The sequence below is a fragment of the Methanobacterium paludis genome (genome assembly GCF_000214725.1).
In the GTDB taxonomy this organism is placed as follows: Archaea; Methanobacteriota; Methanobacteria; order Methanobacteriales; family Methanobacteriaceae; genus Methanobacterium_C; species Methanobacterium_C paludis.
Genome location: NC_015574.1, coordinates 230,687 through 461,372 on the forward strand (window position 1 = coordinate 230,687; position 230,686 = coordinate 461,372).

217 protein-coding genes, 6 tRNA genes and 2 pseudogenes (2 of these 225 cut by a window edge) are annotated in these 230,686 nt (G+C 36.0%); 127 read left to right on the top strand and 98 right to left on the bottom strand.

The window, feature by feature from the left end:
- Positions 1 to 903, top strand: partial view of an AAA family ATPase gene (locus tag MSWAN_RS00985; RefSeq protein WP_013824747.1) — the 3' portion only. The gene continues 219 nt to the left of window position 1, outside the view; the window shows 903 of its 1,122 coding nt (coding positions 220–1,122); its start codon lies off the left edge, out of view; it ends in the stop codon at positions 901 to 903.
- A gap of 321 nt (positions 904 to 1,224) precedes the next feature.
- Here the strand turns inward: MSWAN_RS00985 and hemA are convergent, their stop codons facing one another.
- The 14 genes from hemA to MSWAN_RS01055 all read right to left on the bottom strand — a co-directional run bounded on the left by hemA (position 1,225) and on the right by MSWAN_RS01055 (position 14,026).
- Entirely contained in the window at positions 1,225 to 2,418 is a 1,194-nt protein-coding gene (gene hemA, locus MSWAN_RS00990; protein WP_013824748.1) for a glutamyl-tRNA reductase, read from the bottom strand.
- Between the two features lie 132 nt (positions 2,419 to 2,550).
- A complete protein-coding gene (locus tag MSWAN_RS00995) occupies positions 2,551 to 3,180 on the bottom strand; it encodes a precorrin-2 dehydrogenase/sirohydrochlorin ferrochelatase family protein (protein WP_013824749.1) in 630 nt (209 codons plus the stop codon).
- A 1-nt stretch (position 3,181) separates the two neighbouring features.
- The gene (locus MSWAN_RS01000; protein ID WP_013824750.1) at positions 3,182 to 3,658 is read right to left on the bottom strand and encodes a methanogenesis marker 9 domain-containing protein; all 477 of its coding nucleotides are present in this window, start codon (positions 3,656 to 3,658) and stop codon (positions 3,182 to 3,184) included.
- A 1-nt stretch (position 3,659) separates the two neighbouring features.
- A complete protein-coding gene (gene atwA, locus MSWAN_RS01005; RefSeq protein WP_013824751.1) occupies positions 3,660 to 5,255 on the bottom strand; it encodes a methyl coenzyme M reductase system, component A2 in 1,596 nt (531 codons plus the stop codon).
- A 152-nt stretch (positions 5,256 to 5,407) separates the two neighbouring features.
- A complete protein-coding gene (locus MSWAN_RS01010) occupies positions 5,408 to 6,124 on the bottom strand; it encodes an MJ0144 family RNA dihydrouridine synthase-like protein (protein WP_013824752.1) in 717 nt (238 codons plus the stop codon).
- 265 nt (positions 6,125 to 6,389) lie between these two features.
- Positions 6,390 to 7,151, bottom strand: a complete 762-nt coding sequence (locus tag MSWAN_RS01015; RefSeq protein WP_013824753.1) for a GTP cyclohydrolase III — start codon at positions 7,149 to 7,151, stop codon at positions 6,390 to 6,392.
- Positions 7,148 to 8,053, bottom strand: coding sequence for a 2-phospho-L-lactate transferase (gene cofD, locus MSWAN_RS01020; RefSeq protein ID WP_013824754.1), 906 nt, complete (start codon positions 8,051 to 8,053; stop codon positions 7,148 to 7,150). Before cofD ends, MSWAN_RS01015 begins: the two co-directional genes overlap by 4 nt.
- 241 nt (positions 8,054 to 8,294) lie before the next feature.
- On the bottom strand, positions 8,295 to 9,056 hold the full coding sequence (locus tag MSWAN_RS01025) for a coenzyme F420-0:L-glutamate ligase (RefSeq protein ID WP_013824755.1): 762 nt from the start codon (positions 9,054 to 9,056) through the stop codon (positions 8,295 to 8,297).
- Positions 9,057 to 9,266: 210 nt separating this feature from the next.
- Positions 9,267 to 9,878, bottom strand: coding sequence for an IMP cyclohydrolase (locus MSWAN_RS01030; RefSeq protein ID WP_013824756.1), 612 nt, complete (start codon positions 9,876 to 9,878; stop codon positions 9,267 to 9,269).
- A gap of 145 nt (positions 9,879 to 10,023) precedes the next feature.
- Positions 10,024 to 10,422 carry an ExbD/TolR family protein gene (locus tag MSWAN_RS01035; protein WP_013824757.1) on the bottom strand — a complete coding sequence of 133 codons (399 nt, stop codon included), beginning with the start codon at positions 10,420 to 10,422 and terminating at the stop codon, positions 10,024 to 10,026.
- A 94-nt stretch (positions 10,423 to 10,516) separates the two neighbouring features.
- A complete protein-coding gene (locus MSWAN_RS01040) occupies positions 10,517 to 11,356 on the bottom strand; it encodes a MotA/TolQ/ExbB proton channel family protein (RefSeq protein ID WP_013824758.1) in 840 nt (279 codons plus the stop codon).
- Positions 11,357 to 11,369: 13 nt separating this feature from the next.
- Complete coding sequence (gene rnhB, locus MSWAN_RS01045; protein ID WP_013824759.1) at positions 11,370 to 11,978, bottom strand: ribonuclease HII; 609 nt, start codon at positions 11,976 to 11,978, stop codon at positions 11,370 to 11,372.
- 334 nt (positions 11,979 to 12,312) lie between these two features.
- Complete coding sequence (locus MSWAN_RS01050) at positions 12,313 to 13,392, bottom strand: rod shape-determining protein (protein WP_173361657.1); 1,080 nt, start codon at positions 13,390 to 13,392, stop codon at positions 12,313 to 12,315.
- Positions 13,393 to 13,396: 4 nt separating this feature from the next.
- Positions 13,397 to 14,026, bottom strand: coding sequence for a hypothetical protein (locus tag MSWAN_RS01055; protein WP_013824761.1), 630 nt, complete (start codon positions 14,024 to 14,026; stop codon positions 13,397 to 13,399).
- A gap of 945 nt (positions 14,027 to 14,971) precedes the next feature.
- Between MSWAN_RS01055 and MSWAN_RS01060 the strand changes: the two genes are divergently transcribed.
- From MSWAN_RS01060 to sucC, 10 genes are all read left to right on the top strand, one after another.
- Entirely contained in the window at positions 14,972 to 15,643 is a 672-nt protein-coding gene (locus MSWAN_RS01060) for an archaetidylserine decarboxylase (protein WP_048188158.1), read from the top strand.
- Positions 15,644 to 15,664: 21 nt separating this feature from the next.
- On the top strand, positions 15,665 to 16,396 hold the full coding sequence (locus tag MSWAN_RS01065) for an archaetidylserine synthase (protein WP_227716979.1): 732 nt from the start codon (positions 15,665 to 15,667) through the stop codon (positions 16,394 to 16,396).
- A complete protein-coding gene (locus MSWAN_RS01070) occupies positions 16,386 to 17,684 on the top strand; it encodes an RcpC/CpaB family pilus assembly protein (protein ID WP_013824764.1) in 1,299 nt (432 codons plus the stop codon). The genes MSWAN_RS01065 and MSWAN_RS01070 overlap by 11 nt, the downstream gene beginning before the upstream one ends.
- 267 nt (positions 17,685 to 17,951) lie before the next feature.
- Entirely contained in the window at positions 17,952 to 18,674 is a 723-nt protein-coding gene (locus tag MSWAN_RS01075; protein WP_013824765.1) for a class E sortase, read from the top strand.
- Positions 18,675 to 19,043 (top strand): dihydroneopterin aldolase family protein, encoded by a 369-nt coding sequence (locus tag MSWAN_RS01080; protein ID WP_013824766.1) that lies wholly within the window; start codon positions 18,675 to 18,677, stop codon positions 19,041 to 19,043. It abuts the gene before it with no gap.
- Between the two features lie 474 nt (positions 19,044 to 19,517).
- Positions 19,518 to 19,727 (top strand): 4Fe-4S dicluster domain-containing protein, encoded by a 210-nt coding sequence (locus tag MSWAN_RS01085; protein WP_013824767.1) that lies wholly within the window; start codon positions 19,518 to 19,520, stop codon positions 19,725 to 19,727.
- Positions 19,717 to 20,841, top strand: coding sequence for a 2-oxoacid:acceptor oxidoreductase subunit alpha (locus MSWAN_RS01090; RefSeq protein WP_013824768.1), 1,125 nt, complete (start codon positions 19,717 to 19,719; stop codon positions 20,839 to 20,841). Before MSWAN_RS01085 ends, MSWAN_RS01090 begins: the two co-directional genes overlap by 11 nt.
- Positions 20,842 to 21,183: 342 nt before the next feature.
- On the top strand, positions 21,184 to 22,050 hold the full coding sequence (locus tag MSWAN_RS01095) for a 2-oxoacid:ferredoxin oxidoreductase subunit beta (RefSeq protein ID WP_013824769.1): 867 nt from the start codon (positions 21,184 to 21,186) through the stop codon (positions 22,048 to 22,050).
- A 2-nt stretch (positions 22,051 to 22,052) separates the two neighbouring features.
- Positions 22,053 to 22,610, top strand: a complete 558-nt coding sequence (locus MSWAN_RS01100; protein WP_013824770.1) for a 2-oxoacid:ferredoxin oxidoreductase subunit gamma — start codon at positions 22,053 to 22,055, stop codon at positions 22,608 to 22,610.
- A 2-nt stretch (positions 22,611 to 22,612) separates the two neighbouring features.
- The gene (sucC, locus tag MSWAN_RS01105) at positions 22,613 to 23,719 is read left to right on the top strand and encodes an ADP-forming succinate--CoA ligase subunit beta (protein WP_013824771.1); all 1,107 of its coding nucleotides are present in this window, start codon (positions 22,613 to 22,615) and stop codon (positions 23,717 to 23,719) included.
- Between the two features lie 325 nt (positions 23,720 to 24,044).
- On the opposite strand, the gene MSWAN_RS01110 is transcribed toward sucC, so the two are convergent.
- The 3 genes from MSWAN_RS01110 to twy1 all read right to left on the bottom strand — a co-directional run bounded on the left by MSWAN_RS01110 (position 24,045) and on the right by twy1 (position 27,566).
- Positions 24,045 to 25,127, bottom strand: a complete 1,083-nt coding sequence (locus MSWAN_RS01110; RefSeq protein WP_013824772.1) for a hypothetical protein — start codon at positions 25,125 to 25,127, stop codon at positions 24,045 to 24,047.
- A gap of 159 nt (positions 25,128 to 25,286) precedes the next feature.
- Entirely contained in the window at positions 25,287 to 26,150 is an 864-nt protein-coding gene (locus MSWAN_RS01115; protein WP_048187792.1) for a DUF1002 domain-containing protein, read from the bottom strand.
- Between the two features lie 501 nt (positions 26,151 to 26,651).
- Positions 26,652 to 27,566, bottom strand: a complete 915-nt coding sequence (twy1, locus tag MSWAN_RS01120) for a 4-demethylwyosine synthase TYW1 (RefSeq protein ID WP_013824774.1) — start codon at positions 27,564 to 27,566, stop codon at positions 26,652 to 26,654.
- Positions 27,567 to 27,987: 421 nt separating this feature from the next.
- Here twy1 and tpiA point away from each other — a divergent pair, with 421 nt between their 5' ends.
- The 21 genes from tpiA to MSWAN_RS12150 all read left to right on the top strand — a co-directional run bounded on the left by tpiA (position 27,988) and on the right by MSWAN_RS12150 (position 45,942).
- On the top strand, positions 27,988 to 28,668 hold the full coding sequence (tpiA, locus tag MSWAN_RS01125) for a triose-phosphate isomerase (RefSeq protein WP_013824775.1): 681 nt from the start codon (positions 27,988 to 27,990) through the stop codon (positions 28,666 to 28,668).
- A 379-nt stretch (positions 28,669 to 29,047) separates the two neighbouring features.
- The gene (locus MSWAN_RS01130; RefSeq protein WP_013824776.1) at positions 29,048 to 30,271 is read left to right on the top strand and encodes a phosphoglycerate kinase; all 1,224 of its coding nucleotides are present in this window, start codon (positions 29,048 to 29,050) and stop codon (positions 30,269 to 30,271) included.
- Positions 30,272 to 30,915: 644 nt separating this feature from the next.
- A tRNA-Thr gene (locus tag MSWAN_RS01135) sits at positions 30,916 to 30,989 on the top strand.
- 38 nt (positions 30,990 to 31,027) lie between these two features.
- Positions 31,028 to 31,102, top strand: a tRNA-Pro gene (locus MSWAN_RS01140).
- An 8-nt stretch (positions 31,103 to 31,110) separates the two neighbouring features.
- Positions 31,111 to 31,184 (top strand) — tRNA-Tyr (locus MSWAN_RS01145).
- A gap of 187 nt (positions 31,185 to 31,371) precedes the next feature.
- Positions 31,372 to 31,443: transfer RNA gene (locus MSWAN_RS01150), tRNA-Asp, on the top strand.
- Positions 31,444 to 31,453: 10 nt separating this feature from the next.
- A tRNA-Lys gene (locus MSWAN_RS01155) sits at positions 31,454 to 31,527 on the top strand.
- A 29-nt stretch (positions 31,528 to 31,556) separates the two neighbouring features.
- A complete protein-coding gene (locus tag MSWAN_RS01160) occupies positions 31,557 to 31,790 on the top strand; it encodes a DNA-directed RNA polymerase subunit H (RefSeq protein WP_013824777.1) in 234 nt (77 codons plus the stop codon).
- A 36-nt stretch (positions 31,791 to 31,826) separates the two neighbouring features.
- On the top strand, positions 31,827 to 33,323 hold the full coding sequence (locus MSWAN_RS01165) for a DNA-directed RNA polymerase subunit B'' (protein ID WP_013824778.1): 1,497 nt from the start codon (positions 31,827 to 31,829) through the stop codon (positions 33,321 to 33,323).
- A gap of 164 nt (positions 33,324 to 33,487) precedes the next feature.
- On the top strand, positions 33,488 to 35,299 hold the full coding sequence (gene rpoB, locus MSWAN_RS01170; RefSeq protein ID WP_013824779.1) for a DNA-directed RNA polymerase subunit B: 1,812 nt from the start codon (positions 33,488 to 33,490) through the stop codon (positions 35,297 to 35,299).
- Between the two features lie 103 nt (positions 35,300 to 35,402).
- Entirely contained in the window at positions 35,403 to 38,018 is a 2,616-nt protein-coding gene (locus tag MSWAN_RS01175; RefSeq protein WP_048187795.1) for a DNA-directed RNA polymerase subunit A', read from the top strand.
- 71 nt (positions 38,019 to 38,089) lie between these two features.
- A complete protein-coding gene (gene rpoA2, locus MSWAN_RS01180) occupies positions 38,090 to 39,244 on the top strand; it encodes a DNA-directed RNA polymerase subunit A'' (RefSeq protein ID WP_144011533.1) in 1,155 nt (384 codons plus the stop codon).
- Between the two features lie 12 nt (positions 39,245 to 39,256).
- The gene (locus MSWAN_RS01185) at positions 39,257 to 39,553 is read left to right on the top strand and encodes a 50S ribosomal protein L30e (RefSeq protein ID WP_013824782.1); all 297 of its coding nucleotides are present in this window, start codon (positions 39,257 to 39,259) and stop codon (positions 39,551 to 39,553) included.
- 5 nt (positions 39,554 to 39,558) lie between these two features.
- Positions 39,559 to 39,990 carry a NusA-like transcription termination signal-binding factor gene (locus tag MSWAN_RS01190; protein ID WP_013824783.1) on the top strand — a complete coding sequence of 144 codons (432 nt, stop codon included), beginning with the start codon at positions 39,559 to 39,561 and terminating at the stop codon, positions 39,988 to 39,990.
- Between the two features lie 226 nt (positions 39,991 to 40,216).
- A complete protein-coding gene (locus tag MSWAN_RS01195) occupies positions 40,217 to 40,642 on the top strand; it encodes a 30S ribosomal protein S12 (protein WP_013824784.1) in 426 nt (141 codons plus the stop codon).
- Between the two features lie 13 nt (positions 40,643 to 40,655).
- Positions 40,656 to 41,219 (top strand): 30S ribosomal protein S7, encoded by a 564-nt coding sequence (locus MSWAN_RS01200; RefSeq protein ID WP_013824785.1) that lies wholly within the window; start codon positions 40,656 to 40,658, stop codon positions 41,217 to 41,219.
- Positions 41,220 to 41,330: 111 nt separating this feature from the next.
- Positions 41,331 to 43,523, top strand: coding sequence for an elongation factor EF-2 (locus tag MSWAN_RS01205; RefSeq protein WP_048187797.1), 2,193 nt, complete (start codon positions 41,331 to 41,333; stop codon positions 43,521 to 43,523).
- A gap of 144 nt (positions 43,524 to 43,667) precedes the next feature.
- Positions 43,668 to 44,909: a translation elongation factor EF-1 subunit alpha gene (gene tuf, locus MSWAN_RS01210; RefSeq protein ID WP_013824787.1), complete on the top strand. Its 1,242-nt coding sequence runs from the start codon at positions 43,668 to 43,670 to the stop codon at positions 44,907 to 44,909.
- A gap of 67 nt (positions 44,910 to 44,976) precedes the next feature.
- Positions 44,977 to 45,285 carry a 30S ribosomal protein S10 gene (rpsJ, locus tag MSWAN_RS01215; protein ID WP_013824788.1) on the top strand — a complete coding sequence of 103 codons (309 nt, stop codon included), beginning with the start codon at positions 44,977 to 44,979 and terminating at the stop codon, positions 45,283 to 45,285.
- A 27-nt stretch (positions 45,286 to 45,312) separates the two neighbouring features.
- Positions 45,313 to 45,397: transfer RNA gene (locus MSWAN_RS01220), tRNA-Ser, on the top strand.
- Between the two features lie 89 nt (positions 45,398 to 45,486).
- Positions 45,487 to 45,942: a hypothetical protein gene (locus MSWAN_RS12150; RefSeq protein WP_013824789.1), complete on the top strand. Its 456-nt coding sequence runs from the start codon at positions 45,487 to 45,489 to the stop codon at positions 45,940 to 45,942.
- A gap of 116 nt (positions 45,943 to 46,058) precedes the next feature.
- Here MSWAN_RS12150 and MSWAN_RS01230 read toward each other — a convergent pair whose 3' ends face one another.
- Positions 46,059 to 46,727, bottom strand: coding sequence for an MBL fold metallo-hydrolase (locus MSWAN_RS01230; RefSeq protein ID WP_013824790.1), 669 nt, complete (start codon positions 46,725 to 46,727; stop codon positions 46,059 to 46,061).
- Between the two features lie 237 nt (positions 46,728 to 46,964).
- Between MSWAN_RS01230 and MSWAN_RS01235 the strand changes: the two genes are divergently transcribed.
- A complete protein-coding gene (locus MSWAN_RS01235) occupies positions 46,965 to 47,651 on the top strand; it encodes an alpha/beta hydrolase (RefSeq protein WP_013824791.1) in 687 nt (228 codons plus the stop codon).
- Between the two features lie 100 nt (positions 47,652 to 47,751).
- Here the strand turns inward: MSWAN_RS01235 and MSWAN_RS12885 are convergent, their stop codons facing one another.
- Positions 47,752 to 48,183, bottom strand: a complete 432-nt coding sequence (locus MSWAN_RS12885) for a hypothetical protein (protein ID WP_013824792.1) — start codon at positions 48,181 to 48,183, stop codon at positions 47,752 to 47,754.
- A gap of 320 nt (positions 48,184 to 48,503) precedes the next feature.
- On the opposite strand from MSWAN_RS12885, the gene MSWAN_RS01245 reads away from it, so the two are divergent.
- The 8 genes from MSWAN_RS01245 (at position 48,504) to MSWAN_RS01280 (ending at position 53,628) form a co-directional block, all read left to right on the top strand.
- On the top strand, positions 48,504 to 48,962 hold the full coding sequence (locus MSWAN_RS01245; protein ID WP_013824793.1) for a GyrI-like domain-containing protein: 459 nt from the start codon (positions 48,504 to 48,506) through the stop codon (positions 48,960 to 48,962).
- A 134-nt stretch (positions 48,963 to 49,096) separates the two neighbouring features.
- Positions 49,097 to 49,600 carry an RDD family protein gene (locus MSWAN_RS01250; protein ID WP_013824794.1) on the top strand — a complete coding sequence of 168 codons (504 nt, stop codon included), beginning with the start codon at positions 49,097 to 49,099 and terminating at the stop codon, positions 49,598 to 49,600.
- Between the two features lie 191 nt (positions 49,601 to 49,791).
- The gene (locus tag MSWAN_RS01255) at positions 49,792 to 50,619 is read left to right on the top strand and encodes a hypothetical protein (protein ID WP_013824795.1); all 828 of its coding nucleotides are present in this window, start codon (positions 49,792 to 49,794) and stop codon (positions 50,617 to 50,619) included.
- A gap of 18 nt (positions 50,620 to 50,637) precedes the next feature.
- The gene (locus MSWAN_RS01260) at positions 50,638 to 51,144 is read left to right on the top strand and encodes a MarR family winged helix-turn-helix transcriptional regulator (RefSeq protein ID WP_013824796.1); all 507 of its coding nucleotides are present in this window, start codon (positions 50,638 to 50,640) and stop codon (positions 51,142 to 51,144) included.
- A 107-nt stretch (positions 51,145 to 51,251) separates the two neighbouring features.
- Entirely contained in the window at positions 51,252 to 51,776 is a 525-nt protein-coding gene (locus MSWAN_RS01265) for a flavodoxin domain-containing protein (RefSeq protein ID WP_013824797.1), read from the top strand.
- Between the two features lie 80 nt (positions 51,777 to 51,856).
- Positions 51,857 to 52,369 carry a CDP-alcohol phosphatidyltransferase family protein gene (locus tag MSWAN_RS01270; RefSeq protein ID WP_013824798.1) on the top strand — a complete coding sequence of 171 codons (513 nt, stop codon included), beginning with the start codon at positions 51,857 to 51,859 and terminating at the stop codon, positions 52,367 to 52,369.
- Positions 52,370 to 52,550: 181 nt separating this feature from the next.
- Positions 52,551 to 53,261, top strand: coding sequence for an MBL fold metallo-hydrolase (locus MSWAN_RS01275; RefSeq protein WP_013824799.1), 711 nt, complete (start codon positions 52,551 to 52,553; stop codon positions 53,259 to 53,261).
- Positions 53,230 to 53,628, top strand: a complete 399-nt coding sequence (locus MSWAN_RS01280) for a hypothetical protein (RefSeq protein ID WP_048187799.1) — start codon at positions 53,230 to 53,232, stop codon at positions 53,626 to 53,628. The genes MSWAN_RS01275 and MSWAN_RS01280 overlap by 32 nt, the downstream gene beginning before the upstream one ends.
- A gap of 95 nt (positions 53,629 to 53,723) precedes the next feature.
- Here the strand turns inward: MSWAN_RS01280 and MSWAN_RS01285 are convergent, their stop codons facing one another.
- From MSWAN_RS01285 to MSWAN_RS01295, 3 genes are all read right to left on the bottom strand, one after another.
- Complete coding sequence (locus MSWAN_RS01285; RefSeq protein WP_013824801.1) at positions 53,724 to 55,163, bottom strand: DHA2 family efflux MFS transporter permease subunit; 1,440 nt, start codon at positions 55,161 to 55,163, stop codon at positions 53,724 to 53,726.
- Positions 55,164 to 55,219: 56 nt separating this feature from the next.
- Positions 55,220 to 55,669 (bottom strand): MarR family winged helix-turn-helix transcriptional regulator, encoded by a 450-nt coding sequence (locus MSWAN_RS12155; RefSeq protein ID WP_013824802.1) that lies wholly within the window; start codon positions 55,667 to 55,669, stop codon positions 55,220 to 55,222.
- A 321-nt stretch (positions 55,670 to 55,990) separates the two neighbouring features.
- Complete coding sequence (locus MSWAN_RS01295; protein ID WP_013824803.1) at positions 55,991 to 56,344, bottom strand: hypothetical protein; 354 nt, start codon at positions 56,342 to 56,344, stop codon at positions 55,991 to 55,993.
- Between the two features lie 302 nt (positions 56,345 to 56,646).
- On the opposite strand from MSWAN_RS01295, the gene MSWAN_RS01300 reads away from it, so the two are divergent.
- The 3 genes from MSWAN_RS01300 (at position 56,647) to MSWAN_RS01310 (ending at position 58,532) form a co-directional block, all read left to right on the top strand.
- The gene (locus MSWAN_RS01300) at positions 56,647 to 57,132 is read left to right on the top strand and encodes a TIGR00288 family NYN domain-containing protein (protein WP_013824804.1); all 486 of its coding nucleotides are present in this window, start codon (positions 56,647 to 56,649) and stop codon (positions 57,130 to 57,132) included.
- Between the two features lie 175 nt (positions 57,133 to 57,307).
- Entirely contained in the window at positions 57,308 to 57,769 is a 462-nt protein-coding gene (locus MSWAN_RS01305) for an AraC family transcriptional regulator (protein WP_013824805.1), read from the top strand.
- Positions 57,770 to 58,064: 295 nt separating this feature from the next.
- The gene (locus MSWAN_RS01310; RefSeq protein WP_013824806.1) at positions 58,065 to 58,532 is read left to right on the top strand and encodes a GyrI-like domain-containing protein; all 468 of its coding nucleotides are present in this window, start codon (positions 58,065 to 58,067) and stop codon (positions 58,530 to 58,532) included.
- Between the two features lie 81 nt (positions 58,533 to 58,613).
- Here the strand turns inward: MSWAN_RS01310 and MSWAN_RS01315 are convergent, their stop codons facing one another.
- From MSWAN_RS01315 to MSWAN_RS01325, 3 genes are read right to left on the bottom strand one after another with little or no spacing between them, the layout of a single operon-like run.
- A complete protein-coding gene (locus MSWAN_RS01315) occupies positions 58,614 to 58,937 on the bottom strand; it encodes a DUF5400 domain-containing protein (protein WP_013824807.1) in 324 nt (107 codons plus the stop codon).
- Between the two features lie 48 nt (positions 58,938 to 58,985).
- Positions 58,986 to 59,807, bottom strand: coding sequence for a DsrE family protein (locus MSWAN_RS01320; protein ID WP_048187801.1), 822 nt, complete (start codon positions 59,805 to 59,807; stop codon positions 58,986 to 58,988).
- A 1-nt stretch (position 59,808) separates the two neighbouring features.
- A complete protein-coding gene (locus MSWAN_RS01325) occupies positions 59,809 to 60,489 on the bottom strand; it encodes a DUF169 domain-containing protein (RefSeq protein ID WP_013824809.1) in 681 nt (226 codons plus the stop codon).
- A 224-nt stretch (positions 60,490 to 60,713) separates the two neighbouring features.
- Between MSWAN_RS01325 and MSWAN_RS01330 the strand changes: the two genes are divergently transcribed.
- Complete coding sequence (locus MSWAN_RS01330; protein WP_013824810.1) at positions 60,714 to 62,345, top strand: GAF domain-containing protein; 1,632 nt, start codon at positions 60,714 to 60,716, stop codon at positions 62,343 to 62,345.
- Between the two features lie 66 nt (positions 62,346 to 62,411).
- Here MSWAN_RS01330 and MSWAN_RS01335 read toward each other — a convergent pair whose 3' ends face one another.
- The 4 genes from MSWAN_RS01335 to MSWAN_RS01350 all read right to left on the bottom strand — a co-directional run bounded on the left by MSWAN_RS01335 (position 62,412) and on the right by MSWAN_RS01350 (position 67,666).
- On the bottom strand, positions 62,412 to 62,921 hold the full coding sequence (locus tag MSWAN_RS01335) for a tetratricopeptide repeat protein (RefSeq protein WP_013824811.1): 510 nt from the start codon (positions 62,919 to 62,921) through the stop codon (positions 62,412 to 62,414).
- Positions 62,922 to 63,194: 273 nt separating this feature from the next.
- Positions 63,195 to 64,340: an O-phospho-L-seryl-tRNA:Cys-tRNA synthase gene (gene pscS / locus MSWAN_RS01340; protein WP_013824812.1), complete on the bottom strand. Its 1,146-nt coding sequence runs from the start codon at positions 64,338 to 64,340 to the stop codon at positions 63,195 to 63,197.
- A gap of 385 nt (positions 64,341 to 64,725) precedes the next feature.
- A complete protein-coding gene (locus tag MSWAN_RS01345; protein ID WP_013824813.1) occupies positions 64,726 to 66,435 on the bottom strand; it encodes a glycosyltransferase family 39 protein in 1,710 nt (569 codons plus the stop codon).
- A 214-nt stretch (positions 66,436 to 66,649) separates the two neighbouring features.
- On the bottom strand, positions 66,650 to 67,666 hold the full coding sequence (locus MSWAN_RS01350) for a phosphorylating glyceraldehyde-3-phosphate dehydrogenase (RefSeq protein ID WP_013824814.1): 1,017 nt from the start codon (positions 67,664 to 67,666) through the stop codon (positions 66,650 to 66,652).
- Positions 67,667 to 67,804: 138 nt separating this feature from the next.
- On the opposite strand from MSWAN_RS01350, the gene MSWAN_RS01355 reads away from it, so the two are divergent.
- The 7 genes and pseudogenes from MSWAN_RS01355 to MSWAN_RS01380 all read left to right on the top strand — a co-directional run bounded on the left by MSWAN_RS01355 (position 67,805) and on the right by MSWAN_RS01380 (position 78,376).
- A complete protein-coding gene (locus tag MSWAN_RS01355) occupies positions 67,805 to 69,019 on the top strand; it encodes a tyrosine-type recombinase/integrase (protein WP_013824815.1) in 1,215 nt (404 codons plus the stop codon).
- Positions 69,020 to 69,335: 316 nt separating this feature from the next.
- Positions 69,336 to 69,794 carry a right-handed parallel beta-helix repeat-containing protein gene (locus MSWAN_RS01360; RefSeq protein ID WP_013824816.1) on the top strand — a complete coding sequence of 153 codons (459 nt, stop codon included), beginning with the start codon at positions 69,336 to 69,338 and terminating at the stop codon, positions 69,792 to 69,794.
- Between the two features lie 13 nt (positions 69,795 to 69,807).
- A pseudogene (locus tag MSWAN_RS13170) lies at positions 69,808 to 69,927 on the top strand (hypothetical protein); the annotation flags it as partial.
- A gap of 15 nt (positions 69,928 to 69,942) precedes the next feature.
- Positions 69,943 to 75,696: a beta strand repeat-containing protein gene (locus MSWAN_RS01365; RefSeq protein ID WP_013824817.1), complete on the top strand. Its 5,754-nt coding sequence runs from the start codon at positions 69,943 to 69,945 to the stop codon at positions 75,694 to 75,696.
- Between the two features lie 53 nt (positions 75,697 to 75,749).
- A complete protein-coding gene (locus tag MSWAN_RS01370) occupies positions 75,750 to 76,853 on the top strand; it encodes a right-handed parallel beta-helix repeat-containing protein (protein WP_013824818.1) in 1,104 nt (367 codons plus the stop codon).
- Positions 76,834 to 77,904 (top strand): right-handed parallel beta-helix repeat-containing protein, encoded by a 1,071-nt coding sequence (locus MSWAN_RS01375; RefSeq protein ID WP_048187805.1) that lies wholly within the window; start codon positions 76,834 to 76,836, stop codon positions 77,902 to 77,904. Before MSWAN_RS01370 ends, MSWAN_RS01375 begins: the two co-directional genes overlap by 20 nt.
- Positions 77,905 to 77,977: 73 nt before the next feature.
- On the top strand, positions 77,978 to 78,376 hold the full coding sequence (locus tag MSWAN_RS01380; RefSeq protein ID WP_013824820.1) for a DUF5518 domain-containing protein: 399 nt from the start codon (positions 77,978 to 77,980) through the stop codon (positions 78,374 to 78,376).
- 632 nt (positions 78,377 to 79,008) lie between these two features.
- Here MSWAN_RS01380 and MSWAN_RS01385 read toward each other — a convergent pair.
- A complete protein-coding gene (locus MSWAN_RS01385) occupies positions 79,009 to 79,272 on the bottom strand; it encodes a hypothetical protein (RefSeq protein ID WP_048187807.1) in 264 nt (87 codons plus the stop codon).
- Between the two features lie 335 nt (positions 79,273 to 79,607).
- Between MSWAN_RS01385 and MSWAN_RS12160 the strand changes: the two are divergent.
- The 3 genes and pseudogenes from MSWAN_RS12160 to MSWAN_RS01400 form a co-directional block, all read left to right on the top strand.
- Positions 79,608 to 80,081 (top strand): annotated as a pseudogene (locus MSWAN_RS12160) (C1 family peptidase); the annotation flags it as partial.
- 58 nt (positions 80,082 to 80,139) lie between these two features.
- Positions 80,140 to 80,904: a BRO-N domain-containing protein gene (locus MSWAN_RS12165; protein WP_013824822.1), complete on the top strand. Its 765-nt coding sequence runs from the start codon at positions 80,140 to 80,142 to the stop codon at positions 80,902 to 80,904.
- A 271-nt stretch (positions 80,905 to 81,175) separates the two neighbouring features.
- Positions 81,176 to 81,847 (top strand): DNA-methyltransferase, encoded by a 672-nt coding sequence (locus MSWAN_RS01400; RefSeq protein WP_227716980.1) that lies wholly within the window; start codon positions 81,176 to 81,178, stop codon positions 81,845 to 81,847.
- A gap of 186 nt (positions 81,848 to 82,033) precedes the next feature.
- On the opposite strand, the gene MSWAN_RS01405 is transcribed toward MSWAN_RS01400, so the two are convergent.
- Entirely contained in the window at positions 82,034 to 82,396 is a 363-nt protein-coding gene (locus MSWAN_RS01405) for a hypothetical protein (RefSeq protein ID WP_013824824.1), read from the bottom strand.
- A 542-nt stretch (positions 82,397 to 82,938) separates the two neighbouring features.
- Here MSWAN_RS01405 and MSWAN_RS01410 point away from each other — a divergent pair.
- Positions 82,939 to 83,649, top strand: coding sequence for a DUF4013 domain-containing protein (locus tag MSWAN_RS01410; RefSeq protein ID WP_013824825.1), 711 nt, complete (start codon positions 82,939 to 82,941; stop codon positions 83,647 to 83,649).
- A 548-nt stretch (positions 83,650 to 84,197) separates the two neighbouring features.
- Here MSWAN_RS01410 and MSWAN_RS01415 read toward each other — a convergent pair.
- From MSWAN_RS01415 to eif1A, 6 genes are all read right to left on the bottom strand, one after another.
- The gene (locus tag MSWAN_RS01415; protein WP_013824826.1) at positions 84,198 to 84,722 is read right to left on the bottom strand and encodes an SIS domain-containing protein; all 525 of its coding nucleotides are present in this window, start codon (positions 84,720 to 84,722) and stop codon (positions 84,198 to 84,200) included.
- Between the two features lie 450 nt (positions 84,723 to 85,172).
- Entirely contained in the window at positions 85,173 to 86,231 is a 1,059-nt protein-coding gene (locus MSWAN_RS01420) for a DNA topoisomerase IV subunit A (RefSeq protein WP_013824827.1), read from the bottom strand.
- A complete protein-coding gene (gene top6B, locus MSWAN_RS01425) occupies positions 86,224 to 87,789 on the bottom strand; it encodes a DNA topoisomerase VI subunit B (protein ID WP_013824828.1) in 1,566 nt (521 codons plus the stop codon). Before top6B ends, MSWAN_RS01420 begins: the two co-directional genes overlap by 8 nt.
- A 133-nt stretch (positions 87,790 to 87,922) precedes the next feature.
- Positions 87,923 to 88,501: a KH domain-containing protein gene (locus MSWAN_RS01430; protein ID WP_013824829.1), complete on the bottom strand. Its 579-nt coding sequence runs from the start codon at positions 88,499 to 88,501 to the stop codon at positions 87,923 to 87,925.
- A 63-nt stretch (positions 88,502 to 88,564) separates the two neighbouring features.
- Positions 88,565 to 89,332: a serine protein kinase RIO gene (locus tag MSWAN_RS01435; RefSeq protein ID WP_013824830.1), complete on the bottom strand. Its 768-nt coding sequence runs from the start codon at positions 89,330 to 89,332 to the stop codon at positions 88,565 to 88,567.
- A 198-nt stretch (positions 89,333 to 89,530) separates the two neighbouring features.
- Positions 89,531 to 89,836, bottom strand: coding sequence for a translation initiation factor eIF-1A (gene eif1A / locus MSWAN_RS01440; protein WP_013824831.1), 306 nt, complete (start codon positions 89,834 to 89,836; stop codon positions 89,531 to 89,533).
- Between the two features lie 491 nt (positions 89,837 to 90,327).
- Here eif1A and MSWAN_RS01445 point away from each other — a divergent pair, with 491 nt between their 5' ends.
- Positions 90,328 to 91,575 carry a molybdenum cofactor synthesis domain-containing protein gene (locus MSWAN_RS01445; RefSeq protein ID WP_013824832.1) on the top strand — a complete coding sequence of 416 codons (1,248 nt, stop codon included), beginning with the start codon at positions 90,328 to 90,330 and terminating at the stop codon, positions 91,573 to 91,575.
- 143 nt (positions 91,576 to 91,718) lie between these two features.
- Positions 91,719 to 92,339, top strand: coding sequence for a class I SAM-dependent methyltransferase (locus MSWAN_RS01450; protein ID WP_013824833.1), 621 nt, complete (start codon positions 91,719 to 91,721; stop codon positions 92,337 to 92,339).
- Between the two features lie 222 nt (positions 92,340 to 92,561).
- Here MSWAN_RS01450 and MSWAN_RS01455 read toward each other — a convergent pair whose 3' ends face one another.
- A complete protein-coding gene (locus tag MSWAN_RS01455; protein WP_013824834.1) occupies positions 92,562 to 93,314 on the bottom strand; it encodes a UPF0280 family protein in 753 nt (250 codons plus the stop codon).
- A 130-nt stretch (positions 93,315 to 93,444) separates the two neighbouring features.
- Between MSWAN_RS01455 and MSWAN_RS01460 the strand changes: the two genes are divergently transcribed.
- The 5 genes from MSWAN_RS01460 (at position 93,445) to cgi121 (ending at position 99,197) form a co-directional block, all read left to right on the top strand.
- A complete protein-coding gene (locus tag MSWAN_RS01460; RefSeq protein WP_013824835.1) occupies positions 93,445 to 94,056 on the top strand; it encodes a PH domain-containing protein in 612 nt (203 codons plus the stop codon).
- 205 nt (positions 94,057 to 94,261) lie between these two features.
- Complete coding sequence (locus MSWAN_RS01465; RefSeq protein WP_013824836.1) at positions 94,262 to 95,437, top strand: geranylgeranyl reductase family protein; 1,176 nt, start codon at positions 94,262 to 94,264, stop codon at positions 95,435 to 95,437.
- A complete protein-coding gene (locus MSWAN_RS01470; protein ID WP_013824837.1) occupies positions 95,428 to 96,465 on the top strand; it encodes a TIGR01177 family methyltransferase in 1,038 nt (345 codons plus the stop codon). Before MSWAN_RS01465 ends, MSWAN_RS01470 begins: the two co-directional genes overlap by 10 nt.
- A gap of 339 nt (positions 96,466 to 96,804) precedes the next feature.
- Positions 96,805 to 98,307: a (R)-citramalate synthase gene (locus MSWAN_RS01475; protein ID WP_013824838.1), complete on the top strand. Its 1,503-nt coding sequence runs from the start codon at positions 96,805 to 96,807 to the stop codon at positions 98,305 to 98,307.
- Positions 98,308 to 98,666: 359 nt separating this feature from the next.
- Complete coding sequence (gene cgi121 / locus MSWAN_RS01480) at positions 98,667 to 99,197, top strand: KEOPS complex subunit Cgi121 (RefSeq protein WP_013824839.1); 531 nt, start codon at positions 98,667 to 98,669, stop codon at positions 99,195 to 99,197.
- Positions 99,198 to 99,256: 59 nt separating this feature from the next.
- Here cgi121 and MSWAN_RS01485 read toward each other — a convergent pair whose 3' ends face one another.
- The 3 genes from MSWAN_RS01485 to msrB all read right to left on the bottom strand — a co-directional run bounded on the left by MSWAN_RS01485 (position 99,257) and on the right by msrB (position 102,329).
- Positions 99,257 to 100,327 carry a DegT/DnrJ/EryC1/StrS family aminotransferase gene (locus MSWAN_RS01485; RefSeq protein ID WP_013824840.1) on the bottom strand — a complete coding sequence of 357 codons (1,071 nt, stop codon included), beginning with the start codon at positions 100,325 to 100,327 and terminating at the stop codon, positions 99,257 to 99,259.
- A 124-nt stretch (positions 100,328 to 100,451) separates the two neighbouring features.
- Complete coding sequence (locus tag MSWAN_RS01490) at positions 100,452 to 101,621, bottom strand: Nre family DNA repair protein (protein WP_013824841.1); 1,170 nt, start codon at positions 101,619 to 101,621, stop codon at positions 100,452 to 100,454.
- A gap of 249 nt (positions 101,622 to 101,870) precedes the next feature.
- A complete protein-coding gene (gene msrB, locus MSWAN_RS01495) occupies positions 101,871 to 102,329 on the bottom strand; it encodes a peptide-methionine (R)-S-oxide reductase MsrB (protein WP_013824842.1) in 459 nt (152 codons plus the stop codon).
- Positions 102,330 to 102,672: 343 nt separating this feature from the next.
- On the opposite strand from msrB, the gene MSWAN_RS01500 reads away from it, so the two are divergent.
- Entirely contained in the window at positions 102,673 to 103,008 is a 336-nt protein-coding gene (locus MSWAN_RS01500; protein WP_013824843.1) for a cupin domain-containing protein, read from the top strand.
- Between the two features lie 131 nt (positions 103,009 to 103,139).
- On the opposite strand, the gene guaA is transcribed toward MSWAN_RS01500, so the two are convergent.
- Positions 103,140 to 104,066 (bottom strand): glutamine-hydrolyzing GMP synthase, encoded by a 927-nt coding sequence (gene guaA / locus MSWAN_RS01505; protein ID WP_013824844.1) that lies wholly within the window; start codon positions 104,064 to 104,066, stop codon positions 103,140 to 103,142.
- Positions 104,067 to 104,725: 659 nt separating this feature from the next.
- Between guaA and MSWAN_RS01510 the strand changes: the two genes are divergently transcribed.
- The 6 genes from MSWAN_RS01510 (at position 104,726) to MSWAN_RS01535 (ending at position 113,737) form a co-directional block, all read left to right on the top strand.
- A complete protein-coding gene (locus tag MSWAN_RS01510; RefSeq protein ID WP_161597478.1) occupies positions 104,726 to 106,033 on the top strand; it encodes an ArnT family glycosyltransferase in 1,308 nt (435 codons plus the stop codon).
- A gap of 125 nt (positions 106,034 to 106,158) precedes the next feature.
- Positions 106,159 to 107,529 carry a DUF2142 domain-containing protein gene (locus MSWAN_RS01515; RefSeq protein WP_013824846.1) on the top strand — a complete coding sequence of 457 codons (1,371 nt, stop codon included), beginning with the start codon at positions 106,159 to 106,161 and terminating at the stop codon, positions 107,527 to 107,529.
- 138 nt (positions 107,530 to 107,667) lie between these two features.
- Positions 107,668 to 109,044, top strand: a complete 1,377-nt coding sequence (locus MSWAN_RS01520; protein WP_013824847.1) for a DUF2142 domain-containing protein — start codon at positions 107,668 to 107,670, stop codon at positions 109,042 to 109,044.
- A gap of 901 nt (positions 109,045 to 109,945) precedes the next feature.
- Entirely contained in the window at positions 109,946 to 110,365 is a 420-nt protein-coding gene (locus MSWAN_RS01525) for a GtrA family protein (protein ID WP_013824848.1), read from the top strand.
- A 45-nt stretch (positions 110,366 to 110,410) separates the two neighbouring features.
- Positions 110,411 to 112,039 carry an NAD(P)/FAD-dependent oxidoreductase gene (locus MSWAN_RS01530; RefSeq protein WP_013824849.1) on the top strand — a complete coding sequence of 543 codons (1,629 nt, stop codon included), beginning with the start codon at positions 110,411 to 110,413 and terminating at the stop codon, positions 112,037 to 112,039.
- A gap of 96 nt (positions 112,040 to 112,135) precedes the next feature.
- Positions 112,136 to 113,737, top strand: a complete 1,602-nt coding sequence (locus MSWAN_RS01535) for a hypothetical protein (RefSeq protein ID WP_013824850.1) — start codon at positions 112,136 to 112,138, stop codon at positions 113,735 to 113,737.
- Positions 113,738 to 113,782: 45 nt separating this feature from the next.
- On the opposite strand, the gene MSWAN_RS01540 is transcribed toward MSWAN_RS01535, so the two are convergent.
- Positions 113,783 to 114,349, bottom strand: coding sequence for a GMP synthase subunit A (locus MSWAN_RS01540; protein ID WP_013824851.1), 567 nt, complete (start codon positions 114,347 to 114,349; stop codon positions 113,783 to 113,785).
- 459 nt (positions 114,350 to 114,808) lie between these two features.
- Here MSWAN_RS01540 and MSWAN_RS01545 point away from each other — a divergent pair, with 459 nt between their 5' ends.
- Positions 114,809 to 115,435 (top strand): DUF447 domain-containing protein, encoded by a 627-nt coding sequence (locus tag MSWAN_RS01545; RefSeq protein ID WP_013824853.1) that lies wholly within the window; start codon positions 114,809 to 114,811, stop codon positions 115,433 to 115,435.
- 162 nt (positions 115,436 to 115,597) lie between these two features.
- Here MSWAN_RS01545 and ade read toward each other — a convergent pair whose 3' ends face one another.
- Positions 115,598 to 117,220 carry an adenine deaminase gene (gene ade, locus MSWAN_RS01550; RefSeq protein ID WP_013824854.1) on the bottom strand — a complete coding sequence of 541 codons (1,623 nt, stop codon included), beginning with the start codon at positions 117,218 to 117,220 and terminating at the stop codon, positions 115,598 to 115,600.
- Positions 117,221 to 117,498: 278 nt separating this feature from the next.
- On the opposite strand from ade, the gene MSWAN_RS01555 reads away from it, so the two are divergent.
- The gene (locus MSWAN_RS01555) at positions 117,499 to 118,323 is read left to right on the top strand and encodes a class I SAM-dependent methyltransferase (RefSeq protein ID WP_013824855.1); all 825 of its coding nucleotides are present in this window, start codon (positions 117,499 to 117,501) and stop codon (positions 118,321 to 118,323) included.
- Between the two features lie 370 nt (positions 118,324 to 118,693).
- Here the strand turns inward: MSWAN_RS01555 and MSWAN_RS01560 are convergent, their stop codons facing one another.
- From MSWAN_RS01560 to MSWAN_RS01570, 3 genes are all read right to left on the bottom strand, one after another.
- Positions 118,694 to 119,911, bottom strand: coding sequence for an ornithine cyclodeaminase (locus MSWAN_RS01560; RefSeq protein WP_013824856.1), 1,218 nt, complete (start codon positions 119,909 to 119,911; stop codon positions 118,694 to 118,696).
- 229 nt (positions 119,912 to 120,140) lie between these two features.
- Positions 120,141 to 121,028 (bottom strand): agmatinase, encoded by an 888-nt coding sequence (gene speB / locus MSWAN_RS01565; protein ID WP_013824857.1) that lies wholly within the window; start codon positions 121,026 to 121,028, stop codon positions 120,141 to 120,143.
- A gap of 32 nt (positions 121,029 to 121,060) precedes the next feature.
- Positions 121,061 to 121,456, bottom strand: a complete 396-nt coding sequence (locus tag MSWAN_RS01570; protein WP_013824858.1) for a translation initiation factor IF-5A — start codon at positions 121,454 to 121,456, stop codon at positions 121,061 to 121,063.
- A gap of 330 nt (positions 121,457 to 121,786) precedes the next feature.
- Here MSWAN_RS01570 and MSWAN_RS01575 point away from each other — a divergent pair, with 330 nt between their 5' ends.
- The 7 genes from MSWAN_RS01575 to MSWAN_RS01605 all read left to right on the top strand — a co-directional run bounded on the left by MSWAN_RS01575 (position 121,787) and on the right by MSWAN_RS01605 (position 128,563).
- Entirely contained in the window at positions 121,787 to 122,230 is a 444-nt protein-coding gene (locus tag MSWAN_RS01575) for a pyruvoyl-dependent arginine decarboxylase (protein WP_048187811.1), read from the top strand.
- A gap of 214 nt (positions 122,231 to 122,444) precedes the next feature.
- Positions 122,445 to 123,356, top strand: a complete 912-nt coding sequence (locus MSWAN_RS01580) for a bifunctional fructose-bisphosphatase/inositol-phosphate phosphatase (RefSeq protein ID WP_048187813.1) — start codon at positions 122,445 to 122,447, stop codon at positions 123,354 to 123,356.
- Positions 123,356 to 124,210 (top strand): NAD(+) kinase, encoded by an 855-nt coding sequence (locus tag MSWAN_RS01585; RefSeq protein WP_013824861.1) that lies wholly within the window; start codon positions 123,356 to 123,358, stop codon positions 124,208 to 124,210. The genes MSWAN_RS01580 and MSWAN_RS01585 overlap by 1 nt, the downstream gene beginning before the upstream one ends.
- Positions 124,207 to 125,796 carry a coenzyme F430 synthase gene (gene cfbE, locus MSWAN_RS01590; protein ID WP_013824862.1) on the top strand — a complete coding sequence of 530 codons (1,590 nt, stop codon included), beginning with the start codon at positions 124,207 to 124,209 and terminating at the stop codon, positions 125,794 to 125,796. The genes MSWAN_RS01585 and cfbE overlap by 4 nt, the downstream gene beginning before the upstream one ends.
- 271 nt (positions 125,797 to 126,067) lie before the next feature.
- Positions 126,068 to 126,940, top strand: coding sequence for a hydroxymethylbilane synthase (gene hemC / locus MSWAN_RS01595; protein WP_013824863.1), 873 nt, complete (start codon positions 126,068 to 126,070; stop codon positions 126,938 to 126,940).
- Positions 126,937 to 127,890, top strand: coding sequence for a Gfo/Idh/MocA family protein (locus MSWAN_RS01600; protein ID WP_013824864.1), 954 nt, complete (start codon positions 126,937 to 126,939; stop codon positions 127,888 to 127,890). The genes hemC and MSWAN_RS01600 overlap by 4 nt, the downstream gene beginning before the upstream one ends.
- Before the next feature lie 76 nt (positions 127,891 to 127,966).
- A complete protein-coding gene (locus MSWAN_RS01605) occupies positions 127,967 to 128,563 on the top strand; it encodes an orotate phosphoribosyltransferase-like protein (RefSeq protein WP_013824865.1) in 597 nt (198 codons plus the stop codon).
- Positions 128,564 to 128,869: 306 nt separating this feature from the next.
- On the opposite strand, the gene prf1 is transcribed toward MSWAN_RS01605, so the two are convergent.
- Positions 128,870 to 130,099: a peptide chain release factor aRF-1 gene (gene prf1, locus MSWAN_RS01610; RefSeq protein WP_013824866.1), complete on the bottom strand. Its 1,230-nt coding sequence runs from the start codon at positions 130,097 to 130,099 to the stop codon at positions 128,870 to 128,872.
- 184 nt (positions 130,100 to 130,283) lie between these two features.
- Here prf1 and pyrH point away from each other — a divergent pair, with 184 nt between their 5' ends.
- Together pyrH and MSWAN_RS01620 are read left to right on the top strand one after the other, a co-directional pair.
- On the top strand, positions 130,284 to 130,961 hold the full coding sequence (gene pyrH / locus MSWAN_RS01615) for a UMP kinase (RefSeq protein WP_013824867.1): 678 nt from the start codon (positions 130,284 to 130,286) through the stop codon (positions 130,959 to 130,961).
- Between the two features lie 51 nt (positions 130,962 to 131,012).
- Positions 131,013 to 131,207, top strand: coding sequence for a DUF2116 family Zn-ribbon domain-containing protein (locus MSWAN_RS01620; RefSeq protein ID WP_013824868.1), 195 nt, complete (start codon positions 131,013 to 131,015; stop codon positions 131,205 to 131,207).
- Positions 131,208 to 131,544: 337 nt separating this feature from the next.
- Here the strand turns inward: MSWAN_RS01620 and MSWAN_RS01625 are convergent, their stop codons facing one another.
- From MSWAN_RS01625 to MSWAN_RS01645, 5 genes are all read right to left on the bottom strand, one after another.
- The gene (locus tag MSWAN_RS01625) at positions 131,545 to 132,480 is read right to left on the bottom strand and encodes a transcription initiation factor IIB (protein ID WP_048188185.1); all 936 of its coding nucleotides are present in this window, start codon (positions 132,478 to 132,480) and stop codon (positions 131,545 to 131,547) included.
- Positions 132,481 to 132,536: 56 nt separating this feature from the next.
- Positions 132,537 to 132,812, bottom strand: a complete 276-nt coding sequence (locus MSWAN_RS01630) for an H/ACA ribonucleoprotein complex subunit GAR1 (protein WP_013824870.1) — start codon at positions 132,810 to 132,812, stop codon at positions 132,537 to 132,539.
- 134 nt (positions 132,813 to 132,946) lie between these two features.
- Positions 132,947 to 134,005 (bottom strand): UPF0104 family protein, encoded by a 1,059-nt coding sequence (locus MSWAN_RS01635; protein WP_013824871.1) that lies wholly within the window; start codon positions 134,003 to 134,005, stop codon positions 132,947 to 132,949.
- Between the two features lie 164 nt (positions 134,006 to 134,169).
- Positions 134,170 to 134,850, bottom strand: a complete 681-nt coding sequence (locus MSWAN_RS01640; protein ID WP_013824872.1) for an RraA family protein — start codon at positions 134,848 to 134,850, stop codon at positions 134,170 to 134,172.
- Between the two features lie 89 nt (positions 134,851 to 134,939).
- On the bottom strand, positions 134,940 to 135,230 hold the full coding sequence (locus tag MSWAN_RS01645) for a DUF211 domain-containing protein (protein WP_013824873.1): 291 nt from the start codon (positions 135,228 to 135,230) through the stop codon (positions 134,940 to 134,942).
- A gap of 764 nt (positions 135,231 to 135,994) precedes the next feature.
- Here MSWAN_RS01645 and MSWAN_RS01650 point away from each other — a divergent pair.
- From MSWAN_RS01650 to MSWAN_RS01695, 10 genes are all read left to right on the top strand, one after another.
- On the top strand, positions 135,995 to 136,402 hold the full coding sequence (locus MSWAN_RS01650; RefSeq protein WP_013824874.1) for a toprim domain-containing protein: 408 nt from the start codon (positions 135,995 to 135,997) through the stop codon (positions 136,400 to 136,402).
- A 94-nt stretch (positions 136,403 to 136,496) separates the two neighbouring features.
- Positions 136,497 to 137,651, top strand: a complete 1,155-nt coding sequence (dnaG, locus tag MSWAN_RS01655; RefSeq protein ID WP_013824875.1) for a DNA primase DnaG — start codon at positions 136,497 to 136,499, stop codon at positions 137,649 to 137,651.
- Between the two features lie 194 nt (positions 137,652 to 137,845).
- Positions 137,846 to 139,357: an ATP-binding protein gene (locus tag MSWAN_RS01660; protein WP_013824876.1), complete on the top strand. Its 1,512-nt coding sequence runs from the start codon at positions 137,846 to 137,848 to the stop codon at positions 139,355 to 139,357.
- Between the two features lie 168 nt (positions 139,358 to 139,525).
- Positions 139,526 to 140,395 (top strand): site-specific tyrosine recombinase/integron integrase, encoded by an 870-nt coding sequence (gene xerA / locus MSWAN_RS01665; RefSeq protein WP_394295805.1) that lies wholly within the window; start codon positions 139,526 to 139,528, stop codon positions 140,393 to 140,395.
- 485 nt (positions 140,396 to 140,880) lie between these two features.
- Positions 140,881 to 142,068 carry an MFS transporter gene (locus MSWAN_RS01670; RefSeq protein WP_013824878.1) on the top strand — a complete coding sequence of 396 codons (1,188 nt, stop codon included), beginning with the start codon at positions 140,881 to 140,883 and terminating at the stop codon, positions 142,066 to 142,068.
- A gap of 157 nt (positions 142,069 to 142,225) precedes the next feature.
- Complete coding sequence (locus tag MSWAN_RS01675) at positions 142,226 to 143,194, top strand: YbgA family protein (protein ID WP_013824879.1); 969 nt, start codon at positions 142,226 to 142,228, stop codon at positions 143,192 to 143,194.
- Positions 143,195 to 143,652: 458 nt separating this feature from the next.
- Positions 143,653 to 144,312, top strand: a complete 660-nt coding sequence (locus MSWAN_RS01680) for a biotin transporter BioY (protein ID WP_013824880.1) — start codon at positions 143,653 to 143,655, stop codon at positions 144,310 to 144,312.
- Complete coding sequence (locus MSWAN_RS01685; RefSeq protein WP_013824881.1) at positions 144,281 to 144,739, top strand: DUF1284 domain-containing protein; 459 nt, start codon at positions 144,281 to 144,283, stop codon at positions 144,737 to 144,739. The genes MSWAN_RS01680 and MSWAN_RS01685 overlap by 32 nt, the downstream gene beginning before the upstream one ends.
- 133 nt (positions 144,740 to 144,872) lie before the next feature.
- Positions 144,873 to 146,423: an MFS transporter gene (locus tag MSWAN_RS01690; RefSeq protein ID WP_013824882.1), complete on the top strand. Its 1,551-nt coding sequence runs from the start codon at positions 144,873 to 144,875 to the stop codon at positions 146,421 to 146,423.
- Positions 146,424 to 146,738: 315 nt separating this feature from the next.
- Complete coding sequence (locus tag MSWAN_RS01695) at positions 146,739 to 147,080, top strand: DUF3566 domain-containing protein (protein WP_013824883.1); 342 nt, start codon at positions 146,739 to 146,741, stop codon at positions 147,078 to 147,080.
- Between the two features lie 194 nt (positions 147,081 to 147,274).
- Here the strand turns inward: MSWAN_RS01695 and MSWAN_RS12170 are convergent, their stop codons facing one another.
- The 6 genes from MSWAN_RS12170 to MSWAN_RS01720 form a co-directional block, all read right to left on the bottom strand.
- Entirely contained in the window at positions 147,275 to 149,878 is a 2,604-nt protein-coding gene (locus tag MSWAN_RS12170) for a histidine kinase dimerization/phosphoacceptor domain -containing protein (RefSeq protein WP_013824884.1), read from the bottom strand.
- A gap of 300 nt (positions 149,879 to 150,178) precedes the next feature.
- Entirely contained in the window at positions 150,179 to 150,652 is a 474-nt protein-coding gene (locus MSWAN_RS01705) for a VOC family protein (RefSeq protein ID WP_013824885.1), read from the bottom strand.
- 37 nt (positions 150,653 to 150,689) lie between these two features.
- On the bottom strand, positions 150,690 to 151,175 hold the full coding sequence (locus MSWAN_RS01710) for an SRPBCC family protein (RefSeq protein ID WP_013824886.1): 486 nt from the start codon (positions 151,173 to 151,175) through the stop codon (positions 150,690 to 150,692).
- Positions 151,176 to 151,227: 52 nt separating this feature from the next.
- Positions 151,228 to 151,755, bottom strand: coding sequence for an SRPBCC family protein (locus tag MSWAN_RS01715; RefSeq protein ID WP_048187817.1), 528 nt, complete (start codon positions 151,753 to 151,755; stop codon positions 151,228 to 151,230).
- Between the two features lie 381 nt (positions 151,756 to 152,136).
- Positions 152,137 to 152,271 carry an alpha/beta fold hydrolase gene (locus MSWAN_RS13095; protein WP_144011536.1) on the bottom strand — a complete coding sequence of 45 codons (135 nt, stop codon included), beginning with the start codon at positions 152,269 to 152,271 and terminating at the stop codon, positions 152,137 to 152,139.
- On the bottom strand, positions 152,271 to 152,981 hold the full coding sequence (locus MSWAN_RS01720) for an alpha/beta hydrolase (RefSeq protein WP_048187820.1): 711 nt from the start codon (positions 152,979 to 152,981) through the stop codon (positions 152,271 to 152,273). The genes MSWAN_RS13095 and MSWAN_RS01720 overlap by 1 nt, the downstream gene beginning before the upstream one ends.
- A 443-nt stretch (positions 152,982 to 153,424) precedes the next feature.
- On the opposite strand from MSWAN_RS01720, the gene MSWAN_RS01725 reads away from it, so the two are divergent.
- Both MSWAN_RS01725 and MSWAN_RS01730 read left to right on the top strand, forming a co-directional pair.
- Positions 153,425 to 153,844: an EVE domain-containing protein gene (locus tag MSWAN_RS01725; protein ID WP_013824888.1), complete on the top strand. Its 420-nt coding sequence runs from the start codon at positions 153,425 to 153,427 to the stop codon at positions 153,842 to 153,844.
- Positions 153,845 to 154,020: 176 nt separating this feature from the next.
- On the top strand, positions 154,021 to 154,740 hold the full coding sequence (locus MSWAN_RS01730; RefSeq protein ID WP_013824889.1) for a HEAT repeat domain-containing protein: 720 nt from the start codon (positions 154,021 to 154,023) through the stop codon (positions 154,738 to 154,740).
- A gap of 450 nt (positions 154,741 to 155,190) precedes the next feature.
- On the opposite strand, the gene MSWAN_RS01735 is transcribed toward MSWAN_RS01730, so the two are convergent.
- Complete coding sequence (locus MSWAN_RS01735) at positions 155,191 to 155,637, bottom strand: universal stress protein (RefSeq protein WP_013824890.1); 447 nt, start codon at positions 155,635 to 155,637, stop codon at positions 155,191 to 155,193.
- A 145-nt stretch (positions 155,638 to 155,782) separates the two neighbouring features.
- Entirely contained in the window at positions 155,783 to 157,159 is a 1,377-nt protein-coding gene (locus MSWAN_RS01740) for a DASS family sodium-coupled anion symporter (protein WP_013824891.1), read from the bottom strand.
- A gap of 1,864 nt (positions 157,160 to 159,023) precedes the next feature.
- Between MSWAN_RS01740 and MSWAN_RS01745 the strand changes: the two genes are divergently transcribed.
- The 6 genes from MSWAN_RS01745 to MSWAN_RS01770 all read left to right on the top strand — a co-directional run bounded on the left by MSWAN_RS01745 (position 159,024) and on the right by MSWAN_RS01770 (position 165,335).
- Positions 159,024 to 160,121, top strand: a complete 1,098-nt coding sequence (locus tag MSWAN_RS01745) for an ABC transporter permease (protein ID WP_013824893.1) — start codon at positions 159,024 to 159,026, stop codon at positions 160,119 to 160,121.
- Positions 160,114 to 160,776: an ABC transporter ATP-binding protein gene (locus tag MSWAN_RS01750; RefSeq protein WP_013824894.1), complete on the top strand. Its 663-nt coding sequence runs from the start codon at positions 160,114 to 160,116 to the stop codon at positions 160,774 to 160,776. Before MSWAN_RS01745 ends, MSWAN_RS01750 begins: the two co-directional genes overlap by 8 nt.
- Positions 160,777 to 161,182: 406 nt before the next feature.
- Positions 161,183 to 163,342: an acetate--CoA ligase alpha subunit gene (gene acs, locus MSWAN_RS01755; protein ID WP_013824895.1), complete on the top strand. Its 2,160-nt coding sequence runs from the start codon at positions 161,183 to 161,185 to the stop codon at positions 163,340 to 163,342.
- 400 nt (positions 163,343 to 163,742) lie between these two features.
- A complete protein-coding gene (locus MSWAN_RS01760; RefSeq protein WP_013824896.1) occupies positions 163,743 to 164,297 on the top strand; it encodes a hypothetical protein in 555 nt (184 codons plus the stop codon).
- A gap of 16 nt (positions 164,298 to 164,313) precedes the next feature.
- Positions 164,314 to 164,736, top strand: coding sequence for a hypothetical protein (locus MSWAN_RS01765; RefSeq protein ID WP_013824897.1), 423 nt, complete (start codon positions 164,314 to 164,316; stop codon positions 164,734 to 164,736).
- A gap of 239 nt (positions 164,737 to 164,975) precedes the next feature.
- On the top strand, positions 164,976 to 165,335 hold the full coding sequence (locus MSWAN_RS01770; RefSeq protein WP_013824898.1) for a DUF5518 domain-containing protein: 360 nt from the start codon (positions 164,976 to 164,978) through the stop codon (positions 165,333 to 165,335).
- A 247-nt stretch (positions 165,336 to 165,582) separates the two neighbouring features.
- Here the strand turns inward: MSWAN_RS01770 and MSWAN_RS01775 are convergent, their stop codons facing one another.
- The 13 genes from MSWAN_RS01775 to MSWAN_RS01835 all read right to left on the bottom strand — a co-directional run bounded on the left by MSWAN_RS01775 (position 165,583) and on the right by MSWAN_RS01835 (position 178,249).
- Positions 165,583 to 166,716, bottom strand: a complete 1,134-nt coding sequence (locus MSWAN_RS01775) for a tetratricopeptide repeat protein (RefSeq protein WP_013824899.1) — start codon at positions 166,714 to 166,716, stop codon at positions 165,583 to 165,585.
- A 339-nt stretch (positions 166,717 to 167,055) separates the two neighbouring features.
- Positions 167,056 to 167,769: an anaerobic ribonucleoside-triphosphate reductase activating protein gene (locus tag MSWAN_RS01780; RefSeq protein ID WP_013824900.1), complete on the bottom strand. Its 714-nt coding sequence runs from the start codon at positions 167,767 to 167,769 to the stop codon at positions 167,056 to 167,058.
- A 53-nt stretch (positions 167,770 to 167,822) separates the two neighbouring features.
- On the bottom strand, positions 167,823 to 168,920 hold the full coding sequence (gene hisC / locus MSWAN_RS01785; RefSeq protein ID WP_048188190.1) for a histidinol-phosphate transaminase: 1,098 nt from the start codon (positions 168,918 to 168,920) through the stop codon (positions 167,823 to 167,825).
- Between the two features lie 8 nt (positions 168,921 to 168,928).
- Positions 168,929 to 169,396: a gamma carbonic anhydrase family protein gene (locus MSWAN_RS01790; RefSeq protein WP_013824902.1), complete on the bottom strand. Its 468-nt coding sequence runs from the start codon at positions 169,394 to 169,396 to the stop codon at positions 168,929 to 168,931.
- Between the two features lie 242 nt (positions 169,397 to 169,638).
- Positions 169,639 to 170,916 carry a bifunctional sugar-1-phosphate nucleotidylyltransferase/acetyltransferase gene (gene glmU, locus MSWAN_RS01795; protein ID WP_013824903.1) on the bottom strand — a complete coding sequence of 426 codons (1,278 nt, stop codon included), beginning with the start codon at positions 170,914 to 170,916 and terminating at the stop codon, positions 169,639 to 169,641.
- 295 nt (positions 170,917 to 171,211) lie between these two features.
- On the bottom strand, positions 171,212 to 172,639 hold the full coding sequence (gene glmM / locus MSWAN_RS01800) for a phosphoglucosamine mutase (RefSeq protein ID WP_013824904.1): 1,428 nt from the start codon (positions 172,637 to 172,639) through the stop codon (positions 171,212 to 171,214).
- A 20-nt stretch (positions 172,640 to 172,659) separates the two neighbouring features.
- Positions 172,660 to 173,886 carry a 2,3-bisphosphoglycerate-independent phosphoglycerate mutase gene (locus tag MSWAN_RS01805; RefSeq protein WP_048187824.1) on the bottom strand — a complete coding sequence of 409 codons (1,227 nt, stop codon included), beginning with the start codon at positions 173,884 to 173,886 and terminating at the stop codon, positions 172,660 to 172,662.
- Positions 173,887 to 173,895: 9 nt separating this feature from the next.
- A complete protein-coding gene (locus MSWAN_RS01810; RefSeq protein WP_013824906.1) occupies positions 173,896 to 174,561 on the bottom strand; it encodes a TIGR00297 family protein in 666 nt (221 codons plus the stop codon).
- Between the two features lie 22 nt (positions 174,562 to 174,583).
- Positions 174,584 to 175,171, bottom strand: a complete 588-nt coding sequence (locus MSWAN_RS01815; RefSeq protein WP_013824907.1) for a 30S ribosomal protein S3ae — start codon at positions 175,169 to 175,171, stop codon at positions 174,584 to 174,586.
- 330 nt (positions 175,172 to 175,501) lie between these two features.
- Positions 175,502 to 175,954, bottom strand: coding sequence for a flavodoxin family protein (locus tag MSWAN_RS01820; protein ID WP_013824908.1), 453 nt, complete (start codon positions 175,952 to 175,954; stop codon positions 175,502 to 175,504).
- Between the two features lie 296 nt (positions 175,955 to 176,250).
- A complete protein-coding gene (locus MSWAN_RS01825) occupies positions 176,251 to 176,586 on the bottom strand; it encodes a NifB/NifX family molybdenum-iron cluster-binding protein (RefSeq protein WP_013824909.1) in 336 nt (111 codons plus the stop codon).
- Between the two features lie 148 nt (positions 176,587 to 176,734).
- Positions 176,735 to 177,481, bottom strand: a complete 747-nt coding sequence (locus MSWAN_RS01830; RefSeq protein WP_227716981.1) for a class I SAM-dependent DNA methyltransferase — start codon at positions 177,479 to 177,481, stop codon at positions 176,735 to 176,737.
- Positions 177,482 to 177,685: 204 nt separating this feature from the next.
- Positions 177,686 to 178,249 (bottom strand): flavodoxin family protein, encoded by a 564-nt coding sequence (locus MSWAN_RS01835; protein ID WP_013824911.1) that lies wholly within the window; start codon positions 178,247 to 178,249, stop codon positions 177,686 to 177,688.
- Positions 178,250 to 178,548: 299 nt separating this feature from the next.
- On the opposite strand from MSWAN_RS01835, the gene MSWAN_RS01840 reads away from it, so the two are divergent.
- The 3 genes from MSWAN_RS01840 (at position 178,549) to MSWAN_RS01850 (ending at position 179,974) form a co-directional block, all read left to right on the top strand.
- Complete coding sequence (locus tag MSWAN_RS01840; protein WP_013824912.1) at positions 178,549 to 178,929, top strand: DUF2178 domain-containing protein; 381 nt, start codon at positions 178,549 to 178,551, stop codon at positions 178,927 to 178,929.
- A gap of 4 nt (positions 178,930 to 178,933) precedes the next feature.
- Complete coding sequence (locus tag MSWAN_RS01845) at positions 178,934 to 179,134, top strand: helix-turn-helix transcriptional regulator (RefSeq protein WP_013824913.1); 201 nt, start codon at positions 178,934 to 178,936, stop codon at positions 179,132 to 179,134.
- Between the two features lie 153 nt (positions 179,135 to 179,287).
- A complete protein-coding gene (locus MSWAN_RS01850; RefSeq protein ID WP_013824914.1) occupies positions 179,288 to 179,974 on the top strand; it encodes a CPBP family intramembrane glutamic endopeptidase in 687 nt (228 codons plus the stop codon).
- Positions 179,975 to 180,146: 172 nt separating this feature from the next.
- Here MSWAN_RS01850 and MSWAN_RS01855 read toward each other — a convergent pair whose 3' ends face one another.
- The 3 genes from MSWAN_RS01855 to MSWAN_RS12920 form a co-directional block, all read right to left on the bottom strand.
- Positions 180,147 to 180,851, bottom strand: a complete 705-nt coding sequence (locus MSWAN_RS01855) for a DUF116 domain-containing protein (protein WP_013824915.1) — start codon at positions 180,849 to 180,851, stop codon at positions 180,147 to 180,149.
- Between the two features lie 301 nt (positions 180,852 to 181,152).
- Positions 181,153 to 181,629: a hypothetical protein gene (locus MSWAN_RS01860; RefSeq protein ID WP_013824916.1), complete on the bottom strand. Its 477-nt coding sequence runs from the start codon at positions 181,627 to 181,629 to the stop codon at positions 181,153 to 181,155.
- The gene (locus MSWAN_RS12920; RefSeq protein ID WP_013824917.1) at positions 181,596 to 181,751 is read right to left on the bottom strand and encodes a hypothetical protein; all 156 of its coding nucleotides are present in this window, start codon (positions 181,749 to 181,751) and stop codon (positions 181,596 to 181,598) included. Before MSWAN_RS12920 ends, MSWAN_RS01860 begins: the two co-directional genes overlap by 34 nt.
- Before the next feature lie 233 nt (positions 181,752 to 181,984).
- Here MSWAN_RS12920 and MSWAN_RS01865 point away from each other — a divergent pair, with 233 nt between their 5' ends.
- From MSWAN_RS01865 to MSWAN_RS01890, 6 genes are all read left to right on the top strand, one after another.
- Positions 181,985 to 184,177: a VWA domain-containing protein gene (locus tag MSWAN_RS01865; RefSeq protein WP_227717022.1), complete on the top strand. Its 2,193-nt coding sequence runs from the start codon at positions 181,985 to 181,987 to the stop codon at positions 184,175 to 184,177.
- Positions 184,178 to 184,504: 327 nt separating this feature from the next.
- Complete coding sequence (locus MSWAN_RS01870; RefSeq protein ID WP_048188192.1) at positions 184,505 to 185,014, top strand: DUF367 family protein; 510 nt, start codon at positions 184,505 to 184,507, stop codon at positions 185,012 to 185,014.
- 2 nt (positions 185,015 to 185,016) lie between these two features.
- Positions 185,017 to 185,163, top strand: coding sequence for a 50S ribosomal protein L40e (locus tag MSWAN_RS01875; protein ID WP_013824920.1), 147 nt, complete (start codon positions 185,017 to 185,019; stop codon positions 185,161 to 185,163).
- Positions 185,164 to 185,410: 247 nt separating this feature from the next.
- Complete coding sequence (locus MSWAN_RS01880) at positions 185,411 to 186,148, top strand: geranylgeranylglyceryl/heptaprenylglyceryl phosphate synthase (RefSeq protein ID WP_013824921.1); 738 nt, start codon at positions 185,411 to 185,413, stop codon at positions 186,146 to 186,148.
- Positions 186,149 to 186,388: 240 nt separating this feature from the next.
- Positions 186,389 to 187,069, top strand: a complete 681-nt coding sequence (locus tag MSWAN_RS01885; protein WP_013824922.1) for a DUF169 domain-containing protein — start codon at positions 186,389 to 186,391, stop codon at positions 187,067 to 187,069.
- Between the two features lie 207 nt (positions 187,070 to 187,276).
- Positions 187,277 to 187,480 (top strand): hypothetical protein, encoded by a 204-nt coding sequence (locus MSWAN_RS01890; RefSeq protein WP_227716982.1) that lies wholly within the window; start codon positions 187,277 to 187,279, stop codon positions 187,478 to 187,480.
- A 228-nt stretch (positions 187,481 to 187,708) separates the two neighbouring features.
- Here the strand turns inward: MSWAN_RS01890 and MSWAN_RS01895 are convergent, their stop codons facing one another.
- The 3 genes from MSWAN_RS01895 to MSWAN_RS01905 all read right to left on the bottom strand — a co-directional run bounded on the left by MSWAN_RS01895 (position 187,709) and on the right by MSWAN_RS01905 (position 190,988).
- Positions 187,709 to 188,371 carry a nucleotidyltransferase family protein gene (locus MSWAN_RS01895; RefSeq protein ID WP_013824924.1) on the bottom strand — a complete coding sequence of 221 codons (663 nt, stop codon included), beginning with the start codon at positions 188,369 to 188,371 and terminating at the stop codon, positions 187,709 to 187,711.
- An 82-nt stretch (positions 188,372 to 188,453) separates the two neighbouring features.
- The gene (locus MSWAN_RS01900) at positions 188,454 to 189,635 is read right to left on the bottom strand and encodes a hypothetical protein (RefSeq protein WP_013824925.1); all 1,182 of its coding nucleotides are present in this window, start codon (positions 189,633 to 189,635) and stop codon (positions 188,454 to 188,456) included.
- Positions 189,636 to 189,770: 135 nt separating this feature from the next.
- On the bottom strand, positions 189,771 to 190,988 hold the full coding sequence (locus MSWAN_RS01905) for a Mur ligase family protein (RefSeq protein ID WP_013824926.1): 1,218 nt from the start codon (positions 190,986 to 190,988) through the stop codon (positions 189,771 to 189,773).
- Between the two features lie 431 nt (positions 190,989 to 191,419).
- On the opposite strand from MSWAN_RS01905, the gene hypD reads away from it, so the two are divergent.
- The 7 genes from hypD (at position 191,420) to MSWAN_RS01935 (ending at position 197,360) form a co-directional block, all read left to right on the top strand.
- Positions 191,420 to 192,466, top strand: a complete 1,047-nt coding sequence (hypD, locus tag MSWAN_RS01910) for a hydrogenase formation protein HypD (protein ID WP_013824927.1) — start codon at positions 191,420 to 191,422, stop codon at positions 192,464 to 192,466.
- A gap of 182 nt (positions 192,467 to 192,648) precedes the next feature.
- Positions 192,649 to 193,314 (top strand): phosphoglycolate phosphatase, encoded by a 666-nt coding sequence (locus MSWAN_RS01915; protein ID WP_013824928.1) that lies wholly within the window; start codon positions 192,649 to 192,651, stop codon positions 193,312 to 193,314.
- The gene (locus MSWAN_RS01920) at positions 193,311 to 194,624 is read left to right on the top strand and encodes a TldD/PmbA family protein (RefSeq protein ID WP_013824929.1); all 1,314 of its coding nucleotides are present in this window, start codon (positions 193,311 to 193,313) and stop codon (positions 194,622 to 194,624) included. Before MSWAN_RS01915 ends, MSWAN_RS01920 begins: the two co-directional genes overlap by 4 nt.
- A gap of 178 nt (positions 194,625 to 194,802) precedes the next feature.
- Positions 194,803 to 195,219 carry a hypothetical protein gene (locus tag MSWAN_RS12175; protein WP_144011538.1) on the top strand — a complete coding sequence of 139 codons (417 nt, stop codon included), beginning with the start codon at positions 194,803 to 194,805 and terminating at the stop codon, positions 195,217 to 195,219.
- Positions 195,191 to 195,955 carry a radical SAM protein gene (locus MSWAN_RS01925; RefSeq protein ID WP_144011539.1) on the top strand — a complete coding sequence of 255 codons (765 nt, stop codon included), beginning with the start codon at positions 195,191 to 195,193 and terminating at the stop codon, positions 195,953 to 195,955. Before MSWAN_RS12175 ends, MSWAN_RS01925 begins: the two co-directional genes overlap by 29 nt.
- Positions 195,956 to 196,212: 257 nt before the next feature.
- On the top strand, positions 196,213 to 196,737 hold the full coding sequence (locus MSWAN_RS01930; RefSeq protein ID WP_013824930.1) for a zinc ribbon domain-containing protein: 525 nt from the start codon (positions 196,213 to 196,215) through the stop codon (positions 196,735 to 196,737).
- Positions 196,738 to 196,820: 83 nt separating this feature from the next.
- Entirely contained in the window at positions 196,821 to 197,360 is a 540-nt protein-coding gene (locus MSWAN_RS01935) for an NTPase (RefSeq protein WP_013824931.1), read from the top strand.
- 266 nt (positions 197,361 to 197,626) lie between these two features.
- On the opposite strand, the gene MSWAN_RS01940 is transcribed toward MSWAN_RS01935, so the two are convergent.
- Both MSWAN_RS01940 and alaS read right to left on the bottom strand, forming a co-directional pair.
- Complete coding sequence (locus tag MSWAN_RS01940; RefSeq protein WP_013824932.1) at positions 197,627 to 198,883, bottom strand: methanogenesis marker 16 metalloprotein; 1,257 nt, start codon at positions 198,881 to 198,883, stop codon at positions 197,627 to 197,629.
- A 255-nt stretch (positions 198,884 to 199,138) separates the two neighbouring features.
- Complete coding sequence (alaS, locus tag MSWAN_RS01945) at positions 199,139 to 201,925, bottom strand: alanine--tRNA ligase (protein WP_048187826.1); 2,787 nt, start codon at positions 201,923 to 201,925, stop codon at positions 199,139 to 199,141.
- Between the two features lie 399 nt (positions 201,926 to 202,324).
- Here alaS and MSWAN_RS01950 point away from each other — a divergent pair, with 399 nt between their 5' ends.
- Entirely contained in the window at positions 202,325 to 203,935 is a 1,611-nt protein-coding gene (locus MSWAN_RS01950; protein ID WP_013824934.1) for a metallophosphoesterase, read from the top strand.
- Between the two features lie 278 nt (positions 203,936 to 204,213).
- Here MSWAN_RS01950 and rpl12p read toward each other — a convergent pair whose 3' ends face one another.
- From rpl12p to MSWAN_RS01990, 8 genes are all read right to left on the bottom strand, one after another.
- Positions 204,214 to 204,519, bottom strand: a complete 306-nt coding sequence (gene rpl12p / locus MSWAN_RS01955; protein WP_013824935.1) for a 50S ribosomal protein P1 — start codon at positions 204,517 to 204,519, stop codon at positions 204,214 to 204,216.
- 61 nt (positions 204,520 to 204,580) lie between these two features.
- The gene (locus MSWAN_RS01960) at positions 204,581 to 205,588 is read right to left on the bottom strand and encodes a 50S ribosomal protein L10 (protein WP_013824936.1); all 1,008 of its coding nucleotides are present in this window, start codon (positions 205,586 to 205,588) and stop codon (positions 204,581 to 204,583) included.
- On the bottom strand, positions 205,589 to 206,227 hold the full coding sequence (locus tag MSWAN_RS01965) for a 50S ribosomal protein L1 (RefSeq protein WP_013824937.1): 639 nt from the start codon (positions 206,225 to 206,227) through the stop codon (positions 205,589 to 205,591).
- Positions 206,228 to 206,497: 270 nt separating this feature from the next.
- Positions 206,498 to 206,986 (bottom strand): 50S ribosomal protein L11, encoded by a 489-nt coding sequence (locus MSWAN_RS01970; RefSeq protein WP_013824938.1) that lies wholly within the window; start codon positions 206,984 to 206,986, stop codon positions 206,498 to 206,500.
- Positions 206,986 to 207,429, bottom strand: a complete 444-nt coding sequence (locus MSWAN_RS01975; protein WP_013824939.1) for a transcription elongation factor Spt5 — start codon at positions 207,427 to 207,429, stop codon at positions 206,986 to 206,988. Before MSWAN_RS01975 ends, MSWAN_RS01970 begins: the two co-directional genes overlap by 1 nt.
- Before the next feature lie 173 nt (positions 207,430 to 207,602).
- Positions 207,603 to 207,785 (bottom strand): protein translocase SEC61 complex subunit gamma, encoded by a 183-nt coding sequence (locus MSWAN_RS01980; protein WP_048187828.1) that lies wholly within the window; start codon positions 207,783 to 207,785, stop codon positions 207,603 to 207,605.
- A gap of 230 nt (positions 207,786 to 208,015) precedes the next feature.
- Positions 208,016 to 209,173, bottom strand: coding sequence for a cell division protein FtsZ (gene ftsZ / locus MSWAN_RS01985; RefSeq protein ID WP_013824941.1), 1,158 nt, complete (start codon positions 209,171 to 209,173; stop codon positions 208,016 to 208,018).
- 229 nt (positions 209,174 to 209,402) lie between these two features.
- Positions 209,403 to 209,966 (bottom strand): pyruvate kinase alpha/beta domain-containing protein, encoded by a 564-nt coding sequence (locus tag MSWAN_RS01990; protein ID WP_013824942.1) that lies wholly within the window; start codon positions 209,964 to 209,966, stop codon positions 209,403 to 209,405.
- Positions 209,967 to 210,399: 433 nt separating this feature from the next.
- Here MSWAN_RS01990 and comA point away from each other — a divergent pair, with 433 nt between their 5' ends.
- From comA to larE, 9 genes are all read left to right on the top strand, one after another.
- Entirely contained in the window at positions 210,400 to 211,173 is a 774-nt protein-coding gene (gene comA / locus MSWAN_RS01995; RefSeq protein ID WP_013824943.1) for a phosphosulfolactate synthase, read from the top strand.
- Entirely contained in the window at positions 211,173 to 211,949 is a 777-nt protein-coding gene (locus MSWAN_RS02000; RefSeq protein ID WP_013824944.1) for an ATP-binding cassette domain-containing protein, read from the top strand. The genes comA and MSWAN_RS02000 overlap by 1 nt, the downstream gene beginning before the upstream one ends.
- Positions 211,946 to 212,647 (top strand): GTP-binding protein, encoded by a 702-nt coding sequence (locus MSWAN_RS02005; protein WP_173361654.1) that lies wholly within the window; start codon positions 211,946 to 211,948, stop codon positions 212,645 to 212,647. Before MSWAN_RS02000 ends, MSWAN_RS02005 begins: the two co-directional genes overlap by 4 nt.
- A gap of 124 nt (positions 212,648 to 212,771) precedes the next feature.
- Complete coding sequence (locus MSWAN_RS02010) at positions 212,772 to 213,458, top strand: (Fe-S)-binding protein (protein ID WP_013824946.1); 687 nt, start codon at positions 212,772 to 212,774, stop codon at positions 213,456 to 213,458.
- A gap of 168 nt (positions 213,459 to 213,626) precedes the next feature.
- Positions 213,627 to 214,469, top strand: coding sequence for a coenzyme F420-0:L-glutamate ligase (locus MSWAN_RS02015; RefSeq protein WP_394295792.1), 843 nt, complete (start codon positions 213,627 to 213,629; stop codon positions 214,467 to 214,469).
- A 263-nt stretch (positions 214,470 to 214,732) separates the two neighbouring features.
- On the top strand, positions 214,733 to 215,221 hold the full coding sequence (tfe, locus tag MSWAN_RS02020) for a transcription factor E (RefSeq protein ID WP_048188196.1): 489 nt from the start codon (positions 214,733 to 214,735) through the stop codon (positions 215,219 to 215,221).
- A gap of 136 nt (positions 215,222 to 215,357) precedes the next feature.
- Positions 215,358 to 215,882 (top strand): TIGR00295 family protein, encoded by a 525-nt coding sequence (locus MSWAN_RS02025; RefSeq protein ID WP_013824949.1) that lies wholly within the window; start codon positions 215,358 to 215,360, stop codon positions 215,880 to 215,882.
- 373 nt (positions 215,883 to 216,255) lie between these two features.
- A complete protein-coding gene (locus MSWAN_RS02030; protein WP_013824950.1) occupies positions 216,256 to 216,906 on the top strand; it encodes a TfuA-related McrA-glycine thioamidation protein in 651 nt (216 codons plus the stop codon).
- Between the two features lie 261 nt (positions 216,907 to 217,167).
- Positions 217,168 to 218,220, top strand: coding sequence for an ATP-dependent sacrificial sulfur transferase LarE (gene larE, locus MSWAN_RS02035; RefSeq protein WP_013824951.1), 1,053 nt, complete (start codon positions 217,168 to 217,170; stop codon positions 218,218 to 218,220).
- Between the two features lie 161 nt (positions 218,221 to 218,381).
- Here larE and MSWAN_RS02040 read toward each other — a convergent pair whose 3' ends face one another.
- The 8 genes from MSWAN_RS02040 to rimI all read right to left on the bottom strand — a co-directional run bounded on the left by MSWAN_RS02040 (position 218,382) and on the right by rimI (position 228,621).
- Positions 218,382 to 218,804: a hypothetical protein gene (locus MSWAN_RS02040; RefSeq protein ID WP_013824952.1), complete on the bottom strand. Its 423-nt coding sequence runs from the start codon at positions 218,802 to 218,804 to the stop codon at positions 218,382 to 218,384.
- 1 nt (position 218,805) lies between these two features.
- Positions 218,806 to 219,642, bottom strand: coding sequence for a CBS domain-containing protein (locus tag MSWAN_RS02045; RefSeq protein ID WP_048187830.1), 837 nt, complete (start codon positions 219,640 to 219,642; stop codon positions 218,806 to 218,808).
- Positions 219,643 to 219,716: 74 nt separating this feature from the next.
- Complete coding sequence (locus tag MSWAN_RS02050; RefSeq protein WP_013824954.1) at positions 219,717 to 220,166, bottom strand: universal stress protein; 450 nt, start codon at positions 220,164 to 220,166, stop codon at positions 219,717 to 219,719.
- 122 nt (positions 220,167 to 220,288) lie between these two features.
- Positions 220,289 to 221,578: a serine--tRNA ligase gene (serS, locus tag MSWAN_RS02055; protein ID WP_013824955.1), complete on the bottom strand. Its 1,290-nt coding sequence runs from the start codon at positions 221,576 to 221,578 to the stop codon at positions 220,289 to 220,291.
- A 301-nt stretch (positions 221,579 to 221,879) separates the two neighbouring features.
- On the bottom strand, positions 221,880 to 223,034 hold the full coding sequence (locus MSWAN_RS02060; protein ID WP_013824956.1) for an amidohydrolase family protein: 1,155 nt from the start codon (positions 223,032 to 223,034) through the stop codon (positions 221,880 to 221,882).
- A gap of 234 nt (positions 223,035 to 223,268) precedes the next feature.
- The gene (carB, locus tag MSWAN_RS02065) at positions 223,269 to 226,457 is read right to left on the bottom strand and encodes a carbamoyl-phosphate synthase large subunit (protein ID WP_013824957.1); all 3,189 of its coding nucleotides are present in this window, start codon (positions 226,455 to 226,457) and stop codon (positions 223,269 to 223,271) included.
- Positions 226,458 to 226,780: 323 nt separating this feature from the next.
- Positions 226,781 to 227,863: a glutamine-hydrolyzing carbamoyl-phosphate synthase small subunit gene (carA, locus tag MSWAN_RS02070; RefSeq protein ID WP_013824958.1), complete on the bottom strand. Its 1,083-nt coding sequence runs from the start codon at positions 227,861 to 227,863 to the stop codon at positions 226,781 to 226,783.
- A gap of 305 nt (positions 227,864 to 228,168) precedes the next feature.
- Positions 228,169 to 228,621 carry a ribosomal protein S18-alanine N-acetyltransferase gene (gene rimI / locus MSWAN_RS02075; RefSeq protein WP_013824959.1) on the bottom strand — a complete coding sequence of 151 codons (453 nt, stop codon included), beginning with the start codon at positions 228,619 to 228,621 and terminating at the stop codon, positions 228,169 to 228,171.
- Positions 228,622 to 228,653: 32 nt separating this feature from the next.
- Here rimI and MSWAN_RS02080 point away from each other — a divergent pair, with 32 nt between their 5' ends.
- Both MSWAN_RS02080 and MSWAN_RS02085 read left to right on the top strand, forming a co-directional pair.
- Complete coding sequence (locus MSWAN_RS02080) at positions 228,654 to 229,064, top strand: UPF0146 family protein (protein ID WP_013824960.1); 411 nt, start codon at positions 228,654 to 228,656, stop codon at positions 229,062 to 229,064.
- Positions 229,039 to 230,686, top strand: partial view of a calcium-translocating P-type ATPase, PMCA-type gene (locus tag MSWAN_RS02085; RefSeq protein ID WP_013824961.1) — the 5' portion only. It continues 875 nt past the right edge of the window; the window shows 1,648 of its 2,523 coding nt (coding positions 1–1,648); the start codon lies at positions 229,039 to 229,041; the stop codon falls past the right edge of the window. Before MSWAN_RS02080 ends, MSWAN_RS02085 begins: the two co-directional genes overlap by 26 nt.

Here is a 230,686-nt window from a genome sequence, read left to right on the forward strand (position 1 = left end):
GGCTCTTTTCTTTTTGATCAGAAATTATTGCCTGATTATGCCTTTAAAATAATAAAAGCACATCCAGATAATTCTAAAATAACTGATAATACTTCAATACTCCTCATGGAAGTTCAAGAATCCCGTGAGATTAAAAAAATAGAAAGCAACGTTCGAATGGAAGATGTCATAGGGCAGGAACGTGCAAAGACCAAATGTAAGGTAATAATAAAATATTTACAGGATCCAGCTAGTTTTAGAGATTGGGCTCCAAAAAATGTTTTGTTCCATGGAACTCCCGGAACAGGAAAGACAATGCTTGCAAAATCCCTCTCAAACGAACTTCAAGTGCCGTTGTTCCTTGTGAAGGCCACGAGTCTCATAGGAGAACATGTTGGTGATGGTTCGAGGCAGATACACGATCTTTTTGAGGAGGCATCAGCTTTATCTCCCGCAGTGATATTTATAGATGAGATAGATGCCATAGGCCTTGACAGGAAATACCAGTCACTTCGTGGGGATGTTTCAGAGGTTGTAAACGCTCTTTTAACTGAAATGGATGGTATAGATAGTAACAATGGTGTTGTGACCATAGGGGCTACCAACAACCCTCACCTTTTAGACTTTGCAATAAGGAGCCGGTTTGAAGAGGAAATAGAATTCGTACTGCCCGATGAAAATGAGAGACAAACCATTCTTGAGCTTTACATAAAATCTATGCCATTGGCTGTTAAAGCTGATGTTAAAAGACTCTCTAAATGTACTAAAAAAATGTCCGGAAGGGACATTAAGGATAAATTTCTGAAAGTTGCCCTCCATAAAGCAATTTCAGAGGATATGGATACCGTGACTATGGATCATATTAAATATGCCCTTAAACAGTATAAAAAAGAGAAAAATGAACCTAAAGGAATGTTTGCATAAATTAGAACCTTTCTTTACTATTGTCTGCTATTTTTCCCCTTTTATATCCTTTTTTGACTCATAAACTCTTTTCCTATTTTTACTTCACTTTTTTTGAGCCGTAGTGAGTTTTAGTGCTGTAGATATGGATATTGCACTGATTTTGATAGGTCTCGTGTTGGAAATGCGGGAGACTGGCTATCTTTTCAGGATAGTTGAGGAATCATAAAGATCAACTAAAATGCTATTTGACAGATTGAAGTATATTCATTCATGGAATTAAAGAACTATTACAGAAATATTTACTACAAATAAAAATATTCACAGTTAAATTAAAAAAAATCAGTTGCGGTTAAAAATAGCTTCTGCAGCGTTTATAACTTCTTGTTCATCATTTTCAGCTGCATGTTTTAAATTCTTAATTATATCATAAAAAATGTGTTCAACCATGACCTTTGTAAGGTCTTCAACAACTTTTTCATTCCCCTTCATATCTCCAAGCTTTCTAAATGCTTTTTGGGTATCTTTGACCCTTATATTCTCTGCACTGGTTCTAATATTTGATATGATTGGTTCAACTTCAAGCTGTTTCAGGGATCTTTTCAAAAGCTCAAATTCTGTTTCAATTATCTTCTCAGCGTCACAGGCTGCAGCTTCACGCATATTCTTGTTTTTATCTGATATGGTGCGCAGGTTATCCATATTGAATAGTCTAACACCAAGCTCTGCAACTCGTTCATCTATATCACGTGGGTTTGCAATGTCAACCATCACGATCTTATTAAGATTCTCCTGTGGTATGGCTTCTTTTACTTTTTCGTAGGTTAATATGGGGTGAGGTGCTCCTGTAGCACTTATAACAACATCTGCATCTTTTATTGCTTCATCAAGCTTGTCAAAGCGTATGGCGAAACCTCCAAGTTCTTTTGCAAGGTTCACTGCCCTGTCATGGGTTCTGTTTGCAACGACTATTGCCTTAAGATTTTTCTCGACCAGAGCCTTTGCAACGAGTGTTCCCATTTTACCCGCACCTATAACAAGCACTTTTTTACATTTAAGGTTTCCATGCACTGATTCTGCAAGTTTAACTGCTGCAGAACCGATTGATACTGACCCTTCGTTTATTTTGGTCTTCTTCCGTACGGCCTGACCAACGTGGACAGCTTTGGTGAATACGGTTCTTAAAACATTACCGCAACCACCTTCTTTAATGCTCTTTTTTTGAGCTTCTTTTATCTGGCCAAGTATCTGATCTTCACCGATTATCATGGACTCTAATCCAGATGCAAGTCTTAAAAGATGTTTCACTGCATCTTCATCCGTTTCAATCATGAAGTCCTCGCAATCTATGTCTGGGGTTTTGCATTCATCTAAAACTAGGTAAAATTCAGTCCGGTTGCAGGTTTTTATCTGGAGATGCTCTTTAACAGAGTAATGTTTCTGCAGATCCTTGAAGATACCTTCAAGTTTCTGTGCTGATCTTTCCATTGTACTGATGCTTGCTGTTTTATAATCGACTCTGATATTGAGGATCACGTATTTCCCTCCAGATTTTTGGAAAGTTGATCGAAATAAATTGATTAATTTTAGATCACTTTAAATCAATATTGTATTAACTTATTTAATTAAATCTTTCTTTAAAATTTCTTTTAAACCTATTTATTACTTTTAAACCTCTTTATTTAGATTTAGTAATAACTCCTCAACATATACCTTTGCCTGGTTGAGGTTACCATCCTTTAGAAGTTTTTCAACTGTTTTATCATTTAAAATTTTATATAAATATGATCTGCGATCTTTTTGGTCCTTCACTTTATCCTTGAGAAGTTTTCTGGTGAAATCTTGAAGTTCCAACTGTAAAATATCCTCATTTTTTATTACTTTTTGTATCTTTTTTCTTAACTGTTTTGCCATGAGGGGGCTTTTGCCGCCTGTGAATACGCATATTTGCACATCTTCTATGAAAAAAGATGTGGGCACGATCAAGTTACCCTTTTGTGGGTAATCAGCCCGGTTAACTAACTTATAATCAGCCAGATGTGCGATTTCTTCGTTTAAATTATGGTCTCCTGTTGCAATAACCACAAGGTCTGACCATTCAACCCATTTAGATGCATTGTCAATTGATTTTAATGATGCTCCCAGATCGATGATTTCCTCTGAAGCAGTATTCCCCAGGATCACAACATGGGCCCCTGCTTTCAGGAATCTTTTGGCTCGTCTTTCCCCTACTTCCCCTGCGCCTACTACTAAAACCTTTTTGTCACGCATTTCAAGGAAGAGGGGAGTCCAACCCATTTTATGGCTCCAAATTTTTCATTCTAAGTAATTTAACCGCAGTTTTCACATCGTTACCACAGTCACTAAGAACTTTGGAAGCCTCTTCTTCCGGAACGTTAAATGTTTCAGAGAGCGCCTTAACACTTTCTTCTGTTGTTGATTCATGTTTTCCAACAAGTTCCTCTGAAAGCTCTTTTTTAAGCTGCATGTATTCGTCACTGCTCATATTTATTCTGCGCAGCACCATATCCCGTAAAGGACATGGTTTTGATGGCTTGCAGCACCATACCAGCGATCCGAAACATGTTCCTTCACCCTGGCCTAGTCTGGTTTTTTCTCCAAATTTTTCTTTTATCTCTATGTAATCTTGAGGTGTGAGATTGGCATCCTCTAATGCATAGATAATTGGACAGGGCTTTACGGGCGGACAGCAGAACGCTAAGGCTCTTTTATCCCCTCCCCTGCATACGTGTGATGGTGAATCGTCCCATACCATTTTATTCCTCCTTAAGCATTTTCTTTTTTTCTGTGGGTGTTAGGTCTTGGATTATTGTTTTTGGGTTTCCTTGTTTTAGGATTTTTCCTCCGCGCATTAGGGCAGCTTTGTCGCATACGTCGAGTACGAAGTCCATGTCGTGTGATATGATTAGGAATGTTTGGTTTAGTTCGTCTCGTGCTTTTATTATTGAGTCTGTGACTTGTACTCTTGTTATGGGGTCCATGGTTCCTGTGGGTTCGTCTAGGATTATTATTTTGGGTTCTTTGATGAGGACTTGTGCTAGTGCTACTCTGTGTCTTTCTCCGCTGCTGAGTTCGTCTGGGTATTTGTTTAGTATGGTTGTGGCGTATGTTTCGTCGAATCCTACGGCTTTGAGGACGTATATGGCTTTCATTTTTGCGAATTCTGCGGGTAGTTCGAGGCTTATGGCTTCTGTGAGGTTTCCGAGCACGTTTCTGTGCGGGTAGAGGCTGTATTCTTGGTGGAGTATTCCTAGGTAGGGTTTGACTCTTCCTCTTCCGTATGGGCCTTTTTGTGTCATGTCTATCCAGGTTTCTCCTAGTTTGACTTGGATGTTGCCTGTGCTGGGTTCTGTTAGGCCGTAGAGTATTCGTGATAGTGTTGTTTTTCCTGCGCCGCTGAGGCCTACGACTCCGAATATTTCGCTTTCATCTACTGTTAGGTTTATTCCGTCAACTGCTTTGACTACTCCTCTTTCTATGGAGTAGTAATGTTTTTTCACGTTTTCCATTTTTATTATGGGTCCGCCTGTTTTGAAGACTTCTCCTTTTTCTGGTAGGGGTACTTGTTGTAGGAATTTTTTCACGATTTTGGTGGGGTTGCCTTGTTCGATTATTTCTCCTTTTTCGAGCCATATTACTTGGTCTGATAGTTTTTTCATGACTTCTGGCCAGTGGGAGGATATGATCATTGTTTTGCCTTTGTTTTTCACTCCGTCGAGCAGTGCTTCATGTATTAGTTCTGCTGTTTTGGGGTCGAGTGTTCCTGTGGGTTCGTCTGCTAGGAATATCATGGGTTTCTTTGGCCATTTGTCTGGCGAGCACGACTCTTGTTTTTCCCCTCCGCTGAGGTCTCTTGCTATGTGGGTTATTCTGTGGGTCATTTGAGCCATTTCCAGAAGGTCTATGGCTATTGAGATGCTTTCTTCCTCATCATGGTCGTGAATTGCTTTTAGAACGTTGTCTATGACTGTATCGTCCTCGTAGAGGGCGAAGGTTCTTTGGAGCATTATTGAGATTCTTCTTTTGATGGCTGCAAACAGTATTCGGTCGCAGTTCCAGAAATCAACACTCATTGCCTGGAATTCACATCCGCAGCTGCATTTTTGCCCGGCTTGTGATGGTGTTTCAACTCGGATACAATCAGGACAAAAGGCTATGTTGTAGATTATTTGACCTTGGTCTGGCTTGTAATCCTTCATTCCTCTGAGCATTTGTATAAGAACTGATTTACCCGCACCACTTCTTCCAAGAATACCTAAAACAGTACCCTCATCTATGGTCATACTAACATTCTTTAAAACATCCACACCTTTAAAAGTCTTAGTAACGTTCCTAACCTCTATAAAAGACAATGCAACCACCTTTTTTTTTGAGTTTGCAAAACATTAATTAATTTGTTATTCAATTAAATTGAATTAATTATTAATATTTTTATTTTAACACATTTTTTATAATTAAATGATCGTTGATTTAAATGATATTGAGATCTTATGAAATTTGAGAATTATACACGGGCAAGATCAAATGGAAGTTCCCCTCCTATGGCAGCCCGTGCAATTGATATTCCATCTGCACCAGCATCAACCATTTTTCTGGCGGATTTCAAATCTCTTATTGAATTGTTCCCTATTAAAAATATATCTGTATTTTTTTTAATTGATCTTATTAAGTTGTAATCTGCACAAGTATATCCTGGTTTCATGGCGTCAATATGTAGATAGTTTGCACCTGCATTGTTAACAGCCTCTGCAACTGCAAAATCGTCCACTCCCGGAACGTTAGCCCGTACTTTTACAGAAACTTTACTCCCTGAGTTTTTTACAACTTCTTCTATGAAATCGCCCAATTTAGTAAGGTTTTGGAGAAGTGCTTGGCCGCATCCGGCATCTACAAGTTCTGATTGCCTACAATGGGTGTTTATTTCAACCACATCTACACCATCGAGTTTTGAAACGGTTATTATAGGTTCTGGAGAGGTTGCCCTGAGGTTAACTGAAACTTTTCCTTTCCACGGGTTTTGAGATCTGACTATGTTAACCTGACTTTTTATGTTGGACAAAACATTTTCTTCTGCAACCTCAAATTCAGGTCTTCCACGTGCAATTATTTTACAACCCGCTTCTATGGATGGTTTATCTATGTTGTACCCTCCAAGGGTAACCATATCAAATCCGAATGATGACATTTTCCTACAGAAGTTTCCGTTGGTTATGCCCGCCATAGGCGCTAAAACTTCAATAAAACCACCTAATGAAAATAATAATTGGATTTATTAATCATTTATGAGATTCCTAATTTTTTAGAAATTTTAATTTATCTTTAATCCATTAATTAATTTAAGAAATTCAAGTTTGATGTCAATTTTTAATAATTGAGTTTATTAATTTTACATTTTTTTTAAACAACTAAAAATTATGGAAACTAGGAATCAGTTATAGATAATTATTAGATTTTCCTTTACTATTACTATCAAATTCTATTCACTTTCAATCTTTATTCTTCATCACGTGAACCAGATTGTAGGTGAATCCACCTCTTATCTCTTCGAGGGCAAGATCAGCAAGGTTTGCTGCTTTTTCAGCAGTTGGGGCCTTTCCAACACCTGCTTTGAGTGATATGTTTATTTCATCCTTAATTTCCTCAATTATTTTGAGGATTCCCTCAGGGTCCAAGCCATTACATGGTGACATGAAGTTGTCTCCGCCTATGAAGAATAAAAGAGATCCTTTTTTGATTAATTTTTTCATTAGAAAGTGTTGAACTCGGTTCACAATAAAATTAGTATCGTATGCAGGAATTATATCTGTGAGAGTGTCCGTGATGCCGTTTATGTCTATATGGGCTATCTGTACGAAGCTGTCTTCCTTTTTTGTCATGCTGTCTATTGCAAGTATTTCTTTCCTTTCCTCTGATTGTGCTCCTCCATAGTTTTGAAGGGCATTTGTGGCAATTTTCTGTGCTTCGTATGGTGTTTCTGCAGCACCAACTCCCATACTTACTGTTATGGGGTATCTGTTTCCTATGGACTTTTGAATTCTGCGATGGTCATCCAGATCGACGCCGTTTGTGACTGCGAGCATATTGTCGAAGCGAGTGAAGAACACAAGGCCTCCTTTAGCTGCGAATTGTCTCTGAAGATCTGCGTAGAGCTCCGACTGTAAAATCTGAAGATCTGCTTCGGCCCTTGGTGTGGGGGTCACGGTCCATGGACCATAATTATCGATCTGAATTAATGTCATTTGAATCATAAAATTTCACCCAAAATACTTCTGGCTAACATCATTTTATCTCCGATGTTTTTCATGTTGGTGTTTGTTACAACAACATCCGATATTAGTTTTTCTATTTCTTTTTTGTAAACACGATCCTCAGTATCTACTATAAATTTGTCTAAGAATTCTTGATACATGGCCGCAACACCTCTACAAGATACCTCATGCCCTAAAGCTCTCATGAACTTTGCAGCTGGGCCGCTAACAGGAGTTCCACCAATTATGGGCGAAACTGCAGTAACATAAGATTTTTTAAGGGCATCTGAAACGCCTTCCATGGATATTATGGGTCCTATTGATGTCACAGGGTTTGAAGGTCCAATGACCACCAAATCTGCTTCTTCAATGGATTCAATAACTCCATGTGCAGGTTTAACGCTGTTGTACTCAAGATCAAGAACCTCAGGTTCTCCACGTCTCTCAATGAGAAACTTGTGGAACTCCATATCCCCCTCATCTGTTTTTATCTTTAAGTGAGATTCTTCATCGCTCATGGGTATTACGTGGGATTCAACACCCAGGGACTTCCTCTGGATGTTAACAACCTTCGAAAGAGGATACTGTTCCATGAGCATGGTTTTTTGTATCTTTGTGGCCCTGTCCCTATCTCCAATTTTAAGGGTTTCAGGGCAGTTAATCTCCTTTAAAGTTTCATGTGTTATAAAGGTATCATTGTCAATACCGTACCATGTTTTTTCGTTGATGATCTCTGCAAGGGTGTACATAACGGTGTCAACATCTGCTGCAACGTAAACACCAGAGAAATAGGAGTTTTCAAGGGTGTTAACAACGATGTTAATATCTTTAGGGTCAATTAACTTGACAATCCCTTGAATAAGTTTTGGTGTCCCTGTTCCGCCTGAAAGTATGGTTATCATATTTGTTCTTGCCTGTGTTTGGTTAAATTCTATTTAATATTTAAAATATGTGGTTTTACGTGGGTATTCTAATTTTACGTTTTTATTATAACCTAAATTTATCTAATGTTTTCCTGTTTAAGAAATTTTTGAATATCAAACATTTCTTTTCAAACACTTCTATTTTTACAATTTTCATACATTTCTCAAACACAGTATCCTGTGTTGTTTCAAACACAATAAAGTTTAGAAGTACACGATCTCATCTAAAAACATCGTATTTTTTAGGTCTTAACAATGATTTAGCAGTTGAAGAATCAGTTTTTAATTTTTTAAAGTATTCTATGCCTCTAATTATAACTACAGGTATTCCTTCATTGGCCTGTCCCATTATAATGGATGCTGCTGAAGCTAATTCATCTGCTACGGCTATACTGGTGGTTTCAAGCTCCCTTCCATAAAGATCATTTTCTCCACGTCTGTCCCACAGTGCTTCCATACCGGATATTCCAATAGCAGTTCCTACTGCACCTTCTCTAAAAGCCCTTCCCTGTGTATCTGATATTATAATTGCAATCTCTGATCCTGCAGCATTTTCTAGTTTTATCCTTATATCTGAGGCACTTTTGTCCGGATCAACTGGCATTGGTGTTGCAAGTCCACCGTCCACATTAGACTCATCTATGCCCGCATTAGCACATACAAAACCGTGTTTTGTTTCAGATATTATAAAATCCGGCCCAACTTTTATTATTTCATTTGATTCCTGGATTATGGCTTCAACAATCTCAGGTTTTTTTCCAGTTTTCTTGGAAAGTTCAAATGCCAGTTTACTTGGTGTTATACTGTTAAGATCGATTATAGTTCCCTCTGATTTTGATACTGCAGTCTCTGCTATAACGAAGATATCTCCGTCAAGGATTTCTATACCCTCTAAATCCATGGAATCTAATATGATCCTTGCAATATCGTCATTTTCTTTTATTAATGGTATTTTTCTGAGCCCAATGAGTTTTACGTCCATATTAACACCAATTTAGTTGATTCCTTTTGTTTTTCTCTTATTTATTTCATTTAAATAAAGTATTAGGGTTTAAAAACATTTTTTTTAATTCATTTAAATATCTCTTTATTAGATTGAAGACCAATTAAATTTATTTTCGCATCTCAAGTGAATTTGGGATAAAAATTGGATAAAAAAAAGTTTAGATTGAATTTAATCTAGATTTTTAATTTAAATTGAACTTATGTCCCATTTTTTTCCATTTGGACTACCAAAAGCGGCTGCTGATGTCACAGGATTGGTGAACTCTACAAATTTACCACCATCTATTATGAATTGTGCTGCACTGGCAGCAGTATCTGCCGTAAATTTCACATAAGCTGGTTTTGTTTGTTCGTAAGTTGATATGTAGGCTGCTTTTCCTTCTTCCACTTTTTCAACGATTAAACCTTTGTGAGTCACAATTCCAATGTATGTGCCTTCGCGGGGTGATACTACGCCAGCTATACGGGGGGTGTTGTAATCGTCCTTTTCGTAGTCCATTGAAAGTAAGGATAATGCTATTGAATCTCGTACGTTCATGCCTAAATCTATTTTATCTGCTATAACATCGGTGTGAGCACCGTTTGATACCACGGCAACGTCGTCAACTATTCTTATGCAGTTGTACGTTATGTAGGGGTTTTCAAACACATCTTTCTCATTTCCTTCTGTGGGCACAATTGAAACCCTGTTTTCGAAGGATCTTGCTATCCTATTTGGAAAAGAACGGCTTGAAACCCTGTACGAAACAAATTTCCCTTTTTCAGTATTTCCGACGGCTAATATTCTCCCTAGATACATATAATCACCTTTTTCATTTAATGATCTAATATTTACTTGGGGTTTGGTTTTATGTGATCTAAACGATCCATTTTGATTTATTCAAGATCTAAAAAATTCAAGATCTAAAAAAATTTAAACTTTTTTTATTCATTTATTGATGGTTTCAAGAGCTTGGAGTTGTTACAGCCTCTTCAGGAGACATTCCAGTTGGTGTTGTAATGATGATTGCGCCCTCTTTTGATTTTATCACGATCTCCCCTTCGTCTATAACGTCTGTGTGTACTGCAATTGCCCCATTTTTAATATCCTGTGACATATCCACTCCATTTACTGTAACATTTTTGAGACCAGCAACAGGAATAAGGTAGTATTCTGAGGTTCCGCTGGTTTGTGATACTTCAGGTTTGCCGGAGGTGGTGCTGGTTTGGGTGGCGGCCTGAAAACTGCTTGTCACCATTAAAAATATGAGGATTGTAAAAATAACATCTATGAGTGGAACTAAATTAACCTGAGCTTTGTTGCGTCTTAATCTGTTCTTGTATCTTTTTGTATCCAATGGCATTTGGAATAACTCCTAGTAAACATTACTGCTATACATTACTGCTATGATTATTGGAATATTAAGATTTATTCAAGGTTTAAATCGCTAAAATAAATTACTGTCTTAACTTACTCTCAACGATCTTTACTTGTGTGTTGCATTTTTCCATTATTATGTTTTTAATGCTCTTTTCAAGCATGTTTGGGTTTATGGAGATCCAGATATTCGCCTCGGAATCAAGAAGTTTCCTGACCTTAACCACTCCATCGGATTCTTTCAAAGCTTCAACAGATTTTTCTATATTTGAATCCACTTTTATCTTCATTTCGGCGATTCTCCAGTTGGTCATCTTCTTAGCTATGTCTATTGCATCTATTTCATTTTCTATCTTGCTATTTATGTATGAGTGGAATGGAAGTAAGGTTATTGCAACTGTTAAACCTGCTATAGTAGTGATGAGAGCTATATTAATTCCCAGGGCCATTGTTGTTGGGTTTGCGTCAACACCAAGTGATTTGAATGTGTACCACATACCAAGAACCGTTCCTATAAGTCCTAAAAGTGGTGCAATTTCAATTATGGTCCTGATAGTATCTAGACCCTTGGTCATGCGCCCCATCTCCACGATGAAAACCCTTTCCATGGCATCTTCCACTTCGGCTCTGTTTCGATATCCAATCTTAAGGGCTTCTGATATTATTTTGGATAATGGGTTTTGGTATTTTCCTATTGAGCGTAATGCTTCTAGGGAACCACCTTTTTCCATAGCTTTGTTTACGTCCCCCATTATTTGGGGCAGTTCCACTTTGGATATTTTTCGCATGTGATGAATTTTCTCTAAGGAAGATGCGAGACCGTAAATGCCTATAACGGTTATTACATAGGTTATAATTCCTCCGTTTTTGAACATCTCCATTATAGTTCCAAAAGCACTGTTAAAAAATTCTAATATCATGTTATCTCCAACTTTATCTTGTTTTTGCTACTGTTGCCCATGATTTCCTGACAAAATCGGGCAGATCCTCGTAAGAGGTTTTCTTTAGAAATGCAATGGTTTTAGGGTCGCTGGGATAGCCAGATCCAATTTCTTTAAATTCTTTCCTTATTTTTTGGACTTCACTGTCCCTTTCAACCTTTGCAACAATTGAAGCCGCTGAAACAATAACATACTTATCATCTGCTTTGTGTTCAGCCACTACCTCAAGATTTTCTTTGTATGTTTCAATTTCAGCCTTAAATCTCTTTGGTTTTACGTCTATACAATCTATTATGGAGATATCAGGTTCTGAGTCTCCTATGATCTTTTTCATTGCGATCTTCTCAATTTCGTTGAGGTTCACGTCCTTCGACCTCAGAAGGTCTATGTCCTGGGCTGTTATTTTCACAGGATAACATTCTGCGATTTTTTTTATCTTTCTTGATAAAACTATCCTTCTTTTTGGAGATAACTTTTTTGAGTCCCTTAATTTCAATCTTTCAAGGTACTTGACTCTGTTCTCTTCGATTGCAACTCCACATACCACTAAAGGACCAAGTACAGATCCTCTTCCTGCTTCATCTATACCTACTATTTTCATTTTTAAGCCTGTAAACCTTATTAAGCATTGCTTTTTTAATAATATGTTCTTATCTTAATTTTTTAATCAATGATCTGGAATTATTCAGAATTATATTTAAATTAATCTAAAAGTTTTTTTTTATTGGTCTAAAGATTATTGATCTAAAATTAGTTCAAAGTAATCCACCAAAAAATCAGGATTTAATTAGAAAAAAATATTTTTAAAAAAGTCAAATAACAAAGTCAAATAATTCTAAAAAAAGTTGGATTAAAAAAAGCGGGATCGTTCTAAAAAAATAATTTTTTAGAAAATAAATTTAAAAAATTAAAAAGTTTAGGAATTAGTTAAACACTCATTTCATGGCTTTTAAACGTACCTCTGGCTCAAGTGCCCTTGGTTCTGCAGCTACTATTGCAGCACCTTTAGCAACAACGGTCATAGGGTCGTCTGAAATTTCCACTGGGACTCCAACTTCTTCGTATATCCTTTCTTTTAATCCTTTAAGTTGGGATGTTCCTCCCACAACAACTGTTTTGTTGTAGACACCGGATATGAGCTCAGGTGACATTCTCTCAAGTACCAGTGCTAATGCTTCGATAAGCCTGACCACTATAGGTTCTGCAGCATCTGCAACCAGTTTGGAATCTATCTCTACTTTTTTAGGTTTGTTGGTTTCCATTGATTTTCCAATGGCTGCTGTTTTGGTTGGCTCTATGGTTGCTGATGAATGAACCATTCCAACATTTATCTTGGCCTTTTCAGCTTCATGGATTCCTATTTCAACTTTGTAAAGTTCTTTGACTTTATCGACGATGTTTTTATCTATGTCATCTCCACCGTTTCTTATGGTTTCAATGTCTGTGATTCCACCGAGGGATATGACCACTATGTCACTTGAACCTGCACCGAGGTCGATCACCATGGTACCTTCTGCCTCTGCAATTGGGAGACCTGCTCCAATTGCTGCTGAAAGTCCTTCGCTTATGACTAGAACGTAGTTAGCCCCTGCTTTTTTACCTATGTCTTCGACTGCACGTTTTTCAACTTCTGATGCGTCTCCAGGTATGCCCACCACTATCCTGTCAATGCTGTCTATGGCATCGTTTGAACCTTTATCCATTGCATAAACTAAAAGAGCTTCTGCTTGAGATATACTTTCAATAACACCTTTTTTGAGAGGCCTTACGGCAATTATGTCTTCAGGGGTTCTTCCTAACATGGCCTTAGCTTCTTCACCTACTGCGAGTACGTAGGTAGGGTCTTCTTTTTTAACAGCCACTACTGATGGTATTTTGTATAAGTCAAATTTGTCACCGGATGGTTTTGCAACTACGGTGTTTAAAGTTCCTAGATCTATTCCTAAAGTGTTTGTTAAACCTTTTTTCTTAACTTCTCCTTCTACTTCTTCTTCCTTTTTTCCAAAAAGATTGATCATTTTATTCCTCCTTTAAAATCTTACTAAACTCTATTACGAATATTTTGTTTAATTTTGCAATTTCCTTGATCTTTTCGATGTAAACTTGATCAGTAGATATTAAAACGGTTGAAAGAGCAACATCCGCCATTTTAAACAACGGATCAATGGTACTTCTGACAAAAGCAGGTAATTTGCTGGTTATGTAAACATCTGTTTCTATAAAACCGGTGGTTTTATCTTCCAATAAAAATGAAAGTTTAACCCTATTTTTTTCACAGTCTCCCATGAATTTTTTTATGGAGTTATCAGGTCCAACAGTTAACATGAGGTTTGGCTCATTGAGGACATAATAAGGTGCTATTTTAAGATATGAACCTCCATTTTCCTTGCAGATTAAACTTAATTCTCTTATTTTGTTTATATCTCCGTACAGCAGGATGAAATCAAATTTTTTTGTCACGAATGATTCCTTGGTGCTGATGTGCTCCCTGCAAAGGATTTTAACCCGTTCTTTATCTATTATGGCCGCATATGCAACGTTGTTGACCATTTCTTCGTTACCGGCTATTACACACCATATCTTATCTGAATCCGGCATTGTAGAAACTTTTGCAGCTCTTCTCAAGGTTTTAATTTTATTTTCTATCATCAAACCACTTCTCATGTGGATATAATTATGTTTATTACGATGAATTACCTATGAATTGTAAATATTTAAGTGTAAATATCTGGGTTATTTAGTACAATACAGTTCAATACAACACTAATTTACAACACAATTCTGATGGATTTTTTAATTAATATATTCCTATGCTAAATATTCTATACTAAATTAGTTCTACTATGTTTTATTAAATAAAGTTACGGATGAATTAGTAATATTAGTATCACTTTAATCTTTACGAATAGTAATTATCGTTAAAGTTTTACTAATTGCTAGTTTACTAAGGTTCTGTTAATAATAAATGAATTGGTTCTTTTTCATTACTTACCATATATATTTTTACAATTTCCAGTTTTAGGATATGAAGTGAATTTAATCCTTCAAAATTCTTAAAACTCAGTTAATGTCGTTATAAAATTTAATACAGATTTAATTAATAAAAGAACACTCAATATAAAACTCAAACATCTTATTCAGATTATATTTAATAGGGATTAAGACTTTCAGTTGATAAAGCAATACTTGAAAATTAATAATAATTTCTTCAACCAATTATTTATCTCTCAATGCAAATATATATAAATGTTTTAAGTTATTGAGTTTTCATTATTTAAGTTTTCTATCCGTAATATTCTGTTTAAATTGGTAATTGTGGGATATGACTACTAAAAATGTTACATATAAAATAATTTGATATGATCAGTTTAACGATGTTTATAGTTCCAAACAACATTTGTAAATATCGATAACCATTTTAATAGGTTCTAACTAACCAAGATAGTTTGATATTAAAATTTTTGATAAATAATTAAACATTGAATAGTTGTATTCTATTATATGAATACTGGTTATTCATGTATCCTTAAAATGATTTTTAGGATTTTTTTTAAAACGATTGAATTTGATCAAGTTGATAAAACCGTGATAATCATGTTTGTGGAAGGAACTTTAAAAAAAATAGGAATATTGTTAACATTAGCAGTTTTACCCTTCTTATTCGGTTATTTCCTGGTAAGTTTTGTCCTATTCTCACTTATAGCTCTTTTAATGCAGTTTTTTAGAGATCCGAAACGAAAGATACCTTCACAGAAGGGTGTAATTGTTGCGCCCGCAGATGGGAGGATATTTAAAGGAAAGATAGATAGGATAGAAACGGTTGAATATGATGATATCCTTATGAAACATATTTTAAAGAAGGGTGAGAAGGGCATCCGTGTAAGTACGTTTATGTCACCCTTTGATGTTCATGTACAAAGGGTACCTGTTTCAGGTGAGATCGTGGAAACGAAGTACTGCCCCGGCAAATTCAAGATCGCATCAGGAAACGTTCAAAAGGAAAACGAAAAGAATTTAATAGTGATAGATTCAGAGTATGGAAAAGTGGGAGTAATCCAGATAGCAGGCTTTGTAGCAAGAAGGATAGTTCAGTACGTCAATGTAGGGGACAAAGTTGACAGGGGTGACAGATTAGGGATGATACGGTTTGGATCCCGGGTTGATGTTATAATACCCGCTGAAAAATTCAAACTCCTGGTCGTAGAGGGTCAAAAACCAAAGGCTGGAGAAACCATTGTTGCTAGATTAATTAACAATAAACAATAATAAAGGAAAAAAACTGATAAAATGAGCTTAAATATGAATATGAAGAATTATATTTCTTATGCAGATTTAGTTTCTATTGGAAACGCTTCTTTTGGGTTTCTTTCAATTTTAATGGTGGTAAATGGTAATTTGATTTTTTCTGCAATGTTTATGCTTGTTGCAGTTATATTTGATTCATTGGATGGTTGGGTTGCAAGGAAGACTAAAAGAGATGATGAGTTTGGATTTGGAAAAAATATTGATTCCTTGTCTGATGTAATATCCTTTGGTGTTGCACCGGGAATGCTTCTCTATTCTGCATGCGTATCGTATAGTATACCATACCTTAATATAGTAGTAGGTCTTCTAATAGTTATATGTGGAATATTAAGACTTGCAAGGTTCAATGTGCTCACAGATTCAATTAATGGTGTTGGTGAAAAATTTGTGGGATTGCCCATACCTTCAACAGCTTTGATCCTGGGATCATTTTATCTTTCAGGTATCTTCAGGATGGATGTTGCACTGGTAATAATGGCGGTGATATCTGTGCTTATGGTAAGTACAGTTGAGTATCCAAAATTTAAGAAAACAAAATTTGTTGCAGCGGGTAGTGTCTTGATAGTTTTGACATGTTTACCCCCAAACATTCTATCTGTAATTGCAAATCTTCCCGCAAAACTTTTATTCGTTGCCGCATTAATGTATTTATTAGCAGTGCCGTTTATGGATTTATACGCCAAGCTTCACAGAAGTGGTCCAAATGTTAGATAAAATATTAGGAAAAAAGGATAACGACAAAAAAGATACCCCTGATCTTCATAAAAATGGAAAGAAATCTGAGTCAGATATGGGGGGACGACTCAAGGATATGGTAGGCAAAGTATCCGTGAAAGCAAATGATACCTTTAATGGGAAAGATGAGAACAAAGGTTCATCTGATAAAAAGATACCGAGACCAATGCCTAAACCAAAACCTAAACCTCTTGATAAACCTAGATTAAGATCTCCTGAGACTAAGAAAAAGTCCGGATTTGGGGGAGGAGGTTTTGGAAGGAAGATCCCTGATGATGACGATCAGAGAACATTGGTAGGGGCAGCTGTTGTAGGAATTATTCTTATAGTACTTGGAATAGCAGCTTACTATTTCATATTTTATTCACCGTATCAAGACTCTTTGAACAATGCAAAGATGGAAAAGATCAACGAGACCAACTCGTATTTTACAGGACCTTTAGCAACGGATTCTAAAAAACTGACACTTTTAGCTCAAATTGATGCTGGAGTCACGCCAGAACAGGTGCTTGCAGTTGATGTCATGGGACCTGCAACATCTTCATGGAGAACGTATCAGAAGCAGCAGATCGTTAACAAGACGGATCCCTATGGACGGGTTATGATAACGTACACTGCAAATGATCAAAAGAACCTTCTTATGAACAATTCAAGTGCACAAACAATAGTTAATGAAGCAGATGCAAGTGTTCTGTCTAAAATGGAGATAAATACACCTGATACAGTTGCAGTTCCAATAATGATCTCCCGTTTACAAGCTGCAGGTGGTCTTATAAATGTTGGTGATTCAGTTGACGTGTATTTAAATACAAATGCTTCTACAAGCTCAACCAACGAAAGCAATCAGACATCTAGCAGTGATTCTCCTAACATAAGTGGAGCGACGGTTCTTGCAATTTTAAGGGCAACGGACAGTGGAGCTATAGATGCTAACTTGACGGAAGCAACGGCCAGTTCGTCGGGTTCCGGTTATATGGCAACCCAATCTTCAAGCACTGATGTTGAACAGCTTTTAAGAGCTGCATCATCCGGAACATGGAACGATTCACAGGTAAGTGCAGTTTTAAGTTCATATGGATGGAAATTATCTGACTTTGAGAGAGAATCCAATTTAGGTGACCTTGATGCAGAGTATTTAATAGTACTCGAAGTTCCAAGGGAGAATGCATTGTTCCTCATACAGAATATGAATAGTGTAGTATTAACTGTTCCAACGTCGAGTGCACCAGAGTGGATGATTACTGAATTAAAATCGATCTATGGCTAGACGAAAATGTGTTGGCTCATGATTAACTTCAATCATTAGCCAATGTATTCTATTTTTCTAATTTTTTTCTTCTAAGTTGGAATCTTTTGTTACAAATAGAATATTATTAATATTATTTATGATCATAAATTTATCAGATCATAAAGATCATCTACTATCAAGTTGATTAAGTGAATAATCATGCTTGTGTAGTAGAATTAAACCAGTTGATCTAACTAAAGTTGATTCCTTATAGAGAGATAAAGTTTCAAAGAGGATGGTTTGTTTATGAAAATTTCAACCCTTTTTGTGGTGCTGGGTTTGGTAATAATCTCACTTTACTGTTTTATGGAAGTGGATTATTATGTGTCCTACCAGGAAATAACTAAAAATACATCAGATGTTCCATATGTAACCATATCAAAAATAGGGCTTGAACAAGCCATAAACAACAAATCAATAAATTATGGTGTTTACCATGAGCCTGCATCAGCAAACCCCGGCTCTGGAACTGTTATATTATTTGGACATAGAACACTGCATGGATCACCATTTTTGAACCTTGATAAACTCACGGCCGGGGACAATATAACTGTTGAATGGCCAGGAATAGGGGATGTTGATTACACAGTCATGAACTCAACGATCGTGCCGGCCTCGTATAGGATGTCGGTGGATCAGGGCAATGTACTCTTCCTCATCACATGTTATCCGTTGGGTTCATCTGCCCAAAGGTTGATAATAGAAGCTAAACAGGGAAGTATTTATCCAATTCAAAAAACAGAGCAAAAAGCCAATCCTCAAGCACCTTATGCTCCATTAATAATATTAGGGTTCTTTTTAGGAGGAACGTTTTTGAGCTATATCTACCCTGTTAAGGATGAAAGGATCATAATATTCATAGCAATTATAGCATTAACACTATTTTTGGTTGTTGAATACTTCTTCCAGTTACCTACAGATGGCATTGAATCCGCATTATCAAATATAAATAATTTCTTGGGTGTTTAAATGGATGTAAATGAACAGTACTTTAACAATATTTCAGAAAGAGAAAGAGCCATATTTGAAGGTGCAATCACAATGGGTGCATTGTTCCACCAGTTCGTTGGAACTCCTGTAAACACTGAAAATGCAGCTACACTTGAAAGGTCAATAAAAGATGCAATGGAACTTCAGCCGTGTATAAAAAAGGTTGAAGTTGTAATAAACAAAGAAATCCTTGAAAAAGTTAAAAATGAATATAGCTACGTGTCTCTCACAGGGGACATGTTGGACGTGAAAGTTGTAGCTGAGTACGGTGATAGAAAAGCTTTTATAAGACTCAGATACATTGAAGACCTTAATTACCCGTTAATGTACGTTGAAAGGATTGAGTAATTAATTTCTATTTTATTAACTAATTTTTAATTAATCTAAAATTATATGGTTATAACTGCTTTTGCTGCTGATAATATATTACTGCGCAGGTTATATTTTGATAGACTATATCAGAGACAGTTTCATCCAAAAAACCATAGAAATGATTAGGGAAATTTTTATCCTCCAAATATAATTTTAATTTAAATTTTTTTATTTAATATATTTTAGCAGATTTATAGATAGTTTTTTAGATTTTAGTGCAGTTAATATTATTAAATGAAATAGGTTTTCATTAAATTGATAATAGGTTTGATAACCTTATTAATACTGCATCTGGTATTTTTTAACAATTAAAATCATATTACCTATATTATCTGTAATCTCAACATATGTTGTTGATTCTCTCAAGTTTTGAGAATCACTAAGATTTGCTTACAATTTTTATATGAGCATATGCATACACAATATAGAATTTAAAATTAGGGAATGAACATGATAACAGTTAATAAGAATTTATGCAAAGGATGCAACATCTGCACAGAATTCTGCCCTCAAAAGGTCTACGAGCAGTCTGAAAAACTTAATAAGAAAGGAATTCGGTTGCCTATTCCAAAAAATGAGGAAAAATGTAAAAAATGTGGGTTATGTGCTTTGATGTGTCCAGATCAAGCAATAAAAGTAGATGAGAAGGATGAAGACTGAACGATTATTTATACAGGGCAACGAAGCCTGCGCAAGAGGGGCCATAAAAGCGGGCTGCAGGTTCTTCGCAGGATATCCAATAACTCCCTCAACAGAAGTAGCAGAAGACATGGCTCTTTTCCTTCCGAGGGAAGGAGGATCATTTATACAGATGGAAGATGAGATTTCAGCGTTGGGGGCGGTTATAGGTGCTGTTTGGGGTGGTATGAAAGCCATGACAGCAACATCAGGACCAGGTTTCTCCTTGATGCAAGAGCACGTAGGTTATGCAGCAATGACAGAAACGCCGTTAGTTATAATAAACATGCAGAGGGGCTCACCATCTACGGGACAGCCAACAAGAGCATCCCAAAGTGACATGATGCAAGCAAGATGGGGTTCCCACGGAGATTATGAAGTAATAACATTATCTCCTTCATCTGTCCAGGAATGCTTTGATTTCACAGTAGAAGCCTTCAACCTTGCAGAGAAGTACAGAGTTCCAGTAATGGTAATGGGCGATGAGATCGTGGGGCACATGAGAGAAAAAATCACGATATCTGAACACGTTGACATCACCCCACGTAAAATGCCGCAAGAGACTCCTGAAAAGTTTTTACCGTACAAAGCAGACCCAAACGGAACTCCAGCTATGCCTGCATTTGGTGATGGTTATAAACTTCACATAACCGGTTTAACTCATGATGAAAGGGGTTATCCTGATGCTTCAGATCCTCAGACTCATTCAAAGCTGGTGAACAGGCTCTGCGACAAGATCCTGAAAAACAGAGATGAAATCGGAAGGATAAAAACAACATTCACTGAAGATGCAGATATAATTGTGATTTCATACGGTGCACCTTCAAGATCTGCTTTAACAGCTGCTAAAAAGGCAAGAGAAACGGGTATAAAAGCAGGATGCATAAAAATTGACACTGTCTGGCCTTTCCCGGAGGAAAAATTGATAAAAGCCACAGAAAATGCTCAAAAAATTATTGTGGCCGAATTAAATTTGGGTCAAGTATTTTATGAGGTTCAAAGGGTTTTAAGGGATAAAGATGTTGTATTGCTCTCAAAGATAGGTGGAGAAATGCAACTTCCTGAAGAGATACTTGAAAAGATAAAATCTGTTTGAGGCAGATAATTGATATGCAGATAATTGATTATATGGGATATTAAGGAGTTTAACAAAGATTAAATTCTTTATAATATGCAAAATCCAAAAAAAATGGATATAATTTTAATTTAAATAATTTAAGGGAAATCTATCCAAAACAGTGAATTTAAACGAATTTATTGCCTTTGAAAGATGATTCAATTAAAAAAAATTTAATAGAAGATCTTAAACTAATTCGAAATTTCCATTTCAAAATTTCATAATCAAGAAATTAACCTCATAATCACGGAATTAACCAGTTGTAATTTTAAAATTGAAACATGATCGAAACATGATCTTACAATACGGAGATGAAAAAAGATGGATAAAAGGAAAGAGAGTCGTTTTATGAAGTACCTCAGGAAAGAAAGGCTTCCACACATCTTTTGTGCTGGATGTGGAAATGGGATCATCATGAACACTTTCTTAAATGCCATGGAGCTTGCAGAAATTGATTTTGACAACTTAGCATTGGTCTCGGGAATAGGCTGTTCCTCAAGGATACCAGGTTATTTGAAGTGTGATTCATTGCATACCACCCATGGGAGACCAATATCATTTGCAACAGGGCTTAAGCTTGCAAATCCGGATTTGGATGTTGTGGTATTCACTGGAGACGGTGACGCAGCCGCAATAGGGGGTAACCACCTCATTCATGGGGCAAGAAGGAACATAGACATCACTGTCATATGTATAAACAACAACATTTATGGAATGACTGGTGGTCAAATAAGCCCAACCAGCCCTAAGGGTAGTTATGGAAGTACAGCACCTTATGGGGCTCTTGAACGACCTTTTAATCTTTCAGAACTTGTAAAAGCTGCAGGTGCAACCTATGTTGCAAGATGGACTACGGCCCACCCGTTAATGCTTTCATACGCCATAAAAAGCGGCCTAAAAAACAAAGGATTTTCATTTGTGGAAGCAATTTCACAGTGTCCAACTTACTTTGGACGTAAAAACAAGATGAAAACTCCAATTGAAATGATGCAATGGTTTAAGGAAGCAAGTGTCTTTAAAAAAGTGGCAGAGGAAATGGATGAAAGTCAGCTTGAAGGAAAAATTGTTATTGGCGAGTTTCAGAATAAAGAAGGGCCTGAATTTTCAGAAAGACTATGCAATCTCATTGGAGAAAAATGCGCAACTGGCAAGCCGTCATCCATTAGATCAGCTTATGAGGGGGATTAAAATTGCGTAAAGAGGTAAGAATAGCAGGATTCGGAGGTCAGGGAATAATACTGGCAGGGATTGTCATTGGAAAAGCTGCCGCACTACACGATGGCATACACGCAGTTCAAACACAATCCTACGGTCCTGAAGCAAGAGGAGGAGCTTCAAGAACAGAACTTGTTATAAGTGATGAGGAAATAGATTATCCCAAAGTTCAAAGTCCAGATATACTCATCGCAATGTCTCACGAGGCACTAATGGCATATCTGGATGATCTAAAGGATGGGGGAATTCTCATAATAGATCCTGATATGATCGTTGAGGAAGAGGTGCTCCCATTTGTTACAGAACACAATATAAAACTTTACAGGGCACCTGCAACCAGAACTGCCGCAGAAAAATTAGGCTTAAACATCGTTGCAAACATCGTGATGGTTGGGGCTATAACGAGGATAACAAAGATAGTATCAGAGGAAGCAGCCCGTAAATCTGTAGCGGAAAGTGTGCCACAAGGAACGCAGGATAAAAACCTCGCTGCATTTGATGCTGGAGCAGCACTGGCTGATGGGGAGGTTTAACCTTGAAAATTCATGAACACGTAGCAAAGGAAATATTTGGATGGGAAGGAATATCAGTACCACAAAGTCAGATTGCAGAAACTTCCCAAGAAGTACAGGAAGTAGCAGAGAAACTGGGTAAACCCGTTGTACTGAAATCTCAAGTTCTTGCAGGTGGAAGAGGCAAAGCAGGAGGCATAAAATTTGCAGATAATCCTTCTATGGCTTATAAAATAGCAGAAGAACTTTTTGGATCTGAATTAAAGGGGGAGATTGTTGATAAATTGTTGGTCGAGGAAAAACTTGACATAAAATCAGAGTTTTATGTGAGTGTTGTGATGGACAGATCAGCTAAAAAACCTTTAATAATGGCAAGTTTAGAAGGTGGTATGGATATAGAACAGATAGCCAATAACACCCCTGATAAAATTGTTAGATATTATTTGAATCCCCTTGATGAGTTTCTGCCTTACCAGGCAAGGGAAGTTGCCAGAAAAATGAGAGTTCCAAATAATCTAATTTCAAAGGTTGGATCCGTAATCTGGAAGTTATTCAATGTTTTCAAGAAATACGATGCCACAATAGCAGAGATAAACCCTCTGGTACTCACTGATAACGGGGTCATGGCGGCTGATGCAAAGCTCGAAGTTGATGATGATGCAATTTACAGACAAAAAAAGCTTGCAAAACTAGAAAATGTCCAGAAAGATGAGTTTGCATATGTGAAACTTCCAGGTGACATAGCTGTGATTGGAAACGGTGCAGGCCTCACATTGAGTGGAATGGACATGCTAAAACTTTACGGTGGAGAACCAGCCACTTTCCTTGATATAGGTGGTGGATCATCTCAGGAGAACATTTCAAAGGCAATTAAACTTGTAATATCTAATGAAAACGTTAAAGTTGTCTTTTTGAATGTTTTAGGCGGAATAACGAGGGCAGATGATGTTGCACGTGGTGTTTTAGACGTCTTAAATGTTTCTCAACGTAATGTACCAATTGTTATAAGACTTACTGGTACCAATGAAGATGAAGGACAGAGGATTCTGGCTGAAGCAGGACTTTCATTTGAGACTTCTATGGAGGAAGCTGCACAAAAGGCTGTTAAAATCTGCAAGTCATTGAGTTAATCAATTAAATTTATTCTATTTTTCTAAATAATCTAAACTTCCTGTTTCTTTTAATAATTTACTAGATTAAATTAGAATCTCTTGTTTAAGGAGAGTTACTTCTACGTAAACATGAGAGTTCTATTTCTTAGATTATTTTTTTATTTTAAGGACATATCCATAAAGCATATTCCAGTAAATAAGATAAAGAAATAGCAAAAGATAAAGATTTATACTAGATCTAACGAATTTTCTCAAAGGATTCAACTTACATTAAATATTACATTTAGATCTATTTTTACATTTAAGATTATTTTAAGAGTATTTTAAAAAAATTAAAAATTAGTTAAACTCTTCTTCGAATGCTGATTATATGGGCCATTACAAGGGCGGAAAGTACCATGTAGGTAACCATTGCAGCCCCGTTAATGGTCCTGTTGAAGAGGAAGAGTCCTACGATGCTTTGGGCTATAAATGCTGTTAACGCACCTATTAATAAAGCTTCACGGCCTAAATATCTTCTGCTCCCATTTCTACGTTTGCTCCGGTATTGTCTCAGAATATAAAATCCTGTGCATATTACGATCATACACCATGTTAACAGTAATATGAGGCTACCGTATCCAAAATCGAATGCTACTCCAAATATTCCGGGCAGCATGTAGTCTATGATGTCTTTTTTGGTGACCAGAACACCTGCAAATAGGGGAAATGGTAGTGTTAATGAATTTATAAGGTTCATTGGTAATGATATATATCCATCGGACCCTCCAAGGCAATTTGCTCCCCAAAAACAGGAGCCCTGAACGTGGCCCCAGAGTGTGGTGTTTTTTATAACCATGGATAAACTTGGCATTGCATAATCTTCAAGCCGTGAGATTCGAAGCAGTGGACTAAGTACGGGAGTACTAAGCACTCTTGAAAGTAGTTCAAGAATTCCAAAACTTCCTAATACTGTAATTATAACGGTTATTATCCTTTTTGGGGTTATTCTAGAGGTTCTTTTAAAGCTTTTTGACATCATGACAGCACCCACTGCCCAGCCAATGAACCAAAGAAGCAGGAATGATCTATGCATTAGCCCCCCTGCAACCGCTATCACAAAGAAGAGCACATAAGCTAAGGTTTTTATTGAAGAAGATTTGATTTCGACCTCATTTAACAGGCTTGCAGAGGCAGCCAGGGTCACCCATGCAAAGACAGCCATGGGGCCGAAGGGGTGGGTGAACTCATGGTGCGATAGAAAAGGTAAAAAAAGGATGGTTGTATCCAAACCGAAGAGTGCAGCTAATATCACTGTTAATACGAGTGATAGAAAAAGAACCATACTCAAAGGGATCACTATGGCGTTGAATAAGAGCAGTATTCCGATGTGTATAAGGATTGCGACTTCTATTATGAACTGAAGATGATTCTGGGCTATCAACATGGTTTATCACTATGATGTTTAGGATGATTACTAGTATTTATTGTTGTATAAATTTACCATATTGGATTATAAATTCATATTACGGAGTTTTGTTTAATTTAAGTCAATATTTAAACCTAAAAAGATTTAAATAGAAATTTAAATCGGGAATAATGTATTTTACTGCCCTAAGAGTCCTTTTAAATAATCGAATATTCCCTGGAGATAATTCATTATTTGGTTTAAAATACCACTAGCATCTGTAGCCTGCTGTGTAACATTTTTAAGTTGGTTTTTAAAGTCAGTAAGACTTCCCTGTGCTTTCTGGGAGTTTGAAATAGCATTTGCAATCTGTTGGGCTTGTTCATCAGTTAGGTTGATGTTCGCGCTGTTTGCCATGTTAATTACTATGATTTTTATCTGGGAGGGATCCTCTAGATTCTGTTTTTGAACCTCAGTTTTAATTTTGTCAAATAGATCAGCTATGTTGTCTGCATTTTGACCAGTCTCATTGACTATTTGAGTTTCTGTGTAAAGTTCTGCTGTGGCTGCCTCTTTTGCCTGATCAGGTATTGGAGTTCCCACTGCAATTTCATAGGACTTAAATACTCCTGCAAGTGCTGCCTCTCCAGATGCGGTGGTAGGTGATGTTACCACAACGTATCCATTAGTTATTCCTGATGATTCTAATGCATTTTCGTACATTTTAGGTGTTACAACGTTTATTTTACTTGTATCAACTATTATTTTAATACCGTTGCTGTAACTCAGATCAACCATTGCACAGGAGTATATTTGGCTTGAAGGGTATGTTTTACCAGTTATATTTTGGGATATTTCATTTACCTCAGAAGCAGTTATGACCTTTGAATTAGCATCGCTAATATTTTGAGAGGTGTGTGACTGGAAGTAGTTGTTTACTGAGTTTTTCCAATCTGAATTTCCGTATGTTGTTTCTCCATAAGTTACTGCAAATCCAGAAACAGCGTAAATTGGACTTAAAGCTACAATTATTAAAACTAATCCTATTAACAACTTTTTCATGGGAATCACTATTTTCATTGACTTAATCTTGCCCTATTGTAATTAAGTTTTTAGAGTTTAGATCACAGTTTTTAAATCATTAAACTCAATTTAAACTGAATTAAACCTTTTAGACTGCTTTAATTAGTATTATATTAATACGCTCAAGTTACCATGATCTTTGTAAGATCTTTTTTTTTATTGAGATTTTTTTATTGAGACAGTTTATCTAACTTAATCTTAGTTGATCTAATCTTTTTTTAATATTTGATTAACATCTTAATTAAACTTTATGGGATGAAACAAATTTTAAAATACGTTGAATTCATTTTAAAATCCATGAACATCACTATCACAGCTTTAAAAATTTGTATGAACATTAGAATTACTTTAGAAGGAAATGTAAAGTATTTTTTGTTAATGTTTGAAGTTATGCTTAAATTGTTCTAAAAACAGGTGTTTCATTCCAATCTTAAATAAAAAAAAGTTTATGAATTGATAAAGTAAGGATAAGAAAAAAAATCATGATAAAAGAAGTACACGGCTTTCACGTGATTCATTGACGATCTCACGGCCGCAGAGTTTCGCAACAGACTCTGCAAATTCATGAATATCTGAAGAGAATGGCATGTTTTCAAGTTTTAACCGTTCCCTTGAGCTTCCAACGTACATGTAAGCCTTAATCTCAACAAAATCAGGGTTACTCCTTTCGATTATATCTGCGTATTCTTCGGGTTTCAGCATGTTGTAACCCTTAACACAGGTTGTCCTTATAACAGTCCTGCATTTGAAGCTTGACAACAGATCAAGGGATTTATTCAATCTTTCCCAGCCTTTATCAACTTGAGGATCGCATAATTTTTTGTAAACATCTTTGTTGGGTGCATCAACGGATAAGTAAAGTTGTGTTGGTTCTGTTTCCATATTTTTAAGTTTTGAAGGTGTCATTCCATTTGTAACAAGGAATGTGGTGAAATCTCTTCTTTTAAACTCTTCTATGAGACCTTCTATCTTTGGATAAAGCATTGGCTCGCCTGCAAGGGATATTGCAGCGTTATTGGGTTCTTGAGCGTCTTTCAGCTTTTTCATATTGACTTTGGAGTTCCCGAAGTAACCGCAGAGAAGGTTTCTCTGAGCATCGATGCAGTCGTCTATAATTTTTTTAGGCTCATCGAAGTCTTCATTCCACGTTGTTCCTGTGATTAAAACATCTCTCCAGCAGAAAAGGCATTTTTGATGACAGAAAGGGATGCTTGGAGACATCTGCAGACACCTGTGACTTTGTATTCCGTAGAACTTTTCCTTGTAGCATACTCCCTCATCAACAAGGCTTTTACGGGTCCAGTGGCAGACTTTGGCTGCTGCATGCCTTTCATTGCCTGCAAACCTGTATCCTTTTTTCTCGAGATTCTGTATATCTTTGTCTGAAAGTAACATTTTTATCGTTCACTTTATTTTGTCGTTCAATTCATTTAATCATTGTTTTTATATCTTCATGGTGATTTTAAGGGATTTTAAAACCTGCAGGGGTTTAAGTATAATTCTAGTAGATATTTATAAAATCTACTAAAGTATTTACTAAAATATTAAAAAATTAAATAGAAAATGTTAGTATAACTCTTTACAGTATACTTCATATTTAATTGTAGTTGATTTAATTTTTCCAGTTGCATGTATCAAGTTCTATATTATATAGGAATATGAATTTTTTTATATGGATTTTATGTAGAGATTTAATGAAACTATCAGAAACTATCGCAAGAATACTTGTTTTTGTATAAATTATTAGATAGCAAAATACTTTTATATCCGAATTATAAAAAGATATATAAAATAATATACTTTTTGGGGGAATATTATGAAGCAGATTACCAGAACTCCAATTGTAATTCTGAATTTTAAAACCTATCTTGAATCCACAGGGGAAAAAGCCCTAAAACTTGCAAAGATCTCAGAGGAAGTTGCAAATGAAACAGGAATGAACATAGCCGTTGCACCGCAGCATGCTGACGTCTGGAGAATTGCCGGGGAAGTTAACATACCTGTACTTGCTCAGCACATAGATCCTGTGGATGCAGGGGGCCACACAGGTAGTGTGCTTATTGAATCTGTAAAAGAAGCAGGAGCATCAGGTGCCCTGATAAATCATTCAGAGCAAAGAATTAAACTTGCTGATATAGATGTCGTTGTGAAAAAAGCTAAAAATGCAGGTATGATGAGTGTTGTCTGCACAAACAACGTTGAGACAAGTGCGGCTGCAGCAACATTGAAACCAGATTTTGTAGCGATAGAACCACCAGAACTCATAGGATCAGGCATACCAGTTTCAAAGGCAGAACCTGAAGTAGTTGAAGGAACAGTTGATGTGATACACAAAATAGACCCCGATGTGAAGGTTCTCTGCGGTGCTGGTATCTCCACAGGTGAAGACATGAAAGCTGCACTTGGCCTTGGTGCAGAAGGTGTCCTGCTTGCATCTGGAATAATACTTGCAGATGATCCTAAAAAAGCACTCCTTGACCTTGTAAGTAAGATATAATGGGTTATTAAAGTTTAATTGTAGGAATATGTAAATTCAATATTAATTAATTCAAGAATTTTACTCAAAAACAGAGTAATTAGTCAAAGTAATTCAAATTTACTCAAAAAATTCAAATTAATTCAGAAGTTATTAAGCCTACAATTAATCCTATATGATCTAAATATAAAATATAATTTGAAAATGTAATTAGATATTAAAATATAATCTGGATATTTAACATTAGGTACAATTTCAATATAAAAAAATTAGTTCATAGTATCTTATAGTTCATAGTACCCTATATGTTTGCTATAAAATTTTTAAGAAATTATATTTTTACAACAATTACATTAAAAAGATAGAAAAAAGGTTATAATTATAATCAGACGGTGAAAAGATGTCTCTTGATTTTTACACAATTGATGACTTTGATCTTGAGGATAAAACTGTTCTTGTAAGGGTTGATATAAATTCGCCAGTTGACCCAAATACGGGGCTGATACTGGATGATACAAGGATAAAACTTCATGCCGGAACCATAAAAGAGCTCTCAGATAAAGGAGCTAAAACGGTTATACTGGCCCATCAAAGCAGACCCGGCAAAAAGGATTTTACAACACTGGAACAACATGCAAGGTCACTTTCAAAGATTTTAAACCATGAAGTTGGATATATTGATGATATATTTGGAAGTAATGCGCGAAATGCAATATCCCGTATGCAAAGAGGTGACATAATTTTATTGGAGAATGTAAGGTTCTACTCTGAGGAAGTTTTAAAGAGGGAACCCCGTCTCCAGGCCGAAACCCACATGGTAAAGAAACTTGCACCACTTGCAGACTATTTCATAAACGATGCTTTTGCAGCAGCTCACAGATCTCATGCGTCTTTAGTTGGATTTGCATTTAAACTGCCGTCTGGAGCAGGGAGAGTGATGGAACGTGAGCTTAAAGCCCTTTACAATGCATTGAGTAATGTTAAAAAGCCATGTGTATATGTGCTGGGTGGAGTGAAGGTTGATGACTCGATAATGGTCATGGAACACACCCTTGAAAATGGCAGCGCGGATTACGTGCTCACAACCGGTTTGGTTGCGAATATTTTCCTCCTTGGTGCAGGTTTTGATATAGGTGAATACAATAAAAAGTTCATTGAGACGAAGGGTTACTGGGATTATGTTAAAAAGGCAGAGGAGCTCCTGAAGAAATTTAATGGCAAAATAAAGATTCCTGTGGATCTAGCTCTTTTTATTGGGGGTAAAAGGGTGGAATTCCCTGTTTCTAAACTTCCAAATGAACCCATATATGATATTGGAACTGAGACTTTAAAGCAGTATGCTGAAATAATAAGATCTGCTGAAACACTCTTTGCAAACGGACCTGCAGGTGTTTTTGAAATGGAAGACTTCAACATAGGAACTGAAGATCTTCTTAATGCCATAGCATCATCTCCAGGTTTCTCAATAATCGGCGGGGGACACCTTGCAGCTGCAGCAAATCAGATGGGTTTATCCGGGATAAGCCATATCAGCAGTGGTGGTGGCGCATCAATAAACATGCTTGCAGGTGAAAAGTTACCTGTAGTCGAAGTTCTGAAACAAGTGGCCTTAACTTATAAATAATATTATTTGTTTCTTTTTGAGAAAAAAAAGCAATGGTAATGATCTCAAGAAAACTGTGAGAAATTTGAATTTCCATATTTTTTCAATTGATTTATCAAAATTATAATTGTATAAATCATATAATGATTTAAAAATGGATTTATTTTAAACACATGATAAATTACTGATAGAATAATCTTTCTGTTGCTTTAATTGTTCGAAGTAAAGTGAGGATATTACAGAGAGAACCGAGGGGATATAAAGAAGATCGAGCTGGTAATAGATGGATTATTTAGAAATTTAAAATGGGATCTTAAAGGAAATTTTGATATTATATTGGAAAAACAGCGAAACATTTTGCAAGGGTTTGTTGATGACAATATTGTTGATGAAAAAGATATAATCACATACGTTTTAAAAAAAGAGGATTTTCCCTCGTATAATCTCAAATAAATGATATAAATATATCTAAACTTAATAAGGAAAGATTAATAAACTAGTAAATTCAATCCTATAAATGCGCTCAATATTGGACTAAATTTACTAAATTAAATTATATCACATGAATTATATCATAATTTTTCCGATACTTTCGCATAACTAAATTAGATAAAAAAGCATATAACCCAAAAGTATTTAAGCTAATATGCCATATAGCTAAAAATGCCTCGGTAGCTCAGTCTGGTGGAGCGCGAGACTTGTAATCTCGTGGTCGTGGGTTCAATTCCCACCCGGGGCTCTAAGCTCCACCATTAAAGGCTAATATTACATTCGTTTGGGACCATAGGGTAGCTTGGTCGATCCTTTGGGCTTTGGGAGCCTGAGACTCCGGTTCAAATCCGGGTGGTCCCATTTTATATCCCGCCTTAGCTCAATTTGGCAGAGCATCGGACTGTAGATCCGAGGGTTGCTGGTTCAAGTCCGGCAGGCGGGATTTTGATCATATACTGTTGTTTATATAAAACAATGGTTATTATATAGAATAAGCAGCAATGAAAGAGAAGTAGAATATAGAGTTTGAAATACAAACCTTTATATACTAATAAGAAGTACTAGTTGGTAGAGGAAAAGTATTTAAGCGTGTACATGTATACAGCAATATACTCTCATTCTTAAGAGCTGCCCTGGTGGTGTAGGGGCTATCATGCAGGCCTGTCGAGCCTGCGACTCGGGTTCAAATCCCGGCCAGGGCGTTTGTATAAGGGGCCCGTAGCTCAGTCTGGGAGAGCGCCTGGCTTTTAACCAGGTGGCCGCGGGTTCAATTCCCGTCGGGCCCGTTTCTTGATTTTTAACTGGAGGATAAATTGTGAAAAAAGATATTTTAAAACACAAATTGGTTCCAGATCATACTATTTTGTCGAAAACAGAGGCTAAAAAAATACTTAAAGAGTTGGATATCCACCAAGAGCAACTTCCCAAGATAAAGGTGGATGACCCTGTAGCGAAAGCAATTGGGGCTAAACCTGGTGATATTTTAGAAATAACTCGAAAAAGTCAGACTGCTGGAAAATTTGTTACCTATCGTTTGGTATTAGACTAATATAAATGTAAATTAATTGTTTTTTGGAGGAGTTTAATGGTAAAAAATGCATGGGAACTGGTTGATGCATTTTTTGATGAATACAACTTGGTAGACCATCACATAAAATCCTACAACGACTTTGTAGATCACAGAATACAGGACATAATTGACATAACCGACCCAATAGTCCTTGAGCAAGGCCAATATAGCATAAAAACAGGGAAATTAGAGATCAAAAAGCCATTCATCAAGGAAGCGGACGGATCAAAAAGTAAAGTGTACCCTACAGAGGCGAGACTGCGAAATTTAACCTACTCTGCCCACATGTATCTTGAAATGGCCCTTGTAAAAGGTGAAGAAGAGGAAGACACTGAACTGGAGAAGGTTTACATTGGTGAACTACCAGTGATGTTGAAATCCAATATATGTCACTTAAATGGACTCAACGAAGCTGAACTTGAAGATAAAAGTGAAGATCCACAAGATCCTGGAGGATATTTCATAGTAAACGGTTCAGAAAGGGCAATTGTGACTATGGAGGAAATAGCACCTAACAAAATAATTTTGGAACGTATAGGTGAGAAAGAGGATAGACGTGCCAGAGCCATTGTAACATCAATAAAAAGCGGATTCCGAGCTCGTATTACACTTGAATACAGAAAACCACGTAAAAAAGGAGTTTTCCTGAGGATATCTTTCCCTTACGTACCTGGGGAAATACCACTAGTTGTTCTTTTAAGGGCACTTGGACTTGAAACAGATAAAGAACTTGTTATGAGTGTTTCAGATGAAAGTGACGTACAGTTCCTTCTTATAGATGATATCCAAACCTCTGAAATAATGACCCAGTACGATGCAATTAAATATATCGGAAACAGGGTTGCAAAAGGAATGACAGAGGAATACAGGATAAAAAGAGCGGAAGATGTAATTGACAGATATTTACTGCCACATATAGGCGTTGAACCGGATAAAAGGGCTGAAAAAGCCACTTATCTTGCTGAAATGACTGAAATGCTTCTGCAAGTAATATTTGAAAAGAGAGAACCTCACGATAAGGATCACTACGCTAATAAAAGACTTCGAGTATCTGGAGACTTAATGGAAGACCTTTTCAGAGTTGCATTCACAAGTTTAACAAGAGACATGACTTACCAGCTTGAGAGAAGCCTTGCAAGAGGAAAAGAACCATCTGTAAAACAGGCAGTGCGTTCTGACGTTCTCACAGAGAATATAAAACATGCAATAGCTACAGGAAACTGGGTAGGTGGACGTGCTGGTGTGAGCCAGCTGCTTGACAGAACAAGTTACATGGGAACGCTTTCCCACCTTAAAAGGGTTGTATCTCCACTTTCAAGGAGTCAGCCTCACTTCGAAGCTCGTGACCTGCATCCAACGCAGTTTGGAAAGATCTGTCCAAACGAAACACCAGAGGGTCCAAACTGTGGACTGGTTAAGAATCTTGCAATACTTGCAAAAATATCTGAAGGTTCAGATCCAGAGGAACTTGAAGCGGTAATCAAAAAAATGGGAGTTTTAAATCCCATCTAATGGTATGTAATCAACAGCGGATGTTATAATGATTGATATGGGGTTATATTGATTGAAATGCTGCGCGTTGATTGAGATGGGAGTTATAACTAAAGTAATAAGTTAAATATCATATGAGGGTTGGGGACATTTAATATCCTCGAATCCGTTATGGGGGCAAATTCGTGAAAAAATCCAAGATATATATTAATGGTAAGATCATCGGGACATGTGATGATCCACTGGACTTTGTTGAAACCATGAGGCAGAAACGAAGGGCTGGAGAAGTTTCCCATGAGATGAACATAACCTACTACCCTGGAACAAACGAGATCTACATATTTACAGATCCTGGAAGAACAAGAAGACCTCTTATTGTTGTAGAAGATGGGGAATCAAAGCTCAAAGAAGAGCACATCAAAAAGATAGAAGACGGCGAACTGGATTGGAATGGGCTCATAAATAGTGGAATAATTGAATATGTGGATGCAGAAGAGGAAGAAAATTCATACATAGCCATGTTCGAGGATGACATTACAGAAAACCACACACACCTTGAGATAGACCCATCAACCATGCTAGGAATCTGTGCTGGTATCATACCTTTTGCAAACCATAACTCCTCACCAAGGAACACCATGGAAGCAGGTATGACCAAACAGGCACTTGGTCTTTACGTTTCAAACTACAACATGAGGACAGATACACGTGCACATTTACTGCACCAACCTCAAGTTCCATTAGTTAAAACAAGAAGTATAGATGCCACAAAGTACGATAAAAGACCTTCAGGTCAGAACTTCGTTGTGGCTGTTATGTCCTACGAGGGATACAACATGGAAGACGCCCTCATCCTTAACAAAGCATCACTTGAAAGGGGACTTGCAAGGTCATCATTTTTCAGATCATACGAAGCCTCAGAAAGACGTTATCCTGGAGGACAGGAAGATAAGTTTGAGGTGCCAGAGAACATAGTTCGAGGTTACAGGTCAGAAGAAGTTTATAAACATCTTGATGAAGATGGAATCGTTAACCCTGAAGTTGAAGTGAAATCAGGTGACGTACTCATAGGTAAAACTTCACCACCAAGGTTCCTTGAGGAAATAGACGAGTTCGGAACCGTTGCAGAAAGAAGGCGTGAAACTTCAGTTACGGTGAGACACGGTGAACATGGTGTAGTCGATGCTGTGTTACTCACAGAAACAGTTGAAGGAAGTAAGCTCGCTAAAATAAGGGTAAGAGATCAGAGACAGCCAGAATTTGGTGATAAATTTGCATCAAGGCACGGTCAGAAAGGTGTTGTGGGGCTCATAGTTTCACAGGAAAATGTACCCTTCACAGAAGAAGGAGTAGTTCCAGATCTCATAGTAAATCCTCACGCTATTCCATCAAGGATGTCAGTTGGACAGGTGCTTGAGATGCTTGCTGGTAAAGCAGGTGCCATGGAAGGAAAACGAATGGACGGTACACCATTCGGTGGAAAACAAGAAGCGGAAATAATGGAACTTCTAAAACAGAACGGATTCGAAACAGCCGGCCGTGAATCACTCTACAATGGAATAACCGGTGAAAGAGTAGAAGCTGAAATATTTGTAGGAGTTGCTTTCTACCAGAAACTGCACCACATGACTGCAGACAAAGTTTATGCAAGGTCAAGAGGGCCTGTACAGGTACTTACACGTCAGCCAACAGAAGGAAGAGCAAGAGAAGGTGGTTTAAGGTTTGGTGAGATGGAAAGAGACTGTCTCATAGCTCATGGAGCAGCTTTAGCACTTAAAGAGAGGCTTCTTGATGAATCTGATAAATATGAAGCCATAGTATGCAATGAATGTGGAATGATTGCCATCTATGACAGGATAAGGGATAAGAGATACTGTTCAATCTGTGGAGATTCTGAAACTTTCCCAGTTGAAATTTCATACGCATTCAAACTTTTACTCGATGAACTCAAGAGCCTTTGCATATTCCCAAAACTGGTTCTTGAAGACAAGGCATGAATCAAATGAATAAGGGCACAATTAAGTTTAAAATGATTATTGGGGAAAATAAGGTAAATGCGTTATTTATAAGGAGCATTAATATATAAAGGAGAGAATGAGCTTGAAAGGAATTTTAAAAAAGATTTCCCAAATAAACTTTGGTCTGATGTCTCCAGAAAACATAAGAAAAATGTCAGTTACAAAAATTGTAACACCTGATACTTATGACGAGGACGGTTACCCAATAGAAGCTGGACTCATGGACCCTAGATTAGGAGTTATAGACCCAGGACTCAGGTGCAGGTCGTGTGGATCAAAAGGTGGAGACTGCCAGGGACATTTTGGACACATAAACCTAGCAAGGCCTGTGATACACGTTGGTTTTGCAGATACAATACATAAAGTCTTAAGATCAACATGTAAAGAATGTGGAAGAGTTCTTCTCACCGAAAGTGAGATCGTAGATTACAGGGACAAATTAGAGACCCATTTAAAAAATAATGAGAGTATAACCTCGATTATAAAAGAGATTTACACTGTAGCACGGAGAGATAAATGTCCCCACTGTGAAACAGAGCAGGAAGACGTTAAAATAGATAAGCCTGTTTCCATTGTTGAGGGCAACTACAAATTGACAGCAAGCGAAGTAAGGGAACGTCTTGAAGCCATCCCTGAAGAGGATTATCTTTTCGTTGGAATAAATTCTGAGGTTGCAAGACCTGAATGGATGGTTTTAACAGTACTGCCAGTTCCACCAGTTACTGTAAGACCTTCAATAACACTCGAAACAGGGGAAAGGTCAGAGGATGACTTAACACACAAACTTGTTGATATTTTACGTATAAACCAGAGATTGAAGGAGAACATGGAAGCAGGAGCACCACAGCTCATTGTTGAGGACCTCTGGGAACTTTTACAATACCATGTAACAACTTATTTTGATAATGAAGCATCTGGAGTGCCACCAGCCAGGCACCGGTCTGGAAGGCCTTTAAAAACACTTGCTCAACGTCTTAAAGGTAAAGAAGGACGTTTCAGAAGCAACCTTTCAGGTAAAAGGGTTAACTTCTCAGCAAGGACAGTTATATCTCCAGATCCTAACATAAGCATAAATGAGGTTGGGGTTCCAGAGATGATAGCCACGGAAGTCACTGTACCTGTTCATGTAACGGACTGGAACATTGATAAAATGAAAGAGTACATCATGAACGGTCCCAAAAAACATCCTGGTGCAAATTATGTCATAAGACCTGATCAAAGGAAGATAAGGGTTTATGATGAAACCAAGGAAACCATAGTCGAAAAACTCGAACCTGGTTTTGTTGTTGAGAGACACCTGATAGATGGAGATGTTGTTCTTTTCAACAGGCAGCCTTCACTCCACAGGATGTCAATGATGGCCCACGAAGTAAAGGTACTTCCTTACAAAACCTTCAGATTAAACCTTTGTGTCTGCCCACCATACAACGCTGATTTTGACGGTGACGAAATGAACATGCACATCTTCCAGACAGAAGAATCACGTGCAGAAGCTAAATCACTCATGAGGGTTCAGGAACACATATTATCCCCAAGGTTTGGTGGACCGATCATTGGAGGAATACACGACCACATATCTGGAGCATATCTCCTTACAAGGTTAGGATCTAATTTTTCAGATGAAGACGTATTCCAGATGGTTATGCGTGCAGGAATGCCAATTCCAAAACCTAAAGGCAGAGATTGGACTGGTAAAGAAATTTTCAGTCTTCTTCTTCCAAAGGACCTCAACATGGTTTACAATGCGGAGATATGCAGAAAATGTGACGAATGCCTCAAACAGGAATGTAAAAATGATGCGTATGTAGTCATAGAAAATGGGGAACTTAAAACAGGTGCTATAGATGAAAAGGCATACGGTGCATTTTCAGGTAAAATCCTCGACTCCATAGTTAAGGAGTACGGTACAGATGCGGCCAGAGAGTTCCTTGATTCATCCACGAAACTTGCAATAACTGGTATAATGAAAAGAGGATTCACAACAAGTACTGCTGATGAGGAGATACCTCAGGAAGCCAAGGATCGTATAGAAGAACTTCTTGCAAATGCAGAGAAAAAGGTTGAAAATCTTATTGCAGCTTACCACAACGAAGAACTTGAAGCACTGCCTGGCAGAAGTCTCAGGGAGACCCTTGAGATGAAGATCATGCAGGTTCTAGGTGAGGCAAGGGATAAATCTGGTGAAATAGCAGAGAGTTATTTCGGAATGGATAACCACGCAGTTATAATGGCACTTACTGGTGCAAGGGGTTCAATGTTGAACCTGACCCAGATTGCAGCATGTGTGGGACAGCAGTCTGTTCGTGGTGGACGTATAGAAAGAGGTTACAGCAACAGGACACTTCCACATTTCTATGAAGGAGAACTTGGTGCTAAAGCAAGTGGATTTGTTCATTCAAGTTACAAAAAAGGCTTAGACCCACTTGAGTTTTTCTTCCACGCAATGGGTGGTAGGGAAGGTCTTGTGGACACAGCTATTCGTACAGCACAGTCAGGTTACATGCAGAGAAGACTGGTAAACGCACTCCAGGACTTGAGCGTTCATACCGATGGAACTGTTAGGGACAACAGGGGAATTGTAGTCCAGACACGTTACGGTGAAGATGGAATTGACCCTGCAAAAAGTGACTACGGTAAAGTTGCAGACATAGATCGTATGATAGAAGAGATGAGGATAAAATCAAAGGCAAGTAAATAAATCCTTTGATTTTAATAATATTCAATTTTATAAAATAATTTAACGGAAAGAAAGTGGAGCCAGGTGGTTTTGTGGATATTGAGAAGGTAGAAAAGGTTGTTAAAAAGAAAAGAGCCAAGTTCCCAGAAAAACTCATTCATGAGATAGCTGAAGCTGCCGAGAGGCATGAACTCAGTGATAAGGAACTTGACGAACTTGTTAAAGAGATAAAAAAAGCATACCAACGTGCAAAAGTTGAAAATGGAGAAGCAGTTGGTACAGTTGCAGCCCAATCCGTTGGCGAGCCTGGTACACAGATGACCATGCGTACGTTCCACTACGCAGGGGTTGCAGAGCTCAACGTTACACTGGGACTACCACGTCTAATTGAGATCGTTGACGCCAGAAAGAAGATATCAACCCCAACAATGGCTATTTACTTTGAAGAAGAATATGGCGCAGATGAAGAGTTTGTAAGGAAAATAGCCAACAGGATCGGTAAGATCATCCTCAACGATGTTTTAGAGGATTTCAATGTAAACTATGCCAACATGAGCTTGACCATTGAGATCGATGAGGATAAAGTCAATGAGAAAAGACTTGAATATGATGAGATCATAGCCAAGATAGAAAAAGCTTTTAAGAAAGTAGAAATAGATAAAAATGTACTGAGTTTTGAACCTACGATTTCTGAATCTAAACATGCAATAAGAGAATTAAGACTTTTAGCCGACAAAGTTCGCGATCTGCAGATTAGTGGTGTTAAGAACATTGGAAAAGTCGTAATAAGGAAAGAAGGTACAGAATGGGCTATACATACCGAAGGTTCAAATCTTGGAGCAGTCCTCAAGATGGAAGGTGTTGATAAGACAAGAACAACCACAAATGACATACATGAAGTGGAGAAAGTTCTTGGAATAGAAGCCGGAAGAAATGCAATCATACATGAAGCACAGAGCACAATGGAAGAACAGGGTCTTACAGTTGATGTGAGGCACATAATGCTCGTTGCAGATATGATGACATCAGATGGTATCGTGAAGTCCATAGGACGGCATGGTATAAGTGGTGAAAAAGCCAGTGTTCTTGCAAGGGCTTCTTTTGAGGAAACAGGTAAACACCTTTTAAGAGCCAGCATAAGGGGTGAAGTTGATCATCTCACAGGTATAATTGAGAATATTATAATAGGACAACCAATACCACTGGGAACAGGATCTGTTGGTGTCGTTATGAAAGACAAAAAGTAGGAGGAAGGGTAGATGGATATAGAAAGAGGAATAAGGGTTGCTGTAGACACAGGGAGTGTCACACTTGGATCTGATAAATCCATCCAGGCCTTAAAGCTTGGTAAAGGAAAGCTCGTGATCATCGCAAAAAATTGTCCTAAGGATATAAAGGAAGATATTGAGCATTATTCAAAATTATCAGAAGTTCCTGTTTACAGTTATGATGGAACAAGCGTAGAACTTGGATCCGTGTGTGGTAGACCTTTCACAGTCGCGACACTTATAATAAAGGATCCTGGTGACTCTGCAATACTAGAAGTTATGGGGTAATTTTTGTGACTATAAAATTTACAACGCACGAGATAAGATACATAGCCCTCTTTGAGAGCATGACCGGAGCCATGGTCAAAGACTGCATAGTGGATGATGAACATGCTAAAATAACTTTCCTTGTTAAAAAAGGAGACATGGGTCTTGCAATTGGAAAAAGAGGAAGTACTGTGACGAAAGTCCAGAAAACCGTTGACAAAGGTGTTGAAGTTATAGAACACTCCGACGATCCTGTGGAATTCATAGGTAACCTTATGGCCCCAGCTAAGATCAGAAGTATAAGAATACTTCAGAAGGAAAACGGGGAGAAAATAGCAACCCTTGAAACCGATTCAAGAAACAAAAGAACCGCAATCGGAAAAGGCGGTCAAAACATCGAAAGAGCAAGGCTTTTAGCTAAGAGACAACATAATATAAATAACATTATTATAAAATAGAAGAAAAAAGATTAAACAAGATTTAACAGAATAGATATTTTGAAGTAAAATATTATCCAATAAAATATTATCATCATTATATTTTTATAATTCTGATCAAATTAGAAGTTAGATATTTTGATTGATGGATAGTGATTAGATATTTTAAGTAGGTAATGCATTAGTAAAAATACTTAATTAAAATTATCTAACGGTTAAATCCTGTGTTAAGAAGGAGGAATTTCATTTGCCAGGACTTTTTGCAGCAAACAAGCTTAAAAAAAATAGACAAAATTTCAGATGGAAAGATACTCATTACAAAAGGAAAGAATTAAGGTTAGATGTTAAAGCCGACCCATTAGAAGGAGCACCTCAAGCAAGGGGAATTGTAATTGAGAAAGTGGGTGTAGAAGCAAAACAGCCGAACTCTGCTATAAGGAAATGTGTACGTGTCCAGCTTATCAAAAATGGTAAACAATTAACGGCCTTTGCTCCTGGAGATGGTGCAATTGGGTTCATCGATGAACACGATGAGGTCATGATTGAAGGAATCGGAGGACCATCCGGAAGGTCCATGGGCGATATCCCTGGAGTCAGATGGAAGGTTACAAAGGTTAACAACGTAGCATTAGAACAGATGGTTAAAGGTAAAATAGAAAAACCAGTAAGATAAGTGAGGTAATTACATGAGTTTTAAGGTCTTCGATAAATGGGATTTAGAAGAGGTGAAAGTGGACGACATGGGTCTTGTTAATTACATCTGCTTAGATGAAATACTGGTTCCCCACACCCTCGGAAGACATGTTAAAAGACAGTTCGCAAAATCAAAAGTTTCTATAGTTGAAAGACTCATGAATAAAATCATGAGGACACAGAGAAACTCAGGAAAGAAGAACAAGGCTTATAACATAGTTCAAGATGCATTCGATATTATAAACAAACGCGCGAAAAAGAACCCTGTACAGGTACTCGTTAAAGCTGTTGAAAACACAGCTCCAAGGGAAGAAACAACAAGGATCAAGTACGGTGGAATAGGATATCAGGTTGCAGTGGACATAGCACCTCAAAGAAGAATAGACCTAGCAGTAGGATTCTTAACAAGAGGAGCTCTCCAGTCAGCATTCAAAAGGAAACGATCCGCAGCAGAGTGCCTTGCAGACGAACTCCTATTTGCATCTGAATATGACACAAGGAGTTTCGCAATCCAGAAGAAGGAAGAAAAGGAGAGAGTTGCAAGATCCGCACACTAATTCCAGCAATAAATTCAATAATTAGACATGAAAATGAGCATGAGAATGTTTCATGTCGTTATTAATTTTAGGAATAGTAAACGGACTCTTACAGTTTTTCAGGTGATTTTGGTGAGTAGACGTACTAAGATGATTGAGAAGATTAAGGATTTGATGTACCAACCACAGTACATCAGGAACATAGGTATAGTGGCCCATATTGACCACGGAAAAACCACATTATCCGACAACCTGCTTGCAGGTGCCGGAATGATATCCTCAGAACTTGCAGGAGATCAGCGTTTTCTTGATTTTGATGAACAGGAACAGGCAAGAGGAATAACCATTGATGCAGCAAACGTTTCAATGGTCCACAAGTACAAAGATGATGAATATCTAATAAACCTCATAGACACCCCAGGACACGTTGACTTTGGTGGAGACGTTACAAGGGCAATGAGGGCTGTTGACGGTGCAGTTGTAGTTGTATGCGCAGTTGAAGGAATCATGCCTCAAACAGAAACAGTTCTGCGTCAGGCACTTAAAGAGAATGTTCGTCCAGTTTTATTCATAAACAAGGTTGACCGTCTCATAAATGAGTTAAAACTCGGTGGAGACGAACTTCAGCAGAGGTTCATTAAGATCATAGCAGGCGCAAACAAACTCATAAGGAGCATGGCTCCAGAACAGTTCAAGGAAGAATGGCTTGCAAAAGTTGGGGATGGAAGTGTTGCATTCGGTTCAGCGTACCACAACTGGGCAATAAATGTCCCAACCATGCAGAAAACAGGTATAACATTCCACGATATTAGTAAGTACTGTAAAGAGGATAATCAAAAAGAATTAGCAGAAAAAGCTCCTCTCAGTGATGTTTTATTAGGAATGGTTGTGGAACATCTCCCAAGTCCAGAAATATCCCAGAAGTACAGGGTACCAAATATCTGGTCTGGTGACATCGAAAGTGTTGAAGGACAGGGTATGGTACACACAGACCCAGATTCCCCACTGGCTGTCATGGTCACAAACGTGAGCATAGATAAACACGCCGGTGAAATCGCAACCGGAAGGGTTTACGGTGGAACCATAGAAAAAGGAACGGAAATATTCTTTGTAGGATCCATGGGAAAAGCCAGAATCCAGCAAGTTGGAGTGTACATGGGTCCAGAAAGGATCAACACAGATCAGGTTCCTGCAGGAAACATCGTAGCAATAACCGGTGCCAAAAATGCTATTGCCGGTGAAACCATAACCAACTATGGTACTAACATAGCTCCATTTGAGAGTATTGAACACATATCCGAACCAGTTGTTACAGTTGCAGTTGAAGCTAAAAATACCAAAGACCTTCCAAAACTCATAGAGGTTTTAAGGCAGGTTGGAAAAGAAGACCCAACAGTCAGGGTTGAGATCAACGAGGAAACAGGTGAACACCTCATATCAGGTATGGGTGAACTCCACCTTGAGATCATAACATACCGTATAGACGAGAAAGGTGTAGAAATTGAGACATCTGAACCAATCGTTGTTTACAGGGAAACAATATCTGGAAAAGCAGGTCCTGTTGAAGGTAAATCACCAAACAAACACAACAAATTCTACCTTGAAATTGAACCATTAGACCCAGTTATATCTGAAGCTATACAAAAAGGTGAAATTAAAGAAGGTAAAATAAAAGGAAAACCAACTACTTCAACTTTCACAGAGTATGGTCTTCCAAAAGACGAGGCAAAAAAAGTTTGGGATGTTTACAAGAGATCTCTTTTCATCAACATGACCCGTGGTATCCAATACCTGGACGAGATAAAAGAATTACTCCTTGAAGGATTTGAAAGTGCACTTGATGATGGTCCAATAGCTCGAGAAAAGGTTATGGGACTCAAAGTAATGCTTAAAGATGCTAAAATCCACGAGGACGCTGTTCACAGGGGTCCAGCACAGGTTCTACCTGCAATAAGAAAGGCTACTTATGGAGCCATTATGATGGCAAAACCAGTACTCCTAGAACCTATACAAAAAGTATTTATCAACGTTCCACAAGACTATATGGGTGCAGCAACAAGGGAAATACAGAACAGAAGAGGACAAATAGTGGACATGTCCCAGGAAGGGGACATGGCAACAGTGGAATCAACAGTACCAGTTGCTGAAATGTTCGGATTTGCAGGGGATATAAGATCTGCCGCAGAGGGTAGATGTTTATGGTCAACTGAGAATGCAGGATTCGAAAGACTCCCTAACGAACTTCAGAAGAAAATTATAAAAGAGATAAGGGTTAGAAAAGGATTAAACCCAGAGCCATATGGCCCAGACCACTATGTGGGATAATAAAAATTAAACATTAGATTTAACTAATGAATTAAACATAAGCATTAAAATATCATACTAGCAAATATTAAACAAAAGGGTTAATGATTGTTTAATAGTAATTTGTTATGAAACTTGCAAAATATTTAAATGGAGGTATAATTAATGGCTAAAACAAAAGAACACATGAATTTAGCGTTTATTGGACACGTAGACCATGGTAAATCCACACTTGTCGGACACTTACTACTTCAAGCTGGAGCAGTAGCAGAGCAGCAGCTCTCATCTGGAGAAAACAAGTTCAGATTTGTTATGGACAAACTGACAGAAGAAAGGGAAAGAGGAGTTACAATAGACCTCGCTCATGCAAAATTTGAAACACCAAAATACGAATTCACAATTGTGGACTGTCCCGGTCACAGAGATTTCGTTAAAAACATGATCACAGGAGCATCCCAAGCAGATGCAGGTGTGCTTGTCGTTGCAATAGACGACGGTATCATGCCACAGACAAAAGAACACGTATTTCTTGCAAGGACTCTTGGTATCGGACAAATAATTATCGGTATCAACAAAATGGACCTTGTTAAATACGATGAGAAAAAATTCAACGAACTCAAAGATGAAGTTGGAGCACTCATAAAAACAGTTGGATACAAACCATCAGATGTACACTTCATACCATTGTCTGCATTCGAAGGGGACAACATAACCAAGAAAAGTGAAAACACACCATGGTACAAAGGACCATCACTTGTTGACGCACTTGGTGAACTCAAAGCACCAGCAAAACCAACAAACTTACCACTCAGGGTACCAGTTCAGGATGTTTACTCCATCACAGGTGTAGGAACAGTTCCAGTGGGAAGGGTAGAAACTGGAATAATGAAAAAAGCTGACAATGTCATATTTGAACCTGCAGGAGTAAGTGGAGAGGTAAAATCCATAGAAATGCACCACGAGATACTCGATCAAGCAGAACCCGGTGACAATGTAGGATTCAACGTCAGAGGTGTTGGTAAAAACGACATAAGAAGAGGAGATGTCGCAGGACACACGAACACACCACCAAGCGTTGCAAAAGAGTTCACAGCACAGATCGTTGTGTTACAGCACCCCGGTGTCATCACCGTAGGATACACACCAGTATTTCACTGTCACACAGCACAGGTAGCTTGTACCTTCCTTGAACTCCAGAAAAAATTGGACCCTGCAACAGGTCAAACCAAAGAAGAACACCCAGACTTCCTAAAAACAGGGGACGCTGCATTTGTTGTTGTTAAACCAACAAAACCAATGGTAATCGAGAAAATTAAAGACATTCCTCATATGGGAAGATTCGCTATCCGTGATATGGGTCAGACCGTGGCTGCAGGAATGTGTATTGACCTCGTGCCAGCAAAATAATTATATAACTGAAATTTAGAAGGTTTAATCTATAATACCTTCTTTTATTTTTATATGGAGGATTTTAATGCACAAAGCCAGAATAAAACTCACAGGTACAGACCCAGAGAAACTTGCATACGTATGTGACCAGCTCAAAAGAATAGCAGAGAGAACAGGCGTAGACTTGTCCGGACCAATACCATTACCAACTAAAAAACTTGTAGTACCAACCCGAAAATCCCCAGATGGAGAAGGAAAAGCCACATGGGAAAGATGGGAACTCAGGATACACAAAAGGCTGGTTGGAATTGAGGCCGATGAACGTGCTATGCGTCAGGTCATGAAGGTCAACGTACCGGATAATGTGAGTATAGAAATTGAACTTAAAAGCTAATTTAGCTTAACCTTTTTTTTATCTTATGCCGGGATAGCCTAGCCAGGGAAGGCGCAGGACTTGAGATCCTGTGGAGCCTCGCTCCACCTGGGTTCAAATCCCAGTCCCGGCGTATTTACTTCCCAAATTATCTATTTTATAAATATTATATTTTTATAAATATTATTTTTAGAATATTAACTTACTTAGAGAGGATGCTCGATGAGTTCGAACTCAGTATACACATTTATAAAAGCTATAACAAATATTGTGACATTCAAAACACGTTTTAAAAGAAATGACATTGGTAAAACAGTTCAAATGCATGACGGCTACAAATTTACTGTGTTCAGACATGCAATCAAAAATTCAAAGCCTGCAATTAATCCCGTTGTTCTGTGTGTGAGACTCCATTTCACTGAAAAGAGTATGAAACCTTCAATGCCCATGTTATCTGTACTGGGTTTTCCAGGCTTCAGGGAAAAGTATTGGATGATCAACCATTGGAATGAAGATTTTCAGGCTCTCTATGAGTGGGATACAAAAGAAGATGCTGAGGAATATGTTAACTCCTTTGCAATGAACTACCTGAAAAAAAAGTCAGTTCCAAGGTCTATCCATTATGAAATAATTCCAGGAATTGGACTTGCAGACCATATGAGACATTTGGATCTTTAAATATTCCATTTTTTACTTATTTTGTTTTAATAAAAACTTTAATTCACAGAAATCCACTTTTATTTCATAATACCTTAAGGATGTGTTGTCGACTACAAAAAATTAAATTAAAGAGATTAAATTGTTTTAAGGTACTCTTTTAATTTGGACGATGCATCAGATGTGATCGGTGAGTTGTGGCCAGTTAAAATAACGTCAATATCCAGATCTCCCAGTTTTTTAATGGAATTTTTAGCTAGATCCATATCTGGGGTATACTTGGGAACGGGTCCTTTAATCATTCCACCTTTAGATTGCCGGAGGTTGTCGCCTACAAAAATAACCCTGTTTTCAGGGTTGTAAAGGCAGATACTTCCAGGAGTATGTCCTGGTGTGTGTATAACATGATATCTTTTTATAATATTACCATCTTTCAGGAGAATGTCGGGTTGTATGGGTTTTGTTCTTGAGACCATTTTCATTATGTTTGTGGCTGTTCTCAGCAATAAAGGTCCTGGACGACTTTTTGTTCCGTTGATGTAATTAGCATCGAGTTTATGGGCTGCAACACTGGCACCTGTGATATTTTTAAGCTTTTCCACACTTCCAACATGGTCGAAATGGTGGTGGGTTAACACTATGGTCTTTATATCATTTGGGTCCCGCTTAAGGGTGTTCTGCACGTAATCAATAATTTTACTGGAGTTACCAGGCATTCCTGTATCTATGAGCATTATATCTTCATCCACGACCAGATAACTGTTGGATACGCGTTGAATATGATGTATTCCAGGATAAACTTCCATTTTGCACCGTCCAAATATTTTTTAGTATTTTTTAACTTATTATATAACACAGATTTATATTTTGATGATTCTTTTTTTTATTTTTTTTATGTAACTTTTTGATAATCCTAAAATTCTTGTTTTGGTTAAAGCTTGAATTATTTTAAATGGTTTGAAGATAAAAAGTTTTATATTCAAAAGCTAGTAATGATAGTTTAATTTTACACAACTTGAGAGAAAATAGAGTGGGGTGATTAGATGGATATTAAAAGAGATCTGATAGAGGGTGAGGAATTCAAATTACCTTGCATCCAGTTTACACCTTCCAAATCAAAGGGTGCTGCAGTGATTGTCCATGGCTACGGCGGTTCCAAGGAAGAACAGCTGGGACTGGCATGGCGCGTGGCTTTAAAGGGCATTACAACGTGTGCAATTGACATCAGGGGCCATGGAGAAAATCCGAACTCTTTGGATAGGAATATTCTTACGGACCTTGAAGTTGCCATATCATATTGTAGACAGTTTGGAAAGGTTGCAGCAATAGGACATTCTTTAGGAGGGCGTCTTGCACTTGTAAGCAGTGCAGATTATGCAGTCGGAATCTCGCCGGCCCTCGGCAGTATTTACAGCAGTGAAACTCAAAATGCTCTTAAATGGAAAAGGGATTACAGGGTGAAAGCAGATTCTCCAGATCTTATTTTTGATGTGTTTTCTGGCCTTCCCATATGGAAACCTGAAGATGACCGCAAACTCATAGATCACACACTCATAGTTTACGGCTCACGCGACATGCCAGACATAATGGCCAGCTGCAAGGAATTAAAATCCGATGGTTTGTCTGTTATTCAGATAGATGACGCACTCCACAACGATATTTACAATATTGAGGCAACCTTTGAGGTTGTGACTGGAAAGATTGGGGAATGGTTTGATTTAAGGCAATGATTCAGGGTTAGGGTAATGATTCAATCGTTCGGTTTAGATCCTAGATTTAACTTAATCTTTAATGAGGAAATGAATTTTCCATTTCAAAGTAAATTAAAATTCATTTCTTAAATAACAGTTTGATTAGATAATAACCAATAAGAATTATTACAATTAAAAAACTTATGGCCAACAATATGCCCATTAAAACAAATAATGAGTTGCCAGAACCATCTGCCGAACTTCTATAAAGTCCTAAATAGAACAGGCCTATAACAGCAGGAAAAAAATTTAAAAGTAAGTACAGTATTACGGCCAAAGCCACGATTTTCAGGATGGTGCTGTTATCTGTGTGTGCTGATTGGGGTACTGATTTTACTTCATGTACTTCAGGAAGATTTTTGGCTGTGTTGGGATCCTTTTCATGATTTTGGAGGGCATAATATTCAAGTTTCCCTCCACATTGGCAGCTATCAAAGTCTTCAGGGGATTCTCCTGGTTGGAGTTCGTAGTATCCCCCACACTTTTTACAGATAAGGTAACCATCAGTCATAGTATCACAATATCGTAATATATTATGGTATTATTTAAAGATTTGCTTGATAATGTATCAGAATAAACAATACCATGAACAATGATGTTTACAAGTTTGAGGCAATCTTTAAGGCTTTGTGGAAATGTTGGGGAGTAGTTTGAGGTTGAAAATAAATATCTGTAGGAATAAACTTTGTCAAATGTTGGATGAATTTAATATATTTTTACTTCCCACGCGCTCCCAAAAAGCATATCTCCCTTAAAGTCAAACTAGAAAACAGCACGATTGCCCCCACAACGTGCTACCCATTTTTTGAATAATTTTTTGAGGTATCAAACATGAAAATAGAATTAAAAACTGTAAAAGAACACCAAGTAGCCTTTATATGTTATAAAGGCAGCTATGAGAAGATCCCGGAACTTCTGGGAAAAGTTGTTGAGTTTTTGATGAGGAAAAACATGCAGATCCAGATACCAGTTTACGGAGCATACTTCAACAGCCCCCATGAAGTACCTCCTGAAGAACTGGAATGGGAAGTTGGAGCAGCGTTCCTTGGTGAAGCAGAGCCTGAAGGTGACATCAAGATAAAAAAAGTTCCAGAACATGAAGCTGTATCAACAGTATTTAAAGGGCCATATGGTGAAGCAGCATCTGTTTACGGGAGTTTATTTGAGTACGCAGCTAAAAATAACCTTCAAATAGCTGGACCCGTGGAAGAGATCTATTTGAACAGTCCAGATGAGGTTCCAGAAAGCGAACTTTTAACAGAGGTTCAGTTTCCTGTGGTGAAAAGATAATTTCACAGCTTTACTATTTTTACTCATTAAATATCCAATTTTTTCTTTTATATTTTAAAATTGATACGGTATTATTTAGCGCATAAAAAGAAAGATTTATATTACCTTTCTCTTAATCTTAAAATGGTGTCAAAATGTTATGTGGTGAATGTGGGGAAATTAATATACAAAATGCTAAATTCTGTCAAAATTGTGGGGCAGAACTTGATTTTAAACCGGAATTAGCGAGTTTAGGTAATAGGGTAGCTGCTTTCTTGTTGGACTTGTTAATAACATATGCTATCTGTTTTGGTGTAGCAATAGGTTTAATAATTGTCTTGGGCGGGCTTCAATTTGATGAAACCATTTCTGATTTTACTTATTTAATTAATGTTATAATCTTTTTCGGGTACTTCATCCTTTTGGAAGGACGTTTAGGTGGCGGTCAGACCATTGGAAAAAGGTTTATTCATATTAAGGTTGTAAAAGAGGAAGATGTGGACGTAATGGGTTACACTCAAAGTTTTGTAAGGAACATCCTGAGGATAATAGATGGTTTATTCTTTTACATAGTGGGAATCATTTTGATAGATTCAAGTGATAAGAATCAAAGGTTGGGAGACCGTGCAGCCCATACACTGGTAATAAAAGAAAAATAATTGTTTATATCATTTTTTATTTTTAGTAAATTCTATTTTTCATATCAAAAATCCATTTTTATAGGGTTTAGACGTACACTTCAAGTGTAAAAAATTTCACGTAAGGTGATTTATTCTGAGTAAAACTTTATATATTAGGTAATATATTACCTAAATTAACATGTAATATATTACCTATTGAGTTGAGAAAAATGGACAAAAAACTAATTTATATAAATTCAATTGCTGTTGCTCTTCTGGCAGTGTTTGCAACTACATCGGGCTTATTCTGGAAAGGGCTGTACATGCATGATACGGTCTCTGGTGTGGCTCAGATGATGGGTCAGGATCTGATAACGTTGATAGTAGCTGTTCCCATACTCCTGGGATCTCTATACCTCATCTCCAGAGGTTCCCTCCGGGGTTATTTGATCTGGATGGGAACCATGTTTTACTTCCTTTATTCCTATGCCTCCATGTCATTTCTGACGTCTTACAACCAGCTTTTCCTGGTCTACGTGGCATTATTCTCCATATCCCTATACGCTTTTATCTATGGGCTGCTGTCCATGGATGTTAAAACCATCAAAAAAAGTGTGTCTCCAGGAGTTACCATTAAAATTGCCGGAGTATTTTCAATTATCATGGGTTTGTTACTTGCACTGATGTGGCTTAGTATGATAATTGAGTCACTTTTAACAGGTACTGCCCCTGCTGCGCTTGAAAGTTACACAACCCTGGTGATTCAAGCTTTGGATCTTGGAGTGCTTGTTCCTGCTGCATTTATTGCAGGTTTGCTAATCTTAAAAGGTAAGCAATGGGGTTATGCCATCATTTCAATACTCCTTGTAAAGGTATCCCTACTGGGGACAGCCATACTTTCCATGATACTTTTCATGGTACGGAATGGTGTGAGCGTTGCAGTGGTACAAGTCCTATTATTTGGAGTGGTGACCGTTGCAGGAATTCTAATTGCAACAGCCTTCTATAAAAATATTAATGGAAGTACAAATGATTTTAAAGTCTTCAAATTAAATTAAATTCAGGTTGATAATACAATGAAAGATTCAGAGGAACTCAAAGCGGAGTACAGTGTTGAAAGACTTGAAATGGAGAAATATATGTTGGTGGTCCTGTTTTTGATACAGCAGCGTTGGGGCTACATAATAAACAAAGAATTTGCCAAGGACAAAATAACGACCAAACAGTGGCTGATGATGGTTGTAATAGGAAACGCCTTCGAACATGACCCTTCTATGCAGGAAGTGGCCGATGCAATGAGCACCACACATCAAAATGTTAAACAGCTCGCCACCAGGTTGGAGGCAAGGGGATTCTTAAAAATAGAGCGGGATAAAAGCAACAAACGCATATTAAGGTTGAAATTCACTGAGGAGTGTCAAAGATACTGGGAGAAAAGAAATGAAGACGATGTTAAATCGGTGTCTGCACTCTTCGAATCCCTGGGTGATACTGAAGTCAAGAATTTATTTGAAATAATGAGTAAACTTGAAAAATTATCTGAAAATTTATATAAAGAAGCTAAAACTTATAAACTTGGATAAAAATCATAATAAAGTTTTAATTCGAAATAAAAAAAATATTAACAGATTTAAGTGTTCAATAATGCTTTTAAAAGCACTGAAAATTTAATGAATGAGGAGTAATTAAAATGAAAGCTTTAATAGTATATGGAACTAGATATGGTACAGCCGCAGAAATTGCAGAAGAAATAGGTTGTGTTATGAAAAATGATGGAGCTGAGGTAGATCTAGTGGATTCCAAAGGTCTTAAAGATTTTGATGTTTCTCTATACGATCTGGTGGTTGTGGGAAGCGGGATTAAAATCGGTAAATGGACCAAAGGGTCGCTTAAATTTCTCAAGGACAATAAGTCAGCCCTTTCAGAAAGGAATGTAGCCCTTTTTGTCACCTGCGGCGCTGCCAACGAAGAGGACAAGAAAGATGAAGCACGGAAAAACTACCTGAAAAAAGTGGCTCAGGAAAATCTTATCAATGAACCTGTGGCTATGGGACTTTTTGGTAGTGTATATGACCCTGAAATCAAACAAGGCTTAATGTACAAAGTCACAATGAAGTTTATTAAAAAAGAATTAGAAAAGCAGGGAATAGATACCAGTAAACGCCATGATTACAGGGATTGGGATGAAATAAGGGCATGGGCTCATGATCTGTGAATACAAAAAGGATGAAAATAAAAACTTTGAAGTGTGATGAAGTTGAAAATAAGCGGAATCACACTTTTTTGGAGAAAGAAATGTTTAATAAATCATTCATTCCATCGGGGATAACTTCCCTTAGGTTAATAGCAGCTCCCATATTTTTTTACACGATTTTAAGTGAACTATATCTATTTTCCTTAATGGTATTTGTTTTTGCATGTGCTACAGATTTGTTGGATGGTTATATTGCCAGAAGAACCGATTCAACTTCGAATATAGGGGCATATCTGGACGTAACAGCTGATTTCATTTTGATAGTTGTATGTTTTCTGGCTTATATTATCATTGGCTGGTACGACCCTTTGATTCTTGTACTCATCACCATGATGTTCGCACTTTTTGTTGTCACATCTGGCCTTAAAACACCGGTTTATGATCCTGTAGGTAAATATTTAGGGGCTTTTCTTATGTTAACGATCCTTTTGTCACTTTTATTTCCTGAACAGGTCTTAAGACAACTTTTAATAATACTACTCGCATTGTTCTCACTGGCATCGATAATAAGTCGTTTATTCATCTTTTTGCGCAGATATAATGCTTCTAGCTAAATTATAGGATCTGATGCTCAAGTTATTTCAATACAGATGAGTAAGAAATGAAGTTTGAGGGTTTTATTTTCTTGATAAAAATAGTTAAGATCTCAGCTAAAATAAAAAGAAAATAGATTAAGTGGATCTTTCTTAGTTTTGATAATTAGAACTAATATTATGTTCATCAGGTGAATTTAAAATGAAAAAATGGATTACCCATGGCAACCACACGATTTCTCAGGTTTTAGAAGGTAGAAGCAACTCTTTTTTAATTTCAAAAGGAAACATCCATGTTCTTGTTGATACAGGCAGAATAAACTCGTGGAAAAACCTTGAAGAAAAACTCGACTGCATACTTGAAGGGGACAGGTTATCGGCACTGGTACTGACCCACACCCACTTTGACCACGTTGAAAATGCTGCAAAAATAAAAGAAAAATACAACCCTAAAATAATTACCCACAAAAGTGAGGCAGAATATTTAGGACGTGGAAATACTCCACTACCTGCGGGCACCAATTTCATCACCAGATTCATCATGAACTTGGGAAAGAGAATGCAGTTGAATTACAACTATGAATCTGTTGCCTGTGATATTATGGTGGATGAAAAATATGATCTAAATCCCCTGGGAATTAATGCGTACATCATCTATACTCCAGGTCATTCTCCGGGATCTATAAGTGTTATAGTTGATGATGAAATAGCCATTGTGGGTGATGCCATGTTTGGAGTTTTCGGAGGGTCTGTATTTCCTCCATTTGCCGATGATATAAAGGTGATGGTTGATAGCTGGGATAAACTTCTAAAAACAGGTTCTCAACTTTTCATACCAGGACATGGGCAAGAAAGGAGCAGAAAGTTACTGCAGAATCAATTTGACAGATATAAAGAAAGAAATGGGTTCTAATATTACTCGATCTTACATTTTAAATCTTTATCTATCAAAAATGTCTTCTGTTTTAAACAATATATTACAGTACATGGTTGAATACGATGCATCGGCTATCCTCCTTGGAACGATAGGGGGAATGGTCTTTTCTGTGGCCGCAGCATTTTTAGGGTTCTCAGGACCTGGAATTTTAACTTCAAACGTCATATCAGGGTTCACAGCTTCATGTACTACTAAAGGAAAGGGTAAATACATCATAAATGGGGGTGTGAGTGGAATCACATCAAGTCTGGCCATGTTGGTAGCAGGATTTTTATTACAGGGCACACCAGCGGGGTTCAGCAACTGGAACACATGGGGTCTGTTTTCTTTGGGACTTCTATAGGTGGTGCAGGATTTGTTCTGGGAATATTAGGGGCTTATTTTGGCAACTGGTTTTCAAAATAATGTTTTTAAGTAAAGTGGATATCGAAAATTTCTTTATTTTATTTTTTTATACGATAAAACAGCCCCTACAAAACATAAAATACCGCTTATGTACATTATGTTTCCACATATTCCCTCAAGAATACCGGCACCCGCCTGCGCTACGTTTCCAGAGTATCCTGTTGCAAATAAGAATACAGAAAGAAGGAGAGTTCCCATTGCAGTACCCAGAGCCAGTCCAAAGCTCTGTGTGGTAACGGTTATACTCGATGCAAGGGCACTCCTTTCAGGTGGAAGTGCCCCCATGATGTCCAGATTGTTAGGGCCTTGAAATATGGAACGGCAGAGTCCTGCAACTACAAAGGTTGTAAGTAACAGAATAAAGTTGGCTTTGGTGAATGCATAGCCGCAGACAATGTATGCAATGCCCATAACTGCAACTCCAATCATGGCATAATTTCCCACAATCCATACATTTTTTTTGAGTTTCAGACTGTCATAAATCCTCCCACTTACAGGTGAGCTTATCATCATAGCCAGGGGCATTACAGAGGCAACAAGTCCAACCTTTGCTGGAGAAAAGTTCATAACGCCCTCGAAGTAGAATGGCTGTATAAGTACTAGGATGAATGTGGAGGTGAAGTAAAGAAGGAGACTGATATTTGGCAGGGTGAAACTCCAAATTTTGAAGATGGAAATATCAAGAAACGGTTTTTGAATTCTTATTTCCCGTAATATAAAGGCTAAAAATGTCAATGCACATACAGCAGAGTAAAATGCAACCGAAGACAGGTTAAGAGGTGCATTGGAAATTTCATTTAAAACCATGAAGAAAGTTGTAATGGAAATAATAAAGAGTATAGCACCGAGATAATCCTCATATCTTGCTTTGTTTTCATACTCCTCTATTTTCAGGTATTTGAAGGCAGGTATGAGAAGGGCGATGCCGATTGGCAGGTTCACAAAGAAAATGTAAGCCCATCCCATGGTGTCAATTATGAAACCTCCGATTGTTGGTCCCATTAACATTCCAAAGCCTATTATGGCGGTAAAGTATCCCATAACCCTTCCTCTCTCATAGGATGGGAAAATTTGCATGAGAATTGCCAGGTTGATGCTTAAAACCATGGATCCTCCCAGAGCCTGCACAATTCTGAATATTATGAGTTCTGTTAGGGATGTTGAAAGTCCGCAGGCAAGGGAACTTACTGTAAACACAGAAAAGCCGATTATGAAAAGCCGGGATTTTCCAGTATAATCTGATAGTTTGGCAAATATTAAAGGCGTTACAGTGGCTGTAACCTGATAACCTGTGATCACCCACTGGGAAAGTCCAACAGGAACGTTGTAAAAACTGGTTATGGTTGGAAGAGCAACGTTTACTATGTTTGTGTTAAGAACCGCCATGAACATGGCAGTCAGAACGATTATCAATATTTTGAAACGATTATTGAATGATTGTTTTGCAATGTCACTTCTAAAAGTATCTACCATTTTCTGCCTCTATTTAATTAGCATTTGTGATTTTTTAATATTTGAAAAGTTAACTATCAAGATAACTCATGAAGTATCTCTTTAAAACATTCTACAAGACAATCCAGGGATTTCTTATCCATTTTTTCCAGTGCACTGTAAAAGAAGATGTCTTTGGATTCTGTTCTTATGTTTTTAACAAGTTCTTGGCCTTTAACTGTGAGTTTAACTCTGTTTATCCTTAAGTCATCTTTATCCTTGATTTTATCCACAAAACCCTTCTTTTCAAGCCTTTTTATTCTTTCTGATAATGTATGGGGTGCGTTACCAATTTCGGCCGCCATATCACCTATGGTGGGTGCCGAGCCCTTATTTAAACCCATTAATTCCAGATCATTCAGTTCTATCAGTAAATGGAACTGTTCCAAGGTTAGATCATATTTTCGGGCAGTTTCATGATGTTTTAAGTGTATGGTTTTGTTTAAAAGATTCCAGTATTCAACAGCTTCTTTTACCTGTTTGTTCATGCGATCACAAACCTGAATTTATATCGTTATATGATTATATCGTGATATGATATAAATTTATTGCAAACTTTATCATCCAATTTTAGAAACTGTTTGTATAACCTGTTTAAAAAAAGATTAATTTTATTTAATAGCTGGACATTGAAAGTGGACATAAATCTCACAGTAAAAACTATAACAATCTCAATTAAAATTATAAAAAAGATTTAAGGATCGTAATTTTGGAAAACCAACTAAAATCACTATTATTTTATGATTTTAATAATTTTATAGTTCTTATAAAAAAATATATTGAAAATTGAGTTAAGAATTAGGCTTGAGTTAAGAATTAGGCTTTAACGTAACGATTCCACGATATGCAGATGTGCTTTCAGATCCAGCAATGTTTCCATTTTTTGTAACCAGTTCTACGGTTAAATTTCCATTGCCATTATTCTGTAAAGAAACTGTAACAGCACCTGGAGTTTGTCCTAGATTATACGTAGCGTTTCCATTTCCACTTATATTCTGAGTTCCATTACTATCAGCAAGGGTACCATTCCATGAATTATTAGAAATAACTTGCAGCGTCAAACCGGAAGTCTGATTAGATGTAGTGTTGTTGTAGTTGGTACATCCAGAAACAAGAACTACTAAAACAAGAATACCCACGCCAACGATTGAAATTTTTTTCATTTAACCACCATCTCTGGTTTGGAATCATCAAAATCGTAAATTTCATATTATTATATATACTTCATAAAAGATAAATCTTTCATGTTAAAAATTTAAAGTATAGATCAAGGGATTTATGTACAAAAAAAAGGGGTTAGATTAAGACCAAATTTGGGTGTAATTTAGGTATATAAGGGTTAGATTAAGATTAGATTTGGGTGTAATTTAGGCATAGATACTTATTGATTATTAGTTATAAAGCACATCAAGACGTTAGAATAAATTTAATGTATTGAATATAATCCCCTTTGGAGACAAAAAAAATGGAGAAATTAGCTGTATTTAAGGATTACATCTCACTTATTAAAGAAAGTTCGCATGTTAAAAATGTTGGTTTATTGGTAGATGGGCCTAACATGCTCCGAAAAGAATTTAACTCTAATCTTGATGTAGTAAGAAAAATAATAGAGCAATACGGTAATATAAAAGTTGCGAAGGTTTTCCTGAATCAGTACGCTTCAAATAAACTCATAGAAGCAGTATCTAATGAGGGATTCTCACCCATGATCGTGGCTGGGGAAACGGATGTTCATATGGCAATAGAAGCTTTTGAACTCATTCACAATCCTAATGTTGATATAGTTGCCCTTATGACGCGAAATACTGAATTTTTCCCCCTGGTAAACATTGCCAAGGAGCACGGGAAAAAAACCATTGTGATTGGAGCAGAACCATTCAGTGTAGCCCTGAAAAACTCTGCAGACAGTACTATAATTCTTAGGACACATCAACCACCTTGTATTACATGAAATAGTTTAAATAACTTTTTTAACCTCTTTTTTACATTAATCTTTATTAGTTTTGAAACTATTTCTGTTTTTCTTAAAAAACCTTTAAATTTAAATTCCAATCAAATCATTGAGTTTCTTACTAACAACAATAATTAATAGCAATAGAGAACTTAGTAACTGTGGAGGAATCGTTATGGAAGTGAAGGAAAAAAGGATCGACGAAATGAAGGTAGCTTATGTACCGTATACTGGTAGTTACGATAGGATTCCTGAGTATATGCAGGAAGTAGGGCAGTTAGTAATGGAGAAAGGCCTTGAAATGACAGGTACTGTCTATGGGACTTACTTCAACAGCCCTGAAGATGTGCCAGAGGAACAGCTGCAGTACGAGATAGGATTTTCATTTAATGGTGATGCCCAGCAGGAAGGTAAATTAGGAGTTAAGGAAATACCAGAACATACAGTCCTGGCAGCAGTGCACAAGGGACCTTATACTCAGGTAGGGCCTGTTATTCAGGGTATAGTTGAGTATGCCGTTAAAAATGGCTATGATATTGTGGGACCTGTCACTGAAGTCTATCTCAACGATCCAAGTTTAGTTTCAGAAAGTGAATTGCTCACTGAAGTACGTTTACCAGTAATTAAAATGAGTTAAGATTTTTTTATATAAGTTTTCTTTAAACTACCTTTTATTTTTTTAATGTTTCTTAAAAGATTCGTTTATCCTTTTTATAGATCTACAGATTTCTAGTCAAATTATCCATGCTACTTCTAATTTAATAAGTGATCTAGAAACTCTGGTGATCAAATAAATTAAAGATATATACCAATCCATGATAACGAGATGAAATTGAAAGATAGACATCTGATTAAAAAATTAATTATAATTAAATAACCAAAATTAATACTATAAAACCAAAGCAAATTTTTTTTATTTAGGAGGTTGAAATGTGGAAATCGAGCTTAAAGACGTTAGAAAGAAGCAAGTTGCCTATATTTTCCACGTAGGGTCTATTGAGGAGTTAAGTGATTTAATGGGTGAAGTTGTAGGATGGGTAATGTCTGAAGGCCTTCAAATTACAGGACCACCCTACGGAATATATTACTCTGTTCCATCAGAAACACCACCTGAACAAATGAAATATGAGGTAGGAATACCATTTATAGGTGAGGTAAAGCCCGAAGGTAAGGTGAAAGTAAAAAAAATCCCAGATCAAACGGTTTTATCAGTAGTACATAGGGGACCTTACCATGAGGTAGGACCAACGTACGCGGCTTTGATGGACCATGTTATGAAGGAAGGTTATGAGGTGGTGGGTGCACCAGTGGAGATATACCTTAACAGTCCAATGGAATTCCCTGAAATCGAACTTATGACAGAGATACAATTTCCTGTTGTTAAAAAAGAGAGTTGTTAATTGGAAAGGATAGTTAGATACAAATTAATTGGATCTATAATGATGGCGAAAATTAAAAATAAAGTATAAAAAAAGATAAATTTAAAGTACCGACGCAATGGCAAGTACAGGTAGCATAGCCATGAGAGCCAGATGAGGGGCATATGCGGGGGATGTCTGGAAGTTGTACTTCAAGGTTGTCCAGGTCTGTGTAAATCCTGTGAGAGCTGCAAGAACCTGAAGTATTGCCGCCGCATAAACAACCCAGTTACCCATTACAATACCTGCAAGGGTGGCAATAAATGCAAGGATCATCACAACAAAGTGTGGTGCCAGGCGCATGCCCAGCATTCTGAAGGTTATAAATCCGCTGGTTAAACCACTGAAGAGTATTGCCAGTATCATTACTTGATATATGATTTCCATCTTTTTCACCTATTTTTTCTATTTTAAACTATTTTTACTTGTTTCATCTTAAAAGTTTACAACTGCATAGCTGGGGTCGCTTAAGAGAGTGATGTATGTGGCAGCTCCTGCAAGTTTGGCACCTTCCACAAGGTCTGTCTGTTTTATACCTCTGAAATTCGCACTGAGCTCACATACGTACATCTGAGCACCTTTTTGGATGGTTTCTGCCATAACTTGGTCTAACCTATCAAAAGAAGGGTGTTTTACTGTTTTTGCATTACCTCTTCTGGCTATGCTTACCCCATCCATTAAAAGGAATATTGTCACTTCTTTACCCATGCTTAAGGCAGCCTTTGCAAATATAAATGTAGCATAAGCCCGCTCTGCATTGCCTGTGCCGTTGCTCTGTACAACCAGCACTTTGTCCCTATCAACTGCTGCAGTTGAAGTGGGTTTCTTTTCAATCCGTTCTATTACCACGTAATCTTTACCATTTTCTGTGCCCTGATCTAGGACTTTACCTCCCATACCAGGTATTGCAACTGCAATATCCTCAACAGCTTCACTGCTTTTACTTGCAACTTTTAAACGTTCTCCAATGACCATGGATCTGAGTTTATCTCCTACCAGCATAATGGGTCCGGGACAAGTCTCTCCAGTAACATCCAATTCTTTAACTTCTGCTTTTGTCAATCTAACCACAACCTCCTTTTCGGAGTTCTCCACTTCGAATGTAAACCCATACTTCTTTGCAACACGTTCAAGGCCATTATCTGATCCTTTGCTTAACATTAGTATGAATTCGTCATCTTCACTATTTTTTATAATGTTTTCTGCCAGTATTGCTGAGTTAGGGGCTTTGATACCATGGGCTTTAACTACCTTCATACTATCCCCATTTTTCCTTAAATGTCCTGAGTGCATCTACTATCTCTTCAAGATTTTCTGGTGGTATTCCCATGATAACTTCACCATCTGCTATGCCAGCATTTTTACGGGAACCATTGCATCCTAGGGTCATGTTGGCCACGCCACGTTCTTTTACTGCAACAACAGCATCGGCACACACAGATTGTAATCCAGAATAATCACTTGAAACCCTACCTCCCTTGAGGTGCAGGGATGCCTGTGTGATCCTCAAAGCCTGCTTTGGTGTAAGAACAAGAACAACCACATCTGGTTCAAATTTTGCAGATTCTAAAGGTGAATAAATGGAAGCATAGTGCTCTTTACTAGATTTTGGTATGTCGTTAACAGTTTCAAGGGCACCTTCAGCAGTTTTGAAGTTTCCCAGTTTATGGTACATGCTGCCGTTTGCAACGCTTTCAGGCAGTGTTCCTATTCCCATCACGCCGGCTCCGCCTTTACAAAGATGTTCTTTGGAAGTTGCGTAACCCTCATCTCCTTTGAGTCTTGCATTTTGAACGAATTCGCAATGTCTTTTCTTTTCTGGCATCTTACTGTAACCTGCAGGTAATTCATCTGCGTTTTTTATGAGTTTCACGGCCACAGGACTTCCTTTTAGTTTTAACAATTCATCTAATTCCTTTACTATTTTTTCGTAGTTCATGTTTGATTCCTCCCGGAAATTACAACTCACTCAATTTATACTTTATAGTATAACTATACTGTATAGTATAACTATTACTATATAAAGTTTGTCATGATCATGGGAAAATATCTATTCATATATGGATTATTTTCTAAAAAACTAAGTTCACAATCTTTGGTGCGCAATATTTATATGGGTAGATGGGTTATACTATACAGTATAAAAAGTGGAGTATGGAAAATATGGAAGAGTTATCCAACACAGAAAGACTGATTGTATCGTATATCAGGTCTCATGCGCCTGAAGATTGTATGCTGGACAAGATAACCAGAGGTACAAGCAGGAGCAGAGCTACAGTGCTTAAATATCTGGAAATATTGAATGTAAAAGGAGTACTGGACTATAAATTTGTGGGTCGCAGTAAATTATGGTTTTTGAGCCCAAAGTCAAAAATAGAAGAGGTTATAAGTGAATCTTCCATGCGGGATGTGCAGGAAAATGCAAGTGAACTTGTAACGGTGGCATCAAAACTGCATACTTTGATGTCCAGGGAGTTAAGTCTTAGAAAATCAATTGACAGCCCTGACACAATAGTGTTCACAATCAACACCTACATGGATGTGGTGGCCACCAACGACACCTTTGACACATTTTTCCCGGGGAAAAGAAATCTGCATGAGATGGTGAGACGTGAACAGGTAATTATGCTTGAAAATGCACTTCACTCTTTAAGTAACAACACGGTAACTATTGAAATAGATTTAATGGAAAAAAATGGTGTATACAGACCGTATAAACTATCATTACAGTCCATTGTAGACAAGGGTAATGATACTGTAGGTACTGCCATTATAGGGGAAGAACTTTCCCAATCCCGGCGCAACAAACGCGAGCTGGAAACGCTATTATTCATAGCTAGGGCTGCAGGTTCGGCCCAGAATGAGAAACAGCTTATGAAAGATGCAGTAAAAGGAATTAATGATTTAATTTCATGCAAACACTGTGCAATAATTTTGAAGGATGGTAAAATGATACGCTCTGCTTATCATACGAAGGATCTATTAAGAAATGATATCCTACCTTCATTCATTAAGGGATTTGCAGAAAAAAGTATGAATGCACTTGAAACAGAAACTGCAGGCGATGGTGATTATTATCTTGAAACAGTTAAATCTGAACTGGGAGACAATTCAATTGCTATGATGGTTTCTGTCCCAATTATAGATGAAGATTCTGCAATGGGGGCCATACTCCTTTTAACCACGTCTAAACATGTCAGCTCCGTCAGTATCGAGAACGTGGAAATGGCAGCAGATGAACTTTCAGGTTACTTTAAAATGCAGAGGCTGAGAAATGAGAAAGAAGAATTTGTTAACACATTAATAGCCATGAATAAAGTTTCTGGAGTCATCAATTCTACCACAGCCGAGGATGAAATGCTTGAAAATGCGGTAACTTCCACCATAAACTCATTGGGGTTTGAAATGGGTTGCGTATATCTTAATGATGATAAAGAAGAGCTTGCATTAAGGGTGCACAAGAACCTTCCCGAAAATCTCAAAAAAATGTGCATGGCTGGCATGTTCAATGAACTTTTCAGTAAAACACTTGAAAAAAAGAACCTGGTTTACATTACATCAGAATCAGCAGAATATGATTCACTTGAACCGGTAATCAGGGCAAGCGATATAAAAACACTTTTAATACTGCCTATAAAAAGTGGAAAAAAGATAATTGGGCTTTTGAATATGGCCAGTCATCAGATAAAGACCTACAATAAAATAAGTCTTGAAAATCTCAGCTCAATAGGTCTGCAGTTGGGTATAGCACTTGAAAGGTCAAGGCTGGCGATTAAGCTAAAAAACAAGGGTTAAAACCTTTGTTATTGAGTGTCTATTCTGAAAAGTTTATTTAGTTAAGTTGAAAGTCTCATTTTAAATCTAAATTTCACTCTCCAACTGTTTCAGTGTGATTTTTAGGGCTGTTCTAGCATGTTCAAAGTCAGGATATATTTCTAGAGATTTTTCAAAACATTTAAATGCGTTATGGGGAGTTTTAATTTCTAGAAAGGCAAGTCCCATGTTGTACCATGTTTCATGGTCTTCTGAATTTATTCTTATGGCTTCTGCGTAGCATAACAATTCTTCTTGATGTTTTCCAATTTTTCCAAAGGCAATCCCCATGTTATTCAATGCAGAAGAATGATCCGGGTCTATTTCCAGAACCTTATCGTAACAGGCTATCGCTTCATGGTACTTTCCAAGTACTCCAAAATCAATTCCTTTAATGTACCATTTATCGGCTTTTTTGTGGTTAGTAGGTTTGAAATATTCAGAGGTTTCCGTATTTTCTTTAATCATCTCTGTATTTTCTTCAAATTTCTCAAAATTTGATTTAAATAGCATTAATTCATCATTTTCGCTTTTTTTAAACCTATCAAATAGTCCCATTTAAACACCTCTTGAGTCGGTTAAAATTCTCATTGGAAATTATTTTAATAATATTTATATTAAAAGTAATACTATTTATCTTTAACTTGTATCCCATTGCATAAAATAAAATTTTAAATGAGAAATTTTTATAAAATTCGGTTTTAAGCTATTAACGGGGAATAGAGAATTAAAAAATAGTAAAATCTAAAAAATAGTAAACGTAATAGTTTATTTTTTGTAAAAAAGTTTATAAATGCATTTATTTTGGATTTATAAACTTATTTAATGTTCTTAAATTAATTCTCCATATTTATCCACAATTTCAACAAAAGAATCAGCAATATAATCCCTCTGTTCTTCGGTGAAACCGTATACACTGCATTTGAACCATTTTGTTTGACCACGCTTTATACCCACAATATGCCTCTTTTTAAGTTCTTCGTAGAGGAAGAATCCTCGACGTGGGTGTTTTTCAGCTATTTTATCAAAAACAGGGGTTTCAAACCTGACAAGGTCGTGTTCTTTTGGTTTTACACCAATCTGCTCAACACCTTCAATTTTTTCCATTTTATCAACGAATTGTCTTGTTTTTTGAACTTCTTCGTCCCAGTGTTTAACACGTTCAGCCACAAATGGAAGTGAGGCCATTAAGGTTGCAACTGGTGCACCACGGCTCGTGCATCCTAACATCTCAAGCTCCTTTACAGCGTGCATCCCTGACTTTCTAAGCACAATATCTGCCCATTCATCCTTCAAACCCAGTACTCCAATTGGACCTGAAGCTGCCATACTTTTGTGTCCACTTCCAACCACAAAATCAGCGTTGAGAGCCTTAGCATCTATAGGCATTCTGCCCATGGAGTATGCGCAGTTTAAAAGTAGTGGAACACCGGTGTTATGGGCACATTTTGCAACTGCCTGAGCATCTGTTAAATTTCCATAGTTACCGTCCACGTGGGTTAAAAGTACTAAGCTGACATCTTCTCCTTGGTCTGCAAGATCATCGAGAACCTTCTTGTAGCCTTCAGGATCTATTCGGTAGTCAGGATGTCCGCTGTTTGGAACTTCAACCATGTTAAGGTCGCAGCGCTCTGCAGCAACGTGGGTTGTGTAATGTGCGTTCCCATCAACGACTATGGTATCTCCAGGCTTACAAAGAGCGTGCATAACTGCAAATTTGCCTTCACGAGCTCCGTGAACTGTCCTTGCATGGTCCGTGTTTATGAACTGGGCCAGATCATCCAGAAAACCATGTATCGGGGGTTTTGATATTTCATCCAGGCGGCCTGCGCAGTAGTCACAGACGCTGTAACCATCTGAAAACTCATAAAGAGCTTTTCTAGCTTCAGTGGTGAGCACACCTCCTCTTTGGAGAGGGTTTAGGTTAAGATTCTTCCTTTCAGTATTTCTTGTGAGTCCATAGTCATGACATTCCATATGTTTCACCTTTGTAAATGTTTCAGCAAGTTAAATGTTGATAATTCGTAATTTTACAATACCTATTTACTTATTTTCAATTCTTTATCTAACTTATTTTACAATATTTTTACTTTATTTTGATCTATTTCTTTTTTATATTAAATCCTTACACTATTGGGAATTTTAATGAGAATAAGTAGAGGATATCTGATTCATTTAACATTCAAATTAAAAAAATTTGATGGTGACAAAAATACTCAAAATACAAAATGAGATAAGCACTAAATCATTTCATCTTTTAATATTTTCCAGGTGCTCAAGTTCAAATAAATCCAATAAAGAAAATGATTCAAGTACTGCCTTAAATTGCATTTGAAATGTAAATACTTTGAAACTTTATTTGTTATGTTTGGGATGTTTTGAATATGAAGTTGTTGATTTTAACATTCATATCTGTGCCGTTAATATCTGAATAGTAGATTTTAAGTCCGTTTGGAAGATTTATGACTTTTAAACCTATTTTAGATTGTACTTCCTTGAAAAACTCGGATTTGTCACTCATTATCCATACAATCCTTTTTATAGATGAGTTAACTGGAATTACAACTGTTTCATTTTCAAAACCAGAAATTTGATCGTTTTTTTCGTAGAATACCGAGACATTTGAGGTCATCTTGGCACTTTTAAACTGAGAATTCTCATAATCCAAGAAATAATAATTATCGGAAGCAGGCAGATAATAACTGGATTTTCTCCAGCTGAAGCCCTGATCTTCACGGGTAATGTCTCTTACAACTACCATGGTACTTCCTGGATCTGAATTAGACAGTTCTAAAATGGTTTGGATATGCATCTCTGTATTTTTGTCGTTTTTATATATCTTTTCGTAGTTGTACATTGCTAACATATCAATTCCCAGTTCAATCTTCTGCGATTCATTCATCTGACTTACAGGGGTTTCCCAAGTTTCTTCACTGTTGAAATGGTAAGGATAAAGGAAGTATACACCGTTTAAAATGATGGTGATAATTAACAGGCAACCCAAAATGGATTTTGGAGAAACACTGAACTTTCGACTCAAATCTGAAGAAAGGAAATTGAAGGCATATCCTGCAATAATCAGTAGGGCAGGCAGATACGTCAGAATGTATCCCGGTTTTGAAAGTGGGATGAAAATCTGGAAAAGGAGTTCCGGCAAGATCCAGAGTAATAAAATCATGAAGATAGGATTTTTAACCATTTCAAAGTTTAGAATTGTTTTCCATTTTTTTAAGAGGAAAAATACAAGAATTATGGCTGTAACAAACCCAACTCCAAGTATTAACCATGAAAGGAGAGCAGTATCCATTAAGATATGGGTTGTGGGGGCTGCTCCAAAGAACGCAGAAGTTGTTTTGAAGGACGCGGCGAAATGTCCAGAAGATACCATATAAGATTTTAAACCACCTGCAAAAAGAACTGTGGGTACGGCCCATAGCATTATTGAAACGATAAAAATGATAAAAGATGTAGATAACCTTCTAATATCTTTAAAGTGATGGTGAAGGCAGTAGAGCCATAAAGGCAGCATGAAGATTATGAGCTCCTGTCTGAATCCTCCTGCAATACCTAGGGTCAGTGCTGAGATGTAGATGAATCTAGTTTTACCCCTCAAGATCTGGTAAGATGTGTAAACTATCAACACGGCTAAAAAAGATTCTACAGGATATATAGTGGCAATTTCACCGTAAAACCAGAATATTGGGCTAAAAATTAGAAGTAAAGTGCTGATAATGGCTATTTTTTGTGATAACATCTGTTTTGCAAGAAAGTACACAAGCAAAACAGTTAAAATACTGAAAATTATACTTATAAACACCATTGTGGTGTTAGGGTCGTGAAATATACTATTTACGACTTTTCCAAGATATACATAGAGTATGTATCCTGGAGACTGTGGCTGCTGCATTGCAATGTCATATTTATTAAATGACAGTGCAAAGTTTACAGAATCCCACTCAAATAGATATTTACTTACAAAGGGTACTCGAGTTACAACAGTTAAAATGGTTAGAAAAATTGCTATCAACAAATTAGAATATCCAGTTTTGTGCTCGTTAAGGTGATAGTTCATTTTTTATACCTGATGATTAACCCTGATTTGATCTAACAATTCGTTTGCTAGATCAATGCATTAAATGTTTCGAATTGTTAATGAAAAATTTAGTAGGATTACTGATATAGATAACTTAAGGTTACGTGATTAACAGTTTATCCATGCAGTTGTATAATACAGTGAGATTAGTGATTTATAAAAAAAATAGGATTTTAGGGAAGATCAAAGGATATTATCCTTTTATTCCCATGGCTTTATTTGTTTTTGCAATGGATTTGGCCGGATCCTCTTCAATTTCCAGCATTGCCCTTATTGCATCCACGTTTTCAGGTACAACATCCGATTCCTGATGAACTGCCTGCATGTAGTAGAGTTCCCCGTCTACAACATTTATTGACTCTTTCCACACTGCTATTTCGAATAGGTCGCTTCTTGGCCTTCCAAGGTCTTTTGCATACTCCATTATCTGAGCTGTTGAACCTAAACCCTTTGAAGCTTCTACAAGAATAACCCTCGGGGTATTTTCTAACTTGTCAATCACATCGTCGGCACTTACCGAATTTTCAAGTTCAACCATGAGGTTGTGCTGGTGCATAAGTGTTGTTGGAACAAGTAATGCCATGGTTGTTATGTTGAGGCCGTTCATAACAGTTTGCACGTCTGGGCCGTGGTGTGATGGCACAGTTGGCGGGTTAGGAACTATTGCATTTATTGGACCTTTTTTGACCTGTGCCGGGTCTGCTCCACGTCTCACCATAACTGCTCTGACTTTTTTTATTCCTGCAAGGTCGTTTATTGGTTTCAGGGTTCTACAAAGGCCTGTGGTGTTGCAGGACACTACCCTGACGTAGTCTGCTCCAATTGAATCCTTGAAGTTGGCGAATGAGTTGAATGATTTACCTATCTGGTCGTGTTTTTCCCCGCCCTGGAATGTGGATTTTATTCCAAGTTTTTTGTAGATTTCCATGTTCTTTGCACCGATACCTTCAGGGGTGGCGTCAACTATAACATCCACTTTATCGTAGAAATCTTCGATTGTACCGCTTATTTTGATACCCGCCTCTTCAAACAGTTCTTCCCTTTCAGGAACGCTAATGTAAAGGGGGTAACCTTTTTCAACAGCCATCTTTGACTCGAAGTCAGGTGTACGCTTGGTGACCCCTGCAAGTTTCATGTCATCCTGGGCAGCAACTGCATCTGCAACTCTTTTACCTATGGTACCGTATCCGTTTATTCCAACAGCTTTCATAAATTAACCTCCATTATCCCTTATTGTGCATATATAATTGTTATTAGTTACTCGCACGTATATATAAAATTCTCAAATGCTCTCTGACTCTGGTTATATATATGTGCCTCTAACATTTAAAAAAGGGGCGGTAAGTCCATGGATGAAAAAGATAAAATATTACTCAAAAACTGGTTTATAAAGGAAAATTATAGTGAAACAACCCAAATAATGTATAAACACTCATTAGAACTGTACAGTACTCTCTTAAAAAAGACAATTACAGAACTATTCAATGAGGCTGACGTGGAAGAGGAATCAAATATAAGACTCAAAAAAAGGAAATACCAAGGATATATTTTACAATTCAAAGAACATCTTAAAAATTTAGGCAAATCCAAAAATACAATGAATTTATACATTTCAGCCATACTTTCATTTTATAATTCAAATGATATACTCCCTCCAAAAATCAATCTTCCTGGAGGAGATATTGGACTTGAAAAAAATTATGGCAGATTAATCACTAAAAAAGAGATTAAACAATTAATAGATGTTTCAAGCACAAGAGACACTGCAATAATATATACTATGGCATTATCTGGTATGAGCCAAAATGAAATTAGAAACTTGACAATTAAAAAGTTTATAAAATCTGCAGGAAATGCAATAAAACAGGAAATAAACAGTTTAAATGAATTATTTAAACATGAGGAAGAGCTTATTAAAGACACAGTTATAACTCTTGAAATTACTCGGCAGAAAGTTAATTATTGTTATCATACATTCATACCTCCAGAAGCCACAAAAGCAATTATTGTTTATCTCCGTGAACGTTGTAACCATCGTGATAAACGAATACATCCTAAAGGAATTAGTGATTCATTATTTGTTGTGAATAAGGGTCCATTTATGGGAGAACAAATAACGGCTGCAGCAATTACAGGATTATATCAAGGTTGTGGGAAAAGATCAGGATTTAAACATGAAGATGGTTCATATAGAGTCTGGAGGAGTCATGGGATGCGAAAATATTTTATGTCAACAATTATTAACAAAACCCATAATCATGAGCTTGCAAATTACCTTGTAGGTCATACCATATCTGCAACTGAGAGAGCCTACTGGTTTGCAGATCCCAAAGAACTAAAAAAAGAGTATTTGAAAGTTTTACCCTATCTTTCCCTGGATGGTGCGGAGGTTAAGGATGTTAAAACTGAAGAACTGAAAAAATATGAAACAGCTATGGAGGAGTTTGAAGAGATGAAACGAGAAATGGAAGATTATAAAGAGTTTGCACCATTGATAAAGGTTTTCGTTGAAGATGAAGAGATTCAGAAACGTGTTGAAAAGCGTTTGAATGAAAAAAATTAGAGTTGAACCTTATACAAACATCTTCATTTTTTAAAAAAATAAAATTTTTTATATAAATATTTCTTCTATTTTCATAATAGCGTCATATTAATAATTTATAAATTAAATAGATTATTGTGGATCGTTGTGCATAGTTTTACAAGTCTTTAAATCTTGTTAATACTAAATGGAACTCATTCTGGCGGAAAATAATTAGTTATTAATGGTTTTTAGGCGCTGAAACAGTTGGAAACTTCTTTTTTGTTATTTAAAATTTTCTATTTGTTAAATTTAGTAAAATTTATTAATATGGTATGATAATACCGGCTGTTAAAGGATGATGATTAAATTGGCAAGAAACCATAAAATTATAACTTATATGCTGCCTTTAATTGGTCTATTATTTGCTTTTTCGTTTTGCATGGGCCCTGTAGCAGCTGCAGATAACGTAACAAATAACAGTTCAACAAACTCCACAAATTGGTACGTTTATTCCAACCAAACAATACAAGATGCTGTAAATAACGCAGCTCCTGGTGATACCATAATTGTGAATGAAGGAACCTACAACGAAAACGTTATTTTAGATAAAACAGACTTAACTGTTAAAACTAATGGTAACGTTACTGTTCAGGCTGCTAATCCATCTCAACCGTGTTTTACTCTAAATTCTAATGCTACTAATGCTGTGATAGAAGGATTCACAATAATAGGTTCTAACAATGCAGGTATCTACTTAAATAATACTTCAAATTGTTTATTCAAATTGTTTAATTTCAGAAAACACAATATCTGATAATAATAATGGTATTTATCTTGCCTTATCTTCGAATATTACAATAATTGGGAATAATATAATAGATAACAATAACGATGGTGTTTACATTTACTATTCTTCAGCTAACATCAATTTCAATAGGATCATTGAAAATACTGTTTATGGGTTGTATGATTCAGATAATAATACTGTAAATGCTATAAACAATTGGTGGGGTACTAATAATCCGGTGGTATCTTCAACGGGTCCAAGTGATATCTATGCAGCGACTGTTAATTATGATCCGTGGCTGGTTTTGAATGTGAGCTCTGCGGATTATATTGATGGTACATCTGATGTTACAGCAGATTTAACCCATAACAACCAGGGCAATAACACCTCATCATCAGGCAACCTTCCGGATGGCATACCTATAAATTTCAACACAACTTTCGGAACCATAACAACCACCACATACACAAACAAAGGAAAAACCACATCAAAACTTGATTCCAACAACACAAATGGTGTAGCTAATGTTTCTGTGACTCTGGATAATCAAACTGTTTCTAGCACAGTTGCTTTGATGGGAATATACGATATCACAACTCAAAAAGGTTTCACAAGTTTACAAGATGCCATAAATGATATTAGTACATTAAATGGGGATATTATAACAGTGGGAAACGGCACTTACACGGAGAATGTTGTAATTGATAAAATGTTAACTATAACAGTAATTGCTGGAGATAATGTAACTGTTCAGGCAGCAGACCCTAATACTCCCGTTTTCACAATAACAAGTACAGGTAATGGTTCAACAATACAAGGATTTAACATCATTGGAGGTTCTGAAGATATTTATCTAGATTCCACTAATAATTGTACCATCACTGAAAACATAATATCCAATGCTAATGATAACGGTATCTATCTAGATTCGTCTTCCAACAACACGATTTCAGGAAACAATATAACAAATAACTGTAATTATGGAATTTACTTGGATAATTCCCCTGCAAACACACTTCAAAACAATACAATTACAAATAATTGGTATGGAATTTATTTGGATAATTCCTCTGTAAACATACTTCAAAACAATACAGTTACTGATGGTGGTTATGGAATTTATTTGGATAATTCTCCTGAAAACATACTTCAAAATAATGTGATTGCGGATAATTGGGATAATGATTTTGATGTTTCTGGAGATGATACATCTGATTATGTCCAAAATATTGATACCAGTAACAATGTGAATGGAAATCCTATTTACTATCTTGTAGGAGAGAATGGCTTAGTATTTGATGGGATATCCATGGGATATTTAACATTAGTCTCTTGTGATAATATAACTGTTAATAATGTTAGCATTACAAGTAGTGGCCAAATTTTGTTTGTAGATACTACAAATTCAACATTTTCAAACTGTGAAAATAATTATGGTAATGATATTTATCTCTGGAATTCTTCAAGTAACATATTTTCAGGAAATTGGGATGGTGCAATTTCACTTTTGAATTCTTCAAATAATGTATTTTCAGCAAATACTATAAATGGCCAGGTTTACCTTGAATCATCTAATAACAACATGATTATGGGGAACAGTATCTATTATAGGGGTGGTGGACCTGTATGTAGTGTAGTTTTAAGTAGTACTGTTAATGCAAATTCCATTAGCAATGCCATTAACACCGCAAGTAATGGTGCTATATACCTCGAATCGTCTAATAACAATACAATTTCAGAAAATTACGTTAATGGAATTACTCTTGTGAATTCTTCAAATAACACAATCACAGAAAACAACATATCTGGTTGTGAAAATGGAATTTACTTAGAAAACTCCACAAACAACATGATCACAGGAAATAATATAACAAATACATATAACTACGGTATTTATATTGATAACTCCCCTGAAAACACATTACAAAATAACACACTCACAGATAATTGGGATTACAATTTTGGTATATCTGGTGATGATGTCTCCGATTACATCCAGAATATTGACACAAGTAACACTATAAATGGAAATCCTATTTATTACATTGTAGGGCAGAATGGATTAGTACTTGATGGAGTAACTATGGGGTATCTAGCATTAATCTCATGCAACAATGTAACCGTAGAAAATATTTTAAACACAGACGACATGGTTTCACTCACCGAAAATGATTATGGTATCCTAATTGTAAATACCATTAATTCAACAATTCAAAATTGTAATATAACTAACAATGATGAAGGCATTTACTTTTATAATTCCTCAAATGATGTATTACTTGAAAATAACCTTAACAACTGCGGGATTGTTATCTACAATTCAAGTAGTATTACTCTAAATAGTAATATAATTTCAAGTACTAATGAGGGCGTTTCCATCGAAAATTCAAGTAATATTATTATAGACAATGATACATTTTCTGATATCTGTAATGGTATTGAAATTTATGACTCAAGCAATATTATTATAGACAATGATACATTTTCTGATATCTGTAATGGTATTGAAATTTATGACTCAAGTAGTGTTAATATATATTATAATGCATTTTCTAATGATTATGGAAGTATTGGAATTTATCTTTTTAATTCAAACAACAATATAATTTCAAAAAATAATATTACAGGATTTTATACAGGGATTGATCTAGAAACTTCTTCCAATAATACCATTAACGAGAACCAAATAGTAAATTCTCATGGTTATGCAATTTATTTTGGTGATGGAATTTATCTTGACAATTCCGATAACAATACTATCTCTGGAAACTACATTACAAATGGCATTAATGGAATTGATTTAGAATCATCAAATAATGACACAATCACAGGGAATAATGTTACAAATAACTACGTTGGAACAATATACTATGATTGTATGAATATAACTGGTGGTAATGGAATTTCAGTAAATGGAAATAATGTAACCATTTCAGGGAATACTGTGACCGATAATGGCAGTAATGAGAATTTCAGCTACAATGGGGATAATATAACTAGTGGTAATGGAATTTCAGTAAATGGAGATAATGCAACTATTTCAGGGAATACTGTGACAGATAATGGTGCTAATACAATTATTCATGGATGGTACACGAATTATAACGGTGGTAATGGAATTTCAGTAAATGGGGATAATGCAACTATTTCAGGGAATACTGTGACTGGCAACGGTGTTAATTCAACTATTACAGGAATATATGATACAAATGATAATAATGGTAATGGAATTTCAGTAAATGGGGATAATGCAACTATTTCTGGAAATGCTGTGACTGGTAATGGTGTTAATGTGGGAGTTTCGTCTTTACAAAGTCCTGTGACTGAAAGTATTGGTAATGGAATTCTGGTAAATAGTTGTAATGCATTTGTTTCTGAAAATATTGTGACTGATCAAATTACAGGAATACTAATTAATGCAGACAATACAACTATTTCAGAAAACACTGTAACTAATGATATAGGCATTGGAATACTAATTAACGGGAATAATATAACTATTTCTGGAAATACTGTTTCTGGTAATGATGTTGGAATTGATATAATTGGAAATAATTCCATTATTAAAGATGGTAATATCATCCATGACAATAATGAAGATGGACTTTATGTACAAGGCGATAATGCACAAGTCTTGCAAAATTCCATTTACAACAATGGTAACAATGGGATTAACCTATCCGGAATTGATTCAACCATTTCAGGAAACACAGTTAATAATAATGGAGGTTATGGAATTGACACAGCTGGTGATAATTTAACTCTGTCCTGGAATACTGTGACCGATAATAATTGCGCAGGAATAGTAGTAAATAGTGATGTTGCAACTGTTTCAGACAACAATGTAACGAATAATGGACTTCATGGAATTAACGGATGGAGTTGGGATGGAATTGATGTAACAGGAGAAAATACATTTACTTTTGAAAATACTGTGACAGGTAACGGTGGTATGGGTTTAGTTGTTGATGGTGATGGTGTGAATGTTTGCGAAAATATCGTGAATGACAATAACAATAATGGAGTCATAATTAATGGTGCTAATGTGACTGTTTCTGGGAATACTGCATCCGGTAATAATGGTTATGGAATTGATGTAACCGGAAACGATGCCATCATCACAAGCGATAATAGTATCCATGACAACAAAGGAAAAGGCCTCTACGTTCGAGGAGGTAACATAAACATTATAGGATTTACTATTTACAACAATACTGGTTCTGGAATTGACATAGCAGGTGCTAATTTAACTGTTTCTGGGAACACTGTGACCAACAATGGCGGATATGGGATAATAGTTAATGGTAACGCTCCTACCATTTCAGGAAACATCGTAACTGGAAATGGTGGTACTGGAGTATCAGTTACCGGTGCTAACGCAACCGTTTCTGGAAATACCGCATCAAATAATAATGGTGATGGAATTGACGTAACTGGTAATGATGCGATCATCACAAGTGATAATAATATCCATGACAACAAAGGAAAAGGCCTCTACGTGCGTGGAAATAACATAACTATAGCTGGATTTAACATTTACAATAATACTGGTTCTGGAATTGACATAGCAGGTGCTAATTTAACTGTTTCTGGGAACACTGTGACTAACAATGGAGGATATGGAGTAATAGTTAATGGTAATGCCCCTACCATTTTAGAAAACATCGTAACTGGAAATGGTGGTACTGGAGTATCAGTTACCGGTGCTAACGCAACCGTTTCTGGAAATACTGCATCAAATAATAATGGTGATGGAATTGATGTAACAGGAGGAAATACACTTACTTCTGGGAATACGGTGACTGGTAACGGTGGTATGGGTTTAGTTGTTAATGGTGATGGTGTGAATGTTAGCGAAAATATCGTGAATGACAATAACGGCAAAGGAATAACAATTAATGGTGTTAATGCAACTGTTTCTGGGAATACTGTATCAGGTAATAGTGGTGATGGAATTGATGTAAATGGTAATGATGCGATCATCACAAGTGACAATAATATCCATGACAACAAAGGAAAAGGTCTCTACGTGCGTGGAAATAACATAACCATCAGTGGACTTAATATTTACAATAATGGTAATTCTGGAATTGATATAGCAGGTGCTAATTTAACTGTTACAGGGAATACAGTGATGAATAATGGTGATAAGGCAATATATTCCAGCATGTATGATCTTACTTATGATGGGTTTGGTATTCTAGTGTCAGGTGATAATGCAATTGTTACTGGAAACACTGTTACAGGTAATGGTAATAATGTGAGTGCATCCAGCTTTTTTAATGTGAATGGTATCGGTGGTTCTGGAATAGTAGTTAATGGTAATGGTGCTACTGTTTCTGGAAATATCGTAACTGATAACGGAGACGATACAACAATATCTGACTTTGAGGGAAGTTATGCGGGTGGTAATGGTATTGTTGTGTCAGGTGACAGTGCAAATGTTTTTGGAAACACAGTGACTGGTAATGGAAATAATTTAACAAGACATTCTGCATATGGTGGGAATTCTGCAGGTGGTAATGGTATTTCAGTGTCAGGCACTAATGCTAATATTTATGGAAATACTGTGACTGATAATGGGGATGAAGCTTCCTTATCTTCATTTTTTGGCATAGCCAATAATGATGGTAATGGTATTGTTGTGTCAGGTGATAATATGAGAGCTTATAATAATATTGTGACTGGTAACGGTGGTGACGGAATTTCTGTAACTGGAAATAATGCGAACATTACAAGTGACAATATTATCCATGATAATGGTAGAAATGGGCTTTATATATGTGGAAATAACATAAACCTCACGGGATTTGACATCTATAATAATAATGGAAATGGTCTTTACGTGCGCGGAAATAACATAATTCTCAGCGGACTTAATATTTACAATAATGGTAATTCTGGAATTGATATAGCGGTGCCAATTTAACCATTTCAGGGAATACTGTAACTAATAATGGTGATAATGCAACATATTCCAGCATGTATGATCTTACTTATGGTAGTGTTGGTATTTTAGTGTCAAGTGATGATGCAATTGTTACTGGAAACACTGTTACAGGTAATGGTAATAATGTGAGTGCATCCAGCTTTTTTAATGTGAATGGTATTGGTAGTTCAGGAATAGTAGTTAATGGTAATGGTGCTAATGTTTTTGGAAATATCGTAACTGACAAGGGGGATAATACAGCAATATCTGACTTTAGGGGAAATTATGCTGGCAGTAATGGTATTGTTGTGTCAGGGGATAATGCTAATATTTATGGAAACATTGTGACCAGTAATGGTAACAGTTTAACAAGAGATTCTGCATATGGTGGAAATTCTGCTGCAGGTAATGGTATTGTCGTGTCAGGCACTAATGCTAATGTTTATGGAAATACTGTGACCGGTAATGGTAAGTCAACATCATTATCTTCATTTTTTGGCATAGCCAATAACGGAGGTAATGGTATTTTCATCTCAGGTGATAACATGACTGTTTCAAGTAATGAAGGGACTGGCAATGGTAATGGAATCTCTGCAACTGGAAATAATCCAATTATCACAAGTGACAACACTATTCACGATAATGATGGTTATGGACTTTATGTGATTGCAAATAATATAAACCTCAGCGGATTTGACATTTACAATAATGGTAAGGATGGAATTTATGCACCTGGACTAAATTTGAATATCTTTGGAAATACATTGACTAATAATGGTGGTAATGGAATTTCAGTTACTGGTGATTACGCAAATATTACTGGCAATACATTAACCACTAAAGGTAATAATGGAATTTCAGTTACTGGTGATTACGCAACTGTTTCTAGGAATACCGTTGCTGGAAATAGTGGTGATGGATTAGATGTAATTGGAAATAATGAAATTATTACTGGTGATAATGTTATCCATGATAATAACGGGACTGGTCTTTGGGTGCATGGAAATAACATAAATCTTATTGGATTCAACATCTACAATAATGGTGGAAATGGAATTATTGCATTTGGAAGGAATTTAAATGTTTCCGGCAATACTATAACCAACAATGGAGGTAATGGTATTTCGGTTACTAGTGATGATGTGGAATGTTTCTGACAATACTGTCACAAGTAATGCAGGTATTGGGATTAGTGTAAATGGATCTTTCTCGGTTGTAACTAACAATGTTATTCATGATAATATTTTTAGTGGTCTTATGGTGAGTGGAGATTATGCACAAATCTCACAAAATTCCATAAATCACAACGGTTACAATGGAATAAGTGTATTTGGCTCTAATGCTGTAGTTAATGATAATGTTGTAACTAATAATGGGAATAATGGTATTTCTGTATTTGGTGATCATGCCAATGTTTCTGGAAATACTGTAATTAGTAATGGATATAATGTTTCGTATCCCATAGATAATGTTAATGTGCCCAGTCCAAATATTTTTGATCAACCTATAAGTTATGTTCAAGATTTGTTATTGTCAATAATAGATTATATGAACGAATATAGATTATTTTTTGTTGATCTTTGTGAAAGAATTAATGCATTAAATTCTGAGGGAGGAAGTGGTATTTGGCTTTCTGGTAGTTATATAACTATCTCAGGGAATACTGCTAATAATAATACTTGTTTTGGTATTTCATTATCTGGTGATAATGGAGATATTTCTGGAAATACCGCAAATACTAATGGTGGTGGAATTTTTGTACAAGGAAACAATGGATTGGTAACTCAGAACACTGTTGAAACAAATAACTTAATAGGATTTTATGTTGACGGAAACCTTGAAGTCAGCAATAACAATTGTACTAATAATTATGGAAATGGAATGATAGTTTCTGAGTGTCTAACTTATTCCAACATTATTGAACATAATGGTGGAGATGGTCTTGTAACTACAGGAGATAGTCAAATAATTTCAAATACTATTAGTGATAATCAGGGTAATGGGATAGTAACTTGTTGTGATCTTTCTAATTATCCCACGGGTAATGATGGCGAAGGTAATAAATTGTTTGGGACTTTACCACCTTTTATATTTAATCTTAGAAATAATATTGAAGGCAATTTGGATGAACCATTATCTGAATTATTTCACGCGCTAGATCCTGAAGGAGATGTTAATATCATTGAGGAAATGCCCAAATCAGTTTAAACCTTAATAACATATTTTTTTATTAATCGAATTGTGATATAAAAATTATCAATAGTTAATAAGAAGGGATACATTGAGTAGCTTAAATTTGTATAACAAAAAAATATTTTTAAACTATAAAGCTATTTTGTTTGGGTTGATCGTCGGAGCTATCTTTTTTTTTATTAGCAATAGATATAATATCTTAGGTCCAACATTAATTGTTCTGGGGTGCGGTTTCATTTCTGGTTATATTGCTGGTGGAGAAAGTAGAAATGGAATAATCAACGGTTTTTTTGGTAGTTTAGGTTATCCACTTATGTTACAATCATTATTTTTTATTTATTACCCAAATTTGCCCATACCAATCCCTGTTTTCACTCTCATAGTCAATACAATTATTATTACAATTGTATGCGGATTAGTAGGTGCATTTGGTGGTTTAATAGGAGTAAAAATTAAAAACCCTAACAAAATTAAAAATAATGGGTAATAAATTACTTTAAAGCTGATAAAACTTTGTATAAATATGGCATTAAGTATTATACCAAACAACCTATTTATGATAGTTTAATCAACCGGTTTAACCTGTTAAATTCTATTTTTTAATGGATTATTTTAAATAAGAACTGTAACAGATGTAATAGTTTCAAGTGTAAAACAATGTAAAGAAATTGTAAAACAATGTAAAACAATGCAATGAATGTAGATGTTATTTGTAACTTTACACTTCTAAAAAATGTAACACTTTGTAACGTTACCTGTAACCGATTTCTATCACGGATATTAGGTAATTTAAATTTTTGACGCGAGAATAAACCCTAAATTGTAAAGATTTAACTTAAATTTTTGTAAAGGTTTTGTAAAGGTTAGTGTCAAGAATGTAAAGGTTGTAAAGGTTAATGTCAAGAAATTAACTATAAAATTTCCTAAGAATTTCCTGAATTAAGAAAAGTTCCAAAAAACCAGTTGATTAAAAGAATAGGAAAGAATTAGTCTTTAGGTTTAACAGGGCTGTTATTGGTTCCAATGTTACACATGTATGCCATATATTTTTTCCAGGATAAATCCCTGTAGCCTAAATTGTCTACGTCTTGGAAGTATTTGTTTTTTTTGAAGTATTCATCAGTTTCTACTTGTTGTTCTACTTTGTGGAATTGTTTCATCATACTCTCTAATTGTTTTTTCTGTTCTTTCTTTAACTATTTTCACAATTTCAAGGGCATTATCTATTGTGAAATCAAAACCTAATGTTTTATAGTTCTCTAAAAGATGGTCCAACGCATCCATCACCCGTAATCCAGATTTGAATATGTCTAGTTCTCGATCTGCACTTGCCAGTACTTGTTGGAATCCTCGGAAGTGCACATAATCAATGCTCCAATCCAAGAATTTATGATGTGCTCTGTGGAAACTATAATAATCCTCTCCTATTGCATTCTCCTTGTAAAATTCATCACATTTCCTGATAGATTCTATAGAGAAGGTTGATTTAAGGGATAAATGTTCGCCTGTTGAGGACCAGGGAGATCTTGGATCCTGTACTGCAAACGCACTGGCAGGAATCCTTGAATACTGGGAAAAGAATAATATACAAGGTTACGTTGATGCCTCTAGACTATTCACTTATTATGTTACCAGACATGAGATTGAAGGGCAGTCAGGGGATACTGGAGCAACAATAAGGGATACTATGAAGGTCTTTAAATCAGTTTGGTACCTGTACTGAGAAAACATTACCTTATTTGGTATCTAAGTTTGATGAAAAGCCTTCAGCTAAATGTTATAAGGAAGCCACAGGATTTGAATCTGTAACTTATGTTAGTCTGAAAGATATAACAGCTGTTCAAAAAAGCCTTGCAGCGGGGATCCCTGTTATATTTGGAACAACATTGTACAGTAACATTTGTGATACATCTGGCAACATAGGCACCAATCCCTACATACCATTACCTGGTAAAAAAGATAAAGTCATAGGCGGTCATGCAATTGTAGCTGTAGGTTACTTTAAAGATGCTAATGGAAAACTCTGGTTAATATTCAGGAACAGCTGGGGCACTTCCTGGGGTGAAAATGGCTACGGTTATATTGATGCTGAATATTTCACTAAAAAATATGCAACTGATCTTTGGGTACTCCTAAAAGATAAATATGTATCAGCTCATGCAGAAATGCTTAAAATGAAATTAACAGCTTAATTAACTTTTTTTATATTTTCTTTTTTTTAAACCAAATTAACATGGACTAGTGAGAGCTATGAATGAATTAATGAACTTCAAATTTGAAAATGATGAAGAGTTGGAATGTATCGAGTTAAATGGGGAACCTTTATTTAATCCATATACGATAGTTGAATGTTTAGAAATGACTCATGAAGCTGTAAAAAAATTTGTTCAAAGAATGAGTGATAATAAAAAGATTTTGATTAAAAATTCGGATGGGACAAATAGTCCACATAGAAAATTTAATAATGCAGGAGAACTTTTTATCACAGAATCAGGGCTTTATAACCTTATTTTTAGAAGTAGAGCAAAAAAAGCTGAAAAATTTCAAGATTGGGTTACAGATAAGGTTCTTCCATCAATTCGTAAAACTGGTAAATATGAATCTGAACTGGAAAATCAGAATGTACTTACAAGACAGTTACTTGACAATATGACACGAAACTTAGAACAATTAACAGGTGTAAGAACAGAAGAAATGGCAATAACTCAAAATGAAAGCTGGAATAAACGATTATCAAACCTTATGATTGATTGCAGTACACGAGGTCTTGGAACAATTCGTGAATTATACAATGAACTATTCTATGTATTTGCTAGTGAAACCGATATAGATATAGAAGATATAGCAAAATTGAAAGGTTTAAAACGGATGGACTATCTTAGAAAGCATAAAGAATTATGTAAAACAGTCTATGAGTTTGCACATAAACACTTTTCAAGTCAGGATAGACAAATTGTGTTAATCTCTTTAGATCATGATCAACAAAGGTTAGATAGATTTGTAGGTGGAAAATAACTTTTTTTTAATGTGGGGATGTTTCTCAATAAATATCATTTGGAGCAATTGGTAATTCAAGAAGATTTTCCCCACACATCCTGTTTTATGAATCTTTTATTAAATATAAACCCCCCCCCCCCCCATAAAGTGGAGTTAAAATACTTATATGGGGGGGATGGGTTTTCTATAACCACAGGGGATGCTTTATGTAAGCATCCTTATTAAAAATTTAGTGAGAGGGGTATAGAGAACTATGTATAATTTATATGAAGGAGATTGCCTTGAAGTCATGCGATCTATAAAAGATAAAAGTGTAGATTTAATTCTGTGTGATTTACCTTATGGAACAACAAATTGCAAATGGGACAATATTATTCCATTAGAACCTCTTTGGGGGGAATATAATCGAATTATAAAGGATCATGGGGCTATTGTATTATCTTCGTTGCCTCCATTTACGGCGGATTTAATTCAAAGTAATCGTGAAATGTTTCGTTATGAATGGATATGGCAGAAAACTTGTCCTGTTGGATTTTTAAATTCTCATAAAATGCCATTACGAGCTCATGAAGTTTTACTGGTATTTTATAAGAAGTTACCTACTTATAATCCTCAGATGTGGATGAGTAAACCTTATCATAAGAAACGTTCAGGTAATCAGAGAGAACATACGGTTTATTCAACTTATAAGTCTTCAGAAACTAAGAGTAATGGTGAAAGGTTCCCTTTGGATGTTATAACATTTTCAAGGGATAAGAAAAGTTATCATCCTACTCAGAAGCCTGTTAAACTTTTTGAGTATATTATTAAGACTTATACTAACCCTGGGGATTTGGTCCTGGATAATTGTGCAGGTAGCGGTACAACAGGCGTTGCTTGTTCCAATTTAGGTAGGGATTGTGTTATGATAGAACAGGATCCTGAGTATTGTGATTTGATCCGAGAAAGAATGGGGAAATAAGGGGGTTAAATTTACAACTTTAGAAGATTTTAATTGTAGAGGTTGTTAAAAACTGTACAATCAACAAAACACAACAATTTTGGACAGTTGCAAAACCTTTGACCTTTACCTGGTTGAAGGTTCTATTTTTTTAGCCAAATCCAAGAAATAAAAACATATTTCTAAAAAAATAGAAAATAAAAAATTTTAATATTCTCTTTTCCTGATTAAATCTGTGACGTCCTTAATATCACCCATATCTAATCTTAAACGTCTTAAATCTGTTTTTGGTGGAATTTCTTCTTTAGGTATTAACATTTGAGCTTCATATTTACTGTAATATAGATCAATAACTTGGAAGAATAGTACAGTTTTACTATTTAATTCATTAGCAAGGTCTCTGGCAATACTTCTTAAATATTCTTCATATGATTCTTTATATTTTGAATCCTTAGGAACAATTTTTTTAAGTAAACGCCTCCTTATGATTGGTAAATCCACTTCGAATATTGTTTTATCTTTCACTTCATCAGCCAAAATCTTTAAAGGTTTGTCCTTAGATCCCAACATTTAAATCACATCATTTCATATTCTCTGCAATCTAAAAGTATCAGATAATTACAAATATCAATAAGTTAAGTCATCTACATCACTACCAAATGTTTTTACCATGTCTTTTAATATCCTACCCTAACACCACCTCCTTGAATTATTGCTTAATATACTATTATTATTAAAAAACTTTTCTTAATTTTCATCCACCTTTTCTTGACATTTATAGTGGTACCATTTAAATGGGGTTTAATTTGGCTTTGAATTTTACTACATTATATAAATTATAATGACTCGCACAAAAACAGAAAAAAATATAGTTCTCAATATCTTAATTGAACTATGCACAAAAAATATCAATTTAACAAAATAACAAAGATTTGTGCGTACTGTGGTAAAGAATTTGAAACTACCTGTGCTCGACAAAAATACTGTACAATAGATCACCGACGAAAAGACCACTATGAAAGGAATAAAAAAGAGAATTAGACATCTATTTTATATACTATACCTCCATATCCCTAATTATCATACTTAATTGAAGATTGGGGTATAAAACCATGAACATAAAAGGAATAGTAAAAGATTCTTTGAGATATCCGTTTTCTGATTGGAAGAAAATTTTATTATTAGGTATTATTGTATTGGTTAGTAACTTATTTAGCTTTTCTACGTCTTTAAGAACATTAACTCTTAATTTAGTGATTATTGGATTAATTATTGGTATTTTGATATTTGGCTACGAATTTAGAATTATAAAATCCTCCTTGGATGGTGTGAATGAACCTCCTGAGTTTAATGCTTGGATTGAAATGTTTGTAGATGGTATTAAAGTATCTATAGTTAGTTTTGTTTATGCAATTCCTGCTATCTTGATTATACTGGTTTTTATAGTGTCTATATCAAGTTCTAATATATCTTTAAATATAGGATTTGTGGCTCTTATTGCAATTTTGTATGCAATCATAGTTATTCCAATATTGTTAATGGCAATAGCAAATATGGCAAATAATGACAGTAAACTCGGTTCAGCATTCAGATTTCATGAACTAATCAACAAAATCTCAACCAAAGGATGGAAAAATCTTATAATATGGTACATAGTGACTGGAATCATTTATTTAATCATATTCAGTATAGGAGTCGTTGTAACTAATATTTTCTCATTAATCAACTCTATTGTAGGAATAGTATTGGTTTCATTAATTTTAAACCCATATATCTACATGTACCTCTCTAGATCAGTGGCGTTATTCTACATGTCAGAGTAAAAAAAATCCATTATTTATCTTTTTTTTACTTAGAATTTTGAATGGACAGAAATGAAAAATAATTTAATTAATAATTAAATAATTAATTAATAAATAAGTAAAAAAACAAGGGTATCCTGGAAGCCGTATATACCGTATATATGTATATACCGTATATACCAAAATTCAATGAGCTTCGATCTCAAGGTCAATTAATAATTCATTTTTTTCTGAGAATTTAATTTAATACTAACATGCTCTAAATTATAGCAAAATAGAAGATTATATGTGCATGGGGAAGCTTAATTGTTATTATATGCTCTTACAGCATTCTATTTTAATATTATGTCAAAATGGGGATATAAACTTTGAAGTTGTTGATTGATATGTGGATGAAAAAATAAGAAAGATATTTTAGATACTGGTTTATGAAGACCATTTAAGCAATAGTAAATGGGGATATAAAGATTAAAAATAAGAAATATTAAAAATATAAGGAATAGAATGAATTATGAGGATTAATCACTAAGATAAAGTCACAAGAACTTGTTCCTACCTCGAATCTTAACTTAATCTTCTACAAGTTCTGCAATGATTCCCTCTATGAATATTCTCGTTGATATTTCAAATAAAGCTCCAAATGGTGTCATAGGTTCATATTCACCGGATACTCGCCTTTCTATGTAATCTTTAGTTTTTGCTTTGATCCTACCTGGTATTTCCACAACCAGGTCAGATATTTTTGCTAGAGGTGAATCAGAAAATGAGGTTATGGTTACGATCTTTGCACCATTTTCTTTGGCCTTTTTTGCGGTGGTCAATGTGGGTTCGGTGTCCCCAGCTCCAGATATTGCTACAAGAACATCATTTTCATTTATTGCAGGAACTATGGTCTCTGTGATAACAAAAACGTTAAAATCAAGCCCTTTAAGTCTGGATGCAAATGCCTTCCCAATTAGTTCAGACTCTCCAAATCCGCATATGAATATCTTTGATGCCTGTTTTAAGTACTTTTTAAAAGTAGCCACTGTCTCTTCGTCCACATCTATGCATTTCAGATGAGAGGTTATCTCTTCGATTACAAGCTTCAACATAAAAAAACACCAGTTTCTATTAATTTTTTTATTTTTTCAAGCTATTATAAATTATGATTTTTTTGGAGAAAAACCAGTTTCAGGTATAAAACGGATTATTAAACTTTTTTTTAACTGCAAAACTAATTATTAACAGTTTTAAAACTACAAACTAATCGAAAACAATTTTTAATTTTTTTAGTGATTTGTTTTAGAACCTAAAATGATTCAAATTTTAAATAAATTCCTCTTCAATAAATTCCAATTCTTAAAAAATAAAACTAAACACTAAAGGGAATTAAAAACGGTTAGAAAGTTAAAAATAAATTTAAAGGATAATTCTTAATGATCTAAAGATGATAAAAACAATTTTAAAAATAAAAACATAAAAAATAAGAAAAAAAGAAACAACCCATAAAATCAATTATTGCTAATTTATACTTATAAATTTAGCAAATCTTAAGGGTTGTTTTAGGATTCCATTGCATCCAGTTTTTCAGGCAGGTACTTTTCAACTACGTATTCAAGACCGTATTTAGAGAAAGACTGCTGCTCTGCTTTTTTCCCGATCTTGAGCATCTTCTTGATCTCAAGTTTCCAGAAGTCTTCGTGGTACCTTGGATCTTTGTAGAGCTCTTTAAGACGTAAAACGTCGATATCTTTTAATTTATCTGTTGGGAGGTCGTAATTTACAATATCTGATGCTGTAACTCCAAGGAACTTAGCATTTGGTGTTGCAAGTTCGTGGTTTACGTGTGCCAGCTTTGCGCTTCCTGAGATAATAACCATGGCGATATGGAATCCCCATGGGTCTCCGTCGTTACAGATGTAAACTGGTAAACCGAGTTCTTCATTGGTTCTTTTAAGGAATCTACGGGTTGCACGAGCTGCCTGCCCTTTAAGTCCAACTATCAAACAGTTGAACTTTTTGTAAGCCTCTTCCTGAACCATTCTGTGGAACATACCCATTGTTTCCACTGCAATCACACGTTCAACACCGTGATCAAGAAATTCCACATCATCTATGGTTGGTGATATACTGTAACCTGATTTACCGGATTTTAATGCGTTTACTTCCACATCGTCATCCTTGACAGTCAGGTCTCCGTAAACTGCTGCACCGTCTTCTTCGGGCATTAGTCCAAGATCTTCACGGGTTACTCCAAGGGTGACTTCCAAATCTTCACCTATAAGGTTTGATTCCTGCTGGTCGCCGAAATCAACATCCCAACCTTCTGATACGTAGTACATTTCCCTTATAGTTGCAGTTTTCTGTGTTTCTACGAGTCCCTTGCAGAAATTGGCAGTGCTCACCATCTGAGCCACTTTTTTTATTTGTTTCACATTTCCAAGGGATCTTTTACCGTAACGGTCCCCCAGCACGTAGTAACGTTTTGCATCATCGTAAACTATGTTGGATGTACCTCTTGATGGGACTTTTATTGCAGGTACGGTATGCCTTTCAACATCGTCTATTATTCCATTTCCCAGGCCTCTGAGTCTGCCCAGGATTAAATCTTTTTTATCCATTGTTGACCTCACCTAAAATCTTTGGTTTTCGTGTTACCTTTGCTAGAACATCGGCATATTCTGGAACATCCCTCTCTGCAAGGATGGCGGCCTCTTTAAGTATAACAGGTACGTAAGCTTCAAAAATTTTTGAACGCATTTCCTCTTCTTTTGCAGCTCTTTTAGCGTTAATATATTTTTGCAGGCTCCTGGCAATTTTCATTGTGGCCTGTCTAACCTCGTGGAGTATCTCAGGTTCTGGAGCAACGCTCTGCTTACCTGTTGAAAGGTAGGGCACGTTGGTCGAAACTATGTTAACGAAAACAGTTATTGGGGCGTTTTCAAGATCCCTTATACCGTAACGTTTCCAGTCTATGCTTTTCAGGGCTTCTGTTATGGCACAGCTTCCCTGGTCAAATGTTAGTGGCACCCTGTTTGCAAACCTCATTATTTCGGCACGTTTTTGGTCACCGACCACCCTTCCTGATTTTCCACCGTAGGATATTCCTGCTTCTATTATGAATGAAACTCCTCCACGGTACGTTTTAGGTTTTCTGGTGGTTGTGGCAACAAATTCTGGATCTAAAATTTCTCTTATACCCTTCTCGATCTGTTCTTTTCCTATTGGGATTAAACCGGATGTGGGTGGAGCCATGAAATCCATTTGACCGAAGAGATCAACTATCTGCTCTGCTTCTTCCCATTTCATGTCTTTAGGACGTTTATTAAGATCTATCCCTGTTGCTTCCTCTATCTCGTTAATCCTTTTGTTTGACATTCTTGAAAGGGAACTGGTAAGCAGACTTCTGAATCTCCTTTTGTCGGTATGTTTAGCCATGAATATGAGGTCATCAGCTGTAACACCCTTTGGATGTGGTAGAACTTCCTTGGGAAGTGGAGGTATCACATCTGTTGCTCTTTCAAAGATAAATTTTTGTCCTGTGGGGTCACGGAAGATTATCTTTGCGTGAGGGTTTGCTATCACAGTTCTTCTCATGTATTCAAATGCACCCTGTTCACTCAAGGAGTATGAAACATCCTTAAACTGCAGTTCTATTAAAACACCTGTTGAATGGACTTCTACAGGCTTCCTTTTTAATACAAGCCCCTTGTTCTTTTTAACATCCATTTTAAAGGTCATCTCAATTCCTTTGAGATCATTTCCATCCCTGTACCCTGAAACCACTCTGGCAGGCTGGCCTGTGGTCATCTGGGAGAGCAGGACACATCCACTGCATCCAAGGCCCTGCTGACCTCTTGACTGGATGTTCCTGAATTTGGAACCTGCAAACATGGTACAATAGACCTTGGTTATATAATTTTTAGGAATTCCCGGACCGTTATCCTTATGTTTTAGTATATAATGGTCCTTATCAACTCTCTTAAGGTCTATGGTTATTTCTGGCTGGATTCCTGCCTCTTCAGCAGCGTCGAGGCTGTTAGTTATCAGCTCGTGAAAAACCATGGTGAGAGATCGTATTTTCCCGGAGAATCCCAGCATCTGTTTGTTTCTTCTGAAAAATTCTGACGCTGAGAGTTCTTTAAACTCTTCAAAAAGTTCTGATGCTTCTCTTTCCAAAGTTAGCCTCCTCCTTTAAACTTACAATCTTTAATTGGTTATGGTTAATCCAACTTAACATGAATTTATTCATTAAATTGTCAGATTAAACTTTTCATAGTGCACTTAATAAATTAAATAATAAATTAAAAAATTATAGCAATTTATTTTCTTCTTTTGCTATGCTATGGAATTCTTTGATCTTCAGTTCACGACTTTTCATTTCAAGGAATGCATAGACGCTTTTATGTCTTGCTCCTTTCAGAATCATCTCAACGGCTTCTTTTGCAATGTGGATACGTTCCATATCACCTATCATGGCTACTGTTTTACCGTATACTGACACGTTAACCCCAGTCATGTCTGTGATTATGTCTCGTGTCCTACCGTCTTTACCTATTATCCTTCCCTTTTGTCTCAGCACTGCTTTTTTTGATTTTCCAACGTAATCTGGCAGATTTATTATTTCCAGTATTAAATCATCACTGGTGAGCTTTAGGGCGATTTCAGGGTTGAAACCTCGACCTATTGCTTTTACGATGTATCTAGTCTTCCAGACAGATAATGGGTCTTCAGTGTCTTCCCGTGGTGATATGGCTATGCTTCCCGTTTCACTGTCAATTTCTATGTTTGTTTTGGTTGCATTTTCAATTTCTTCTTTTACAATGCCTTGTTTCCCAATGACCACTCCCACCCTTTCACGGGGGATCTTGAGATATTCAGTGTTAGGCATAATTTCACCTCATGTTGTCTAAATAATATATTACAATATCCTTTATAATATACTTTTCTATCCTCATAAATCCATAATTTTACTCTTAATCTCATCCTTAGTGATATGAATACCCAGTTTTTTAAAATCTTTAACTAAGTTGTCTATATCCCTGTTTAAAAGCTCCATTGATACAGGATGGTTGACCAAAACACCTTGGCCCATATCGATTATAACGGGTTCACCATCATTAATTAAGATATTATAACTTGATAAATCGCCATGGACTAATTTAGCATCTTTATATAATATTTTAACATAATCTACTATTTTTTCTAAAACTTCCTGAGGATTGGATATTTTTGATTGTCTCAGGGGTAGTGCAGGGTTTCCTTCTTCATCCCCTACAAATTCCATTACCAGAACATTATTTTTTGCAATTATGGGTTTTGGAACATTTACTCCAACTTCATATGCTCTCATGAGGTTTCTATATTCCTTAGTAACCCATGTATTGATGATCTGGCGTTTGTTGGAGGTTCTAACATTAAACCTGGGGTCGCCCTGGATATAATACTGCATTTTTTTAAAATCAGATGATCTAACTCTGTATATCTTAACAGCAACTAATTCATTATCTTTGTTATATCCTTTGAAGACATTTGCTTCTTTCCCTGTACTTATTGCCCCTTTTAAAATGTGGATATGCCCCATTTTGGACAGTTTATAGAGTGTTTTAAGGGTCATACTATCGAAAACTTCGCTTCCAACTTGTCTGTCCTCAATGCCTTTTATTCTCTTCTCTGACAACAGTTTTCTTAAATCATCATCTGCCTTTGATACTTTTGACACATAGAACACTCCTCACATAAAAATTGAACTACCTAAAATATCATAACTAAACCTCTAAAACTATTATTCATTTTAAGTTTTTAAAACATTTAAAAAGTTTTAAAAAGCTTCAATAGCTTCAAAAAGCTTTAAAATAGTATAAATTTTGTTAATAAATATTTGAACAGTTATATAACTTTAATAAATTTTATTTTAAAATTATAGTTTTAAATAACCTCTGCGCTCAAGCCAGTTGGCTTCTGTACGTGTATATCTCCATATGACGTCAGCTTTTTCGTCGCTCTGGAAATCCCATGGTTTTATAAGGACTACATCTCCTTCCCTGATCCATATTCTTTTCTTCATCTTACCCGGAATTCTTGTAAGTCTTGTTTTACCATCCGCACATCTGACTTTTAGTTTTCCATGGCCCAGTATTTGTTCAACTACTCCTGGTATTTCCCCGCGTCTAGGGGATCTCACTCTCCTTACTTCCTGAGTTCCCTGATTTTGTCCTCTTCTCAAATACTCTCCTCCTTCTTTAGAATTATTTGTCCTAGGTTAAATAGATCATTAAAAGTAAAGATTTATAGGTGTATATAATGTTGATTCAATTATAATTATGAATATCTTTCATAAAATTTTACTTAACAGTAGCACTGTTTTGTTGATCATTTAATCTTAGTATCTATATAGAGTTTTGATGTATATAAAAAAGAGCATTTATTATGAGTTGGGGTATATGAAATTTTTATTACTTTTTATTTTTGTTGATAAAATTTAAAATTCTTTTCATTATGGACAGTTTACTTATCTCAAGTATTTAATCAAAATTTCATTTTATCAAAAAAAAGTTTCATTAGATACATTCACTCATTTCACCCATAATAAATTGAAGTAAGTAAAATTACTATAATGACAACATTCAATAGGATTAGGAATAAAAAATTAATAAATCGTTTTCGTGTTGATTAGTACAACCTACATTTACAATTTAAATTTAAAAACGTGGTAACATGGGAAAAGTATTTTTAAACATAATGGAACCTGAAGATGTGGAAAAAATCATTGGAGATCTTCCAGTTAAAAAAAGTGTTGAAAATGTACTGATTAAGGAAGCTCACAGAAGGGTACTTGCAGAAGATGTTTATGCAACTATCAACCTTCCCCCTTTCAGCAGAGCATCCATGGATGGGTATGCTGTGAGGTCAGAGGACACATTCAAAGCATCTGAAGATTATCCAGTTAAACTGAGACTTTTGGAATCTGTGGGTGCAGGGGATATACCCAAAAACAAAGTTGAAAAAGGAACGTGTATAGAGATTTCAACGGGTGCTCCAGTACCGGAAGGTGCTGATGGAGTTGTTATGGTTGAAGTTACCCAAAGAAAAGCTAAAAACAATAATTCGGAAGAGGTCATGGTTTATGAAAGCGTTACAATGGGTGAGAACATAGCGGTGGCAGGCTCTGATGTGAAAAAAGGTGAAATTCTGCTTCCAAGTGGAGCCCTGATAAATTCGAATAAAATAGGGGTTTTGAGTGCAATTGGGATGAAAAAAGTACCTGTTTTTGCAAAGCCCAAAGTAGCTGTCATATCAACGGGAAATGAAATAGTAAAAAACGATCAGAAGTTGGAGTATGGTAAAATATACGATATAAACTCTCAGACAATTTCAAATGCTGTGGAAGAGTGTGGATGCACACCAGTATATTCTGAGATAGTTAAGGATGATTATAAATCGTTTATGGGTAAAATAAATGAATTTAAAGATGTTGATCTAATCATCACATCTGGAGGAACTTCTGCAGGTACTGGGGATGTTTTAAGGACAGTTTTGGACGAGTTAGGTGATGTTCTGGTGCATGGAATAGCTGTAAAACCGGGCAAACCCACAATAGTTGGACTGATTCCTAGTGAAAATGATAAAAAAGTTATAATCGGACTTCCAGGTAACCCCGTATCAGCGCTCGTAATATTCCACGTCTTTGTTGCTCCATTTTTGAGGAAGATGGCTTCGCTGAAGGATGAGGGAGGCAAGAAACAAACCCGAGAACTCAAGATCTCAAGAAGATACCACTCAGCAAAGGGCAGGTTACACTATGTTCTTGTAAAAGTTGATAAAGAAACAGCCATCCCTATATTAAAGGATTCTGGTGCAATATCTTCCCTTGCAGAGGCAGATGGATTTATTGAAATTCCAAAAAACGTTGAAATCATTCAAGAAGGAAGTTACGTTACTGTAATGCCGTTGAGTGAACTTTAAATTAGTATAATGACGGCCTGTTGACTAAATTCACAGAAAATATGTCATTTATAGAACTAAATAAATTGAAAACATAGGTTTGAGAAATTTAATAAATTTAAACAATTTTTAGTAATAAAGCGCGTCCTAAATAAGGTGGTCTTGTGTTTAAAAAGAATTCAATGGATTATAAGAAACAATCAAGGAAAAATTTTGATGAAGAAGCTGACACGTATTATGAAACTCACGATGGAAAACATTCTAAAGCCCTGTACGATCTGATGATCGATAAATTGAATTCGTTGGACTACTCTTCCCTTCTTGATGTTGGGTTCGGTACTGGAGAGGTTCTCTCACGCATATCTTGTGAAGGTGTTCGGTTTTCAGGTCTTGATATATCACCACAAATGCTCAGCATTGCAAGAGAAAATCTTGGAGAAAGTGTGGATCTCAGACTTGGCGATTCAGAGGAACTCCCATGGGATGATGAATCATTTGACGTTGTAATGTGCTTAAACTCATTTCATCACTATCCCAATCCAGAAAAAGTGTTAAATGAAATGGGAAGAGTTCTTAAAACTGGTGGAAAAATTGTTATGGCAGATCCATGGCAGTCAACACCCTTCAGGCAAATTATGAATTTATTCATATGTTTTAATGGTGGTGGGGACGTTAAAATTTACTCCGAATCAGAGATCTGTGACCTTTTGAGCAGATCTGGATTTAAAAATATTGAATGGGAAAGGGCAAATAAAAACGCGTTCATAGTGATGGCTAACATATGAATCTGCTAACGATTCTGAAAGTTTAGAACTGTTTTTGAGTCCTATTCCTTAACCTTATTTCTAATTTAATTTATAATCCTATTCCTAATCTTATTTTAATTTTGTTAAAATAAAGACTTTTAAAATAAGACTTTAATATAGAAAGATCAGGTTTAAATGAAAAAACAGATTAAATTTAGCCGAAAACATGATTTCAAGATGTTAAAGTTAAGATAATGGAAGTCAGTACACATCAAAGAAATCCCCAAGCACAACCTTCTTATCAGTCTGCACAAGTTTTGGAATTTTGCCCATTGTACCTGCGGACTCCCCAACCACAACCATAGTACCCCGAATATGTTCTTTGAAGTTATCCGCCCTTTCAAGACAGTTATGAACAGCAATATTATCTGAATCACCCACTGCACTGTTTGCAATGGATGTTGCAAGGGCATCTGCAATACTGGCTTCATCTGCAAAAATTGTGACAGAATCTGCCCTTCCAAAGCTTATAGAATGGCCCACAGTACCGGAGGAAGTACATATGCCCATGGGAGTTTTTTCATGTTTTATCTTGAAACCAATTTTTCCTGAAAGGGATGATTCTCCAGCATACAAACCCACTGTCACATCTTTATTAGTTTTTAGGGCCACATCCCCACCATTATCCGCGATAACATATTTTGCGCCGTTTTTTAACATAAAACCCATTGAAAGCTGCGCTATTGTCCCTGCAACAGCCGCCATTGGACCTACCTCGGCCCTTCTACCTGCCCTTGCCATCATACTCACAATAAGTGGGGTTGGGGGCATGGTTTCAACAACAAGAGGTTCTAAGCTTGTTAAAAATTCAGGATGTACTCGTATGTAAGCTGTAAGTTCCATTCTCTGTTCCAGTATAAAGTTAGGGAGGTAATGTTTTTTAAGATCGGTTTTGAGCAATATGTTGGTCTCTTCGATTTGGATCCTTTCCCTTATGATTCTCGAAGTTGTCATCAAATTTTATCTGTTTTAAGTACATAAAATATTTAGATATAAATTAGATTATAAAATAAAAGATAGTAATACAATTGGGTTATAAAAAATATGAATCCTATTCCAGTGATTAAACATTCAGGTGATTAAAATGATGAGAAAAAATGTAAAATCACATCCAGCCGAAAGAGTTTTGTTTGAGACAAAACCTCAGTTTATTGTAAGCGTAAAACCTGCTTTAATTAAATTTGTAATTCTTCTTATAGTACTGTACTTTTTCAATTCAGCTGTGGCTTTAACGACATCTTTACAGGATTATTTAGTAAGCATGGTCCAGATACCCCTTGTTGAAGCTGTGACCATACTGCTCCTGCTCATTGTACTGGTCTTGATTTTATGGATATTATGGGATATATTATCATGGAGATCCAGAAGATACTTAATCACGGATAAAAAGGTAATAGTCCAAAGCGGAATACTAAGGAAAGAAAAAGTTTACATGCATTACGATAAAATTCAAGATATTTCAGTGTCACAGAGTGTAATGGAACGGATTTTCCGTTCAGGAGATATTCAAATATTTGGGGGACACGAACGCACAATGCTTCTGCTTGAGGACACCCCTAACCCTGAAAAAGTTGAAACCATGATAAACAGACTGATTGAAGGGGATGAAATTGAATTTGAGGATCGTAAAACCTATAAAAAGCAGCCAAAGAGAAGATCTATAGCTGAAGAATACGACAAAAAATTTAAGAGGTAGTATAGGAAACCAATTATAATACGACCTTTCAGTATTTGGCTAGAATTTATAATTCGAATATTCTTAGGATATCCTCTTGGGAATATCCTAAATTTCCTATGAATGCATTAATTTATTTAAAAATAGAAATATTATGAAATTATTCTATTTTACCTTGAAATATATAAATTAATTAACAGACTAACTAAAACTAAGATATGGTACTATGAGTAACTATGACATTGTGGTGGTGGGGGCAGGACCTGTAGGATCGACTTTTGCGAGGTACATGGCAGAAGAAGGTTTTAAAGTGGGAATAATGGAGAGAAAAAAAGATGTGGGTGTTCCCCTACAGTGTGCAGGGCTTGTAGGGAAGAAAATAAAAAAATTGAACATTGTACCTGATGAATTCATATTAAACAAAGTTTACGGTGCTTATTTGCATTCTCCATCCGGCACTGTACTTTCTGTTTCCAAAAAGGAGCCAGAAGCCTATGTGCTTGACAGAGTTGCATACGATAAATTTTTAGCAGAACTTGCAGTTGACAAAGGAGCAGAATTACTCTTAAATCACAGGGTAGATCATGTGGACATCAAAACAGGAGATGTTTATCTTAAAAATCATGAGAACAAGAAGATATCTGCTGATGTGATTGTTGGGGCTGATGGTTATGCATCCTCTGTTTCAGATGAATTTAATCACCCTTCAAAAACTTTTCAAGCTGCCCAGTATCTTGTTGATACAGGGATTGATGCTTTTGACAGTGATTATGTTCATCTTTACGTGGATTCAAAGATATCCCCGGGATTTCTTTGGATAATTCCAGTATCTGAGTCTCAAGTAAGGATAGGTATCTTTGCAGAATCCAGTTATCAGGACCTCACAAAGATTTTGAATGAATTTTTAGATAATGAAAAATTTAAGAATGCTTCAATTCTTAAAAAATACCAGGGATTCATACCAGTTTATGATCCTAAAAAAGAGATATCTAAAGACAGGTCTATACTTCTGGGAGATGCAGCATCCCAGGTAAAACCCACAACTGGTGGTGGCCTTATAATGGGATTCAGGAGTGCCAAAATCGCGGCTGGTGCTGTATCAAATGCTCTCCATTCCCAAGACATTCAACTTCTCGAGAAATATGGGAAAGAATGCATGAAAAAGTACAAAGGCGAGCTCAGAATGCAGCTTGAAGTTCAAAAGATATTCCAATCAATGACAAATGAAGATCTCGATAAAATGTTCTTAAAACTTAAAGAAGGCGGTGCGGAGGCTATGATTTCTGAATATGGAGACATGGATACACAATCACCCCTAATAAAGGAAATGCTTAAAAGTGGACTTCTTTTCTCTATTTTACCAGGGATGCTATCAAGGAGGATATCAAATTTATGGAAATAATCATGATAATGTCTCAGGAACACACAACCCTGCCCAGAGCAGAGGTTGAATCTGTTTTAGTGGCCGAAAATGTACCTTTTGTAATACAAGATGAATATGATGGGATTTTAATCCTTGATATTCCTGATGAATACTTCAAATCAATTGAAAATGTTGGAAAACGTCTTTCATATGTGCATGAAGTGTGTAAACTCTTATTCGAAACAGATAAAGTTAATTTAATTCCTCAAATTGGAAAATATCCGTGGAAAGATGTTATAACAAAAGATTATGCCGTAAGAATTAAGAGAATGAACAAAGACCAGAAGTTCAACACCACAGAACTTGAATGGGAGATTGGGGGAGTAATAAAGGACAGAGTTCATGGGGGGATAAATGTAAACCTCAAGGATCCTTCAACCTTCTTGAGATTGATATTTATCAACGGAAAGGTCCTTGTCTGTGAAAGATTGGTTAAAGTGTCCAAAAAGCACTTTTATGACCTTAAACCACATAAAAGACCATTTTTTTACCCTGGATCCATGAGCCCCAAACTTGCACGATGCATGGTGAATCTTACCCTGGTTGGGAAGGGAGATAAGGTTCTTGACCCATTCTGTGGAACAGGAGGCATCCTTATAGAGGCAGGAATAATAGGTGCCAGTGTTGTTGGGACAGATATAGATTCTAGAATGGTCAGAGGCACGATAAAAAACCTTAATTACTGCGGAATTAAAGATTATGAGGTTTTTCAATCTGATGCAAGGCAAATAGAACTTCCTTATAAGGTTGACGCAATTGTAACAGATCCTCCATATGGTATTTCTGCATCAACAGGTGGAGAAGAAAGTGAGAAACTTTACGGCCAGGCTTTAGTTTCAATACAAAATTTAATAAAAGACAAGGGACTTTTATGCATGGCAACACCCCATTACATGGATATTCATGAAGTAATTAAGGATACAAACTTTGAAATAGTACAACAGCACCATATAAGGATGCATAAGAGTTTAACAAGAGTAATATCTGTTTTTAAAAAGATTAAATAAAACTTCAAATTTTTCTAATTTTTGGATTAAATATTTTATTATAATACTTCTAATAAAATACTACAAAATAACTTTAAAAAAGTTAAAAACTAATAAAAATTATTTAGAGTTTATTGAAATTAATTAGGAAATTAGTAGTATATACCTAAAGGATGTTTGATAGGAATTCAAATAAAATTTGATGAGATCATCTTAAATTCAAATGAAATCAATGAGATCATCTTAAATTCAAATGAAATCAATGAGATCATCTTAAATTCAAAAAGAATTCCATGAATCATTCAATTCTACTAAAATTTCATTTAAAAAAGAATAAAAAAGAAGTTAGAAGGGGATCTGTTGGACGTTAGAATATTTGATACAACACTTAGAGATGGAGAGCAAACCCCTGGAGTCTCATTAACCCCAGATCAGAAGTTAAGAATGGCAATAAAACTTGATGAACTCGGAGTTGATGTTATAGAGGCTGGTTCGGCCATAACATCTAAAGGGGAAAGGCAGGGAATAAAAAATATAGTTTCAGAAGGACTTAATGCTGAAATATGCAGTTTTGCAAGGGCTGTTAAAGTTGATATTGATGCAGCTTTGGACTGCGGAGTTGACAGTGTTCATCTGGTTGTTCCAACATCAGATCTCCACATAAAATATAAACTTAGAAAAACAAGGGAAGATGTGAAGCAGTTTGCAATTGATTCAACTGAATATGCAGTAGACCATGGTTTACTTGTTGAATTATCTGCAGAAGATTCAACAAGAACAGATTTCGGATTTTTAAAGGAAGTTTTTCAGGCAGGAATAGATGCTGGGGCTAAAAGGATATGTGCATGTGATACAGTGGGAATGCTCACTCCAGAAAAGGCTTATAAGTTTTACGGTGACCTAACAGAACTTGGAGTACCTTTAAGCGCACACTGCCATAACGACTTTGGACTTGCAGTTGCAAACACCCTTGCAGGTCTAAGAGCCGGTGCAAGTCAGGCCCATGTTACAGTAAACGGTATAGGTGAACGTGCAGGTAATGCATCCCTTGAAGAACTTGTTGTGGCGCTTTATTCCCTTTACAATGTTAAGACAAATGTGAAGGTAGGAATGCTCTACGAGATGTCTAAAAGTGTTGCAAGAATGACAGGTATATATCTCCAGCCCAATAAAGCCATAGTTGGCGAAAATGCGTTTGCCCATGAATCTGGCATACATGCAGATGGAGTTATAAAAAAAGCCGAGACTTACGAGCCAATAACTCCTGAATTAGTTGGTCACAAGCGCAGATTTGTCCTGGGAAAACATGTGGGCTCCCATATTATAAGAGAAAGGATCAAAGAAATGGGCCTTCGTGTGGATGATGTACGCTTCGACCAGATATTCTCCAGAATAAAAGCTCTTGGAGATATGGGGAAATGTGTTACAGATGTTGACCTTCAGGCAATTGCAGATGATGTAATGGGAATTCTGCCAGAAAAGCCAGTTGAACTTGAAGAACTCACCATTGTTTCAGGAAACAAAGTAACACCAACAGCATCGGTAAAGCTTAAAATAGAGGATGTAGGTAAACTCGAAGCAGGGGTAGGTGTTGGACCGGTTGATGCGGCTATTGTGGCCATAAAAAAGACTATGAAAGATGTTGTAGACATAGAACTTGAAGAATATCACGTTGATGCAATAACAGGTGGTACTGATGCTTTGATTGATGTTGTTGTTAAGTTACGTAACGGAGACCGCATAGTAAGCGCCAGGAGCACCCAGCCGGATATTATCATGGCCAGTGTGGAGGCAGTTTTAAGTGGAATAAATAAGATATTAAGCGATAAGAAGATTAGGGAAGCTAAAAATCCTGAATTTTAACTGGATTTTCATTTAATTATGATTTTCCGGTTTTATTTATTGTTTCTTCCACATCTTTTCATGTAAATTTCCATTTTTACATTTTTCACGGGCACATTCAAAAATTTATACTTTTATGAGGTTTAGTTCATTTAAATTTTAAAAAATATTATAAATGGTAACTTTAATTTAAGCTTAAATGATATAAGGAAATTTAAAACGATATAATGTCTTTATAAAGGTTTTATTTCATTTTCGTCCTTTTTGAGATAATTTTTACAATTTTCAAATTTTCAAGGGATTTGTAGGAGCTTACGTGTATTTCAGACAAGAAAACCCCAAAGAATCAATATTTTATTTTCTATTAAGGAGAAATTCAGATGAATCAAAGTCAGATGAGCAGTAAAATTCATGATAAAATTCAAATTGCGGGATTTAAATCTAATATAAAAGATTTTAATGGGGTAATGGAAAAGATAAGCAGAATAAGCAGAATAAACAGTGATTGTGTAGTGCAGATCATGGATGCCGATGGAATAGCCGGCAGAAAACATGTTATGCACGCTGCCATACACGCGGTAAATGCGTTCCAGAGAAATGAAAACATTGCAAAGGACCTCGGACTCGAAATATGTGTTAGGACCTCAGCTCAAAGGCAGATATCCAGAGCTTTAGATATTTTGGGTATACAAGAAGGGGAAATGAACATCTGTGCAGTTGCTGTGGGCTGTGATAACGGAGTTATGGTTAAATTAGGGGATTTTTTAGGTGAAATGGATGATAGTGTCCTTGAACCAGATGAAACGGTGTTGAAAAAGATTTATAACATTTCAGATATGGAATTGGAAACAATTGGCAGTATCGAGAGACTTTTGATGGAAAAAACATCGCTTCTTATACTCGAAAAATGAAAATTATTTTTAATAAATATGAGAAATAGAATGAATCTTTAGTCATTATCTTATAATCACTAAACTGTTTCTGGGACTACGGTTTTTTTAATAATCTGAATGATTTCATTCAGATTTTCGTGTCCTAAACATTTTACGTCAAGATTTTTTATTTCTATACAAACTGCATCCGCCATTATTCGTTCATAACGAGGACAAACCGTTACTATTCCTCCTCCTTGAACTTTTAAACTTTTTCTGAGTTCATAACCTGTTTTTTTAGGGTTATCCGTGGATACAGCAATGTTAATGCCCCTCTTATCAGCATGTAAAATGTTTTTAGAAAAATCTTTTTTCATATCATTTTTTACATCTTTTTTTACTAAATCTTTTTCCAGATCAAACTCTTTTTTTAGCTCTTTTTTTAAAAATTCACAGGCTTCCAAGGTTTTTGTGAGAACGTTGCTAGCATTTTTTATTTCCTCAGTTATACCTGCACAAGTTACAGGGTCCGATTTTAATGTTTTTAAAATGTTTTTAGCATTACCCAAGATTTTTTCATCGTTTGTTGAGATAAATCCCCCAGATCCAACGTTTACAGTCTTTGGAGCTCCAGTTGATGCCACTATAACGTGAGCATGCTTCCCACTTGCAAGCTTTCCAGTTTCATCTCCTAAAGACCCGGATGCATCCTCAACCAGGGTGACCCCCAAATCCTCACAAACTTCATAAATTTCTCTTACGGGCTGTTCGGCAGTATAACCTGCAAAACTCGTAATAAAAAGAGCTTCAGGGCTATTATTTTTGATGGACTCTGCCAGAACAGCTGCGTCCATAACTCCAAGTTCTGTGGATACTTCTTTGGTTTCAATGCCAAGGAATTCTGCCATTTTTTTGAACCCCGTCCATCCTCCCTGGTCCGGGATTAAAATTTTGCCCTTGAATGTGCTCATAACCGCAAGTATGGCTGAATTACCACTATTTACAATTTTGACATGGTCATGGCCTGTTGTATTTATTATACTTTTTTCTGCGGCGGTTACTTCTTCATATCTGCCGCCTGGCATGTGTTTAAGGTTCATGGCGGCTCTGCACATGGCGTCTCTCGTATTTTTTGATGGTCTTCTGTAGAACAAATCCAACTGTCTCATCTCTTAAAACTGTCTAATATTAAAGATATCTGAATATATAAGCATAAAAGTACATATCTGTTGATTATATTGTATTATACTCTATTTTTTTATTAATTTTCATTAATTTGTTTATTTTAATTCTTTATTTTGGGATAAAACTGTCTAATGTCGTTTGTCTTGATTGTAAAAGTTCTTTTAGAAGGGAGCTTTGTTCTACGAATCTTTTCATTGGCAACCTCAACTTCAATGAAATGTAATTGAGAGCGGTTTTCATATCTTCAAACTCTCGTGGGGGCTGGCTCATGGCGTTCCTGACATTTTCCCTCACATTAAACACTCCGAGTGGCACATATCCATTGTAAGCTTCTCTAAGTACAATGGCGCCGGCTTGTACTTTTTCCTGAGCCAGAGCCTCAAGTATGGCCATTTTACAGGTGTAGTAACATCCTCCAACTGTTGAGTAACCTTTTTTACCTGCGTTTGATTCACTGTCTGAGAATATCAATTCTTCATTACCCATCACCCTTAAAAATGCTTCCATCCATTCATACTGCCATTCTGTTGGCATTAAAAGCACCGCATAATAATTGTTGAGACTTTTAAATTCATAGACACGGTGAACATCCAAAATATCGTATTGTCTGACATCTCGAAGTAAAATATCCGCTATGGTACTATCACAAGCCGTAATTGACCATCTTGTGGGTACAAGTCGCCTCCTCTTTCCAACACCCATTGCACCAACAGAAAATGCCTTCTGCATGTTAGAAAATGGAACTCCCTTGTTGTGAAGGTTGATCAATGCATCAGCAGCCCTTAAATCACTGTCGTAAAACACCTTCTCCAGCTGATGGTCCCATTTCACATTTTCTATGTCGAACTTCTGAATAATTGCACTGGGACCATGGGGTGCGTGTTCATCGCTGAAAGACTGCCCTCTTGGTTTGTTCCCGAATTCAGCTTCGCTTCCTATTGATTTGGATGCAAGTGATATATCCTGAAGTTTCTCCACAAAACCATTTTCGAGGTCTCTTATTCCCACTTGCTGCTTACCTCTCACAAGACTCATTCTGTACCCTATTATATCGTCCTGTGTCTTTTCCTGGGGGATCCATGACTCCGGCATATCCATTATTGTTGTATCACCCTGTAAAGGTGCTATCATCGGTCCTGCATAGACCTTGGGGTAGTTCCAGCTCCCTATAAAAACAGATGGCGGTGTACTGCCTTCAAGTTCCTTTCCCACATCCACAGATTGCATTTTTATCTTGGACGTCAACTTTTTGAGGTAAGCTGTCTTGCCGTTTATCATTTTATTCCCATATTTTCAAAGAATTTTAATTTATTTAATCATAGTTCAACTTCAAGTCCAACATTCTCCAGTTAAGTCAAACTAACATTCAAGTTCTTTATATTATTTATGTTCAGTTTTATTCAATAAAAAATTAGCGAGGGGAGATGAAATACAAGTAAATAATACATTTTTCAACGATTATTTCAAAAATAGATAAACTCATGAAATTGAAGCTCATTAAAAAGATTATTAATTAAAGTTTATTAGTTATCTTTCAACGAATTTTAGGGATGTAGAATTCATACAATAACGTTTGCCTGTTGGAAGAGGACCATCATCGAAGACATGACCTAAATGTGCATGGCAGCGGGCGCAGAGCACCTCGATCCGGGTCATAAGAAGACTTTTATCAACCTCAGTTTTCACGTTTTCTTCCGCAATTGGCGCCCAGAAGCTCGGCCAGCCTGTTCCAGAATCAAACTTCGTCTTTGAATCAAAAAGGTCGGTGCCGCAGCATACGCATTTGTAAATACCGTCCTCATGGTGATCGTGATACTTACCGGTAAAGGCCAATTCTGTACCTTTTTCTCTTGCAACCCTATAAACTTCGGGTTTTAAAATCATTTTCCATTCTTTGGGTGGTTTTTCTATTCTATCCACAAGTTCTACCTTTCCTGTTTTGTAGGAATAAATAGGCACTTTTTCAGATTTGTTGATCCTTATCACCCCGAACTATTTAATTAAATGTTATTATATTCTGTGTACGTATTACAATAAATAATTTTAAGAGTTTCATATTTTTTGCCTGATGTTAATAGAACAGTAAATAAAGATTTTAAAAGGGTTTAATTGGTTATATGAATTTTTAAAAAGATTGAAAATATTTATTCCCAATGATGTTGAATTTAAAGTAAAAAATTAGTGTAGCTCATAGTTAGTTGAAATATCCTTTGCCCTTTTACACGGGTTTAAAAAATTAAAACCCTATAAATGATTAAATTTTAATAGAACTTGAAATTAAGAGCAATTAGATAGGTACTAATCTATCAGATTGAATGGAGGGAAAAATATGTCTATTTATAAAGTTGGGAAAGCAGATAAAAATGGTTATATAAATGTTTTTGAGGGTATAAAACGTAAAACACTGGTTTATGGTGATAAAACTCTTTTAACTGAGTTTATATTGTCAAAAGATAAAATATTACCTGCACATAAACATCCTGAGGAACAAACAGGTTACCTTGTATCTGGACACATAATGCTCACAATTGAAGGGGAAGTACATGACATGGAACCCGGTGATAGTTGGTCTATTCCTGGAGATGCCGAGCATGGGGCAGAAATAAGAGAAGATTCAGTTGCATTGGAAGTATTTTCGCCTGTAAGGGAGGATTATATTGTTTGATCGATTTAGATAATGGAGTTATTGTGAGCAATTACCATTTTTTTAATTATATTTTTGATCATTTAATAAAAATAAAAAAGGAGTTATCCTTCCACCTTTTTTGAAGTTTTTAGAATGTTTTAGGTAGAAGTTTAGGCAAATTCAATGGTACTTGGGGGTTTATCACTCACTGAAAGTGCAACATGGGTTACTTCAGGTATTTGGGCTGTTATACGTTGTGATATTGTTTTTATCATGTTCCATGGGAGTTCAGGCACATCTGCAGTCATTGCATCCAGTGATTCAACCATTCTCAATACAACAAGGTATCCAAAGTCTCTTATGTCACCTTTTACTCCAGTTACCTTTGTATCAGTCAGAACTGCGAAGTACTGCCAGAGAGTTTCATCAAGGCCTTCCTTTTTGACTTCTTCCTCAACAATTGCATTGGCTTTCCTGCAGATATTTATCTTTTCAGGAGTTATATCTCCTACAATACGAACAGCAAGCCCAGGACCTGGATAAGGTTGTCTGTTAGTTATTTCATCTGGAATACCCAGTTCTTTTCCTACTATTCTTACTTCATCTTTGTAAAGTTCCCTTATTGGTTCTACAATCTTAAGAACCAGGCCGTGTGGTAATGCGAGGTTGTGATGGGATTTAATGTTTCCCTGACTTTCTATCCAGTCTGGAGCTATTGTGCCCTGAACAAGGAATTCAGCTCCCTCTTTTTTTGCAATTCTTTCAAAAACATCTATAAATACTTTACCAATGATTTTCCTCTTTTCTTCTGGGTCCACAACACCTTCAAGTTCACCCAAAAATTCCTCTTTTGCATCTACGCATATAAAATTAAGCTTTTCTTTAAATGTATTTTCAACGTATTTTGATTCCCCTTCACGTAGAAGTCCATGATCAACAAATACTGCTACAAGATTATCTTTAATGGCCCTATGGGTTAATACAGATGCTACAGAACTGTCAACCCCGCCTGATAATGCTATTATGGCTTTTTTATTGCCTATTTCATTTTTCATTTTTTTTATGGATTCATTTATAAAATCAGATGGATCGAACATTTTTTCACCTTAAATATAATGAAATTTATTTTTATAAAGAATTATAAATCTATGGTTTTGTTTTATTACTTTTTAGCTAACTTTAATTAAATTTTATAATTACTATGATTTAAAACTGGGAATTACTATCATTTTAGCTGCGATCTACACGATCTTGTGATTAAATGATAATAATTAATGATCTTTAATTGTTTCTTAGTTCTTATCATTAATAGTCTATTTCCTACAATCTATATCCGTATAACATAAAAATTTGATTGGAAACCCAAGGTTTTTATAATTAAATAACCTAATGAGTTTATGTTATGCAGATAGATGGCGCTTTTTTGAAAGAGAGTCTTTTTAAAAGGACTAACATGATTTTTATTTCATTTTTGGCTCTATTTTTGATATTAGGTGTCTATTTACTAAATTTTTACCAGTACGATCTCATTAATAAAGATATAATCAGTATGATATCTGTTGCCAGGTTATATTATGCTGGTGATGTGGCAAGCGCCGTAAATGGGTACTGGGGACCCCTTTTCTCATGGTTTCTGATCCCATTTATCATGTTTAATTCGTCTCCTTCATCTGTTTTATACTCAACCAAAGTATTATCCTTAATATTTGGATTTTTCACCATTATAGGTATAAGATTTTTATCCTACAGATTTGAGATGGATGAAAAAATTAGAACTTCAATTTTATTTGCAATGGTTTTCGTGATCTTACATTTTGCCTTGAATTACAGTCCAGTAGACCTTATACTGGCATGTTTTCTGGTTTACTATCTCTACTTCATATTCAGTCCAGAATACTACAATAAATGGTACAATGGAATATTATGCGGAATTCTATGCGGGTTGGCCTATTTAACCAAGAGTTATATATTTCCCTTTTTCATAGCTCATTTCATATTGTTTAACTTATTTCACTACCTAAAAGAAGTTCAACATAGAAGGGCAGTTTTGAAGAATCTTCTTTTAGGTTTGACAGTGTTTTTCATTATAAGTGGTGCTTGGAGTCTAATAATCAGTGAAAAATATGGAGAAGTAACCTTCGGAACATCTGGAACATATAACCACAACGTTGAAGGACCAGAATCAGTGGGGCATCCCACAGAGTACGTTAATGAAGGTTTCATCAAACCACCATATGAAAATGTAACCAGTGCATGGGAAGACCCAACTTACCTCAATGTAAAATCATGGAGCCCCTTCCAATCGTGGAGTTATTTCAATTACCAGATAACTAAAATTAAATACAATATATCCATTTTGAAAGGCATATACCAATCATTCTCTTATTTTGCACTTATAATAATTCTTATTTATGTCCTTCTGTGTATAAAACCAATTAAAAATCAGATTTCAACCCAGATACCAATTGAAACTGCTCTCTATCCTGTGATCACGGTTTTAATCTATTCTGCAGGTTACCTTTCAATAGTACTGGAACCCAGATATCTGTGGATTGTTTACATACTCTTGATGTTGATGGGAGGTTATCTCCTTAATCTGCTCTTTAAACATGAATTTTTCACTAAAAAATTCAACAAGATAGCAAAACCCATATTAACAATTGTTTTAATTGGTTCTTTCCTTATAATGCCCATATCTGGGTTAATTAGTTTTCATTATGTTGGAGTAGATGGGGGGCACGTTGGAAAAGAGTACTATATTTGGAGTGAAACCATAGAAAGTCAATACTCTGTACATGGAAATATTGCCTCAAATGGTAATGCAGAAGATGGTGCTTACAGAAGAACTTTACATACATCATATTTCTTAGGAACAAGTTACTATGGATTCTCAAAACCTAATGAAACTGATACCGACTTGCAGGCAGATTTTAATAAATATAATATAGATTATTATTTCGTTTGGGGAAAATCTAGTAATGAAGCTCTTTTATCAAAATATAAAGAAGTAAGTGGTGGAAAGGTAAGCAACTTGAGGATATATGCTGTGAAAGAAAATTCATAAAAATTATTTTTTTTATTCTAATCATTACTCTTTTGAGAATTAACGAATCTAGTAAATTCAATACTCTTAAGAAAAGCTTTTTTGTGAAGATAGCTTTATAAATACGGAATTCAAACTTTAAACTGATGATTAGTAGATTAAGGAACATTAAACCAGAAAAAGCTTTCATTATCATAGGAATAATTTATGGACTGGCTTTTCTGTTGGTTACTCCTCCTTTTCAGGGATTTGACGAAGCAACACATTTTTACAGGGCTGCAGATGTTTCTGAAGCCCATTTTATGCCCCAAAAATCATTTGACAAAGCAGGAGTGAATATTAGTTCAGATATATATTTTGTTGAGTACAAATTCACCCCATCTGATGTTAATAAAAATAAAATAGGAATAAACGATATTGTTTCTAACTTGTATAAACCTTTAAATGATAAAAACAGAGTATTTGTTGATATATCTATAGTTTCTATAGTTACTTATTCTCCAGTTCCTTATTTATCCCCTGCACTTGGTATAGCCATTGGAAGGTCTTTGGGTCTTTCCCCACTTTTACTGTTATATATTGGTAGATTTATGGATCTGCTTCTATGGCTGGTGCTCGTGTATTTTGCAATCAAAATAACACCTGTTCATAAATGGCTTTTTTTAATGGTGGGGTTAATGCCATCGGTTCTTTTTCAAGGAGTTTCACTTTCAGCAGACAGTTTTACTATATCTATAGCTTTCCTTGTTATCGCTCTATTCCTAAAATTTGCATTTGATGATAAAAAAGAATTGATCACTAAAAAAGAATTGATTATAATCTTTACATTAATTTTGATGCTTGGCCTTTCAAAACCGTTTTATTTCCTTTTAATACTATTATTTTTTATTATACCTGCTAAAAAATTTGGAAACAATAAAAAAAGGTTTATTATATTCATTTCATTCTTTTTATCAATTTTAGCAATAATAGGTTTTTGGTATCTTCAAACAAGGGGTTTATACATGCCTGCAGATCATTCAATATCAACTAAAAATCAGTTAATTTTCATATTAACAAATCCTGTCACATTTATCTTTATATTTTTAAAAACCCTTTTTAGTAATGGAACAAATTATATGACGGAATTTATTGGTAGGTTAGGTTGGTATGTAGTTTTACCTAATTTACTTGTTTCTGCTTATTTGGTGGGGTTAATATTTACTGCGTTGCTTGATAAAAATGAGATAAAAATTAATTTAAATCAAAAAATAATCTTTTTTATGGTTTTATTTACAATTTCCTTGAGTATATTTGTTATAGAGTATCTTACATGGACCCCTGTAGGTAAACTGAGTATAGATGGAGTTTTAGGCAGATATTTCATTCCAATAGCCCCTTTGTTTTTCCTACTGTTCTACAATAAAAAAATTGGTTACGATACTAAAAAAGGTTTAAATGTATTTGTAGTCTTTTTCATCGTGGTTTCCTTGTCAATTGCGCTTTTTGAGATTATAAAAAAGTTTTATCTTTTATAAGGTACGAATTATGTAAGTTGTTCGTTAGATGGGTTAAATATTATTTTTTAATAATAAATCCGCTTTTTTTGTATTTTAGAGATCTCAAATCAGTTTTAGATAAACTTTATAACTAATAGGATCTAAATTTCTGGTTTAATGATTCACAGATTAAGGAATATTAAACCTGAAAAAGTTTTTCTTATTATAGCACTGATTTATGGTCTGAGCTTTTTAATGATAAATCCTCCTTTTCAAGCTATTGATGAACAAACACATTATTTCAGGGCTTCAGATATCTCTGAAGGACATATGATGCCACAGAGAGTGAACGGAGAATCTTTGGTCACGATCACCGAGGGTATGGCATCATTAACTTCAAAATTCCCCCAAGACCTTTCTGATTATCCTAATAAAAAATTAAGAATAAGTGACATTGTTTCAGGGTTAAGTTTACCTCTAAACAACAATTTTAAGAGCTCTGCGAATATCGAAATTTTTGCAATAGTGGCTTATCCACCTGTTCCTTATTTAGCTTCAGCTTTGGGTATGGATCTGGGGAAACTGTTTAATCTTTCTCCTCTGTTTTTGTTGTACATAGGTAGATTGATGAATTTGATTTTATGGCTCTTACTAATTTATTTGGCAATTAAGGTAACGCCTGTTCATAAATGGGTATTGTTGTTGTTGTCTTTGATGCCAATGACGATTTTTCAGGGGGCTTCGCTTTCTGCAGATAGTTTTACCATAGCAATATCGTTCCTGGTCATTGCCATATTTCTAAAATTTGCCCTGGATGCTTCTAAAAAAGTGGTTACTAAAAAAGATATTTTTATCTTATTTACCTTAGTTTTGATGTTAACGTTGTCAAAACCGTTTTATTTCCTTTTAATATTTTTGTTTTTCCTTATTCCTTCTCATAAATTTGGGAATAGGAAAAAAATGTTTTTAATCTTTAGTTTAATATTCTTATCAATTGCTGTAATAGAAGCACTCTGGTACTTAACCACCCATGGCCTTTACGTACCTGAAAATTCTAACACATCAATCCGCGGTCAAATGTCATTTATACTATCAAATCCTGCTGTTTTTCCACACGTTATGGAGCATACTCTGTGGAAGTATTCATATCTCTATCTCACAGAGTCTGTTGGTCATCTAGGATGGTCAATCTTTTTACCACAGTGGTTGGTGTACGTGTATGTTGTGGTACTGATTTCAGTCTCATTACTGGACAAAAATGAGATAGTAATCAGTTTAAAACAAAAATTAGTTTCTTTAATAACTTTATTTGCAATTGTACTTATGATATTTGCTCTGGAATACATTGCATGGACTCCTATTGGCCAAAGTATGGTGGGCGGTGTTCAGGGCAGGTATTTTGTTCCAATAGCTCCTTTAATCTTCTTGCTGTTCTACAACAAAAAGATTGATTATGATGTTAAAAACGGTTTAAATGTTTTCATAATCATTTTTATCCTGATTATCCTGTCATTTACTCTCTTTAAAATTATCACAAAATTCTATGTTCTGTAGTGTGGATTGGGATTTTTTTTAATACTTTAGAATTTTATTCCTCTAAAACGCCATATAACACTTTAAATATCACTTATAATCTTTAAATATCTATTAAAATTAAAAAATATGTGAATTCTAGTTTAGATTGAGAACAGATAATGCTTATATTTTAATCTTATGTTTAATCCACAATATCAGGGCAATTCCTTTATAAACCACATTTAAGGTGAATTTGGGGGAGATTTGGGAAAAGGTTTATTAAACATTTCAAGAAGATTGCATGTTGTAAGATAGACATGGGAATAGGTTTTGATGTACATTTGCTTATGCTCTTTCAATTCCTTCTACTTAGCATATTTTGAATATGTTATTGGGCCATTAATGGATAATACCATAAAAGCAGATATGATGGTATGATAAAGGATACATTATAAGTTGATTTTTTGGAACTGGGTTGGTTGGATACATCATTACCCCAGTGGTATATCTCTATTCAATAGTGCTAATCTTAACCGCTTATCGAATAAAACTGACATAAAAATCAATTTAAAACAAAAACTAATTCCTTTAATCATGTTTGCATTGATTTTTGTTTCAATATTCCTTTTAGGATATCTTACATAGACACATGTAGCTAATAAGATTTTGGCTGGTGTTGGGCATGTATTTTATCTTTTTACTACATTGCTTCTTTACAACAAGAGGATCCAAAATTAAGGTAATGGAAGATCGATTTAGAATTTGATAATAATTTTAACAGTATTTATAACTTTGTGGATAACTACATTTAATTATAAAAAAGTATTATATAAGATGGAGAATCATTGATGCTCTTTTTATATAAATTTAAAGAAATTTAAAGAAATTTAAAAAGTTTATACGAAATATATATTAATACATATTTAACCCGGATGATCACATGAAAACTAAAATGCAGAAACTATTCAAAGATGAGACAGAAAAGACACTGGTCCAGTTATTTAGGTATACCTTCGTTGGAGGAGCTGCATTCCTGGTTGATATTGGATCCCTATTCATCCTTACACAGTTTTTTGGCATTTATTACCTGATTTCAGCTGCAATAGCCTTTATTTTAGGGTTAATAACTAATTATGCCCTGAGCATCAGTTGGGTTTTCAACAAAAGAACTCTTGGTAGTATGAAACTGGAATTCGGGGTTTTTGCATTGATCGGGTTCGTTGGATTAGGTTTAAACGAAGTATTGATATGGTTTTTAACAGAAAATGTCCATATTTATTACTTAGTCTCAAAGATTATAGCGGCTATTCTCATTCTTTTCTGGAATTTCTTCGCCAGAAAGTTCACTTTATTTAAATAAATGATAAAAATTGATTTTAACTAGGGACATTAGGAGTATTAAATTATGAGTCAAAAAAATCATAAAACAGCGATTATAATAGGTGCAGGACCTGCAGGATTAACTGCAGCGTATGAGTTACTTGACAAGACAGATATAAAACCAATTATTTATGAAGCAACGGATTATATTGGTGGTATTTCAAAAACAGTTAATTATAAAGGTAACAGAATAGATATCGGTGGGCACAGGTTCTTCTCAAAGTCTGACAGGGTTATGAAATGGTGGCAGAACATTTTACCCCTCCAAGGTGCACCAGCAAAGGATGATAAAGCTGTTGGGAGGGAAATTCCATTATCCAAAGAATGTTTACGAAGACCTCTGGGATCGAAAAAACCTGAAAAATGTACAGCTCCAGACCCTGAAAAAACGGATGAAGTGATGCTCAACCGTAGCAGACTCTCAAGAATATTCTTTTTGAGAAGTTTCTTTGATTATCCTGTGTCTTTAAACTACAACACATTCTCAAACCTTGGAATAAAAAGAACCGCTAAAATAGGTTTAGGTTACATAAAATCATCCATCCACAAGATCAACGAAGAAAAATCCCTCGAAGACTTTTTTATAAACAGATTCGGTGTTGAACTTTACCACACCTTCTTTAAAGATTACACCGAAAAGGTATGGGGAGTTGCATGCAGTGATATAGCAGCTGATTGGGGTTCACAGAGAATAAAGGGACTTTCAATCAAAAAGGCAGTTGCACATGCCGTAAAGAAAAGTTTTTCAAGGAACAAGGACTCGTCCATCTCCCAGAAAAATGTTGAAACCAGTTTAATTGGACAGTTCATGTATCCAAAACATGGTCCAGGTCAGATGTGGGAAGAGGTTGCAAAGATAGTCACAGAAAACGGTGGAGAAATACATCACAGTCACAGAGTTGTTGGAATAAAGGGCAGTGAAAACAATGTAGTTGCACTTAAGGTTAGGGACGAATCAACAGGAGAAGTAGAAACTGTGGAAGGAGATTATTTCTTTTCAACAATGCCTGTTCGAGATCTTATAAACTCTTTTGAAAGTAGCGTGCCTGCAGAAGTTCGTGAGGTTGCTCAGGGATTGATGTACCGTGATTTCATAACTGTAGGTCTGCTCTTAAATAAGATGAAGATCAAAAATGAGACCAAAACAAAGACAATAAATGATTTAGTGCCGGACAACTGGATCTACATTCAGGAGAGGGATGTGAAAATTGGCAGACTCCAAATATTCAACAACTGGAGCCCATACATGGTTGCTGACGAGGACAATGTTTGGATAGGGCTCGAATACTTCTGTAATGAAGGAGATGAGATGTGGAACATGTCTGATGAAAAATTCACAGACTTTGCAATCGGTGAACTTGCTAAAATCGATATCATAAACAGGGAAGATGTGCTCGATAGTATTGTTATCCATGTGCAGAAGACATATCCTGCATATTTCGGTACCTACGACCGCTTTGACGTAGTTCAGGAGTTTACAGACAGTTTTGAGAACCTTTTTTTGATAGGAAGAAATGGAATGCACCGCTACAACAACATGGACCATTCCATGCTCACGGCCATGAAAGCTGTTGAAAATATCATAAACGGTGTAAGTTCAAAGGATAACCTTTGGAACGTTAACGTTGAAGAAGAGTACCATGAGGAGAAGTAACTCCTCAAACTCATATTTTTCAGTTGATTGATTTATTCTTCCGTTAAATTTAAATTAGTTCGTATAGAAAATGGATCAAGATTTAAGGGATAGAAAATGCGTATATTAAAAAAGAATATCCCACTAAACCGGGTTATACAAACGCCAAAACTTGATATTAGACTGATCCTTGTTTTAATTACTTATATAATACTAGGTATCATTCTCTTTAGATACTACCAGTACCAGATTAACAACGATGGAATAGGATACATCAGCACTGCTAAGTCCTATATGTCTGGAAATTTTTATGGTTCTATTAGTGATTACTGGGGACCCCTTTTTTCATGGTTAATGATGCCGTTCCTGTTTTTTGGACAAACACCTGTGACTGCGTTACATTCAACAAAGATATTGTCTTTAATTTTAGGTTTTTTCACAATAGTTGGTTTAAGACAGCTTTCTTACAGATTTGATATGGATGAAGTTGTTAGAACGGTTGTACTTTTCACAATGGTTCCAGTTGTTTTATATTTTGCATTAAGTTTAATAACACCAGACCTGCTCATGGTTTGCGTCCTTGTTTATTATTTAGCAATAATATTTAATCCCAAATATCCTAATAAGTTGTCTAATGGTGTATTATGTGGAATATTTGGTGCATTGGCTTATTTAACTAAAAGTTATGGATTTACATTTTTCATTGCAAGTTTTCTGATCTTAAATTTTTTACAATACTTCAGGGATTCAGATAAAATTAAAAGAAGAAAAGTACTGAAAAATCTTATTTTAGGATTTACTGTATTTTTGGCAATAAGTGGAGTTTGGATAGGTTTAATAAGTAATAAAGATGCAAAATTAACATTTGGAACTGCTGGAGAATTTAACCATGCGCTTGTTGGTCCTCAATCACAGGGATTCGCTGAATATTCCCAGGGAATTTCTAAACCCGGTCAGGTTAATCCAAATTTTGTCCCCAAACCATGGAGTCCATTTTCATCGTGGAGCAACTTCAAATATCAACTAAATTTAATATGGAACAATACATTAAAAATCGGAGTCATACTCAATTATTTTTCGTATTTATCCCTTTTAATAATTTTAGCATACATTTTAATGTGTATTCAGCCACCTCGCAAGTTAATCTCACAAAATCAGGTATTATACCCTCTGGTAACAGTACTCATCTGTGCTGCGGGCTACGTGATGATCCTAGTTGAAGAGAGATACATCTGGCTTATTTATGTTCTGTTGATACTGATGGGTGGATATCTAATTAATCTGCTTTTTAAAACAGATTTTTTTACAAAAGCGAAGTTTGGGAGTATGAGAAAAGTAGTGAAAGCAGTACTGCTTCTGGTTTTTGCAGTTTCATTCATAACGATGCCTGCAAGCTACCTGGTTGGAAATGTTCATACTGGTGAAGATATTTATAACCTAAGCAACAATTTAATGAACCAGTACGGAGTGCATGGTAATGTAGCGACCAACGATAGGTTAACAGACCTTAATTATCTGGCTTACTATATGAACATCACCCTTTATGGTCAGGCACAGAAAAATATTAGTTCCGAAGAACTTCAAAATGAGTTGAAGGAATATGGGATTAATTACTACTTTGTCTGGGGCTCAAACCAATCCATTAATTTAACAGGTTATAATGATGTAACAAATGGAAAAATAAAGGATTTGAAGATTTATTCTTCGCATCTTTCTTAAATCATTTATATCTTTCTTAAAATAATTTGGAATAATAAGATTTAATTAACCTTTGAATTTCTTACAAACATCATAAAAGTTTTCAAAAATCTTTTCACCATTTTCAGTGTGGTGAACCTCAGGATGGAACTGTATACCATATACTGGCTTATTTTCATGCTTCATAGCTTCAATTTCACATATTGGTGACGATGCCAGAAGTTTGAAACTTGGAGGTAATGTTTTTACCTCGTCCTTGTGGGATGCCCATACTTCCATGGTACTTCCAAGGCCCTTGAAGATGTCATTTTCATCATTTATGTTTAGACAGATTTTTGCGTAACTTTCAACGCCTGCAACCCCTATTTCGCCGCCGTAGGTTTTGGCTATGATCTGGTGGCCGAGACAGATTCCAAGTATGGGAATGTCAAGATTCTCAACGTATTCAATGCAGTTTCCAGCCCTTTCAATGGAGGGACCGCCGCCTAAGATTATTCCTGCTGGATTTTTTTCATTTATCTCATCTAGGGATGTTGAATTTGGAATTATCTCTGATGGAATCTTCAAGTAGTGTAATGACCTGTGAATTCTGTGATTATATTGTCCATGGTTGTTTACAACAAGTATTTTCATTTATTATCTCCGTATATCTAGTTAATTTTATTTGCATTAATTAAGTATTAGATGTTTTTTAAGCGTTAATTTAAAATAATTATGGATGTAATGGAAATATTTTTATGTCCAAAGCCACAAGAATAGAAACATGGAATTTAAAGATATTATATTCATAGTAGTAGCACTTGTACTTGCAATGCTTTTAGTTTATTTCCTGATATGGCTCCTGCCAGTTATACTTGTATTAGTAATAGCTTTTGTGATATATATATTTTTGAAGGGAGAGTACTGGAAATCCAATTGGAACTGATCAACTTTTAATCAAACTTTTTTTTGTTTTTAAAATTTAAACTAAACTAGTAAATTAATTCAAAATCATTAAACATTTAAATGATTTTATAGTTAAATTCTGATAGTAGTTTCCAGATATATTTAAGAAGTATTAAAGTTTTAGATAGGTAAAAATGGAGTTAAAAAATGTTGGATCTCGGATCAGTGGGAATGGAAAGGGGAATGCTCTATGAAACAGTTGTAACCACGAAAAATAATGATGGAGTTCCTAATGCAGCTCCAATTGGGGTTACATGTAAGGATAAAAACGAAATTGTTCTTTACTTACACCAGGGATCCCACACAGTCAAAAATATAAAGGCAGAAGGCAGATTCGTTGTGAATATACTTAAAGATCCAATAGTTTTTGTGGAATCAACACTTGGAAATCTATCTAAAGATTATTTTGATCAATATTGGGATGATTTTTACATAAAAGACAGCGATGCATTCTTCACGGCAAATGTAATTCATATAAGGGATGTTGAAAGAGAAGACCAGTTTGGAGTGTCTACCACAACGGTTTTGAGGGCAAAAGTTGACCAAGTCATAAAAAAAAGTGAACATGTGGAACCTTTAAACAGGGCAATCTATGGGGTAATTGAGGCTCTTGTCTACCTCACGCGGATGGATATGGTTTCAGGTGACATGGAAAAACTCTACCGCCACAGAATGAACGAGATCTCACGAATTGTCAACAAAGTAGGTGGATCGGAACATAAAAAAGCCATGAAAAAGATTTCAGAGGCATTCAGTAAGTATGATGATAAATGAGTTCATGTTAGGATATAGAATTGATAAATAATGAGTTAATTTAGCTTATTTAACTTAATTTGTTATTTAAATGCTTGACTTCTATTTTACTTATTTCATTTCACTTATCTTTAATTCATTCTTTAATTCATTCAATTATTTTCTAATTCTTAGGTTTCTTAACTAATCCTTTATGACATCAACAAAATCGAATTTTTCAACGTCAAAAAGGCCTTTGTCACTTATTTTAAGCTGCGGAATCACAAGTAAAGCCATAAATGACATTGACATAAATGGAGATTTTAATTTGCAGCCCATTTCACTCACAAATTTGTGAAGTGAGATCAATCTGGATGAAACTTTTGAAACATTCTCAGTGCTCATAAGGCCACCTACTGGAAGCTCTAAAGTACAATATTCACCATTTGAAACCGCTGCAAGCCCTCCTTTAGATTTTATAACTGTGTTGACGGCATCTGCCATATCATGGCTGCTGGTTCCAACAACAATTATATTGTGGGAATCATGGGCAACACTGGATGCAATCGCACCTTCTTTCAAGCCGAAACCATGCACAAAAGCATTTGAAATTCTATTATGGCCGTAACGTTCAACAACAGCAATTTTAAGCACGTCTTTTACAGTATCTGGCATTAATTTTCCTTCGTCAATCCTTAAACCAGCCTCAGATTCCATTGTGAAGAGCTGGCCTTCAACAACATCGATAACCCTCACAGTTTCTCCATTTTTTGTTTTTTTATTCTCTTCGTAATTCTGTCTGGAATAAATATCAAAATCAGAAGGTTTTTTTTGGGTTAAACTTAGACTGGTTCCAATTTTTGCGGGTTTCACAGAAAATTCAGGTTTTCCATCTGATGATACAAGTTTTCCATCTATAAAAACCTTTTTAACATCGAAGTTTCTAAGGCCGTCCACAACAACCAGATCAGCGGCCCTTCCGGGGGATATGGATCCTAAGTTCAGGTTGTAATGTTCTGATGGGTTGATTGTAACCATTTTAACCGCTTCTATGGGATCCAGACCATATTGAACGGCTTTTTTGAGCATTTCGTCCACATGCCCAACGAGCAGGTCTTCAGGGTGTTTGTCGTCGGATACTATGAAATCTCCCCCTGCAGGCACGAGATCTTTGAGGTTATTTGCCGATGAACCCTCACGTAACATTATCTTCATCCCAAGACGCCTTTTTTCCATTACCTCAGCCACATTGGAACATTCATGGTCTGTGGATATGCCTGCAGATACATATTTACAGAGTTCTGCTCCTGATAGGAGGGGTGCATGGCCGTCAATGGGTTTTCCAAGCCTTTTTGCAATCTCTATCTTTCCCATGACACTTGGATCTTCTCCAAGAACTCCGGGGAAGTTCATCATCTCACCTAAGGCCACCATATCCTCTTTTTCAAGGAGTTTTTCTATTTCTTCTGGACCTAGAACTGCTCCAGATGTTTCAAATGGAGTTGCAGGGACACATGATGGTGCTGTGAAAAATACTTTGAGTGGAACGGAGTTTGAATCGTTTATCATGTATTTTATACCATCAAATCCCATAACGTTGGCAATTTCATGGGGATCCGACACAACGGATGTTGTACCCCGGGGCACCACAGCTTCTGCAAAACGAGATGGTGTGAGCATGGAACTTTCAATGTGTATGTGGGCATCTATGAATCCCGGAAGTATCAGGTTGTTAAATTCTTTTTTAACAGGTTTTACACAGTTTATAAATCCATTTTGAACTTCAATTTCTGCAGGATAAATTTCCTCTGTAAATACATTAAGCACGTTCCCTCTTATTATGGAACCCCCCTCCTTTACTGATATGGGTTATGCTAATATTTTAGCTGATATTTTAAATTTCTTTGCATTTTTATATTAAGCCTATTTTTATATTAAGCGTGATATTAAGCATGATACAAATTTTATTTGGCATTAATTTCATTTAGCATTTAATAATTGGATTTGGCTGTAATTTGAAATAAAAAATTAATTAGGATCATGTAAATCATGTAATAATGAGATCATTGCATTTATAGAAATAAAGGATCCAAAGAGGTTATAGTATGAAACAAAATTTAAAAGGGATTTCTGAAACATTACTTATTCCTTTGTGGGCAAGGGCTGTTGAAGCAAAGTATCCTGATCCTATAATTAAAGATGTTAAAGCTGCGGAAATCATGGAAGAAATTGAATACGATTTCGCAAGATTTGATAAAGAATGGCCAACGCAGATTAGTGTTGTTGTTAGAACCGAAATTTTAGATAATGCAACAAAAGCCTTCATTAACAATCATCCCGATGCGGTTATCATTAATATTGGCTGCGGCCTTGACACCCGTTTTTTTAGATTAGATAACGGCCAGATTCAATGGTATGATCTCGATTTACCCGAGCCCATCAAGATTAGGCGAAAGTTTTTTGATGAAACCGACAGATACAAAATGATAGCTAAATCTGTCTTTGATTATTCATGGATTGATGATATAATTGATGATGTAAAGGATAGAAAATCTATTTTAATTATTGCAGAAGGGATATTGATGTATTTTACAGAAAAAGAGGTAAAAAACCTGATAAATAAATTGGCAACCTCATTTCATGGTGCTGAAATGCTCATTGAAACCACATCACCCGCACTGGTGAAACAGAGCCAGAAACAGGACTTAATTAAGAATCAATATCAAATAGATGCAAAGCTCAGTTGGGGGATTAAAAGAGGAGGAAAATGGATAGAAAAACTGAATAACAGAATTAAATTTATTGCAGAGTGGCATTACTTTGATTATCACCGAGACAGATGGAAAACAATACGTTGGATGGCTTTAATTCCACCATTTAAAAACAGATTCGGTAACCGGATTGTTCATTTTAGTTTTATTCCATTATAAACTTCAAATTTTTCTTCTCTTCAAAGTTGCGGATTTAAATCATCAACAAACTTAAAAAAACACTCTTTTTATCATTTGCCAAGTTTTTCAGATAAACTTGTTGCCATGTATATCTTAAACTATCATATATTCTGAGAATAAAGTAACTCTAATTGCAAGTTGATGATTGCCTACAGCAAATATCAGAGTTTCAAATTCTCTTTCAAATATGAAGTGTTAACCCAGAGTAAACTTGTAGTTTGGATCAATCAGTTTGTAACAATTTAGGAAAAAGAACAAATACATTTTTAAAAAATCTTTGAAAAGTAGTATTATTAAAAAATTATTAAAAAAAACAGTAAAAGAACCAAAAAAAGATATAAAAAAAAGGTTAACCTGCCAGTTCGTCATACAGCATTGGCAAGAATGCTCCGACATCTGTTACAACCCCAACTACCTGGGCACTGCCCCTGTCTGCGAGTTTTGTGACGGTTGCAGGGTTTATATCCACACATATGCTTTTTACATGTGAGGGGATCATGTTTCCAACTGCTATTGAGTGGAGCATGGTTGAGATCATTATGACCATGTCAACGTCCTGGACATACTTTCTCATCTCATCTTGAGCATCCATGGTATCGGTTATGACATCAGGAAGTGGACCATCATCTCTTATTGATCCTGCAAGCACATATGGCACGTTATTTTTTATGCACTCGTACATTATTCCCTTTTTGAGTACGCCCTTTTCAACGGCATCTTTTATGGATCCTGCCTTGTTTATCTCATTTATTGCATATATGTGGTGTTTGTGTCCCCTTACAGTGGCTTCACCACTTTTCACACATATTCCCAGGGATGTGCCGTACAATGCACTTTCTATGTCATGGGTTGCAAGTGCGTTGCCTGCAAATAGAATATCGATGATTCCTTCCTTGATCATCTTGGCCAGTACTGGTGCTGAACCTGTATGAACCACTGCAGGTCCTGCAACTACTGCAATTTTACCGTTGTTGTGTTTTATGGCTTTTATTTCAGAGGCTATCTTTTTGACAGTGGATTTCATCGGTTTTTCAGAGGATGCAGTACTTGACATGAACTCAAAAACACCTTTTTTGCCTCTAGGACGTTCCGGAGGTACAACTTTTATTCCTTCCCTTCCAACGACGATGAGTTCACCTTTTTGAATCTTGCCGATTGGCTTGCAGACTGCTTTTTTATTTTCCGGGTCAACAACTATCATGCAGTCCATTTCTATCCCCTCAACAGGTATCCATTCATCTTTGAACCTTATGTAAGTTGGATGGTGTGTGGTTGAATAAAAATCAGGTGGAAGAGTTTTGTCTTTCTCGGATCTAAGGAGTTGAACTTCTTTTATCTCAACAACAAGTGCTCCAATCTCACTGAGCTCATCAAGTATTTCTCCAAGAAGAGATTCAGTATCTGCTGCAACACGTATGGTTGCGTGACTTACATCCTTTTTGTGTTTACCAACTTCAAAATCAAGTATTTTAAAGTCTCCTCCTTTATCCATTATAAGATCCAGAGTTTTTGGAAGCATTAAAGAATCTATTATATGGCCTGAAAGTTTAATTTCTCTTGCGTACATTATATCCACCTTTAAAATTTTAATTTAATGCTATTTATCTGTTTAAATTAGAAATATGAGGTTTTCACAGCTGTACTATGATATTTTACATTGCATTATGTTACTTTTTTGTAAACATACAATTTGAATTATTATTGTATAATGTTCTATAAAATTATTGTATAAACATTCTATAAAAATATATTAATAAAAAAAATGGATGTTAATCAAAAATAGAAATGAAATTAATTTAATAGAGACAAAGAAAATCATAAATAGTCTTTGCACCATTTATAGATGTTATATCACCGATCTGGGTCGATGAAACTTCTACAAGGTCAAAACCTACAACCTGCTTATCTTCCAGGCAGAATATGATCCTTTCAAGTTCACTTGGAGTCAGACCACATGGTGCTGGGGTGCCAACGCTTGGAGCATAGGCAGGGTCAAGGACATCCATATCAACGGTTACGTAAACAGGTCCTTTAACAGCTTTTATGAGATTTTCAATCTCGTCCAGTTTGTTATTTACATCTAAACATGTATACTGTTTTATCTGGTTTTCACAGGCGAAGGATACCTCCTCCTCCGACGCTGATCTTATACCTATCTGGATTATATTTTTGGGGTTCAGATCGAATATCCTCCTCATTACAGTTGCATGAGAATATTTTTCACTCATATAAGTGTCTCTGAGGTCCATGTGGGCATCTAAATGGATTACAGTCACATCTTCAGGGTCCATGGCAGTTAAAATGCCGTAACTGATGCTGTGTTCTCCTCCGATAGTTACTGGAATGATATCCATATCCTGGATATCGGTTATTGTTGATCGTATGTTTCTACAAGTTTTTTCGAAGTTTCCATGGATGACTTCGATGTCACCGAAATCATATAGAGGTACATCAAGGTTTTTATTTAAAATGAAGTTGTATCTTTCGAAGTTGTAAGATGCTTCCCTCACAGACCTTGGACCGAACCTTGCACAGGGTTTGTAGGTCGTTGTGCTGTCAAAGGGCACGCCTACAATACCAAAGCTGTGATTTTTATCAGGACCCTCTTTCGATAGTCCGGTATTTGTAAAATCTATTTCTCTTGAAAAAGCAAATTTTAATGGACTTTCTGTATAAAAAAGCATTTATTTACCTTTAAATAACAAATCAAGAAACATTATTTTTTGGTTATTCTCATGAGTTTTTTGTGGCCCATGGCTATAATGTATCCCACTTCGACTCCTTCAGCAAGGTCATTTTTCAAGTCTTCAGGAATAGGGACGTCAAAAGTTTCATAACTTTCAAGATCCATGAGCTGAACGTTCTCTCCCATTAAAGCAAGAACCTGAGCAGCACGTTTATCTATCATAGGGACATCAACTTTAGCATCAACAGGTTTTACAAGCGTTCTTTTCTGTTTATCAAATATTCCGACAGCATCAACCCTAGCTTTTGCAGCACCGTGTTTTCCAGGGGATGATGTTTGTATACCTACGATTTTTGATGCTTCGCCACCTAATATTACATATTTACCTACTTTTAAGGTTTTGACTTCTACTACCTTTTTCGACATAATATTTACCTCCAATCTATCCAGTTGATTATTAATAAAAACTAATTAATAAAGATTCTACAAGTTAAAAAGGTTTTATATCCACTTATTTACATTCAGTTACTTTTAAGACATAATAAGATTGATGTTATTTTATTAGAGAATGTACCTTATTTATGTTTGTATGTAAACTATTATAGATGATCCTTTAGATATTCTAGATGATATAGATTATATAAGGATAGCTATATTTTTTTCAATATTTAAATTTTGATTTAATTTGTAATTAAATATAAAGTAACAAATCTGCATAACAAATCATGATAGTATAATAGGATGACACGTGGTACGATGAAAGTTTCAATAACTTCAGGAAGGGCAGAAGGCCCAACAAAACTCAACGCATTTGATAACGCACTTTTAGACGCAGGAATAGGGGATATAAATCTTATAACAGTATCAAGCATGCTGCCAACAGGTACTGAAATAGTAGAACTTCCAAAATTCAAGGCAGGAGACATGGTGAACTGTGTTCTTGCATACGAATCATCTGACAGAGAAGGTGATCTAATATCTGCTGTGGTGGCTGCTGCAACTTCTGATGATTTTGGATGTGTGGTGGAGAACACAGGGATAAATAGAGACCCTGAAGATGTAAAAAGTGAAGCAGTAGATATGGTGAAGTACATGATGGATGTCAGGGGTCTCAAGATAAAGGAAATTGTAATAGCAGATGAAAACCATATAGTTAAGAAGCATGGTGCTGTTGTTGCATCGGTTGTTTACCTTAAGTAACTCAAAATATTTTTGCCATATTAAGCCAGTATCTGATAAAAATAGCCATAAATGAAGCATTCGATAAAATGTCATATGAATCATCTTATAAATTTAGTCTTAATATAGAAAGAGCCTGAAAAAATCTTATTAAAAAAAATTTAAGCAGTTTAATCACCAATAAAAGATTTTAAAGATGGAAATTTTGTAGATAAGCCGTAGAAGGGATAGAATGATGAATGAAGAGGATGTTCAATTCTGGAGCAAGGTCTCAAAAAAAATAATTGAAGAAGCCCAAATGGCTATTTTGCCACTTGTAGGTACCATAAAAGGTGGAGAAATAGTTAAGATGGGTGCAGATGGCACTCCAACAAAGCTGATAGATCTGGTTGCAGAGAATAAGGTTGTTGAGGTTTTAGAAGATACTGGGAGGTCTGTGACTCTTATAAGTGAAGAAATAGGCGAATTTAAGGTAGGTGAAGGTTCTTCTGAAGTTGTTTTTGTTGTCGACCCATTGGATGGTACCAGTAACGCCTTAAAGAACATACCTGCCTATGCAATATCAATTGCAATTGCAGATGCTTCAGGTATCCATAAAACTCATAAAAATCTTGAAAATCCTTCAGGCTCTCAAAATATAAATTCCAAAACTTCAAAGAACCAACCACAAAATCAACTTACCATTGAGGATATAGAAATTGGGTTCGTTAAAAATCTTGCAACTGGAGACCTTTATGAAGCTGTAAAGGGGCAGGGGGCTATGCTTAATGGGAAAAAACTTGTTCCTTCAACTCAGGAAGACATCTCAAAATCATCAATAGGTGCCTACATTTACAGGGCAGAGATGAACAAGGTAGATAAACTCTGCAAGGCAGTGAGAAGGATGAGAATACTAGGTTCCGTTGCAATTGAGCTTTGTTACGTTGCAGACAGTACTTACGATGCATTCATAGATATTAGAGGAAATCTCAGGATAGTTGACATTTCAGCTGCGAAGTTAATAATAGAGGAAACAAGAGGTATTGTAACCGACGAGAAATGTCAGCCATTAAACGGTAAGTTAAACGTTTTAGAGAGAACATCTATAATTGCAGCGTGCAATCCAATAATTCACAGTGACATAATCCAAATTTTAGGGGGAATTTGATGCGCATAGGAGTTGTAGCCCGCCTTGATGTGGATGAAGCTGTTGAAATAGCTGGAAAAATAGTTGATTTTTTAACAAAGAAAAATGTTGAAACAGTCATGGATACACCCCTGGTTGAAGAACTCGGTAAAAAAGGGCTTAAAAAATACAAAGACATGGCATGCGACCTTGAAAAAATGGACATGGACATGGTGATAGCTATTGGTGGAGATGGAACCATTCTCAGAACCCAAAGTTTCATCAACAAGAAAAAAATACCTTTATTGGGTATAAACTTGGGTACTGTTGGATTTCTTACAGAAATAGACCCAAAAAATGCTTTTACTGCAATAAATGAAGTTTTATCTGGCAACTACTTCGTTGAGGAGCGCACACAGCTTCAAGTTTGGCACAACAATGAACTTCATACTGCCCTTAACGAGGTAGTTCTAATGACTCGCAGACCAGCTAAAATGCTCCATATCGAGATAAGAGTCGATGATGAGGTTGTTGAGGAGCTGAGAGCTGATGGTCTTATAGTGGCAACTCCCAGTGGTTCAACAGCTTATTCAATGTCTGCAGGAGGTCCAATAGTTGACCCCAAGGTTGGAGCGTTTATTATAGTTCCTATATGTCCGTTTAAACTGGGTGCAAGACCAATAGTGGTTTCCAACAACAGTGTTATTCAAGTTAAACTTCTTCGAGAGGGTAAAAAAGCTGTGGCAGTAATAGATGGGCAGTTCGAAGAGGAGATAAATTACATGGACGAGATCATCTTCAAAAGAGCCGAAGATTATGCTTATTTTGTAAGGTTGACCAAGGATTTCTACAGAAAAGTGCGTGAGAAACTCACAAAAGGCGGAGTAAGTCCATGAAGGTTCTTGTGGTGGACATGACCCATGGAGGCACCATAATTGCATCTGAATTTTCAAAACTTCCTGGATTTGAAGTTTTTGCACTGGATATTTACAAAACTCTAAAAGAAAAAGATTCAAAGCGTTTAATGAAAAATGGGGTAAAACTGGTTGAAGAAGATTTTTTAGAGGAATTAATGGAATCAAATGAACGATCAGGTGAGAATGAGCAGTCTTGTGGGGATGAGCAGTCTTGGGGGAATGAATCGGATAAGATCGATCTAACAGAAGTTTTAACAGTTGTTTCACCTGTTCACTGCGATCTTGAATCTAAAATTGGTGGAGATAATGGTAGATTAATGCAGGGTAACATTAAAAGGATGACCCACCATGAAGCCGTTGGATTCCTGCTTAAAAACCGTATTGACGTGCCAGTGATTGAAATTACAGGTGTTAAGGGTAAAACAAGTGTTGTGTGGATGCTAAAAGAGATATTTAAAGACTCAAATCCTCTGGTTTTGAGCAGTTTAGGTGTTGAAATATTAAAAAATGAAAAAGGTGATCTTAAACACCATTTTTTAAAGAAAAATATAAGTATAACACCTGCAAGCATTTTAGAATCATTTAATCTTGTGTGTAATGAAAATCCCCATAAAAATGGTGTTGGTTGTGAAAATGCAAACTGCCTTAAAGATGTTGGAATCTGCATATTTGAAACATCTTTAGGTGGAACTGGGCTTGCAGATGTTGGGATCTTAACCAACATAGCAGAAGATTATCCCATAGCCAACAGAACAAGAAAAGCAAGTCAAGCGAAGGCCCAAATATTTAAAAGTAAGATGGTTGTGTGTGACTTTGATTCTTTCATCTCAATCTACCGTCCAGTTTCATCAAATTATGATTCAAATCTAAAAACGCACCCCTTCAACTTAAATTTGAAAGAACATTCAAATTTAGTAGAAAAAACCAATACTTTCGGGTTGGAAGATGGTGCAAATGTCAAGGCGTTCGATATAAACTTAGGTCTTTATGAAACAACGTTCCAGGTGGAAGTGAAAAATCTTAAAACTGGGGCTGGCAAAATTTTAAACACCTCTTTTGAAATTTCAACCTTTGCACCTGCACCGTACCATGTTCAGAATGTATTGTCTGTTATATGTGCTTGTTTAACCATTGAAACGCCTATTGAAACTATAAAATTGGGGTTAAAAAATTTCAGAGGATTAAAAGGTAGAACTTCCATAAAAAAGTACAAGGGAAGCGTAATTTTAGAAGAGATAAATCCAGGACTTAATGTTACAGCCTTAAAAAAAGCAGTGGACATGGTAAAGGATGTTGATGATGTGGGAGTTATATTCGGCGGTAAGTATGGTGTTACATGTGAAGAAATAGATGAAAGTACTGCAGCTAATGTTTTAAATAAAATTGGGGATGTTACGCCTCTTATGCTGGTAGATGAACTTGGAAATAATATTAAAAATATAATAAAAAGAAATTTTGGATACATTGTGAATTTAAACGATGCAATTGACCATGCTGTTGATATGGGGTGCAGAAATATTCTTGTTATTTACAGGTCGAATTTTTCAGATACTAAAAAAAGGTAACAATTAAAATTCTCAGGAGTTCTGCAATTTTGTATGGCAACATTTATTAAAGATCATAAGGAATCATTCACTAAGGATTCAGGAGAAAATTAGCATTTAAATTAATATTCACCTAATACCTTTTTATGAATTCAATCTACTGAATTTATTTAATGAACAAATTTATTTAATGATTATTTAAATGTGAATTTTGGGTTGTATGAAACTCATTTAGATTTATGAAAATTCTATAAAACTTTGAGATTTCGTTACACTCGTTGGAGATGGTTCTTTGAACGTTGGTACCAGGGGAAGCAGTCTTGCACGTGCTCAGACAAAAAATATAATCAATGAATTGTCTAAAATAACAGATGAAGAAATAAATGTAGAGATAATAAAAACAACTGGCGATAAAATACAGGATTCTCAGCTTTACAAAATTGATGCAAAAGGGATATTTACCAAGGAACTTGACAGGGCAGTTTTAGATGGAGATGTTGACTTTGCAGTTCACAGCTTTAAAGACCTTCCAACAGAACTTGCAGAAGGCCTTGAAATAGTGGCAGTTCCCCAAAGGGAGTCTCCATTGGAGGTTCTTGTTTCCAAGTATTCGTGGGATGAACTTCCAGAGGGTACAAGCGTGGGTACAAGCAGCCTCAGAAGAGAAGCCTTTTGCAGATATCACAAGAAAAAAATTAATATAAAACCAATAAGGGGAAATATAGATACAAGAATAAAGAAAGTATTAAGCGGCGATTACGATGCAACCATAATGGCTGAAGCAGGTCTTAAAAGACTTGGTCTGACAGAACATATTCAGGAAATATTTTCCCGTGAATATTTCACCCCTGCAGCAGGGCAAGGGGCACTGGCAGTGGTTGCAAGACATGATAGTGATAAAAAAGAAATTTTAAGAAGATTAAATCACACCCCGTCAGAACAGGAAGTCATTGCCGAGAAAACAGTTCTTCAAGAACTTGGAGTTGGTTGTCAGTGGCCTCTGGGTGTGTCTGCAAGGACCCATGGAAATAGTTTGGATCTTTACAGTATTTTACTTTCAAAAGAAGGAGAATTACTTTCAAAGGTAAATTTACAAGGTTCTGTAGATGAAGCTCGTAAACTGGGTTTGAAAGCTGCAAAGCTTATGATGGAGGATTATATTTGAATAAGGTTAATGTTGGTGTGATTGGTGTTGGAGCTATGGGTTACAATCATGTGAGGGTTTACTCTGAACTTAAAAGTGCTAACCTCATGGCAGTTTCTGATCTTATGAAGGGAACCTTGGCAGAGGTTTCTGGGAAGTTTAACACTGTTGGATTTGTTGATTATGATAATATACTTAAAATGCCCGAAATAGAAGTTGTGAGTGTTTGCGTGCCCACAACATACCATCATGAAGTTGTGATGAGTGCAATAGAGCATGGAAAAAATGTGCTGGTTGAAAAACCCATAGCTTTCACCCTTGATGAGGCCAAGGAAATGGTGGATGCTGCACACGAAGCCGGTGTTAAATTTGCAACTGGACACGTTGAGAGATTCAATCCCGCGGTACTTGAGGCTAAAAAACTTATAGATGAAGGTGCAATAGGTGAAATTGTTTCTGCTTCAGCTAAAAGGGTTGGACCATTCCCTCCCAGGATAAAGGACGTTGGTGTTGCAATAGATCTTGCAATACACGAGGTAGATATCATGTTCTATCTCCTTGACAGCCCCGCATCAAAGGTATATGCAAATATGGGCAGTAAACTTGAAAAATGTGAATATGAAGATCATGCAGAGATAATGATGAGATTTGAAAATGGTGTGGTCGGAATGTTGGAAACTAACTGGCTTACACCGTACAAAAAACGACAGCTGGAGTTAACAGGGGTTGATGGGATATTATCCATTGATTACATAGACCAGAGTGTCGAAGTATTTGGAAAAAATGCTCAAAAAGTTAAAATAGCCCACACTGAACCATTAAAAGATGAATTGAACTCATTTTTATCCGCAGTTACTAATAATGAAGAGCCGAAGATTACAGGGGAAGATGGAATCCATGCCCTTAAAGTGGTACTTGCAGCCATGAAATCTGCAAAGCACAAAACCCCAGTGAACATGAATGAGTGTTAATCCATCTAGTTAATATGGTTTTAGAACAAATTATGTTAACAGATGTGTAAGAATGAATATTTAGGATGTGTACCCAATGAATGAAAAACTCATAGAAAAGGCTTACGAGCTTAGAAATAGAGGTTTCACAACAGGAGAAATAGCAGACGAATTCAACGTCTCAAAGGACACAGCCAGATGGCTCATATTACAGGGAACAGGAAAGAGAAATGAGAAGGAAAAAGCTCCAATTGACTTTGCAATAAACTGGAAAAGTCTTGGAGGCAGTTCAGTACGTATGAAATATGTATCTGCAGCCATGGCCGATATGGCATTGCAGTACGGAGAACCAGAGGTTATTGTTGGAATATCAGTAAGTGGAATACCATTTGCAACCATGATGGCTGAGATAATAGATGCGGACATTGCTGTGTTCCACCCAATAAAACACAGGGAACTGGAGCAAGATGCCAAAGGAGCTATAAGCAGTAACTTTGCCTCTGTTGAAGGTCGTAAAGTTGTTATAGTGGACGATGTTATAACCAGCGGAAGAACCCTCATGGAAGCTGCAAAGGTTTTTAAGGGCCTTGGAGCACAACCGCTTGCAGCAGTTGTTTTAATAGACAAAAAAGGTATATCTGAAGTTGATGATGTTCCTGTGGAATCTTTGATCCGTGTTAGTAGATTGGGATAGGATTATAATTTTTAATCCTTATTTTAGTTTTTTTAGTTTCTTCTTTTAATTTTTACTCTTTTATTTTAATTTTAGCTATTCTTTATTTTTTAATTACTTTCCTGTTTCTTTAAAAAGTTTTAAAAATAGTTCACACAGCTTTCATAAAACTTGTTTATTTTGTTTAGAATTGTTATTAAAATAAGTTTATCAAACTATAAAAAGTTCTACAGAAGAAATTAATCAACAAATCAACTAAAAAAATAGACAAGAATCTAATCAACAAAAATTCAAAATCATTAAAAAAAATAGATCAAGAGAACTTGATCATATTCTGTAACGTAATATGGCACCGATTCCTCCAAACGCCTTTAAAAGTTGTGTACCCTCTTCTGTTTCGGTTGAAATTAGTTCAACTTTGGATCCAACTTCTTCAGCCATTTCAACAAAGTCATCTACAACATCTTTACTGTTTGTTAACTTCATTTTTTCATTACACTTTGAACATAACTTTTCAGGGGCTTCACCTGATTTTTTCATGGTTTTTTCCTGGGTATTGTCGCATGACTGGCATTGGTAGGTTAATCTTTTTGATTTAAGGTCTTCTGATAAAAGAAGAACTTCAACAGCACCTATTTTTAGGTTATGCCTTACTTCTGCTTCACCGTAGGATGCAAGGCCATTTTCGTTCACAAGTTCCATTAAAAACTTTTGCATGAGTTTTTTTTCACGCATGACTCCGATTTGATCTAGAACGTCCATGGATTTGTCCAGAACTTCCCTTATACCAAATTCACCAGTATAAGATGTATCTACGGTTGTTATTATCTTGTCCTTTATTTCGTAGTGCAGATAATCCCCTTCAACGAACTCTTCTTTTGTATGACCCGGTCCCCCAATTATTACACCTTTAAGCTCGGGAACTTCCAGGAAGATTTCGTTCATGTGTTCCCCTATACGTTTCAAAAATTCGTGGGCTGCAAGGTCAATCAGACGGTCAAACCTTCGCTGTGACTGTCCTCCTGCTTTATGTTTTCCGGGAACACCGCTTGTTAAATGTTTAGTGATTTCTATCCTTTTACCACGCAGTATGGCAATTGTGGCTTCTTTACGGTCGAGAACAGCGAGTCCATATATTTCTTTGTCCTCCAAAATCTCTTCCAGTGGTTTCAGGAAAAATTCTGAGTTGCAGTGGTAGATATAGGTCTGCACAGGTTCTGGCGGTTCAAATACGTATGTTTCCATCTTCTCTGTACCTGGCCCTCCTCGGGGTATCATTCCAACAAAGAGAACCAAACCCTTCTCAGGAGGTTTTGGGAAAAGCTTCATTCTCTGCATTATAACCTCAATAGCAGACTGCACATTTTTTTTAGTCTGTTTGCTTTTTATATTAGCGCTCTGACTTAATTCTTCCCTCATGTGCTTTACTACATCACTTACCTGCTTATCTGGAGGTATATAAACTGAAACGAGTTCTGTTCCCCTCCCTTTCTTACCTGAAAGTTCTTCAAGGGTTCTTTTAACCTCGTATAATTCTTTTGATGACACTTCAGTCATAGTTATCACTCCTAAAACATGAAAATTATTAATTTATAAATTTCAATCAACATAAAAATCGATTTGCAATTTCCACAAATTAATCTATAATTTTTTTAGATTTATATACTACTCTAAATTACTTATGTGTAACTATCTAAACTTTATATGATATTAGATTTAAAATTATCGTGATGGTGATGAGATGCGAATAGTGGTTACAATAGGCGGATCAATAATAATAAAGAATCATAATTACAAAAGATTTAAGGATTATGCTGATGTTTTGAACGATATGAAAAATGAACACGAGCTTTTTGTGGTAGTTGGGGGAGGTAAAACAGCCAGGGACTATATAAGGATAGCAAGAGACCTCTCTGTTTCTGAGGCTATGTGTGACGATATAGGGATTGATGTCACACGTCTCAATGCCAGACTCCTTATTATGGCTATGGGTGAAGATGCTTATCCAGTTGTTCCACAAAACTTTAGAGAAGCCCTTGAATTCTCTGCATCCGGTAAGATTATAGTTATGGGGGGAACAGAACCAGCTCATAGTACAGATGCTGTTGGAAGTATACTTGCAGAGTTTGTGAATGCAGACTTGATTATAAATGCCACATCTGTGGACGGCCTCTACAACAAGGATCCAAACAAATATGATGATGCTAAAATGTTTGAAGAGGTAAAACCCACTGAAATGATGGACCTTATGAGCAGTAAAGATATAAAAGCTGGTACATATGAGTTCTTTGACATGACGGCCATACAAATAATAAAAAGGTCCAGTATAAAGACTGTAATTGTTAATGGTAATGATGCCCACAACATTCAAAAAGCTGTAAATGAAAAAATCGGAACACTTATAGTTCCTGAAGATTAATGCAAAATATTCAGATTAACTTGAATTAATAACAATAATCGAGGTGTTAAATTGACAGATCAACACAAACATTGCCCTATTTGCGGTAAACCAATACCACTTTCTGAAAGGTTCTGCTCTCAAACGTGCGAAAACTTATTTGCAGAAAGACAGAAAAAGGCTGCAAAGACAAGAAAAATGCTGTATGCTGTTTTTATAGTATTTATTCTGATATGGTTGTTCATAGTCTTAAAAGGTAAATTTTAAGGTGGATTTCTAGGTAATTAATTTTTTCCTATTTTTTAGTTTTTTTAATTTAATTTAGTAGTAGATTTTCTTTATTTTTCAATAAAAAGTATTTCAAATTTTCAAGTTTTTAATAAACTCATTAAATTAGTAAAATAGCTCTATAAATAGTTCAAAGATAACTGAAACAAATACAAATCAGAATAAAATTCATAGATAACTAAATAACTAATTTAGAATAAATTATCCAGAATAACTTACAAAAGTAGGATATAAATTAATAATTAATGATATCAAAATTGTTTAATAAATACTATCAAAAATAAAAATATATCAAAAAAAAGTTTTTGAGGTGAAACTATAAAGTTACACCCATATCTAACTGTTCTGTGAGCTCTTTGTACCTGTTACGGATTGTGACCTCTGTAACTCCTGCGATATCTGCAACGTCTCTTTGGGTTTTCCTTTCACCTAAGAGCACAGATGCAATGTAGAGTGCTGCTGCAGCCACGCCTGTAGGTCCTCTACCTGAGGTTAGGCCTTTTGCCATAGCTTGTTCTATTATATCGATAGCTTTGGACTGCACTTCACCAGATAAACCGAGTTCACTTGCAAATCGAGGAACATAGTCCACAGGTGATGTTGGAGGTAATTTTATGTTTAGTTCTCTTGTTAAGAACCTATAAGTCCTTCCAACTTCCTTTTTAGTAACTCTTGAGACTTCTGCAATCTCATCAAGTGTTCTTGGCACGTTGCACCTTCTGCAAGCTGCATAAAGTGATGCTGCAACCACGCCTTCAATACTCCTTCCTCGTATAAGTTTGTTTTCCACAGCATTCCTGTAAACAACTGATGCTGCTTCCCTAACACTTCTTGGAAGTCCGAGTCTTGATGAGTCTCTGTCAAGTTCGCTCAGAGCGAATGCAAGGTTACGTTCCGTTGCACCAGAGATCCTTATTTTTCTCTGCCATTTTCGGAGTCTGTACCACTGAGCACGGTTCCTGGCAGGAATGTCACGGCCGTAGATGTCTTTATTTCTCCAGTCAATCATGGTGGAGAGTCCTTTGTCGTGTATGGTATAGGTTATAGGTGCACCTACCCTTGTTCTTTTATCACGCTGTTCATGGTCGAATGCCCTCCATTCAGGCCCCATGTCAACTAGATTGTCATCTATAACTAGACCGCAGGCCCCACAGACAACTTCACCACGTTCATGATCGTTTATAAGCTTTTTAGAGCCACATTCTGGACATTTAGTTTCAGTTTTTTCGATTTCCGAAACATCCTGTTTCATCTGTTCTTTTTCTGAAACGTCAGGTTCCATATTTTCGTTTTGCGAAACTTCGTGTTTCATTTTTTCTTTCGTTTCCTTCGCCCCCATTTTTTGATAGGTTTTGATGGTATGTACAGGGTTTCTCCAACTTTATCATCAAGATTTCCAAAATTTTTTGAGTAAACTTTAATTGCTACGTATGATTCTTTTGTAGGACCAAATATATCGTAAACAGTACCCAATTTCTTTTTATCTTCTGTAAAAACAGTTAGTCCAAAACCTGGCGTATTGACGGATTTTAAAATGACGCGACCCCGTTTGGAGATGTGTGAGACAGTTCCCAGTTTTTTCATATACCCTCAAATCGAAACTTTTATATAATATTATAGTGTTCTGAAGTACTATATAAAGATTTCGATAATATTAAAAGAGGGATATTAAATGGGTTTAATGGAGAGGGGATGTCTTTTTATATGATGGCAGTTGGTCAGATGCTCTCGGACTCTTTTGTTTTTAGTATCTTTCCGTAATAAACGGTTACAATAGCTCCAATTACCGTGGGCATCAGGTAACTTACAAGGCGGTCTATAAGGCTTGCAGCTAGTACTATATCTGCCGGAACTCCCACGACCAGGAAAAGCCCTATCATTACACCTTCGCGGAGTCCTAAAGCCCCTGGAATTGTGGGGAGTATGGTTATCAAAAGTGCAATACTGTAGATAATTACCATGGGTATGAATGGAGGATATGAACCAACAGCCACAAAGCAGAGGTACATTCTTACCATATCTATTAACCACATCCCAATGGAGATTATGAGGCCTAATGTGAACATTTTATGGTTCTGCAGGACTGTAAGGAAACCTGTGGAAAACCTTTCAACGTAATATATGATCTGTTCTGTTACGTATGAAAATGTTACTTCTTTTTTGGTCAGTTTTTTAAAGAAAGGGAATACAGAACGTGCGATTGAAATAATAATTCTCTCTGCAATTTCTTTATTAATTCCAACATATATCAAGAGCCCGAAAAAAACCATGGTTATTAATATGAGCACACTTATTGCGATAGCGCTCCAGATTGAGATATTCCACGTGAATATTAAATAAATTGCAAAAAGAGACACCATCAAAAATGGGAAGAACTCAAAAACCCTATCTGCACTTGCAGAAACGAATGCAAGGTCGAATGGAATCCCTTCAAGTTTGTTTACAAGATATGCGCGGAGAGGTTCTCCGCCTGCAGCTCCGGGAGTTACGTTGTTACCAAAAAGGCTTGAAAACATCATTAAAAAGAGTTTTTTAAAACCTGGAGAATGGTCAACAACGTCGAGTATCAATGACCAACGCAGTGTCCATGCTACAATCAGAAGAAGCTCTAAAATAATGGTTAAATATATTATATTGAGGTTTGAATGGCTCAAAACTTCAAGTATGTCGTTTAATCCCACTGCAAAAGATATAATAAATATGAGGAATGCACCGATTATAAATGTGATTATGATTTCCCATTTATGGTCTCGAATGAATTCCGAAGTAGTCTCCATTTTAAAAATTCTTTACGTTACAATATATCTACTTATCTGTTCTAACAATTTGGGATACTTACCTCATATTTTATTATAGTTTTCATATAGTTTCTCTTTGCAATTACAACTTTAGTTTCTTAACTTATTTATATGGCCAAGATACTATTTTATATCCAAAATACTTATTTTATAGCTAATATGTCTAAAAAAGAAGATCCGCAAGCTATTTTACGGACAATTTCATCTTCACCTTTTATTATATTGAATGCTTCTTCTATGACCTCATCCAGAATGTGACTTGGCACTGCTACCACACCACAGTCATCGCCCATTATTAAGTCTCCCGGATTTACTACAGTGTTTCCGCATTTTATGGGAACGTTAATTTCTCCTTCGGCCTTAGCATCTCCGGCATTAGGTATAATATCCCTTGAAAATACAGGGTAGTCCAGTTCCCTTATACCTGTGATGTCCCTTGCAGATCCATAGATAACAGTACCTATTATGCCGTGTTTTTGGGCAGTTCCCGATGCCATCTCACCCCAAACAGCAGGATCATCATTATCACAGCTTATTACAAGAACATCTCCGGGTTGAGCGGAATATATTCCTTTTATAACTGTTCCCCAATCATCGGCCATGGTTTTAACAGTTGTGGCCCTTCCTATAACTTTGATATTATCTTTTACAGGTTTAACTCCTGTAAGAGTACCGTTTTCTCCGGTAACGTGCCTCATAGCATCTGATAAATTGGATGTTGTGATCTTTGATCGTGATAATTTAGAGATAGAATTTTTTGGCGAAAAATTGTTTAATAACAGCTCTGGTGAAAGTTTTTGTTTTTTTGAGACTTCCTCTGACATATCTTACCCTTCCATCCTTTAATCCATCATCTAATCTTTATCTCTTTTCATAATATGCATCGAAATACATGAATAAATTACGTCTTATTTCAATCCTGTGGCGTTGTAACTTCCTCAATAAGTTTTTTACCTGCAACAACCTCGTCAACGCTGTGTATTGAGCCTCCGTACTGTTCTATTGCGCGGTTTATTTCCTCGAAGTTGAGTTCGTTTCCCTGCATTGTAACTTTAACGTTCTCTGTTTCTTTATCTATTTCCATGAGTGTGATGTTTACTCCGTCCACGCCGCTCAATTCACTTAAAAATATTGCAAATGATGGTATATTTGGTTCGTGTGGTTTTAATATGTCAAGAACTATTCTTATAAGGCCCTTTGCCACTTTCATGTCCTCCGAAATCTTAATATCTTTTATTTTTTTTAATTAATGTATTTAGAACTAAAATCATTTTAGTGTTTTAATTCTGTACTCAGAAATATTTAAAACTTTACCTAAAAAATAAAATAAATTGTCAAGGGAGTTTCAGATTAAAATGTCCAAGTATAATAAGAATTCCAACAATTAGTCAAATTTTAAGGTTATCTTGATTAACATTCTATAAAATTTAACCCCCAGATTGAGAGGACTTGAATTAAAGGAAATGGATATTTTTGAGGAGGAATCTATTTTTTCATTAACTGACCAAAAATTTTAAGATCCAACCTTAAAAATTGATATTATTAATTTTTTTGAATTATTTCTGTATCCACTTCAAAAATCGTATCCAAATCATTATTACTTGAATAACGAGTTTCATTAAATATTTTCATTTATTATTGATTGAATTGGTAATAAATTTTTTTAATAAAAACATTTTTTAACTTTTTATGTGAGAATAAATCGGTTATTCTGCACTGATTTTGATTGAAGCGACGTTGTAATATCTCTTAATCCTATAAATTACGGCTTAATTTTTAATGTAAGAATTAAGTATTTAAATAACTAAATAAATAATATCAAGAGGGTACATTGTGAGATTCAATATACTCAACTCAAGGTATTATTAACATGCATAATAGTATTAAAAAACGGGGCCATCATAATTATAATATTAATTGCCACGTTGTTCGATAGGTACTATTTAGACATCATCAAAGGGCTTTACAATGAGTTTTAGAAGATTGTCTTGCATCATAGAAGAACTCAAAATCTGCGTGGAACAGGGAATGCCAATTCTTATCGAGGGAAAAAAGGATGAAAAAGCGCTACGCGAACTTGGTATCAACGGCAATTTCATAAAAGTTTCGGGTTCAGGCCTTAAACTCTTTGAAATCGCAGAGATGGCTGCGCAGTCATCATCTAAAGTTATTATATTAACTGACTTTGACAAAAAAGGTAATGAACTTGCCAAGAGGCTTTCATCAGACATACAAAGTCTTGGTTCTCATCCTGACCTTACTATAAGGCGTAAAATTATGGGAATCACCCGGAAATATATAAAGGATATTGAGAGTCTTCCAAGACACATGCATCAACTGGAACTTGAAGAACACCCATGTGGTGATCCCTGGTAGTTACCATCAATAATTTCCGTTAGGTACCAATGCCAGAGGGCAGTGATATTACTTATATCATGAAAGGTATCTACACATGAAGGAGGCCCAAAACATGGGAAAAGAAGAAATAAGTACAACTAAATATCTCATTCACGCTCAAATAAATGCTAACGGCATTGTTGAAAAGCCAGATGTTGTGGGAGCAATTTTTGGACAAACAGAAGGACTTTTAAGCAATGACCTTGATTTAAGGGAATTACAAAAGACAGGGAGGATAGGAAGAATAAAAGTAAACATAAACTCAAAAGCCGGCAGGTCCAAAGGGGAAATAGTGATACCATCAAGCCTTGACAGGGTTGAAACAGCAATACTTGCAGCATCACTTGAAACTATAAACAGGGTAGGACCATGCGAAGCTTACATACAGGTTTCCAAGGTTGAAGATGTCCGCGCTGTGAAAAGGCGAAAAGTCGTAGATAGGGCAAAAGAACTCTACAAAGGAATGATGGAAGAGGTAACACCCGAAAGCCTAAAAATGATAGAAGAAGTCAAAGAAGCAATGAGGGTTCATGAAATAACAGAGTACGGTGATGAGAGACTTCCAGCCGGACCAAATGTCACAAGTTCCGATGCAATTCTTGTTGTTGAAGGAAGGGCTGATGTTCTGAACCTCCTTCGATACGGTGTTAAAAATGCCATAGCTGTTGAAGGAGTTAGTGTTCCAAAAACAGTTGCTGAGCTAACCAAAAATAAGACAGTCACAGCATTCCTTGATGGAGATAGGGGTGGAGAACTCATTTTAAAAGAACTTCTTCAAGTTGGAGAGGTTGATTATGTTACAAGAGCACCTAGGGGCAAAGAAGTTGAAGACCTTGCAAAAGATGAAGTTATGGTTGCTTTGAGGGACAAAGTACCCGTTGAACAGATATACCATGACCTCGGTGTCAAGGTTGAAAAAGTTGAAAAGGTTGAACCAAAAGGTGGAGATAAAGTACAAGTCTTAAAAGGAATTTTAAAAGATTTGGAAGGTTCAGGAAATGCAGAAATCCTCGATGATGCTCTTAACATCTTAAAAGAAGTTAAGGTTGAAAATTTATACGATGAACTTAAAAATGTCAACAGCAATGCATACGCTGTTGTTTTTGACGGCGTAATAAGCCAGAGATTAATAGACATTGCAAAGGATAAAGGTTTAAAACAAATAGTGGCCGTTAGAATGAGTGAAGTTGTAAAAAAACCGAGCCCAATAAAGGTCTTAACCAGATAAAATTGTTTCAATGTTTAATTGAGTTCATAATTGGTTTAATTAAAATTAAACCATTAATCTCCTTTAATTTATTGAAGGATATCTGGAAATATTAAGAAATAGGGGCTGATTTTATTTTTTAGAGTCCCTCTAATGAAATTAAGTCTTATAGCATAAGTCCAAATGATGGGTTAAAATTCTTTGGGGGGTATTCCATGTACGTTAACATGAAAAAAGAGTTTTTAGGAGATATAAATACAACAAAAGATATTTTAATACCCAAAGATCCATTGGAAAGGGTTATAGGTCATGAAGAAATTATAAAATTCGTTAAAATCGCTGCAAAGCAGAGAAGAAACCTTCTTCTTGTTGGGCCGCCAGGTATAGGTAAATCACTCATAGCACAGGCCATATCAGTTCACCTGAAAAAACCCGATGAAGAAATAACCGCGGTACACAACCCCGAAAGGCCAGAAAGGCCATTTGTCGAGGTTAAAACCCGGAAAGAAATGGAAAGCGAGAAAAAAGATCTTGAAAGGGCTGAAGGAGATGTTGTTGACCCTCACGATGTTCCCGAAGCTGTTGCAGAGAGGTTAGGCTTCAGATGTCCGCACTGTGGAAGTTACAACAACGCATATCAAAGTGTATGTCCTAACTGCGGCAGTGATAAATATGCTCAAATAAACGCCAGGAGAAAACATTTAGGTGACCTTCTGGGAATGTTTGAGCAGATGAACTCCGGTGCAGACATCCCAAAAGAACGTGTTACAACAACACGAATGCGTAATGGAAGAGAAGAAGTTGTAAGCTACGAAAGAGTGGGCGGCGACGGAATAAAAATACTTGATCAACACGCTCTTGAAAAAAGAAGAGAAATTGTTGAGAATAAACCTAAAAATGTTATAGTGCCTCTTAAAAGGAATATGTTTATACAGGCAACAGGTGCAAGCGAAACAGAACTGCTGGGGGATGTGAGGCACGATCCATATGGAGGACATCCAGATCTTGGAACACAGCCCTACGAACGGGTTGTACCTGGTGCTGTTCACGAGGCACATGAAGGGGTTCTTTTTGTAGATGAAATAGTTCACATTGCACCGTTGCAACGTTATATATTGAGTGCAATGCAAGATAAGGTCTTCCCAATAGTTGGAAGGAATCCACAGAGTGCTGGAAGTTCTGTTAGGGTTGACAATGTCCCATGTGACTTTATATTTGTTGGTGCATGTAATATAAGGGATATACAGTACATACTACCTCCACTTCGATCCAGAATACAGGGTGAAGGTTACGAGATACTTATGAAAACAACCATGCCAGATACAGAGGATAACGAAGCTAAAATTGCTCAGTTTGTAGCTCAAGAAATAGAGATGGATGGTAAGATACCCCACGCAACCAGAAGGGCTGTTGAACTTCTTATTGATAATGCTAAACGGAGAGCAGAAACTATAGATGACCAGAAGAATGCATTGACTTTAAGGCTTAGGGATCTCGGTGGAGTTCTTAAGATGGCCGGAGATATGGCAACTATGGATGGAAGCGAATTTATTGGGGAAAATCATATGCGATTTGCCGTAAAAAACGCTGTTTCAATTGAGGATCAAATAATAGAGAGATATAAATCCTTTGAAAATGCTATAGAAAAGGATATATCCAGTTCTCAGCGTATGGGTAATGGAAAATCTCGTACGCCCAATGAAAATGTTGACAGAAGCTATATGTAACGTTAATCAAACGTATAAACTGAAACTATATCTGATACCATGAACCCTTACTCAAATCAACACTGGAGAAACTCTGAAGTGGGACCAACAAACTTGCAGGGATCAATTGCAGGCGAGTCCGGTTACATCGTAAGAGAGAATATTTTAGATGCATTTGACTTTCCAGAGATGATAGAAGATTATCTCATGGAACTTGAGATAAGGAACTACTCAAAGAACACCATAAAAACTTACAGATCAATAATAAACAATTTTTACAAATTTTTATTGACTGAAGATGATTTATATGATGAAAGACTAGTTTTAAGGGCATTCAAAAGGTATATACGTCATTTGAAACGTGAAAGAAACGTTTCCCAGAATTACATATACCTTGTTACAGTTGTTGTGAAGAAATTCTTTGAGTTTGGAGGTATAGGAGTGCTTAAAGAAGTTAAAACTCCTAAAAGAACAAAATCTCTCCCTAAATCGCTTAGTGAAGATGAAGTGCAGCGTCTTATCCATGCCATGGACAAACCTAATTTTAATAATGGTCACACGCATCATTCAATGTCTTTGATGTTTCGAAACAAAGTTATATTAGCTCTGTTATATTCAACAGGGCTCAGGGTTTCTGAACTTGTAAACCTCCAAACAAACAGTTTGGATCTTGAAGAAAGGACAATAAGAATAAGAGGAAAAGGTGAAAAGGATAGGATAGTACTTTTTGATGATAAAACAGGGGAGCTCATTGAGGGTTACATTGAGAGAAGAGATTCTGACAGTGAATATCTGTTTGTCAACCGTTCAGGGAACCATTTAACGCCCCGTTACATTCAAATGATGATAAAAGATTATGCAAAAGCTGCAGGCATTAAAAAAAGGGTCACACCCCACATTTTAAGGCACTCCTTTGCAACCCACCTGTTAAAAAATGGTGTAGACATCAGGGCAATACAACAGCTTCTGGGCCATTCAAACCTTAGTACGACCCAGATTTATACCAGTGTGGACATGCACACCTTGAAGAATGTGTATGACAAGGCAAAATTGAGTTAAGGATTGTCCATGAATCCAAAATCTGAAAATATTTTTTAATAGATTTATAGAATAATTTTAACATAAACACTTCTTTTCTAGTAAATTTTTATTAAGAAAAGTTTTATAAAAAAAATTTTATTATGGTAGTTTCATCTTTGGAATTGAGATCATAATAAAAAAAATTAAAATCTAAAAAAATAGTAGAAATCTCAATTTTACACTGCCATATATCCCAATTAATACAAATTTGTAGAATAATCCAATTCCTAATTTTTTCAATTTATTTTTCTTAAATTCTATGCTAGTTTTTTCTATGCTAATTTTTAACCAGCAACCTAATGATCAGGGCAGGTTAATGTTTATGGTTTATAATGAGAATATTGGAGCAATGATAAGGTTAGGTTTATAGAGTTTAAGATAGAAGTTGGAAATAAGATTTAGAATAAAATAAAAACTGTGATTTTTCAATATTTTGAATGTCATTAAGTTTAAGGGCGCATCAAATGGCAGACCAATCCAGCAAATATAAAGATATAGTTAAAGCAAACGCATGGAAATTCATAATACTGCTTGGAATAGTCAGTCTTCTTGCAGATATGACCTATGAAGGTGCTAGAAGTATCACAGGACCTTATTTGGCTATTTTAGGTGCCAGTGCCACTGTTGTGGGTTTTGTGTCCGGGTTTGGAGAGCTTGTGGGTTACGTCCTTAGATTCTTCTCAGGATATCTCAGCGACAAGACTAGGCAGTACTGGGCCATAACCATAGTTGGATACGCCGTAAATCTTTTAGCAGTACCTTTGCTGGCCCTGGCTGGAAGCTGGGAAATTGCAGCAATGCTCATAATAACAGAAAGGTTCGGGAAAGCCATAAGAACGCCTGCAAGGGATGTTATGCTTTCTCATGCCACATCCGGGGTGGGAAGCGGCTGGGGATTCGGAGTTCACGAGGCAATGGACCAAATAGGGGCCATAATGGGTCCATTAATAGTTGCAGCGGTTTTATTCTTCAATGGAACCTACCGTACAGGTTTTGCGCTGTTACTTATACCTGCACTGCTGGCACTGATTGTGCTTGTGCTTTCCCGCTTTCTTTACCCTCATCCTCACCATCTGGAACTCAGTCAACCTAAATTAGAAACTAAAGGATTTAAAAGGATATACTGGATATATATCGCTGCGGTGGCTCTTATAGCCGCGGGTTTTACAGACTTCCCCCTCATTGCATACCACTTCCAGAAAAGTGTTGTAGTTTCTGCTGCTATTATACCAATTTTCTATGCCGTAGCAATGGGAGTGGACGCCATTGCCGCATTGATTTTTGGTAGATTATTTGATAAGGTCGGTGTTTCCATAATGATAGTGGTTGCATTGTTATCTGCGCTTTTTGCACCTCTCGTGTTTTTCGGAGGATTTTACGCAGCTTTAGTAGGAATGGCTTTGTGGGGTATAGGTTTGGGAGCTCAGGAATCCATAATGATGGCAGCAGTGGCAATAATGTCCCCGGTTGAAAAGAGGGGAGTTGCATACGGTGCTTTTAACATGATTTATGGTGTGTGCTGGTTTTTAGGAAGTGTTTTAATGGGAGTACTCTACGACATTTCCATATTTTACTTGGTTGTGTTTTCTATGGTCATGCAGCTTTCATCAATACCTTTATTCATTGTTATAAGGAAAATAACAGGGAAATAGTTCTATTTATAAAATTTTAGATTTAATGAATAGGATATATTGAAATCGAACAGGAGAAATATTTTATTAACAAAGAAACTATTCATGTTAAATATTATGCTGGATAAATTTATTTACTAATTATTGGCTCAAAACAATTTTAATTGGGGGAATATGGTTGAGACAGTTTCCAAGGCCCAGAATAGTTTCCAGTAAATGCATTGAATTCGAGCCCTGCAGGTACAACGGCCTTATAATCAGAAGTAAAGTTGTTGAAGGCCTGAAAAAATATGCAGATTTCCAACCTGTCTGCCCTGAAGTGGAGATAGGGCTTGGAGTTCCCAGAGATACCGTGAATATTGCTGAAATAGATGGTAAAATAGAGTTATTACAACCTGCAACCGGAAGGAAACTCACAGAAGAAATGAAAGAATTTTCAGAATCCTTTTTAAACTCCATTAAAGATATTGATGGGTTTATATTGAAAAATAAATCACCTTCCTGTGGTTTAAAGAGCGTAAGGGTGTACAATGAATTAAAAAATTCAAGGCCTCGCACAGACGGTGTGGGTTTATTTGCAGGTTCAGTCCTGCAGAAATTCCCATATCTTGCAATTGAAGACGAGGGGCGCATTAGAAACCTTATTTTAAGGGAAAATTTCTTCACCAAACTTTTCACCCTGGCGGACTTCCGGGAAGTAATTGAATCAGGGGATTTTAACGATCTTTTAGCGTTTCAATCCAAAAATAAGCTTTTGCTCTTATCTTACAACCAGGAATACTCCCAAAAAATGGGAAAAGTCTTATCAAACCGTCATGACAAACCACTTAATGAATTAAAGAAAGATTATCAAGATTTACTGTTAAAATGTCTATCCTCTCCTCAGAAAGTCACATCAAACATCAACGTTTTGATGCATGCCATGGGGTACTTCTCCAAAAAACTAACATCTCCAGAGAAAGCATTCTTTTTAGATACTCTTGAAAAGTATAGAGAAGGAAGCATACCTTTACTTGTGATCATAAACCTAATTAAATCATGGATAATCCGATTTAATGAGGATTATCTGGATAAACAAACATTTTTCCAACCTTACCCTGAGGATCTGATGCAAGTAACCTTCATCTACGATAAAATGGGTAAATAAACTTTTTTTAATAAATATACGGCCAAATTTAGGTGTAATGCATTACAATAGTATAATGCCAGCGTGATACAGTAAATAAAATAGTTTAATGCCATTATAATGCCGTATAATAAGAATTATGTGTTATTAAGCTTTGATACATGAAACGCATAAAAAACTCAATAAAAATATTTTCAGCGACACTTTAGTTACTTAATATACTCCAAGGTTAAGAATTCTAAAAGCCTTTGAATAGCTTTAAAACCTTTATAAATCCACTAAATTACTTGAATTACCTTTAGGATGAGAAATTCATGAAAAAGTATTTATAATATCTGAACATACTAATATAGAAGTGGTTAATTTTTAGTTACTTAACCAGTTTAAGACTTTTTTAATATCCAGAAGCGAGGAATCGTTCTGGAATATTGATAATAAACAGGTTTTGATTTATAAATCTATAATCCGGAGGAATCTTGATGGAAATATCCATTGATAATTATTTTGAAAAAAGATACATGCTGTTTAAATGGCGTTCTAACGCTTCTTTGGCCAATAAGGCAGTAATGGCATTATTTATGGCATGTATCACTGGTATCATGGCTCAGGTAATTATACCCTTACCATGGACTCCAGTACCAGTTACAGGACAAACTTTTGCGGTGCTTGTTGCAGGAATCTTCCTTGGACGTAAATGGGGAGGATTTAGCCAGTTATTCTATGTCGGAATAGGAGTTGCAGGTGTACCATGGTTTGCAGGAATGACAGGAGGAGCAGGTGCATTACTCAGTGCATCAGGCGGTTACCTCATAGGCTTCGTACTTGCAGCATTTTTCCTGGGATACTTCGCAGACCGCTACGTCAAAGCAAGGAATTTTATCCCAATGCTTGCACTTATGCTGTTTGCAAACTTTGCCTTAATATACATCCCTGGACTGGCAGTACTCAGCATCTGGACACAGGCTGCAACAGGAGCTCAACCAAGCATCTGGACCCTACTTGTAATGGGGGTTCTGCCATTTTTACCAGGTGAGGTTGTGAAAATTGGAGGTGCAGCAGCCCTTGCTAAGGCCGTTACACCAAAAAAACCTTTCACCGGTGGAGAAATTGACGTCAAAAGGGCAGAAAACTTGTTCTGATACAAATTCTGCAGGTGTATCTGATCCAATGAGGATCAGAGCCCACCACCTTTTATGCATGCAGGGGTTTCAGGGATACGGTTACACCAAAGATTTTGCCTTGCATATGCTCAAAGTTGTGGATCATATAATTAATAATCCTCTCTGTGAACTTGATATAATCACGGGGTGTGATGAAATTTGCATGCACTGCCCACACAAGGTTGGGGAGATCTGTTATAAGAAGCCCCATGCTGATGAGAACATCAAAAAAATGGATCTTACGGTTCTTGAAAAACTTGGAATGTTGGAAGGTTCAAAAGTAAAAGCTGGAAAAATCTTTGAAGAAGTGAATCAAAGCTTCAAGACGCGTGAAGATGCCCGAGAAGTTTGTGGAAACTGCTTATGGCTAGATAAGTGTCTTTGGTTTATGCGGAAGCCTATTTAAATCAATTCATTACTGTTTTTATTTACTTTTTTTATTCCTTTCTAATTTACTTCACAATTTGGAATACTTTTTCCCAAAAAGTAAATACTCGATAATGCCATACTAATTCATAAAGATTTTAAAGGGGAAAAATATGGCTGAAGATCAGTATAAATGGGGTGTAGTGATAATAGCCTGCCTTGCAGTCTTTATCATAGTTTTGGATTCATCTGCCATGAATGTGGCCATCACGGCACTTGTTAAAGATTTGAATACTACTTTGTCAATGATTCAGGCTATCATTGCTTTATACGCACTTATAATTGCTTCTTTCATGTTGCTTGGGAGTAAACTTCAAGATATTCTTGGTAGGAAGAAGACTTTTTTAACTGGACTTTTCATATACGCAACAGGAACCACTATAGCCACGTTAAGTGTTAATGCAGGTATGCTTCTTTTAGGATGGGCAGTTTTGGAGGGTATTGGTGCTGCATTGATGTTACCGGCCACCACAACCATTGTAGGGGCCAGCTACAAAGGCAAGGATAAAATCACTGCCTTTGGAATTTGGGGAGGTATTGCAGCCATGGGTGCAGCCATAGGTCCAATAGTCGGGGGAGTATTCACCACATACCTCACATGGAGGTTGGTATTTGGTTCTGAACTGATTTTTGTTGCTGTAATATTGATCTTCAGAGGCTACCTTACAGAATCCCAGCCAACCCTTAAATGGAAAGATTTGGATGTGGTGGGGACCATATTATCCATAGTATCCCTGGTTTTATTAGTTATGGGCATTTTACTTTTAAGCAAGCCGCAAAACTGGGCTTACGTATCTGTTCTTGTGGTTTCAGGTTCCATCCTCTTTGTGGTATTCATTTTATGGCAGAGGAGAAGGATCAACAGGGGTCTGGAACCCCTTTCTGATATATCCCTTCTAAAAAACCGTATCTTTGGCTTGGGAAATATAAACTCCATAATACAGCAGATACCCCTTGCAGGTTTCCTTTTTATAATTCCAGTATTCCTTCAGCAGGTAACCCATTTAGATGCATTCATGACAGGGTTGGCTCTTTTACCGGCATCACTGACCATTCTGGTGTTTTCACTGCTTGGTGCTAAACTCGCATCCCGCTTAGAACCTAAATATATTTTAATGGCTGGTTTTTTGGTATCTGCTTTAGGAACATGGATGCTGGGAGGAACCTTCAACATCAACACCCAGATAGGTGACATAATTCCCGGAACCATTGTTTTTGGTGTTGGAGTGGGTCTGTTACTATCCCAGCTAACCAATCTCACCATGTCTGCAGCAAGAGGCGACCAGGAATCTGATGCTGCTGGCTTTTTAAATGCCTTTAAAAACCTGGGATACTCCATGGGCACGGCTTTAATTGGTGTTCTACTTTTACTGGGAGTATTCTGGGGACTCACAGCTTCCATAGAATCATCTGGCCTTGCAGGGAATATGAGCACTACAGAAATTCAGGATAGTCTCTTCAACTACGTTGAAACAATGCAGACAACCCCTCCCCAGGACATACCTTCCAGTCTGGTTCCACAAGTCACCCAGATGGTGGATTCCACCATAAGTTCCGCTATGAAAATGACTTTCAATGCACTGGCACTGATTTTCCTTTTGGGATTTTTCACTAGCCTTTTCCTGCCTCGCAGGAAGATTAAAGGTTCTTTTAAAAATTCTTAATATACATTTTTTTGGAAAATAGGATTTATGCGGTTATTTAAGTTAGAAAACATGGATCTGAATTAGAAATGATTTTTTTTTTAGTTTCGTTATGTCATTATTAGCTTAACTTTATAGTTCTTATCATCAATCTTTCAGTTTAGATACGATTAATCAACGAACTATATATCTTCGAGTTCAACATGAAAAGCTTGAATTATTTAAACTCTTCTTTTAGCCTTTACACACAATTGCACTGGTGTGTGGAAAATAATTTATATCATAATTTACATACTTATATGTAATAAATTAGGGGTAAAACTAGGGGGTAAAACTATGGGAGAAGTTAAAAAATTGAAATCTTTACCAGTTTTCGATTTTTCCTTGATTATAGCAGTGATTTGGGCGGTTATATCCTTCATATTGGGGATCATTTATTTCATTGTAGGATATGCGGCGCTGCACCAAGCGAGTACATTTATTATTAGTTTAAACAATAATACCACTGCTGTTGTAAATTCAGTGGCCAGTTCTATCAGTACTATGGGGGCGTTGTATCTAATTGTAATATGGCCTATTATGACATTTTTCCTGACTTTTATAGGAGCCGCAATAGTAGCTTTACTTTACAATTACTTAGCGCCCAGAGTTGGTGGTATTAAACTGGAACTTGAGTAAAAATCTATTTTTTTTTATTTTAGTCTTTTTGGCATTATAATTAGACTATCCCCTAATAAATATACTTTTACCAACTAAGCTTTCGTTAAATTTTCATCGATTGTGTGGGTGCTTTCCAACCTCACAACTATTTCAAATTTAATGTGACAAGTGATGGCACCATTTGTTTGGGGTTCAAAAATAATGATTAATGATTAGATCCGATCGTTGTACTTCACTTCCTGGAACCTGATCTCAAATTGGGTTCCATTATCTCTGCAAAGTTCAATATCACCATCAATCTGATTTACTAAGTTGGTTACCAGTTGTAAACCCAGAGTTTTGGTGTTTTCAAAGTCCAGGTCTTTAGGAAAACCAATACCGTTATCTTTCACAGTTATGCTGAAATCATCATGGCATGCATCTAATCTTAAGTTGATTTCACCGTTTCTGTGAGGAAAAGCGTGTTTTATGGAGTTGGTTACAAGCTCGTTGATGATCAAACCACACGGTATGGACGTGTCTACGTTTAAGTTGATGCTGTCTCCCTCTGTTTTTATTATTATCTTCTCTGGATCCTCCACGTAGGTGAACATCAGGTTCGAACATAAACTCCTAACGTACTCTGTGAAATCGATCTTTGCAAGGCTATCGGATTTATATAACTTTTCATGTATGAGGGCCATTGATTTTACCCTGCTCCGGCTTTCTTCAAGTGTTTTAACAGCTTCCTCATCTTCCAGGTAACTTGATTGGAGGCTCAAAAGACTTGAGATTATCTGCATGTTATTTTTCACCCGGTGATGTATCTCCCTTAGTAAAAGTTCTTTTTCTTTGAGAGATTCTTTTATCTTTTCTTCTGCCTGTTTACGTTCACTGGACTCTAGATGTGTGGAAATCATATTTGCAATGGATGCTGCAAAGTCCTGGTCTTCAAAGCTCCAATTTCTTTTTTCTATGTTTCTATGGCACAGGATTCCGACCACATCACCGTTGATCCAGATTGGAACGTCCAGTAAAGAAGTTGTACCTGTGGGTTTGAGTGAAACTTGAAGCTCTTCGATTCTAGAATCATTCACAGCATCAACAACGGCTAAACTGAGACTTTGTTTGAGTAAATCCAGGTAATTTGAAATATTTTCAACTTTAAACTTTTTACCATTCTCATGTGAGTTTTTGTTCAGATTGTAGTTATCAAAGCATTCCATTTCAGTTTTATTCTGATTGAAAAACCATACACTGACATCATTCACATTTAAAACCTTGGAATCAGATTCAATCAATTTTTTAAGGGAGCCATCCAGATCTTGCATGTCATTTTTAGCCAGTTCAAGGAGTACTTCCTGTCTTTTGATGGTATTTTCTGCTGTTTCTCGTGCTTTGCTTTCTTGAAGTACCCTTTCAGTCACATCTTCTCCTGAACTTAAAGTTCCTATTGCATTGCCTTTAACATCCCTGAGCACGGTTTTGTGCCATGATACGATTAATTCGCCCCGATTTTTGCTTAATATTCGGGTTTCAAGATTTTCAAAATGGGTTCCATGACCTCCATCTATTAAGGTTTTAAAAGTGTTTTCACTATGTTCCTTACTCTGCATTGAGAGAAAGTTTTCAAACCAATTTTTGCCTTTGATCTCGTTTTCAGTGTAACCTAAAATTTCACAGCCTGTGCTGTTTATATGGGTCACGATTCCGTCTAAATCCAAAACAATGAGTATGGCTCCTGCCATATTAAAATACATTTCTGCCCTTTCTCGTTCGGCTATCAATGATTTTTCAGTTTCAACCCGTTTTTTTATTTCATCCTGCGCGTCCAGGTAAAGCTGTTTGTTCTCATTTATGGACAAGATCTGGCGAATAACCACCAAAAATATGATCATTCCCATGCCCACATTTGCAAATGCTAAATCAGTTGAAGAAAGATTCGTTCTTGTATTAATTATGATATAAGAAGCACATACTAGTATAAGTGGAACGTAAGAAGTCCAGCCAAATTTTTTGGGGTCCTTGGATCTGGCTGTTTCTGGAAAGCTGTGTTTCATTTTATTTCCCTCTATTAATCCTGCAAGCCCCACTAAAAGATTGGCTACCAGCCAACCTGCGTCAATAAAACTTCCTGAAATATAAGTGTTGTTTAATAAAAAATAATAAAATGTAAAATTGGTTATAACATCTAAGGTCAAACTTAAAATCAATAAAATCAGGATCATATCACTTAAATCTTTAATTTTGTTAAATACCAGATCATAAGATATGTAAAAGAGTATAAAACCTAGTATGATGTATAAAACTGATAAAAACAGCCATAAAGGATTTTCAGTGCTTTGTAATATGCTTGGTAAACTCAGGAAGACTCCTAAAAATAATGCAGAGGATATGGAAACTATCACTATATCCAAGATGGTCTTGAATTTTTTTTGTTTTGATTCGGCCCCGGGAAAGTAAATGATTCCAAGTGCAAAAAAAAGGTAAGATAACAAATATAGAATACTGACACTTGATGTGAATGGTTGGTTATTGAAGAAGATATTTAAAACAGCCCAGTTTATATCGCCCATAAAATATAAGGATTGACCAATTAAGAGAAGTACCCATGGTAAACATATACGTTTACCCCACCTTTTAGAGTTTTTAGCCGCATATAATAACCCTAAAACAGCTAACATATTAAAAAAAGGTATAACTACGTCGCTCATATGTGTTCTGAGTTCTATATTTCCTTTAAAAACTGTAACAATTGTCAGATAACCTAAAATAGCCACCATTCCAACAACGGCAATCGTAACTGTTGTTTGTAATTCTTTTTTCGGGGTCTGCATAATCAATTCCTACTGCCTGTTAGAATGAGTCATTAAAATCATCAAATTACATTACATAATAAGATTAGAAGATATTTAAATGTTAATGTTCCTAAAACTGTCTTAAGCCAAGTTTTTAAGATAAAACCAGTTTTAAAAGATTCTGATCAATAAAAATTAGATGAAGATACGGCTTATGAGAAACCCAGAATTATTGGGTAATATACATAATTTTATAAGAAAACGATAATTGAAATTGAAAATACGAAATAGGCTAGAAAAATATCCTGAAAAGAACATCAATTATTTATTCTTTTTAGTTTATTGTCCCTTGTACGCGTGCTTTAACTTTTCTATGTCAAGTTTATCCATTTGAAGCATTGCCTTCCTAACTCTCTGCGATTTTTCAGGATCCGGATCATTTAAAAGTTCGCTCAAAAGGGTGGGGACGATTTGCCATGACACTCCGTATTTGTCTTTAATCCAGCCCGGTCCCTGTTTTTCTCCATCTTTGGAGAATTTTTCCCACAAATCATCCACTTCTTTCTGCGTTTGGCAGTTTATGAAGAAAGATATGGCCGGCGAGAATGTGAATTGTGGACCGCCGTTTAACGCGATGAATTCCTCTCCATCGAGCTCGAATGTTGTGGACATCACCGTTCCTTTGGGCTCTGGTCCGGCTTCTCCATAGTGCATAATGTTCACGATCTTTGAATTTTTAAAAATGGAGGTATAGAAATTTGCTGCCTCCTCAGCTTTACCATCGAACCATAAAAATGGGATGATCTTTTGCATATAACCATTCTCCCCTTATTTTTTTACTAATCTACCTTTACATCTTTTCTAAAAGCTCATCGAGACGTTCATAGGATTCATTAACTCCCTCTTCCATGCCGGACTGGAGCATCCCATCACGATCCTCAACCGCCTGGAAAACAGATTGAGACGTTAACTTTGTTTTGCCATTGGACAATGCTTCAAATTTCGTTGTTTCGAGAATGACATGCCCTTTTTCTGGAAGCCCTTCAAATTCAAAGGTGCTGATAATTCTCTCAGGGGTAACCTCATGATTCACACCATGAAATGCGTACTCATTACCGTCTTGATCCTTTTGAATGTACCTCCATGACCCGCCATTTTTCGGTTCAAATGTCTCAAGAGTCATTGTGAGTCTTCTTGGCCCAAGCCACTCTATGTAAAGCTTTGGATCTGTGAAAGCTTTAAAAACAAGTTTTAATGGGGCATCAAATTCTCTTGTGATGATGATCTCCTGCTTTCCAGGTTCTGCAGTAATTTTAGTAAGATTATTTTTTGCCATCTATTTCACCTTCCATAAATGCCATTTCCATAAAATCACGTTTCATGTTAATTTATCCAATTTCAAAACTTGCCAGATGTTCAGCGAGTTTATCAAAAGACTGTTCCCAGCCGATACCCGTAGTTTCAACCATCTCACTGGGAAGGCCGGCGTGCTGCAGAGTCATCTCTGTTTTATCCTCATGTTCTTCAAACGTCACAGTCACCAGTAATTTTAAGGGCCAGTCTCCGGGCATTTCGTAGTGAGAAGCAGGTACAACATTTCCATCCTCATCTGAAAAGGAATCTGTGCAAACAATTCTCTCAGGTTCAACTATTTTCTGGTAAACACCGGTACTCCAATAATCTTCGCCCTCAGGTGACCGCATACAGTATAGATAGCTGCCGCCCACACGAAAATCAATACTGATGTGCGGTGCGGAGTAGTCTTTCGGTCCCCACCAGTGCTTCACGTGTTCAGGTTCCATCCAGGCTTTCCAAACCAGTTTTCGTGGCGCGTCAAAGATACGCGTGATTACGAGGGGCTTCTCTTTACTGGTTTTTTCTAGATTACATCTTTCTTCATTTTCATCCAAATCCATTCCTCCTTATTATTTTTTTATTCACATCCATTTCCTCTATTTAATACTATTTTTAACTAAATGGGCTGCAGGTTATAATCTTTCAAGGGATTTTTAGACTTTGTAGATCGAAACGAGTTTGCTCCTGATATCATTGAATATGCATTTACAGTTCCTTGATAATACTATATACTTTAAATTTATATTTTTTTTCAAAGTTCATTTTATCTAGAGATTAGATAATCTAATTATTCAAAATGTTATTAACATCTAAAAAAAGATAATAGATGTGGTGAGAGAATAAAAAAATCCGAAAAGATGATTATTTTGAAGTGGATTTAATTGTAACAGTATTATTGACATTAAAATAGGATATTAACATTAAAATAAGATGAAAATACATTAAAGAAAGTTTTTTAAGGCATGGACAAATTCAAGACTTCTGTCTCGAGGAAGCCAGTGTCCACAATCATCCAGTTCAACCAACTGAGAATGGGATATCATTGTACCGGCCCTTTCAACATCTTTACTTGGCACTAGAGAATCCTTTTCCCGGTTAAAAGAAGTACGGGCATGGTAAGCTCGTGGAGCTGTTTAAGATAGCAGGTTCTCAGTTTCTGATTTTTAACTTCACTGAGCTGGAAAGCCCTCCAGGCATTTTCACTATCTCCATTGCGCCCCACTTCCATCAACTTTGCCACAACCTCCTCGGTCAGTGCATCTGGATTTACAAGCAGCTTTTTCAGGCTTGCCTTTAAAAACACCTTGTTGGAAAGCATCAACTTATTGATACTATCATATACATGTGGATGTTTCATGAGCCAAGTCGTTAGTTGAGGATATGGAATTTTATTGCTCAGGCCGTAAGGAGCAATCAGAACCAGTTTTCTAACTTTTTTGGGGTGGGCTAAGGAATATCCCAATGAAATTCCACCACCTAACGATAAACCGCCTAAGTCGATCTGATTGTAACCCAAAACATCTATTAATTTATCTAGAAATTCCTGGTACCATTCCAGAGTATAAGGTGCATCGGGTTTGTCAGTTCCACCATAGCCTGGTAGATCTGGAGCAATAACATGAAAATTTTCACCTAAACTTGGTATGACGCTTTCGTAGGAGAGCATTGCCGAGTCAAGGCCGCCACCATGCAGTAATAAAAGGGGAGTTCCTGATTTTCTTATTCCTGATTCGTAGAGCATGACATTGATATTATCTACTTTAACAGAACGTTTTTTGATTTTCATAGGATCCATCTACATTCATTACTCTCATCTGCATTCATATTACTGATATTTTGGTTTAAAAATGTACAACACTTTAGACTATATATTAATCTATTTTTGAAATATTCAATTTGACCAGTCGCGATTTTTTAAATGGATTATCATTTTAAAGTATCACTTTTTTTTTAAATGTTTAAAACTAAGCTAATAATGTTAATTAGATGTACATGTAACGGATTAAATGCATTGATCTTTACTCATTTAGAAATTTATTTTTTTGGAATTTTGAGACTTAAACTAATGTCTCTAAATTTACCATCAAAAAAAAGTTATTCATTAGAGTTACATATATAAATAAAGATAGATCTTTTTATTAGTTTTTTTCATGAAGTTTTAGAAACATAATATTAAACTGAATTTGATCAATTACTAAATTTCGATTAGAAAAAATATGAGGTGTTTAAATGGTTAATTATTGGCTTTGGGTAGCTAAAGAAGATAGCATGAATGATAACGATGAAGTTGGTTCATGTCAGAGATGGGATGGCTGTGATCCAGATACAGAAATAGGAGATTATGTATTGATCTACAGAATATCACCTCATAGAGATATTAAATATTTAGGAGAAATTACTAAAGACTGCTTTTTGAATACCAGTAAATTGCCTAACGAAGAATATTACTGTGAATTCAAGATATTATCCAATTTTGAAGATGAACTTGAATTAAAGGATATGAAAGATGAAACTGAATTAGTTGAATGGTATCCTCTAAAAAATAAGTTCCATAAACGGTTGTTTTCAATAACTGAGGATTACTGGAAAGTTTTAGAGAAATTAATCATATCTAAAAATCAGTCATCTAAAGATGTTTTCTTAAATTAATATTCCCTATTTTTTGTTTTATTTTTTAGAGAAACTGCATCTTTGTGGTATTTTCAGAGAAACTGCATTTAACTTGTTAATGACTTGAATTCATTGCTAAAATAATAAATAAACGAAAGTCATAAACTTAAATAGAATTTGAAATTTTTGTTTACAGTAATGGAGGACGGGCTTGTATGAGTTCTATTTCTGATCTGGAAAGAATGAGGGAGCAAAGAGATGTTCAGAATATTATAAAAGCCTTGGATGTAAGAGAAGACAAAAAGACCCGAGAAAAGGCAGCTTATATCTTGGGTGATATAAGGGCTGAAGAGGCTGTTGAACCTTTAATCTCAGTATTAAATGATGATTACTGGCCTATTCGTAAGGCAGCTACCCTGTCTCTCGGCAGGATTGGGGATAAACAGGCAGTTGAACCTTTAATCAAGGTTTTAAAGGATGATTATTGGCACGTTCGTGAGACAGCGGCATTGGCTTTGGGTGCCATTGGAGATAAACGTGCTGTGGAACCTATTATTGATGCCTTAAAAGATGGCTCTTTAAATGTTAAATGTGAAGTTGTGGGTGCACTGGGAGTTTTAGGTGACAAGAGAGCTTTGGAGCCGTTAATGAATATTCTAAATGAAGATGATTATATTTTGCGGGCCTGCACCGTAACTTCGCTGGGTAAAATAGGTGATAACCTGGCTGTGAAGTCTCTTTTAAATTCATTAGAAGATGAAAACTATTTTGTCCGGGTAAACGCTGCCAACGCCCTTGCAACTATAGGTGATGACAGTGCACTTCCATTCCTCCAGGAGGCTTTAAATAATTCAAAAGGTGAATCCTACGAATTTGAAAGAGCCGTTAGGGAAACTATGAATAAAATCAAGGCAAGAAAAAGAAATAAAGGTTAATTTTTTATGATATCATCCTTCATGTATGGACTACATGTACCTGATCAATTTACTCAATTTCTACTCGTTTTATTTATCCGATTTTTTTGAAATTAATTAATGAAATAGGGGTTGAAAAATTTACTTCGTTAAACCTTGATATAACGCAGTAAAATCTTTATCAATATTCAAATCAGGTAAAAATCAAAAAATTAAGAAAAGCTCATTTTTTAATCATCACATATACATGTACATAATGATGTTACAGTGTTTATCCATTGAATGAGGGTGTCTGTTTATTGGTGAGATATCACCCCGTGCAAAAAGCCGGAAAAAAATTAGAATGAGTAACTATAATTAAAGTTTGAAAGAGAATGCCTGCTAAACGCATTTTTATAGGCCATATAAAATTGTGTAAATGTCATAGCACTTGAAAGAGTTCAACTTATATTTACAGGAACTGAAATTAGTTCAAACTATGACATTAACTGGAATTTTCGCTTTTCTAACTACTCTCTCGGTGGTACTGCCCAGTAAAAATCTTTCCAGTCCATGTTTACCTGATTTTCCAATTATTATTTGATCTACACCTTCTTCTTCAGCTGTTTCTAAAATAACATCTGATGGCTTACCTTGTTTAAGCATAGTTATCAGGTTAATGTTTTTACAGTTACCTGCACATTTTTCGTCTTCAATCTTCTTTTTGAATTTTTCTACAGCTTCTTTTCCTTCTTCTCGTAATTGTTCATCCAGTTTTTCCCTTAAATCTCTTTGCGGTAGAGGGTTCAAATAATCCGTGTCAATTACATTTAAAACAATGATATCTGCACCATTTAAATTTGCAGTGGAAACAGCATATTCTCCAGCTTTTTTGGATGATTCTGAACCATCTGTAGGTAACAATATTCTTGTATTCATTTTGAGATTCCTCCCAACAAATCTGTTCTGCATTTAAAATATTTTTGGATTGAAATTTTCGTAAAAAAAAAATAATGAGGTTAAATTTGCAGATTTAATGAGTTACTGCAAATCCTCTTCGAATTTTAAATTTATATTTTTGGCTTTATCCTAGGAATGGTATTCCGATTGTGAGTATTACAGCTATGCTCACTATGATTCCTATTATGACCATAGGTAGTCCTGCTTTGAATATTTCCTTGACGTTGACGTAACCTGTTCCGTATGCCATTGCAACTGTTGGATCTGCCATTGGGAACATGTAAGACAGTGAACATGCGATTGCCACAGGTACAGCATAAATACCAATGGGTTGACCCTGAGCAGAAGCTAAAGTTACAGCAATTGGCACTAGTATAGCTGCTAATGCTATGTTGGACATGACCTGTGTGAAGATCACGGCAATAATCATCAACACGAGCATGATAACTAATGTCGCTGGATTACCTCCGAGCATTCCAAGCACATCTTGTATCAGATAGGTTGCGGCTCCTGAGTTTAGTAGTGCGGCTCCAAGGGCTAAAGCACCTCCGAAGAAGATGATTAATCCCCAGTCGATGTTTTTTTGAGCGTCTTTCCAGTCAATAACACCAGTTATGAAGTAGAGTGCTGCACCGATAAGTGCTACAGAGTAACTGTCGAGTCCTGTGAATCCTGTTGTAACCCATAGACCTATGGTGAAAAATAGGATAACTGCTGTTATTTTCTCTGTTTTACTCATGGATCCGAGTTTGCTGAGTGTGTTGGTTAATGTTTCTTTTCCACCGATAATTCCTTCAACTTCTGGTGGGAACACCCATTGTAGAGTTTTCCAGATAGCCAGAAGTAATATTATTGCAAGTGGGAATCCGAAAACCATCCAGTTAGCAAATGGTAAATGTGTATAGGCAGCTGCCATCAGGTTCGGTGCAGTTCCTATTTCTGTTCCGAATCCACCTGCCAGGGAACCGTATGAAGCACCTAAGACCATGGCCTTAGCAAAGTTACTGTTTCCTTTTTCAGCATCTTTCACACCCATCAAAGGTATGATTTCCTTGATGATGGGGAGTAGCATTGCAAATGCCACAACATTTTCAATCCAGGCAGACAAGAGTCCTGTTGAGAATATGGCTGCAAAAAGACTCATACTTGGGCTTGTGCCCAGTTTTGAGAGTAAAAAATATGTGAAACGTTTTGCAAGTCCACTTTTACGAATAGCCTCTGCCAGAATGAATCCACCAATCATCAAGAAGATGATAGGATTTGCAAACCCTACTGCGGCATTAGTGAAACTTTCTATGCCCAGTAAAGGTAGCAAGAACATGATCATGATGGATGTCACAGGCAGGGGGACAGTCTCAGTACCCCACATTACAATGGCGAAAACCAAAAGTGCAATTGCAGCACGACCAGGATAACTTAAACCATGCATAGGAATTAACATAATCGCTATGAAGGCCAAAATAGCCACAACAAAACCCATAGCCTTCTTATTAATATTCATTTCATCACCCCCAACCTAAAAACGTTTGTTTTTAAGTTTCTTTATCTATAAACAGTAGTACTTAGCGATGTATTGGCGTATAAACATATTTTATAATGGTTAATCATTTAGAATATTAAATCATATATTACTGCTTTATATGTGGTAGTTGATTAATCAAATACTTTAAATAGCTCCAAACACTTAAAAAAGTGCGGAACATTATATAACAAATTATATAAATAGAACTGAAACGGTTATTGACTTTATTTAATGCTGAATTTTCAACAAATGTGGTATAATTGTATTTCATTGAAATACGTTTTAAACTCCCTAAATTCAAATTTAATACATTTATATAGTTTAATATTAAAAATAGAAGTTTGATAATGTTAATATTTAAAATAAACCTCAAATAAGGTTACCTGCGAGTGAGCAACCCCAGATATAACGCAGTAATTTGCATCGAATATTTAACAAATAAATTTTAATATCAAAAAAAATTGAAGAAAAGCCATTTTCAATTAACATGTGGCCTTAATGGTTCATTTAATCTATTTTAAGTGGATTTTCAAGGTGAACCTCCTAAATGGTTGAATTTGCCCCCCGCTAGCGAAATTATGGATAATATGTCTTGTTACAGTTAATTAGAGTAATTTATTTGCAACTTTTTTTAAATAATGATTAAATTTAAAAAATGTAATAATATATAATATAAATAGCTCCAATTAAAATCCAGGAAATACCTAATATTTTTGGATCATTTGGATCTTTCCAATACTCAGAATTATTCCTATCATAACATAAAACGCAAATACCCCCGATTATCAAACTTAATCCACCTATTAACCTTAAGAGATAAGTAGAATCCATAATAACACCTTTCTAATTTAAATATACTTTTTTTGCTTTTTTAAGAATTGTCCTGTGGACATGTAGTTTGAGGTGAATACTGGTTCAGGGAATGATCTAACTATTTTTCCTTTAAAAATTGATTGGTTCTTTTTAGTCCTGAGGAGGAAATTCAATGTTAAACTGCATCTTATTCTTTAAGGAGGTATTATTTATACTGAAATACTTTCATTTAACACTTTGAATAACAATAATAACAAGTTATATTAAAAGATTACTAAATCTTTTTTCTGTAGTTGATTATATGTTGCTTGTAATATCTCACAAGGATGGCTTTTGGAATTTTAAAGTTTCTTCATTTTTTTATTTTTATCTTATCTGGAAATTCCCCTGAATTTCTGAGAAAATCTCAATTTGATATTATTAAACAGATTTATAGGTTGCTATGGCTTCATGGAAATAATGAGTTATGCTTACATGAAATAATAATGATTAAACATGCAAAAATTCTATAATTATTTATTTATGTTTCCTTAAAACCTTAATGATTAAACATAGTAAATTCAAGGGTTTATTCCTAATAAGAAGACCATTAAGAAGAAATTTATAAAAACATTTATATAGGTTTTAACAGTATTAAAAAATAACTAAAAGAAATTAATTTAGTAAGGAGTTAGATCATTAAAGTTTAAGCCAGTACGAAAGAAGAGGCTTAACCTAAATAGATACGCAGATTCTGCAGGGAGGTCGCTGTGAATTAAGTATAATGTAAATTCAGGATATTCTGAGCGTATACAACAGGACGCAGAATGAAAAAATCCTAATCATTCAACACGTCCCATTACAGGTAAAAATTGCTTCGCTTTTGAATTAAAACAACTGGAACAGTTGATTTAAAATCGGCCAAGAAAATGAGAAAGGAATCCTCCCATCTCAACGGATTCATATTCACCTCCGATTGAAAGAGAAGTAAAGCATCCGGACGTTCAGGATCATAAAAAAAGAGAAGATAATACTAGTAGGGGGAAGTTGGATGAGTATTTATACATTATCATTAAAAAATTTTAAAAGAAGGAAGCTTAGAAGTGCTTTAACTATGTTAGGTGTGATGATTGGAGTAATTGCTTTAGTGGTTCTTGTGGGTATTGGTACGGGACTGACATCCTTTACAGAAGCTACATTTACCAATTTTTATGGGGATATTACAATCATGAACAGTACCGGTGGATCGGACGCATTGGCTTCTTCCAGTGATTCCTATTTGAGTGCAAACGCAGTATCCAAGATAGAGAACAACTCCCAACTCTATGATATTCAAAAACAAACACAATTTAACAGCCAGATAAATAATATGTCTGTAACTGTTGTGGGATTGGGTGATTGGAATCAAATAAAGATAGCAAATGGAACTCAAGGCGTTGTTATTAGCCAGTCACTAGTCGATGCTTTCAATTATAAAATTGGAAGTAACATAACCATTGAAGATCATAAATTCACAGTAACGGGAATAACCAACAGCGGAGGAGGAGCTCAAGAAGGGTTTGTGGTTTTAAACGTTGCTGATGCACTTCCTCTAAATGATAATCAAGTCTCACTTATTACAGCAAATACTAAAAGTGACCCGAATACTGTATCAAAAGAAATTGAGGGTAATATAAATGGAACCAGTGCATTAACAAAATCTGATTTAACAAAAGAGGTTGATGACGCGATAAACGGAATTCTGTTATTTGTTAGTGCAATAGCAAGCATTGCTCTTCTGGTAGGAATGATAAGCATTATAAACATCATGTTAGTTAACGTAACAGAGAGAACCAGAGAAATTGGAGTGTTAAAAGCCATAGGCTTCACAAACAGAGAAATACTAGGAAGCATACTTGCAGAAGCTGGATTTTTAGGTTTAATAGCATCTACACTAGGGGTAATCATAGCGGCAATTTTATTGGAAATAGTACTCATTGTACTCGCTCCTCAATTCAATATAAACGGCATCAGTCTTGCACAAATGTTACCGTTATGGTTGGTTGTGGGAGTAGTTGGTGGTGCCACTATTCTTAGTGTTTTAGCGGGTTTGTACCCTGCATGGAGGGCTTCAAGGTTGAATGTTGTGGAGGCGTTAAGGTATGAATAATAGCAATGTAATTGAATTTAAGGATGTATGGAAAACTTATCCCATGGGAACAGAAGAAGTAAAAGCTCTTCGTGGTGTTAATCTAAAAATAAAAAAAGGTTCGTTTATAGCTATAATGGGGCCTTCAGGATCTGGAAAATCAACTTTACTCCATTTAGCAGGGATACTTGACACTCCAACAAAGGGAACTGTTTTGATGAATGGAAAAAACATAGAAGATTATTCTGGAAAAGAACAGGCAAAACTTCGAAGAGAAAATATTGGATTCATATTTCAGAGATTCAACTTAATGCCACAATTAAACGCCTTAGAAAACGTTATGTTACCAATGATCACTGCAGACAAAGAAAAAGCAAAAAAACTCCTGGATAAAGTTGGATTGTCTGGTAAATATAACAGATTACAGAACCAACTTTCTGGTGGAGAACAACAAAGAGTATCAATAGCCAGAGCACTTGCAAACGATCCCACCATTTTACTAGCAGATGAACCCACAGGAGAACTCGACACACAAAACACAAAAATTATAATGGAACTAATTAAAGATCTAAACGAAAAAGACGGGTTAACCATTGTAGAAGTGACTCACAATCCATTATCAGCTGAATTTGCAACGGAATTAATTAAAATGCAGGATGGAAATATAATCCGTTAACAGACGTGAAAATATTTATAAATTGGACCCAACAGAATCTTAAATGTCAATTTGTGAATACATTCTATTTCTTCCTTTTTTTAGAATCAGTTAACTTGTCTCGAGATTCGCTTGCTCTATATCTGGCTTATATTGGATTAATTAGGTTATATTTAGGATGAACAGATAAAAAATATTACTTTCATACCTTATTTTTCATAAAAAAATATAATACGATTGCATCTTAAACATGGTTGTATTAAAAAGAATTTGTGGTAGGCAAAAATTTATTTAGTATTATCGCTCTTTATAATCAATAATTACATATATAAGTATAATGAATAAACATGATAAATGTATTTTCATCCTAATTTTCAGTATACTAATCTCAAAAAAAATCTAAATATTAGATAAGTAGGTGATAAACATGCTTGATATGTTCAATGCAAAATCAATTGCGGTAATAGGTGCATCGGAGACAAAAGGTAAAATTGGATACGATATAATGAAATCCCTTTTGAATTACTACAAGGGAAAAATTGTCCCGGTCAATCCTAGAGGTGGTAAAATACACGGCCTTCCTGCGTATACATCAATAAAAGAACATGGTCCTGTAGATCTTGCAGTTATAACCATCCCTTCCCATATAATTCCAGCAACAGTTGAAGAATGTGGAGAAACTGGAATAAAAAATATTGTTGTTATTTCAGCTGGATTTAAAGAGGTTGATGAAGAAGGGGCTAAACTTGAGAATCAAATGGTGGAGATATGCAAACGATACGATATTAAACTTGTGGGTCCTAACTGTCTGGGTATAATGAATACATACAACGATATGAATGCATCTTTTTCTTCTGATATCGCCCATAAAGGTAAAATATCTTTCATGACTCAGTCTGGAGCTATCATGGCAGCTATTCTTGATTATGCTGATAAAAAGAATATAGGATTTTCCAGAATTGTCAGTCTTGGAAATAAAGCCATGATCAATGAAAATGATTGTATAAAAGATTTCATGGAAGATGAGAATACCGAAGTTATATCTGCATATCTTGAGGGTATTGTTGATGGTCGTGGTTTTATAGAGGCCAGTAGAACTGCCTCCCGGAAAAAACCCGTTCTTGTTATAAAAGCTGGAAGAACCTCCAAAGGATCTGAAGCAGTTTCCTCCCATACTGGTACTATTGCTGGTTCTGACTCTGCATATGAGGCAGCATTCTCCCAATGTGGAATTATACGTGTAAATTCCCTTGATGAACTGATGGATTACAGTAGTGCTTTAGCATTATCTCCCCTTCCAAAGGGAAATAAAATAGTCATACTCACAAACGCCGGTGGTCCAGCTATTATGACCACGGACGTTGCAATAAGATCTGGCCTTGAACTCGCTCAACTCACCTGCGAGACCCGGCAAAAGTTGAAGGATGGATTACCTGAAACTGCAAGTGTTAAAAATCCTGTAGATGTATTAGGGGATGCAAGTCCAGAGAGGTATGCATTTGCTCTTGATACTGTTTTAGAGGATCCCAACGTGGATGGAATAATTTATCTGGTAACACCTCAATCTGTTACTGATGCTGAAGGAATTGCCAAAGTTGCAATTGAACATGCGGCTACATCTGAAAAACCAATTTTATGCAGTTTCTTTGGAGGAACCAGTTTTGGAGGTGCTGAAAAACTTCTAGCCAAAAAACAGGTTCCAAATTATCTGTACCCTAAAAGAGCTGTAAAGAGCATGAAAAAATTATACGATTACAGCATCATCAAAGACCAGGAATATCCTAAACCTCATGAATTTGATGTTGACAAAGTTTTTGTTAAAAACATAATCGAAGATGCCAAAGAAAAAGGTATTCATACCCTTGGTCTTGAATCGTTGGATATACTAAAAGCATATGGAATTCCAACGGTAGGTACCTCAATTACAAAAACCGTTGAAGAGACAGTGAAATCTGCTGAAGAAATTGGATATCCATTGGTTATGAAGATAGTCTCTCCACAAATTTCACATAAATCTGATGTTGGTGGAATCAAACTCAACCTCAACAACGCAGAGGAAGTTAAGGCAGCTTATGAAGATATGATGGAGAACATACCTAAAAAAGAACCTGAAGCAGATCTTGAGGGTGTTCAACTACAGAAAATGTTGTCTGGTGGTAAAGAAGTGATCATAGGTATGGTCCAAGATCCTACTTTCGGTCCTATGCTCATGTTTGGACTTGGCGGTATATACGTTGAAGTATTAAAAGACGTTAAATTCGCAATTGCACCTGTAACTAAAATTGAAGCAGAAGATATGATAAGTGGAATTAAAACTCATGAACTTCTTGAGGGAACACGAGGAGATGAAGCAAAGGATATTGAATCTATTACAAATATAATATTAAGGATTTCACAACTTGTCACAGACTTCCCAGAGATCAACGAGTTTGAGATCAACCCACTAATGGTCTTTGACGAAGGAGAAGGAGCATTAGCCGTTGATATGAGATTAATGTTGAAAGAAGGTGAAATCAACCCATTAATGGCTTTTGATGGGGGAGAAGGAGCAGTAGTTTCTGATAAAGTGGAGTTGAAGGAGGATTAAATCCTTCTTTAATATTTTTTTTAATCTCAAATAATAGGTTTAATTCACGTAAATATTTTTTACTGTTTTTTTTAGTGTGTAGTTTTTAAGTAATTTGCATTCATTGGTATGCATTAAACAGAACTTTAGGTTTCATTGATCAAATTTTTATGAACAAAAAATACTAATCATTATATTGGGTTATCATTATGTTCCAGCTTTTTGATGTAATAATTAATCAATGATAATAAACAGATAATTATTAAAAGTGCAGTTTCTTTCTTTGAAAAAAAATTTAATGCTACCTTGATAAATAGGTCTGAATTGATTCCTTATCTGGAGGGGAAGAAAAATTCAGTTTGATGTCACGATTTTAACGCTTATCAGCATATTTGCATTAACTGTAGTTACCATTCTCCTGATGAAATACCTGTACAGACCGGATCCTCATTACAGTGAACATTACGGGGATGAAATTGTTCTTTTTCACAGTGAAGATAGGTACGAACGGGAGATATGGGGATTTAATTTGATAGATTCACTTGAAGACCTGAAAAATAGGGGAGAACTCACGGGCAACCTTGAACTCAAAGTTATCGTTGGAGAATTTAACGAGGACACGCAGGAGATCATTAAATATGCAGTTAATCATCAATTTGAGTTAATCGTAATTATAGGAGGTCCCAGAGTATATTGTGAGGATAGAAGGGACATTTACACAATTCTTGATAAATATAAACATATCAAATACTTGATTCTGCCAAAAAGACCCACAAAACACTTCATGATCTTCAATAAAAATCATTTATTCATTGAAAGGCCCCATAGACATTATGAAATCCGTGATACAGTTGGGATTAAGAATGCTAAACATGAACTTGTAGAAATTTATGACGATGTATTTATTAAAATGTTAAAATATGCCAAACCAGTCACTAAAGAAGATATACTAAAAATTAAATGTTATAAAAGCTGAAAGAAGGTGCTAAAAAATGGATATTAATGTTTTGATACCTGCATTCATGGTCATCAGCGTGGCAGGATCTTCCCTGTCTATAGCAGCATATTCTGCATTTAATGAAAGGACCAACGATAAAAAACTGTTATTAATCATTGCAAGTTTTTTTGCATTCGCATTTTTAGTAGTTCTCATCTTATCATTCCTTACACTGGAAAATTTATCATTTTACCAGTACATATTCTCTTTAACGTTTTACGCACTGATTTTTCTGGCAGTACTATCAATTATAGGATTCATCTTTCATCGTTTACAGTTTGAGAGGAATACTCAACATGATGAATTAATAGAAGCAATAGATATTGTAAAAATCAATAAAGATGGTTTATACAGTTCAATTAGTTTATTTGAATCTGAAGCCTCGCAAGAAGCTAAAAAAATAGATGAATCTAATTAGGATTATGAATTTTAGTCCTTAAAAGAATATAAAGATTATTTTAAAATATGATGTTTTAATTTCTAAAATACGGCTCTAATTTCTAAAATACGATGTTCTGCTACTGGTTTTATAATTCTTCCAATTTTTTCTTATCTTCAAATAAATTTGGAGGTTAATTAATAAAACGTTTTATTATTTAAAAAACAGATAATAACACTACTATATATCAAGTATATTTCCAAAATGGGGGTAATCTGATGGTGAAATGGAGTGTTGTGTTTGTAGGTTTTATTTTATCGATAGTGTTTTCGGCCATATTTGGAATGCTCTCCCCTACGTGGGGATCTAACCTTGGACTCTTTATAGCAGGTTTAATAGTGGGATTGATGGTTGGTGGTGTTTGGGATGGTCTGGCCAATGCTGCAGTTGCAGGTGCCTTCGGAGCCATAGTTATAGCTATCCTTATCCTGGTTGGGGGAGCAATATTTGCAGGTTTAGCAGGTTTTGTAGCTGGAGCAGTTACGGGAGGTTTGCTTGTAATAGTTGCCTTGATACAATCTTTGGTAGTCATGGGATTAGGAGGAGCTATCGGAGGCCTTCTCAGGGGTAAAGGCTAAAAAAAATCAAAATTCTTCTATTTTAATGAAAAATACTTTCTTTTTAAATAAACAATACCGTACTTTTTTCTAAAATAAATATTTTTTTTAAAATGATTAATTTTCAAACGATTAAGATGAATTAATTTAATAAAAAAAACGTGATCGAGATAAGAATTAAAAAAAACCTTGTTCCGGGTAAGAATTAATAAAAAAAGGTTAATTTGAACGTTTTCAGAACATTCATGGATGCTTCAAATCTCAGTGTTTAAAGGTTCTCCAAGCATTCATCCCTCAGTATCTTGGAGTCTTCATTATCCGAATTTATAATTAGTGCTTTTTTAAAGCAGTTCATGGCATCTTCAAATTGGTGTAACTCCATGAATGCAACCCCCTTGTTGTTCCAAATTATATCGTTTCCAGTGTCAAGGCTTAGGGCTTTATCGTAGCAGTCAATTGCCTCTTTGAAACGACCAAGCTCTAGAAGGGCGTTTCCTTTACGGTTCCACGTGGATGCGTCAATTGAATCATCAAGACAGAGTTCCAGGGATTTGTCGTAGCATTCAAGGGCTTCATCAGCTTTATCCATCTCAGACAGAATGTTTCCTTTTGCATTCCAGACATCAGGGTCTTCGGGGTTGATTTCCAGTATCCTGTTGTAAAAGTCCAAAGCTTCCTGGAACCTTCCAAGTACCTCTAGAATAAACCCCCTCCAGTAAAGCACAACAACATTCTCAGAGTTCAATTTAAGAGCTTTGCCATTAGATTTCAATGCTTCTTCAGGTTTGTTGGAGTTTAAAAGAGCTATTGCCTTGTTGTTCCATATGAACTCATTTTTTGGGTCTAGTTTCAGGGCTTTGTCGTAGCATTCAAGGGCTTCATCGAACTTTCCGAGACGTGAAAGGTTATCCCCCTTCTTATTCAAGAGGTAAACATCTTCAGGGTCGATGTTAAGCGCGGCACTGTAACACATAACAGATTTATTGAACTTACCAACATCGAAGAGTATATCTGCCCTTTTAGTTATCATGGACTTTTCATCTATCTTTTTACCTTCCCACTCATCGACTGGAAGCTTTTTAAATCTTATAACCTGGAACAGGGAATCCTTTTTTGTATCATTGGGGTACATCTTTTTGAACTCTGTTTCGAGTTCTGAAGCATTATTAAACCCCTCTTCACGAGCCAGGGCATCATCTTTAATGAGATCTTCGAATTTCACAACCTCAACATCGGTGACTTTGGCTTCGAACAGCTTTCTTCGCTCCTTTGAAACCAGGTTCCAGTAACAGTGCAGCCTGTCACCATGGGATAAAGGTTTCTTCCAGAGTTTCCTGATTGTGGTAGTCTTTTTGCCTGTTATAAGCTCAACATGACGACTTCCAAAGAGTAAGATTGGTATGTAACACCCTCCAAACTATGAGTTAAAATAATTTAAAAACATTAATTCTTCTTAAAATACTTTAATTCTCATTTAAATACTTTAATTCTTCTTAAAATGATATTTAATTAATCCTTATTAATGTTTATAATCTAACGTTTATATCTAACATTTATAATAATCTAACTAATCTTGTAATTCCTGTGAATTCATTAAGATTTGATTTAAGATTTGTGTTTTCGTATTCATTTTAGAAAATTGTGCTAGGTTATTTTGCAACTATTCTAAGTACATCATTTCATTGTCTGTTTATCATTCCCCAGTTTGATTCCCCAGTTCATTCCATAGTCTCATTTAGTTTCATTCCACAACTTCAGCAGCGAACTCAGATGTTATGATCTTAACCTTCTTTAAAAAGGGTTTCACAGTCTTTGCAATTTCTAAAAGCTCATCCCTGGAGGGGTTAGGTGTTTGATGAAGTTTATCATCTGCAACAACCTTGTTTCTGAACTGCTGAATGGTATAAACGTCACAATTTATGGTCTTTGCAATTTCCAGAACGTCTTCGGGGTCCAGAAGGTCTGGAACGTATGTTGTCCTGCACTCAAGGTAGGTACCTGATTTAAGGCAGACTTCCATGCTCTCTCTGGCACATTCACCTGGATCTCTGCTTAGGTGGCATTTACCCAAAACCTTCTCGTAATTATCGAAGGGGGCTTTGACATCCATTGCAACGTAATCAATCCAATCTATAAGTCTTTCAAGTTTGTCTGGATAGTATCCATTTGTTTCAAGTTTAACTTGTAAGTTGCATTGTTTACAGTACTTTAAAACTTCCAAAAGCTCTTTATCCTGGATGAGTGGTTCTCCACCTGTTATAACAACACCATCTATGAAATCAGAGGAATCTTTGATCTTCTCAATGATGTCATGGGTTGATACTGTATTCCCTCCCTCAATAAGGTCTGGATTGTGGCAGTAAGGACAGGTTAGCATGCATTTTGCAGTAAAAATAACAAGAGACATTTTACCGGGAAATTCAATTGATGATACGAGCATTGTGCCTATTTCCATTTTTATCGTCCTGTTAAATGATTAATTATTAATTAAACGGGCCTTATATTAAATCATCCGATTATATCTTTAAGAGCTTCTATGAACTTTTTATCCTCTTCGATGGTTCCTACACTTACCCTTATCCAGTACTCATCCAAAGCCCTGAAAGAAGTGCAGTCACGCACAATAAACCCTTTTTTCATGAGTTCTTCTGTTAATTTGCGGGCTTTCATACCTGTTTTACGGGTGCCAACCAGTATGTAGTTCGATTTGGACTCGTAAACTTTCAAATTATCAAATTTAGACATTTCACTGTATAAAAAGTCTCTGCTTTTCACTGAAAGCTCTGTTGATCGTTTGATATAGTCTTTGTCATCCAGTGTGGCTGAAGCCGCTATCTGTGAAAGCTTTGTAAGGCTGAATACAGGTTTCATACGGTACATGTAGCTTATAATCTGCGGATTTGAAATTCCGTAGCCTATCCTCATTCCTGCAAGTCCCATAACCTTTGAAAAGGTCCTTAAGATGAAGAGGTTGTCGTGACTCTCAAGCAGTTCCACGTTGTTAACCCCTGAAAATTCGAAATAAGCCTCATCCACAATAACTAATGCATCCGTACTTTCAAGCACAGTTTTGATATCTTTTTTGTCTATAAGTCCGCCTGTAGGGTTGTTTGGTGTGCATAAGAATATAAGCTTGGTCTTTGGAGACAGGGCCTTTATTACAGAATCCACGTCCAGAGTGTTTTTTTCCATATCCCACCTTGCAAACACTGGCACTCCTCCGTGGATATTGAGTGTGAACTCATAATACATGTATGAAGGCAATGGGACTATGAATTCGTCTCCGGGCTCTATAAACGTTTTTCCAAGAACGTCAAGGATTTCATCAGCTCCGTCACCACCTGTAATCACATTTGATGACGAAACTCCTGCATACTCTGCTATCTTTTTAACCAGACCATCTAAATTTGATTCTGGGTACTGATTTATGAGATTGAGATTTTCTTTTATAGCTTCAACAGCTTTTGGGGATGGACCCATGGGATTTTCATTTGATCCAAGTTTTACAACTTTATCCGGGTCGACACCATACTCTGAGGCTATTTCTTCAATTGATCTTCCTGGAACGTATGGTTCAAGTTCTTCAACGATTTTTTTGGGGGTAATCATTATCATCACTCACATTTTGCTATTTCAACGTATCTTAATGCATTATCCTTAATTTTATCTATTTCTTCCTTTTCAAGTTGCCTTACGGCCTTTGCAGGAATTCCCATTATCAGACTACCTTCTGGAAATTCTCGACCCTCTGTGACCACAGCTCCAGCAGCCACGATGCTGTTTTTTCGAATAAGGGCACCGTTTAGGACTGTGGCGTTCATGCCGATTAAAGAGTTTTCTTCAACTGTGCAGCCGTGGAGAACAGCAGCATGTCCCACAGAAACAAAATCGCCTATTTTGAGGGGGTAACCTTTTGATGAGTGCAGCACGCAGTTGTCCTGAACGTTAGATGAGTTTCCTATGGTTATAGGTTCCATATCTCCTCTTAAGACGGCGTTGAACCAGACTGAGGATTTTTGGCCGATCTCAACGTTGCCTGTTATTCGTGCACCATCAAATACTTTAACGCTTCTGTGTATCATGTTTTTAGATCTCCTATTCCTTAATACTTTTTTCATTTACTTACGGTTTATCAAGGTGTTTTTGTAGATTAGGGTCATCATTAAAAATACTTTATCTGTTAACTATCCTTATATCATGTATTTGAATTATTATAACCGTTCATTAAATTATATCCAGTTCATTAAAAATAAATTTTTTAGTATTTATTCTCTAATCATTTACTTTTCTAATCTTAGTAAAAAAAATTTAGTTACTTAAAATTTTATTCTCCATGATAGTCAAGTATCACATGTTCCTGGCGTGGTAGAACTATCTTGTTTGAGGGTATATCACTGTAGATTATGGCTCCTGAACCTACCCTTGAATTAACCCCGACCTTTACACCGGGATTGAAGCTGGAATTTATACCGGTTTTAACGCCGTCACCAAATACCACTCCAAATTTCCGCCTTCCTGAATCAATCTTAGCACCTTTAACAACCATTTTCACGTGTCCATCATCGAAGCGCAGATTTGCAATGTTAGTACCTGCTGCTACATTGCAGTTTGCCCCTATAATTGAATCTCCGACGTATGAAAGGTGGTTAACATTACTACCGTCCATTATAATTGAATTTTTGATTTCAACGGCGTTTCCAATGCTCACGTTGTTTGCTATAAATGTGGATTTCCTCAGGTAATTGTTTGGGCCGATATCACAGTTTTCCCCTATGTAAACGGGTCCCATTATGTAGGAACCTGATCTGATGATGCTTCCTTTCCCGAGATGTACTGGGCCGTGTATTGTGGCTCCTTCTTCCACTTCTCCATCAATCTGGGTTTCTAAATCTTTTAAAAAGTGTTCGTTCACATCAAGGAGTTCCCATGGTCTCCCAATGTCGATCCATTTGTTTGTGGATTTAAATCCTGCAACCTTCATATTTTCCTTTATTTGGATTAAGAGGGAATCTGTTATTTCATACTCTCCCCTCTGGGATTTTTCAGTTTTTTCGATGGCATCAAATATCTGGGGGTTGAATATGTATATCCCTGCGTTTATTAAATTGCTTGGAGCTTCTTCTGGAGCTGGTTTTTCAACTAAATTGGTTATACTGTCTCCATCAAGCTCAACAACCCCAAAAGATGAAGGATCTTCTACTTCTGTAAGAACGAGTATTGATGTTGCATCGCCGTGACTATATCTCTCTATTAAAGAGATTATAAGTTCTGGATCAACTATTATGTCTCCATTTAAAACAATAAATTCTTCATCAATGACCTTTGAAGCTTTTCCTATGGCATGGGCTGTTCCAAGACGTTCTTCTTGGGTTAAATAAGTGATGTTCACTCCAAAGTTAGATCCGTCTCCAAAGTGTTCTTTTATAACCTCTTCATGGTATCCTACAACCATTGATAACTCTTTGACACCGGCATCCCTCAGTGCTTCCACATTGTACTGTAAAATTGGTTTTCCCCCAACTTTTAGCATTGTTTTGGGTCTTGTGATGGTTAGGGGCCGCATCCTTGTGCCTTCGCCTGCTGTGAGTATAACTGCCTTCATAATAATTCATCCTTTTACATTTCTTTCTAAAATAACTTGGATATTAATCTGACACAAGTTAAATAATTTGATCTATGATTTGACAAATTAACAATAACTTGATCTGCTGAACACAATCTCTTAATAATAACTTGATCCGATAGACACAAATCTCTTTACAAATAACTTGATCTAATAGGTCTAATACTACTATTCAATATCCTTTCTAATACTAATTAATCTGAATTCTATTATAAAAATCCTTTCAAAAAAAAGCGCTTTAAAGAATCATAAAAAAAATATTGTAGAAATGATTTTATAAAAATCCTTCTATGAACTCTGCACATTTGTCCCTTATTGCCCTTGCCCTTTCTTCATCTGCTGCCTCAAGGGTTATCCTGATGTAAGCTTCTGTACCGGATGGTCTTATAAGAACCCAACTGTTGTCATTCATTGAGATTCTGACACCGTCTATTCGATTTACATCGATGACACCGTCAAACATATCTGGAAGTTTTTCTTCCACACCCTTCATTATCATGGGTTTCTGGAAATTTTCGCAGTTTATTTTGTCCCTTATAGTCGGATAACTCGGGATTTTATCAAGAAGCTTTGATAATGGCCCATGCTTCTGCACAATCTCTATAACTCGCAGCGCTGAGAGTATGCCGTCTGGACACATGCAGAAATTGGGATGAAGCCATGTGCCTGATGGTTCGCCTCCAAAGGATGCATGATTTTTGGCAATTGCCTCTGCAACATGAACATCACCAACCTTTGTTCTTATAACTTCACCGCCAACTTCATCCATACACCTGTCGGTACATACGGATGCATCAACGGTTGTAACTACTTTTCCACCTATTGCACGACTAACAAGGGCTAAAAGCTTGTCAAAATCTGCCATATGTCCGTTTTCATCTATTGCAACCATTCTATCCGCATCACCGTCGTGTGCAATTCCAATATCTGCCCCTGTGGCTTTAACAACCTTCATGAGTTCTTGAAGGTTTTGAGGTGATGGTTCAGGCATCCTGCCCGGGAAAAATCCGTCGGGTTGGGAGTTTAAGGTTACAACTGAACACCCTGCTTTCCTGAGAACAAGCGGTGAGATGTACGAAGCTGCACCATTTGCACAGTCCACAACAACCTTCACACCGGGCTTTATATCTGCATTATCGACCAGATCATTTATATAATCAGAGGTTATACCTTTTATATCCCCAATTTTTCCTATATTTTCCCATGAAACCTTTATAAAACTTTTTTCATGGATTATCTTTTCGATATTCCTTTCCTGATTCTGACGGTAAGCCATACCATCTGGATTCCAGAGTTTTATTCCGTTGTACTGGGGTGGGTTGTGGGATGCTGTTATCATTATACCTGCATCTGCACATAATTTCATGGCTGCATAACCTACAAGTGGTGTTGGGGCCATTCCAAGGCGTAGAACATCACACCCTCCCTGAAGTATGCCTGAAACAACTGCATTTTCGAGCATTTCACTGGAGGTTCGTGTGTCGTACCCTACTACTATTTTACATTTAGCTTCCTTTCCATGGGATAATCCTTCAGGTTCTCCATGGGTATTGGATTTTTCCTGTTTAAACTCTTTAACGTAGGTAGAAACTGCCCTTCCAACATTTACTGCAAGTTCTAAGGTTATATCTTCTGAAAGCTTGCCCCTTATACCGGATGTTCCAAAGAGTTTTGGTATTTGCTGTGGGATCCTGGAAACCATGGTTAAACTCCTTATTGAGATTATGCTCCGAATTTGGTGGATTTGTTCATGAGATCCATGAGGATGTCCATTAGGTTTCGTCCCCTTATTCTGCAGAGTCCGCCTTTCGTTGCAGCTCTCTCATTGAATTCTTCAACATCGTCGACCCGAACTTCAGGACCTTTAATAACTATTGGAACAGGGTCTCCGGTGTGGTCCATTACAGATATTGGGGTTGAATGATCGGCAGTTAAAATGAAGTACAGATCGTCTATTTGCATCATTTCTCCAACAACGTCGTCAACTTTTTCAATGAATTTAACCTTGTCATCCATCTCACCGTCGTGTCCAGCTTCATCTGCACCGTCTATATTGATGAGCATAAACTCATAATCTTTTGAAGCTGTTTCCATGATGCCTTTTTTGATATTTTCTATGTTAGTGTCAACACCGCCTGTTGCACCATCAATATCAACCAAATCCATACCCGCTATCTTTCCAATACCTTTTATAAGTCCAGTTTCTGCTATACAAGCTGCTTTTAGCCCATATTTTTCTCCAAATGGTTGGACGTGAGGTACAGCTCCTGCACCCCTTGGAATGATTATGTTAGCTGGATTTTTCCCTTTTTCAATCCGTTTAAGGTTTACTGGATGATCTTTGAGCATGTTGTAAGATTCTTCAATAAATCTGTTCAACACATCTGCGGTTTTTTTTGCTTCTTCTGTATTGTCGAGGGGTAAAACTTCTTTTGGAGGTTTTCCTTCATGTTTAGGGTCTGCGTCTGAAACGTTATCAGACAATCCGTTACCTCTGAGAACAAGAACTGCCCTGTGACCTGTGGATTCCTTGAATATGATCTCCACATTTTCATCAATGTCCATGGAGTTAATGGTTTTGGCTATTTCTTCTGTTCCGTTTCTTATTCTTCCGGCACGTCGGTCTGTGATTGTTCCATTGGCGTCTGCTGTTGAGAAGTTGCATCTGAATGCTATGTCTCCGGGCATAACGTCCACACCAACTCCTGCAGCTTCAAATGGCCCTCTGCCTGTGTAAACCTGGTATGGGTCGTATCCCAGTATTGAAATATGGGATGTGTCACTTCCTGCCCTTATACCTGGTTTTATGGGATCCATAATTCCATTTATTCCCATTTTTGCCATTTTGTCCATGTTTGGTGTTTTTGCAGCTTCAAGAGGTGTTTTATATCCAAGTTCTTTTAGGGGACGGTCTCCCATCCCATCTATTATCATTATGATTCCTTTCACTATTACCACCTAAACCATGATAATACCTAAAAAAGCTCCCGTTATGGTAGCTATAAGATTTACATATTCGTTGGAGAGATAATTTCTTCTTTCAAGCACAGCTCCAAGGATGCTGTCAATAAAACATCCTACTGTACCTGCTATTATGGCTATTTTTAATGTTATGAAGGGGTTGGGGTATATTCCAAGTAAATAAGCTGAGACTCCTATGATTCCTGCACCCATGATTCCTGCCGCAGTTCCAAGTACTGATATTCCACCATCGGTTCCTGGTGGGACTTTTTTGAGGGTTGTTATAAGTCTTGGTTGTTGAACCACGCCTACTTCACTTGCAAGTGTGTCAGCGGTGGCTGTTGCAATTGAACCTATAAATCCTGCGTAGTTTCCAAATGCAGCCATTATAAAAGCAACTATTCCATTTGAAATAACGTTTTTGAGGGTTCTAGTTCCCTCATAAACACCTATTTCCTTCTTGTACTGGTGCTTGTATTTGGTAAATAAAAGTCCTAGAATCAGAAATACGAGTATTAAAATAAGCCAGTTGATACCGGCGCTAAAAATAATAATAATCCCCATGATAATCATGAAGATGGATCCAAATAGATCAAGAGCTTTCCTTAAGTATGTTATAAGCCCTATGACCACAACTAGGACCACATATTCTAGATATACCATGAATTTCCCAGATCAAATCTTTTTATGTTTTTTCTTCAATCATCTGGGTTTTAACTGTTTCAACTCTTTTTAGAGGATAGATCTTCTTAGCCTCGTGGTATATGTGGGAAGCCATTTTGCCGCCTACAATATCCTCGATGAATTCCTGGAATGGTTTGTTTGCTGCTGCTTCCTGAACCATTCTTTCCATGGTTTCCCTTATGAATTTCTGCTGGGAAGATTTAGCCCTTTTTATTGTTATTCCAAGGACGTGCACTTTTAGTTTCTGACCATCTTTGGTTGTAACATTGGATATTGCATCTATCCTGCTTGTTCCCCTTCTTATCATACTTCTAACATAGTCTGTTGTAACCTGGTGTCCCATAAATTTTGTGTTAGCTATGTCACCTACAACATTATTTATCCGGAAGTAGAGTTTTATGTACTGCTTGCTGAAGTCGCCTGCGAGCTCTCTCATTGAGGATTCAACACCCCTATTTATGAGTAATTCAGGGTCTCTTGCAGGAGTTGAGCCAATTTCTGCGTCTCCAAACTCCACAGGAGTCATTATCTTATACCATTGTTTTTCTTTCCATGTATCTCGTACTCTTCTACGTCTTGCTTTAGCCATAATATCACCTTTATTTGTAACGATTTATAAAAGAACCTCTTCTTGAGATATAATACTAAAAATCATAACCAGTTCTTTATAATTAGAATCAATTATTATAACTCATTCATGCTTTATAAATATTTGTTAAGATCCAGCACTGGATCATCAAACAAATTTAAAACCAAAAAGGATATAAGTTCACACCGAGGTTATGTTAAATCTCAACTTCTTACTATATACCTTTTCTGTTTGAGAACTAAGAAATATTTTGTGGTTACCTACAAATTGAGAATAAGAAATATAGGTTGTTGATTCCTCAATTTGGACACCCTAAGATTTTTAAATCCCTTAAACCTTATCTTTTAAACTTTTTGCAAGAATTCTAGCGTGTTCAAGGTCTTCATCATTTGGCCTGCCCTTATTTTTTCCGCCAATAATTTTTAAAGGGCCCCATGTGTCGAATCCTTTCCAAGTAAATGATCCTATGATCTCAAAACCCTTTTCAGCCAATTTTTCTTTCAATGGATCGTTGTATTCATCTTTTCCCTTTCCACTTGTCGTGAATACAAAGGCTTTTCGGTTTTTTACATCTGGTAAACTATCAATGAACTCAACGAATTCATTTTTTGGTTTTCCGTAATAGATACCTGAGCCAAAACCAATTAAATCGTAGTCTACAATGTTATATGCATCCACATCATCATATTTTAATACTCGAGCTTCAAGAGCATCAGCCATTGTTTCTGCAATCTTCTTTGTATTACCATGGTGGAATGAATTATATATTATCAATGTTTTCATGTTAAACACCTTATATTATATTTACCTGTTTTACAGTTTGATTTGGGGATTATTCTGTCTAAATTCTTTAAGATTACTCCTCTTTAGAGAAGATTTGATTTGAATGGATTAAGATAACAGATAAATTTTAAATCTTATTTTTATTTACTCCACTAATCTCAATAACATTCTAACCAACTTAATTTACATTTAAATCATCGTACTTAATATGATCCAATTTCACTAATTTTGTATTTATATTTATTAAATTTATAAGTTTGATTATTAAATTTTTGTTTAAAATTAAAATCGTTTATTTAGAATTTAATGGGCTGATTCATGAACTTGTAATGTGCTACAAATCTCTCGAGAACTTCTTCAACAGTTCCTTCATCTTCAAAAACCTTTTTGCCCATCTTTTTCAGTCCAGGTTTGGCGTTTATACCAATTTGCAGACATATAATGACTTCACAATCGCCTGTAACCTCAAGAGATTTTCCCCACTGATGTTTTTCGCCAGGATTCTTTTTAGATTCTCTTATTTCTAAAAATTCTGTATTTTCTCCATCAAATTCGTATATGAAGAATTTTTGAGCTTTCCCAAAATGTTCAGTAACTTTTCCATCATTTGATGATGCAACAGCTATTTTCATTTCTATCACTCCCAAAAATGAGATTTAAACTGAGTATTAAACAGATAAACTCAGTTTAAGTAAGTTAAATCAACTGTTTTAATACACAACTCATATTATTTAATAAACTAACCGTTTTTAATAAGATTAACTGTTTTCAATAAATAATTTATTTAACACCCACGAATATGGGCCTTTCCCCTTCTCCATTTTCCCATTCTTTACTTGAGAAATCTGCATAAATATTTATTTCAAATCCGATTTTTTTCATAATCTCAACGGTCTTTTCCATATCAAAGATACCTAATCTGTGCTGGTCTATATCAAAGTCCACCTTTCCATTTTCTTTAACAAGGAAAACGAAGTTTGCATTGAATACGAAACCCTCTCTGTTAGATTGACATATCCTTGCAATTTTTAGATCTTCTTCAACTACAGTGTCCACGCTTACAAGACCTTCAATCCAGTTGTTTTGGTTTAATCCGAAATCGAAGATAACAACCCCTCCATCGTTGAGTTGGTTGTAAAAGTTTTTTAAGGTAGTTTCAAGTTCATTGTAACTGGTGTTGTAGTGTATTGCGGAAAACATACAGATAACCACATCAAATTTTTCCCTAAGGTCCAGTTTTTTCATGTCCCCATGAATGAACTGGGCATTTGGTACCTTTTTACGGGCTATTTTCATCATATCCTCACTTATATCGACTCCAATAACCTGGAAATCTTCAATAAGTACAGATGCATGTGTTCCTGTTCCGCATGCAACATCAAGGAGTTTTCTTCCTTCATTTTGTTTATGAGTTTTAACTGCCCACTTAATGAATTCTGCTTCTTTAACGTAGTCCACGTTTTCATAGATTTTATCGTAGTAACCTGCAAATTTTCTGTATAGATCCCCTTCACCCAAAAACTCCACTCCAAATATGTTTAGTTATCAAATCCAAATAGGTTAATCAAATATTCAACAGTATAGATTTATTCAATGAATTTACTAAATATGGTTTTCAAAATTGAATATTCAAAATTGAATATAGGAATATGTTCAATCTAAATATTTTAACAAGATTCTCAAAAATTTTCTCTTAAATCTTTATTTTCCTTACTTTCTTTTTATTTTTCCTTAATTTATTTTTTTTATTAGATTTGCAACGTTCTCTCCAAATCTTTTGATAGTTCTGATTCCTTCTTCATCTTCAATGGCTTCTCCCCTTTCAAGTCCGAAAACCATGTTCCAATAAGTTGAGCCGGGAACTATCATATCGTTTATGAGATAGAACATCAGGAGCTCCTGTATTGTGCTTGTCTGGCCTCCACGGCGTGCAACTGCTATAGGGCCACCCACTTTCCATGAAAGGAAGTTGTCTGTGCTCATTGAAACGTAACCTATCCTCTGTAGTGCTGCCATGAGGTCTCCACGTGCTGTTCCGAAGTAGACTGGAGTACCCACTATAAAACCCTTTGATTCTCTTAGTTTGTCAATAATATCGTTTAATCCATCATCGATGTTGCACTTTTGGATTTTAGCACATTTCCCACACGCAGTGCATGATTCGATTTTTTTACCCCTTAAATAAACGGTTTCAGTTTCCAGACCATTATCTTCTATTACTCTGGCACATTCAGAGAGTACCTGGGCAGTGTTGCCCTTTCTGGGACTTGCACATATTAAAAGAACTTTTTCCATCCTGTTCCCTCCAGATAAAATTTTCATTAACTTCTTTGAAATTATTTTATTTTATTTGTGAACTATTGTATTTTTAATCATTGGTTGATCCGAGGTTTTGTAGCTGATTCATTTCGATTCATGCATGATTGGATGTAAATTACATCTATGTATAATGAAGTTTAATAGTAAAGTTTATATTACATAATGTAAAGTATTAGTTACGTGGGTTTTTATGGATCTGAAAAAATCTGGGAATTCTGAAAATATCCTGCGGTTCATTATCCGAAAAATACTAAAAACGGTTGGAGGTAGTATTATTGAATAAAAAAACTTATCAAAACCTTAGATTGTTCATCATAGTTCTTGTGGCTGCATTCGTTGCAACAGCAGTTATAATGGGGAACCTGCTTCTTGCATTCATAACGTTACTTTTAGGAACCCTTGCATCATATTTTATTAAAAAAAATGTTTATGAGATAACTGAAGATGAAAGAACGGCACTGGTCGCTAATAACGCTTCCAGGATGGCTATGGTTTTATTTTTAACTGTAATCACAGTTTTAGGGGTTGGACTACTGACGCTCAAGAGCACTTTTCCTGAATTTACCCAGGCTGGTTTCACATTAACGGATTCTGCATGTTTATTGCTCCTGTTATACAGTGGATTCTACTTGTACTACAATAAAAAACATGGATGATGTCATGAAGAACAAGCTGAAGGTCTACAGGGCCATGAACGATATTACCCAGGAAAAACTTGCAAAAGAGCTTGGAGTAACCAGACAGACAATAATAGCAATAGAAAAGGATAAATATGATCCTTCATTAAGTTTGGCATTCAAAATAGCGAAATTATTCCAGGTTAAAATAGAAGACATTTTCTTATATGAAGAAAAGGAATAAAACGATTTCATGTTATTATTTTTGAGTATTGAAGTTTTTGAGTATTGAAGTTTTTGAGTATTGAAGTTGGACTCAAAAAAAAGCATGGAATGATGATAAACTGTTGAAATCGTTTAATATTAAAATTGTTTAATAAATTTGGAGTGAAATCATATGCAGCTTTTTAAATCCATTGAGACCAGAAAAAACTTTTTAAAACTCATATTGAAAATAATGGTGGGCCTTGTCATTATACAAATCTTAAGAGCTGCTATAATGGGAACCTTGTGGTTTGTAGTTCCTCATCCTGTGAATGATCTTACCATATTCCAACTTTTCAATGGTTTGAGTTTTATTCTGGTTGGATTAATCCTAATTTTTTATTTCAAACCTTCCCTCAAGGAACTAGGACTTAATCTGAATGATTTAGAACGTAAAACAAGGATAATATATCTTCTGGGAGTACTTTTCCTGGTATTTATGGCTGTAACCCCATACTTCTTGGGCTGGGAGATCAGTATACTGATAATAGGAATGATATCTGGTCTTGTAATTCCTGCATTTGAAGAATTACTTTTCAGGGGCTACATCTGGAATCAAATCCAGGAATCAAAGGATATGGTTAATTCTGGAGTGTTAACATGGATAACTGTAACCCTACTTTTCAGCATCTGGCATCTAGGTTATATTGATGTCTTTCTCATCCATCCAATGGGTCCCGGCAACATTCCAATGCTTTTGATATCCAAAATGGGAATAGGATTGATATTAGGACTTATTGTAGGATTTTTACGTCTTAAAACAGGAAAAGTGTATGCATCATTTATTTTCCATGGATTCTGGAATGTGTTTGCACCTTAAATTAAAATATAGTCCAGTGTAAAACACCATTAATTTGTTAGATCCGCTAGAAATGGAACTTATGAGTTTTACACTACTTTATGGATTTTTCAGAATCATAAATTTAGTAGTTATACTCTTGACTAGTTTCCCTTAAAATAGTAAAATTTAATAGAATAAGTGGGAATGATATTTAAATAGATTTTTTGCTGGGGTTTTTGTTGCAAGGGCTTTCATCGGAGAGTTTTTCAGACCCCTTTTTAATATCTGCACCTAACTTCTCAAGCACAGCTTTAACATCCACTTTGGTGTTGATACAACCATCCCTAAGAAGTGGAACTCCTTGGCAGTGAAACTTTGAGAGCTTCATCATGGAAAGGTTCAGATCCTGGTAACAGGCAACACCTATAAATGCCTTGAAATTGTTTTTTGCAACGATGTTCTTTAAAAAGGTTGATCCTGGTATAATGTAAACACCGTAACCCATTTCTTCAGCTTTGCTCTTGAGAACACCTATAACACAGCGGTTGCAGTCCTGACAGACGAGTCCAGACTCCCCGAGTTTGGCCTCACAATCTTGATGTCTGAGGCAGTGTGGGAGGACAAGGATCTTCTCCTCTGGTTTGATCTTGTGGAATATTCTTTCATTCAATTTGTTCCTAACTTCTATACCGATCTGATCCACGATTTTGGCATCCACACCAACGATTTCAGAAAACCGTTTGAATAGGCCGTAAAAAATGTCTATGGTAAAAAGGAGCAGTCTTGGGAAGACTAATCGGTTTTCCTTAATTAGAAGTTTTCCAAGTACAAGGGTAATAGAGAGCAGAGCTAGTACTGAGATTCCAAGAATGAAAACTAACTGCCCAAATATCTGGTAAAATTCAGAAAGTGCCATAAGATCATCTAGTGTTTTCTTTATGTTAAATTGATTTATTTTAATGATTAATTTATGAACTTAGATTGTATAGTGGATTCATTATATATCAATTTTGATATCCTTAAATCTTGTTTTTTAAAAAAGATTTTATCCAATTGGCTGAAATTTATTAAATCCTTATTAAATCTCTAAAATAACGTTAAAATCTTTAATTACTTAAATTTATTAATTATCATGTAAAATCTCTCAGTAAAATCTCTTAGTAAATTTTTAAGGATTAAAATCTAGTTTAATTGAAAATCTTAATAAATTAGTGGCTCTAGATTTTTTCAACTTTGAAATTTTTTAAAGATCCTTCAATTTCAACTCCACATTCTACGGCGTTTATTTCAATTCCTGAAAGGTCTTCACATGCACATAAAATGTCCTGCTCTGGATGGGTGCCTGCCTGTATTCTGCAGTCAAGGCGTACATGATCTCCACAGGCAACAACTAGTGGGAGTCTTTTTGATGTGGGATGGTCCTTTGGAAGAACAACTATTGGTGAACCAAACTCGCGTAAAAGATACAACATGGATTTAATTCCTGTTTCGGCCTTTTCACTAACTTCAAATGAGGAAACGGCTATCAAATCTTCTGATTCAAGGAACATCACGATTTCTTCTTTTTCAGGGGTTCCTATGAATATTTGCATATCCTTAGCTGCCTTAGTTACCCCTAACTCCCCAGAACTTCCAATTAAAAAAAGAATTTCATCAGGATCTAATCTGATTCTTCTACGTTCTCTGACTGACATGAGGGGCAAACTACTCTTTTTCCAATCCCTTTAAACGTGTTTCCACAATCTAAGCATTTGTATCTTTTTGTTTTCAGTTTCTTCATTTTAATGTCAGCCATTGGCCCGCCAACTGTACACATAGTATCACCAGTTATCTTATGTTCATGATCTTATTTAGTTTTTGTGTTAATTTTTGGGGATTAATTTCTTTTTAAAAAATCATACTTAGGTTTTAAAGATAATTGGGTTTTAAAAAGTTTTTAAAAATCCAATTTCACCCAACTACAACATATTTATCCCATTAAATTCCATATTATATCAAGATTTGATTATCCATAATATAAACTAAAGATAAGAATATCTTTATTAAATGGTGAGACTATTGAAAAACCTTATTTTTCCATTTTCAGCAATTGTTGGCCAGAATAATGTTAAAAAAGCCCTTATACTCAATGCGATAAACCCGAGCATTGGTGGAGTCCTGATAAAAGGTGACAAAGGAACGGGTAAAACAACTGCTGTGCGGGCGCTGGCAGATCTTCTACCTCCATTGAAAGTTGTAAAAGGATGTTCATTCAACTGTGACCCTGATAATCCAGATTTATTCTGTGACTCATGTAAATCTGGCGATTTTGAGGTTGAAGAGAAGAGTATGAGGGTGGTTGAACTTCCCCTTGGATCAACAGAAGACCGTGTGGTTGGATCTATAAACATTGAAAAAGCCTTAAAAGAAGGATCAAAAGCATTAGAACCAGGTATTCTTGCTGATGCAAACCGTAATATACTCTATGTTGATGAGATAAACCTCCTGGACGATAACTTGGTTGACGTTCTTTTGGACGCTGCTGCCTATGGTGTGAACATAGTTGAAAGGGAAGGAATATCATTATCTCATCCATCAAATTTTATTTTGGTGGGTACAATGAACCCTGCTGAAGGAGAGCTCAGACCACAGCTTTCAGACAGAATAGGTCTCCACATCTCGGTACACAGTATCATGGATATGGAAAAACGTGTCGAAATAATGGAAAGGCGGGAAGAATTTGAAAACAATCCAACAGTATTCAGGGATAAATTTAAAGATAAACAGGATGAAATACTCGATAGCATAATTCAGGCAAGGAAAATTCTCCAGGATGTGAAGATATCCCGGGATATGATGAAGGTTATAGCCCATGTATGTATGGATATGGGTGTAGATGGTCACAGGGCAGATATTGCTATGCTTAAAACGGCTAAAACCATTGCAGCATACCAGAACATGGTAGAAGTTAACCCAGATCATGTTGAGGAAGCAGCATTACTGGTTCTGGGTGAAAGATTCTATAAATCATCTAAGGGTCCGGATAAACTTAAAGAGAAGGTTCAAAAAGCTTTATCTGATATTTCAGAGGATGAAAAAGAGGAAAAAAAAGAGCAAGGAGACCAAGGGCCTGAAGGGGATAAAGATCAACAAGAAGATGAAAAAAGGGATGGAGATAAGGGACCTGAAGGGGATAAAGAGCAACAAGATGAAAAACAGGGAGACAAAGGACCTGAAGGGGATAAAGATCAACAGGATGAAAAGGGGGATGGAGATAAAGAAGGACAGGAAGATAAAGAACAACAACATAATAAGGGAGAACACGGGGAGGAAGAACAGCAGGGAACTAACCGGGAGCTGGGGATTAAAGAAGGGCATGAAAGTCAATCTGAGGGTAAAAAAAAGGGAATGAAACTTAAATCTCTTGAAAAAAAGGAAGAACCCATTGAATCTGATGAAGTAGAAATTGATATAAAAAAACTTCTTAAGATGAAGGGAAAGAAGAAGAAAAGACTCTACGGAAAACGGGTTGATTCAAAAACTCTGAAAGGTAAGTACATAAAAAGCAAACTTCCAAAGGATGTATCCGGGGATATTGCAATAGATGCAACACTTAGGGCTGCTGCTGCAAGATCTGAAGGTAGTATGAATGTTGAAAGCCAGGATTTACGTCATAAGGTTAGAAAACACGGTGCAAGAGCATCAATAGTACTTGTGGTAGATATAAGTGGTTCAATGTTCACGCAGAGGAAAGCCAACAGGCTTAAAGGCATATTAAATGGAGTAATAGAAGATGCAAACCGTCACAATGATAAAATAAGTGTTGTGGGTTTTAAAGGTGAGGAAGCAGAGATTATAATTCCAACAACCCGCAGGGCGGCATCATTTAAGGAGCAAGTGGACAACATAACAGTTGGAGGCACCACGCCCCTGGCATCGGGCCTTAAAAAAGGGTATGAACTTCTTAAAAAAGAGAAGATACGAGATGAGTACGTTCCAATAATGTTTGTGCTTACCGATGGCATGCCCAATGTTGCAATAAAAGAAGGGCCCATCAAGGATGCTATGAAAATAGCAGAGGAACTTAAAGATAAAGAGATACACACAATTGTTGTGAACTTGGAGAAGTCTTTTAAGTACGGTCGTGACACGAACATGGAACTTGCACTTGCATCTGGCGGCCGCTACTATGACCTGGAGAAACTTAAAAATCCAGAGGTTGCAGTTTCTAGGATACTGGACTATGAAAGAGAGGATCTCTAAAACTTTCATAAAGATTATTCAAAACAGATAATTAGGATATAACCATCAAAACAGATAATATTCTTTTTTAAAGTTTCCAATTTTTTAAGTTGTTATGGTTAAATTTAATAGTTAGTTCCTTAAAAATATAGAAATCTGCATCATCAATTTTTTATATATCATTAATTTGTTATAGAAATTTTAATAAACTTAATTCAATTTTTAAATGGATTGATGTACGTATCTAATCTGGATGAATACAGTTAAACTCAATAAAAATACATTTAAACTTTATTTAGATAACTAAATTAAATCATTTTTACTGATTGAAATCGTTCAATGATTGAAATGAAAGTCGTAGTATACCATGCAGATGAGTGCGATCCTAGAAAATGCACAACCACAAGACTTAGTAATAAAGGTAAGGTTAAAGTAGTCAACAATCTAAACATGTTACCTAAGGGCGCATTAGTACTAGACCCATTTTCTGAGAAGTCAGTATCCCCGGAGGATAGGGAAATTGTTGATAAGAATGGTATTGCCGCCCTTGACTGTTCATGGAAGAGAATAAAAAAATCTTCTCTGATGTTTAAGGGAAATAAACACCACAGGTTGCTCCCTTTTCTTGTTGCAGCCAATCCCACCAATTACGGTAAGCCCTGTAAACTTTCAACTGCAGAAGCTATTGCATCAACTTTTTATATAGTGGGACTTAAAGATAATGCTGTTGAAATCATGTCCCAATTCAAGTGGGGACCTCATTTTCTAGAGCTCAACAAAGAGCTTTTAGAGGCATATTCCAACGCTAAAACAAGCTTGGAAGTTGTAAAGATTCAAAATGAATTCATAGGAGGCTAAGAATGGCTAGATTTGAAGAAGCAGAGAATAGAATATTCAAGGTAAAAATATGTCTTAAATGTAACGCAAGAAACCCTCCAAGCGCAAAGACATGCAGAAAATGTGGTTACAAGGGTCTTAGAGTTAAGGCAAAAGAACCAAGAGGTTAAACTAACTGCATTAATTTAACTAAAAGGGGATTTATAACCCTTCCACGTTAAATTAAATCCAGTTAATTAAAGATTATCCATTATTCATGGAACTATTATTAAGACTCCATGGAAATGTTTAATTTAGAAGATTTGATTGAAATAAATATTTTTATAATATCCAATTTAACGTAACATTAATGATTCAAACCTTTAATGATACGTTAACTTTTTTATTACTATGATCGTAATCATTTGAGTGATCTATATGAATGTTGAAAATTACTTTAGAGAATCCTTAAAGGATCATAAGTTACACTTAACTCTTCTTGATCCTGAGGAACAAAGCCCAGATAAAGCTGTTAGTATGGCTAAAGAAGCTGTTGCTGGTGGAACTGATGGTATAATGCTTGGAGGATCAACAACAGAGTCCAGTGAGCTTGATGCAACTGCAAAAGCACTTAAAGAGAATGTTGATGTGCCTGTTATTCTTTTTCCAGGTAATATCACTGGTGTTAGTAGGTATGCAGACGCTATATTTTTCATGAGTCTTTTGAATTCATCTAATCCTTATTGGATAACAGGTGCACAGGCCCTTGGCGCTCCAACCATTAAAAAGATGGGTATTGAAACTATACCTATGGGATACCTTGTTGTTGAACCTGGTGGAACTGTTGGATGGGTTGGAGATGCAAAACTCATACCTCGTGCTAAACCCGATCTTGCGGTGGCGTATTCCATTGCAGCAGAATTTATGGGAATGAAACTTTTGTATCTTGAAGCTGGATCTGGTGCTGGAGAACCTGTTCCAGGGGAGATGATCTCGAAGGTCAAAAAAACCACCGATATTATGGTCATAGTCGGCGGTGGAATTCGAAGCGGCGAAGAAGCAGCTCAGGTAGCAAAAGCAGGTGCAGATATCATAGTAACGGGAACAGTAGTTGAAAACTGCTCCAACATAAGATCTAAGATATCTGAGATTGTTGAAGGTATTAAATCTGTTTAAATAAACTTTTTTTATGTATCTGATTTATCTTTTTGATTATTTTTTTTATTTTTGATTCTTCTTAATTGTTTTTAAATTATTCTAGATTATTTTCCTTTTTTTAAATTTTATTGATTATTCTTTCCTTATTTATACTTTTTAAGTTTTTAGACACGATTGAATGTTAAATCTAAAAGTTCACTATTGTTATAATAAAAAATTATATTTAAGTGCACATAAACTATTACAGAGGTGAAATTCATGTCTAGTTGTGATGTAAATGGATACGAAGAAATATCCAACAGAATAAAGGATAAATTAGGTTTAACTAAATCTCCAGTTGCAATTAAACTAGTATTAAGGGAAGAAGATATCCCTGAGGGGATTTCAAAGATAGATGAAAGTATCAGGCACTGTGAAATGGTTCAAAAGGCAGCGCAAGGTGCAACATTCTATGCAACAGTGGCAGAAGAGAAATGTAAAGGTGGAGCATCAGCAATAGGATTAATGGAACCGCCGGAAATGGTTAAAACTGGTGAAACTTATTACAAACTGAAAAGGTTCTCAAGTTTGGGTGCTGCCAAACGTACAGTGGATTCAATCCCAAAAATAGAGCCTATAATGAAAGCTATAGCTTACGCACCACTTGAAACTGCACCATTTGACCCAGATGTTATTGTGATAATTGCAAACCCTAAACAGGCAATGCAACTTTCTCAGGCATTGGTTTACACTCTGGGTGGTCGTGTTGAGGCAGATTTCTCTGGAATCCAGTCGATCTGTGCCGATGCAGTTGCAGGACCTTACACACGAAAGACAGCCAACATCACTTTAGGTTGCAGTGGGTCACGTAAATACGCTAAAATCAATCCAGACGAGGTAATTGTTGGATTAAACGGCGAAAACATTGGTTGTGTTGTGAACGCGCTTGATGCACTGTAATTCTCTTTTTTTTCTTTATTTATAGAACTTTTTTTATTATAATTCTGTTTAAAAACATTTTCTTATTTCATCCCACTTGCATGCGTTTAATGACCCTCTTTTATAATTTTTATCAATAATTATAATCAAATCGTTCAGTGCATTTTCATGCCTAATTGTAATATGAATGAAGTACAATATATGAATAGGAACATTTGGGGTGAAAACGTGTCAGATGAAACAGAGGTATATGAAATATTGGAAGAAGTAAAGGATCTGTCCGGGAAAATAAAGGATTATGAGGGAGAAGCAGATCAGGAACTAATTGTTAACTGGATATATGATACTTTGAAACTGGTTGAAAAAGTTGGAAAGGTTATGGAAGAGTTTGAAGAAAGATTCGAACTTTTAGAGGAAAGCCTGAAGAAATAACCCTTATTTTTGTTAGGATGGATATTCAGAAAATTTAAAATGAGTTGGGCTAACTTGTTTTCTATAACTTGTTTTCCACTCTGCTGAAGAACAACTACTTTTAAAAGATCTACTTTAAAAAATATTGAGCTCTATTCCGGCTTGATTAAATAAAAAATTTTTTTTCATTCTTTTTAGATTTTTACTATCAAAAATAAGAAAAATTCCTTGATTGTAATAGTAAAAGTTTTAAAAATTGCATTTATTTAAAACCAACAAATAATCATCGTACCTGTTGATATTCACAAGTTCCAGCTCGTTTTGGGCAGGCACACCGTAGAAAACCACACCATCTTCAACCATATCCCTCAAAATAGGATTCAAATTATCCTCACGCCCGGCTAAATACCTTTCAAGAAGTTTTGAATGGCAAACAAATGGCATTCCAAGACCCTGTGCACTGTCAAGATATCCAGTTTTCCCCCTTGCCATTATTGAAATGATGTTTTCGGGTTCAGGGTGCTCACGGGCTTTTTTAATGAGATTTTTCATGGTTTCAGTTGTAACTGTTGGTTGATCCGCTGCAACACACAAACAAAAACCTTTTTTTACATTTTTAATTCCATTTAAAAGGGTTTCAGATAACTCAACATTTACGTCCGGATTTTCGATGACCTTGATTCTTTCGTCATGGAACTTATTTAAAACAACTGATATTTCCCGGCTGAAATGGCCTAAAACAATTACACATTCATCCACACCCGAATTCAGCACATTTTCGATGGTTTGAATTATCACTGGCTTTCCATGGAGATCCATGAGGAGCTTGTGTTTTGAAGGCATCTTCCTGGCCTCAAGATCCTCTATCATTCTCCGGTTTTTCCCTGCTGCTGTTATAACTGCTGAAACCATTTAATCACTCATTTTTTTATTTTATTCAATGTTCATTTTTTATTTTATTCAACTTCCATTCAAAAAATTAAAAAGGAATTTTTCAAGGGAGAAGTGTTATGACTTTGGCGTATATTTGCATACTAGCGCCGCTTCCACTTGTCCACATGGTTATGAGTACAGGATAATCACTGGTGTTGTTAACGGTTATTCCTGTTGTAGGGTTACTGCTGTATTCTACAGAGTCATATACGTCCGTCATACCCGAGGGAAGTGCGAAACCTGCACTCAATACCGCAGCTCTCAATGCCCTGCCTGGAGGGCAAACACCGTGTGTTGCGTACTGGCTGTAAGTATCGTTTTCATCAAAGATCCCCTGAAATGCTATGTTTGCCTTTCCTGTAGCAGAGGTGTGGGCCGGAACTATCGTTCCATTCCATCCTTTAACAAATTCCAGAGCATTAAATTCGCGAATAGTAGTACTGTATTGAGTGTATGATCCAAGAACACTTGAACCTGTCCCTGAAACATTTTGGTTACTTGATGTTGAGTAAACAAGCACCGGTGCGTAGGAAGGGTAGTTCTCCATGTAACTAAGTACACTGGCACCAAAAAAGGTTTTAATTTCATCAGGGGTCACGATATTCCTGCCGTCACTAAAATTGCCAAGTGCATAGTCTATGGCTATTTTATCACCAACATCAGATTCGTTGTACCATTTTTTAAGGGTTTTAATAGTGACATAGTTATGTGGAACAGTATCGTTACTTATATCATCTGAAGATACGACTTTAACGATTTTTGATCCTTCTTGGATCTCTATGCCGCTATTTGTTTTTACAGCGTAAGTGTAAGGTATTTTAAATCCCCATACAAATGTTTCAGGGGGGTTTACTACCAATTTGTTGTTGGTAACAGCCAGTACTCCCGGACCAATGAAACCATTGGCAACTCCATATTTGGATATTCCGCTGCCTGTTACCTGCTCTATGGGTGTTTCAACAGTACCTGTGATTAGAGCAGTGAAAAGATCATAGAATTCATGTTCTTTGATATCATCAATCAGGTATTCTGGGTGTGAAATTACCGGAACCTTCCGGATCTTACTGTTATCTACAACGTATGTCCCGGAGGTAACAGTATCTCCAATATTAAAAGCAGCGATATCTGCTGCTTTTTGTTGTGAATACTGACTTGATATTAAGTTACCAATAGGATTCATTACAACGGCGATTACTATTAACAAAGATAAGATCATTATGGGGGTTTTAAGATATTGGCGCAATGTTGGATTCCTCCATCAAAATTATCATAACAATAGATTTTTTAATACAATGTAATATTCTATATTAGTTATATTGTGATCATATTGATTAATAAAGATAATTAGGATCATCGATTTTTTTCGGTTGATTGGAGGTTAATGGGGTTTTTGTAGGGTATTCTGTATTTCTATGAGTCTTTGCTGACCATTGCCCCCTATGAATATGTTTTTGTATTGTTTTGCACATTGAATGGTGAAATCCACTACCTGTTCCACATTATTTAAAACTTTAATAGTCCCTCTGTAACCGTCATTCCTCAAAATTTCAATTGCCATGTCTGTTGTGTTGTCCAGGCCGGGAAACAAAGCTGCAATCCTAGGATTAACCTTTGATACTTCATTTAAAATGTCAAATCTACACATCTCGCCTTTTCTGGGAGTTCCTATTATAATAACATCAAAATTGGATTCTTTAAACACGGCAGAGGTAGCATCGACGTTGTCTGTTTTTCCAATTATAACCATGGAACCTTTAAGTTTTAGGGTGGTTGTTCTGCCTTTAACTCCCTCAAAATTTTTCAAAGCTTCATTAATGTCACCTTCGGCTATATTCAAAAGTTTCCCAACATTTGAAGCAGCGGCCGCATTCTGCCTGTTGAATTCACCAAAAACCTTTAAATTTCCATCATATTTATTAAAGAAGAATGTTTCGGATCCACAATCTTCTAAATTCAATAAAAATTCATTATTCTTGTTTAAAATCGCTTTTTTACCATTTAAAAATCTGCATATGGATGCACTGTAATTTTCAAGGGATTTATGGAAATCCATGTGGTCGTGTCCAATGTTGGTTACAACAGCCACATCAAAGTCGAAGTTTTGGTCACAGAAATCAAGGGTCATATCACAAACTTCAACTATTATGACATCGTAATTTTTATTAGAAGATGCTTCAAGTATGAGTTCTGTGTACCCATCAAATCCTCCGCCTGCATTACCACCTATAAGAACATTTAAGCCCGATTTTTCGAGTATACTTTTGATCATGAAACACGTGGTTGTTTTGCCGTTTGTACCGGTTACTCCAATTGTAAAAATAGATCTATGGCTGGTCAAAACATCCGATAAAATTTTATTTTTAGATTTTATCTTCTCAGCAATTTTACTGCTCCAGAGACCCGGACTTAGGACAACAGCGTCAGATGAATTTATTTTATCAAGGTCATGATGCCCTAAATCAATATCAACATCATTAAAATCGTTTAATTCAATTTGTTTATTCATGTCCGATGCGTAAACATGATGTCCATGACTCAGGAGTGATTTTACGGCATTTTTGCCTTCCTTACCCAGACCAACGACTGCTACTTTCATTTTAATTACCGAATTTGTATTATATTGATTTTCATGCCTTCAATTTAGGCTTTTAATTAGTTTGATATTGGGAATATATAACCCTTTCAATTTTTTTTATCCATTCAATTTTTCAATCATTAAGTTTTCGTTGAATTTTCTCATTTTTTGTGTGTCCCCAATTATTCCATCCCATATTTTTCATCAATATTTCTCAATATTTTTTAATTGATCATCAAGGGATTTCTCATTTTTTTCCACAGTGTCCTCCAAGTTTTCCCTTTTCCAATTTTTTTATGAAATTTTTTGAAAGCTTATTTTTATCTACCTGTTTTTACAATAGATATTACAATGATAAAAAAATAAAAGTTATCCAGTTGATTTCGTAGAATTAAGTGATTTCGTAGAATTAAAAGACTATCAATTAAAAGACTATCAAGGATTGGGGCATAATGAAGAATCTATCCAAAGAAATAATAAAACGTATAGAAGACATCTCAAGACCCGTTAAAATAATGCATGTATGTGGGTCACACGAACATACCATAATGCAGAATGGAATAAGGTCATTATTACCAGAGGAGGTACAGATAGTTGCAGGTCCGGGCTGTCCTGTATGCTGTGTTCCTTCAAAAGAAGTTGATGAATGTTTGTACCTTGCAAAGAAAGGAGTTACTATAGCAACTTTTGGAGACATGTTAAGAGTACCTGGGGCAAATGGCTCCCTTCAAGATGCAAAGGCAGAAGGGGCAGATGTTAGAATAGTTTATGGTGTTAGTAACGCCGTTGAAATAGCAAAGAAAATCGACAATGAGGTTGTTTTCATGGCAGCAGGCTTTGAAACAACAGCACCAACCACAGCCTCTGAGATCATTACAGGACCTCCAGAAAATCTATCATTCATTTCATCCCACAGACTAATCCCTCCAGCCCTTAAATTCTTAATAAAATCTGGTGAGGTAAACCTGGATGCTCTAATAGAACCTGGTCATGTTGCTACCATAATAGGAACAAAACCCTTCAATGTTTTCTCTGAAAAATACAACATTCCTCAGGTTGTGGCAGGGTTTAACCCACTTGACGTCCTTATTTCTGTTTACATGATACTTAAACAGTTTAAAGATGGGAAAGCTGAGGTTCAAAATGAGTACAAACGTGCTGTAAGGACTGAAGGTAACGTAAAGGCTCAGGAGCTTATGAACGAGGTTTTCTACATCAAGAGCAAAGAATGGAGAGGCTTCCCAGAGATTCCAGATTCAGTCTACGAGATTAAAGACGAGTTTTCCCAGTTCAATGCAAGGGTAAAATTCGATATACCTCCTCAAAAATCCCCTAATGCTGTTAAAGGATGTATTTGTGGCCCAATACTCAGAGGAATTGCAAGGCCTGAGGAATGCAAACTTTTCAGAACTGAATGCAACCCAATGAATCCTGTGGGTGCATGTATGGTAAGTAAAGAGGGAACATGTAACATAGCTCATAGATATGGTTCAATGTAATTTTTAACTCGTTGCGGGTTTACATTGAATAACGTTTTAATCTGAGTGCATCTAAAGGATATTTTGGGCACATCGTTACATAAACTTAAATTGCAAAGTATCCTTGCAATAAAGTATTGGAATATTTCTTGCAAGTTAAAATCTCATTTGATGAATTATAACCTAATTGAGGTGGAGCTAATTTGATAAAGGCAGTAGCAATTGATGTTGATGGAACAATAACTGATAAAAGGAGAAGACTTTGTACAAGCTCAATAACGGCCATCCATAAAGTTGAAGGGATAGGAATTCCCGTTATAATTGTAACTGGAAATATTATGTGCTCCACAAATATGATCTCAATACTTCTAGGCACATCTGGAGGTTTCGTAGCTGAAAATGGTGGAGTAATTGAATCTTGCAGGGGAAAAAAGATCTTGGGAAACATAGAAAAATGTCAGAAGGCATACGAAATCCTGAAATCTAAATTGGATGTTAAAAAGGTTGATTATTCAGATCAAAGGTTTTCTGAGATAGCTTTAACAAGGGATATTCCTTCAGATATTGTAAAAAAATCCTTAAAGAACGTCGATGTTGAAGTATATGATTCAAAATTTGCAATACACCTTACAGACCCTGCTGTTAATAAAGGTTCATCCCTTAAGATCGTTGCAGATGATATGGGAATAAAAACCAGCGAAATATTAGCCATAGGTGACGGTGAAAACGATATTGACTTTTTAAAAGTTGCAGGGGTTAAAGTTGCAGTTGCAAATGCTGATGAAGAACTTAAATCCATTGCAGATTATGTTACGGAAAAATCCTATGGAAATGGGGTTGAAGAAGCCATTGAGAGGTTTATAGTATGATGTATGAAATAGCAAGCGAAATGCTTGATCTAACATTAAAATACACAGAGGATGTTGAAATTTACGTAGAAAAGGAAGAAAATGTTGATGTGGATATTAAAAAGGATAATGTGGACTTTGCAAAGGAAGTTCTCTCATTTGGGGTTGGTGTAAGGGTAATTGTAGATGGTAAAATGGGTTTTTCCTACTCAACCAATCTGAAAAACACTCAACAACTTCGTAAAGCTGTTGAAAAAGCAGTTTTCAATGCGAAATCCAACATCCCCGATGAAAATTTTGCTTTTGCACCAAAGTCCAACTATGCTGATGTTAAGGGGATCTATGATAAAAGGATTAATGAATTTGAAATTGAAGGGGCTGTGGACTTTGCAAAGTCCATGGTAAATACAGTTGTGGATGAGAAGTGCGAGCCAACATGTGGAGGCTTTTCTTCAGGAAGTTTAAAGACTTTAATTTTGAATTCAGATGGTGTAAGCTGCAGTGACTTATCAACATCATTTTCAGGATTTATATCAGTCAACGTGTCTGATGGGGAAGGCGTATCAACCGCCAATGAATCAGAATCCTCAACACACCTCGATATAGACCCAGAAAAAATTGCAGAAAATGTATGCAAAACTGCCAAGGATTCAAGGGGAGGTAAAGCCATAGAAACTGGAGATACAAATGTTGTACTTGATTACTATGCAGCTGCGGGTCTCCTTTCAACTTTTACAGGTGCGCTAAATGCAGACAATGTACAGAGAGGAAGGTCGATTTTCGCAGGTAAAATGGGCGAAGAAGTTGTGTCCCCGTCACTGAGTATCTATGACGATGGAACTCTTGAAAGAGGGCTTAATTCCTCAAAATCTGATGGGGAGGGAACACCAAGTCAAAAAACGGCTATTATAGAAAATGGAATTCTTAAAAACTTTTTATATGATATATACACCTCAAAAAAGGGTGGTGTTGAAAGTACAGGTAATGGAATGCGTTACTCCTACTCTGACATGCCTTCGGTTGGTTTAAGCAATGTGATCCTTGAATTTGAGGATATTAATAAAATTCCAGACATTAATGACGGTGTTCTTGTTACAGACGTCCTTGGAGCACACACCTCAAATCCAATATCTGGAGATTTTTCTGTAGAAGCAATGAACGCTTTTAAAATAGAAAACGGAGAAATTGCATACCCCGTGAAAAAGGCGATGATATCTGGAAACATATTCCAGCTCATGAAAGAAGCATCGGCAGCATCCAAGAAGACACGCCAACTTGGATCATTTGTAATTCCACGTATTATGGTTCGTAATTTAAGAGTTGTTGGATAGTTGATTAATTCCCATGGTGATTGATTATTATCTTTGAAATTTTGGAATTGGTAATGGGATACTAGTGTTTTGGTAATTGATCAACTTGAGTATTTGAGTGATTTCAGTTATTAAAATAACTAGTTATTGAATACTAATATTTGAATTAAAAAGGAAAAACACAGGTTAATATAGAGACATGTGGAGAATAAACCGTCCCAATTCCGACGAAATTCTAAAAAACGAAAGAATAAGAAGTGCACTTAAAAATTATTTTGGGGTGGTGTCGAATCAGAGGTTGTCATTGTCAAAAGCGGCCTCTTTGATTGAAGCAGACGGCAGCGGGGATATCGATGCCCTTTGGAGTGAACATGAATCTATTAGAAAAGAATTTCAAGATTTATACCGAGAAATTTTAGAAAGATCCTCCTTTAGAAAATCTTTCTTTAATAAAAACCCCAAAAACCTTTCTTCGGGACCTAAAGACCTTTCAAATCGAAGAACTATCAATTTCACTATTAATAAAAAACCCTCTTTTTCTTACCTTGATCTGAAAATAAAGATTGCAAACACATTATTTGAAGACTGTGTTCTGCGAAAACCGTTGCCATGTTGACAGACGATCTGAGAGAGGTGTTTGTGGTGTTGGTAGTTCGAGGGTTGCATCTGAATTCATGCACATGGGTGAGGAGTCTCAGCTTGTGCCAAGCCACACAATCTTCTTTACAGGCTGTAGTTTTAAGTGCGTTTACTGCCAGAACTGGGACATAAGTCAGCATCCTGGGGGTGGAATGTCCATTCCAGAAGATGAGCTTGCAGCTATAATTGATAAAGGACGCAGGCAAGGCTCAAGAAATGTCAACTTTGTAGGCGGCGAACCAACCCCCAATTTGATTTATATCCTAAAAACCATGAAACTGACTCAGGAAAATATTCCTGTAGTCTGGAACAGCAACTTTTACATGTCTGAGGAATCCATGAAACTACTTGATGGATTTGCAGACCTTTTTCTCACAGATTTTAAGTATGGTAACGATGATTGTGCATTAAGACTTTCAGGAATTAAAAATTACTGGAAAACCGTGACTAGAAACCACAAGATGGCATGGAATGCTGGAGACATGATAATAAGGCACCTTGTACTTCCCAACCATGTTGAATGCTGTTCAAAACCTATTTTAAGGTGGATATCCCGTAATATTGGATTGAATGTTGTTTTAAATATTATGGATCAGTACAGGCCGATTTACATGGCGTTGGAACACGAAGATATTTCCAGGTTCCCGTCGACCCGTGAATTTCAGGATGTATATGATTATGTTAAGGATATGGGGTTTGTAAATTTAGTTTAATAACTTAAAGGCGTTAAAAAAATACTAATTTGATTTAAGAGGAAGTAAAGATATGAATATTTGTTTCAGATCCTTACATATCATGAATTTTTGATGATCTTAATTTTAAAAAACTATTTAAAATATGAGGATTAAGAAGATTAAACTCAAAGGGAATAGATCACCTAATTTTTATGAAATTCTTTTATTATCTGTTTAAACTTGTTGTAAACTTAATATAATAATAGAATCAAATATTATATCTAGTAAGTGGTAGAATGAGATGTGAAAACTGTGGATCTGAAGTTAGAAAGGGCGAAAAGTACTGTCCTAGCTGTGGGATGGAACTTATTGTATCAGATTACAAACCTCGGCACAAACAAGATTATAAGCCTAATTACAAGCTAAAGTCTAAATCAGACTATAAACCGGATTATAAACAAGATAAATCGGATTATCGGTCAAGATCTAAATCAGATTATAAACAAGATTATAAATCAGATTACCAGCCAAAATCTAAGTCTGACTACAAACCACTGAAGAATAGGTATATTAAAGGGGAATATCCTGAAAGAGATTATGATGATTATGAAGACATTCCAGATAGGTTTGATAACAAGTTTGAACGCTCTAAAAATAAAAGATATGAACGTAGAAACTATGACGAGTATGAACCAGATTATGAGGTTCAAGGTAAGAAGAAGTCTGGATGGAAGGGTCCTATAATTCTTTTCTTGATCATGGCTCTGCTTTTTGGATTTTTAATAGGATTTATCCTCTTTTCAAAGAGCATCCAGTCGTGAGCACTTGGAATAGCTGTAAATAAAATCAGTGTGAAGTTTCTAAAGGGTTCAGAGATGGTTTTGAGGTAAAATAAATATCGTTCATGATGATATTGAACATCCTTATAACAGGAAAGCCAGGAATTGGTAAAACAACAGTTTTAAACAGGGTTAAAGAAGCAGTTGAAGATCTAAGCCACAGCGTGGGTGGAGTCACCTGCCTGGAAATAAGGGAAAATGGTAGAAGAGTTGGCTTCAATATAGTAGATGTTTCAAACGATAAAAAAGGTATGCTGGCCCATGTGAAATGTGAAGGTCCGCATGTTGGTAAATATGGGGTGAATTTAAAGGATTTAAATGAAATAGGAGTTCCTGCCATAGAAAATGCTGTAAAAAGCTCTGATTATATATTTATAGATGAAATAGCCCCTATGGAACTCCACAGTAAACATTTTTGCAGTGCAGTGGAAGCTGCCATGGACAGCAAGAAGCCGGTTATTGCAGTGATACACAAAAGATCCGGGCATCCATTTGTATCTAAAATAAAGGCAAGAGATGACGTATCTATTTTTGAGGTTACACATGAAAACAGGGATTTTCTGGATGAAGAAATTTTAGAAATTTTAGAAAATTTAACGATTTAATTATTTAAATTTATATTTTAAAGATATAATATTTTTAATCAGGTTTTTACTAGTTTTTAAAGTTTAGACTCCTACTTTCACGTCAATATAATTTTTAAAACGATTAAAAATTTAGTTTTGGAAGTGGAATTAGGCTAGTTTGAATAAACTTTAAAATAAAAGGAATCTTAAAAATAAAAAAAACACATGGAGACAAAAAAAGGAAGAGAAATTTTATTGATTATCCATTTGTTTAAGCTACATGAGATATGAAATCGAATTCATGGTTAGCATTCATTTAAAATAAATTCACCATTTTCAATCCTTTTTGTGAGTTCAGCCACAAGTTCGCGCGCCCTTTTGATATCGGACTGTCTGCAGACTATTGGTAATTCAATGGAACGATCCTTGATTTCAAACTGCACGCTTCCAGATTCCATTGTGAAAGCAGCGTTAGGACAGGAGTATGCACACATTCCACATCCAAAACATCTTCGGGTATTTAATGTATCACTGTAAGCGCCGGTTGGACACCTTTCACGCACTATACAAACATCACAGTTCAAACATCTCTCAGGATGGTAAACTGGCCTCTCATCAGCACCGCCCCAGACATCATCATAGTCTGTGAAACCTAAAACATTGTGCCGTCCACGTATATCTGTAACTGGCAGTTTTATATCCTTATTTTGAATGAAAGTTTCCTTCAAGATTTCATCGTCAAGAACAGGGATTGCAGCAGCCACACTGTCAAAGACTTCAGGACCGGCACCTGTCTTGAAACCACCGAGATAATGAGTATCCATATCTTTCATATCTGCTGTTATCATCATGTTGGGTTTCTCATCGCTGCTTCGGGTTCCACGACCTATGACATATCCTTCGGCCCCATTTAAAAGCACCTTTGAACCTGCACATATGGTTTTCATGATTGGATCGTTTTGTAATGGGTTCAACTCTCCGCAGCCTGAGAATGTGAATCCTTTAAATGGACCTTCAAGGTCTATGGCATTGAATATGGATGAAACAGGTTTATCTGTTGGATTTACAAATGAGTTATAATTTTTAAAGGCCAGCCTCGTCCCGATCATCTGGGCTGTACCTATATCCTCAATGTTGACTGTGGATTTTATTTTCTCGCCGTTTGTTGATTCGACCTCAACTTCGATATCCTTTCCACTCACAATATCCTTGAATAAAAATCCTCCGCCGTACCTATTCCCATGTATGCTGTGGGATGTCCCGTAAACAATCATATCGACGGATCCAAGCCACTCATTGGGGCAGGGTCCTGGAAATCCAGGTACGCCATTTAAAAGAACACTTTTTGCCTTCTTGAACGCTCCAGGTTCTGCTACAGGGACATGGAATATTGCAGCGGTTCCAGACATTATTCCGCAGGTTCCGGTGGTTATTACATCCACATCTTCAGCTTTTGGTTTGTTGCCTTCTCTTACAAGCTTTGATACTTCTTCTGCTGTGAGTACGGTTGCTTCTCCATCTTTGATCTTATTGTTTATCTCTTCTATGGTACGGATTTTCATATTTTTTCTCCGGGTTATCCTTGGATTATAAACTTATTTCCTGTAAAATTTGATATAAGAACTGTGTATTAATTTTATTAACAATTGTTTATTTCTATTCCTATTAAATTTTGATTGTAAAAATCTGTTTAAAATCTGTTTTTTTATAAAATTTTTCAAAAATAACAAAATTAGGTAAAAAATTTAGAATATGTAAATGAGGAATTGGTAAAAAGTAAGAATGGAATTAACTAAAAAAGAGAAAAATGGTTTAGATCAGCTGATGATTTTTTTTACAGCCTCAAAAGCATAATCCAGTGCGTCATCTATTTTATCAGGGTTTCTGCCTGCACCCTGGGCAAGGTTTGGTCTTCCACCGCCTCCACCTCCAAGTATCGCGGCTGCACCTTTTATGATCTCATTCATCTTCACACCCCTACCTATGGCATTCTTGGAGGAAGCCCCAACGATCTTGCCAGCATTGTTTCCAGCTATAACTACATCAATGCCATCTTCATTTTCTGTAAGGTCTGTCGCGATCTTGATGAGTTCGCCCATGTCAGCATCTATGGCTTGTCTTAAAACTGTTAGATCTCCGATCTTTTCAGCTTTGTCACCTAGACTTCCCATTTTTAGGGTAGCAATCTGGTCTTGAAATCGGTTGATCTCGTTTTTAAATGATTTCCATTCTGTAAAGAATCTTTCACATGTTTTTGGAAGCTGTTCTGCTTCGACCTTGAAGATGGTGCTGCTTTCTTTTAGAAGGTCATCATTTCTCTGGGCTGCCTCAACTGCTGCCTCTCCAGCTGAAAACACAATTCTTTCAACTCCATCCTGGATTCTTTCGGTTCTGGTTAACTTTATAAGACCGATGTCACCTGTGCGATCAACGTGGGTACCGGCACAGGCCTGCACATCCACATCACCAATTTTAACGGTCCTTATATTATTCCCTGGAACAACACCGCCCTGATAAAGAATGAAACCATATTTCCTTTCTGCTTCTGTTCTGTTCATCCATTTTACACTTACAGGAATGTTTTCCATCACCAGTTGGTTTGCAATTAACTCAATTTTTTGGAGTTCATGGTTATCAATTCTTTTGTAGTGTGAAAGGTCGATCCTTGACTTTTTAACACCTTTTTGAGCTCCTGCCTGCCAGATATGTTCTCCAAGCACACGGCGTGCTGCTGCAACCACAAGATGGGTTGCAGTATGGTTTCTTGCAAGTGAAATACGTCGGTTCCAGTTGATTTCACCTTTAACTTGTGATCCAATGTGGGATTTTAACGCTTCAATATCTTTTTTATCTAACCTGTGTAAAACCACATTTTGAACCTTTTCAGCGTGAAGAACCCTGAATTTTCCAGTTTCATTCTTTTCAGATTCTTGAAGTTTGGATTTGTGAGTTTCATTCTTTTCAGTTTCATGAATTCCCGATCCCGAAAGTTCTAAAAATCCAACATCAGATGGTTGACCTCCACCTTCAGGATAGAACACAGTTCTGTCTAATATGACATTGTTCTCGTGGAATCCAAGTATTTTGGCAATGAACTCTGTTTTTTCAGGTTCATCGTAGAACATGAGCTTTGTATCAGGGAAATCCAGTTCTAACTGGAATTTTTCTTCTGAAGCTTCTTCTTCGTGTTCTGCTGCTACAAGTGTGTAGAAGTTATCAGGAACATTTGCCTTAAAGTTTGAAGCCTCTGCAATCTCTCCAATGGTTTCAGGAGGAATTCCATGGGAATCGTAGAGTTTTATAAGCATGTCAACGGGCATTTCATTCTTATTTTCTTTTTTAAGGTATTTTATACTCTTTTTAACCAGTTGTCTTCCTTTTTGGATGGTTTTGTGGTAGCGGGATTCTTCTAGGTCGATGACTCGAAGAATATGATCCTGACTGTGTTTTATCTCAGGATAAGTTTTTGAAAGGAAGTCCAACTGCATGTTCATAATGTCAGAGAGTGATTCTTCTAGTTCAAGGTCCTTCATGAAACGGATTGTCCTTCGAAGCACAAGTCTTGCGAGGTATCCTTCTTTAACGTTTGATGGTATGACTCCGTCTGCAAGCATGAAGCCCAGACATCTAGTATGGTCTGCAATAACGTATACTGCTTCCATCGGTTCTGTGGCTTTTTTAAGTTCTTCAACTGAAATTTCCAGCCTGTCAGCAACCCTGGAACGCAGTACTTTGAGGTCTGCAATATCTTCTATGTCCATCATTCCTGCAACGCGGGCATTTTCTCCAAGGATGTGTTCGTCAAGTTCCACTCCAGATATGTCCTTAAGCTGGTCTATTACAGGTCCAAATGATGCATCATAGGCTGTGGGAGTGCCCTGTGATATCCATGCGAACCTTTCGAGGCCGTAACCTGTGTCAACTATCTTCAATGGAATTTCTTTAAGTCCTTCAGGTGTTGTTTTGTACTGTATGAAAACCAGTGTTGCAAGTTCCACACCACGGACACATATCTCGTAACAAGGGCCTTCATTTCCTCCACCTTTCCACCATGATTCTATGTAACTTATTTCCCTTGGATCTATCCCTATATGTTTAATGAAGTCATGGCAATACTTTATTGTCTCGTCTTTCCAGTAAACCTGGTTATCAGAAGAGTTAAAAGCGTGGTGTGCACCCATTGTGAAACAGGTCATGTGTCTTCCAGTACGGCCGACGTTGTCCACATCGTTGAGTCTGATTGATGGTTGGGCAATTACAAGGGGGTTTGCAGGTGGTTCAACTTGGCCTGAGGTTACCCACGGCTGGAAGTTGTAGATGGATGCACCTACAAGAAAAACATCATTTCGCCATCGTTTTGCAAGTACGGGGTATCTTTTTATGGGTGTATGGCCGTTTTTCTGGAAGAATTTTGTGAATTCTTTCTGAATTCCGTAGAGGTCGTATTTATGGGAAGTTGCAGGGTTCCCTATAAAACTATATTCATCACAGGGTGCATCTCCACAGGTATCTTTATCTCCTATTGACCAAAATTCGTTTCCACATTTTTTACAGGTTTTCTTTGTAAATCCGAGTTCTTCAAGCTGACGAGACATGGTAATCATCAAATAAATTTTTTTTTAAATTATTCTAAATAATCAAATAAATATTTCCTAAAATGATCGAAAAAAATCTGAATCAAATTATTTCAACACTTATTTAACTTTAAAAAGTTTTTTTAGAGCTTTTAATTGATCCAAACTTTGAATTCACTCAAAAGTTCTATTATAATCCTATTGTATCAAATTTTTTAATTTATTAAAAATATCATTTAATATTTCTTTTAATTTTAATGTTTAAAGGATAATTACAGTTTATAATAAACATAATTTAAATAGTTTTAAATTTTTAAAATTAAGATTTAATTTACATATCTTAATTATCTTTAATCTCAATTATCTTTATTGATAAACAGAATATGTAACTAATTATGTACTTAAACTTAATATTTAGGAGGTTTATTCTTGGATTCTAAGAGTATAACTAGATCATTTTTGAGTGTAAAAACAGATATTCCTTTCTCAGATAAACGGGAAGATCCATCAGTTATTGATCCTACAGGGCGTATAAAGATAATTTTCAGTGATGGTTTGGATACAAGCACTATCTCAGATGGGATAAAACTTTATAAAGTTAAATCTGATTGGGAGGAAGTGGAAGAGAATGTTATAGTGAATCTTGATGAGAATTCACCATCCATTGTTTATATCAATAAATCTGACAGGACAAAATTTGCTGAAGGTAAAGAATATAAACTTTCTATAACTGATAAAGTAAAATCTTCAAGGGGAATATCTTTAAAAGAAGAATTTACAAATTATTTTGCTGTAGATTATTTATTTAATCTTGATTCAGAGGGTATTTTAGATTTAAATAAAAAAAGAACGTTGATGGTCTGTATAAGTGATATTCATTTAGGTGCAAACGACAGTTATGCTGAGATTAACGGGAACCGAGATGCTTTGGTTAACTTTTTAAATCAAGTTCGAATTTCACCAAATGTAAAAGAATTGGTTATAGCTGGTGATTTGATTGATGAGTGGTTTGTTCCAATGAATTTAGACACATTTAATGGAAAAACACAGTTGGACTTCGTAAAATCAGTAGCTTTTAACAATAAACCCGTAATAGATGCTTTTAATAATATAATAAAAGAAGGCAAAGTAAAGGTGACATATGTACCTGGAAACCATGATTTATTGATAAATTCAGAAGATATTCAAAGTATTATGCCCGGAATATCTGAGGCTCGTGATGTGAGGGGTTTAGGAGCGTATACTCCTCCTGATTTTCCGGAAGTTGTCATTGAACACGGACATAGATACAATTTTTATTGTGCCCCGGATTATTCCAACCAGTCTTTAACCCAAACAGATTCCATACTCCCTCCAGGATATTTCTTTACAAGAATGGCAACCAGCTCTGTTATACAAGGCCGCCCTGAATTAAATGTTACCTTTCCTCCTGTTGAGAAAAAGGAGATGGACGCGGTTCAATTTCTTTATTTCCTTTATTGGACTGTTTGGAAAGGTCTTATTACAGATTTTCCTGTAAAAGAAGGACTTGATGAAAAAGTCATAAACACGGGGATCGATGGATTCAGCGACTTTTATGCCATAAATGATGTTTTACCATATCAAAACTCAGAGAATGATTATATTGATGTTAATTTATATAATGGGATTATTGAAACTTGGGATGAAAGACAAAATAAAAATTTAGTTTCTGTTAAAATTCCTACCGACGAAGCAGTCTTGAAAGGGGCTTTTGCAAGTCATCTTGATGACCAATCATCTGTTCAATTCTTTGACAATCCTAATTCTGATAAGAGAATTGTTATATTTGGACATTCTCATGAGGCACGTGTTATAACGTCTTTCAATGGAAAACAAGAAAAAAACGTCTATGTAAATTCCGGTACATGGATAGATAAAAATAAATGTACTATGACATTTGTGGTCATTATACCTCCAAAAAGCGAAGATTCAACTCCCGTTTATGTAAATCTGTATCAATACTCTCCACGGGGGAATATTAAAAAATTGGATTCTCAAGCACTCACAGATATGAAATAATTTTATTTATTTTAGATTTTAATTATATTTTTTACTTATCTTCTTAACTTATTCTTAATTTTTAAAATTAGAATGTCATCAAATATGGAATAAAATTAAAAATGCAATTAAAAATGAAGTTTTAAAATTAGAAATTAATCCAAAAATTAATACTTTTTTTTAAAGTCAAATAAAGAAATCTAATATTATATATTAGATTCTTAAATTCCTGACTTTTGGAACTATTGAATAGTCCAATATAATTTCCCGATTGAAAAAAGGTAGGGAAAAGAAAAAATTTAACCGAAGAGAGCGCCGAGACCGGCTGCTGCTTCTTCTTCTTTTTCTTCTTCGGATTCTTCCTCTTCTTCCTCTTCTTCAGCGGCTGCTGCAGGTGCTGCGGCTGCTGCAGGTGCTGCGGCTGCTGCTACAGCTGTTTTTTCTATAGCTTCTTCTATGTCCACATCTTCGAGTGCTGCGATTAATGCTTTAACCCTTGCATCGTCTGCTTCTGCGCCTGCTGCTTCTAATACTTTTTTTACGTTTCCTTCGTTAATTTCCTGACCTGCTGTGTGCAATAACATTGCTGCGTATATATACTCCATATGATCACCTCAAATTTCTAAACTTTTTAAACTACTTAAATTTATTAAATTCTGTTCAACGTTAACCGAAAAGAGCTCCAAGTCCTGCTGCTGCATCTTCTTCTTTCTCTTCTTCGGATTCTTCATCTTCGTTGTCTTTTGGTTCTTCTTTGTCTTTTTTGGCTTCAACCGAAGTTGCCTGTGAGCTTAACTTTTCTTGAAGTTCCTCATCGACTGCATCTGCATTTTTAGCTGATACTTCACCTGCAACTGCAAGCATCTGTGAATATGCTTTTGCAAGTAAAAGTTCCCTGGTTTTTGATGTAAGTATCTCTGCATTTAGTGCCAGGTTCATTGCTTTTGAATGTGCGTTCTGCAGTATGTACGGTGTGGATTTCTCTGTGAATATCACGGCGTTTACTGATAGGTTTAATGCCTGTGTAAAGGCTTTCTGTATATCTGATAATGTTTTCTCTTCGTCAATTGTTAAGAGATCAGATGTGTAAACTGTTTGATCTTCATAAGCAGCTATGAGGTCGATTCCAACTTCCATTGGATGGATATCAAGCCTTGTGAGTATGCTCGCGATCTCCCTTGAGATCTCGTCTCCCTCAGCAACTACTGTTTTATCCTTGGTTATAACTATTTTGCCCTTATCGATCTTTGCAGGTATACCTACTTTCTGAAGCTCACCAAGTATGGGTCCTGGTTTGAATGCTGTATCACCCTTGGGCACTACAATGTCAAATGGTGCTGTGCTTCCAGGTTTTGCAGGAGCTTCTGTTTTACTCTCTTCAAGAATTTTGTAGAGCTTGAAAGGGTTCATGTTTGTGAATATCAAGGCAGGTTGTCCTTTCATGTGATCTTTGAGACTTGCTACGTTTGCTTTTTTGGATTCTTCCAGTGCAAGGCTCATGAAAGTTTTCCTTGACATTTTAAGAGTTGCATTTCCTTTAAGGTTTCTACGCATTTTCTGGAGCTGAGGTCCTGGTATGTCTGCAAGGTTAGCCATACCCACGACTTCATGGCTTTCGATGAGTTCTTTGAGGTCTTTTACCTCATCCTTTTTCCATTCAGCAACATGATGCATTTAGATCACCCTCGCTACTGGACCCATGGTTGTTTTGATGTACATGGCTTTTATCTGGCTTCTTCCTTTTTCCAGGTTTCTGTCCAATATATCAAGTATAGCTTCAATGTTATCTACAATCATCTCATCGTCCATCTCTTCTGAGCCAACGATGGCCTGGATAACTGGTTGATCCTTTATTCTAACTTTTGCTGTGTTTTTAAATTTCTCCATTAACGGTTCGGGTTTTGCTGTGGATGGAACTGGTTTAGGCATTTTTTTCCTTGGTCCTAATACTGGTCCCAAGAATCTACCTACAAGTGGCATTAGGTCTACCTGTGCAACGAAAAAGTCATGTTTGTTTGCAATTTTTTTCGCCTGTTTCCTGTCTTTTCCAAGTTTTTCAAGTTCTTCCCTGGTTAAGACAAGATCTGCACCTGCATTTTTGGCCTGAAGTGCCAGTTCTCCTTCTGCTATGAACGCAACTTTCACGTCCTTTCCACGACCATTTGGGAGAAATACCTCTTCATCTATACGGTTTTCTGGCTTTTTCACGTCTAAATCCTTGATGGTTATGACCACATCAATGGATTGTGTGAAGTTCCTCGGCTTTGAGTCTTCTTTAGCCTTCTTCACCGCTTCTAACATTTCTTGTTTCATCAAATATTCCTCCATGAACTTTTTCAATGAAAAGTTCACAATGAATTATTTTCTTATTTATTTTGTTCACTGATATGATGCCATATCTATGAAATTGATTAGTGATTAAATCCTGATTAAATGATTTAAATCAGGATGGATTAAGTGATTAAATCAAGTTGAAAGATTAAATCTAAAATTTAAAATTTTAAATTAAATTTCAATTCCATTTAAATGATAAATTCAAAGATTAATGTTAAGTCATCTTAAATTATGTCATTTAAAAAATATTTAAGCATCTTGGACGAGTTTATCGTCGTAGACACCTTCATCTATTTCTTGCTGCACTTCTCTTGGATCCTTTCCTTCAACTGTTATACCCATGCTCACGCATGTTCCTATAACCTCTTTTGCAGCGTGTTTGTAATCGTTTGAGAGTAATGCATCGAATTTCATACGAGCGATCTTCAATGCCTGCTCAACTTTTAGATCTGCTACTTTGTCTGCTCCAGGATCCTGTGAACCCTTATCTATACCGAGTTCATCTATTATGAGCGCAGTTGTTGGTGGTGTACCAACTTCTATATCAAATTTTTTGGTGCTTATATCAACTATAACCTTAACTGGAACTTTCATTCCACTAAAATCTGAAGTTTTTTTGTTGATTTCTTCAACCACTTGCATCATGTTAATGCCCATCGGACCTATTGCAGGACCTAATGGTGGGCCGGGTGTTGCTTTGCCACCGTCTATAAGAATTTCTACGGTTTCTTTTACCATTAATCTGCCTCCTTCTGTATTAATCTGATTTGATCACCTTTAACTGTAACAGGAATTGGGACTGCAGCCTCAATAAGTTCTAAGACTACATTCTCTTTGGATTCATCTATCCTGACAACTTTGGCCTTTTCGCCCTTAAAGGGTCCGGATATTAACTCTACAATACTTCCTTTTTGGATAGAAGCTAATATAGGTTCTGGGTTTAAAAAGGTTTTTACCTCTTCAAATGGTATTTCTCCGTCGATAACACCCTTCATATGGGGAACTTTAAAGGCCGGATTTTGCATGTCAATCTTTGTTGATGATTCAACTAAAATATATCCCCTGAGGCTTTCAGGTACAAGGATAGAATTCACTTCAATCCCACTGTTTTTAACATTTCTTGCAATTATTCTTGCAACGTTCTTTTCCTGACCTACAAGGGTTCTTATGGCATAAATCAAACTATCACTTACCTGATTAAACTTTAATAATTAAAATTCTTCAACATTTATATTGATTCAATATTTTGATTAACTTGAGTGAATTGATAATAAATATTGATGTCTTAACTTTTAATTGATCTACTAATTAAATTCTCTATTAATAAATAAAATCTAAACTAAACATTACAAATCTAACCATTACCTACAAGCTGGGCTATAATACTTACTACAAATCCCACAGCTCCTATTATTATAATGCCGATTCCTGTTACCTTTGCAACATTTATAAATTCACTTCTACCTGGTTTTCTGGACACATGTAGAACTCTTTCACATAGTTTTAAAAAATTGACAATAGACTCTTTCGAACTCATAGAGATACCCACTTTGATGTTCATTAAAGAAGGAGATATTTATAAAATTTAGATTAATATCAAAATAGGTTATTTATTTAGGGATTTATAAACCTTTTGATCCCAAACGTAGATGGTACAAACTGGAGCACAACATTGAATTGGGTTACAATTTGTGCATGTCATGATATGTGGAAGATAGTATAAAATGTTCCTGATCATGCTTAAATTTATTGGAATCCTATTGATGTTTAAAAAACACCATCAATGAATTCTTCTAAAGCAGATTCAGGAACAGTTTCAGTTTGTTTTTCTTCAACGTATTCACGTTCTCTTGGCATTCCCGGCATTCCAAATATATGAGGAGATTTCACTCCAGCCACAACTATGGTTGTTCTTACGGTGTTTTCGAGATCCTCTTGTATCTGTGTACCCCAGATTATGTTTGCATCTGGATCCAGTTCGTCGGCAACGATTTGCACAACTTTTTCTGCCTCGTTCAGTGTAAGATCTGAACTTCCTGATATGTTTATTAAAGCCCCTTTGGCATTGGATATATCCAGGTCCAGTAATGGACTGTTCAATGCTTCATGAACTGACTCTATTGCTCTATCGCCTGAGTCTGATTCACCCATTCCGATCATGGCCATTCCAGATCCTACCATTATGCTTCTTATGTCTGCAAAGTCCAGGCTTACAAGACCTGGTTTGGTTATGAGCTCTGTTATTCCCTTAACAGCCCTTCCCAGTAATTCATCTGCAACCATGAATGCTTTGTTTATTGGCAGGTTTGGTGCCACCTCAAGAAGTTTGTCGTTTGGTATTACTATAACGGTGTCTGCAGCGCTTTGAAGTTTTTCCAGTCCTTTCTCAGCATTTTCCCTTCTTCTAAGACCCTCAGCACTGAAAGGCATTGTTGCAACGGCTATTGTTAATGCCCCTATTTTTTTGGACAACTTTGAAATCACCGGAGCCGAACCCGTTCCAGTTCCCCCACCAAGACCACATGTCACAAAAACCATGTCAGCCCCATCTAACTTGTCTTTTATTTGCTCTTCACTTTCTTCAGCACTTTCCTCACCCACTTCAGGCATGCCTCCGGCACCGAGGCCGCCACATGTGGATCTTCCGATAAGTAATTTGTGGTCTGCATTTGAGTAAAAAAGATCCTGTGCATCTGTGTTAACTGAAACAGTTCCCGCACCTGCGATTCCCATTTCGTTAAGTCTTGAAATTGTGTTGTTTCCTGCCCCTCCAGTTCCAACTACAAAGATCTTAGCCCGACTTCTCTGTATAATCTCTTTAAGATCGCTGTCGATGTTGTCGTTATACGGGTTGGGCTCATCAACAACGGATCTCTCCCTTCTCTTTTCAGATTCTTTTATGGTATTATTTATAAGAGATTTCAATTCCTACCCCCACAGCAAATGTTTCTAAACTTAATTGTGTTATTGTATTAACTTATATTTAAAACCAGCGGTTTTTTTAGTGATAATCACCTATAAACAAACAATTTTTTACCCTTATCCTCAAAATGTCATGAACACATCATCATGAAGTCATTGTGAACTTGCTTGTGTTACTAGGTTGCCATTTGAACCATTGGTGAGAAACATCATGAAAAGATTAACCTAAAAATTATGGTCGTGGCATTGCAATTATTTCATGTATTCTAAGGTTAAAGAAGTTGCTCATGTGCGCGGGTTTAAGAACGACAGCGGTATCCACACCAGTTCCAGTACCCCCAATAGCTATAACCTCTGAATCTGTTGGTATAAGCCCTGCGTCAGCTGCCATGATACTTACTTCCACACAGACCTTTATTCCCTGGGAAAAAAGTCTGAGAGTCTCTGCAACTATTTCAACTGGTGTCACACCTCCAAATTTGTTTGAGATACCTCTTCCGACACCACTCAAAGAATGTGAACCTGCGTAAATTTCTACGCCTCTCTCTTCAAGTTCTTCCCGGTACTCTGCCTCAATTTCAATCTTATCTCCACCTCTAAATCCTGCATGGTGGGTTACATCTACAATATGAGCATCACTTATTTTTTCAGCTAGTTTAACCCCGGATTTACCTGATGCAGATGCTATTACGATATTTTTTATGCCTAATTCGTCTTTTCTAGCTTTAACAAGTTCTATAACTTTATCTGTGTTTTCTATACCTGGATTTTCAAAATAATGAATGGTTTTTTTCATTGAACATCTCTCCATCTAATTGATTAGTTTATTTACTATTTTTATGAATATTTATGGATAAAGTTGTTAAACAATTCATGTCTTAATATCCCAATATAAAACTCCATACAATAAATCTACTTTTTTACAACAGATGTATTTATTCAAATTAGTTGTTAATCGCATTATCGGTTTTTAATTTTAATTTGCCAAAAATGGTTGGGTTATAATAAAATTAGATTGTAAAACAAGATCAAATATTAATTCAATTAAAAAATTAATTTATAAGACTAAGAATAATAATAACTAGTTTATACATATTTATTATACAATGGATTTATTATACATGGATTTGCAGTGATCTAAAGACATTTCATTTTACACAGTTCGTCAAATTTATATAAAGTTACAAGCATAAAATTGATATTATTAACACAACTAAAAGGTGACGCATATGAATGCATTTGATTTTCTCACTCAGGACAGAGTTAGGGAGCCTGGAACTGGAATTACCATGATGTTAGACAAGGGAATAGGTCCTAGAATGTTAATGGACTTACTTGAGATATCTGGGGAATACATTGATCTTGCAAAATTTGGATGGTGCACTTCTGCAGTTTATGATAGGGAAATTGTAAAACGTAAAGTTGAATCATATCTATCTTATGATGTGGTACCTTACCCTGGTGGAACCTTATTTGAAATTGCTTACACTCACAATAAACTTGATAGATTTTTAAATGAAGCTGATAAGATCGGATTTGGAGCTATTGAAATATCAGATGGTTCTGTTGACATATCTCTTGAGGAAAGGGAGAAAGTAATCCGTGAAGTTAAGGATAATGGATTTATGGTTATAACAGAAGTTGGAAAGAAGGATCCTAAAGAGGATTCCAAATTTACACCCACAGAACGGGTGAAACTTGTGAACCATGACGTGGAACTTGGTGCAGACAAAGTTCTCATCGAGGCGAGGGAAGGTGGAAAGGGCATAGGGATCTACGATAACAATGGGAATGTTAAGGGAGACGATGTCCAGATATTTGCGGATAATACAGACATAAAAAATATAATCTGGGAAGCTCCTCAAAAAAATCAGCAGGTTTACTTGATACTCAAATTTGGGTCCAATGTGAATTTAGGGAATATCCCTCCAGAAGAAATAACAGCCCTTGAAACAATGAGACGCGGATTAAGAGGAGACACTTTGGGAAAGGTGGACCTTTAATGGTAGATACAATAACTATTATAGGTGGCTACGATAAGCAGGGAAATAAAGAGCCTGTAGAAGAGGTAGTTATAAAAAAAGGCGAAATATTTGGAGTTGTGGGACCCACGGGGAGTGGTAAAAGTTCATTGATAGGGGACATAGAACAGCTTGCACAGGAAGACACATTTTCAAAGAGAAAGATCCTTGTGAATGATAAACAGCCCAGTTACGATGACAGGACTAATCCTCGAAAGAAGATGGTGGCACAGCTATCTCAGAACATGAACTTTCTTGCTGACATGTCGGTGGGAGATTTTTTAAGCCTCCATGCTAAATGTCGTGGTGCCAGCAGCAAATGTGTTGACGCGGTGGTTAATCTTGCCAACACACTTACAGGCGAACCAATAAAAAAAGACCACGAACTCACAATTTTAAGTGGAGGTCAGTCACGAGCTTTAATGGTGGCAGATGTGGCTATAATAAGTGATTCACCCATAGTACTCATTGATGAAATAGAAAATGCAGGTATAAGAAAACATGATGCTCTGCAAGTTCTTTCAGGTCATGGAAAAATTGTCATGGTTGTAACCCACGACCCTGTGCTGGCTTTGATGGCGGATAGAAGGATAGTTATGAAGAATGGTGGAATGCGGAAGGTTTTAAGTACCACCGCAGAAGAAAAGACAATATCCAAGAAGTTGAACAAGATAGATGAATTAATGCTCAACTTAAGGGATAAGGTTCGAAATGGGGAAGTTATTGAAGATATAGAAATGAAAGACGTGAGAATATGAGGATGGTAATTGTTGCCGGGACCCCCGGTTCTGGAAAGACAGCTGTATTGATACATGCCCTTAAGAGACTTATAGAACGGGGTTTAAATCCATCTGTGGTTAAAATAGACTGTCTTTACACGGATGATGATAAAAAATTCGCTAAAATAGGAGTACCAACCCAGGTGGGTCTTTCAATGGACATGTGTCCAGATCACTATGCCATTTATAACCTTGAAGACATGATAAGCTGGGCTGATGAAAATGAATCTGATTTTCTTGTTGTAGAAACTGCAGGACTCTGTCACAGGTGCGCCCCTTATACAATGAACTGTCTGGGTGTCTGTGTTATAGATGCAACAAGTGGACCAAACACACCACTTAAAGTGGGACCATTTCTGAGCACAGCAGATATTGCGGTCATAACCAAGGGAGACATGATATCTCAGGCAGAGCGTGAGATATTCCGAGAAAGGGTTCTTGAAGTGAATCCTCAGTGTAAAATAATTGAGGCAAACGGACTCTCAGGTCAAGGATGTGTTGAACTCGGGGAAGAGATGCTAAAATCAAAAGAAGTTGCCCTTGGTAAAGAAAAATTAAGACATTCAGCTCCTCTTGCAGTATGTACACTCTGTGTTGGTGAAACAAAGGTTAATAAAAAGTACCACAGGGGAATATTGCGCAGAATTGACGGATTTCAAAGTTACAAAGGTGAATAAGCAGCATATTAATGAATGGGCTTATATTAAAATATAATTAAAAATAAAATATAATTAGATGTTATAGAATGAATTGAATTAAAAAAAATTCTTAACCATTAATTATTATTAAGGTGTATTTATAATGAGCAACAGTCCCGTTAACTCAGATCAGCGCTCCCGTGTTTTAAAGTTACTTCCAGGTTTCAACTGCGGAATATGCGGATATGCACAGTGTGAAGAATTCAGCCAGGCCCTTCTCAAAAATGAAACACAACTTGAGAAGTGCAGATTCCTCTTACAAGAAATATTCAACGAAAACAGGAAAGAACTAAAGGAAATACTCAAAGAAGAAAAGGTAATCCCCGAAGAGGAAAAGTACGTGGGTGTTCTTGATGGATACGAGGCAGATTTTGTACTCCATCCCTTACCTGGAGAAAAGTCTTGTAGGGAGGTTCTTTACCCATTTACACGTAAAGTGTTAAAGGCAGGGGATGTGGTGAGGTATAGACCTCTTGCATGTCCGATCACGCATTTTGCGAAGATATTGAGTGAGGACAACGGCCTCATAACCGTGCACATGGTCGGGCCGTGCCACAGGTTAGACCCAGAGGCAGACTTTGAATTCATGGACATTGGTATATGCATGGTTGGAGGATTTGAGGGAATAATTGAGGGCAAACTCCCATCTGTAGGTGAGACAGTCAGGTTCCTTCCAGGCCATTGCATGATGCAGAAAGTGCATTCAGGTGTTCTTGTCCAGCTTGAAGGTAGGAAAGCCATAATAGAAGGAATAGACCTTAAAGTATGGGCTCCACCAATAAAAGGATGATCAATAAAGGATGATGCAAAATTTTTTATATTTTTTTTGAAATTAAAAATTGAGAGATATTTGATAATTTTTTAACTAAAGGAAATCATTTCAGATCAAAAATAAAAAATAAAATCAGATCCCATCACTATGAATTATGGATACATTATTTTACAGAAACTGATAAACATGGTTAACTCTCCAAAATATATTGCAATACCCGTTAAAACAGGCTACATAAAACCTGGTGAATCTTATAATATTATCATCGAAAGGGCTAAGGATCTTCTGGAAGATGGAGACTTCCTTGTAATCTCAGAAACCCCTATATCCATATCTCAAGGCATGATTGTGGATGAAGCTGAATTTGAGCCTACAATATTATCTTCTATCCTTGCAGATGTCTGGTCAAAGTATATCTGGGGCTACATTCTCGGACCAATTTTCCGAATAAAACGGAGGACGATAGAAAACCTTCGAAAACTTCCTCATGAAGCTAGAACACATAAAAAAGTTATTTTGGATTATTATGGTTTGAAACATGCCCTTAAACCTGCATCTGAAGCTGGGGTGGATTTGAGTAATGTTCCAGGCACATTTGTTTCACTGCTTCCGGATAAACCTGGAATGGTTGCATTGGACATAGCAAGGAAAATATTTAAGGATCCAGGTCGTGATGTAACTGTTATGATAATTGATACAGATGCAAGTTATGAATTTGCAGGTCGGAAGTTCACATCCCTTCCAATAGCAGTTGATGGCATAAAATGCGATCTTGGGGTTTGGGGTTATATTTTAGGTCGCTTTGGAAAGATTATAGGGCCCACACCATTAGGAATTTCAAAATCCCATAATATAAATGAAACACTAAAAATAGCTCAAACAGCCGAGGATTACCATAAAAAAAATGAAATGGATATTGAAACTGTTTACGATATGAAAAATATGTTTGATGGTGATATTACTGGGGTAACAATTGAAATGCTCAATTCTGTCGAGCATACACCTGCTGTTATTGTTAGAATGTGTTAATATTTGTTCATTTTTATTGCTGTTTGGCGGCAATATTGTCAAATCAACAAAATATAAATACTATTTTGTTAAGATTATATAACACCGGAGTTGTCATTAAATCAGATTAATGTGAAAAAGATTTGTGTTCATATTGATCGTAGTTGTTTGATAGATAAACAGAAGATTTCATTGATTTGAATAGGAGGAATGGAATGCTCAATGTAAATAGCCCTATGATCCAGGATTTAATTAGGTTTTCACAAGGCAAAGGGGGAGCTGAAATGCTTGCGGACCCTACAGTCCAGGAAATTCTGGTGGATATCACAGGTGATGAAGAAAACAGTGTTTTAATCATTGGATGTATGTTAAAGGGTAAAACAACCGATGAGGAAATTGCAGAAGAAACTGAAATTAAACTCAACATCGTAAGAAGGATTTTATACAAACTTTACGATGCAGGAGTTGCAAGCTACAAAAGAAGTAAAGACCCTGAAACACAGTGGTACACTTACAGCTGGAAATTTGATGAAGAAAAAGTAGCAGAAATCATAGCAAAGAAATATGAGAAATTTTCAAAGGAAATTGAAGAATCCTTAGAATTTGAAGAAGGGAACATGTTCTTTGTTTGTTTAAGCAATGGATGCAGATACAAATTTGAAGAAGCATCTGAAAACAATTTCATATGTCCAAAATGTGGTGGCTCACTTGAATACAAAGATAATTCTGCTGTAGTAACAGAATTAAGAGAATTAAAGGAAAAGATAAGCTAAAAAGGGAAAGATAAGTTAATTTCAGTTATCATAATTAATTTCATTTAAATCAGTTTAATTCAGTAAATTTCCAAAGTTCAATAAATTCAGTGACTTATACCTTTTTGAATAACATTTTTTAGAGGGGCGAATATTTTTGTGCAAAGATCTAGTTTTAGAGACGTTGAATGAGTTAAAAACTTTGCCTCACATAATTGAACACTGTAAAGCAGTATCAACAAAAGCATTGAAATTATCTTCCAATTTTTATGACGTGGATTTGGATCTTGTTGAGACCGGAGCACTTCTCCATGACATCGGCAGGTCAAGGACGCACAGTATCTTCCATGGAGTTGTTGGTGCAGAGATACTGAAAGAGCAGGGATTTCCTTTTGAAATTCAGAAAATCACCGAAAGACACATAGGTGCAGGAATACCCATAAATGAGGCAGAAATATTAGGTTTACCTCCAAGAGATTACATACCAATTACTATGGAAGAAAAGATCGTTGCACATGCAGACAATCTTGTCAACGGTACGAATGAGGTTGATATTGATTTTGTGATCAAAAGATGGGAGCAGAGGCTTGGAGCGAATCATCCTTCCATATCACGGATTATTAAACTTCATAATGAGGTTTGTGCTGATGGTAAGGTTTATATTGTAAATAAATGTCTATAATAGTTAATTAGGGGTTAACGCAATTATCAAACTTTTTCCTTAATCTCCAAATTTACTATATTTTTATATTCTGTCCATTTTTACTATTTTTTTAAATTACTACTTTTTTTTATCCTTTTAAGTTTCATTTTTTTAATCCATTATTCAATGTTTATCCATTATTAAAGGTCTAATTCCAAGTGCTGTCTTAAAAAAATTATATAAATCTGCTTACTGATCTACATTTAACAACTAAAACTTTTAGAAGGAAGTTAATTTAAAGATTTATACATAATTAAATTAATAAACCTTTAAAGATGCCTAAGATAACATAGCAACGGATCTATTAATGAATAGCTCATTACTTAAATGAAATGAGAGAAAGGGGCAATATATGATTACGAGTAAAAAGATCATAGTGTTTACGGGCACATCCATACATCCTGATGAAGCACGCGGAATTTTGGATGCAGATTACCGCCCTCCTGTAGGTAGGGGAGATGTAATCAAAGCATTGAATGATAAACCTGAGTTAATAGCCATTATTGACGGTGTTTTTCACAAGAGACCTGCAGTATCTCATAAGGAAATACTCAAAGCCCTTAATGAGGGGGTAACTGTTGTGGGGGGTGCGAGTATGGGTGCACTTCGTGCGTCTGAACTTGAGGATTTTGGGATGATAGGAATAGGTACGGTTTACCGAGACTACAAAGAAGGGATTATAGAAGCTGATGATGATGTTGCAGTTGTTTTTAACCCTAAAACTCTTGAACAGCTTTCAGAGGCTTTCATAAGTATGATCTACAACTTCAAAGCAGCACTCAAAAAAGGTCTGATTGATGAAGATGATTTTAAAAGGCTCATTGAATCTGCAAAATCGATTTATTACCCTAAAAGAACCTACAAACGGGTTTTAAAAGATACTAATATTGATGAAGAAAAAAAAGCAGTTCTTCAGAAGTTTTTAGATGAGAAAGCCAAGGATATAAAAAGAGAAGATGCACTGAAAGTTTTAGAATACATAAAAGAGTACATAAAAAAATGAGAATAGACAAAATGGGCGTGAATAACTTTTTCAACTGCACTATACTAGTTTTTAAAGTTTTTTTTCTATTTTAATTTTCGCTTTAATATTTTAGATTTAGACATTTTAATATAAACCTTTGAACAAAAAAGAACACCTTGTAATATTAGATTAGATCAAGATAAAAGAAGATAATCTAAGCTATAGCTAATTTAAGATTTCAACTCATGAATAGACTCATGAATAGTTTAAGCTCATAAACTAAATTAAGGACGATACTACATGGAAATAGAAAAGAAATTGGAGATTTTAAGGGAATATCTGAAAGACAAAAGGGTTCTTGTTGCATTTTCAGGCGGGGCAGACAGTACATTGGTTGCAAAGATAGCACAGGATGTCTCGAAGGAATCTGTTGCCATAACAGTTGACAATGGAGTCATGCCCCCAGAGTTTATAGGGGATGCAAAGAGGGTGGCTCAGGAGATAGGGATCAAACACATTGTTGTGAGTGAAAACTTTTTATTAGATGAAGCTTTCAAATCAAACCCTCCAAACAGGTGCTACGTCTGTAAAAATAAGATGTACTCTAAACTTGAAGAAGCTGCAAAGACTCAAGGATTTGATGAAATTGTTGATGGAACCAATATTACGGATCTCCTTGAAGATAGGCCCGGAATAATGGTTAATTATGCTAAAAATATCAAAAGTCCCCTGGTTAAAGCTGGTTTCACGGCAGAAGATGTGCGAGAGGTACTTGAAGACATGGAAGTGTCATACTCCCACACAACAACATGTCTTGCAACTCGGATATCCAAAAACAGCCCAATAACACCTAAAAAAATAAACAGAATAAAATATGCTGAGTCTCTTTTAAAAGGCATTACAGGGTCTGACGTTGTCAGAGTGAGGGATGAAGATGGAGCTGCAAGGATAGAAGTTAATAATCTGGATAAACTTTTAAACAAAGGAATTTTAAGCCACATAGATTCGGAACTCAAGGCAGTTGGATTTAAACGTGTTGCAATGGACATAAGTGGATATGAGGATTCGAAAAAAGATCTGGTGATTTACAGGCCCTGCAAAGATGAAAAAAACAAGATCATGTTCGAAACTGAACTTCCATATGAAATAAATATCAAAGAGACGTGCTGTGAGCTTAAAAAGTTGGGTAATGTTAAATGTTCCGAAAAGATGGGAATAGCAATGCTTGAAACATTAGGGAGAAATGTTACAATATTTAAAAAGGGAAAAATTGTTGCAAGGCGTGTTGTAGATAAAGAAGATGCAGAAAAACTGCTCGTTGAAGTTTTACCCCATGTTAGGAGAATCATTTAATAACTTTTTTTAGATTAAAATGAGTTTAGGAATATAAAATAATTAAAAAAAAATTCATTATTAAAGTAAGTAATTTAATTAAATTTAAGAATTAAGGTTACTGCTTAATTGTTTAAATTAATCACTTAACTATAAAGAAGAATAATATGCCTAGATAATATTCAAATCTCTTTGTGCACGTTCTCTTCGACTTTTCTCCGGGAACTTGTCAGCCTTTTGAAGAATCCCCGAGTTTCCTGGCCCATGAAGTTTATGAACCGTCCAGCTATTTCCACATCAACTTCATCGGCTTTAACATCATTGATCTCTACTACTATTTCTGATGCATCTTTCAACCTGTCATTTGCCCTGTAAGTGTAATCAATGGTCAGCTTATTGAAGTCGTAAACTTCTTTCAGGGCCTTTTTAATGGTTAGTTCCATTACATTGAAGAATGGTTGCAGATTTGGGCTTTCTTCCCACCAAATGTTAGCCATTATAATCCTCAGGTTTATGGTTTGTATGGAAACTTCGCTCCCATTTTTACCGACGATCCTTATGGTTTCAGGGTCTGATTTTATTTTTAAAATTGGTATTCCTGACATTTTAATCGCTGATAGCTTTTATTAAATCAGTGGCCCTGACAAGACCAACAAGGTTTCCTTCAACATCAATTACAGGGATCTGTTCAATATTTTTCTGTTTCATCTTATTTGCGCATTCTTTTACGGAGGTTTTGGTGGTTGCAATAATTGGTTCAGTTGTTGCAACGTCTTTTACCTCTTTATCAGAGAATTTAAGATGATTTTTTGTAACATAAAGAACGCTTTTACTGTCCCAGGACCATTTGTCCCCTTCAGTACCAACAGAAGTGTTGTGTACAGTTTGTTCTGCTACAACCTCACTTTCTTCAATAAAATCTGTTTCTGTGAGTATCCCTGACAGTTTTCCATCTTTATTCAGTGCAAGGACCACTTTGAGATTGAAATACTTCATTATGTCAAATGCAATGTTTAGGGGGGTTTTCTCCCATGTTGTGGGAATCTTTCTCAACATATAATTTTCAACAGGGTCTTTTACATCCATTTTCCACAATGCCTTGTTTACCAAGTCAGATGCAGTTAAAAGACCAATAAGGACTCCATTTTCAGTTATTGGGATCCTCCTTATGTTGTTTTCTATCATTTTAGTTGCAACTTCTTTTATATCATCATCTGGAGCCACGGTTATGGGGTTCCTTGTCATTATCATGGCTATCTGCTCTTCATCGGGGTTCTCAACTAGATCTGTTCTTGTAAGTATCCCAACGAGCTCTTTTGTTCCATTTTTTACAACAGGTAATCCTGATACATTTTTATCTCTCATAAGTTCCATTGCGTTTGTTCGGTTTCCTGGAACTTGGATGTAGTGTATATCCTCTGACATTATCTCTTTTACAAGCATTATTACACCAGCCATTTATTAATAAAACTAATTATGGGTTTATCGTGTCTAAAAAAGTGTATTAAAATATTTAATCAGTGAACTGCGAGAACCGAACACTTGGCGGATCTTACTACCTTTTCAGTTACACTTCCCAATAAAAATCTATCCAGTCCATGTTTTCCAGAGGTTCCCATTATTACAAGGTCTATATCATCTTCTTGGATTGTTTTGAGTATCACATCTGCAGGAGAACCTTCCTTTGTCTTTAAGGTGAGTTTAATATCTTCTTTACATTCGCCGCTCTCTTTACATTCATTTACCATATCTGCTATATGGTCCAGCGCTATTTTTCCTTCTTCCTTAAGCATTTCTTTTATTCTCACTATAAGATCTTCTGCAGGTAATCCAACAAGTGAGGATGTTTCAATCACGTTTAAGGCTATAATTTCGGCGTCACTTGAATTTCCAATCCAGATGGCATGTTTTGCTGCACTATTTGCATATTTTGAACCATCTGTTGGTAATAATATTTTTTTGTACATAGGTTCACCTCTTATATACTATGTTTCCTTCTGTTATCGCACCTATTATGTTTTTCGATCAGTAAATTATGATTAGCAGTTAATTAGATTTAACCATAGATTTATTTTTGTTTTAGTGTAGATTATTTTTGCCATTTTTCAATGAAGGTTTTCCCATTCATATATGGAATCAGAACATCTGGAACTTTGACCCTACCATCTTCCTGTTGATAATTTTCTAGAATACAGCAGATAGTACGTTCTGTGGCAATTGCTGTGCTGTTCAATGTGTGACATATTTTTAGGGAATCTGAATCTCCTTGAATTCCATAACGTGCATTTAATTTCCTTGCTTGATAATCTAAACAGTTGGTACATGAAACAAGTTCTCTGTAGGTATCTGAACCAGGGAACCAACCTTCTAGGTCATATTTTTTTGATGCGTTATCATTTAATGCTGATGATACTATTGAAACAACCCTGTAAGGAATTCCCAGTTTTTGGTATATGGTTTCAGCATTTTTAAGCAGTTCTTCATGGATCTTCTCAGTGTCTTCCTTGTTACAGAACACGAACTGTTCAATTTTTTCGAATTGATGGACTCTGAAGATGCCACGTGTGTCTTTACCGTGAGAACCAGCTTCTCTCCTGAAACATGTGGAGATACCACAGTACTTACGTGGAAGGGTTCTTTCATCAATTATTTCACCTCTGTGGAGTGCTGCGAGTGTCTGTTCAGCTGTTGCTATCATGAAAAGGTCTTCACCCTCCACTTTGTATAAGGTTTCTTCAAAGTCAGCAAGCTCTGCTGTTTCTTTAATAACGTCCTTTTTTATAAAGAATGGGGTGTAAAATGGTGTGAAACCCTGTTCTGAAAGGAAGTCTATTGCAAACTTCATCAGTGCCATGTTTAAATAAACTAGATCTGCCTTCAAATAGTAAAAACGAGCCCCAGCGACTTCTGCAGCTCGTTTGATGTCGGCTCCATCAATGTTCTCAATGAGATCAACGTGGCTTTGTGGTTTGAATGAAAATGAGGGTATAACTCCACTTTTGCGGATTATATCGTTGTCTTCTTCAGTTTCAGATACTGGGACAGTCTCATCCACGATGTTTCCAACTTTGTAACGATACTCATCTCTTTTTTGGATAAACTCTGCTATTTGAGGTTCTAATACTGTAACTTCTCCTGCAACTTCTTTTGCTTTTATTTGAAGTTTTTTTAATTCTTCCGGGCCCTGTTTACGGGCTTTTTTGAAGGATTTGGATAGTGTGTTTCTTTCTGCACGCAGGGAGTTCAGCTTCTGAATTCCTTCCCTCCATTTTTTATCGTATTCAATGACCTTGTCAACGTTCTTGGTGTTTCTAAAACGTATTTTTTCTGATTTACGGATTAAATCAGAATTTTCCCTGAAAAGTTTAATGTCGAGCATGGTAATTCCAATCTTTACATTTTATTTTTATATATTTGAATTTAGTAGTATGAATTAACTTTATGAATTAATTTAGAGATTAACTTTTATTTGATTCTTGTTTGATTTTTATTTGTTTAAAATGTTCACTTTTAACAAATCAAATAAACTATGAAATTTGAGTAAATCAAATTTAAGTAACATTTATAAAAATTTATTAAATAATTTTTTAATTTTATACAAAAAAATCTACAAAAAAAAAGATTTTGTCTTCGTTTTAGATGGTATGTTAATTTTTCATGTTTAAATGTTTAATTTGTATCTATCTTTTGTATACTATCCTGCCGTCCTTTATCACTTCAACCATGTTTTCTGATTCTGTTCTATTTATCAGGGACATTAAGGGATTTTTTGAAATTTCCTTAACGATCATAATGTCTGCGATCCTACCCTCTTCAATTGAACCTGAATTAATTCCAAGTGCCCTTGCAGCATTTGAAGTAGCCATTTTGAATACTTCAACCGGTGCTAAGTACTGCCTGTAATATCCCCTTGTGACCTTGAGTGTGTACTCCATTTCCCGGAACATGTTGGGAGAGTTGAACATCACATTGTCAGTTCCCAGAAGAAGGTTTATCCTGTGGTCTAACATTTCTTGTATTGGTGGAATTCCCACGGATAAAGCCCCGTTTGAGCGGGGACATAAAACATTGGGAACTCTGCTCTTACCAACATTTTTCAAATCGTTGGCCATTGGAGATGTTAAATGAACCAGAAGATCAAAATCAGCTTCAAGAGCCCTTTGAACTTCAGTTTTTCCATGTAGCTTGAGAGAATCCTTCTGAATTTTTTCATACTCTGCAACGTGTATTGAAGAAATTTTACTCTCTCTTCTGCAAGTATCCACGATTATTCTGGCAGTTTCGTTGCTTATCTCTCCAAAACCACTTAAACCTATCCCATCGCAAGATCTGAGAATTTTTTTTGCATTCTTCTGTACAGTTGAGGATTCTGCATCAGGATCTATGAATGATTCATGGCGTCCAAGTACGATCTTCTTTATTGGAATCTCTTTTGAAGCTTTATCAAGAAGTTTTATCCCCTCAAAGCTGCCTTCACGGAAATCAACAAAGGTAGTGGTACCTGTTTTAAGCATATATCTCATAGACTCCTTCATGGCGTCTATGATTTTTTCAGGAGGAGTTTCCCTCAAAATTCTGTGTTTAATTCCGTCTGGAGGCTTAACTATTTTATCTATATGTTCACCATCACCTGCATCCTTTGCAACAGAATCTCCAAGGTGTATATGGGAGTTTATAAGGGATGGAGCGACAATGCAGCCTGAAGCATCGATTATTTTGCCTTCACGCACCTTTTGAGAAACTTCAACGATCTTATTGTCCTCAATTAAAACATTTGTCCTTAAAACTTCCATGTTTTCGCCGTAGAGAACTTTGGCGTTTTCAATTGTAATCATATAAATTAAACTATTTTTATTTTAGTATTTATTGTTTTTTTTTATTAGAAAACAAATAGACTTAGTTTGAGTTTTCATTTAAAAAACAATGGGCTTATTATTTAAGAATATTTTATTTAAAAAATTAGATGAAATTAGTATTAAATGAATAATTAAAACTAAATTTTTATTATAACTTTATTATAACCTTTTTTTAAAAATTATATGAAATCATAAAGAATTTAATTTAAATTTTTAAATAGCTTCATGATAATCATTAAGGGATTTTACTCCAATTTCTCCGTCTTTGACATTTTTAATTGCTTTTAAAACGGCACGAGCCCCTGCAAGGGTTGTAACATATGGTATTCTCAGTTCAACTGCAAGTCTCCTTATGTGATAACCATCATCTGCAGACTGTCTACCTGATGGGGTGTTCACTATGAGGGCTATTTCATTTTCAAGCATTGCATCCCTGATATTTGGGGAGCCCTGACTGACTTTGCGAATGGTTTCGATATTCACATGTTCTTCAACTGCCTCTGCAGTTCCTTTCGTTGCCACAAGTTCGAATCCTAACTCTTCTGCATCCTTGACAATGTCAAGTATGCTGTCTTTATCTGCATCTTTGACACTTATGAAGATTTTTCCCTGTTTTGGAAGTTCCATGCCTGCTGAAAGTTGTGCTTTATAATATGAAACCCCAAAGTTTTCGTCTATACCCATGCTCTCTCCTGTAGACTTCATTTCGGGCCCTAGAACAGAATCTGCCTGTGGAAGTTTTATGAAGGGGAATATGGACTCTTTCACAGCCACGTGTTTAATTTTTACTTCATCATGGAGTCCGAGCTCCTTGAGCTTGTGCCCTATCATGAGCATTGCTGCTACTTTAGCAAGGGGTACTCCAACAGCTTTGCTTACAAATGGAACGGTACGGCTTGCTCGAGGGTTTGCTTCAATGATATAAACCTTAGGTTTACCGGGTTCGTCCATTTTTACAGCGTACTGGATGTTCATAAGCCCAACAACGTCCAGTTCAAGGGCAAGTTTTCTGGTGTAATCTTTTATAGTTTGAATAACATCCTTAGAAAGGCTTTGTGGAGGTATTACACATGCAGAATCTCCTGAATGCACACCTGCTTCTTCTATGTGTTCCATTATTCCACCAATGAACACTTCTTCGCCGTCACACAACGCATCCACGTCTATTTCTATTGCATCTTCAAGGAACTTGTCAACGAGTATAGGATGCTTTGGAGATACCTTAACAGCTTCTTTCATGTATTTTTCAAGCTCTAAATCATCATAAACAATTTCCATAGCTCTTCCGCCAAGAACGTAGGAAGGCCTTACGAGTACTGGGAATCCTATCCTTTTTGCAACTTTCTGTGCATCTTCAAAGGAATTTGCAATACCATACTCTGCTTGAGGTATGTTTAACATGTTTAAAACTTCTGTGAACTGTTCACGATCTTCAACACGATCTATACTTTCGTGTGGTGTTCCAAGAATTTTAATACCTTCTTCTGCAAGAGGAACTGCAAGATTTATGGATGTTTGACCTCCAAATTGCACAACAACACCGTATGGTTTCTCTTTGTCCATAATGCCCATAACGTCTTCCATTGTGAGAGGTTCAAAATAGAGTTTGTTTGAAATATCGTAGTCGGTACTGACGGTTTCAGGGTTGTTGTTTATGATTATGGTTTCTATCCCCTGTTCTTTAAGTGCCATAGCCGCGTGAACACAACAATAATCAAATTCTATTCCCTGGCCAATTCTTATTGGTCCTGCTCCAATTATTACAACCTTTTTATTATCAGAAACAGTTACTTCATCCTCTTTTTCGTAGGTACTGTAATAATAAGGAGTTTTTGCCTCAAACTCTGCTGCACACGTGTCAACCATTTTGTAAGCTGGTACGATGTTATTCTCTTTACGTGTGTCCCTTATGGTTTTTTCATCATTTCCTGTGATTTTAGCAATTCTATGGTCAGAAAAACCCATTCTCTTAGTTTTTTCGAGGATGTCCGGATTTAAAATATTTTCTTTATTCAATTTATTCTCAAAATCAATGATGTTAAGTATTTTATATAAAAAGAACTTGTTTATATCTGTTATCTCATGAACTTTGTCCACACTCATCCCTGATTTGAGAGCGGAATAAATATGGAATATACGTTCATCTGTAGCGTTTTTAAGGAGATCCTCTGTGAATGGAATCTCTTCAAACCCATATTTTCCAATGTCAAGCGATCTTAGAGCTTTATGTAGAGACTCCTCTAAAGTCCTTCCAATGGCCATAACTTCTCCTGTTGACTGCATTTGAACTCCAAGTTCCCTTTTAACATCTTTAAACTTGTCAAATGGCCATCTTGGCACTTTTGTAACCACATAATCCAGGGAAGGCTCAAATGAAGCTGGAGTTTCTTTGGTTATGTCGTTTTGTATCTCATCTAAAGTCATTCCAATGGATATCTTGGCAGATATCTTTGCTATAGGGTATCCTGTGGCTTTAGATGCAAGTGCACTGCTACGGCTCACCCGCGGGTTCACCTCTATGACTTTATATTCACCAGTCTTTGAATTCACAGAGAACTGTATGTTACAACCGCCCTGGATCTCAAGGGCTCTTATAATCTTAATTGAAGCATTTCTTAATATCTGGTTGTCCACATCGGATAATGTCTGTGAGGGTGCCACAACTATACTTTCTCCAGTGTGAATTCCCATGGGGTCAATGTTTTCCATGTTACACACTATGATACAAGTATCATTTTTATCCCGCATAACTTCATATTCAAACTCTTTCCATCCTAAAAGTGATTCATCAATGAGCACCTGGTTTATGAAGCTCATATCAAGACCTCTTGTCGCAACGTCTATTAGTTCTTCCCTGTTATGGGCAACTCCACCACCAGTCCCACCAAGTGTGAATGCGGGCCTAACGATTATAGGGTAACCAATTTCTTTAACAGCTTCAATGGCACCTTCAACAGATGTGACAGCTTTACATTTTGGTATGGGTTCGTTAAGTTCCAGCATGAACCTTCCAAAGAGTTCACGGTCTTCAACGTTTCTTATGGTCTGTATAGATGATCCTATGACCTTAAGATCATCAAGGGCACCAATTTTTTCAAGGCCAGTTGCAACGTTCAGACCAGTTTGTCCACCCATTGTGGGTAATATAGCGTCTGGTTTTTCCTTTTCTATGATTTTTGCAACGATTTCCGGGGTTAACGGTTCAACGTAAACCTTATCTGCGGTGTCGATGTCTGTTTGAATGGTTGCGGGGTTGCTGTTCACAAGCACCGTTTCTATTCCTTCTTCCATAAGAGATTTACATGCTTGGGAACCGGAATAATCAAATTCAGCAGCTTGACCAATCTGAATGGGTCCCGATCCAATGATGAGAACTTTTTTTATGTCTCTGTCCTTTGGCATTTACGATCCTCTACTTTTTTTCCTTATAATTATGTTTAAGATAATTTTATGATTATTTAGAAATTTATAATTCAGAAGTTGTATCTCTCTAAAATTGGATTTTTAAACTATTTAAATTTAGTATTCTTAAGGTGCTTCAATAAAATTTTCACCTTAAAACTAATTTTTTAATTCTTTTTACTTTATTCTACTAAAATTTATTCTACTAAAAAAAAATTTATATGATGATCCTTCAAGTTTGTTCTTTAAATTAAAGTTTTTTCACCAATTTCATTCTAATACTTCAAAATTTTTTTCTAGGTTTAATTCATCAATTTTAATGATTAATAACTTTCCAGGGCTTTAATGAAATTGTCAAAGTAGTAATCTGTGTCGTTTGGGCCGGGTCCTGCCTCAGGATGGTACTGTACACTTGAGATAGGAAGTTCTTCGTGCTCTATTCCTTCAATTGTCCCGTCGTTCAGGTTAATCTGGGTCACTTTTATTGGTAGATCCCTGCATGATTCTGGATCAATTGTGAAACCATGGTTCTGGGCGGTTATGGAAACTTTGCCAGAACGAAGATCCTTCACTGGTTGATTTATTCCCCTGTGCCCAAATTTCATTTTGTATATTTTGGCTCCAAAAGCGAGTGAGATTATCTGTTGTCCTAAACATATCCCAAATATAGGGAGTTTCTCTGAAAGATTTTGAACCGTACTAATGGCAGCTTTAACCCTTTTTGGGTCTCCCGGACCGCTTGAAACTAACATTGCATCAGGTTCGTAATCCAGAATAGTTTTAACATCTGTTTTGTAAGGCAGAACAACCACTCCTACCTTCCTTTTAAGAATGGCACTGATACTATTTTTCTTTATTCCACAGTCAAGAATAACAGCTTTTTTATCGTAGTTATCCCCGTAAATTACCGGTTCTCCTACACAAACCTGATCCACAAGGTCAATGTCTTCCAGATTAGGTTGTCCTTTTGTAATTTCCAGAAGTTCTTCATCTTCTATCTCTTCTGTAGTAAGGGTTCCCTTCAAGGCACCAAACCTCCTGATCTTGAGGGTCAAAGAACGCGTATCGATCCCACTTATGCCTGGAATTTCGTATTCCTCTAAGAATTCTGATAAATTTTTTTCTGTTGATCTGTGAGATGGATGGATGTTGTGTTCCCTTACTATGAACCCTTCAGACTTTATTCCATTTGACTGGAACCATTCTGAGGATATTCCATAGTTTCCCTGTAAAGGATAAGTTGACATGAGTATCTGGCCTTTGTAGGACGGATCTGTCAGCGACTCTACGTACCCGGTCATCCCTGTTGTGAAAACCACTTCTCCCGTTTTGGTGGTTTCAAAACCGAATCCATCTCCTTTAAGTATTGTACCATCTTCTAAAGCCAATTTTGCCTCTTTTAGCATTTTATCACCATGTTGCAGTAAATTCTATAAATAAGATGTAAAAATTTGAGTTTTATTAGTTATTATAATTTTAAATAATAAATTTATTCAATGGTTGTGTTTATTCTACCAGTTGATCTATTTATTATATTAATAATTAATAAATTTGGATTAGTTTATTTTTTTTTGAAGAAGTGATTTATTAAATAAATGAATTTTCTGTTTATTAATCCTAAATTTTCATTAAATTCTTATGTCTTATGGAATATTATTAACTTTAAAATATCATTAAAGAATTATCATTAAAGAATTGCTGTGATTAATGCTCAGTTGATTGCAGGATTTTTATCCATTTTCTTGTCCATGATCACGGCGTCTTCGAAATCTTCATAGTACTTTTCAAGAACCTTCTTTTCCACAAATCCAAGTCTCTTGTAGAATTTTCGTGCTCCTGTGTTTCCAATCCTTACCTCTAACTTAATGGTTTTGACGCTGTACTTTTTGAATATTTCCATGGTTGTTTCAACGAGCTTGGAACCAACACCATTTCGCCTGTATTTTTTATCAACTGCTATGGATATTATATGACCCTCATCTTCAAATCTGATCCAAAATATAATATATCCCACGATACTATTATCTTCTTGAGCAACCAAAAAACCAGCTCCAAGGTTGTAGATTTCCACCAGGATGCTGGAAGGATATGGGTCGCTAAAAGAAGACGTCTCGATTTCAAGGACTTTTTTAATGTCTGGGCGTCTAAATTCTCTTATTATCATGAATGTCTCCGATAGGTTGTAAAGTGATATAAATGTGGAACGATTTTTCAGATTATATAATCAAAAATTATAATGACTCATCTAAGATAGTGGAGGTTGGTGCTGGAAGCTTCCTTGAAGTTGCCCTCAACTTGCAAAGACATCTTAAGATGGATATCACCATGACAGATATTAAACCTTCCCATGAATGTATACTCCAAGATGATATTGGCAATCCTGACTTAAAAATATATAAGGATGCGTCACTTATATATTCGATACGACCTCCTGAAGAACTTCACCCTCTTATCATGAAGTTAGCAGATGATGTGGGGGCCGATTTAATAATAAAACCGCTTTCAACGGATTTTATAAATACTGATAAAAAAATGAAACTCATAAATTACAAAAAGGCGATTTTTTACAAGATGTGTTACGATGAAATGGCAGAATTTAAGCGTTGATGAAGTTTTGAAAAATGTTGAATCCAATTACAACGGATTAACGGCAGAAGAAGCCAGTAAACGTATTCCTAAATATGGGAAGAACGAACTGGTTGAAGAAGAAAAACCAGGTCCCTTTAAGCGGTTTTTAGGACAGTTTAAAGATTTTCTTATAATATTACTGATTGTTGCAGCTCTAGCTGCTGCATTCATAGGTGACACCACAGATGCTGCCGTAATATTTGTGGTTGTTGTTTTAAATGCAGTTGTGGGCTTTATGCAGGAGAACCGTGCTGAAGAAGCAATGGAAAAGCTCAAAGGAATGAGTTCCACAGAAGCTGTTGTTGTACGTGACGCTGAAAATCAGAAAATAGCTGCAGCAGAGCTTACAATTGGTGATGTTGTTGTTATTGAAGAAGGAGACAACATACCTGCAGATATAAGAATATTAAAAAGTTATGACCTTTTAATAGATGAATCTGCATTAACTGGGGAGTCAAAACCTGTTCATAAGGATGAAAACACCGTATCTGAAGAGGACACAAAAAATCTTGCATTCATGGACACAAGTGTTTCATCCGGAAGAGGAAGGGGTGTTGTTGTTGAAATCGGAATGAATACTGCTATAGGTAAGATTGCAGAGATGATCCAGGAAGAAGAAGCTAAAACACCCCTCCAGGAAAGGATAACTGGCCTTGGAAAGATGATGGGTATTATAGCATTAGTTGTGTGTTCTGCAATATTCGCACTCCAGTTCTTCAAGGGTGTTCCACTGGTTGAAAACTTTATGACTGCGGTTGCACTGGCAGTAGCCGCAGTACCTGAAGGACTCCCTGCAATTTTGACTTTAACACTGGCACTTGGAATGCAGAGAATGGCCAAAAGCAATGCAGTCGTAAGAAAACTTCTTGCTGTGGAAACACTGGGTTCATGCACAACCATCTGTACAGATAAAACAGGGACCCTAACCAAGAACAAAATGACGGTTCGCCAGACTAAGATCACGTATCCTGAAATGGTGTATAAAATCTCAGCACTCTGTAACAATTCCAGCATGTCTAAAGGTAAGATTATTGGAGATCCAACAGATGGTGCAGTATTGATCTTTGCAGATGAAAATGGATACAACAGAGAAGAGCTTGAAAAAACCCACAGAAGAGTCTTTGAAATCCCCCTTGACAGTGAAAGAAAAAGAATGACCACTGTAAATGAATGGGATGGTGAAAGGTATGTACTTACCAAAGGTGCTCCTGAAATAGTTCTCCAACGATGCAGTCGTGTGGAAACTGATGGAGAAATTTCAGACATCACACAGGAAAATAAAGATGAAGTCCTCAACGACCTGAAAGAGATGACGTCTGAAGCTCTCAGAGTCTTAGCATTTGCCTACAGGAAAGTTAAACCAGGGGAAGGTTTTGATGATAAAGAGGCTTTAGAGAACGATCTTATATTTGTTGGTCTTGTGGGAATGATGGATCCACCACGTAAAGAAGCCCAGGATGCTGTTACATTATGTAAAAAGGCAGGCATCAATGTTGTGATGATAACAGGGGATCATAAGGATACGGCGGCAGCTATAGCTTTTGAGATAGGAATATTAAATGGTGGAAAAGTTCTTACAGGTTCTGACCTTGACAAATTGA

Excerpts from the sequence above, each read along its gene's own strand:
- speB (WP_013824857.1), bottom strand. The coding sequence starts at position 121,028 with ATGCTTTTTTATACAGAAAGTCCATTAAAATTTGCTTTTTCAAGAGAA.
- MSWAN_RS01990 (WP_013824942.1), bottom strand. The coding sequence starts at position 209,966 with ATGAAAAAAACCATTCATTATTTTGAAAATCCAGGTATAGAAAACACA.
- MSWAN_RS01275 (WP_013824799.1), top strand. The coding sequence starts at position 52,551 with ATGAAAAAATGGATTACCCATGGCAACCACACGATTTCTCAGGTTTTA.
- MSWAN_RS01570 (WP_013824858.1), bottom strand. The coding sequence starts at position 121,456 with ATGTCGAAAAAGGTAGTAGAAGTCAAAACCTTAAAAGTAGGTAAATAT.
- MSWAN_RS01040 (WP_013824758.1), bottom strand. The coding sequence starts at position 11,356 with ATGATATTAGAATTTTTTAACAGTGCTTTTGGAACTATAATGGAGATG.
- MSWAN_RS01790 (WP_013824902.1), bottom strand. The coding sequence starts at position 169,396 with ATGATACACAGAAGCGTTAAAGTATTTGATGGTGCACGAATAACAGGC.
- MSWAN_RS01490 (WP_013824841.1), bottom strand. The coding sequence starts at position 101,621 with ATGATAAACGGCAAGACAGCTTACCTCAAAAAGTTGACGTCCAAGATA.
- MSWAN_RS01540 (WP_013824851.1), bottom strand. The coding sequence starts at position 114,349 with ATGAAAATACTTGTTGTAAACAACCATGGACAATATAATCACAGAATT.
- MSWAN_RS01255 (WP_013824795.1), top strand. The coding sequence starts at position 49,792 with ATGGACAAAAAACTAATTTATATAAATTCAATTGCTGTTGCTCTTCTG.
- MSWAN_RS12920 (WP_013824917.1), bottom strand. The coding sequence starts at position 181,751 with ATGTGTACAGTTGGCGGGCCAATGGCTGACATTAAAATGAAGAAACTG.
- cfbE (WP_013824862.1), top strand. The coding sequence starts at position 124,207 with ATGAAGGTTCTTGTGGTGGACATGACCCATGGAGGCACCATAATTGCA.
- larE (WP_013824951.1), top strand. The coding sequence starts at position 217,168 with ATGGAAATAGAAAAGAAATTGGAGATTTTAAGGGAATATCTGAAAGAC.
- MSWAN_RS01690 (WP_013824882.1), top strand. The coding sequence starts at position 144,873 with ATGGCTGAAGATCAGTATAAATGGGGTGTAGTGATAATAGCCTGCCTT.
- MSWAN_RS01060 (WP_048188158.1), top strand. The coding sequence starts at position 14,972 with ATGTTTGTGGAAGGAACTTTAAAAAAAATAGGAATATTGTTAACATTA.
- MSWAN_RS02005 (WP_173361654.1), top strand. The coding sequence starts at position 211,946 with ATGAGGATGGTAATTGTTGCCGGGACCCCCGGTTCTGGAAAGACAGCT.
- rpl12p (WP_013824935.1), bottom strand. The coding sequence starts at position 204,519 with ATGGAGTATATATACGCAGCAATGTTATTGCACACAGCAGGTCAGGAA.
- MSWAN_RS01335 (WP_013824811.1), bottom strand. The coding sequence starts at position 62,921 with ATGGGACTATTTGATAGGTTTAAAAAAAGCGAAAATGATGAATTAATG.
- MSWAN_RS01530 (WP_013824849.1), top strand. The coding sequence starts at position 110,411 with ATGAGTCAAAAAAATCATAAAACAGCGATTATAATAGGTGCAGGACCT.
- MSWAN_RS01070 (WP_013824764.1), top strand. The coding sequence starts at position 16,386 with ATGTTAGATAAAATATTAGGAAAAAAGGATAACGACAAAAAAGATACC.
- MSWAN_RS01605 (WP_013824865.1), top strand. The coding sequence starts at position 127,967 with ATGAATGAAAAACTCATAGAAAAGGCTTACGAGCTTAGAAATAGAGGT.
- pyrH (WP_013824867.1), top strand. The coding sequence starts at position 130,284 with ATGCGAATAGTGGTTACAATAGGCGGATCAATAATAATAAAGAATCAT.
- MSWAN_RS01705 (WP_013824885.1), bottom strand. The coding sequence starts at position 150,652 with ATGCAAAAGATCATCCCATTTTTATGGTTCGATGGTAAAGCTGAGGAG.
- MSWAN_RS01230 (WP_013824790.1), bottom strand. The coding sequence starts at position 46,727 with ATGGAAGTTTATCCTGGAATACATCATATTCAACGCGTATCCAACAGT.
- MSWAN_RS01810 (WP_013824906.1), bottom strand. The coding sequence starts at position 174,561 with ATGGTATATCTAGAATATGTGGTCCTAGTTGTGGTCATAGGGCTTATA.
- MSWAN_RS01660 (WP_013824876.1), top strand. The coding sequence starts at position 137,846 with ATGTACGTTAACATGAAAAAAGAGTTTTTAGGAGATATAAATACAACA.
- MSWAN_RS01815 (WP_013824907.1), bottom strand. The coding sequence starts at position 175,171 with ATGGCTAAAGCAAGACGTAGAAGAGTACGAGATACATGGAAAGAAAAA.
- MSWAN_RS01970 (WP_013824938.1), bottom strand. The coding sequence starts at position 206,986 with ATGGTAAAAGAAACCGTAGAAATTCTTATAGACGGTGGCAAAGCAACA.
- MSWAN_RS01870 (WP_048188192.1), top strand. The coding sequence starts at position 184,505 with ATGAAAGTCGTAGTATACCATGCAGATGAGTGCGATCCTAGAAAATGC.
- MSWAN_RS01250 (WP_013824794.1), top strand. The coding sequence starts at position 49,097 with ATGTTATGTGGTGAATGTGGGGAAATTAATATACAAAATGCTAAATTC.
- MSWAN_RS01760 (WP_013824896.1), top strand. The coding sequence starts at position 163,743 with ATGAAATACCTGTACAGACCGGATCCTCATTACAGTGAACATTACGGG.
- MSWAN_RS01185 (WP_013824782.1), top strand. The coding sequence starts at position 39,257 with ATGGATATAGAAAGAGGAATAAGGGTTGCTGTAGACACAGGGAGTGTC.
- MSWAN_RS01370 (WP_013824818.1), top strand. The coding sequence starts at position 75,750 with ATGTATGATCTTACTTATGGTAGTGTTGGTATTTTAGTGTCAAGTGAT.
- acs (WP_013824895.1), top strand. The coding sequence starts at position 161,183 with ATGCTTGATATGTTCAATGCAAAATCAATTGCGGTAATAGGTGCATCG.
- MSWAN_RS01695 (WP_013824883.1), top strand. The coding sequence starts at position 146,739 with ATGGGAGAAGTTAAAAAATTGAAATCTTTACCAGTTTTCGATTTTTCC.
- MSWAN_RS01055 (WP_013824761.1), bottom strand. The coding sequence starts at position 14,026 with ATGATAGAAAATAAAATTAAAACCTTGAGAAGAGCTGCAAAAGTTTCT.
- MSWAN_RS01940 (WP_013824932.1), bottom strand. The coding sequence starts at position 198,883 with ATGAAAATCCGTACCATAGAAGAGATAAACAATAAGATCAAAGATGGA.
- xerA (WP_394295805.1), top strand. The coding sequence starts at position 139,526 with ATGATAGAAGATTATCTCATGGAACTTGAGATAAGGAACTACTCAAAG.
- MSWAN_RS02080 (WP_013824960.1), top strand. The coding sequence starts at position 228,654 with ATGTGGAACGATTTTTCAGATTATATAATCAAAAATTATAATGACTCA.
- MSWAN_RS01455 (WP_013824834.1), bottom strand. The coding sequence starts at position 93,314 with ATGACAACTTCGAGAATCATAAGGGAAAGGATCCAAATCGAAGAGACC.
- MSWAN_RS01520 (WP_013824847.1), top strand. The coding sequence starts at position 107,668 with ATGATTCACAGATTAAGGAATATTAAACCTGAAAAAGTTTTTCTTATT.
- MSWAN_RS01305 (WP_013824805.1), top strand. The coding sequence starts at position 57,308 with ATGGAAGTGAAGGAAAAAAGGATCGACGAAATGAAGGTAGCTTATGTA.
- MSWAN_RS01465 (WP_013824836.1), top strand. The coding sequence starts at position 94,262 with ATGAGTAACTATGACATTGTGGTGGTGGGGGCAGGACCTGTAGGATCG.
- carB (WP_013824957.1), bottom strand. The coding sequence starts at position 226,457 with ATGCCAAAGGACAGAGACATAAAAAAAGTTCTCATCATTGGATCGGGA.
- MSWAN_RS01075 (WP_013824765.1), top strand. The coding sequence starts at position 17,952 with ATGAAAATTTCAACCCTTTTTGTGGTGCTGGGTTTGGTAATAATCTCA.
- MSWAN_RS01400 (WP_227716980.1), top strand. The coding sequence starts at position 81,176 with ATGCGATCTATAAAAGATAAAAGTGTAGATTTAATTCTGTGTGATTTA.
- MSWAN_RS00995 (WP_013824749.1), bottom strand. The coding sequence starts at position 3,180 with ATGGGTTGGACTCCCCTCTTCCTTGAAATGCGTGACAAAAAGGTTTTA.
- MSWAN_RS01585 (WP_013824861.1), top strand. The coding sequence starts at position 123,356 with ATGCGCATAGGAGTTGTAGCCCGCCTTGATGTGGATGAAGCTGTTGAA.
- MSWAN_RS01460 (WP_013824835.1), top strand. The coding sequence starts at position 93,445 with ATGATGAGAAAAAATGTAAAATCACATCCAGCCGAAAGAGTTTTGTTT.
- MSWAN_RS02045 (WP_048187830.1), bottom strand. The coding sequence starts at position 219,642 with ATGCTTGTAAAAGAGATAATGTCAGAGGATATACACTACATCCAAGTT.
- MSWAN_RS01350 (WP_013824814.1), bottom strand. The coding sequence starts at position 67,666 with ATGAAAGCTGTTGGAATAAACGGATACGGTACCATAGGTAAAAGAGTT.
- dnaG (WP_013824875.1), top strand. The coding sequence starts at position 136,497 with ATGGGAAAAGAAGAAATAAGTACAACTAAATATCTCATTCACGCTCAA.
- MSWAN_RS01895 (WP_013824924.1), bottom strand. The coding sequence starts at position 188,371 with ATGGTTTCAGCAGTTATAACAGCAGCAGGGAAAAACCGGAGAATGATA.
- MSWAN_RS01625 (WP_048188185.1), bottom strand. The coding sequence starts at position 132,480 with ATGAAACAGGATGTTTCGGAAATCGAAAAAACTGAAACTAAATGTCCA.
- MSWAN_RS01330 (WP_013824810.1), top strand. The coding sequence starts at position 60,714 with ATGGAAGAGTTATCCAACACAGAAAGACTGATTGTATCGTATATCAGG.
- MSWAN_RS01000 (WP_013824750.1), bottom strand. The coding sequence starts at position 3,658 with ATGGTATGGGACGATTCACCATCACACGTATGCAGGGGAGGGGATAAA.
- twy1 (WP_013824774.1), bottom strand. The coding sequence starts at position 27,566 with ATGTTACTTTCAGACAAAGATATACAGAATCTCGAGAAAAAAGGATAC.
- MSWAN_RS12155 (WP_013824802.1), bottom strand. The coding sequence starts at position 55,669 with ATGAACAAACAGGTAAAAGAAGCTGTTGAATACTGGAATCTTTTAAAC.
- tuf (WP_013824787.1), top strand. The coding sequence starts at position 43,668 with ATGGCTAAAACAAAAGAACACATGAATTTAGCGTTTATTGGACACGTA.
- MSWAN_RS01295 (WP_013824803.1), bottom strand. The coding sequence starts at position 56,344 with ATGAAAAAAATTTCAATCGTTGGCGTGGGTATTCTTGTTTTAGTAGTT.
- MSWAN_RS01445 (WP_013824832.1), top strand. The coding sequence starts at position 90,328 with ATGGGAAAAGTATTTTTAAACATAATGGAACCTGAAGATGTGGAAAAA.
- hypD (WP_013824927.1), top strand. The coding sequence starts at position 191,420 with ATGAAGAATCTATCCAAAGAAATAATAAAACGTATAGAAGACATCTCA.
- MSWAN_RS01030 (WP_013824756.1), bottom strand. The coding sequence starts at position 9,878 with ATGTATCTAGGGAGAATATTAGCCGTCGGAAATACTGAAAAAGGGAAA.
- MSWAN_RS01965 (WP_013824937.1), bottom strand. The coding sequence starts at position 206,227 with ATGAAACAAGAAATGTTAGAAGCGGTGAAGAAGGCTAAAGAAGACTCA.
- MSWAN_RS02040 (WP_013824952.1), bottom strand. The coding sequence starts at position 218,804 with ATGTCAGGAATACCAATTTTAAAAATAAAATCAGACCCTGAAACCATA.
- MSWAN_RS01930 (WP_013824930.1), top strand. The coding sequence starts at position 196,213 with ATGAGATGTGAAAACTGTGGATCTGAAGTTAGAAAGGGCGAAAAGTAC.
- MSWAN_RS01535 (WP_013824850.1), top strand. The coding sequence starts at position 112,136 with ATGCGTATATTAAAAAAGAATATCCCACTAAACCGGGTTATACAAACG.
- guaA (WP_013824844.1), bottom strand. The coding sequence starts at position 104,066 with ATGTTCGATCCATCTGATTTTATAAATGAATCCATAAAAAAAATGAAA.
- MSWAN_RS01855 (WP_013824915.1), bottom strand. The coding sequence starts at position 180,851 with ATGGCACTTTCTGAATTTTACCAGATATTTGGGCAGTTAGTTTTCATT.
- MSWAN_RS01580 (WP_048187813.1), top strand. The coding sequence starts at position 122,445 with ATGAATGAAGAGGATGTTCAATTCTGGAGCAAGGTCTCAAAAAAAATA.
- MSWAN_RS01680 (WP_013824880.1), top strand. The coding sequence starts at position 143,653 with ATGGAAATATCCATTGATAATTATTTTGAAAAAAGATACATGCTGTTT.
- MSWAN_RS01770 (WP_013824898.1), top strand. The coding sequence starts at position 164,976 with ATGGTGAAATGGAGTGTTGTGTTTGTAGGTTTTATTTTATCGATAGTG.
- MSWAN_RS01635 (WP_013824871.1), bottom strand. The coding sequence starts at position 134,005 with ATGGAGACTACTTCGGAATTCATTCGAGACCATAAATGGGAAATCATA.
- MSWAN_RS01730 (WP_013824889.1), top strand. The coding sequence starts at position 154,021 with ATGAGTTCTATTTCTGATCTGGAAAGAATGAGGGAGCAAAGAGATGTT.
- MSWAN_RS01345 (WP_013824813.1), bottom strand. The coding sequence starts at position 66,435 with ATGAACTATCACCTTAACGAGCACAAAACTGGATATTCTAATTTGTTG.
- MSWAN_RS01735 (WP_013824890.1), bottom strand. The coding sequence starts at position 155,637 with ATGAATACAAGAATATTGTTACCTACAGATGGTTCAGAATCATCCAAA.
- MSWAN_RS01300 (WP_013824804.1), top strand. The coding sequence starts at position 56,647 with ATGGAGAAATTAGCTGTATTTAAGGATTACATCTCACTTATTAAAGAA.
- MSWAN_RS01670 (WP_013824878.1), top strand. The coding sequence starts at position 140,881 with ATGGCAGACCAATCCAGCAAATATAAAGATATAGTTAAAGCAAACGCA.
- MSWAN_RS01845 (WP_013824913.1), top strand. The coding sequence starts at position 178,934 with ATGAAGAACAAGCTGAAGGTCTACAGGGCCATGAACGATATTACCCAG.
- MSWAN_RS01420 (WP_013824827.1), bottom strand. The coding sequence starts at position 86,231 with ATGGATAAAAAAGATTTAATCCTGGGCAGACTCAGAGGCCTGGGAAAT.
- MSWAN_RS01110 (WP_013824772.1), bottom strand. The coding sequence starts at position 25,127 with ATGTTGATAGCCCAGAATCATCTTCAGTTCATAATAGAAGTCGCAATC.
- MSWAN_RS01510 (WP_161597478.1), top strand. The coding sequence starts at position 104,726 with ATGGATGAAAAAATTAGAACTTCAATTTTATTTGCAATGGTTTTCGTG.
- comA (WP_013824943.1), top strand. The coding sequence starts at position 210,400 with ATGAATGCATTTGATTTTCTCACTCAGGACAGAGTTAGGGAGCCTGGA.
- MSWAN_RS01115 (WP_048187792.1), bottom strand. The coding sequence starts at position 26,150 with ATGAAAAAGTTGTTAATAGGATTAGTTTTAATAATTGTAGCTTTAAGT.
- MSWAN_RS01650 (WP_013824874.1), top strand. The coding sequence starts at position 135,995 with ATGAGTTTTAGAAGATTGTCTTGCATCATAGAAGAACTCAAAATCTGC.
- MSWAN_RS01725 (WP_013824888.1), top strand. The coding sequence starts at position 153,425 with ATGGTTAATTATTGGCTTTGGGTAGCTAAAGAAGATAGCATGAATGAT.
- MSWAN_RS01935 (WP_013824931.1), top strand. The coding sequence starts at position 196,821 with ATGATGATATTGAACATCCTTATAACAGGAAAGCCAGGAATTGGTAAA.
- MSWAN_RS01885 (WP_013824922.1), top strand. The coding sequence starts at position 186,389 with ATGTCTAGTTGTGATGTAAATGGATACGAAGAAATATCCAACAGAATA.
- MSWAN_RS01980 (WP_048187828.1), bottom strand. The coding sequence starts at position 207,785 with ATGAGTTCGAAAGAGTCTATTGTCAATTTTTTAAAACTATGTGAAAGA.
- MSWAN_RS01360 (WP_013824816.1), top strand. The coding sequence starts at position 69,336 with ATGATGATTAAATTGGCAAGAAACCATAAAATTATAACTTATATGCTG.
- MSWAN_RS01165 (WP_013824778.1), top strand. The coding sequence starts at position 31,827 with ATGGTAAAAAATGCATGGGAACTGGTTGATGCATTTTTTGATGAATAC.
- MSWAN_RS01010 (WP_013824752.1), bottom strand. The coding sequence starts at position 6,124 with ATGGCGGGCATAACCAACGGAAACTTCTGTAGGAAAATGTCATCATTC.
- MSWAN_RS01745 (WP_013824893.1), top strand. The coding sequence starts at position 159,024 with ATGAGTATTTATACATTATCATTAAAAAATTTTAAAAGAAGGAAGCTT.
- MSWAN_RS01015 (WP_013824753.1), bottom strand. The coding sequence starts at position 7,151 with ATGATTCAAATGACATTAATTCAGATCGATAATTATGGTCCATGGACC.
- MSWAN_RS01090 (WP_013824768.1), top strand. The coding sequence starts at position 19,717 with ATGAAGACTGAACGATTATTTATACAGGGCAACGAAGCCTGCGCAAGA.
- tpiA (WP_013824775.1), top strand. The coding sequence starts at position 27,988 with ATGAAGCAGATTACCAGAACTCCAATTGTAATTCTGAATTTTAAAACC.
- pscS (WP_013824812.1), bottom strand. The coding sequence starts at position 64,340 with ATGGAATGTCATGACTATGGACTCACAAGAAATACTGAAAGGAAGAAT.
- MSWAN_RS01860 (WP_013824916.1), bottom strand. The coding sequence starts at position 181,629 with ATGTCAGTCAGAGAACGTAGAAGAATCAGATTAGATCCTGATGAAATT.
- rnhB (WP_013824759.1), bottom strand. The coding sequence starts at position 11,978 with ATGAAAATAGTAGGTATAGATGAAGCAGGAAGAGGATCTGTACTTGGT.
- MSWAN_RS01825 (WP_013824909.1), bottom strand. The coding sequence starts at position 176,586 with ATGAAAATAGCTGTTGCATCATCAAATGATGGAAAAGTTACTGAACAT.
- serS (WP_013824955.1), bottom strand. The coding sequence starts at position 221,578 with ATGCTCGACATTAAACTTTTCAGGGAAAATTCTGATTTAATCCGTAAA.
- MSWAN_RS01905 (WP_013824926.1), bottom strand. The coding sequence starts at position 190,988 with ATGAAAGTAGCAGTCGTTGGTCTGGGTAAGGAAGGCAAAAATGCCGTA.
- MSWAN_RS02030 (WP_013824950.1), top strand. The coding sequence starts at position 216,256 with ATGATTACGAGTAAAAAGATCATAGTGTTTACGGGCACATCCATACAT.
- MSWAN_RS01715 (WP_048187817.1), bottom strand. The coding sequence starts at position 151,755 with ATGGATTTGGATGAAAATGAAGAAAGATGTAATCTAGAAAAAACCAGT.
- MSWAN_RS01780 (WP_013824900.1), bottom strand. The coding sequence starts at position 167,769 with ATGGAAATAGGCACAATGCTCGTATCATCAATTGAATTTCCCGGTAAA.
- MSWAN_RS01235 (WP_013824791.1), top strand. The coding sequence starts at position 46,965 with ATGGATATTAAAAGAGATCTGATAGAGGGTGAGGAATTCAAATTACCT.
- MSWAN_RS01555 (WP_013824855.1), top strand. The coding sequence starts at position 117,499 with ATGAAACAAAATTTAAAAGGGATTTCTGAAACATTACTTATTCCTTTG.
- MSWAN_RS01085 (WP_013824767.1), top strand. The coding sequence starts at position 19,518 with ATGATAACAGTTAATAAGAATTTATGCAAAGGATGCAACATCTGCACA.
- rimI (WP_013824959.1), bottom strand. The coding sequence starts at position 228,621 with ATGATAATAAGAGAATTTAGACGCCCAGACATTAAAAAAGTCCTTGAA.
- MSWAN_RS12170 (WP_013824884.1), bottom strand. The coding sequence starts at position 149,878 with ATGCAGACCCCGAAAAAAGAATTACAAACAACAGTTACGATTGCCGTT.
- MSWAN_RS01875 (WP_013824920.1), top strand. The coding sequence starts at position 185,017 with ATGGCTAGATTTGAAGAAGCAGAGAATAGAATATTCAAGGTAAAAATA.
- MSWAN_RS01880 (WP_013824921.1), top strand. The coding sequence starts at position 185,411 with ATGAATGTTGAAAATTACTTTAGAGAATCCTTAAAGGATCATAAGTTA.
- MSWAN_RS12175 (WP_144011538.1), top strand. The coding sequence starts at position 194,803 with ATGTGGAGAATAAACCGTCCCAATTCCGACGAAATTCTAAAAAACGAA.
- MSWAN_RS01850 (WP_013824914.1), top strand. The coding sequence starts at position 179,288 with ATGCAGCTTTTTAAATCCATTGAGACCAGAAAAAACTTTTTAAAACTC.
- glmM (WP_013824904.1), bottom strand. The coding sequence starts at position 172,639 with ATGGTTTCCAGGATCCCACAGCAAATACCAAAACTCTTTGGAACATCC.
- MSWAN_RS01355 (WP_013824815.1), top strand. The coding sequence starts at position 67,805 with ATGGATGAAAAAGATAAAATATTACTCAAAAACTGGTTTATAAAGGAA.
- alaS (WP_048187826.1), bottom strand. The coding sequence starts at position 201,925 with ATGATTACCATGTCTCGTCAGCTTGAAGAACTCGGATTTACAAAGAAA.
- glmU (WP_013824903.1), bottom strand. The coding sequence starts at position 170,916 with ATGAAGGCAGTTATACTCACAGCAGGCGAAGGCACAAGGATGCGGCCC.
- cgi121 (WP_013824839.1), top strand. The coding sequence starts at position 98,667 with ATGAATCAAAGTCAGATGAGCAGTAAAATTCATGATAAAATTCAAATT.
- MSWAN_RS01835 (WP_013824911.1), bottom strand. The coding sequence starts at position 178,249 with ATGGAAAAAGTTCTTTTAATATGTGCAAGTCCCAGAAAGGGCAACACT.
- MSWAN_RS01920 (WP_013824929.1), top strand. The coding sequence starts at position 193,311 with ATGATGTATGAAATAGCAAGCGAAATGCTTGATCTAACATTAAAATAC.
- cofD (WP_013824754.1), bottom strand. The coding sequence starts at position 8,053 with ATGATAACCATACTTTCAGGCGGAACAGGGACACCAAAACTTATTCAA.
- MSWAN_RS01065 (WP_227716979.1), top strand. The coding sequence starts at position 15,665 with ATGAGCTTAAATATGAATATGAAGAATTATATTTCTTATGCAGATTTA.
- MSWAN_RS02000 (WP_013824944.1), top strand. The coding sequence starts at position 211,173 with ATGGTAGATACAATAACTATTATAGGTGGCTACGATAAGCAGGGAAAT.
- MSWAN_RS01285 (WP_013824801.1), bottom strand. The coding sequence starts at position 55,163 with ATGGTAGATACTTTTAGAAGTGACATTGCAAAACAATCATTCAATAAT.
- MSWAN_RS01375 (WP_048187805.1), top strand. The coding sequence starts at position 76,834 with ATGATGTGGAATGTTTCTGACAATACTGTCACAAGTAATGCAGGTATT.
- MSWAN_RS01265 (WP_013824797.1), top strand. The coding sequence starts at position 51,252 with ATGAAAGCTTTAATAGTATATGGAACTAGATATGGTACAGCCGCAGAA.
- MSWAN_RS01430 (WP_013824829.1), bottom strand. The coding sequence starts at position 88,501 with ATGCCTAACACTGAATATCTCAAGATCCCCCGTGAAAGGGTGGGAGTG.
- MSWAN_RS01325 (WP_013824809.1), bottom strand. The coding sequence starts at position 60,489 with ATGAACTACGAAAAAATAGTAAAGGAATTAGATGAATTGTTAAAACTA.
- MSWAN_RS12150 (WP_013824789.1), top strand. The coding sequence starts at position 45,487 with ATGAGTTCGAACTCAGTATACACATTTATAAAAGCTATAACAAATATT.
- MSWAN_RS01740 (WP_013824891.1), bottom strand. The coding sequence starts at position 157,159 with ATGAATATTAATAAGAAGGCTATGGGTTTTGTTGTGGCTATTTTGGCC.
- MSWAN_RS02060 (WP_013824956.1), bottom strand. The coding sequence starts at position 223,034 with ATGATTACAATTGAAAACGCCAAAGTTCTCTACGGCGAAAACATGGAA.
- MSWAN_RS01270 (WP_013824798.1), top strand. The coding sequence starts at position 51,857 with ATGTTTAATAAATCATTCATTCCATCGGGGATAACTTCCCTTAGGTTA.
- MSWAN_RS01200 (WP_013824785.1), top strand. The coding sequence starts at position 40,656 with ATGAGTTTTAAGGTCTTCGATAAATGGGATTTAGAAGAGGTGAAAGTG.
- MSWAN_RS01130 (WP_013824776.1), top strand. The coding sequence starts at position 29,048 with ATGTCTCTTGATTTTTACACAATTGATGACTTTGATCTTGAGGATAAA.
- MSWAN_RS01035 (WP_013824757.1), bottom strand. The coding sequence starts at position 10,422 with ATGCCATTGGATACAAAAAGATACAAGAACAGATTAAGACGCAACAAA.
- MSWAN_RS01320 (WP_048187801.1), bottom strand. The coding sequence starts at position 59,807 with ATGAAGGTAGTTAAAGCCCATGGTATCAAAGCCCCTAACTCAGCAATA.
- MSWAN_RS01515 (WP_013824846.1), top strand. The coding sequence starts at position 106,159 with ATGATTAGTAGATTAAGGAACATTAAACCAGAAAAAGCTTTCATTATC.
- MSWAN_RS01750 (WP_013824894.1), top strand. The coding sequence starts at position 160,114 with ATGAATAATAGCAATGTAATTGAATTTAAGGATGTATGGAAAACTTAT.
- MSWAN_RS01640 (WP_013824872.1), bottom strand. The coding sequence starts at position 134,850 with ATGTCAGAGGAAGTCTCAAAAAAACAAAAACTTTCACCAGAGCTGTTA.
- MSWAN_RS01080 (WP_013824766.1), top strand. The coding sequence starts at position 18,675 with ATGGATGTAAATGAACAGTACTTTAACAATATTTCAGAAAGAGAAAGA.
- rpsJ (WP_013824788.1), top strand. The coding sequence starts at position 44,977 with ATGCACAAAGCCAGAATAAAACTCACAGGTACAGACCCAGAGAAACTT.
- MSWAN_RS01260 (WP_013824796.1), top strand. The coding sequence starts at position 50,638 with ATGAAAGATTCAGAGGAACTCAAAGCGGAGTACAGTGTTGAAAGACTT.
- MSWAN_RS01575 (WP_048187811.1), top strand. The coding sequence starts at position 121,787 with ATGAAAGTTTCAATAACTTCAGGAAGGGCAGAAGGCCCAACAAAACTC.
- carA (WP_013824958.1), bottom strand. The coding sequence starts at position 227,863 with ATGCTAAAAGAGGCAAAATTGGCTTTAGAAGATGGTACAATACTTAAA.
- MSWAN_RS01500 (WP_013824843.1), top strand. The coding sequence starts at position 102,673 with ATGTCTATTTATAAAGTTGGGAAAGCAGATAAAAATGGTTATATAAAT.
- MSWAN_RS01410 (WP_013824825.1), top strand. The coding sequence starts at position 82,939 with ATGAACATAAAAGGAATAGTAAAAGATTCTTTGAGATATCCGTTTTCT.
- MSWAN_RS01765 (WP_013824897.1), top strand. The coding sequence starts at position 164,314 with ATGGATATTAATGTTTTGATACCTGCATTCATGGTCATCAGCGTGGCA.
- MSWAN_RS01710 (WP_013824886.1), bottom strand. The coding sequence starts at position 151,175 with ATGGCAAAAAATAATCTTACTAAAATTACTGCAGAACCTGGAAAGCAG.
- prf1 (WP_013824866.1), bottom strand. The coding sequence starts at position 130,099 with ATGACTGAAGTGTCATCAAAAGAATTATACGAGGTTAAAAGAACCCTT.
- MSWAN_RS02010 (WP_013824946.1), top strand. The coding sequence starts at position 212,772 with ATGAGCAACAGTCCCGTTAACTCAGATCAGCGCTCCCGTGTTTTAAAG.
- MSWAN_RS01630 (WP_013824870.1), bottom strand. The coding sequence starts at position 132,812 with ATGAAAAAACTGGGAACTGTCTCACACATCTCCAAACGGGGTCGCGTC.
- MSWAN_RS01525 (WP_013824848.1), top strand. The coding sequence starts at position 109,946 with ATGAAAACTAAAATGCAGAAACTATTCAAAGATGAGACAGAAAAGACA.
- tfe (WP_048188196.1), top strand. The coding sequence starts at position 214,733 with ATGCTTGCGGACCCTACAGTCCAGGAAATTCTGGTGGATATCACAGGT.
- MSWAN_RS01820 (WP_013824908.1), bottom strand. The coding sequence starts at position 175,954 with ATGAAAACATTGATAATATATAATTCATTCCACCATGGTAATACAAAG.
- MSWAN_RS02050 (WP_013824954.1), bottom strand. The coding sequence starts at position 220,166 with ATGTACAAAAAAATATTATTACCAACAGATGGTTCAAAATATGCAAAT.
- MSWAN_RS01245 (WP_013824793.1), top strand. The coding sequence starts at position 48,504 with ATGAAAATAGAATTAAAAACTGTAAAAGAACACCAAGTAGCCTTTATA.
- MSWAN_RS12165 (WP_013824822.1), top strand. The coding sequence starts at position 80,140 with ATGAATGAATTAATGAACTTCAAATTTGAAAATGATGAAGAGTTGGAA.
- MSWAN_RS12885 (WP_013824792.1), bottom strand. The coding sequence starts at position 48,183 with ATGACTGATGGTTACCTTATCTGTAAAAAGTGTGGGGGATACTACGAA.
- MSWAN_RS01405 (WP_013824824.1), bottom strand. The coding sequence starts at position 82,396 with ATGTTGGGATCTAAGGACAAACCTTTAAAGATTTTGGCTGATGAAGTG.
- MSWAN_RS01025 (WP_013824755.1), bottom strand. The coding sequence starts at position 9,056 with ATGGACGTAAAACTCATTGGGCTCAGAAAAATACCATTAATAAAAGAA.
- MSWAN_RS01470 (WP_013824837.1), top strand. The coding sequence starts at position 95,428 with ATGGAAATAATCATGATAATGTCTCAGGAACACACAACCCTGCCCAGA.
- MSWAN_RS01545 (WP_013824853.1), top strand. The coding sequence starts at position 114,809 with ATGTTGGATCTCGGATCAGTGGGAATGGAAAGGGGAATGCTCTATGAA.
- MSWAN_RS01095 (WP_013824769.1), top strand. The coding sequence starts at position 21,184 with ATGGATAAAAGGAAAGAGAGTCGTTTTATGAAGTACCTCAGGAAAGAA.
- MSWAN_RS01315 (WP_013824807.1), bottom strand. The coding sequence starts at position 58,937 with ATGGAAATCATATATCAAGTAATGATACTGGCAATACTCTTCAGTGGT.
- MSWAN_RS01720 (WP_048187820.1), bottom strand. The coding sequence starts at position 152,981 with ATGAAAATCAAAAAACGTTCTGTTAAAGTAGATAATATCAATGTCATG.
- MSWAN_RS01560 (WP_013824856.1), bottom strand. The coding sequence starts at position 119,911 with ATGTACGCAAGAGAAATTAAACTTTCAGGCCATATAATAGATTCTTTA.
- MSWAN_RS01960 (WP_013824936.1), bottom strand. The coding sequence starts at position 205,588 with ATGCATCATGTTGCTGAATGGAAAAAGGATGAGGTAAAAGACCTCAAA.
- MSWAN_RS01485 (WP_013824840.1), bottom strand. The coding sequence starts at position 100,327 with ATGAGACAGTTGGATTTGTTCTACAGAAGACCATCAAAAAATACGAGA.
- MSWAN_RS02015 (WP_394295792.1), top strand. The coding sequence starts at position 213,627 with ATGGTTAACTCTCCAAAATATATTGCAATACCCGTTAAAACAGGCTAC.
- MSWAN_RS01415 (WP_013824826.1), bottom strand. The coding sequence starts at position 84,722 with ATGTTGAAGCTTGTAATCGAAGAGATAACCTCTCATCTGAAATGCATA.